Source organism: Microbispora sp. NPDC004025, from assembly GCF_053604425.1.
Genome location: NZ_JBSGHN010000004.1, coordinates 344,990 through 571,690 on the forward strand (window position 1 = coordinate 344,990; position 226,701 = coordinate 571,690).

213 protein-coding genes, 1 tRNA gene and 2 pseudogenes (1 of these 216 running past the window's edge) are annotated in these 226,701 nt (G+C 71.5%); 103 read left to right on the forward strand and 113 right to left on the reverse strand.

Going from position 1 to position 226,701, the window contains the following annotated elements:
- On the reverse strand, positions 1-119 hold the 5' end (the start) of the coding sequence (locus ACWEQG_RS13575) for a redox-sensing transcriptional repressor Rex (protein WP_346225068.1). Its footprint begins 580 nt before the window's first position; only the first 119 of its 699 coding nucleotides appear in the window; its start codon is at positions 117-119; its stop codon lies off the left edge, out of view.
- Between the two features lie 194 nt (positions 120-313).
- Here ACWEQG_RS13575 and ACWEQG_RS13580 point away from each other — a divergent pair, with 194 nt between their 5' ends.
- Positions 314-562: a glutaredoxin family protein gene (locus ACWEQG_RS13580; RefSeq protein WP_363469698.1), complete on the forward strand. Its 249-nt coding sequence runs from the start codon at positions 314-316 to the stop codon at positions 560-562.
- A 16-nt stretch (positions 563-578) separates the two neighbouring features.
- Here ACWEQG_RS13580 and ACWEQG_RS13585 read toward each other — a convergent pair whose 3' ends face one another.
- Complete coding sequence (locus ACWEQG_RS13585) at positions 579-2,225, reverse strand: hypothetical protein (protein WP_452284499.1); 1,647 nt, start codon at positions 2,223-2,225, stop codon at positions 579-581.
- Between the two features lie 180 nt (positions 2,226-2,405).
- Between ACWEQG_RS13585 and ACWEQG_RS13590 the strand changes: the two genes are divergently transcribed.
- From ACWEQG_RS13590 to ACWEQG_RS13600, 3 genes are all read left to right on the forward strand, one after another.
- The gene (locus tag ACWEQG_RS13590) at positions 2,406-3,059 is read left to right on the forward strand and encodes a sigma-70 family RNA polymerase sigma factor (protein WP_452284501.1); all 654 of its coding nucleotides are present in this window, start codon (positions 2,406-2,408) and stop codon (positions 3,057-3,059) included.
- 155 nt (positions 3,060-3,214) lie between these two features.
- A complete protein-coding gene (locus ACWEQG_RS13595) occupies positions 3,215-3,964 on the forward strand; it encodes a DUF5667 domain-containing protein (protein WP_452284503.1) in 750 nt (249 codons plus the stop codon).
- A gap of 66 nt (positions 3,965-4,030) precedes the next feature.
- Positions 4,031-4,900 carry an HAD family hydrolase gene (locus tag ACWEQG_RS13600; RefSeq protein WP_452284505.1) on the forward strand — a complete coding sequence of 290 codons (870 nt, stop codon included), beginning with the start codon at positions 4,031-4,033 and terminating at the stop codon, positions 4,898-4,900.
- 50 nt (positions 4,901-4,950) lie between these two features.
- On the opposite strand, the gene ACWEQG_RS13605 is transcribed toward ACWEQG_RS13600, so the two are convergent.
- From ACWEQG_RS13605 to ACWEQG_RS13665, 13 genes are all read right to left on the reverse strand, one after another.
- Positions 4,951-5,973: an alpha/beta fold hydrolase gene (locus ACWEQG_RS13605; RefSeq protein ID WP_452284507.1), complete on the reverse strand. Its 1,023-nt coding sequence runs from the start codon at positions 5,971-5,973 to the stop codon at positions 4,951-4,953.
- Positions 5,974-6,088: 115 nt separating this feature from the next.
- On the reverse strand, positions 6,089-7,003 hold the full coding sequence (locus tag ACWEQG_RS13610; protein WP_452284509.1) for a lysophospholipid acyltransferase family protein: 915 nt from the start codon (positions 7,001-7,003) through the stop codon (positions 6,089-6,091).
- Positions 7,003-8,049, reverse strand: coding sequence for an NAD-dependent epimerase/dehydratase family protein (locus ACWEQG_RS13615; RefSeq protein ID WP_363463788.1), 1,047 nt, complete (start codon positions 8,047-8,049; stop codon positions 7,003-7,005). The genes ACWEQG_RS13610 and ACWEQG_RS13615 overlap by 1 nt, the downstream gene beginning before the upstream one ends.
- Before the next feature lie 71 nt (positions 8,050-8,120).
- Entirely contained in the window at positions 8,121-8,219 is a 99-nt protein-coding gene (locus ACWEQG_RS13620; RefSeq protein ID WP_018654693.1) for a 30S ribosomal protein bS22, read from the reverse strand.
- A gap of 155 nt (positions 8,220-8,374) precedes the next feature.
- Positions 8,375-8,578 carry a helix-turn-helix domain-containing protein gene (locus ACWEQG_RS13625; protein ID WP_030456159.1) on the reverse strand — a complete coding sequence of 68 codons (204 nt, stop codon included), beginning with the start codon at positions 8,576-8,578 and terminating at the stop codon, positions 8,375-8,377.
- 322 nt (positions 8,579-8,900) lie between these two features.
- Positions 8,901-9,692, reverse strand: a complete 792-nt coding sequence (locus ACWEQG_RS13630; RefSeq protein WP_452284511.1) for a phosphatase — start codon at positions 9,690-9,692, stop codon at positions 8,901-8,903.
- Between the two features lie 46 nt (positions 9,693-9,738).
- The gene (locus ACWEQG_RS13635; protein WP_452284513.1) at positions 9,739-10,902 is read right to left on the reverse strand and encodes an acetoin utilization protein AcuC; all 1,164 of its coding nucleotides are present in this window, start codon (positions 10,900-10,902) and stop codon (positions 9,739-9,741) included.
- Positions 10,903-11,015: 113 nt separating this feature from the next.
- On the reverse strand, positions 11,016-12,200 hold the full coding sequence (locus ACWEQG_RS13640) for an ABC transporter permease (protein WP_452284515.1): 1,185 nt from the start codon (positions 12,198-12,200) through the stop codon (positions 11,016-11,018).
- Positions 12,197-12,928, reverse strand: a complete 732-nt coding sequence (locus ACWEQG_RS13645; protein ID WP_452284517.1) for an ABC transporter ATP-binding protein — start codon at positions 12,926-12,928, stop codon at positions 12,197-12,199. The genes ACWEQG_RS13640 and ACWEQG_RS13645 overlap by 4 nt, the downstream gene beginning before the upstream one ends.
- Positions 12,925-14,322: an efflux RND transporter periplasmic adaptor subunit gene (locus tag ACWEQG_RS13650; RefSeq protein WP_452284518.1), complete on the reverse strand. Its 1,398-nt coding sequence runs from the start codon at positions 14,320-14,322 to the stop codon at positions 12,925-12,927. Before ACWEQG_RS13650 ends, ACWEQG_RS13645 begins: the two co-directional genes overlap by 4 nt.
- A 97-nt stretch (positions 14,323-14,419) precedes the next feature.
- Positions 14,420-15,214 carry a pyrroline-5-carboxylate reductase gene (proC, locus tag ACWEQG_RS13655; protein WP_363463797.1) on the reverse strand — a complete coding sequence of 265 codons (795 nt, stop codon included), beginning with the start codon at positions 15,212-15,214 and terminating at the stop codon, positions 14,420-14,422.
- 96 nt (positions 15,215-15,310) lie between these two features.
- On the reverse strand, positions 15,311-16,045 hold the full coding sequence (locus ACWEQG_RS13660; protein ID WP_452284520.1) for an ABC transporter permease: 735 nt from the start codon (positions 16,043-16,045) through the stop codon (positions 15,311-15,313).
- On the reverse strand, positions 16,042-16,770 hold the full coding sequence (locus ACWEQG_RS13665; RefSeq protein WP_452284522.1) for an ABC transporter ATP-binding protein: 729 nt from the start codon (positions 16,768-16,770) through the stop codon (positions 16,042-16,044). The genes ACWEQG_RS13660 and ACWEQG_RS13665 overlap by 4 nt, the downstream gene beginning before the upstream one ends.
- Positions 16,771-16,926: 156 nt before the next feature.
- Here ACWEQG_RS13665 and ACWEQG_RS13670 point away from each other — a divergent pair, with 156 nt between their 5' ends.
- From ACWEQG_RS13670 to ACWEQG_RS13705, 8 genes are all read left to right on the forward strand, one after another.
- Positions 16,927-17,436, forward strand: coding sequence for a GNAT family N-acetyltransferase (locus ACWEQG_RS13670; protein ID WP_452284525.1), 510 nt, complete (start codon positions 16,927-16,929; stop codon positions 17,434-17,436).
- A 60-nt stretch (positions 17,437-17,496) separates the two neighbouring features.
- On the forward strand, positions 17,497-17,964 hold the full coding sequence (locus ACWEQG_RS13675; protein ID WP_452284527.1) for a hypothetical protein: 468 nt from the start codon (positions 17,497-17,499) through the stop codon (positions 17,962-17,964).
- Between the two features lie 191 nt (positions 17,965-18,155).
- Positions 18,156-20,021: a molecular chaperone DnaK gene (gene dnaK, locus ACWEQG_RS13680; RefSeq protein WP_363463804.1), complete on the forward strand. Its 1,866-nt coding sequence runs from the start codon at positions 18,156-18,158 to the stop codon at positions 20,019-20,021.
- Positions 20,018-20,659: a nucleotide exchange factor GrpE gene (grpE, locus tag ACWEQG_RS13685; RefSeq protein ID WP_452284529.1), complete on the forward strand. Its 642-nt coding sequence runs from the start codon at positions 20,018-20,020 to the stop codon at positions 20,657-20,659. The genes dnaK and grpE overlap by 4 nt, the downstream gene beginning before the upstream one ends.
- A 125-nt stretch (positions 20,660-20,784) precedes the next feature.
- A complete protein-coding gene (gene dnaJ, locus ACWEQG_RS13690; RefSeq protein ID WP_452284531.1) occupies positions 20,785-21,963 on the forward strand; it encodes a molecular chaperone DnaJ in 1,179 nt (392 codons plus the stop codon).
- A gap of 4 nt (positions 21,964-21,967) precedes the next feature.
- Positions 21,968-22,315 carry a heat shock protein transcriptional repressor HspR gene (locus tag ACWEQG_RS13695; protein ID WP_452284533.1) on the forward strand — a complete coding sequence of 116 codons (348 nt, stop codon included), beginning with the start codon at positions 21,968-21,970 and terminating at the stop codon, positions 22,313-22,315.
- A gap of 23 nt (positions 22,316-22,338) precedes the next feature.
- Complete coding sequence (gene clpB, locus ACWEQG_RS13700) at positions 22,339-24,930, forward strand: ATP-dependent chaperone ClpB (protein WP_452284535.1); 2,592 nt, start codon at positions 22,339-22,341, stop codon at positions 24,928-24,930.
- Positions 24,931-25,090: 160 nt separating this feature from the next.
- The gene (locus tag ACWEQG_RS13705; protein ID WP_452284537.1) at positions 25,091-26,275 is read left to right on the forward strand and encodes a hypothetical protein; all 1,185 of its coding nucleotides are present in this window, start codon (positions 25,091-25,093) and stop codon (positions 26,273-26,275) included.
- Positions 26,276-26,541: 266 nt separating this feature from the next.
- Here the strand turns inward: ACWEQG_RS13705 and ACWEQG_RS13710 are convergent, their stop codons facing one another.
- Positions 26,542-27,081, reverse strand: a complete 540-nt coding sequence (locus ACWEQG_RS13710; RefSeq protein WP_452284539.1) for a tetratricopeptide repeat protein — start codon at positions 27,079-27,081, stop codon at positions 26,542-26,544.
- A 163-nt stretch (positions 27,082-27,244) separates the two neighbouring features.
- Here ACWEQG_RS13710 and ACWEQG_RS13715 point away from each other — a divergent pair, with 163 nt between their 5' ends.
- Positions 27,245-27,640, forward strand: a complete 396-nt coding sequence (locus tag ACWEQG_RS13715) for a hypothetical protein (protein WP_452284541.1) — start codon at positions 27,245-27,247, stop codon at positions 27,638-27,640.
- 35 nt (positions 27,641-27,675) lie between these two features.
- Here ACWEQG_RS13715 and ACWEQG_RS13720 read toward each other — a convergent pair whose 3' ends face one another.
- Positions 27,676-28,488, reverse strand: a complete 813-nt coding sequence (locus tag ACWEQG_RS13720; RefSeq protein ID WP_452284543.1) for a TetR family transcriptional regulator — start codon at positions 28,486-28,488, stop codon at positions 27,676-27,678.
- Positions 28,489-28,578: 90 nt separating this feature from the next.
- On the reverse strand, positions 28,579-29,670 hold the full coding sequence (locus tag ACWEQG_RS13725) for a CapA family protein (RefSeq protein WP_452284545.1): 1,092 nt from the start codon (positions 29,668-29,670) through the stop codon (positions 28,579-28,581).
- Positions 29,671-29,788: 118 nt separating this feature from the next.
- On the opposite strand from ACWEQG_RS13725, the gene ACWEQG_RS13730 reads away from it, so the two are divergent.
- Together ACWEQG_RS13730 and ACWEQG_RS13735 are read left to right on the forward strand one after the other, a co-directional pair.
- Positions 29,789-30,232: a Fur family transcriptional regulator gene (locus ACWEQG_RS13730; RefSeq protein ID WP_452284547.1), complete on the forward strand. Its 444-nt coding sequence runs from the start codon at positions 29,789-29,791 to the stop codon at positions 30,230-30,232.
- Between the two features lie 92 nt (positions 30,233-30,324).
- The gene (locus ACWEQG_RS13735) at positions 30,325-31,773 is read left to right on the forward strand and encodes a catalase (RefSeq protein ID WP_452284549.1); all 1,449 of its coding nucleotides are present in this window, start codon (positions 30,325-30,327) and stop codon (positions 31,771-31,773) included.
- Positions 31,774-31,929: 156 nt separating this feature from the next.
- Here the strand turns inward: ACWEQG_RS13735 and ACWEQG_RS13740 are convergent, their stop codons facing one another.
- Both ACWEQG_RS13740 and ACWEQG_RS13745 read right to left on the reverse strand, forming a co-directional pair.
- Complete coding sequence (locus tag ACWEQG_RS13740) at positions 31,930-32,136, reverse strand: DUF397 domain-containing protein (protein ID WP_346225098.1); 207 nt, start codon at positions 32,134-32,136, stop codon at positions 31,930-31,932.
- Positions 32,137-32,197: 61 nt separating this feature from the next.
- Positions 32,198-33,055, reverse strand: coding sequence for a helix-turn-helix domain-containing protein (locus ACWEQG_RS13745; protein ID WP_452284551.1), 858 nt, complete (start codon positions 33,053-33,055; stop codon positions 32,198-32,200).
- A 539-nt stretch (positions 33,056-33,594) separates the two neighbouring features.
- Here ACWEQG_RS13745 and ACWEQG_RS13750 point away from each other — a divergent pair.
- The 3 genes from ACWEQG_RS13750 to ACWEQG_RS13760 all read left to right on the forward strand — a co-directional run bounded on the left by ACWEQG_RS13750 (position 33,595) and on the right by ACWEQG_RS13760 (position 35,524).
- Entirely contained in the window at positions 33,595-33,801 is a 207-nt protein-coding gene (locus ACWEQG_RS13750; RefSeq protein ID WP_363463832.1) for a hypothetical protein, read from the forward strand.
- Positions 33,802-33,937: 136 nt separating this feature from the next.
- Entirely contained in the window at positions 33,938-34,489 is a 552-nt protein-coding gene (locus ACWEQG_RS13755; protein WP_452285095.1) for an HD domain-containing protein, read from the forward strand.
- A gap of 123 nt (positions 34,490-34,612) precedes the next feature.
- Positions 34,613-35,524, forward strand: coding sequence for a Rieske 2Fe-2S domain-containing protein (locus tag ACWEQG_RS13760; protein ID WP_452284553.1), 912 nt, complete (start codon positions 34,613-34,615; stop codon positions 35,522-35,524).
- 36 nt (positions 35,525-35,560) lie between these two features.
- Here the strand turns inward: ACWEQG_RS13760 and ACWEQG_RS13765 are convergent, their stop codons facing one another.
- The 3 genes from ACWEQG_RS13765 to ACWEQG_RS13775 all read right to left on the reverse strand — a co-directional run bounded on the left by ACWEQG_RS13765 (position 35,561) and on the right by ACWEQG_RS13775 (position 37,462).
- Positions 35,561-35,806: a hypothetical protein gene (locus ACWEQG_RS13765; RefSeq protein ID WP_363463836.1), complete on the reverse strand. Its 246-nt coding sequence runs from the start codon at positions 35,804-35,806 to the stop codon at positions 35,561-35,563.
- A gap of 6 nt (positions 35,807-35,812) precedes the next feature.
- Complete coding sequence (locus ACWEQG_RS13770) at positions 35,813-36,562, reverse strand: sulfite exporter TauE/SafE family protein (protein WP_363463838.1); 750 nt, start codon at positions 36,560-36,562, stop codon at positions 35,813-35,815.
- A gap of 111 nt (positions 36,563-36,673) precedes the next feature.
- Positions 36,674-37,462: an ABC transporter ATP-binding protein gene (locus tag ACWEQG_RS13775; RefSeq protein WP_363463839.1), complete on the reverse strand. Its 789-nt coding sequence runs from the start codon at positions 37,460-37,462 to the stop codon at positions 36,674-36,676.
- 64 nt (positions 37,463-37,526) lie between these two features.
- On the opposite strand from ACWEQG_RS13775, the gene ACWEQG_RS13780 reads away from it, so the two are divergent.
- The gene (locus tag ACWEQG_RS13780; RefSeq protein ID WP_452284555.1) at positions 37,527-38,258 is read left to right on the forward strand and encodes a hypothetical protein; all 732 of its coding nucleotides are present in this window, start codon (positions 37,527-37,529) and stop codon (positions 38,256-38,258) included.
- An 18-nt stretch (positions 38,259-38,276) separates the two neighbouring features.
- Here ACWEQG_RS13780 and ACWEQG_RS13785 read toward each other — a convergent pair whose 3' ends face one another.
- From ACWEQG_RS13785 to ACWEQG_RS13800, 4 genes are all read right to left on the reverse strand, one after another.
- Positions 38,277-39,185 (reverse strand): LLM class flavin-dependent oxidoreductase, encoded by a 909-nt coding sequence (locus tag ACWEQG_RS13785; RefSeq protein WP_452284557.1) that lies wholly within the window; start codon positions 39,183-39,185, stop codon positions 38,277-38,279.
- Between the two features lie 77 nt (positions 39,186-39,262).
- Positions 39,263-39,727 carry a MarR family winged helix-turn-helix transcriptional regulator gene (locus tag ACWEQG_RS13790; RefSeq protein ID WP_452284559.1) on the reverse strand — a complete coding sequence of 155 codons (465 nt, stop codon included), beginning with the start codon at positions 39,725-39,727 and terminating at the stop codon, positions 39,263-39,265.
- Between the two features lie 44 nt (positions 39,728-39,771).
- Entirely contained in the window at positions 39,772-40,392 is a 621-nt protein-coding gene (locus tag ACWEQG_RS13795) for a response regulator transcription factor (protein WP_363463845.1), read from the reverse strand.
- A complete protein-coding gene (locus tag ACWEQG_RS13800) occupies positions 40,389-41,552 on the reverse strand; it encodes a GAF domain-containing sensor histidine kinase (RefSeq protein ID WP_452284561.1) in 1,164 nt (387 codons plus the stop codon). Before ACWEQG_RS13800 ends, ACWEQG_RS13795 begins: the two co-directional genes overlap by 4 nt.
- A 211-nt stretch (positions 41,553-41,763) precedes the next feature.
- Between ACWEQG_RS13800 and ACWEQG_RS13805 the strand changes: the two genes are divergently transcribed.
- Genes ACWEQG_RS13805 through ACWEQG_RS13815 form a run of 3 tightly spaced genes read left to right on the forward strand, consistent with a single transcriptional unit; the run spans position 41,764 to position 44,227 of the window.
- Complete coding sequence (locus ACWEQG_RS13805; protein WP_452284563.1) at positions 41,764-42,426, forward strand: SDR family NAD(P)-dependent oxidoreductase; 663 nt, start codon at positions 41,764-41,766, stop codon at positions 42,424-42,426.
- Positions 42,423-43,607 carry an S-adenosylmethionine:tRNA ribosyltransferase-isomerase gene (locus tag ACWEQG_RS13810; protein ID WP_452284564.1) on the forward strand — a complete coding sequence of 395 codons (1,185 nt, stop codon included), beginning with the start codon at positions 42,423-42,425 and terminating at the stop codon, positions 43,605-43,607. The genes ACWEQG_RS13805 and ACWEQG_RS13810 overlap by 4 nt, the downstream gene beginning before the upstream one ends.
- A complete protein-coding gene (locus tag ACWEQG_RS13815) occupies positions 43,607-44,227 on the forward strand; it encodes a hypothetical protein (protein ID WP_452284566.1) in 621 nt (206 codons plus the stop codon). Before ACWEQG_RS13810 ends, ACWEQG_RS13815 begins: the two co-directional genes overlap by 1 nt.
- A 216-nt stretch (positions 44,228-44,443) precedes the next feature.
- On the opposite strand, the gene ACWEQG_RS13820 is transcribed toward ACWEQG_RS13815, so the two are convergent.
- Both ACWEQG_RS13820 and ACWEQG_RS13825 read right to left on the reverse strand, forming a co-directional pair.
- Entirely contained in the window at positions 44,444-45,370 is a 927-nt protein-coding gene (locus tag ACWEQG_RS13820) for a lysophospholipid acyltransferase family protein (protein ID WP_452284568.1), read from the reverse strand.
- Complete coding sequence (locus ACWEQG_RS13825; RefSeq protein WP_452284570.1) at positions 45,367-46,101, reverse strand: GNAT family N-acetyltransferase; 735 nt, start codon at positions 46,099-46,101, stop codon at positions 45,367-45,369. The genes ACWEQG_RS13820 and ACWEQG_RS13825 overlap by 4 nt, the downstream gene beginning before the upstream one ends.
- A gap of 189 nt (positions 46,102-46,290) precedes the next feature.
- Between ACWEQG_RS13825 and serB the strand changes: the two genes are divergently transcribed.
- Positions 46,291-47,514 (forward strand): phosphoserine phosphatase SerB, encoded by a 1,224-nt coding sequence (gene serB / locus ACWEQG_RS13830; protein WP_452284572.1) that lies wholly within the window; start codon positions 46,291-46,293, stop codon positions 47,512-47,514.
- Positions 47,515-47,608: 94 nt separating this feature from the next.
- Here serB and ACWEQG_RS13835 read toward each other — a convergent pair whose 3' ends face one another.
- The 5 genes from ACWEQG_RS13835 to ACWEQG_RS13855 all read right to left on the reverse strand — a co-directional run bounded on the left by ACWEQG_RS13835 (position 47,609) and on the right by ACWEQG_RS13855 (position 53,987).
- A complete protein-coding gene (locus tag ACWEQG_RS13835; RefSeq protein WP_452284574.1) occupies positions 47,609-49,729 on the reverse strand; it encodes an FUSC family protein in 2,121 nt (706 codons plus the stop codon).
- Positions 49,730-49,780: 51 nt separating this feature from the next.
- A complete protein-coding gene (locus ACWEQG_RS13840; RefSeq protein ID WP_452284576.1) occupies positions 49,781-50,242 on the reverse strand; it encodes a SixA phosphatase family protein in 462 nt (153 codons plus the stop codon).
- Positions 50,243-50,410: 168 nt separating this feature from the next.
- A complete protein-coding gene (locus ACWEQG_RS13845; protein ID WP_452284578.1) occupies positions 50,411-52,750 on the reverse strand; it encodes a sodium-translocating pyrophosphatase in 2,340 nt (779 codons plus the stop codon).
- 438 nt (positions 52,751-53,188) lie between these two features.
- The gene (locus tag ACWEQG_RS13850; RefSeq protein ID WP_363461209.1) at positions 53,189-53,617 is read right to left on the reverse strand and encodes an ATP-binding protein; all 429 of its coding nucleotides are present in this window, start codon (positions 53,615-53,617) and stop codon (positions 53,189-53,191) included.
- A gap of 19 nt (positions 53,618-53,636) precedes the next feature.
- On the reverse strand, positions 53,637-53,987 hold the full coding sequence (locus tag ACWEQG_RS13855) for an STAS domain-containing protein (protein WP_030506779.1): 351 nt from the start codon (positions 53,985-53,987) through the stop codon (positions 53,637-53,639).
- A 145-nt stretch (positions 53,988-54,132) separates the two neighbouring features.
- Between ACWEQG_RS13855 and ACWEQG_RS13860 the strand changes: the two genes are divergently transcribed.
- A complete protein-coding gene (locus ACWEQG_RS13860) occupies positions 54,133-56,592 on the forward strand; it encodes a DEAD/DEAH box helicase (protein WP_452284580.1) in 2,460 nt (819 codons plus the stop codon).
- 106 nt (positions 56,593-56,698) lie between these two features.
- On the opposite strand, the gene ACWEQG_RS13865 is transcribed toward ACWEQG_RS13860, so the two are convergent.
- From ACWEQG_RS13865 to ACWEQG_RS13910, 10 genes are all read right to left on the reverse strand, one after another.
- Complete coding sequence (locus ACWEQG_RS13865; RefSeq protein ID WP_452284582.1) at positions 56,699-58,813, reverse strand: hypothetical protein; 2,115 nt, start codon at positions 58,811-58,813, stop codon at positions 56,699-56,701.
- 189 nt (positions 58,814-59,002) lie between these two features.
- Complete coding sequence (locus ACWEQG_RS13870) at positions 59,003-60,409, reverse strand: amidase (protein ID WP_452284584.1); 1,407 nt, start codon at positions 60,407-60,409, stop codon at positions 59,003-59,005.
- A gap of 108 nt (positions 60,410-60,517) precedes the next feature.
- The gene (locus tag ACWEQG_RS13875; RefSeq protein ID WP_452284586.1) at positions 60,518-60,940 is read right to left on the reverse strand and encodes an Rv3654c family TadE-like protein; all 423 of its coding nucleotides are present in this window, start codon (positions 60,938-60,940) and stop codon (positions 60,518-60,520) included.
- A gap of 101 nt (positions 60,941-61,041) precedes the next feature.
- The gene (locus ACWEQG_RS13880) at positions 61,042-61,539 is read right to left on the reverse strand and encodes a TadE family type IV pilus minor pilin (RefSeq protein WP_452284589.1); all 498 of its coding nucleotides are present in this window, start codon (positions 61,537-61,539) and stop codon (positions 61,042-61,044) included.
- Positions 61,536-62,243: a DUF4244 domain-containing protein gene (locus ACWEQG_RS13885; RefSeq protein ID WP_452284591.1), complete on the reverse strand. Its 708-nt coding sequence runs from the start codon at positions 62,241-62,243 to the stop codon at positions 61,536-61,538. Before ACWEQG_RS13885 ends, ACWEQG_RS13880 begins: the two co-directional genes overlap by 4 nt.
- Before the next feature lie 234 nt (positions 62,244-62,477).
- The gene (locus ACWEQG_RS13890) at positions 62,478-63,236 is read right to left on the reverse strand and encodes a type II secretion system F family protein (RefSeq protein WP_452284593.1); all 759 of its coding nucleotides are present in this window, start codon (positions 63,234-63,236) and stop codon (positions 62,478-62,480) included.
- A 25-nt stretch (positions 63,237-63,261) separates the two neighbouring features.
- Entirely contained in the window at positions 63,262-64,011 is a 750-nt protein-coding gene (locus ACWEQG_RS13895) for a type II secretion system F family protein (RefSeq protein ID WP_452285097.1), read from the reverse strand.
- Positions 64,008-65,186, reverse strand: a complete 1,179-nt coding sequence (locus ACWEQG_RS13900; protein ID WP_452284595.1) for a TadA family conjugal transfer-associated ATPase — start codon at positions 65,184-65,186, stop codon at positions 64,008-64,010. Before ACWEQG_RS13900 ends, ACWEQG_RS13895 begins: the two co-directional genes overlap by 4 nt.
- Positions 65,183-66,268 carry a septum site-determining protein Ssd gene (gene ssd / locus ACWEQG_RS13905; protein ID WP_452284597.1) on the reverse strand — a complete coding sequence of 362 codons (1,086 nt, stop codon included), beginning with the start codon at positions 66,266-66,268 and terminating at the stop codon, positions 65,183-65,185. Before ssd ends, ACWEQG_RS13900 begins: the two co-directional genes overlap by 4 nt.
- Positions 66,269-67,050: 782 nt before the next feature.
- A complete protein-coding gene (locus ACWEQG_RS13910) occupies positions 67,051-67,827 on the reverse strand; it encodes a Fic family protein (protein WP_363461228.1) in 777 nt (258 codons plus the stop codon).
- A gap of 260 nt (positions 67,828-68,087) precedes the next feature.
- On the opposite strand from ACWEQG_RS13910, the gene acs reads away from it, so the two are divergent.
- The 4 genes from acs (at position 68,088) to ACWEQG_RS13930 (ending at position 72,467) form a co-directional block, all read left to right on the forward strand.
- Positions 68,088-70,064 carry an acetate--CoA ligase gene (gene acs, locus ACWEQG_RS13915; protein WP_452284599.1) on the forward strand — a complete coding sequence of 659 codons (1,977 nt, stop codon included), beginning with the start codon at positions 68,088-68,090 and terminating at the stop codon, positions 70,062-70,064.
- A gap of 252 nt (positions 70,065-70,316) precedes the next feature.
- Complete coding sequence (locus ACWEQG_RS13920) at positions 70,317-70,814, forward strand: phage holin family protein (RefSeq protein WP_452284601.1); 498 nt, start codon at positions 70,317-70,319, stop codon at positions 70,812-70,814.
- Positions 70,804-71,724 carry an alpha/beta fold hydrolase gene (locus ACWEQG_RS13925; RefSeq protein ID WP_363461234.1) on the forward strand — a complete coding sequence of 307 codons (921 nt, stop codon included), beginning with the start codon at positions 70,804-70,806 and terminating at the stop codon, positions 71,722-71,724. Before ACWEQG_RS13920 ends, ACWEQG_RS13925 begins: the two co-directional genes overlap by 11 nt.
- Before the next feature lie 260 nt (positions 71,725-71,984).
- Positions 71,985-72,467: a DUF309 domain-containing protein gene (locus ACWEQG_RS13930; protein ID WP_363461236.1), complete on the forward strand. Its 483-nt coding sequence runs from the start codon at positions 71,985-71,987 to the stop codon at positions 72,465-72,467.
- Between the two features lie 10 nt (positions 72,468-72,477).
- Here the strand turns inward: ACWEQG_RS13930 and ACWEQG_RS13935 are convergent, their stop codons facing one another.
- The 3 genes from ACWEQG_RS13935 to nth form a co-directional block, all read right to left on the reverse strand.
- The gene (locus ACWEQG_RS13935) at positions 72,478-73,668 is read right to left on the reverse strand and encodes a MarP family serine protease (RefSeq protein WP_452284603.1); all 1,191 of its coding nucleotides are present in this window, start codon (positions 73,666-73,668) and stop codon (positions 72,478-72,480) included.
- Between the two features lie 88 nt (positions 73,669-73,756).
- The gene (locus ACWEQG_RS13940) at positions 73,757-74,404 is read right to left on the reverse strand and encodes an NUDIX hydrolase (protein ID WP_452284605.1); all 648 of its coding nucleotides are present in this window, start codon (positions 74,402-74,404) and stop codon (positions 73,757-73,759) included.
- A 92-nt stretch (positions 74,405-74,496) separates the two neighbouring features.
- Positions 74,497-75,234, reverse strand: a complete 738-nt coding sequence (nth, locus tag ACWEQG_RS13945) for an endonuclease III (protein WP_169949821.1) — start codon at positions 75,232-75,234, stop codon at positions 74,497-74,499.
- 351 nt (positions 75,235-75,585) lie between these two features.
- Here nth and ACWEQG_RS13950 point away from each other — a divergent pair, with 351 nt between their 5' ends.
- Positions 75,586-76,266, forward strand: coding sequence for a Crp/Fnr family transcriptional regulator (locus ACWEQG_RS13950; protein ID WP_169949820.1), 681 nt, complete (start codon positions 75,586-75,588; stop codon positions 76,264-76,266).
- Here ACWEQG_RS13950 and ACWEQG_RS13955 read toward each other — a convergent pair.
- The 4 genes from ACWEQG_RS13955 to ACWEQG_RS13970 all read right to left on the reverse strand — a co-directional run bounded on the left by ACWEQG_RS13955 (position 76,263) and on the right by ACWEQG_RS13970 (position 78,584).
- Positions 76,263-77,054, reverse strand: coding sequence for an MBL fold metallo-hydrolase (locus ACWEQG_RS13955; protein ID WP_452284607.1), 792 nt, complete (start codon positions 77,052-77,054; stop codon positions 76,263-76,265). The genes ACWEQG_RS13950 and ACWEQG_RS13955 overlap by 4 nt on opposite strands.
- Positions 77,051-77,875 (reverse strand): NUDIX hydrolase, encoded by an 825-nt coding sequence (locus ACWEQG_RS13960; protein ID WP_363461245.1) that lies wholly within the window; start codon positions 77,873-77,875, stop codon positions 77,051-77,053. The genes ACWEQG_RS13955 and ACWEQG_RS13960 overlap by 4 nt, the downstream gene beginning before the upstream one ends.
- A gap of 95 nt (positions 77,876-77,970) precedes the next feature.
- On the reverse strand, positions 77,971-78,432 hold the full coding sequence (locus tag ACWEQG_RS13965; RefSeq protein WP_363461247.1) for a RidA family protein: 462 nt from the start codon (positions 78,430-78,432) through the stop codon (positions 77,971-77,973).
- Positions 78,432-78,584: a DUF4177 domain-containing protein gene (locus ACWEQG_RS13970; RefSeq protein WP_076440089.1), complete on the reverse strand. Its 153-nt coding sequence runs from the start codon at positions 78,582-78,584 to the stop codon at positions 78,432-78,434. Before ACWEQG_RS13970 ends, ACWEQG_RS13965 begins: the two co-directional genes overlap by 1 nt.
- Before the next feature lie 187 nt (positions 78,585-78,771).
- On the opposite strand from ACWEQG_RS13970, the gene ACWEQG_RS13975 reads away from it, so the two are divergent.
- Both ACWEQG_RS13975 and ACWEQG_RS13980 read left to right on the forward strand, forming a co-directional pair.
- Positions 78,772-79,812 carry an ArsA family ATPase gene (locus ACWEQG_RS13975; protein WP_452284609.1) on the forward strand — a complete coding sequence of 347 codons (1,041 nt, stop codon included), beginning with the start codon at positions 78,772-78,774 and terminating at the stop codon, positions 79,810-79,812.
- Between the two features lie 52 nt (positions 79,813-79,864).
- A complete protein-coding gene (locus ACWEQG_RS13980) occupies positions 79,865-81,004 on the forward strand; it encodes an ArsA family ATPase (protein ID WP_452284611.1) in 1,140 nt (379 codons plus the stop codon).
- Positions 81,005-81,052: 48 nt separating this feature from the next.
- On the opposite strand, the gene ACWEQG_RS13985 is transcribed toward ACWEQG_RS13980, so the two are convergent.
- Positions 81,053-81,349 carry a WhiB family transcriptional regulator gene (locus ACWEQG_RS13985; protein WP_030506755.1) on the reverse strand — a complete coding sequence of 99 codons (297 nt, stop codon included), beginning with the start codon at positions 81,347-81,349 and terminating at the stop codon, positions 81,053-81,055.
- A gap of 259 nt (positions 81,350-81,608) precedes the next feature.
- Between ACWEQG_RS13985 and ACWEQG_RS13990 the strand changes: the two genes are divergently transcribed.
- On the forward strand, positions 81,609-83,852 hold the full coding sequence (locus ACWEQG_RS13990; RefSeq protein WP_452284613.1) for a transglycosylase domain-containing protein: 2,244 nt from the start codon (positions 81,609-81,611) through the stop codon (positions 83,850-83,852).
- A gap of 86 nt (positions 83,853-83,938) precedes the next feature.
- Here ACWEQG_RS13990 and ACWEQG_RS13995 read toward each other — a convergent pair whose 3' ends face one another.
- Positions 83,939-84,394 (reverse strand): GatB/YqeY domain-containing protein, encoded by a 456-nt coding sequence (locus ACWEQG_RS13995; RefSeq protein ID WP_193202142.1) that lies wholly within the window; start codon positions 84,392-84,394, stop codon positions 83,939-83,941.
- A gap of 80 nt (positions 84,395-84,474) precedes the next feature.
- On the opposite strand from ACWEQG_RS13995, the gene ACWEQG_RS14000 reads away from it, so the two are divergent.
- On the forward strand, positions 84,475-85,407 hold the full coding sequence (locus tag ACWEQG_RS14000) for a metallophosphoesterase (protein ID WP_452284615.1): 933 nt from the start codon (positions 84,475-84,477) through the stop codon (positions 85,405-85,407).
- A 35-nt stretch (positions 85,408-85,442) separates the two neighbouring features.
- Positions 85,443-85,519: transfer RNA gene (locus ACWEQG_RS14005), tRNA-Pro, on the forward strand.
- A 199-nt stretch (positions 85,520-85,718) separates the two neighbouring features.
- Here ACWEQG_RS14005 and ACWEQG_RS14010 read toward each other — a convergent pair.
- A pseudogene (locus ACWEQG_RS14010) lies at positions 85,719-86,320 on the reverse strand (IS1634 family transposase); the annotation flags it as partial.
- A gap of 205 nt (positions 86,321-86,525) precedes the next feature.
- On the opposite strand from ACWEQG_RS14010, the gene ACWEQG_RS14015 reads away from it, so the two are divergent.
- On the forward strand, positions 86,526-87,236 hold the full coding sequence (locus ACWEQG_RS14015; protein ID WP_452284617.1) for a hypothetical protein: 711 nt from the start codon (positions 86,526-86,528) through the stop codon (positions 87,234-87,236).
- A 563-nt stretch (positions 87,237-87,799) separates the two neighbouring features.
- Here ACWEQG_RS14015 and ACWEQG_RS14020 read toward each other — a convergent pair.
- Positions 87,800-89,275, reverse strand: a complete 1,476-nt coding sequence (locus ACWEQG_RS14020) for an RICIN domain-containing protein (protein WP_452284618.1) — start codon at positions 89,273-89,275, stop codon at positions 87,800-87,802.
- 469 nt (positions 89,276-89,744) lie between these two features.
- Between ACWEQG_RS14020 and ACWEQG_RS14025 the strand changes: the two genes are divergently transcribed.
- Together ACWEQG_RS14025 and ACWEQG_RS14030 are read left to right on the forward strand one after the other, a co-directional pair.
- Positions 89,745-90,092 (forward strand): hypothetical protein, encoded by a 348-nt coding sequence (locus ACWEQG_RS14025; protein WP_452284619.1) that lies wholly within the window; start codon positions 89,745-89,747, stop codon positions 90,090-90,092.
- Positions 90,093-90,178: 86 nt separating this feature from the next.
- Positions 90,179-91,543, forward strand: a complete 1,365-nt coding sequence (locus tag ACWEQG_RS14030; RefSeq protein ID WP_452284621.1) for a hypothetical protein — start codon at positions 90,179-90,181, stop codon at positions 91,541-91,543.
- 97 nt (positions 91,544-91,640) lie between these two features.
- Here the strand turns inward: ACWEQG_RS14030 and ACWEQG_RS14035 are convergent, their stop codons facing one another.
- The gene (locus ACWEQG_RS14035) at positions 91,641-92,792 is read right to left on the reverse strand and encodes an acyl-CoA dehydrogenase family protein (RefSeq protein ID WP_452284623.1); all 1,152 of its coding nucleotides are present in this window, start codon (positions 92,790-92,792) and stop codon (positions 91,641-91,643) included.
- 87 nt (positions 92,793-92,879) lie between these two features.
- Here ACWEQG_RS14035 and ACWEQG_RS14040 point away from each other — a divergent pair, with 87 nt between their 5' ends.
- From ACWEQG_RS14040 to ACWEQG_RS14050, 3 genes are all read left to right on the forward strand, one after another.
- Positions 92,880-93,566: a winged helix-turn-helix transcriptional regulator gene (locus tag ACWEQG_RS14040; protein WP_452284625.1), complete on the forward strand. Its 687-nt coding sequence runs from the start codon at positions 92,880-92,882 to the stop codon at positions 93,564-93,566.
- A 108-nt stretch (positions 93,567-93,674) separates the two neighbouring features.
- Positions 93,675-95,348 carry a hypothetical protein gene (locus ACWEQG_RS14045; RefSeq protein WP_452284627.1) on the forward strand — a complete coding sequence of 558 codons (1,674 nt, stop codon included), beginning with the start codon at positions 93,675-93,677 and terminating at the stop codon, positions 95,346-95,348.
- A gap of 410 nt (positions 95,349-95,758) precedes the next feature.
- Positions 95,759-95,887 (forward strand): hypothetical protein, encoded by a 129-nt coding sequence (locus ACWEQG_RS14050; RefSeq protein WP_452284629.1) that lies wholly within the window; start codon positions 95,759-95,761, stop codon positions 95,885-95,887.
- A 49-nt stretch (positions 95,888-95,936) separates the two neighbouring features.
- On the opposite strand, the gene ACWEQG_RS14055 is transcribed toward ACWEQG_RS14050, so the two are convergent.
- Positions 95,937-96,533: a class I SAM-dependent methyltransferase gene (locus ACWEQG_RS14055; protein ID WP_452284631.1), complete on the reverse strand. Its 597-nt coding sequence runs from the start codon at positions 96,531-96,533 to the stop codon at positions 95,937-95,939.
- A 206-nt stretch (positions 96,534-96,739) separates the two neighbouring features.
- On the opposite strand from ACWEQG_RS14055, the gene ACWEQG_RS14060 reads away from it, so the two are divergent.
- The 3 genes from ACWEQG_RS14060 to ACWEQG_RS14070 all read left to right on the forward strand — a co-directional run bounded on the left by ACWEQG_RS14060 (position 96,740) and on the right by ACWEQG_RS14070 (position 99,396).
- Positions 96,740-97,402: a DedA family protein gene (locus ACWEQG_RS14060; RefSeq protein ID WP_452284633.1), complete on the forward strand. Its 663-nt coding sequence runs from the start codon at positions 96,740-96,742 to the stop codon at positions 97,400-97,402.
- Positions 97,403-97,687: 285 nt separating this feature from the next.
- Positions 97,688-98,695, forward strand: a complete 1,008-nt coding sequence (locus ACWEQG_RS14065; protein WP_452284635.1) for a sporulation protein — start codon at positions 97,688-97,690, stop codon at positions 98,693-98,695.
- A gap of 362 nt (positions 98,696-99,057) precedes the next feature.
- A complete protein-coding gene (locus ACWEQG_RS14070; protein WP_452284637.1) occupies positions 99,058-99,396 on the forward strand; it encodes a hypothetical protein in 339 nt (112 codons plus the stop codon).
- 581 nt (positions 99,397-99,977) lie between these two features.
- On the opposite strand, the gene ACWEQG_RS14075 is transcribed toward ACWEQG_RS14070, so the two are convergent.
- The 3 genes from ACWEQG_RS14075 to ACWEQG_RS14085 all read right to left on the reverse strand — a co-directional run bounded on the left by ACWEQG_RS14075 (position 99,978) and on the right by ACWEQG_RS14085 (position 101,294).
- Positions 99,978-100,109 (reverse strand): hypothetical protein, encoded by a 132-nt coding sequence (locus ACWEQG_RS14075; protein ID WP_452284639.1) that lies wholly within the window; start codon positions 100,107-100,109, stop codon positions 99,978-99,980.
- A gap of 204 nt (positions 100,110-100,313) precedes the next feature.
- The gene (locus ACWEQG_RS14080) at positions 100,314-100,706 is read right to left on the reverse strand and encodes a hypothetical protein (protein ID WP_452284641.1); all 393 of its coding nucleotides are present in this window, start codon (positions 100,704-100,706) and stop codon (positions 100,314-100,316) included.
- 111 nt (positions 100,707-100,817) lie between these two features.
- The gene (locus ACWEQG_RS14085) at positions 100,818-101,294 is read right to left on the reverse strand and encodes a hypothetical protein (RefSeq protein WP_452284643.1); all 477 of its coding nucleotides are present in this window, start codon (positions 101,292-101,294) and stop codon (positions 100,818-100,820) included.
- Positions 101,295-101,952: 658 nt separating this feature from the next.
- Between ACWEQG_RS14085 and ACWEQG_RS14090 the strand changes: the two genes are divergently transcribed.
- From ACWEQG_RS14090 to ACWEQG_RS14100, 3 genes are all read left to right on the forward strand, one after another.
- Complete coding sequence (locus ACWEQG_RS14090; protein WP_452284645.1) at positions 101,953-102,954, forward strand: hypothetical protein; 1,002 nt, start codon at positions 101,953-101,955, stop codon at positions 102,952-102,954.
- 410 nt (positions 102,955-103,364) lie between these two features.
- Positions 103,365-103,841, forward strand: coding sequence for a hypothetical protein (locus ACWEQG_RS14095; RefSeq protein WP_452284647.1), 477 nt, complete (start codon positions 103,365-103,367; stop codon positions 103,839-103,841).
- Between the two features lie 122 nt (positions 103,842-103,963).
- The gene (locus ACWEQG_RS14100; RefSeq protein WP_452284649.1) at positions 103,964-104,836 is read left to right on the forward strand and encodes an arginase family protein; all 873 of its coding nucleotides are present in this window, start codon (positions 103,964-103,966) and stop codon (positions 104,834-104,836) included.
- Positions 104,837-104,852: 16 nt separating this feature from the next.
- Here ACWEQG_RS14100 and ACWEQG_RS14105 read toward each other — a convergent pair whose 3' ends face one another.
- The 6 genes from ACWEQG_RS14105 to ACWEQG_RS14130 form a co-directional block, all read right to left on the reverse strand.
- Positions 104,853-107,636 (reverse strand): DUF5682 family protein, encoded by a 2,784-nt coding sequence (locus tag ACWEQG_RS14105; protein WP_452284651.1) that lies wholly within the window; start codon positions 107,634-107,636, stop codon positions 104,853-104,855.
- Complete coding sequence (locus ACWEQG_RS14110; protein ID WP_452284653.1) at positions 107,633-108,748, reverse strand: ATP-binding protein; 1,116 nt, start codon at positions 108,746-108,748, stop codon at positions 107,633-107,635. The genes ACWEQG_RS14105 and ACWEQG_RS14110 overlap by 4 nt, the downstream gene beginning before the upstream one ends.
- Before the next feature lie 11 nt (positions 108,749-108,759).
- Positions 108,760-110,205: a VWA domain-containing protein gene (locus tag ACWEQG_RS14115; RefSeq protein WP_452285099.1), complete on the reverse strand. Its 1,446-nt coding sequence runs from the start codon at positions 110,203-110,205 to the stop codon at positions 108,760-108,762.
- 29 nt (positions 110,206-110,234) lie between these two features.
- Positions 110,235-111,647, reverse strand: a complete 1,413-nt coding sequence (locus tag ACWEQG_RS14120; protein ID WP_452284655.1) for a hypothetical protein — start codon at positions 111,645-111,647, stop codon at positions 110,235-110,237.
- Positions 111,647-112,150 (reverse strand): hypothetical protein, encoded by a 504-nt coding sequence (locus ACWEQG_RS14125; protein ID WP_452284657.1) that lies wholly within the window; start codon positions 112,148-112,150, stop codon positions 111,647-111,649. Before ACWEQG_RS14125 ends, ACWEQG_RS14120 begins: the two co-directional genes overlap by 1 nt.
- Before the next feature lie 86 nt (positions 112,151-112,236).
- Positions 112,237-112,695, reverse strand: a complete 459-nt coding sequence (locus ACWEQG_RS14130; protein ID WP_452284659.1) for a nuclear transport factor 2 family protein — start codon at positions 112,693-112,695, stop codon at positions 112,237-112,239.
- An 84-nt stretch (positions 112,696-112,779) separates the two neighbouring features.
- Between ACWEQG_RS14130 and ACWEQG_RS14135 the strand changes: the two genes are divergently transcribed.
- Complete coding sequence (locus tag ACWEQG_RS14135; RefSeq protein ID WP_452284661.1) at positions 112,780-113,385, forward strand: TetR/AcrR family transcriptional regulator; 606 nt, start codon at positions 112,780-112,782, stop codon at positions 113,383-113,385.
- A 26-nt stretch (positions 113,386-113,411) separates the two neighbouring features.
- Here ACWEQG_RS14135 and ACWEQG_RS14140 read toward each other — a convergent pair whose 3' ends face one another.
- Complete coding sequence (locus tag ACWEQG_RS14140; RefSeq protein WP_452284663.1) at positions 113,412-114,395, reverse strand: LuxR C-terminal-related transcriptional regulator; 984 nt, start codon at positions 114,393-114,395, stop codon at positions 113,412-113,414.
- 308 nt (positions 114,396-114,703) lie between these two features.
- Here ACWEQG_RS14140 and ACWEQG_RS14145 point away from each other — a divergent pair, with 308 nt between their 5' ends.
- The 17 genes from ACWEQG_RS14145 to ACWEQG_RS14225 all read left to right on the forward strand — a co-directional run bounded on the left by ACWEQG_RS14145 (position 114,704) and on the right by ACWEQG_RS14225 (position 128,844).
- The gene (locus ACWEQG_RS14145; protein ID WP_452284665.1) at positions 114,704-114,919 is read left to right on the forward strand and encodes a hypothetical protein; all 216 of its coding nucleotides are present in this window, start codon (positions 114,704-114,706) and stop codon (positions 114,917-114,919) included.
- A gap of 166 nt (positions 114,920-115,085) precedes the next feature.
- Positions 115,086-115,301: a hypothetical protein gene (locus ACWEQG_RS14150; protein ID WP_452284668.1), complete on the forward strand. Its 216-nt coding sequence runs from the start codon at positions 115,086-115,088 to the stop codon at positions 115,299-115,301.
- A gap of 83 nt (positions 115,302-115,384) precedes the next feature.
- A complete protein-coding gene (locus ACWEQG_RS14155; protein ID WP_452284670.1) occupies positions 115,385-116,338 on the forward strand; it encodes an NAD-dependent epimerase/dehydratase family protein in 954 nt (317 codons plus the stop codon).
- Between the two features lie 29 nt (positions 116,339-116,367).
- Positions 116,368-117,471: a class V lanthionine synthetase subunit LxmK gene (lxmK, locus tag ACWEQG_RS14160; protein ID WP_452284672.1), complete on the forward strand. Its 1,104-nt coding sequence runs from the start codon at positions 116,368-116,370 to the stop codon at positions 117,469-117,471.
- Entirely contained in the window at positions 117,468-118,430 is a 963-nt protein-coding gene (locus ACWEQG_RS14165) for a T3SS effector HopA1 family protein (protein WP_452284674.1), read from the forward strand. Before lxmK ends, ACWEQG_RS14165 begins: the two co-directional genes overlap by 4 nt.
- A gap of 23 nt (positions 118,431-118,453) precedes the next feature.
- Positions 118,454-118,774, forward strand: coding sequence for a transposase (locus ACWEQG_RS14170; RefSeq protein WP_452284676.1), 321 nt, complete (start codon positions 118,454-118,456; stop codon positions 118,772-118,774).
- On the forward strand, positions 118,771-118,914 hold the full coding sequence (locus ACWEQG_RS14175; RefSeq protein ID WP_452284678.1) for a hypothetical protein: 144 nt from the start codon (positions 118,771-118,773) through the stop codon (positions 118,912-118,914). Before ACWEQG_RS14170 ends, ACWEQG_RS14175 begins: the two co-directional genes overlap by 4 nt.
- A gap of 5 nt (positions 118,915-118,919) precedes the next feature.
- Positions 118,920-119,801, forward strand: a complete 882-nt coding sequence (locus ACWEQG_RS14180; RefSeq protein WP_452284680.1) for an ABC transporter ATP-binding protein — start codon at positions 118,920-118,922, stop codon at positions 119,799-119,801.
- Entirely contained in the window at positions 119,798-120,637 is an 840-nt protein-coding gene (locus ACWEQG_RS14185) for an ABC transporter permease (RefSeq protein WP_452284682.1), read from the forward strand. The genes ACWEQG_RS14180 and ACWEQG_RS14185 overlap by 4 nt, the downstream gene beginning before the upstream one ends.
- Positions 120,638-120,689: 52 nt before the next feature.
- Positions 120,690-121,658, forward strand: a complete 969-nt coding sequence (locus ACWEQG_RS14190; protein ID WP_452284684.1) for an LLM class flavin-dependent oxidoreductase — start codon at positions 120,690-120,692, stop codon at positions 121,656-121,658.
- Positions 121,651-122,310 carry a flavoprotein gene (locus ACWEQG_RS14195; protein WP_452284686.1) on the forward strand — a complete coding sequence of 220 codons (660 nt, stop codon included), beginning with the start codon at positions 121,651-121,653 and terminating at the stop codon, positions 122,308-122,310. The genes ACWEQG_RS14190 and ACWEQG_RS14195 overlap by 8 nt, the downstream gene beginning before the upstream one ends.
- Positions 122,307-123,257, forward strand: coding sequence for a hypothetical protein (locus tag ACWEQG_RS14200; protein WP_452284688.1), 951 nt, complete (start codon positions 122,307-122,309; stop codon positions 123,255-123,257). Before ACWEQG_RS14195 ends, ACWEQG_RS14200 begins: the two co-directional genes overlap by 4 nt.
- 141 nt (positions 123,258-123,398) lie before the next feature.
- Positions 123,399-123,581, forward strand: coding sequence for an LxmA leader domain family RiPP (locus ACWEQG_RS14205; protein ID WP_452284690.1), 183 nt, complete (start codon positions 123,399-123,401; stop codon positions 123,579-123,581).
- Positions 123,582-123,679: 98 nt separating this feature from the next.
- Positions 123,680-125,449, forward strand: coding sequence for an ABC transporter ATP-binding protein (locus tag ACWEQG_RS14210; RefSeq protein ID WP_452284692.1), 1,770 nt, complete (start codon positions 123,680-123,682; stop codon positions 125,447-125,449).
- A gap of 423 nt (positions 125,450-125,872) precedes the next feature.
- Positions 125,873-126,064: an LxmA leader domain family RiPP gene (locus tag ACWEQG_RS14215; RefSeq protein ID WP_452284693.1), complete on the forward strand. Its 192-nt coding sequence runs from the start codon at positions 125,873-125,875 to the stop codon at positions 126,062-126,064.
- A 125-nt stretch (positions 126,065-126,189) separates the two neighbouring features.
- Entirely contained in the window at positions 126,190-127,482 is a 1,293-nt protein-coding gene (locus ACWEQG_RS14220; protein ID WP_452284695.1) for a M16 family metallopeptidase, read from the forward strand.
- A gap of 18 nt (positions 127,483-127,500) precedes the next feature.
- Positions 127,501-128,844: a M16 family metallopeptidase gene (locus ACWEQG_RS14225; RefSeq protein ID WP_452284697.1), complete on the forward strand. Its 1,344-nt coding sequence runs from the start codon at positions 127,501-127,503 to the stop codon at positions 128,842-128,844.
- Between the two features lie 385 nt (positions 128,845-129,229).
- On the opposite strand, the gene ACWEQG_RS14230 is transcribed toward ACWEQG_RS14225, so the two are convergent.
- Both ACWEQG_RS14230 and ACWEQG_RS14235 read right to left on the reverse strand, forming a co-directional pair.
- Positions 129,230-129,475, reverse strand: coding sequence for a hypothetical protein (locus ACWEQG_RS14230; protein ID WP_452284699.1), 246 nt, complete (start codon positions 129,473-129,475; stop codon positions 129,230-129,232).
- A gap of 135 nt (positions 129,476-129,610) precedes the next feature.
- A complete protein-coding gene (locus ACWEQG_RS14235) occupies positions 129,611-129,778 on the reverse strand; it encodes an LxmA leader domain family RiPP (protein ID WP_452284701.1) in 168 nt (55 codons plus the stop codon).
- A gap of 334 nt (positions 129,779-130,112) precedes the next feature.
- Here ACWEQG_RS14235 and ACWEQG_RS14240 point away from each other — a divergent pair, with 334 nt between their 5' ends.
- Entirely contained in the window at positions 130,113-130,295 is a 183-nt protein-coding gene (locus ACWEQG_RS14240) for a helix-turn-helix transcriptional regulator (protein WP_452285102.1), read from the forward strand.
- Positions 130,296-130,450: 155 nt separating this feature from the next.
- Here ACWEQG_RS14240 and ACWEQG_RS14245 read toward each other — a convergent pair.
- The 10 genes and pseudogenes from ACWEQG_RS14245 to ACWEQG_RS14290 form a co-directional block, all read right to left on the reverse strand.
- Positions 130,451-131,464 (reverse strand): annotated as a pseudogene (locus tag ACWEQG_RS14245) (sensor histidine kinase); the annotation flags it as partial.
- A gap of 176 nt (positions 131,465-131,640) precedes the next feature.
- A complete protein-coding gene (locus tag ACWEQG_RS14250; RefSeq protein WP_452284703.1) occupies positions 131,641-132,330 on the reverse strand; it encodes a response regulator transcription factor in 690 nt (229 codons plus the stop codon).
- Between the two features lie 101 nt (positions 132,331-132,431).
- Positions 132,432-133,778: a cation:proton antiporter domain-containing protein gene (locus ACWEQG_RS14255; RefSeq protein ID WP_452284705.1), complete on the reverse strand. Its 1,347-nt coding sequence runs from the start codon at positions 133,776-133,778 to the stop codon at positions 132,432-132,434.
- Positions 133,779-133,823: 45 nt separating this feature from the next.
- Positions 133,824-135,203 carry a cytochrome P450 gene (locus tag ACWEQG_RS14260; protein WP_452284708.1) on the reverse strand — a complete coding sequence of 460 codons (1,380 nt, stop codon included), beginning with the start codon at positions 135,201-135,203 and terminating at the stop codon, positions 133,824-133,826.
- Positions 135,197-136,261 carry an alpha-hydroxy acid oxidase gene (locus ACWEQG_RS14265; protein ID WP_452284710.1) on the reverse strand — a complete coding sequence of 355 codons (1,065 nt, stop codon included), beginning with the start codon at positions 136,259-136,261 and terminating at the stop codon, positions 135,197-135,199. The genes ACWEQG_RS14260 and ACWEQG_RS14265 overlap by 7 nt, the downstream gene beginning before the upstream one ends.
- Positions 136,258-137,826, reverse strand: coding sequence for an NAD(P)-binding domain-containing protein (locus ACWEQG_RS14270; RefSeq protein WP_452284712.1), 1,569 nt, complete (start codon positions 137,824-137,826; stop codon positions 136,258-136,260). Before ACWEQG_RS14270 ends, ACWEQG_RS14265 begins: the two co-directional genes overlap by 4 nt.
- 65 nt (positions 137,827-137,891) lie before the next feature.
- Positions 137,892-139,490 carry a class I adenylate-forming enzyme family protein gene (locus ACWEQG_RS14275; RefSeq protein ID WP_452284714.1) on the reverse strand — a complete coding sequence of 533 codons (1,599 nt, stop codon included), beginning with the start codon at positions 139,488-139,490 and terminating at the stop codon, positions 137,892-137,894.
- A 146-nt stretch (positions 139,491-139,636) separates the two neighbouring features.
- Entirely contained in the window at positions 139,637-140,497 is an 861-nt protein-coding gene (locus ACWEQG_RS14280; protein ID WP_452284716.1) for a GNAT family N-acetyltransferase, read from the reverse strand.
- Positions 140,498-140,659: 162 nt separating this feature from the next.
- A complete protein-coding gene (locus ACWEQG_RS14285; protein WP_452284718.1) occupies positions 140,660-141,826 on the reverse strand; it encodes an MFS transporter in 1,167 nt (388 codons plus the stop codon).
- A 5-nt stretch (positions 141,827-141,831) separates the two neighbouring features.
- The gene (locus tag ACWEQG_RS14290) at positions 141,832-142,293 is read right to left on the reverse strand and encodes a PPOX class F420-dependent oxidoreductase (protein WP_346227913.1); all 462 of its coding nucleotides are present in this window, start codon (positions 142,291-142,293) and stop codon (positions 141,832-141,834) included.
- Positions 142,294-142,555: 262 nt separating this feature from the next.
- Here ACWEQG_RS14290 and ACWEQG_RS14295 point away from each other — a divergent pair, with 262 nt between their 5' ends.
- A complete protein-coding gene (locus ACWEQG_RS14295; protein ID WP_079314569.1) occupies positions 142,556-142,747 on the forward strand; it encodes a DUF5999 family protein in 192 nt (63 codons plus the stop codon).
- Positions 142,748-142,838: 91 nt separating this feature from the next.
- On the forward strand, positions 142,839-143,387 hold the full coding sequence (locus ACWEQG_RS14300; protein ID WP_452284720.1) for an ATP-binding protein: 549 nt from the start codon (positions 142,839-142,841) through the stop codon (positions 143,385-143,387).
- Here the strand turns inward: ACWEQG_RS14300 and ACWEQG_RS14305 are convergent.
- The 3 genes from ACWEQG_RS14305 to ACWEQG_RS14315 all read right to left on the reverse strand — a co-directional run bounded on the left by ACWEQG_RS14305 (position 143,350) and on the right by ACWEQG_RS14315 (position 146,645).
- A complete protein-coding gene (locus tag ACWEQG_RS14305; RefSeq protein WP_452284722.1) occupies positions 143,350-145,752 on the reverse strand; it encodes an ATP-binding protein in 2,403 nt (800 codons plus the stop codon). The genes ACWEQG_RS14300 and ACWEQG_RS14305 overlap by 38 nt on opposite strands.
- A 107-nt stretch (positions 145,753-145,859) precedes the next feature.
- The gene (locus tag ACWEQG_RS14310) at positions 145,860-146,084 is read right to left on the reverse strand and encodes a hypothetical protein (RefSeq protein ID WP_363461319.1); all 225 of its coding nucleotides are present in this window, start codon (positions 146,082-146,084) and stop codon (positions 145,860-145,862) included.
- Between the two features lie 87 nt (positions 146,085-146,171).
- Positions 146,172-146,645 (reverse strand): NUDIX domain-containing protein, encoded by a 474-nt coding sequence (locus tag ACWEQG_RS14315; protein ID WP_452284724.1) that lies wholly within the window; start codon positions 146,643-146,645, stop codon positions 146,172-146,174.
- A gap of 160 nt (positions 146,646-146,805) precedes the next feature.
- Between ACWEQG_RS14315 and ACWEQG_RS14320 the strand changes: the two genes are divergently transcribed.
- The 4 genes from ACWEQG_RS14320 to ACWEQG_RS14335 all read left to right on the forward strand — a co-directional run bounded on the left by ACWEQG_RS14320 (position 146,806) and on the right by ACWEQG_RS14335 (position 154,219).
- Positions 146,806-149,049 carry an MMPL family transporter gene (locus tag ACWEQG_RS14320; protein ID WP_452284726.1) on the forward strand — a complete coding sequence of 748 codons (2,244 nt, stop codon included), beginning with the start codon at positions 146,806-146,808 and terminating at the stop codon, positions 149,047-149,049.
- 151 nt (positions 149,050-149,200) lie between these two features.
- On the forward strand, positions 149,201-149,674 hold the full coding sequence (locus ACWEQG_RS14325) for a toll/interleukin-1 receptor domain-containing protein (RefSeq protein WP_452284728.1): 474 nt from the start codon (positions 149,201-149,203) through the stop codon (positions 149,672-149,674).
- Positions 149,671-152,892 (forward strand): FxSxx-COOH system tetratricopeptide repeat protein, encoded by a 3,222-nt coding sequence (gene fxsT, locus ACWEQG_RS14330; protein ID WP_452284730.1) that lies wholly within the window; start codon positions 149,671-149,673, stop codon positions 152,890-152,892. The genes ACWEQG_RS14325 and fxsT overlap by 4 nt, the downstream gene beginning before the upstream one ends.
- 88 nt (positions 152,893-152,980) lie before the next feature.
- On the forward strand, positions 152,981-154,219 hold the full coding sequence (locus ACWEQG_RS14335; RefSeq protein WP_452284732.1) for an MFS transporter: 1,239 nt from the start codon (positions 152,981-152,983) through the stop codon (positions 154,217-154,219).
- Positions 154,220-154,312: 93 nt separating this feature from the next.
- Here ACWEQG_RS14335 and ACWEQG_RS14340 read toward each other — a convergent pair whose 3' ends face one another.
- Both ACWEQG_RS14340 and ACWEQG_RS14345 read right to left on the reverse strand, forming a co-directional pair.
- A complete protein-coding gene (locus tag ACWEQG_RS14340; protein WP_452284734.1) occupies positions 154,313-155,041 on the reverse strand; it encodes an MBL fold metallo-hydrolase in 729 nt (242 codons plus the stop codon).
- Positions 155,042-155,068: 27 nt separating this feature from the next.
- Positions 155,069-155,215 carry a hypothetical protein gene (locus tag ACWEQG_RS14345; RefSeq protein ID WP_452284736.1) on the reverse strand — a complete coding sequence of 49 codons (147 nt, stop codon included), beginning with the start codon at positions 155,213-155,215 and terminating at the stop codon, positions 155,069-155,071.
- A 117-nt stretch (positions 155,216-155,332) separates the two neighbouring features.
- Between ACWEQG_RS14345 and ACWEQG_RS14350 the strand changes: the two genes are divergently transcribed.
- The 3 genes from ACWEQG_RS14350 to ACWEQG_RS14360 all read left to right on the forward strand — a co-directional run bounded on the left by ACWEQG_RS14350 (position 155,333) and on the right by ACWEQG_RS14360 (position 158,390).
- The gene (locus ACWEQG_RS14350; protein ID WP_452285104.1) at positions 155,333-156,148 is read left to right on the forward strand and encodes a putative RNA methyltransferase; all 816 of its coding nucleotides are present in this window, start codon (positions 155,333-155,335) and stop codon (positions 156,146-156,148) included.
- A gap of 117 nt (positions 156,149-156,265) precedes the next feature.
- Positions 156,266-156,430 (forward strand): hypothetical protein, encoded by a 165-nt coding sequence (locus tag ACWEQG_RS14355; RefSeq protein WP_452284739.1) that lies wholly within the window; start codon positions 156,266-156,268, stop codon positions 156,428-156,430.
- 109 nt (positions 156,431-156,539) lie between these two features.
- On the forward strand, positions 156,540-158,390 hold the full coding sequence (locus ACWEQG_RS14360) for a prolyl oligopeptidase family serine peptidase (RefSeq protein WP_452284741.1): 1,851 nt from the start codon (positions 156,540-156,542) through the stop codon (positions 158,388-158,390).
- Between the two features lie 3 nt (positions 158,391-158,393).
- On the opposite strand, the gene ACWEQG_RS14365 is transcribed toward ACWEQG_RS14360, so the two are convergent.
- Entirely contained in the window at positions 158,394-159,818 is a 1,425-nt protein-coding gene (locus ACWEQG_RS14365) for a PP2C family protein-serine/threonine phosphatase (protein ID WP_452284743.1), read from the reverse strand.
- A gap of 268 nt (positions 159,819-160,086) precedes the next feature.
- Here ACWEQG_RS14365 and ACWEQG_RS14370 point away from each other — a divergent pair, with 268 nt between their 5' ends.
- Together ACWEQG_RS14370 and ACWEQG_RS14375 are read left to right on the forward strand one after the other, a co-directional pair.
- On the forward strand, positions 160,087-164,298 hold the full coding sequence (locus tag ACWEQG_RS14370) for a HAMP domain-containing protein (protein ID WP_452284745.1): 4,212 nt from the start codon (positions 160,087-160,089) through the stop codon (positions 164,296-164,298).
- A 3-nt stretch (positions 164,299-164,301) separates the two neighbouring features.
- Positions 164,302-164,928 (forward strand): response regulator, encoded by a 627-nt coding sequence (locus ACWEQG_RS14375; protein ID WP_452284747.1) that lies wholly within the window; start codon positions 164,302-164,304, stop codon positions 164,926-164,928.
- Positions 164,929-164,967: 39 nt separating this feature from the next.
- On the opposite strand, the gene ACWEQG_RS14380 is transcribed toward ACWEQG_RS14375, so the two are convergent.
- Both ACWEQG_RS14380 and ACWEQG_RS14385 read right to left on the reverse strand, forming a co-directional pair.
- Positions 164,968-166,557 carry an NYN domain-containing protein gene (locus tag ACWEQG_RS14380; protein WP_452284749.1) on the reverse strand — a complete coding sequence of 530 codons (1,590 nt, stop codon included), beginning with the start codon at positions 166,555-166,557 and terminating at the stop codon, positions 164,968-164,970.
- 269 nt (positions 166,558-166,826) lie between these two features.
- A complete protein-coding gene (locus ACWEQG_RS14385) occupies positions 166,827-170,225 on the reverse strand; it encodes a sigma factor (RefSeq protein WP_452284751.1) in 3,399 nt (1,132 codons plus the stop codon).
- A 188-nt stretch (positions 170,226-170,413) separates the two neighbouring features.
- On the opposite strand from ACWEQG_RS14385, the gene ACWEQG_RS14390 reads away from it, so the two are divergent.
- Positions 170,414-170,956 (forward strand): orotate phosphoribosyltransferase, encoded by a 543-nt coding sequence (locus tag ACWEQG_RS14390; RefSeq protein WP_169985627.1) that lies wholly within the window; start codon positions 170,414-170,416, stop codon positions 170,954-170,956.
- Here ACWEQG_RS14390 and ACWEQG_RS14395 read toward each other — a convergent pair.
- A complete protein-coding gene (locus ACWEQG_RS14395; protein ID WP_452284753.1) occupies positions 170,928-171,377 on the reverse strand; it encodes a hypothetical protein in 450 nt (149 codons plus the stop codon). The genes ACWEQG_RS14390 and ACWEQG_RS14395 overlap by 29 nt on opposite strands.
- Before the next feature lie 99 nt (positions 171,378-171,476).
- Positions 171,477-172,157 carry a DedA family protein gene (locus tag ACWEQG_RS14400; protein WP_363461970.1) on the reverse strand — a complete coding sequence of 227 codons (681 nt, stop codon included), beginning with the start codon at positions 172,155-172,157 and terminating at the stop codon, positions 171,477-171,479.
- A gap of 177 nt (positions 172,158-172,334) precedes the next feature.
- On the opposite strand from ACWEQG_RS14400, the gene fbaA reads away from it, so the two are divergent.
- The 4 genes from fbaA (at position 172,335) to ACWEQG_RS14420 (ending at position 176,413) form a co-directional block, all read left to right on the forward strand.
- A complete protein-coding gene (fbaA, locus tag ACWEQG_RS14405) occupies positions 172,335-173,357 on the forward strand; it encodes a class II fructose-bisphosphate aldolase (protein WP_363461972.1) in 1,023 nt (340 codons plus the stop codon).
- A 156-nt stretch (positions 173,358-173,513) separates the two neighbouring features.
- Entirely contained in the window at positions 173,514-173,936 is a 423-nt protein-coding gene (locus ACWEQG_RS14410; protein ID WP_363461974.1) for a DUF3151 domain-containing protein, read from the forward strand.
- Positions 173,937-174,129: 193 nt separating this feature from the next.
- Positions 174,130-175,413, forward strand: coding sequence for an adenylosuccinate synthase (locus ACWEQG_RS14415; RefSeq protein ID WP_363461976.1), 1,284 nt, complete (start codon positions 174,130-174,132; stop codon positions 175,411-175,413).
- 73 nt (positions 175,414-175,486) lie between these two features.
- Positions 175,487-176,413, forward strand: coding sequence for a glycerophosphodiester phosphodiesterase family protein (locus ACWEQG_RS14420; protein WP_452284755.1), 927 nt, complete (start codon positions 175,487-175,489; stop codon positions 176,411-176,413).
- 190 nt (positions 176,414-176,603) lie between these two features.
- Here ACWEQG_RS14420 and ACWEQG_RS14425 read toward each other — a convergent pair whose 3' ends face one another.
- The 3 genes from ACWEQG_RS14425 to sigJ form a co-directional block, all read right to left on the reverse strand.
- Complete coding sequence (locus ACWEQG_RS14425; RefSeq protein ID WP_452284757.1) at positions 176,604-176,798, reverse strand: ferredoxin; 195 nt, start codon at positions 176,796-176,798, stop codon at positions 176,604-176,606.
- A gap of 20 nt (positions 176,799-176,818) precedes the next feature.
- Complete coding sequence (locus tag ACWEQG_RS14430; protein WP_452284759.1) at positions 176,819-178,015, reverse strand: cytochrome P450; 1,197 nt, start codon at positions 178,013-178,015, stop codon at positions 176,819-176,821.
- Between the two features lie 145 nt (positions 178,016-178,160).
- Complete coding sequence (sigJ, locus tag ACWEQG_RS14435; protein ID WP_452284761.1) at positions 178,161-179,126, reverse strand: RNA polymerase sigma factor SigJ; 966 nt, start codon at positions 179,124-179,126, stop codon at positions 178,161-178,163.
- A 111-nt stretch (positions 179,127-179,237) separates the two neighbouring features.
- On the opposite strand from sigJ, the gene wrbA reads away from it, so the two are divergent.
- Positions 179,238-179,846 carry an NAD(P)H:quinone oxidoreductase gene (wrbA, locus tag ACWEQG_RS14440; RefSeq protein WP_452285106.1) on the forward strand — a complete coding sequence of 203 codons (609 nt, stop codon included), beginning with the start codon at positions 179,238-179,240 and terminating at the stop codon, positions 179,844-179,846.
- Positions 179,847-179,996: 150 nt separating this feature from the next.
- Here the strand turns inward: wrbA and ACWEQG_RS14445 are convergent, their stop codons facing one another.
- The gene (locus ACWEQG_RS14445; protein WP_452284763.1) at positions 179,997-181,115 is read right to left on the reverse strand and encodes a magnesium and cobalt transport protein CorA; all 1,119 of its coding nucleotides are present in this window, start codon (positions 181,113-181,115) and stop codon (positions 179,997-179,999) included.
- Positions 181,116-181,534: 419 nt separating this feature from the next.
- Between ACWEQG_RS14445 and purD the strand changes: the two genes are divergently transcribed.
- From purD to ACWEQG_RS14475, 6 genes are all read left to right on the forward strand, one after another.
- Complete coding sequence (gene purD, locus ACWEQG_RS14450) at positions 181,535-182,776, forward strand: phosphoribosylamine--glycine ligase (RefSeq protein ID WP_452284765.1); 1,242 nt, start codon at positions 181,535-181,537, stop codon at positions 182,774-182,776.
- Positions 182,777-182,979: 203 nt separating this feature from the next.
- Positions 182,980-183,828, forward strand: coding sequence for a phosphoribosylaminoimidazolesuccinocarboxamide synthase (locus ACWEQG_RS14455; protein WP_452284767.1), 849 nt, complete (start codon positions 182,980-182,982; stop codon positions 183,826-183,828).
- Positions 183,829-184,005: 177 nt separating this feature from the next.
- Complete coding sequence (gene murA / locus ACWEQG_RS14460; RefSeq protein ID WP_452284770.1) at positions 184,006-185,283, forward strand: UDP-N-acetylglucosamine 1-carboxyvinyltransferase; 1,278 nt, start codon at positions 184,006-184,008, stop codon at positions 185,281-185,283.
- A 262-nt stretch (positions 185,284-185,545) separates the two neighbouring features.
- Complete coding sequence (locus tag ACWEQG_RS14465) at positions 185,546-186,790, forward strand: transcriptional regulator (RefSeq protein ID WP_452285108.1); 1,245 nt, start codon at positions 185,546-185,548, stop codon at positions 186,788-186,790.
- 36 nt (positions 186,791-186,826) lie between these two features.
- The gene (locus ACWEQG_RS14470) at positions 186,827-187,792 is read left to right on the forward strand and encodes an EamA family transporter (protein ID WP_452284772.1); all 966 of its coding nucleotides are present in this window, start codon (positions 186,827-186,829) and stop codon (positions 187,790-187,792) included.
- A 143-nt stretch (positions 187,793-187,935) separates the two neighbouring features.
- Complete coding sequence (locus tag ACWEQG_RS14475; protein ID WP_452284774.1) at positions 187,936-188,391, forward strand: Clp protease N-terminal domain-containing protein; 456 nt, start codon at positions 187,936-187,938, stop codon at positions 188,389-188,391.
- 59 nt (positions 188,392-188,450) lie between these two features.
- On the opposite strand, the gene hisC is transcribed toward ACWEQG_RS14475, so the two are convergent.
- Both hisC and ACWEQG_RS14485 read right to left on the reverse strand, forming a co-directional pair.
- Positions 188,451-189,509 carry a histidinol-phosphate transaminase gene (hisC, locus tag ACWEQG_RS14480; protein ID WP_363462002.1) on the reverse strand — a complete coding sequence of 353 codons (1,059 nt, stop codon included), beginning with the start codon at positions 189,507-189,509 and terminating at the stop codon, positions 188,451-188,453.
- A 70-nt stretch (positions 189,510-189,579) separates the two neighbouring features.
- The gene (locus ACWEQG_RS14485; RefSeq protein ID WP_363462004.1) at positions 189,580-190,056 is read right to left on the reverse strand and encodes a hypothetical protein; all 477 of its coding nucleotides are present in this window, start codon (positions 190,054-190,056) and stop codon (positions 189,580-189,582) included.
- 168 nt (positions 190,057-190,224) lie between these two features.
- On the opposite strand from ACWEQG_RS14485, the gene ACWEQG_RS14490 reads away from it, so the two are divergent.
- Positions 190,225-191,004 (forward strand): polysaccharide deacetylase family protein, encoded by a 780-nt coding sequence (locus ACWEQG_RS14490; RefSeq protein ID WP_452284776.1) that lies wholly within the window; start codon positions 190,225-190,227, stop codon positions 191,002-191,004.
- Here the strand turns inward: ACWEQG_RS14490 and ACWEQG_RS14495 are convergent.
- The 7 genes from ACWEQG_RS14495 to ACWEQG_RS14525 all read right to left on the reverse strand — a co-directional run bounded on the left by ACWEQG_RS14495 (position 190,983) and on the right by ACWEQG_RS14525 (position 200,096).
- Positions 190,983-192,185, reverse strand: coding sequence for an acyltransferase family protein (locus ACWEQG_RS14495; protein ID WP_452284778.1), 1,203 nt, complete (start codon positions 192,183-192,185; stop codon positions 190,983-190,985). The genes ACWEQG_RS14490 and ACWEQG_RS14495 overlap by 22 nt on opposite strands.
- A gap of 135 nt (positions 192,186-192,320) precedes the next feature.
- The gene (locus tag ACWEQG_RS14500; protein WP_363462008.1) at positions 192,321-192,977 is read right to left on the reverse strand and encodes an NUDIX hydrolase; all 657 of its coding nucleotides are present in this window, start codon (positions 192,975-192,977) and stop codon (positions 192,321-192,323) included.
- 141 nt (positions 192,978-193,118) lie between these two features.
- The gene (locus ACWEQG_RS14505; RefSeq protein WP_452284780.1) at positions 193,119-193,700 is read right to left on the reverse strand and encodes a hypothetical protein; all 582 of its coding nucleotides are present in this window, start codon (positions 193,698-193,700) and stop codon (positions 193,119-193,121) included.
- Positions 193,701-194,024: 324 nt separating this feature from the next.
- Positions 194,025-195,851, reverse strand: coding sequence for a DUF4434 domain-containing protein (locus ACWEQG_RS14510; RefSeq protein WP_452284782.1), 1,827 nt, complete (start codon positions 195,849-195,851; stop codon positions 194,025-194,027).
- A 113-nt stretch (positions 195,852-195,964) separates the two neighbouring features.
- Positions 195,965-197,053 carry a glycosyltransferase gene (locus ACWEQG_RS14515; protein WP_363462014.1) on the reverse strand — a complete coding sequence of 363 codons (1,089 nt, stop codon included), beginning with the start codon at positions 197,051-197,053 and terminating at the stop codon, positions 195,965-195,967.
- A gap of 14 nt (positions 197,054-197,067) precedes the next feature.
- Positions 197,068-198,330: a nucleotide sugar dehydrogenase gene (locus ACWEQG_RS14520; RefSeq protein ID WP_452284784.1), complete on the reverse strand. Its 1,263-nt coding sequence runs from the start codon at positions 198,328-198,330 to the stop codon at positions 197,068-197,070.
- Positions 198,331-198,428: 98 nt separating this feature from the next.
- On the reverse strand, positions 198,429-200,096 hold the full coding sequence (locus ACWEQG_RS14525; RefSeq protein ID WP_452284786.1) for a glycosyltransferase family 4 protein: 1,668 nt from the start codon (positions 200,094-200,096) through the stop codon (positions 198,429-198,431).
- A 62-nt stretch (positions 200,097-200,158) separates the two neighbouring features.
- Here ACWEQG_RS14525 and wecB point away from each other — a divergent pair, with 62 nt between their 5' ends.
- From wecB to ACWEQG_RS14555, 6 genes are all read left to right on the forward strand, one after another.
- Positions 200,159-201,286: a non-hydrolyzing UDP-N-acetylglucosamine 2-epimerase gene (gene wecB / locus ACWEQG_RS14530; protein ID WP_363462020.1), complete on the forward strand. Its 1,128-nt coding sequence runs from the start codon at positions 200,159-200,161 to the stop codon at positions 201,284-201,286.
- A gap of 162 nt (positions 201,287-201,448) precedes the next feature.
- Positions 201,449-203,518, forward strand: coding sequence for a glycosyltransferase family protein (locus tag ACWEQG_RS14535; RefSeq protein ID WP_452284788.1), 2,070 nt, complete (start codon positions 201,449-201,451; stop codon positions 203,516-203,518).
- Between the two features lie 205 nt (positions 203,519-203,723).
- On the forward strand, positions 203,724-204,653 hold the full coding sequence (locus ACWEQG_RS14540) for a CPBP family intramembrane glutamic endopeptidase (protein WP_452284790.1): 930 nt from the start codon (positions 203,724-203,726) through the stop codon (positions 204,651-204,653).
- Between the two features lie 54 nt (positions 204,654-204,707).
- Positions 204,708-206,003, forward strand: a complete 1,296-nt coding sequence (locus ACWEQG_RS14545) for a sensor histidine kinase (protein ID WP_452284792.1) — start codon at positions 204,708-204,710, stop codon at positions 206,001-206,003.
- A complete protein-coding gene (locus ACWEQG_RS14550; RefSeq protein ID WP_452284794.1) occupies positions 205,991-206,650 on the forward strand; it encodes a response regulator transcription factor in 660 nt (219 codons plus the stop codon). Before ACWEQG_RS14545 ends, ACWEQG_RS14550 begins: the two co-directional genes overlap by 13 nt.
- Before the next feature lie 195 nt (positions 206,651-206,845).
- Positions 206,846-208,366 (forward strand): MDR family MFS transporter, encoded by a 1,521-nt coding sequence (locus ACWEQG_RS14555; RefSeq protein WP_363462030.1) that lies wholly within the window; start codon positions 206,846-206,848, stop codon positions 208,364-208,366.
- A 31-nt stretch (positions 208,367-208,397) separates the two neighbouring features.
- On the opposite strand, the gene ACWEQG_RS14560 is transcribed toward ACWEQG_RS14555, so the two are convergent.
- On the reverse strand, positions 208,398-209,429 hold the full coding sequence (locus ACWEQG_RS14560; RefSeq protein WP_452284796.1) for an aldo/keto reductase: 1,032 nt from the start codon (positions 209,427-209,429) through the stop codon (positions 208,398-208,400).
- 210 nt (positions 209,430-209,639) lie between these two features.
- Between ACWEQG_RS14560 and ACWEQG_RS14565 the strand changes: the two genes are divergently transcribed.
- On the forward strand, positions 209,640-210,485 hold the full coding sequence (locus ACWEQG_RS14565; RefSeq protein WP_452284798.1) for a helix-turn-helix transcriptional regulator: 846 nt from the start codon (positions 209,640-209,642) through the stop codon (positions 210,483-210,485).
- 125 nt (positions 210,486-210,610) lie between these two features.
- Here ACWEQG_RS14565 and ACWEQG_RS14570 read toward each other — a convergent pair whose 3' ends face one another.
- The 4 genes from ACWEQG_RS14570 to ACWEQG_RS14585 all read right to left on the reverse strand — a co-directional run bounded on the left by ACWEQG_RS14570 (position 210,611) and on the right by ACWEQG_RS14585 (position 214,494).
- The gene (locus tag ACWEQG_RS14570; RefSeq protein WP_452284800.1) at positions 210,611-212,119 is read right to left on the reverse strand and encodes an SPFH domain-containing protein; all 1,509 of its coding nucleotides are present in this window, start codon (positions 212,117-212,119) and stop codon (positions 210,611-210,613) included.
- Between the two features lie 44 nt (positions 212,120-212,163).
- Positions 212,164-212,364, reverse strand: a complete 201-nt coding sequence (locus ACWEQG_RS14575) for a hypothetical protein (RefSeq protein WP_346227853.1) — start codon at positions 212,362-212,364, stop codon at positions 212,164-212,166.
- Positions 212,365-212,536: 172 nt separating this feature from the next.
- A complete protein-coding gene (locus ACWEQG_RS14580; protein ID WP_452284802.1) occupies positions 212,537-213,604 on the reverse strand; it encodes an acyltransferase family protein in 1,068 nt (355 codons plus the stop codon).
- 77 nt (positions 213,605-213,681) lie between these two features.
- Positions 213,682-214,494, reverse strand: coding sequence for an SDR family NAD(P)-dependent oxidoreductase (locus ACWEQG_RS14585; protein ID WP_452284804.1), 813 nt, complete (start codon positions 214,492-214,494; stop codon positions 213,682-213,684).
- A gap of 267 nt (positions 214,495-214,761) precedes the next feature.
- Here ACWEQG_RS14585 and ACWEQG_RS14590 point away from each other — a divergent pair, with 267 nt between their 5' ends.
- Genes ACWEQG_RS14590 through ACWEQG_RS14605 form a run of 4 tightly spaced genes read left to right on the forward strand, consistent with a single transcriptional unit; the run spans position 214,762 to position 218,716 of the window.
- Complete coding sequence (locus ACWEQG_RS14590; RefSeq protein WP_452284806.1) at positions 214,762-217,377, forward strand: nitrate- and nitrite sensing domain-containing protein; 2,616 nt, start codon at positions 214,762-214,764, stop codon at positions 217,375-217,377.
- Positions 217,374-217,781 carry a roadblock/LC7 domain-containing protein gene (locus ACWEQG_RS14595; protein ID WP_169949728.1) on the forward strand — a complete coding sequence of 136 codons (408 nt, stop codon included), beginning with the start codon at positions 217,374-217,376 and terminating at the stop codon, positions 217,779-217,781. Before ACWEQG_RS14590 ends, ACWEQG_RS14595 begins: the two co-directional genes overlap by 4 nt.
- Positions 217,782-217,794: 13 nt before the next feature.
- Complete coding sequence (locus ACWEQG_RS14600; protein WP_169985556.1) at positions 217,795-218,160, forward strand: DUF742 domain-containing protein; 366 nt, start codon at positions 217,795-217,797, stop codon at positions 218,158-218,160.
- Complete coding sequence (locus ACWEQG_RS14605) at positions 218,141-218,716, forward strand: GTP-binding protein (protein WP_363462044.1); 576 nt, start codon at positions 218,141-218,143, stop codon at positions 218,714-218,716. Before ACWEQG_RS14600 ends, ACWEQG_RS14605 begins: the two co-directional genes overlap by 20 nt.
- 65 nt (positions 218,717-218,781) lie before the next feature.
- Here ACWEQG_RS14605 and ACWEQG_RS14610 read toward each other — a convergent pair whose 3' ends face one another.
- A complete protein-coding gene (locus tag ACWEQG_RS14610) occupies positions 218,782-218,994 on the reverse strand; it encodes a DUF4287 domain-containing protein (protein WP_452284808.1) in 213 nt (70 codons plus the stop codon).
- 140 nt (positions 218,995-219,134) lie between these two features.
- On the opposite strand from ACWEQG_RS14610, the gene ACWEQG_RS14615 reads away from it, so the two are divergent.
- Positions 219,135-220,160 (forward strand): PLP-dependent cysteine synthase family protein, encoded by a 1,026-nt coding sequence (locus tag ACWEQG_RS14615; protein ID WP_452284810.1) that lies wholly within the window; start codon positions 219,135-219,137, stop codon positions 220,158-220,160.
- A gap of 161 nt (positions 220,161-220,321) precedes the next feature.
- Here ACWEQG_RS14615 and ACWEQG_RS14620 read toward each other — a convergent pair whose 3' ends face one another.
- The 3 genes from ACWEQG_RS14620 to xylA all read right to left on the reverse strand — a co-directional run bounded on the left by ACWEQG_RS14620 (position 220,322) and on the right by xylA (position 223,638).
- Positions 220,322-220,969 (reverse strand): DUF998 domain-containing protein, encoded by a 648-nt coding sequence (locus ACWEQG_RS14620; protein WP_452284812.1) that lies wholly within the window; start codon positions 220,967-220,969, stop codon positions 220,322-220,324.
- A 124-nt stretch (positions 220,970-221,093) separates the two neighbouring features.
- Complete coding sequence (xylB, locus tag ACWEQG_RS14625; protein WP_452284814.1) at positions 221,094-222,464, reverse strand: xylulokinase; 1,371 nt, start codon at positions 222,462-222,464, stop codon at positions 221,094-221,096.
- 28 nt (positions 222,465-222,492) lie between these two features.
- The gene (xylA, locus tag ACWEQG_RS14630) at positions 222,493-223,638 is read right to left on the reverse strand and encodes a xylose isomerase (RefSeq protein WP_452284816.1); all 1,146 of its coding nucleotides are present in this window, start codon (positions 223,636-223,638) and stop codon (positions 222,493-222,495) included.
- Between the two features lie 202 nt (positions 223,639-223,840).
- On the opposite strand from xylA, the gene ACWEQG_RS14635 reads away from it, so the two are divergent.
- Positions 223,841-225,424, forward strand: a complete 1,584-nt coding sequence (locus ACWEQG_RS14635; RefSeq protein WP_452284818.1) for an ROK family transcriptional regulator — start codon at positions 223,841-223,843, stop codon at positions 225,422-225,424.
- On the opposite strand, the gene ACWEQG_RS14640 is transcribed toward ACWEQG_RS14635, so the two are convergent.
- Together ACWEQG_RS14640 and ACWEQG_RS14645 are read right to left on the reverse strand one after the other, a co-directional pair.
- Positions 225,421-225,618 (reverse strand): hypothetical protein, encoded by a 198-nt coding sequence (locus ACWEQG_RS14640; RefSeq protein WP_452284820.1) that lies wholly within the window; start codon positions 225,616-225,618, stop codon positions 225,421-225,423. The genes ACWEQG_RS14635 and ACWEQG_RS14640 overlap by 4 nt on opposite strands.
- 7 nt (positions 225,619-225,625) lie before the next feature.
- Positions 225,626-225,838: a hypothetical protein gene (locus ACWEQG_RS14645; RefSeq protein ID WP_363462054.1), complete on the reverse strand. Its 213-nt coding sequence runs from the start codon at positions 225,836-225,838 to the stop codon at positions 225,626-225,628.
- A gap of 196 nt (positions 225,839-226,034) precedes the next feature.
- Between ACWEQG_RS14645 and ACWEQG_RS14650 the strand changes: the two genes are divergently transcribed.
- Positions 226,035-226,538: a VOC family protein gene (locus ACWEQG_RS14650; protein WP_452284822.1), complete on the forward strand. Its 504-nt coding sequence runs from the start codon at positions 226,035-226,037 to the stop codon at positions 226,536-226,538.
- Positions 226,539-226,701 lie beyond the last annotated feature (163 nt).

The window sequence follows — 226,701 nt, forward strand, 5'->3', positions numbered from 1 at the left end:
CTCACCGTCGCCGTGCCGCGCTCGGCCATCCCGTTGAGCGCGCGCAGGTAGAGCGGCAACCTCGCCACCGTGGCGTCGGGAATGCCGCGGTCGCGGGCCTGCGGGATACGGCGGATCACTTGCCGGGGCTCCAGGGGGACGGTCGGCCGGTTACGCCCCCGGCCGCACAGCGGATGCGACGGATGAATACCAGGTTAGTGCCTTTGTGAAGCGATGCACAAAGTGATCGTGCGCTGCTTCCCACGCATCCAAGGGTCGCAGGAGGGGACGCCGGTCTCCATTCCGGGCCACGAGGATCGCAATAATCGAGAGCATGGCTCCTCGAGATCACCGGATCACGCTGCTCGGCAAGCCCGGCTGCCATCTGTGCGACGACGCCCGCGCGGTGATCGAGCGCGTGGCGGCGGAGCTGGGCGTTCCCTGGGAGGAACGCGACATCACCGCCTCTCCCGAGGACCAGGCGGAGTACTGGGAGATGATCCCCGTCGTGCTGATCGACGGCGTGCAGCACGACTACTGGCGGGTGAACGAGAACCGGCTCCGCGAGGCCCTCAGCCGCTGACCCCACCCGGGAGGGGTCAGAGAATCTGGCGGGTGGGGAGGGGGACCACCTTGGCGGCGTTGACGCTGAGCTCGATGACGTTGGCCGCCAGCACGTACCTCACCCGCTCGGTCGCGAACCGCTCCATGTGCGGCTGGCGCTGGTGCTCGCCGTAGCCGACCTCGTCCCGGTAGAGCTCGTAGACGATGCGCTGGAGCGGCGCCGACTTGACGCCGTGGCAGACGAACAGCAGCGTGTCGGGTTCGTTGCGCTGGACGGCCTCCACCGTCTCCTCGGCCAGCTTGTCGAACGCCTCGCCCGAGCCGTCGAGCAGCGTGAAGACGGTCAGCAGGCCGTAGATGCCGGGAGCCGGCTTCACCGAGCCCCCCTGTCCGGCCGGCCGGCCCACCGGCCGGTCCCCCTGCCCGCCGCCCGGGCGGTTCATGGGCGGCCGGGACCTGCCGCCGAACCCCACGCCGAAGCTCGCCGCGAGGTCGGCCGGGTCGGGGACCTCCGCCCCGGGATAGAGGGCCCCCGTGGCGGGCATCGCCCGGTCGGGCTCGGACGGAGCCGCCGCGGGCATGCCGTACTCGGGCCGAGGGGGCTGGCCGTACTGGTCGGCGGCGAGGAGCTGACCGGTCGCGGGCCCGCCGAAGTCGTCGGCGGACGGGCGGCCGTCGGAGGGACGCATGCGGGCGGCGTAGTCGACCTCGCCCTGCTCCCCCGCCCGGTATTCGGCCACCAGGTCCCCGAGCCCGGATCGGCGCGGCCCTCCCGGCCCCCCGGCCGCTCCCGGAACACCTGGCCCTCCCGGAACACCCGGCGCTCCAGGGACCCCGGGCGGAGCCGCGCCGGGCCTCGCGGGGCGGCCTCCCGGAGCCCCGCGCGGCGGCGCGGGCGGCCCGGAGGGCGCGGAGGGCACACGGGTCTCGGCGCGCAGGGCGCTGTCGGCCCGGCCGCCGCGCCGCCCCTGCCACTCCTCCTCGGGGGCCTCGTCGTCCTCGTCCTCGTCGTCGTACGGCGCGAGCGGGCGAGCCACGGCGTACCAGACGCCGCCGGCGGAGGCGGCCAGCACCACGACGACGACCAGCCCCGGGAGCCCGAATTCGAGCACGCCCGAGATCGCCATTCCCGCCGGGGCGAGCACGACGGTCGCGTTCATGTTGTCGACGTCGTAGTCGTCGCCGTCACGCCAGGCCATCAGCGCCATGGCGAGGCAGAGCAGGAGCAGGAAGACCACCAGGCCGTGGACGCCCCGCAACAGCCACTCCGGCCAGAGGTCCCAGTGGGCCGGCCCGTCGGGCAGCGACTTGCCGAACCCGGCGGTGACGACGGGGTCGAGCACCATGATGACCGTGCCCACGACGGTGAGCGCGGCGCCGAGGAGCCAGCCGGCGAAGCGGGCGCCGCGCTTCTCCGAGAGGAGCTGGACGACGCCGATCGTCAGCCACAGCGGCGCCAGCAGCGACCCGGTGATCTGGTACGCCCGGAACGTCACGGGTCCGAAACCGGTGAGGTGGCCGACGGCGATGGCGCCGAGCGACAACGCCAGCGCGCCCGTGGCGATGCTCCACGCGATCAGCCAACCGGCCGGCTCGTCACGGAGACGCCCGACGAGGACGCCGGTGGTGATGCCGGCGAGCAGTGCGCCGGCGAACGCGAGGAGTGCGACGAGGACTTCCATGGTGGACCCATGCTGCCGGACATCGGCTCGTCACCGGTAGCCGGTCGCCCTGTACGGGAATGTCACCACCCGCGTCTCCGCACCCGAACACGATTCCTCCACCCGAACGGATTGTGTTATCTCCCGTTGATTTCTAGAGTGTTCGAGCACGCCGACTCCCCTTCCCCCATGGGATAACGGATGCCGAATACGTGGCCGTTGGCCGGGCTGTCCCCTCCGGCCGCCGCAGGAGCAGCGCAATCCGCGCGCTCCACCGGTCTCGCCGACCGCGAGCACGAGTACGAGTACGACGAGATGCGAAGCCTCGTGCTGCGCGCCAAGACCGGCGACAGCGAGGCGTTCGGCATGCTCTACGACCACTACTTAGAGCTGGTCTACCGGTACGTCTACTTCCGGGTCGGCAGCCACGCGCTGGCCGAGGACCTGACGAGCGAGACGTTCCTGCGGGCGCTGCGGGGCATCGCCGAGTTCACCTGGCAGGGCCGCGACTTCGGCGCCTGGCTGGTCACGATCGCCCGCAACCTCATCACCGACCACTTCAAGTCGGGCCGCAACCGTCTCGAGGTGACCACCGCCGAGATACTCGACACGCCCCTGGACGGCCCGCACATCCCCGAGAACGCGGTCGTCGCGAACATGGTCAACGAGCGGGTCATGCAGGCGATCAAGCAACTCGGCGCGGAGCAGCAGGAATGCGTGATCCTGCGCTTCCTGCACGGGATGTCGCTCGCCGAGACGGCGAAGATCATGGGCAAGAAGTCCGGGGCGATCAAGGCGCTGCAGTTCCGGGCGATCAGGGCGCTCGCCCGGGCGCTCCCCGACGATCTCGGCTGAGCCCCCCGTAACCATTACCCATACCCCATCGTTGGGCATGTGGCAGGTCGGATCTTCAGGCGGATCCGCGGGCCGTCCGGAGGGCGACGAGCGCCTCCCAGCGGCTCGGCGCGCGGATCTCCGCCGGCGTCAAGCGGGGGATGGCGGGAGCGGTGATGGGCTGGTGGCGACCCTCGCGCCGGGCGAGCGGCGGGTCGAAGGCCCGCGCACGCGGCGTCGCCGGCCGCCGGGACCCGTTCCGCCGTGAGCGGCCGCCCCGCACCCGCGGGGCCGTCGCGCGCCTGACAGGCCTGCGCCCCCGGCCGGGCGACGGCCCGAGACCGGAGTTCCGCGAGAGGCTGCGTGCCGAGCTGATGCGCGCCCACGCCGCCGAGCGCACCGCGGGCAGGCACGCGGCGCCGCCGGCCGCCGGGCCCCCGCGGCCGCGCCCCCGCCGGTCCCCGCTCGTACGGCTGCGCCCCCTGCTGGTGTTCTGCGTGCTGCTGGCGGGGATGTTCGGCACCGGTGTGCGGACCTACCATTCGGTGCCCGGCGAGGTGCTGTACCCGCTGAAGCGGCTGGCGGAGTCGACGGTGCTCGACCTCGCGTACAGCGAGGAGGAGCTGGCGAAGCGGGAGATGGTGGCGGCACGGCAGCGGGCGGCCGAGACCGCCTCGCTGGTGGGCACGTCCGCCCCCGGCAGCCGCCGGCTGATCGCGCAGACGCTCGACGACATGGAGTCGACCACCAGGTCCGCGCTCAGCCGGGTGGCCCGGCGGGGACAGACCTCGGGCGACGCCCGCAAGTTCGCCCGTGAGCAGCACAATCTGGTGGAGCCGCTGCTGCCGAAGCTCGACCAGGAAAATCGCGACAAAGCGAACCAGTATCTGAGTTATATCGACTCGTTCACGGGTTCCGGACGTTGACACGTCATGTCCCGCTCACACCCTGGTCCCGTTCCCGGCACCGTGCGGCGGTTAAGCTGATGAGCCATGAGGCGGCTATTGCGACGGCGGGAAGCGGCGGAAATCGCCGGTGAGGTGGCGGCCGCCGCGGCGGTGTCCGCCCCCGAGATCGTCCCCGACCTCACGGCTGCGGCGTTCTTCGACGTGGACAACACCATGATGCGCGGCGCCTCCATCTACCACTTCGCCCGCGGACTGGCGTCGCGCGGCCTGTTCACCAGCCGTGACCTGATGAAGTTCGCGCTCGGGCAGGCGTTGTTTCGCGTACGGGGCAACGAGAACCCCGAGCACATCGCGAAGGCCAAGGAGATGGCCCTCGCCTTCGTCGCCGGGCTGAAGGTGGACGAGGTCGTCCGGCTGGGCGAGGAGATCTACGACGACGTGATGGCCGACCGCGTGTGGCAGGGCACGCGCGCGCTGGCCCAGGCGCACCTCGACGCCGGGCAGCGCGTGTGGCTGGTCACCGCCACTCCGGTCGAGCTGGCCCGGGTCATCGCGCAGCGGCTCGGGCTCACCGGCGCGCTCGGCACGGTCGCCGAGACCGCCGACGGCGCCTACACCGGCAGGCTCGTCGGCGATCTGCTGCACGGCCCGGCCAAGGCCGAGGCCGTCCGGGCGCTGGCGCGCCGCGAGGGCCTCGACCTCGAGCGCTGCTCCGCCTACAGCGACTCGGCCAACGACCTGCCCATGCTCTCCCTGGTCGGGCAGCCGCACGCGATCAACCCGGACAGCGAACTGCGCGAGCACGCCAGGGAGAACGGCTGGGACATCCGCGACTTCCGCACGGGCCGGAAGGCGACGATGATCGGCCTGCCGATCGCCGCGACGGCGGGGGCCATCGCGGGCGGCGTCGCCGCCGGCATCGCGCTGCGCCGTCACTACCGCTCCGCCCTCTGACCCTCTGAATCAAGGCCCGCGCGGGGGTCGCCCACGGCCGTGAGCGGTGGTCAGGCCACCGGCCGGTCCGCCACGGCCCGCATGATCAGGCTGGTCAGCTCCCGGTTCACCGACGCGGGGCGTTCGTAGCCGATCATGTGCCCGGTGCCGGGCATGCGGACGAACCGGGCGGCCGGCAGCGCCTCGGCGATCCTGCGGCTGTGGGCCAGCGGGGTGAGCCGGTCCCGCTCTCCCACCATGACGAGCGTCTTCACGGTCTCCAGCGCCTTCAGCGCGGCGTGCTTGTCGTGCACCCGGAAGTCCCGGAAGAACCCGACCATGACCTCCGTGGGCGTCGCCGTGGCCATCGCGTTCACCACCCGGACGTGCCGGCGGCTCGCGCCCCTGCCGAAGGCGACGTACCGGGTCACCGGCAGGTTCGTCCAGCCCTTCAACCGGGGACGCGCGTCGATGACCGCGGCGCGGGCCATCATGTTCTCGAACACCGATGTCGCGACCCGGGGAGCCAGCCGCCCGAACGGCCCGGGGAGACCGAAGGTGCTGGTGTCGAGCCCGCCGGACGAGGTGCTGAGCAGCGCGGCGCCCGCCACCCGCGACTCGGTCATGCCGGGGTGCCGGTCCGCGAACGCCATGATCGTCATGCCGCCCATCGAGTGGCCGACGAGGACGACGGGCAGCCCTTCCGGCACGGCGGCCTCGACGACGGCGGCCAGGTCGTCGCCCAGCCGGTCGATCGTGTAGGACTCCAGCGCCCCGGCCGAGGAGTCGCCGTGCCCGCGCTGGTCGTAGAAGACGAGCGTGCCCAGACCCGCCAGGGCCTCGCGCTGGAGCTGCCAGCAGTGCCGGTTCATCAGCCAGCCGTGCGCGAAGACGACGGCGCACCGGGGGTCGGGATGGTCGTCGATCTCGACGGCCAGGCGTACCCCGTCGTCGGTCGTGACCGTCGTACGGCGCGCGGACGCGCCGTACGGACCCTGTGCGGCCTTCGCGCGTCCGGTCTGGACGCGTCGCGCGGTGCCGATCGCCAAGCCGAGGGCGAGCCCGGCGAGGGCGGCCTTCCGCCCCTTGTTCATGGTGCTCCTCCGGGGATGAGGGTGAGCACACCATACCGACCAGTAGGTCGCTGTGCTGGACCCGGTCCCGGCGCGCTGTCAGACGCCCTTGCGCAGTCCCGTACGCGGCCCGTTGTCACATCGCGATCGGCGGAAACGCCGGTCCCCGGCGCAGCCGCAGGGCGTCGAGCTGGCCCTGCAAGATCTCCCGGACATGGTCGGTCAGGTCGAAGACCAGCATGGGGTCGTCGGCCTCCTCCGGGGCGTACTCGTCGGTCCGGATGGGCTCGCCGAACTCGATCAGCCACTTCGACGGCAGCGGGAGCAGGCCGAGCGGCCCGAACCACGGGAACAGCGGCGTGATCGGCAGGTACGGCAGGCCGAGCAGCCGGGCGAGCGACGGGACGTCGCCGATCTTGGGGTAGATCTCCTCCGCCCCCACGATGGCGCACGGCACGATCGGCACGCCTGCTCTGATCGCCGACGCGACGAACCCGCCGCGGCCGAACCGCTGGAGCCGGTAGCGCTCGGAGAACGGCTTGCCGATGCCCTTGAAGCCCTCGGGGAAGACGCCGACGACCTCACCCTTGCGCAGCAGCCGGTCGGCGTCCTCGGGGCACGCGAGCGTGTGCCCGGACTTGCGGGCCAGGTGCCCGAGCACGGGCAGCTGGTAGACCAGGTGGGCGCCGAGCAGACGCAGCGGCCTGCCCAGCTCGTCGTGCATCGCGACCTGCAGCATCAGCGCATCCACGGGCAGCGTGCCGGAATGGTTGGCCACGATCAGCGCGCCGCTGTCGGCCGGCACGTTGCCCAGGCCGAGGGCCTCGGTCCTGAACCAGTGCCGGTAGAGCGGGCGCAACGCCTCCAGCAGCACCTTCTCGTTGAGGTCGGGGTCGTAGCCGAACTCGTCGACCTCGTACTCGCCGGTGAGCCTGCGCCGCAGGAAGGCGAACAGCTCGGCGAGCCGCTCGTCGGCCGTGCTCCCAGCCGTGCCCCCAGCCGTGCCTTCCGCCGCACCCTCGACCGTGTGCCGGTCCCGGAAGTCGTCCATCAGCGTCCCGTCAGGAGATCGGCCAGCCAGTCGACGGCGGCGCGCGGCAGCTCGCCCGGGCCGCCGCGGGAGCGGAGGAAGTCGTCGAACGCCGCCGCCGTGCTGTACTTCGGCCGCCAGCCGAGCTCGGCGCCGAGCCTGGTGGTGTCCACCGCGCGGCCGTGGCTCATGAGCGACAGCTGCTCGGGTGAGAAGTCCACCAGCCGCGCGCCACGGGCGACCCCGCTGACGAGGCGGAAGGCGGGAGACGGCATCGGTACCACCGGCCGGCCCGTCCGCCGCGCGCACTGCGACAGCAGCAGGACGCCGTCGCCCGCGACGTTGAACACGCCCGGGTGGTCGGCCCGCGCCGTACGGCACAGCACCTCGACCGCGTCGTCCTCGTGGACGAACTGCAGCCGGGGGTCGAACCCGAGCACGGTGGGCAGCACGGGCTGGGAGAAGTACCGCGTCAACGGCGAGTCGACGCCCGGCCCCATGAGGTTGGCGAACCGCAGCGTGGTCGTCGTCACGTCGGGCCGGCGCCGGGCGAAGCCCCGCACGTACGTCTCCACCTCTGTGGCGTCCCTGGCGTAGCCGTGATGGGACACCTCGACCGGCAGGGTGTCCTCGGTGAACACGGCCGGAGCGTGCGGAGAGGAGCCGTACACGGCCGTGGTGGACCGCACGACCACCCGGCGCACCGTGGCGGAGCGCTGACACGCCGCGAGCAGCTGCATCGTCCCGATGACGTTGTGCTCCTTCATGGCCGGCCGGCCACCGACGGTGTCACCGGCCCGGCCGCCGCCGGGGCCGCTGACCAGGCTGAGGTGCACGACGGTGTCGACATCGGCGTCCCTGATGACCTTGACAAGGTCGGGACTGCGCAACGCGACCCGGACGAACTCGGTGCGGCCGAGCACCGCGCCGTCCTCCCCGGCGGAGGATGGCGGCGGCGCCGTGTCCACGCCGATGACCCGGTCGATCTCCGGGTCGGCCGCGAGCGCGATCGCCACACGAGCGCCGATGTGACCGGAGACGCCGGTGACCAGCACAGTACGAGTCATCGATGCCTCGCCGGGGGTGTGCGTGTTCACGGTCGCCCGGTCCCTGAGGACCGGTGCGCGCTCCGTCTCGGCTACTTCTTGTTACGCCGCTGGATACGGGTCTTCTTCAGCAGCTTGCGGTGCTTCTTCTTGGCCATGCGCTTGCGGCGCTTCTTGATCACAGAGCCCACGGGACCCCCAGGTGAAGGTGTGTCTGTCCAACCGGCGCGCGAGCGCACACCGGCACAACAGACTACCGGCGATCCGTGGTAGATCGCTCCCCCGGGGGACCCCGCATCGGCCGGGAGTCGGCCACGCCACTGTCAAGCGCGGCCGCCCGGGCGGTTCATCCTGCTTCGATGAACGCGTCCCGCAAGTAGTCGTGGACCGCCTGCTCGGGCACCCTGAAGGACCGGCCGACACGGATGGCCGGTAACTCACCGGAGTGCACAAGCCGGTACACGGTCATCTTGGACACCCGCATGACGGTCGCCACCTCGGCCACCGTCAAGAACTTCACCTCGCTGAGAGGTCTTTCGCCTGCACCCATCGGACGCCTCTTCCGCACGTGTTTCCGGGTTATCCCCACTGGTGCCATTGCTCACGCACGTGTACTGCCGTCAGCGTAAGTCCGGACTCCGACTAGGCAAACCCCTCATTCCATCAGTCGTCAGAGCCATGCGCCGTCAAAACCGGGAAAGTCGCTGGCAGCAGCCGGACCGTGCCCCTCGCCTCAACCTTGGAACGGACCAACTTCTCTCCCATTAGAGTCGCCCAGGCACAGAAAAAAGTTGGCAACCGGTCGGCACAGAGGCGCAAAAGCGGGCGCGAAATGCCCGGTTTGGGAGGTCCGGAAGGGGAGTCGAGGGGAGTCAGAGGCTGCGGGCGACCCGGGCGAGCAGGTACGCCGTCAACGGAGCGTAGAAGCGGGGCAGCACGTTGTCATCCAGGGGAACGGTGACCGCGATCTTGCCCTCGGCCTCGCCCACGAACAGCGCCGGGTCGTTGCTGTCGGCGAAGCCCACGGTCTCGACCCCGGCCTCACCCGCGGCCCCGGCCCAGCCGTGGTCGGCGATCACAAGATCGGGCCGCTCCTCGGCCAGCATCGCCTCCATCGGCGCCGCCTCGTGGGTGTGGACGAACGTGCCCCGGTCCTCCAGCATCGCCACGCCGTCCAGGTAGCGGATCCGCCTGCGGCGGCCCAGGCCGCCGATGTGCGTCCACCCCTCCGCCGGGAAGAGCAGGGACGCCCCGTTGTCCGCGAGGAACCGCGCCAGCGCGAGGTGGATGGTGAGCAGGCCGGTCGGGTGGCCGGTGGCGAGCACGATCCGGGGCGAGGCGCGCCGCAGCACCTTCGCGATCCGCTCGCCCATCTCCTCGATCGCGTCGATGGTCCGCTCGGGGTCGATGGTGTCGGGGCCCTCGCGGTGCCCGGGATCGGCGACGACCCCCGCCTTCTCGGCCATCAGCGCGAGCACCTCGTGGTAGGACCACTCGCCCGCGAAGCTGAGCCCGAAGAGGTAGTGCGGGTCGCGCAGCGCGAGCGACCGGTAGTGATCGAGGTTGTTCTCGCGGCTGGTCGCCACGTCACCGGCGATGGCGGTCCTGACGAGGTGTTCGCGCAGTTCGGCTCTGGTGGGCGTTCGGGGCGGCGGAAGGGTCACGACAGGTACAGCGCTCCTCGTCTCGGTGTGATTCCGGCCCCCACGGCTACGGCATGGGGTCCAGCCCGTGGAAGGGGAACACCGCCTTCCTGGTCGCGATGACGGCCCGGTCGACGGCGTCGGCTGGATCGTACCCTTCCGAAATGTCACGCCATTGTGGGTGCCGTCCGTCCGTCATCCGCAGCGGTGGGATCTCCCCGGTGCGCTCCCGCACGAAGGTCCGCCAGGTCTCCGGGGTCTCGGCCGACGGTTCTACGGGGCGTCCCACCGCCTCGGCGATCAGGTGGGTCCACGCCCGCGGCACGACCTGGACCAGCTCGTATCCCCCGCCGCCCACCGCGATCCACCGGCCCTCGGCGGTCTCGTGGGCCAGCCGGTGCAGCGCGGCGTACGCCGTGCGCTGCCCGTCGAGGCTGAGCATCAGGTGGGCCAGCGGGTCGAGGGCGTGGCTGTCGCAGCCCTGCTGGGTGACCAGGATCTGCGGCTGGAAATGCCGCAGCAGCGGCGGGACCACCGCGTGGAAGGCGCGCAGCCACCCGGTGTCGCCGCACCCGGCCGGCAGCGCGACGTTGACCGCCGTGCCCTCCGCGCCGGTCTCGTGGGGGAAACCGGTGCCGGGGAACAGCGTGCGCGGGCTCTCGTGCAGGCTGATCGTGAGCACCCTCGGGTCGTCGTAGAACGCCGCCTGCACGCCGTCGCCGTGGTGGACGTCCACGTCCACGTACGCGATCCTGGTCGCGCCCTGCGACAGCAGCCACGCGATGGCGACGGCCGGGTCGTTGTAGACGCAGAAGCCGCTGGCGGCGCCGGGCATGGCGTGGTGCAGCCCGCCGGCCACGTTGACCGCGTGCTCGGCCTCACCCGTCCACACCGCCCTGGCGGCGGCCAGCGTCGCCCCCGTGACCAGGGCGGAGGCCTCGTGGACGCCCACGAAGGCGGGATTGTCCTCGGTGCCGAGCCCGTAGCGCAGGTCCGGGCGGCCGTCCTTGGAGACGTTCTTGACCGCCTCGATGTAGTCCCGGTGGTGCACCAGCGCGATCTCGTCCTCGGTCGCGGGGACGCAGCCGGTCATCTCGGCGGCGTCGAGCACGCCCAGGTCGCGAGCGAGTGCCATGGTGAGCTCGACGCGTACGGGCGCGAGCGGGTGGCCGGGCCCGAAATCGTAGGAAACCAGAGCGTCGTCCCAAACCACCCGCACCGCCTGACTCATGACGCGACGCTACCGCACGGCTGGTCGCGGACGTCGATACGGGCGGCGCGGGTCGTGACGCCGTCGGTCCGCGTCGGTAGGCATCGGTCGGCATCAGGAGGCTTCAGCCGGCCTCAGTCCGCGCGGAGGGCGACGACGGGGTCGAGCCTGGCCGCGCGCCGCGCGGGGGCCACGCCGAAGAAGACGCCAACGGCCGCGGAGACCCCGAAGGCGAGCGCGATCGACCACCAGGTGATCGACGCGGGGACCGGCGAGACCGTCCGGATCAGCAGCGCCCCGCCGACGCCGGTCAGGATGCCGATCACGCCGCCGATCGTGGTCAGCAGCACGGCCTCGATCAGGAACTGGCCGAGGATGTCGCGGCCGCGGGCACCGAGCGCCTTGCGCAGGCCGATCTCCTTGGTCCGCTCCCTGACGCTGACCAGCATGATGTTGGACACGCCGACGCCGCCGACCAGCAGCGAGATCCCCGCGATGGCCGCCAGCACGCCGGTCAGCATGCCGAGGACCGTGCCGACCGTGCCGAGAAGCTGGGTCTGCGTGACGGCGGAGAACTTCTCTCCCGGATAGCGGGCGTCCAGGGCGGCCACCACCCGCTGCCGCAGCGGTTCGATCTCGTCGGGGCTCGAGGCGCCGACGGCGATGCCGTTGATCCTCGGCAGCCCGATCAGCCGCTGGGCGGTGGTGACCGGCAGGTGCACCTCCTGGTCCCGCGCCACCCCGAACGTGGACCCGACGGTCTCGTAGACGCCGATCACCCGGAACCGCACCCCGGCGATCGTGACCTGGCGGCCGATCGGGTCGACGTCGCCGAACAGCTTGGCCGCGACCTCCGCGCCGAGGATCGCCACCCGCCGCCGCGTGTCCACGTCGGTCTCGGTGAGGTAGCGGCCCCGGCGCAGCGGACGGTCGAACACGTGGGGCATATTCTCGTCCGTCCCGGTGAGCGTGGCGAACACCTCCACGCGCCCCACCCGGACCGGCTCACCGGAGTTCACCGCCACCGTCACCTTCGACGGGTCGCCGACCACGCGCCGCACATACGCGACGTCCGCCAGGTCGAGGCGGCTCTGGGTGGGGGCCGCGCCCAGCCCCACCTGGCCGGGGACCACGAGGATGATGTTGCTGCCGAGCCCCGCGATCTCGCTTTCGACGGCGTTCTTGGCGCCGGTGCCGACGGCGACGAGGATCACGACCGAGAGCACGCCGATGATGACGCCGAGCATGGTCAGCATGCTGCGCAGCCGGTTGACCCGCAGCGCCTCCACCGCCATCCGCAGCGCCTCGGCGGTTCTCACGCGTCCGCCTCCGCTGTGTCCGTCTCGGCTGTGTCCGTCTCCACCCTGCCGTCCCGTACGCGGATCTGACGGCGGGCCCGGGCGGCGACCTCGGCGTCGTGGGTGACGAGGACGACGGCCACGCCGCCCTCGTTGAGCCGTTCGAGCAGGCCCATCACCTCCTCGCCGTTGCGGGTGTCGAGGTTGCCGGTGGGCTCGTCGGCGAGCACCACCCGCGGATCGCCCACCAGCGCGCGGGCGACCGCCACCCGCTGCTGCTCGCCGCCGGACATCTGGGACGGCCGGTGCGTGAGCCGGTGGCCGAGCCCGACCGCCTCCAGCGCCGCCCGGGCCCGATCCCTGCGCTCGGCCCTGGGCACGCCCCGGTAGACCAGCGGCAGCGCCACGTTGTCGAGAGCGGACGTGCGGGCCAGCAGGTGGAAGGACTGGAACACGAAGCCGATCGTGCGGTTGCGCAGGCCGGCCAGCCCGGCGTCGTCGAGCGTCGCCACGTCGACTCCGTCCACCCGCAGCGTGCCCGAGGTCGGCCGGTCGAGGCAGCCGAGCAGGTGCATGAGCGTCGACTTGCCCGACCCCGACGGTCCCACGATCGCCGCGAACTCCCCCTGCCCGATGCGCAGGTCCACCCCGCGCAGCGCGTCGACCAGCACCCCTCCGTCCAGGCGGTAGGAGCGGGTGAGGCCGATCGCCTCGAACGCCGGCGCTCCCGCGCCCCCGTCACGGCTCACGACAGCGACTGGCCGGGGCGTACGGCGTCGGCGCCCCTGACCACCACGTGCTCGCCCGGAGACACTCCGCTCAGAATCTCCACGACCGCGTCGCCCTGCGCGCCCAGCCGTACGACCCGCCGCTCCGCCCTGCCGCCGCGCACCGCCCACACGATCGTCTCCCGGCCGCTCGTCACGATCGCCGACGCGGGCACGGCCGTGGCGTTCTCCGACCGGCGTACGGCCAGCCGCACGACGGCGCTCATCCCCGGCTTGGGCGCCGGGGCCGCGCCGCCGTCGTCGTAGGAGCCCCGGCCCAATCGCAGTCGTACGGGATAGCTGACGCCGCCGGTCGCGCCCTCCTTGGGCGTGACCCCGACGCCCGTCACGGTGGCGGTGTAGGTCCCGCCGGTCACCGCGTCGAACTCGGCCTCGGCCCGCGTGCCCTCGCGGACCAGCAGCACGTCGGTCTCGTCGACGTCGGCGGACAGCGTGAGCACGGACACGTCGGTCACCGTGGCGATCGGGTCTCCCGCGGCCACCGGGACACCGGTGGCGATCGTCCCGCCGGAACGGCCCGCGGGAGCGGCCGCCGCTGCTCCCGCCTGGCCCGCCAGCCCGGCCGGCAGCTGCGAGACCAGCGCGCCGAGGCCGGCCGCGCCGCCCGCGGACGACGCGCCGCCGAGCGTGACCACCCCGCCGAAAGGCGCCCTGACGACCAGGGCGTCCACGGTCTGCTCGGCCGCGCGCACGGCCGCCCTGGTCTGGGACCTCGACGCCGCCCGCAGCGACGCCATCGACGCGCTCAGCCCGCTCAACCCCGCGCTGACCTGGCCGCTCACCTGCGACAGGCTCTGGTCGATCGAGCGGGTGAGCCCGTCGAGCACCTCACCCAGCGCCCGGCGCTGGGCCCGCTGGCGCCGCTCGGCGGCGTCGATGGCGGCCAGCAGCCGGGCCCGGGCCTTACGGTCGCCGATCGACCTGGCGGCCTTCCTCGCCCGGGCGAAGGACCGGGCGACGTGGGCGTCGAGCGAGGCGGGCAGTCGCAGGCGCGGCAGCCGTACGCTCGCCGGAACGCCGCCCGCGCCGCCGAAGGAGATTGGACGGGCGGCCTGCCGGTCGGCCTTCCGCGCGGCGGAGAGCTGCTGTCTGGCCTGGGGAGAGCCGATCCTGGCGAGGATCTGGCCCTTCTTCACCGTGTCGCCGTCCTGGACGTACAGGCGGGCGACCGTGCCCGGGGCGGGAGCGGTCAGAGTGGCCGTCGCACGCGCGCCCACCGTCGCCGGGGCCTCGACGACCTCGCTGACGGTGGTCCTGGTGACCGTCGCCACCTGGGTTTTCGAAGGTTCGGGCGACGAGCACCCGGCGGCGAGCAGGACGGCGAGAAGCGGGATGATCCCGCGACGGGACACCACCGGCCAATCGTAAAGCGATGGTCAACATCCGTCCCGGGAGACGCCGGTCCGGCGCGAAGACGCGGTGTGTCACCGGGCGGCGCGAAGACGCGGTGTGTCAGCCGCCGGCGAGACGGCGGCTGCGCTCGCAGGCGGCCTCGATCGCGTCGAGGAACGCGGCCCGCACCTTGTGGCGCTCCAGCTCGGCGATGGCGGCGATCGTGGTGCCTCCGGGCGAGGTCACGCCCTCGCGCAGGATCACCGGGTGCTCTCCGGAGTCGCGCAGCATGATCGCGGCGCCGACGATCGACTGGGTGACCATGTCGAGAGCGGCGGCGCGCGGCATGCCCAGCAGGATGCCGGCGTCGACCATGGCCTCGACCAGGTAGAAGAAGTAGGCCGGGCCGCTGCCGGACAGCGCGGTGGCGGCGTCCTGCTGCTTCTCGGGGATGCGCAGCACCTTGCCCACCGGGCTGAGCAGCGCCTCGGTGCGCTTGAGGTGCTCCTCGGAGGCGTGGGCCCCGGCCGAGATGACGCTCATGGCCTCGTCCACCAGGACGGGCGTGTTGGACATGACCCGCACGACCGCGACGCCGTCGCCGAGCCTCGCCTCCACGAACGCCGTCGTGATGCCGGCGGCCACCGAGATCACCAGCCGGTCGGCGGCCACGTGCGGGGCGATCTCGGTCAGCAGCGCGTCCATGTCCTGCGGCTTGACCGCGAGGATGATCGTCTCGGCCAGCTTGGCGGCCTCGGCGTTGCCCGCGACCCGCACGCCGTACCGCTCGCGCAGCGCCTCGGCCCGCTCGGGCCTGCGGGCCGTCGCCACGATCTCCTCGGGCCGCAGTCCGGCGCGTACCAGCCCGGAAAGCAGGGCCTCGCCCATCTTTCCGGTCCCGAGAATCGCGATCATTGCTGCACCTCTTCTGGGCTCCGCCGGGATCTCCACGCAGCTTACCGACCCCGCGGACGGAGCCGAACCCGCCGTCCGCCGGCACCCGGCCGGCGCTCAGGGGGTCCGGCGGCGCAGCGTGGCGGCGCCGAGCAGGAGGGCGAGCACGGCCGACCCCGCCACCACCAGGACGTCACGCCAGAACTCGCCGCCCGGATCGGTGTCCGCGACCGCGTGCGTCATCGCCTCGATCGCGTACGACATGGGCAGCACGCCGGAGATCCATTCGAGCACGGTCGCCATCTGCCCGCGCGGCACGAGGATCCCCCCGAGCAGGATCTGGGGGAGCATGACGATCGGCATGAACTGCACGGCCTGGAACTCCGTACGGGCGAACGCGCTGCACAGCAGGCCGAGCGCGGTGCCGAGCAGGGCGTTGAGCAGCGCCACGAGCACCAGCGGCCACAGCGGGCCCGGCAGGTCCAGGCCCAGCCAGGTGAGGGAGACGGCCAGCGCCAGCGCCACCTGGGCGCACGCCGCCAGCCCGAACGCGAGGCCGTACCCGAGGAGAAGGTCGAGCCGGCCGAGCGGCATCGCCATGAGCCGCTCCAGCGTGCCCGACGTGCGCTCGCGCAGGGTGGCGATCGAGGTGATGAGGAACATCACCAGGAAGGGGAAGACGCACAGCAGGATCGGCGCCCAGTGGCCGAAGGCCCGCTCGTCGTCCATCACGTAGTAGAGCAGGATCATCACCAGCGTCGGCACGAGCACCATCAGCGCGACCGTGCGCCGGTCGTGGCGGAGCTGGGTGATGATCCGCCGGGCCGTGGCGAGGGTGATCGCGACGTTCATGCCGCCGCCCTCTCCTCGATCAGGCGCAGGAACGCCTCCTCCAGGTCCGTCGTACGCGTGTGCGCGCGCAGGCCGCCGGGAGTGTCGTCGGCCAGGATCTCCCCCTGGCGCAGCACGATCAGCCGCTCGCACCGCGCCGCCTCGTCCATGACATGGCTGGAGACCAGGATCGTGGTGCCGCCCTCGGCCAGGCGGTTGAACAGCGTCCACAGCTCCTGCCGCAGCACGGGGTCGAGCCCGACCGTCGGCTCGTCGAGCACGAGCAGTTCCGGACGGCCGAGGAGCGCGACGGCGAGCCCGGCCCGGCCCAGCTGGCCGCCCGAGAGCGTGGACCCGAGCTGGTGGGCGGCGCCGGCGAGCCCGACCTCCGTCAGCACCCGCCCGGGGTCGTCCTTCGGGGCGCCGAGCACGGCCGCGAAGTAGCGCAGGTTCTCCAGCACGGTCAGGTCCCGGTAGACGGCCGGGCTCTGGGTGGAGTAGCCGATCCTGCGCCGCAGGCCCGCGCTTCCGGCCGGCGCGCCGAGCACGCGCACCTCACCGCCGCCGACGATCTGGACGCCCACGATCGCCCGCATGAGCGTCGTCTTGCCGCAGCCGCTCGGTCCGAGCAGGCCGGTGACCTGTCCCCGGGGCACGTCGAAGGTGAGGCCGTGCAGAACCTCCACCCCACCCCTGGACACCCGCAGATCGCGTACGGCGACCGCGGGATCCGATAAATTCATCATGCGATGAAATTAGTCCCCGGCGAGACGGCGCGTCAATGCACCACGCGCACCGCCTCGCGTGCGGGTGCGCGGACGGCTTCGGCGGGCGCACGAGCGCCCGTGCCGTGGCAAAAGCGGATTGTCCGCAGGAACGCCCGATGAGTAACTTCGCGGCTTATGACCCCGACTCTGCATACCGAGCGTCTGCTGCTGGAGCCTTACGCTCCCGAAGACGAGGAAGACTTCGTCACCCTGTTCCAGGACCTCAGGGTGTCGCAGTGGATGGGCGACGGTCCCGTCACCGAGGCGGAGTGCCGCGCGCTGTTCGGACGGATCTTCACGAAGGTCTACGCCCAGGACTCGTTCGACGTCTGGGCCGTCCGCCGGAACGGCCGCTTCGCCGGGCACGCCGAGATCAAGCCGACGGACGTGGCGGACGGCTACGAGATCATCTACGCGCTGGCCCCCGGTATGCGGGGATCGGGCCTGGGGAGAGAACTGGCCGGGGCGGTCGTCGCCTACGGCTTCGACGTCCTGAGGCTCACGGAGGTGTACGCCACCGTGGCGGCGCCGAACAGCGCCTCGCTGGCCGTGCTGGCCAGGATCGGCTTCGAGCACGTCCGGGACATAACCGAGGACGACGGCAGCGTCACCCGCGTGCTGACGCGCCGCCGGGACGCCTCGTGAAGGCGCCCTGGGGGCGTTGCGGCAGGTGAACCGGAGGCTCTTTACAGCCGTGTAAGGGGCATGAGAAAGCTCTGGCTCGTGGCCCTCCTGTTCCTGGCGGTCGCCTGCGGGGGGACCTCCTCCACCTCGGCCTCACCCGAACAGCCGGACGGCTCCCCCACGGGCGCCGAGGCCGGCCACGGCTCGCCCGCGCCGGTCTCGCCGTCCGGCGCTCCGAGCGGCGCCCCCTCTCCCGTGACCCCGGCCGGGCCCACCCTGAACCCGCGCAAGGTGCCATGGGAGAGCGCCACTCCCGCCGACGACGGCTGGTCCCTCGACGTGGTGTGGTGGTCGGGCGTGGAGCCCTGCACCGTGCTCGACCGCGTCGAGGTGACCGAGACGGCGCGCGAGGTCACCGTCACGCTGTACGAGGGACAGGACCGGCGCTCGCCCGACGCCATGTGCATCGCGATCGCGATCCTCAAGAGCACCAAGGTGCAGCTCAAGGCCCCCCTCGACGGCCGAAAGGTCGTGGACGGCGCCAAATAGGCCGCACGGGCGGCGGGGGGACGCCACCCGCCGCGAAGCAGCGAGGACGGCGCCTCGCGACTGGCGATGACGGGAAGAAATCCGCGCGTCCCAGGGTTGAGCCCCATAGACTCAAGCTGTTTGACAGAGCCCCCACCGGGGCCCCAGTATTTGAGTCTGACCGACTCAACTTTGACTACAAGGACGTACTCATGGCACGTGCGGTAGGTATCGACCTGGGGACGACCAACTCCGTCGTCTCGATTCTCGAGGGCGGCGAGCCCACGGTCATCGCGAACGCTCAGGGCTCGCGGACCACGCCGTCCGTGGTCGCGTTCGCGAAGAACGGGGAGGTTCTCGTCGGCGAGGTCGCCAAGCGGCAGGCGGTGACGAACGTCGACAGGACCATCCGCTCGGTCAAGCGCCACATGGGCACGAACTGGTCGATCGAGATCGACGGCAAGAAGTTCACGCCCCAGCAGATCAGCGCGTTCGTCCTGCAGAAGCTCAAGCAGGACGCGGAGGCGTACCTGGGCGAGAAGATCACCGATGCGGTGATCACCGTCCCGGCGTACTTCAACGACGCCCAGCGGCAGGCCACCAAGGAGGCCGGCCAGATCGCGGGCCTCAACGTGCTGCGCATCATCAACGAGCCCACCTCCGCGGCCCTGGCCTACGGCCTGGACAAGGAGAAGGACCAGACCATCCTGGTCTTCGACCTCGGCGGCGGCACCTTCGACGTGTCCCTGCTCGACGTCGGCCAGGAGGACGGGCACGGGTTCGTCGAGGTCAAGGCCACCAGCGGTGACAACCACCTGGGCGGCGACGACTGGGACCAGCGGGTCGTCGACGAGCTGGTGACCCGTTTCAAGAACGCGCACGGCGTCGACCTGTCCAAGGACAAGATGGCCCTGCAGCGCCTGCGCGAGGCGGCCGAGAAGGCCAAGATCGAGCTGTCGGCCCAGACCGAGACCACGATCAACCTGCCCTACATCACCGCCTCCTCCGAGGGCCCGCTGCACCTGGAGGAGAAGCTGACCCGGGCGGAGTTCCAGCGGATCACCGCCGACCTGCTCGAGCGCTGCAAGGGCCCCTTCAACCAGGTCATCAAGGACGCGGGGATCAAGGTCGCCGACATCGCCCACGTGGTCATGGTCGGTGGCTCCACCCGCATGCCGGCCGTGTCCGAGCTGGTCAAGGAGCTGACCGGCGGCAAGGAGCCCAACAAGGGCGTGAACCCGGACGAGGTCGTCGCCATCGGCGCCGCACTCCAGGCCGGCGTCCTCAAGGGCGAGGTCAAGGACGTCCTGCTGCTCGACGTCACCCCGCTGAGCCTCGGCATCGAGACCAAGGGCGGGATCTTCACCAAGATCATCGAGCGCAACACGACGATCCCGACCAAGCGCTCGGAGGTCTTCACCACGGCCGAGGACAACCAGCCGTCGGTGCAGATCCAGGTCTACCAGGGCGAGCGTGAGATCGCGGCGTACAACAAGAAGCTGGCCACCTTCGAGCTGACCGGCATCGCCCCGGCCCCGCGCGGCATCCCGCAGATCGAGGTCACCTTCGACATCGACGCCAACGGCATCGTGAACGTCTCCGCGAAGGACCTCGGCACGGGCAAGGAGCAGTCGATGACCATCACCGGCGGCTCGGCTCTGGGCAAGGACGACATCGAGCGCATGATGCGCGAGGCGGAGTCCTACGCCGAGGACGACAAGAAGCGCCGCGAGGAGGCCGAGGTCCGCAACAACGCGGACGCCCTGGCCTACCAGACGGAGAAGTTCCTCCGCGAGAACGACGAGAAGGTCCCGGCCGACGTCAAGACCGAGGTCAACGACTCGCTCGCCGAGCTGAAGAAGGCGCTGGAGGGCACCGACATCCCCGTCATCCGCACCGCCGCCGAGAAGCTCGCGACCGTCAGCCAGAAGATGGGCTCGGCCATCTACGCCCAGTCGCAGGGCGGCGCCGAGGGCGCCGCGGCCGACGCGGGCGCGGAGGGCGCGCAGGCGAAGGCCGACGAGGACGTGGTCGAGGCCGAGATCGTCGACGACGAGCGGGAGGGCGGCCGCAAGTGAGCCCGCGTGAGAACGGCGCCGAGGAGGAGCCGGTGATCCGCGACAACCGCAAGATCGACCCGGAGACCGGCAAGGCCCGCGACTCCTCCGGGGACGCCACCGAGGCGGCCCCCGGGGACGACGGGACGGAGACGGCGACGGCGCCCGCCGGGGGGTCCGCGACGGACCTGCTCGCCGAGCGCACCGCCGACCTCCAGCGGCTCCAGGCGGAGTTCAGCAACTACCGCAAGCGGGTCGATCGCGACCGGATCGCCGTCAGGGAGCAGGCCGTCGCGAGTGTGCTCACCGAACTGCTGCCGGTGCTCGACGACATCGGTCGCGCCCGCGACCACGGCGAGTTGACCGGGGGCTTCGCGAAGGTGAGCGAATCGCTGGAGGCGGCCGTCGGCAAGCTGGGCCTGACCGCGTACGGCGCGAAGGGCGACCCCTTCGACCCGACCGTGCACGAGGCCCTGCTGCACAGCTATTCGGCGGAGGTGAGCGAGCCGACGTGCGTCGAGATCCTCCAGCCCGGCTACCGGGTCAACGACCGGATCCTGCGGGCCGCCCGCGTGGCCGTCGCCGAGCCGAGCGAGGAGGCGGCGCCGGAGGAGACGGCGGCCGGCTCCGGTGAGTCCGGCGGGCCGGACGAGAACTGAAACCGCGGAGTCTCTCCCGATCGGCGAAGATCGGGAGAGACCCGCGAGGGCACCCGCGACGACAGCCGCGGGACCGCCCGCGGGAACACAGATTGACTCCCCCTTTCGTGCGAAGGAAGCGATAGATGAGCACCAAGGACTACTTGGAAAAGGACTACTACGCCGTCCTTGGTGTGCCCAAGACCGCGAGCGCCGAGGAGATCAAGAAGGCGTACCGCAAGCTCGCCCGGCAGTACCACCCCGACGCCAACCCGGGGAACAAGGAGACCGAGGAGAAGTTCAAGGAGGTCTCCGAGGCGTACGACGTGCTGTCCGACGTCAAGCGGCGCAAGGAGTACGACGAGGCGCGCACCCTGTTCGGGTCGGGTGTGGGCGGCTTCGCGGGGGCGGGCGGCCCGCGCGGGGCCGGCGGCGGCTTCAACTTCGACCTCGGCGACCTGTTCGGCGGCTCAGGGTCGGGCGAGCGGATCGGGGACCTGTTCGGGGGACTGTTCAACCGGGGCGGCGCGGGCACGGGCACGCGCACGACCAGTGCCCGGCCCCGGCGCGGCCAGGACGTCGAATCGGAGGTGACGCTCGCCTTCGGCGAGGCGGTCGACGGCACGACCGTGTCACTCCGGCTGACCAGTTCGGCCGCCTGCACCGCCTGCGGCGGCACGGGGGCGAAGGCAGGCACCACGCCACGGGTCTGCCCGACCTGCGAGGGAACCGGGGCGGCCAGCCGCAACCTCGGCAACTTCGCCTTCTCCGAGCCGTGCCGCGACTGCCGCGGCCGGGGCCTGGTGGTCGACGACCCCTGCCCCGTCTGCGACGGCAGCGGGCGCGGCAAGAGCACCCGTACGATCCAGGCCCGCATCCCGGCCGGAGTCGGCGACGGCCAGCGCATCAGGATCAAGGGCAAGGGCGCGCCCGGTGAGAACGGCGGCCCGGCCGGCGACCTCTACGTGCTGGTCCACGTCAAGCCGCACCCCGTGTTCGGGCGCAGCGGGGAGAACCTGACCGTCACGGTCCCCGTCACCTTCCCCGAGGCCGCGCTCGGCGCCGAGATCAAGGTGCCGATTCTCCGGGGGATGCCGGTGACTCTGCGCATTCCCGAGGGGACGCCCAACGGGCGGACGTTCCGGGTGCGCGGCAGGGGGGCCTCCCGCAAGGACGGCACGAAGGGCGACCTGCTGGTCACCGTGCAGGTCGCGGTGCCGCAGAACCTCGACGACAAGGCCCGCGCGGCCCTCGAGGAGTTCAGGAACGCCACGGAGGGCCCGGACCTTCGCGAAGAGCTCATCAAGCAGGCCAGAAGCGAGTGAGCCGATGGATGCCAGCTTTTTCGACATCTCCGACGACACACCTGTTTATGTGATCTCCGTAGCCGCCCAGCTGTCCGGGCTGCACCCGCAGACGCTCCGCCAGTACGACCGGCTCGGGCTCGTCAGCCCCGGTCGTACGGCCGGGCGGGGGCGGCTGTACTCGACGAGGGACATCGTGCTCCTGCGCGAGGTCCAGCGGCTCTCCCAGGAGCACGGCATCAACCTCGCCGGCATCAAGCGCATCCTCGAACTCGAAACCGAGAACATGCGCCTGCGCGAGGAGGTCACCCGGCTCAGGGGTGAGCTCACGATGTTGCGGGCACTGGTCCGCTACGAACTGCCACCTGCCTGACCGGCGAATCGAGGCATTCACATATGGACTACAAGTTCACCCAGAAAAGCCAGGAGGCCCTGTCCGCGGCCGTCCGGCGCGCGGCGGCGGACGGCAACCCCGAGGTCGCGCCCGCGCACCTGCTGACGACCCTGCTGGCGCAGAACGGCGGCATCGCCGGGTCGCTGCTGCAGGCCGTCGGGGCGGACCCCCGGCAGCTGCGCGCCCAGGCGGAGGAGTTGCTCGACCGGCTGCCCAAGGCGCAGGGCTCCACCGTGAGCGCGCCGTCCAGCTCGCGTCAGCTGCACAGCGTCATCAACACCGCCGCCCAGCGGGCCAAGCAGCTCGAGGACGAGTACGTCTCGACCGAGCACCTGCTGGTCGGGCTCGCCACCGACGGCGGGCCGGTCGCCGACCTGCTGAAGGCAACGGGCGCCACCCCCGACGCGTTGCTCGAGGCGTTCGAGAAGGTCCGCGGGCACGCCAGGGTGACCAGCGAGACCCCCGAGGACACCTACCAGGCGCTGGAGAAGTACGGCGTCGACCTCACCGAGCGGGCGCGGTCCGGCAAGCTCGACCCGGTGATCGGCCGCGACAGCGAGATCCGCCGGGTCATCCAGGTGCTGTCGCGCCGCACCAAGAACAACCCCGTGCTGATCGGCGAGCCCGGCGTCGGCAAGACCGCCGTGGTCGAGGGCCTCGCCCAGCGGATCGTCGCCGGCGACGTGCCCGAGAGCCTGCGCAACAAGCGCCTGGTCGCGCTCGACCTCGGCGCGATGGTCGCGGGCGCGAAGTATCGCGGCGAGTTCGAGGAACGCCTCAAGGCCGTGCTCAACGAGATCAAGAACAGCAACGGCCAGATCGTGACGTTCATCGACGAGCTGCACACGATGGTGGGCGCGGGCGCCGCCGAGGGCGCGATGGACGCCGGCAACATGCTCAAGCCCATGCTGGCCCGCGGCGAGCTGCGCATGATCGGCGCCACCACGCTCGACGAGTACCGCGAGCGCATCGAGAAGGACCCGGCCCTGGAGCGGCGGTTCCAGCAGGTCTACGTGGGCGAGCCGACGGTCGAGGACACGATCGCGATCCTGCGCGGGCTCAAGGGCCGCTACGAGGCGCACCACCAGGTGCAGATCTCCGACAGCGCCCTGGTCGCCGCCGCCACGCTCTCCGACCGCTACATCACGGCGCGGTTCCTGCCCGACAAGGCCATCGACCTGGTGGACGAGTCGATGTCGCGGCTGCGCATGGAGATCGACTCGCGGCCGGTGGAGATCGACCAGCTCCAGCGGAGCGTGGACCGCCTCAAGATGGAGGAGCTCGCGCTCGCCAAGGAGACCGACGAGGCCAGCCGCCAGCGCCTGGAGAAGCTCCGCGAGGAGCTGGCCAACCGGCAGGAGGACCTCAACGCCCTGGTCAGCCGGTGGGAGCGGGAGAAGGCCGGCCTCAACAAGGTCGGCGAGCTGAAGAAGCGGCTCGACGAGGCGCGCGGCGCGGCCGAGCGGGCCCAGCGCGACGGCGACTTCGAGGCCGCGTCCCGGCTCATGTACGGCGACGTCCCGCGCCTGGAGAAGGAGCTCGCGGAGGCGACCAAGGCCGCCGAGTCGGCGGAGGCCGAGGCCGAGCCCATGGTGAAGGAGGAGGTCGGCCCCGACGACATCGCCGAGGTCATCTCCTCGTGGACCGGCATCCCCGCGGGACGGCTGCTCGAGGGCGAGACCGCCAAGCTGCTGCGGATGGAGGACGAGCTGGGCAGGCGCCTGATCGGCCAGAGCGAGGCGGTCAAGGCCGTCTCCGACGCCGTACGGCGGGCCCGGGCCGGCATCTCCGACCCCGACCGGCCGACCGGCTCGTTCCTGTTCCTCGGCCCGACCGGCGTCGGCAAGACCGAGCTGGCCAAGGCGCTCGCCGAGTTCCTGTTCGACGACGAGCGGGCCATGACCCGCATCGACATGAGCGAGTACGGCGAGAAGCACAGCGTGGCCCGCCTGGTCGGCGCGCCGCCCGGATACGTCGGTTACGAGGAGGGCGGCCAGCTCACCGAGGCCGTGCGGCGCAGGCCTTACACCGTGGTGCTGCTCGACGAGATCGAGAAGGCCCACCCGGAGGTCTTCGACATCCTGCTCCAGGTGCTCGACGACGGCCGGCTCACCGACGGGCAGGGCCGGACGGTCGACTTCCGCAACACGATCCTGATCCTCACCTCGAACATCGGCTCACAGTTCCTCGTGGATCCCACGATGGAGAACCAGGCCAAGCGCGACGCCGTGATGAACGCGGTGCGGGCCTCGTTCAAGCCCGAATTCCTCAACCGGCTCGACGACATCATCGTGTTCGACGCGCTGGGCACCGAGGAGCTGTCGCAGATCGTGGACCTGCAGGTCACCCGGCTCGCCCGGCGCCTGTCCGACCGGCGGCTCACGCTGACCGTCACCCCCGCGGCCCGCGACTGGCTCGCGCTGACCGGCTACGACCCGTTGTACGGTGCGCGCCCGCTGCGCCGCCTGATCCAGTCGGCCATCGGCGACAAGCTCGCCAAGGAGCTGCTGTCGGGCGCCATCCGGGACGGCGACGAGGTAATCGTCGATATCGACGAGGCAGGTGACACGCTGACGATCCGGCCCGTTCGGTAAGGTCTTCCCCACCATTGGGGCAAGCGCGCCCCGCCCTTCTCCCTCGCTGCTACGTTCGGCGTTCGTCGGACTACCGTACGCGATCAGGGGGACGTGGATGTCCAGGACATCACGAAGTATTCGAGGGCGGTGCGTCGCGCTTGCGGCGGTCACGGCCGGGGTGAGCTGGCTGACCGGGGGCGCGGCGATGGCGAAGGGCGGCGCGCTGGCCGACGCCTGCCGGACCCAGAGCGGCGACGTCACAGGCCGCGATGTCACGGGCCGTGACGTCACGGGCGGGCTGACCACCCTCGCTCCGGCGGCGGGCGTGCTGAGCATCGCCGACGCGGCCGGAGCGGCCGCCGGTCAGGGGCGCAACTCCCTGCCTACCGGCCCCGCCACGACCACGCGGCCCGTCCCGGCGGCGCTGCCGGCCGTGCCCGGCCCCCGCACCCTGCCGGCCGTGCCGGGTCCCCGTACGCTGCCGGGTGCGATGACCGGTGCGGCTCCCTCGGCGGCCAAGGCCGCGCCCGCCGTCCCCGCGGCGGACGCCAAGACCCTGTTCCCGGCCAGGAGCACCGTGCCCCTCCTCGCCGTCGCACCGGCCAAGCCGAGCGACGCGAACGCCTGCGCAGCGGCGCTGCGGACCGCGCCGGTCGCCCACGAGCGGGAGCACCCCGCCACGCAGGGGCATCCGAAGAAGGGCCACCGGCATCCGAAGCCGGAGGGCGAACCGGCGGGCGCCCCGTCCCGCGGCGACGCGGCCCGCGGCACGCTGTCGCAGAACCCGGGGGCGCAGAACCCGGGGGCGCAGAACACCTCGCCGCGCAGGCCGGAGGCACGCAAGCCGGGTGCGCAGAAGCCGGAGGCGCAGAACCAGGGCACGCAGGGCACCCTGACGCCCGAGGGCGTCTCCAACAGCAACAGTTCGCAGAGCGCCGCCTCGGGCCAGGAGCAGAGCACGCGGACCTTCCCGGCGCGGGACCGCCGCCACCGTAAGGTGCACCATCCCCACAAGCCGGGGCTCGTGCCGCCGGCGCAGGCCGCGAACCAGGCGGGCCAGGCGGGCCAGACCGGCCGCCCGGCGTCCGGCACGCGCAACGCCTCCCTGCCGGAGGGCGAGCGCAAGAAGGGGGCCAAGGACGGGCGTCAACGGCCCGACGGCGCGCGTGGGACCGCCCCGGTGGTGCGGACCGACGCCGCGGACGGCCGGCACGTGCCGCGGATGCAGCCGCGCGAGTACCCCAAGGCGGCCACGCGCGGGCAGAACGGCGACATCACCGCACCGGCCGCCCTCACCAAGGCCACGGGCACACGCGCGGTGACCGAACTGGCCGACGCCACCGGCAAGAAGCTCCTGCCCTGATTCGCCGTACGTCCCGGGCGGGCGGGCGAAGACGGCGGCCGGCGGCCCGGGTTCGACGGCCGGGCCGTACGAGGACGAGTTCGCCGGGACGGGAGACGAGCACCTGCCGGAAGGGCGCACACCGGCCGCGGTGAGCCGCGTCGCCCCGCCCCGCAGGGCTCCCACCCGGCGCCGACCCGCCGGAACACCGAAGACAACGAGACCCGAGACAGCGAGACTCCAAGGGGCCGTGGTTCACGGCCCCTTTCGCATGGGCGCCGGGAGGCTCAGCGGGAGACGTCGAGGAGGGCGTCCAGGTCGTCCTCGGGCAGGCCGAGGTCGACCCGGATGCGGTAGCGGGTGCGCAGCAGGGAGTCGCGGATGCCCGATCCCGCACCCCCGCAGGCCCGGATCCCGTCGGTGGCCCACTCGTGCGCCGCGCCGAGGTCGCCGTACGCCACGAGCGTCTCGGCCACGGTCAGCGCGGTGGCCGGGCTGCAGTCACCCGCCCGGATCGCGGCGATCACAGCCCTGGCCTCCTCGGGCCGGTCGAGCTCGAACAGCGTGTCGGCGATCCCGGCACGCGGGTCCACCGGCACCTCCCCGCCGTCCTCCATCGCGCTCTGGTAGCGGTCGAGTGCGGCCGCCGGCTGACCGGCCTGGCGCCACTCCTCCGCGGCGAGCACGAGGATCGCCGCCCTCGACATCTCTCCGGACTCGTACCCCTGGGCCAGCGCGTCGAGGCGGCGGGCGAGGGCACCGTGGTCATCGAGCAGCAGGGCCTGTTCGAGCAGTCGGTCCACCTGCTCATTTGTCACATGTGCCACAGTGCCGAGGCTACCGATCCCGGCCTGTTTTCGCAGGACAACATCAGGCATTGCCGAAGCAACGATTAGTACACGTTTGACTACTATGCGCTTTTCTCGGCAGATAGTCGGGCATATCGCACCCTGCCTGTGCCAATCGAAGCTCGGCGAGGAGCGCTACAGCATGTCCAAGCGGGTGATACTGACTCTCGCCTCCACAACGGTGCTCGCCGCAGTGGTCCCCGGTTTCGCCGGCTTCGTCACGGCGCAGTACGAGGCGCTCGACCACGCCCGCGCCGAACTGGCCCGGCTGCAGGCCAAGCTGCAGATCATGGAACTCAGAATGGAGCCCGCGGCGGCGCTGGGGTGCCGTACCGGCGAGGCGGAGAAGGGACAGCCGAGCCGGACGGACGAGGACGACCCGCGGGAGCTGACGATACCGCCGCGCACCCACACCAGGTCGTGGCAGAACACCGCCTACGTGCAGGGCAGCTCGCCGGGACTGTGGCCCTCGATCGACGTCCCCCGCGGCGTGCCCGGCCCCCAGGCGCCGGCCGAGCCGAGCCCGTCCCGCGAGTGAGTCTCCGAGCCGGACGGCCCGCCCGCGCTCGAGTGTCACCCGCGCCGCGAGACGGCGGAGGCGAGCTGGCGGGACAGGTATCCGCGGACCAGTTGCTTGGCTTCGGCCACGATCTCCGGGTCGCCGTTCGGGTCGTGCCGGAAGGCGAGCTTCAGCACCGCGTCCCCCGCCTCCACGGCGACGGGAATGGCACGGTCCAATTCTTCGCTGTCCGCCAGTCCGAATTCGGCGAGGAGAAGCGCCCGGAGCCGCCCGGCGATCACGGTGTTGTTGTCGGCCACGGAGTCGAGGAGGCCGAGATCGAAGACCTCGCCGAAGTGCAGCGAGCGGAATCCGGGCACGCTGCGGTGCATCTCGACGTACTCGTCGATGACGGCGTCGACGGCGTCCCACCAGCCGGCGTAGTCCTCGACCATGAAACGTCGCCCGACCCGGGCCACGAACGACTCGACGTTGCGCCGGGTCAGGGCCTGGCTGAGCGCCCGCTTGTCGGGGAAGAACTGGTAGACCGAACCGATCGCCACCCCGGCCCGCTCGGCCACTCTGGTGGTCGTCAGCGCGTCGTACCCGCCCTCGTCGAGCAACTCGGCGCAGGCGTCGAGCATCCGCTCCACCCTGCGGGCACTACGACGCTGCGAAGGACGCCGCCGCAGCGGCTCATCGGGATGCGACGAGCGCGGCGACATCCCCTCACCATCCTCACCGCTCCGTTGCCCGACGACGTCACAGTGCTCGACGTCACAGTCGGCGAGACGGCGCTCGACGACACGGCGCTCGACACGGCGCTCGACACAGGGCTCGACGGCGACGGCGGAACCGCCTGCTTCCCTCACGTACCGGCTGGACACTCACCCATCTTGCCTGTTTCACGCGCGACGGTCAGCGCTAATCGGCCAGTCGTCTGATTTGCGGCAAGAATCCGGTGGTTTCTTTCGCCGTCAGGAGTCGGCGGGCGCCGCCGACAGGCCGGTGCAGCCGCGCAGCGCGCGGTAGGAGCCGAGCGCCTGCTGCTTGGCGCCGCCCGTCGCCGGAATCGGCACGCCGCCGTTGATCCGGGCGGGGGTCCACTGGTCCTTGAGCACCTTCCTGCCGTTGATCGTCAGGGTGAGCACACCGGTCGCCCCGGTGTCCGGGCCCCAGTTGTAGAAGGCGAAGTTGCCGAGGCCGTAGTGCACGTACGCCTGGCCGGAGTAGCCGCCGCCCAGCAGGATGTGCGCGTGGCTGCCCACGATCACGTCGGCCCCCGCGGCCACGAGCTTGTCCGCCAGGCTCCGCTGCACCGGCGTCGGGCACTTGACCAGCTCCGTGCCCCAGTGGAGGAACACGATGACGGTGTCGGAGTTCTTGCGGGCCTGCCGTACGGCCCGGACGAGACGCGGCTCGTTCTTGGCGGAGGCGAGCCCGCCCTTGTCGCCGGCGGCGGTCCAGGACTGGATGAACTGCGAGTCGAGCACCTGAGTGGCGCCGATGATCGACACCCGGTTGCCGTTGACCGTCCTGCGGTAGGGCCGGTATGCCTCGGTCTCGTTCGCGCCGATGCCGATGACGGGAAACTTCGAGGACTTGATCGCCTTGAGCGTGTCGGCCAGGCCGCTCTCCATGTAGTCCATGCCGTGGTTGTTGGCCATCGTGACGACGTCCACCCCGGCGGCCTTGAGCGCGGTGAACGCCGTGGCCGGGGCGCGGAAGGTGAACTGCTTGCCCGGCGCGGGCGTGCCGGCGGTGGTGATGGCCGTCTCGAGGTTGAGCGCCGTGAGGTTCGATTTGCGCAGGACGGCGGCGATCGGGCCGAGCGCGGTACGCGGGTCGGCGTTGAGCCGGTTGCGCAGGACCCCCTCGAAGTGCACGTCCCCCGCGAAGGAGATGGTGAAGGGCCGCCGCTGCGGCGGCTTGGGAGACGGCGTGGAGGTCTTCGTCTCCGGTTGCGACGCTTCGGGGACGGGCTCGCTCTCGGCCGGGCTGCATCCCGCGACGAGGAGGGGAGCCGCGAGGAGTGCGAACAGGGACAGGGCGAGGGGCTGACGTCTCACGGCACCTGAGCATGCCATCTCCCGCCGACATCCGGGGAGTCCATGGGAGATCGTGGGGCAAGTAACTGGGATACTTCCTTTGCTTGAATCATTCAACTTTGCTGCTAGCGTGGGTGCTGTGGACGACGCCGGGCGCCTTCGCCAGGCCGGACTGCGAGTGACCGCGGCCCGGCTGGCGATCATGCAGACCGTGAGCGATGGCGACCACCTCGACGTGGACGCCATCCATCGCGGCGTGTGCGCACGCGTCGGGCAGGTGTCCCTGCAGGCCGTCTACGACTCGCTGAACGCGTTGCAGCGCGGCGGGCTGCTCCGCCGCATCGAGCCCGCGGGCAGCCCGACGCGGTACGAGGCGCGGGTGGGCGACAACCACCACCACCTCGTCTGCCGCCACTGCGGACAGGTCAGGGACGTCGACTGCGCGGTGGGGCACGCGCCGTGCCTGGAGCCGGCGTCGGACGCCGGTTACCTGGTGGACGAGGCGGACGTCATCTACTGGGGTCTGTGCCCGCCCTGCCGGACCGGAGCCGACGACGCCCGGCCCGGCTCCGCTCACGTCTGACCTCGCGTCCCCGCCCTCCGTCGCCGAAGTGCCCGTGCTCGAAGTGACCGCTCTAGACAGACCCCGATGGATCGACCCCGGAGGACAGCCCCATGACCGACAGGCCCATCACCACCGATGACGCCGGGATCCCGGCCCCCAGTGACGAGTTCTCGCTGTCCGTCGGCCCCAACGGCCCTCTGCTGCTGCAGGACCACTACCTGATCCAGAAGATGGCCCACTTCAACCGGGAGCGGGTCCCCGAGCGCGTGGTGCACGCCAAGGGCGGCGGCGCGTACGGCGTGCTGCAGATCACCGAGGACGTCAGCCAGTACACCAAGGCCACGCTGTTCCAGAAGGGCAAGGAGACCGAGCTGCTCCTGCGCTTCTCCACGGTGGCCGGCGAGCTGGGCAGCGCCGACACGGCGCGCGACCCCCGCGGCTTCGCGCTCAAGTTCTACACGGAGGACGGCAACTACGACATCGTCGGCAACAACACGCCGATCTTCTTCATCCGCGACCCCTCGAAGTTCTCGGACTTCATCCACACCCAGAAGCGCCGCGCCGACAACCACCTGCACGACCACAACATGCAGTGGGACTTCTGGACGCTGTCGCCCGAGTCGGCCCACCAGGTGTCGTTCCTCATGACCGACCGGGGCACGCCGCGCACCTGGCGGCACATGCACGGCTTCGGCTCGCACACCTTCCTCTGGTACAACGCCGCGGGCGAGAAGTTCTGGGTCAAGTACCACTTCAAGACCGAGCAGGGCATCGAGAACTTCACCGACGCCGAGGCCAAGGCGCTGACGGCGGAAGACCCGGACTTCCACATCCGCGACCTCCATACGGCGATCAAGAACGGCGACCACCCGGCGTGGAAGGTCAACGTCCAGATCATGCCGTTCGAGGACGCGGCGGACTACCGGTTCAACCCGTTCGACCTCACCAAGGTCTGGCCGCACTCCGACTACCCGGAGATCACGATCGGCCGGTTCGTGCTGAACCGCAACCCGGAGAACTACTTCGCGGAGATCGAGCAGGCCGCTTTCGAACCCGCCAACCTGGTGCCGGGCATCGCCGCGTCCCCGGACAAGATGCTCCAGGGCCGGCTGTTCTCCTACCCGGACACCCACCGCTACCGCATCGGCGCCAACTACCTGCAGCTCCCGGTGAACCGTCCCAAGTCGCCCGTCCACAGCTACAACAAGGACGGCGCGATGGCGTTCGCCAACCCGGGCGACCCGCTGTACGCGCCGAACTCCTTCGGCGGCCCGGCCGCCGACCCCTCGCTCCACCAGGGCGAGAGCTACCAGATCGCCGGTGAGATCATCCGGAGCGCCTACGTCAGGCACCGCGAGGACGACGACTTCGTCCAGCCGCGCGCGCTGTGGGAGAACGTGCTCTCGGACGTCGACCGCGACCACATGGTGGGCAACATCGTCGGCCACGCCTCGGCTCCCGAGGTCACCGCCGACATGAGGAAGCGCGTGGTCGAATACTGGACCAACGTCCACAAGGACCTCGGCCAGCGCGTCGCCCAAGGGCTCGGCGTCGCCTGACCCCCTTCCCCTCGCGTACGGCTCGCGCCGTTCCGGGCGCGGGCCGTACGCGCGTGTCCGCCCCTCCCGACGAGGTCGAACACCTTCGCGGTACGCGTGAGCAGCGCCGGAAGAAGGCAGAGCCTGGCCGCCGGGACGGCCGGCCAGGCCCGGAGACTAAAGGTCGAACTCGCCGTCCTTGACGCCACCGATGAACGCGTCCCATTCGGCGGGGGTGAAGACGAGAGCGGGACCATCCTGGTTCTTGCTGTCACGCACCCCCACATGGCCGTCGGCCAGTACCGCTACTTCCACACAAGCGCAGTTGTTGGCGCTCCGGCTGCTCTTCCACCACGCGGCGCCGGACAGGTCAATCGAGTTCATGGACAATGTTTTCTCCCCCCGGAAATCATTCGCGCGGGTCTCCGGGGCGGTCTAAAGCTGGCTATCGCCAGTGACGGACAGTTTTCTCCAAGAACCGGCGGGATTCGTCCACGTCGAGGGCCTTCGTCTCCAGGTAGTCGAATGCCACCTCGTACCGGTAGACGATGGCCTCGTCCTCGACCAGACGCCCGCCCAGAAGGGCTTCCAAATACACCACGTCGTGGAACTCCGGCAGCTTGAGGTGGCAGAACGCCCCGGTGTTGATCGGGTGGTCCGCGTCGAGCGGAAGGATCCGCAACTCGACGTTCGGCAGTTCCGACACCTCGACCAGCCGCCTGAGCTGTTCCCGCATCACCTCGTGGTCACCGAACCGGCGCAGCAGGACCGACTCCTCCAGGACGACCGAGATGGCCAGCGGGCTCTCCGCCCTGAGAACAGCCTGCTGGCGCGCCATCCGGACCTCGATCCGGCTGCGGACGTTGCCCGGCGCCTCAAGGGTGCTCCGCTGTCCGCTCTCCATCATGGCTCGGACGTAGGCCTCTGTCTGGAACAGGCCCGGCACCACCTGGGGTTCCCAGTCGCGTGCCGTCGTGGCTTCGGCCTCCAGGCCAAGGAACGTCGTGTATTCCTTTGGCAGGGAGTCGCGGTAATCCTCCCACCAGCCCTTCCGGGTCGCGTCCCGGTGCAGGGCGAGAAGCTCTTGGCGTTGGCCGGAATCTACCATGTAGATCACGAGTAGCGCTTCAACGTCAGCCGTTCTTGGCGAGGTCCGCGCCGTCTCTATTCTGCTGATCTTCGCTGCCGACCAGCCGAGCCGGGCGGCGACCTGGTCGCCCGTCAGATCGGCGCGCTCCCGCAACCGGCGCAGTTCCTGCCCCAGGCGCCGTCGGCGGACGGTGGGACTGCCGTGCTCGGGCATCCCTGCCGACCTCCTTCGTCCGGTAAGTCCGGTAAGTCCGGTGTTCCGGTGTTCCGGTGGACGCACGGATGGTGGGCGCGCCCCGGCGGATCGGGCGCACGGATGAGGGGCGCCCTGTCCGAAGATTACAACGCCCGCTCGTGCAACTTGCACCGCGATTTGCGGCGCATCCGCACAAGATTCTTGCGGAATTCTTTTCGCCAAGTATTGCAGGGGAATGCGTCCTGAGTCACGATCGATACGGGAAGGGTCTTCCGGATTGTGGGGGCGCCGGCGGTCGCCGGCGAAATACTCCGAGGCCCGATTCCCCATCCGGGGCACGCGCCCGGCGAGGGGCGCCGGCCGCTTCGGATGCGCGTGACAACGGGAGGCATCCGGGCCAGTGGGATCTCGACATCCGGCCGGCGTCGCCGGCGCTCGCGTCCGCTGAACAGCGATCACCCGATGGGCCGTTCCCGCGCCGGGACCGCGCCCTCCGTACGACGAATTCGGAGAACGACGAGATCTCCATTTGGCACCCGTCCGGAAGGAGGGCTCCCATGAATCCCCCCGGTGCCGCCTGGTTATCGCTGGTCAGAAGCCGGATGACGATGGCCGACCTGGCGCTGTGCGCCGACCAGGACAGGTGGGCACGCGAACTGAGATGGACCGTGAGCCGCACCGGCTTCGGCGCCCGGCACTACCGCGACCCCCGCTTCGACCTCGTCCGCGAACTGGAGGAGGTCGGCCGCCTCTTCACCGTCTGACGTGCCGCCGGCGCCCGGGCGCGTCCGCGCGGCACGCGCCCGTGAATCAGGCGGAAGGTGATCGTGACCGGTTAGGCTTGCGCGGGTGACGACCGCGCTCATCCACGAACGGCTGCAGTCTCAGCTCGCCTTCCACATGGAGATCGACAAGCTGAAGCGCGTCATCCGCCGGAACTCGCTGATCGACGGCTCGCGCCGGGAGAACGACGCGGAGCACTCCTGGCATCTGGCCATGATGGCGATGACCCTGGCGGAGCACGCGCCTCCGGGCACCGACATGACCAAGGTGGTCGCGATGCTGCTCGTCCACGACATCGTGGAGATCGACGCCGGTGACACCTTCATCTACGACCCCGCCGCCGTCGAGGGACAGGCCGCCCTCGAACGCGCGGCGGCCGACCGCATCTTCGGGCTGCTCCCGGAGGACCAGGGGACGCGGCTGCGGACGCTGTGGGACGAGTTCGAGGAACGGCGCACACCGGAGGCGAAGTTCGCCAGGGCGCTCGACCGGCTCGCTCCGATCATCGCGAACCACCACAACGAGGGTGGCACCTGGTCGCTGTTCAAGGTGACGGCCGCCCAGGTGATGGAGAAGGTGCGGCTCATCGAGGAGGGGTCCCCCACGCTCGGCGAGTACGCCGCGGGGCTGGTCGCCACCTCGGTCGCCCGCAATCATCTGGCGCCCTGACCGGCCGACGACACCGAGGGCCGTCGCACGCTCGTCCACCCAAAACTCGCACATACCGTCTCATGCCTGTCCATGTTCACACCTGTGACGCGGGGGTACGTGATCCCGTGTTAGGGGGCGAACATGGAAGAGACGACCAGGCCGCGACGTGCGGGCAAGACGGCACGGAGGGTCCCTTCGGCGGAGCTCCTCGACGGGCTCGAGCGGGCCACCGCGCTCGACCGGCCGATCGCCGTCATTTCGAAGAAGGTCCGCCGCAGGCTCGGCCCCGGCAAGCTCCGGGACGTCCTGCACGGCGTGCCCATGGGACACCCGCTGCATCCGGCGCTCGCCGTGACGACCTTCGGCTGCCTGCTGTCGGCCAGCGTGGTGGACATGACCAAGACCGGCCCACGCGCGGCGCGGACGCTGATCCTCGCCGGGCTGGCCAGCGCCGTTCCCACGGTGGCGGCGGGGCTCACCGACTGGTCCACGCTCCACCGGGAGCAGCAGCGCGTGGGTTTCGTGCACGCGATGACCAACGCCACGGCGGCGCTCTGTTACGCCGGCTCCCTCCTCTTACGGTTCACGGGACGCGAACGGGCCGGACGCACCCTGGGGTACGCGGGCCTCGCGGCGGCCTCGGCGGGCGCGCACCTGGGCAGCCACATGTCCTACCGCCAGGCGGCCGGGGCCAACCACGCGGAGTCGGTCAGCCACCTCGTGCCGCTCGGCTGGCACGACCTGTGCTCGCTCAAGGACCTGCCCAACGGACGGCCGGTCCGGCGGCGGCTCGGCTACATCGACCTGTTCGTGCTGCGTCTCGGCGACGACGTGAGCGTGCTCGCGGACAACTGCTCCCACCTCGCCGGTCCCCTCCACCAGGGCCGGGTCGCCATGGAGGAGGGCGAGGCCTGCATCGTCTGCCCGTGGCACGGCAGCGCCTTCCGCATCTCCGACGGCCGCGTCATGCACGGTCCCGCGACGTCGCGCCAGCCCGCCTTCCAGACCCGGCTGCGGCAGGACGGCGTCATCCAGGTCCGCCCCGCGGAGTGACCCCGCACCCGTCGGCCGCACCGTGCCCGGACCGGCTCAGCCGGTGTCCGGGCCGCGGTCGTCGGCGGGATGTTCCACCAGCGCCAGGACGCGGTTGGACATGAACCTCGCGGTGCGGACGGGAGTGCCCGCCCGCGTGACCTCGCTGACCTCGACCACTCCGCGGCCCGTCGTGATCTCGATCCGGCGGCCCGCCCTGGTCGCGACCACCTCGTAGGTGCGCGGGGTTCCCCCCGCATCGATGACGATCTCCACCCGGTCGCCCTTCATAAGGGCAGACATACCCTTTCAGGACACCAGCTTCACAATCGCCACGACACCGACGACGACAATGAATCCCCGTAGCAAGGGCGCGGGCAACCGGCGGCCCACCCGGGCGCCGAGGAACCCGCCGACGGCCGAGCCGAGCGCGACCATCAGCACGGCGGCCCAGTCCACCGGGGCGATGAACGCGAACAGCACCGCCGCGGTGCCGTTCACCAGCAGCGACAGCAGGTTCTTGGCCGCGTTCACCCGTTGCAGGTCCTCGTCGAGGAAGCTGCCGAGCAGGCCGATCAGCACGATCCCCTGGGCGGCGCCGAAATAGCCGCCGTACATGCCGGCGCCGAGGACGCCCAGCCACAGCCACGGCCCGCCGTGGGGGTGCGGCCTGCGCCGTACGGCGAGCCACTCGTTGATCCTCGGCTGGAACACCACGAGGAGGCAGGCGACCGCGATGAGCACCGGGACGATGACCTTGAACGCCTCCGCGGGCAGCCACAGCAGGAGCAGGCCGCCGGCGAACGAACCGATCACCGACGCGACGCCGAGCCGCAGCAGCCGCTCGCGCTGACCCGTGAGCTCGGCGCGGTAGCCGAGCACCCCGGTCACGCCGCCGGGGACGAGCCCGACGTTGTTGGACACGTTCGCGACGATCGGCGGGAAGCCCACGGCCAGCATCGTGGGGAACGTGATGAGCGACCCCGATCCCACGACGGCGTTGATCCCCCCGGCCCCGACACCGGCCGCGAAGACCGCGGCCGCCTCCCACGGCGTCACTCGCACTACTCCCTGTTTTCCTGCCTCGCCTCGCTCGGCTGCTCGGGGCGCTTTGAGGCCCCTCGCTGTCCGGCCATCCGCCAAGGGTAGGCGGCGGGTTCCGCGAGGAGGTCAGAGGGGACGGGCGTACCAGCGGCCCTCCTGTCCGCGGTCGAGGTGCAGCCGCACGCCGAATGTCGCGGACAGGTTGTCCGGTGTCATCACCGAGTCGATGGGCCCCTGGGCGACCACCGAGCCGTGCCGCAGCAGCAGCACGTGGGTGAACCCGGGCGGGATCTCCTCGACGTGGTGGGTGACCAGCACCATCGTGGGCGACTTCGGGTCCGTGGCCAGCGCGCCGAGGCGGCGTACCAGGTCCTCTCGGCCCGCCACGTCGAGCCCGGCGGCGGGCTCGTCGAGCAGGAGCAACTCGGGGTCCGGCATGAGCGCCCGGGCGATCTGCACCCGCTTGCGCTCGCCCTCCGACAGCGTCGCGAAGCGCCGCCGGATCAGGTGGGCGCAGCCGAGTTGGTCGATCAGCTCGACCGCCCGGGTGACGTCGTGGGAGTCGTACTCCTCCGTCCACCGGCCCAGGATCGCGTACGACGCGGTGAGCACGAGGTCGATGACCTTCTCGTCCGGCGGGATGCGCTCCGACAGTGCCGCGCTGGCCAGGCCGATCCGGGGCCGCAGGTCGAACACGTCCGCCTGGCCGAGCCGCTCTCCGAGGATCTCGACCGAGCCCTCGGACGGGAACAGCAGCGATGCGGCCACCTGGAGCAACGTCGTCTTCCCCGCACCGTTGGGCCCGATCACCACCCAGCGCTCGTCCTCCCGGACGCTCCAGTCGATGCCGCGCAGCAGGGCGGCACCGTCCCTGCGGACGGCCACGTCCTGAAGCTGAAGCACCTGACCGCCCATGTGGCCCCCTCCCGTGGTTCGCTGAGATAAAACTATGGCAGTCCGACCACATATCGTGGATCGGGTGCGCACCGATTCACCGATCTCCGCCACGCTCGTCGCCTGGGGCAACGCCTGGCTGGGGGGACACGTGAGCCTGGAGGACGCCCTCGACCGCGTCGAGCGCGAGGCCGGACCGCAGGTGGTGGCGGCGGACGGCGTCGAGACTCCGTTGCTGGCCTTCCTCGTGGACCGGCGGATCGAGGGGCTCCACGCGTTCCGGCTGGCCCTGCCCGTGCCCGGCGACCCGCTCGGGCTCACCGGCCCGCCCGTCTTCAACGGCGCCGCCATCGACGCGGGCCAGGCCGCCGTGGCCGTCCTGCCCGGCCGGTGCCTCGGTCTCGTGCCGTCCGACGACCGGCGCGGCTCGTCGTACTCCGGGGTCCGCTGGACGGTGGCCGAGGCGTCGTCCGTCCCGCCCGACGTGCCGTCGCTGGCCGAGGCGGAGCAGGCGCTGCGGACCACCATGATGGCCGCCACCGAGGCGCTGCTGGGCGTGGACGGGCCCGCGCAGGGCTTCCCCGCGCCGGATGCCCTCGACCGCGCCGGCGAGGCTCTCGCGCCCGGCTACCCGGGCAGGGCTCATCGGGTCGGCGCCCTCGCCTCCCGGCTGTCGCTCGCGCTCCGCCTCGCCGACGAGCGAGGGCTCACCTCGGGGCAGGTCGGCGCCCGCGGCCAGGCCCTGCGCGACCTCGACCGGGCCGTACGCCGGGCCAGGGTGGCCGCGCACAACGCCGTCGTCGAGTCCCAGGTCTGACCCCCGCCCGGACCGTCCTCACCGCTTCGCGATCGCCTCGCGGACGGCCGGCACGACCTCCTGGGCCCAGCGGGCCAGGAGGGTGAGGTCGGGGGCGCCATGGTCCGCGGAGAAGAGCGTGAAGCCCGACGCGCCGTGCTCCAGCACGGCTCCGGTCAGTTCCTCGACCCACTGGCCGGCGGAGCCGCCGATCCAGCGGCCGTCGGAGTCGCGGGTGGCGGGCAGCGGCCGCTCGGTGATGCGCCCGGGGAAGTTGAAGACCGTGCGGATCTCGCCGGGATCGCGGCCGGCGGACGCCGCCGCCTCGTCGATGACCGGCCGCGACGTGCGGTAGCGCTCGCTGAGCCAGTCGGCCGCGTGGCCGGGGATCCAGCCGTCGGCCACTCGGCCGGTGGCGGCCAGGGATTTGCGGCCGACCGATCCGGTCCACACGGGCGGCGCGGGCACGGGGGCCGGCTCGATCCGGTGCACCCGGTAGTGCTTGCCCTCGTAGGTGACCGGAGGGCCGCCGCCCGACAACAGTTTGACCAGCACGATCGCCTCCTCGAAGGCGTCCACGGCGTCGCCCGGCGTCAACCGTGGCACGCCCATGTCGGCGATGCGGTCCCACAACCCGCCCGCGCCCATGCCGAGCACGACCCGGCCGCCCGACAGCGCCGACAACGAGGTCACCATCCTGGCCAGCATGGGAGCGGGCCGGGTCGGCAGATTGGTGACGTTGGCGAAACCGGCGATGCGCCGGGTGCCGCCGAGGACGAAGCCGAGCGCGGCGTAGGCGTCCAGACGCCCGCCGAGGTAGGGGTGGTCGGACAACGTGAAGATGTCGAGCCCGTCCCGGTCGGCCTGCCGGGCCATGCGCAACAGCTGGGGGATGTCGTCGATGATGGTGTGCGCGCCGAAACCGAAGACGACGTCATGTGCGGACAATGCTCTGCCTTTCGACGCGAGGAAACAATTCAGTTCGTACCACGAACCATAGTAGTTCGTAGTGCGAACTGCAATCCCTAGCGCGCGGGGTCCGGTTCCATGAACACGGTGGGGACCTCGTTGTCCGTCACGACGCGGCCGAGCAGAGCGGCGAGCGTGTCGCGCTCCGCCGGGGTGAACCGCTCGGTGAGCCGCTCGACACGGCGGCAGGTCTCGGCGTAGAACTCGTCCGCCAGTTCGGCGCCCTTCCTGGTGAGCGACACCCGCACCGCGCGCGAGTCCCGGGGGTCCGATCCGCGCTCGACCAGCCCGTTGCGCTCGCTGCGGTCCACCAGGCCGGTCAGGCTCGACTTGGCCAGGCCGAGCATCGCGCCCAGCTCGCTCATGCCGTAGGGCTGCGCCATCAGGACGCACAACAACTGGCCCTGCTGCTGGGTCAGGCCGTACTCGCGGGCGGAATCCGTGTATACGGCATTCACCAAGAACGTGGACCGCACGAGTGCGGCCACCGTCCCGATCCGGCCGCCGTCATCCTTGCTCATTCGCCCAGAGTAATCAATTCGCGGGACGAACTACTATTTCCGGCTCAGGCGAGGCCGTGACGTACGGCGTAGAGCGCGGCCTGGGTGCGGTCCTGCACGCCGAGCTTCATGAGCACGTTGGAGACGTGGGTCTTCACGGTCTTCTCCGCCACGACGAGCTCGCGGGCGATCTCGCGGTTCGAGCGGCCCGCGGCGAGCAGCCGCAGCACCTCGCGCTCCCGGTCGGTCAGCGCGACCGCCACCCCGCTCTGCTCGCGGCCCGGGCCGGCCAGCATCGCCTCGGCGGCCTCCGGCGCGAGCAGGACCTGCCCGCCGTGCACGGCGCGGATCGCCTGGACGAGGGCGCCGGGATCCACGTCCTTGTAGAGGAAGCCCGCCGCGCCCGCCCGCATGGCGGGGGCCACGTCACCGCGGTCGCTCACCGACGTGAGGACGATCACGCGCACGTCCCGGCCGGACAGCTCCGTGAGCGCGCCGAGGCCGTCGAGCACCGGCATCTTCAGGTCGAGCAGCAGGACGTCGGGGGCGAGCTCGCCGGTCATCGTCACGGCCTCCGCGCCGTCGGCCGCCTCCCCCACGACGCTGATGTCCTCCTGGATCTCCAGGAACGTGCGCAGGCCCTGCCGTACGACGGGGTGGTCGTCGGCGATGAGCACGCGGATCACGCGGGCACCTCCAGTCGTACGGTCGTGCCGCGGCCGGGCGCGGAGGAGACCGACAGCCTGCCGCCGACGGCCTGCGCCCGGTCACTCATCGACGGCAGGCCGAGGCCGTGCACTCCCGCACCGTCGAGCCCGGTGCTGTCGAACCCCGCGCCGTCGTCGCTCACCTCGAGCACGAGCCCGGTCTCCTCGTGCGCGAGCCGTACGTCGATGCGGCCGGCCCGGGCGTGGCGTACGGCGTTGTGCAGCGCCTCCTGGGCGACCCGGAGCACGGCGACCTCGATCTCGGGCGCCAGATCGCGGGCACTGTCGAGGTCGCGGTCGCCGGGCGGCTCGCCCTCGGCCGTGAAGGCGACCCTCGCGGGGTGCAGCCGGTCGAGGAGGACTACCTGCTTGCGCAGGCTCTCCACCAGGCCGTGCCGGTCCAGCTCGGGCGGGCGCAGCTCCACGATCACCGCGCGCAGCTCGGTCAGCGCCTCCCCCGCCATCCGCTCGACCCGGTCGATCGCCTCGGCCGCCCGCTCCGGGTCCGTACGGGCGAGCGCGGCGGCGGCCCGCGCGGTCAGCCGCAGCGAGAACAGCTTCTGACTGACGGCGTCGTGCAGTTCGCGGGCCATGCGGGTGCGTTCCTCGATCACCGTGAGCTCACGCCCCCGCTCGTAGAGCCGGGCGTTGGTGATCGCGATGGCGGCGTGCGCCGCGAACAACGTCAGCAGTTCCTCGTCGGCATCGTCGAACCCGCCGGGCGTCCGCTTGTTGGACAGGAAGATGATTCCGAGGACCGTGCCGCCGTCCGTGATCGGCACGCCCAGGAAGTCCTTGAGGATCGGATGGGCCTTCGGCCACCACTCGAACCTGGGGTCCTTGCGGATGTCGGCGAGCCGGACCGGCGCCCCCTCACGCAGCATCGCGCCCAGCATGCCGTGCTGGCGCGGGGTCGGGCCGATGGCCTTCCACTGCTCGTCGGAGATGCCCTCGGCCACGAACTCGGCGAACGCGCCGTCGTCGTCGGGCACGCCGAGCGCGGCGTACTTCGCGTCGAGCAGCCGCGCCGCCGACCGCACGATCACCTGGAGGACCTCGCGGACCGACAGGTGCCGGGTGACGGCGAGCACGGCCGAGCTGACCGCGTGCAGCACCGCGTCGCGGTCCCGTTCGGACACGGCGGCGGACCCGGCAGCGGGGTCTGCGGCGGGGTCTGCGGCGGGGTCTGCGGCAGGGTCTGCGGCAGGGTCTGCGGGCTGGGGCACGGACACAGACTAGGCCTCGAATCGGGCGTCCCGCGTCGGCCGCGGGTCCTAGTCCCATCTGCCGAGTGACGGCCGGACCTCCGTCCGATGCGCGCCTGACGTGCTGATTTCTAGCGTGGAGCGCATGAAGCACGCACTCATCACCGGAGCCTCGCGAGGGCTGGGACTCGCCCTCGCCAAGGCGCTCGCCGCCGACGGCTGGTCGCTCCTGCTCACCGCCCGGGGCGAGGAGGACCTGATGTCCGCGGCCTTCGATCTCGGCGCCCGGGCCATTCCGGGTGACGTCGCCGACCCGGCGCACGTGGCCAGGCTCGCCGAGGCCGTGCCCGAGCTCGACCTTCTGGTCAACAACGCGAGCGGGCTCGGCCCCGCCCCGATGCCCAGGCTCGCCGACTATCCGCTGGACGCGCTGCGCGCGCTGTTCGAGACCAACGTCATCGCGCCGCTCGCGCTGGCGCAGGCGACGCTGCCCGCGCTGCGCAAGCGGCGGGGCGCGATCCTGAACATCTCGTCCGACGCCGCCGTCGAGGCGTACGAGGGCTGGGGCGGCTACGGCGCGACCAAGGCCGCCCTCGACCAGGTCTCCCACGTCCTCGCCGCCGAGGAGCCCGACGTCGCGGTCTGGTGGGTGGACCCCGGCGAGATGCGCACCCGCATGCTGGCCGACGCCGTCGGCCCGGAGGAGGCCGGGGCCGCGCCGCCGCCCGAGAGCGTGGTTCCGGGGCTGCTGCGCCTCGTGCACAGCCGACCCGCGCCCGGCCGCTTCACCCGGGGGGAGCTGGAATGACCACCCCCGGCCCCCGGGGCGCGGCCGGCCCCGGTCCCTATGCCGCCGCCCGGAGCCGGGCCGAATCTCCCGCGACCGGCGGCCCCGACCCCGGTCCGGCGAGCGAGCCCGGCCCGGCGCCCGCCGGCACCGGAGCACTCCCCCCGGGAATCCGGCCGTACGGGCCGGGGGGATCGTTCGAGTTCGCGCTGACGGCGCCGCTGGAGGCGCACGAGCCGCCGGAGGCCCGCGGGCTGCGCCGCGACGAGGTCAGGCTGCTGGTGTCCCGCCGCGACACCGGCGAGGTCACCCACCACGTCTTCGCCGACCTGCCGTCGCTGCTGTCGCCCGGCGACCTGCTGGTGGTCAACAACTCCGCCACCCTGCCCGCGGCGGTGCGGCTGGACCGGCTCGCCGTCCACTTCTCCGGCCGGCTCGCGTCCGGCGAGTGGCTGGTCGAACTGCGCCGCCGTACGGCGACGGCGACCGAGCCCTACTCCGGCGCCGCGCCCGGAGAGTGGCTGCCGTTGCCGGGAGGCGCCACGCTGCGCCTGCTGGCGCAGGAGACGCCGCGCCTGTGGCGCGCCCGGCTGGACCGCGACGTGCTCTCCTACCTCGCCGCGCACGGCGTGCCCATCCGGTACGGCTACGTGGGGCGTGACTGGCCGCTCGCCGACTACCAGACGGTCTTCGGGGTCGAGCCGGGCAGCGCGGAGATGCCCAGCGCGGGCCGGCCGTTCACCCCGGAACTCGTCACCGCGCTGGTCAGCCGGGGGATCGGGGTCGCACCGATCACGCTGCACACCGGGGTCGCGTCTCCAGAGAAGGACGAACCGCCCTATCCCGAGTGGTTCTCGGTCTCGTCGCGGACGGCACGGCAGGTGAACATCACCCGCGAGCACGGGGGCCGGGTGATCGCCGTCGGCACGACCGTCGTACGGGCTCTGGAGACCGCCGCCCTCGACACGGCCGTCCCGGGAACGGTGCGGGCGGCGACCGGCTGGACCTCTCACGTCGTCACCCCGGAGGGAGGCGTGCGAGCGGTCGACAGCCTGGTCACGGGCCTGCACGAGCCCCGCTCCAGCCACCTGATGATGCTGTCGGCGATCACCGGGACCGGCGTCCTGGCCCGTGCGTACGAGGCGGCGATCGACGAGGGCTACCTCTGGCACGAGTTCGGCGACAGCCATCTCATCTTGTGATGCGTGATCAAACCGTGATCTCGATCGTCAAGGCTTTCCGCATGCGTACCCCCATCGGCAAGCCGACCGCGCTGCTCGCCGTGCCACTGGCCGCGGGCGCGCTGGTCGCCTCCGGCGTGCCCGCCTCCGCCGCGTCCACCGCGACCACGGCGGTCACCGCGCCGGCAGCGTCCACCGCGTCGACCTCGGCCAAGGCGGCGTCGGCGCCCGTCCGCATCCAGGTCAGCTATCCCTACGGCGTCCGTCGCGGACGCGTGGTGTCCTTCAAGGTCACGCTCGTCAACAAGCTCAAGACGAAGACCGACGAGATCTTCCTCGCGGTCAAGTTTCCCAAGAACGTCACCAAGACCCGGATCTACGTCCCGCGCGGCACCAACTATCACGAGCACTGCACCCGGGAGCGGACCCGCGCGCTGTGCGTGCTGCCCGGTCTGAAGAAGGGCAGGAGCTACACGTTCTGGGCGAAGGCTCAGGTGAGCGGGTCGGCCAGCGGCAAGCTCTACGGCTACTTCGGCGGCGCGGTCACCGACACGTCGCTGAACACCGACCCGAGGGAGCTGCTCAGCGAGTTCGGCGACAGCATCGGCTGGGTGAAGACGAAGAGCTCGATCACCCGCTGAGCCCCCGCGCGACGCGGAAAGTCCCCCTGTCCATGGCGCCCGCCCGGCCTCGCCGGGCGGGCGCGAACCATTTCCGGGCCCTTCGTCTGGCAAGCGCGAACCGTGTCCGCGCCTCGGCTGGCGCGAACCGTGTCCGCACCTCTCCGGGCGGGCACGCACCATGTCCAGGGCCTCCCCCGGGCGGGCGCCGGTGCCCCCCGGGCCGCCGGCGCCCTCTCAGGCCGCCAGGGCCTGCCCCTCGGGTTCGGTGAGCCCGGTCCTGACCTGAGCCTCGGTGATGCGCGCCAGCGCCGCACGCGCCTCCCCCCGCCGGGCCCGCCCGCCGTACGCGGCCGGCCGGTCGAGCCGTACGGCGGGAAAGAGCGTCACCTCCGCGACGAGGCCCCGGGTCGCGACGATCCGCAGGACGGACGCGAGCAGCGTGTCGTCCCCGACGTACGACGGCCGCGTGGACAGGGCGGCGCGGACGCCCGTCTCCTCTGTGAACCGCAGCGCCACCGGCCGTACGGGCACCCCCGCGTCGAGCGCCGCTTGGAACACCGCGGGCCGGAAACTGCCCATCTCCCGCCCGCACCACGTGGTGCCCTCCGGGAACGCGGCCACGCTCTCACCGCTCCGCAGCGCGGCGGTCATGTCCGCGACGACCCCCGGCAGGGCGGACAGCCTGTCCCTGTCGATGAACAGTGCGCCGCCCCCGGCGGCGAGCGTGCGGACGATCGGCCACCTGCCCACCTCCGCCTTGGCCAGCGGGCGGCAGGCGACGGTCGCGGTGATGACCAGGGGATCGAGCCAGGAGACGTGGTTGCCGACGAGCAGGGCGGGCCCGTCCTCCCCGGGCACGGCCCGCGCCCGCGCCGACCCTCCGATGAAGGAGAACCCCCGGCGCTTCACGAGCCGCACGCCGAGGGCCCGCAGCAACAGCCGCGACCACAGCATGGTGACCGCCCCACGCCGTGCCGTACGCCCCAGTGTGAGCGCGATGGGCAGGCCGGCGACCAGCACGGCGACCGCGCCCGTCAGGCGGGCGGCCCGGCGCAGGGGGCCGGCCGTACGCGCCTGCGCGCGCAGGCAGGCGCCGGGCGCGCAGGGAGAGACCGGCAGCCAGGCGGAGGAGGCCGCCGGCCGGTGCGTGACGGCGCTCACCGCGACTGTCCCAGGAAGCGCCGCAGGTAGCGGGGGTCGGCGTCGGCCACCGAGAGCAGCACGAAGAAGTCGGCGGTGCCGAAATCCGGGTCGTGCGCGGGGGCGCCGCAGATCCACGCGCCGAGACGCAGGTAGCCGCGCAGCAGCGGCGGCAGCACGAACCGGTCGGAACGCCGCACCCCCGCGTCGCGCCAGGGCGTGTGCGGCCTCACGCGGTGCTCCTCGGGCCCCAGCGGCACCCGGTCGACGATCCCGGCCGCGACCGTGCCGCCGTCGTCCAGGGGCACCGAGCAGCAGCCCGCCAGCCATGCGTGCCCGCGGCTGGTCATGTACTGGGCGATCCCGGCCCACATCAGGGCGACGACCGCCCCGCCGCGGTGATCCGGGTGCACGCACGTGCGCCCGGCCTCGACCAGGTCGCCGCGCAGGCCCTCCAGCGCGCCGAGGTCGAACTCGGAGTCGGAGTAGAGCCGGTCGCTGCGGCGGGGCGGCAGCAGACGGTAGGTGCCGACCACCATGTCCCCCTCGCGGACGAGGAGGTGGTCGCAGTACGTGTCGAGCGGCTCGGCGTCGAGCCCGCTCACGGGGGAGTCGAGCCGGGCCCCCATCTCCCCGGCGAACACCTCGTACCGCAGGCGCTGGGCGGCGCGCAGATCGGCGGCGCTCTCGGCGAGCCCGACGGTGTAGCGGCCGGAGCCAAGGGAGTGCTGGGACTGCAGAGAGATCGTCATGCGCGTCGCGTCCTTCCTCGGGGGGTGCCGGCCACGGTGAGGCGTCCCGTCTCTCCCGGCCCGCTCCGCGGCCCACCACCATCACGACATGCGGAAATGACAGCGGTCCCTCAGGGCGGGGGCATGAAGGCGTCCGCATCGTGAACCTCGTGCGCGCTCATGACAAGCGGCGCAGTAACCTCAAACAACGTGAACCAGCGCACGCTCCTGATCACGCTGACCGGTCCGGATCGCCCGGGCGTCACCTCGCGGCTGTTCGCCGTGCTGGCCGGGTTCCCGGTCGTCGTGGCCGACGTGGAGCAGGTCGTCATCCGTGGCCGTCTCACTCTGGGCGTGCTCGTCGCCTACGCCGGAGGGCCGCCCACCGGCACCGGAAGCACCATCGGCGGCCTGTGGACGGCCGTCGAACAGGTCGCCGCCGACCTCGACATGGACCTGGAAATCGCCACCGGCACGACTTCCAAGGAAAAACGGCGGCGCGGACGGCTGCACGTGACCGTCCTGGGCTCGCCGCTGCTGCCCGCCGCCATGGCCGGGATCGCCGGCCGCATCGCGGCGAGCGGCGCCAACATCGACAGGATCGAACGGCTGTCGAGCTATCCGGTCACGTGCATCGAGCTCGCCGTGTCCGGCGCCGACCCCCAGGCGATGCGGGCGGAACTCGCCGCCGAGGCGGCGGCCCAGCAGGTGGACGTGGCCGTGCAGCGCACCGGCCTGCACCGCCGCGCCAAGCGCCTCATCGTCATGGACGTCGACTCGACCCTGATCCAGAACGAGGTCATCGAGCTGCTGGCGCGGCACGCCGGCTGCCTCGACGAGGTCGCCCGGGTCACCGACGAGGCCATGCGGGGCGAGCTCGACTTCGCCGAGTCGCTGGTCAGGCGGGTCGCGCTGCTCGAAGGGCTGTCGGAGGAGGTTTTCGAGAAGGTCGTCAAGGAGGTCGTCCTCACCCCCGGCGCGCGCACGCTGGTGCGCACCCTCAAGCGGCTGGACTACCGCTTCGCGATCGTCAGCGGCGGCTTCACCCAGATCACCGACTCCCTCGTGGCCGACCTCGGCATCGACTACTCGGCCGCCAACACGCTGGAGGTCGTGGACGGCCGGCTCACCGGCCGGGTGGTCGGTGAGATCGTGGACCGGCCGGGCAAGGCCCGCGCGCTGGAGCGCTTCGCCGCCGAGGCGGGCATCCCGCTGAGCCAGACCGTCGCGATCGGCGACGGAGCGAACGACCTCGACATGTTCGCCGCCGCCGGGCTCGGCATCGCCTTCAACGCCAAGCCGATCGTGCGGCAGGCCGCCGACACCGCGGTCAACGTGCCGTACCTCGACTCGATCCTCTACCTGCTCGGCATCTCCCGCGAGGAGGTGGAGGCGGCCGACGCCGAGGACGGCATGCCGCCCGCCCTGACCTGAGTGCGCCCGGCGGGTCTGCCGCCGTCGTCCGGACCACGCGTCCCCGGTGGCGCGTCCCGCTCGTCACGGCGCGGCGCCCGTCACGACGACCGGGTCAGGACGGCGGGGTCGCGAACGCCCCGGCCGAGGCCGCGCACAGCCGTACGGCGTCGGCGTCCAGCGAGCGCAGCGCCTGGTCGACGGCGGCGGTACGCAGCAGCGCCCGCCCCGGACCCGGCTCGCCCGTGGCCGTCTGCGGGCCAGGGCCCGGCCCGGTAGCGCTCGTCTCCAGTTCCGTGAGCCGGCGCTCGGCCTGGGCGCCGACCCGCGCGGCGTCGTCCGCGAGCCCCCGGCCCACGTCCGCGGCCGATTTCTCGTACGGCTCCCGCCCCCGCACGGCCTCCGCGGCGGCCCGCAGGTGTCCGGCCACGGCGTCCAGGACGTCGGGGACGGGCCCGGCGCCGGTCGGCTCGTCACGCAACACCGAGATGAGCGTCAGGAGGTCGTCGCGGACCCGCTGGGCGGCCTCCAGGGCCTCGTCGACGGCGTCGGGGGCCGCGCCGCCGGGCTCCTTCGCGATGTAGTCGAGCGCCACGGCGACCATCTCGGCGTCCACGGCGGCCTTCCTGATCCGCTCGTCGGCCCGCTCGGCGCCGGCCCTCCCCCGGGCCAGTTGCGCGAGCGTACGGGCGACCGCCGCGTGCGAGTCGAGCATCCGGCCGACCCGCTCGGCCAGCCGGTCCGTCTCCCCCCGCGGCCACAGCAGCCGCGTGCACGCGATGGCGATGACGCCGCCGACGACGGTCAGCACGACCCGCGACTCGGCGATCTTCTCGGTCTGCGGCACCTGGAAGTCGAGCAGCAGCAGCACGCACATCGTCATGAACGTGGCCCAGTAGGCGTGGTGCGTCGGGGCCAGGCCGAACGCCAGCGCGGCCGACACCCCGATCAGCGCGACCAGCGGCCAGTGGCCGGGCGCGACGTGCAGGATCGCGGCCGAGACCAGCCCGCCGGCCGTGCTGCCGCCCACCCGCCACCACACCCTGGCCCGCGTCTCCCCGTACGTCGGCTGGATGGTGACCAGCACCGCGATCACCAGCCAGTGCGGGAACGCGGGCTTGAACAGCACGATGACGATCGAGGCGAAGGCGGTGCCGAGCACGACCCGCAGGGCGTGCCGCACGCGCGGGTCGTCGAAGGCGAGCGGCGGGGGAACCGCCAGGGTGGCCAGATCGAGGCCGGGCGCGCACAGGCGGCGGGCCGCCTCGGCCGAGCCGTCGAGCGCCGCCTGGATCCGTCCGGCGCTGTGCGCGATCTGCCGCAGGAGGACGAGCACGACCATCTCGCGCTCGCCGTCCGCGCCCCGCTCGCGCAGCCGGTCCACCCGGTCGCCGAAGTCCACGACCGGCACCTGCTCGGGCGGGCACTCGGCCAGGTAGGCCCGAAGAGACGCGGACAGCGAGGCCACGAGGTCGCCCAGCCCCGCCTCGCCGGCCGCGCCCGGCGCCCGTCGCGCCAGCGTGTCGCACAGCCCGCGCAGCGCGATGATCTCGTGGAACACCCGGCGCAGCGCGAACGCGACGTCCTCGGCCGCCCGCGACCGCTCCCACCGCAGACGGCGGGCGCGCGCCGTACGGATCTCGCTGATCGCGTCGGACGCCGTCCTGCGGCGCTCGTCCCACTCGTCCTGACCCACCGAGGGGTCGGCCACCGCCTCGGCCAGCCCGGCCAGGGTGTCGGCCGTCTCGCCCAGCATCGTCGCGATCGGGCGGGTGCGCCGCCACCGCCAGGGCAGGGTGAGCAGGACGGCGGCCAGCACCCCGCCGAGCAGTTGCAGGCCCGTGTGCGGCGCGGGATCGAGCGGCAGCGGATTGGCCGCGGTCAGCAGCAGCGTGAGCGCCGGGGTGACGCCGATCGGGCGCACCAGGCCGCCCAGCCCGGCCAGGGCCGAGGCGACGGCGACCATGAACCAGTCGCTGCCCGCCAGCAGGACCCCCAGCGACGTCCCCACGCCGACCGACAGCACGACCCCGAGCAGGTACGGCGTACGCACGCCCGCGGGGTTCGCGATGGCCCGGCCCGCGACCAGCCAGGCGCCCAGACCCACGACCGCGCCGCCCGCCGGGTGACCGCTGAGCAGGCCGATGAGCAGCGGAATCCCCAGGCAGGCGGCCCCGGTCAGGCCGAACCCGAGCGCGAGGCGCGGATCCTCCAGCCTCGGCGCCCTGGCGAGCACGACGTTCCTGAGCGGCAGGCGGTTCTTCCTACCCGGATTCCCCGGGCGCTATCAGGGGTGGCTCGTCCGGACCAGGCGTCCGGTGCCGGGAGCGGCGTCCTCCCACGGCACGTCCAGCTCGATCACCGCGTACGCGCCGGGAGGGAAGCCGTCGAGCCTGACGTCCGTCAGGGCGGCGACGAGCTCGTGCACACCGGGGTTGTGGCCGACGAGCACGACCGACGCGATCTCGCCGTCCGTACGGCGCAGCACGCCGAGCAGGTCGTCCGGGTACGCCTCGTAGATGTCGCGCTCGATCTCGACGTGGGCGTCGAGGCCCAGCAGCTCGGCGGTCCTGCGGGTGCGCACCGAGGGCGAGCACAGGACGAGCCCGGGCGCGAGCGATTTGATCTCCTCCCCGGCCGCCCGGGCGTCCCGCTCGCCGCCGGAGGTCAGCGGACGTTCGCTGTCCGGCAGCCCGGGCGCGTGGCCGGCCTTGGCATGCCTGACCACGACGAGCGTCCGGACGCTCATGGCATGGCCCAGATGGCGAGGCCCACGATCACGGCGATCATCGCCGTCATGGTCAGCAGGATCAGCGCCAGTGTCCTGCCCCCGTTCGGCTTGTCCATAAGTGCTCAGTGTATGGAGAAGGTCCCCCGCTCCAGGAGCAGGGGACCTTCGGGCCGCGTGGGTGCCGCGTCAGTGGGCGACGGGCTCCGTGGCGCGGGAGGCCTGGTCGGCCTCGCCGGTCGGGGCGATGCCCGAGGCGCGGCGCTTGGAGACGACCACGGCGCCGACGACGACCGCCACGGCGACGACCGTCGCGGTGACGCGGACCGCGACGTTGTCGGCGTACGCGACGACGGCCGGGGCGATCAGCAGCGCGACCAGGTTCATCACCTTGATCAGCGGGTTGATGGCCGGACCGGCGGTGTCCTTGAACGGGTCGCCGACGGTGTCGCCGATCACGGTGGCGGCGTGCGCCTCCGACCCCTTGCCGCCATGGTGGCCGTCCTCGACGAGCTTCTTGGCGTTGTCCCAGGCGCCGCCGGAGTTGGCGAGGAACACCGCCATCAGCGTGCCCGCCGCGATGGCGCCGGCCAGGTAGGCGCCGAGCGGCGCGTACCCGAGCGCGAAGCCGACCGCGATCGGGGTCAGCACGGCGAGCAGGCCGGGGGTCGCGAGCTCGCGCAGCGAGTCGCGGGTGCAGATGTCGACCACGCGGCCGTAGTCCGGCGTCTCGGTGCCGTCCATGATCCCCGGCTTGGTGCGGAACTGCTCGCGCACCTCGTACACGACCCGGCCCGCGGCGCGGCCGACGGCGCTGATCGCGAGGCCGGAGAAGAGGAACACCACGGCCGCGCCGACGATGAGGCCGACCAGCGCGTTCGGGGCGTCCACCGACAGGCTGAAGTTCGCGAACGACCCGAGTGCGTCCTTCACGCCTTGTGAGGCCTTGGCGAGCTCGCTCTCGACCGCGGTGCGGAACGAGCCGAACAGCGCGGTCGCCGCGAGCACGGCGGTCGCGATCGCGATGCCCTTGGTGATGGCCTTGGTGGTGTTGCCGACCGCGTCCAGGGAGGTGAGCACGCGGGCGCCCTCGCCCTCGACGTCGCCCGACATCTCCGCGATGCCCTGGGCGTTGTCGGAGACCGGGCCGAAGGTGTCCATCGACACGATCACGCCGACCGTGGTCAGCAGGCCGGTGCCGGCGAGTGCCACGGCGAACAGCGCCACGGTCACGTTGCCGAAGCCGAGCAGGAAGGCGCCGTAGACCGCGCCGCCGATCAGCAGCGCCGAATAGACCGCGGACTCCAGGCCGACCGAGATGCCGGACAGGATGACGGTGGCGGGGCCGGTGAGCGAGCTCTCGCCGATCTCCCGGACCGGGCGCCGGTTGGTCTCGGTGAAGTAGCCGGTGAGGATCTGGATGGCGCTGGCCAGGACCAGGCCGACGAGCACCGCGCCGATGGCGATCAGGCGCGGGTCGGCGGTGAGCGCGGCGACGTCCGCGGACGCGCCGGACAGCTGGGCGAAGCTCGACGGGAGGTACGCGAACGCCGCGACGGCCACCAGCACGGCGGAGATGGCGGCGGAGATGAAGAAGCCGCGGTTGATGGCGGCCATGCCGGACCGGTCCCGCCCGCGCGGCGCGGTGGCGAAGATGCCGATGACCGCGGTGATGACACCGATCATCGGGACGATCAGCGGGAAGACCAGGCCCTCGGTGCCGAAGGCGGCCTTGCCCAGGATCAGGCTCGCGACCAGGGTGACGGCGTACGACTCGAACAGGTCGGCCGCCATGCCGGCGCAGTCGCCGACGTTGTCGCCCACGTTGTCGGCGATGGTGGCGGCGTTGCGCGGGTCGTCCTCGGGGATGCCCTGCTCGACCTTGCCCACCAGGTCGGCGCCGACGTCGGCGGCCTTGGTGAAGATGCCGCCGCCGACACGCATGAACATCGCGAGCAGCGCGGCGCCGAAGCCGAACCCCTCGAGGACGTTCGGCGCGTCGCCCTTGTAGACGAGCACGACGATCGCGGCGCCCAGCAGGCCGAGGCCGACCGTGAACATGCCGGCGACGCCGCCCGTGCGGAACGCGATGCGCATCGCGGTCTTCTCGCCCGACTCACGGGCGGCGGACGCGACGCGGACGTTTCCGCGTACGGCGAGCCACATGCCGATGAAACCCGTCAGCGCGGAGAACACCGCGCCGACGACGAAAAAGACCGACCTGCCGATTCTCTCGCCGGTCGAGCCGGCCGGAAGAAGCAGCAGCAGGAACGGAATGATGACGACGAATATCGCGAGCGTCCGGAACTGCCGCGCGAGATAGGCGGCGGCGCCCTGTTGCACGGCCCTCGCGATGTTCTGCATTCGCTCGGTGCCCTGCCCCGCGGCGAGCACCTCCCGCACCAGTCCGCCCGCGACGGCCAGAGCGAGCAGCGCCACGACGGCGACGACTATGACAAGGGTGAGATGGGAACCGTTCAGAGCTACCGCTGCGCCTTCGTCAGCGGCAGCGGCGTAATAGGCAGACATCCGTCCTCCTCGGCCAGACGGGTTTCGGTCCTCCTGCCCGGGCGGCGCTGAACGAACCCACTGGCCGTGCGGCGCACTTCCGGGCGGTTGGCAAGTGCCGCTTCCGGTTGCATCCGCAATACCTTGGCCGGTGCCGGGAGTCTACGCAGCGATGCCGCGGATATGAAGGCCCTCACGCCCCGCAATCGAGGCGGCGCCCGGTAATGGACGAACATTTGCACCGCTATCAAGGTGCTTTGACCAGCGGAGTCAGGAGCACGGCGGCAGAGGTCGGCCGGGTTACGGTACGCCCCGATAGCAGGCTTCGGACGTCCGATATCTGGGAGGGCATAGCAAAAGATCGAGTGCCACGCCGGGGGGCGACACTCGATCTGTTCGGATCTTCGAGGTCTCCGAAAGCCCGCGAGGGCCTCGGAGATCCGCCGGAGGTCTCGGCGGTCAGAGGGCGGCGACGCCGTTGGGCGACGCGGGCCAGCTCATGCGGATACGCATGCCCTTCGGCCCGGGAAGCACCTCGACGTCGTCGGCCAGCCCCGCGATGACCGCGATGCCCAGATTGTCGATCTCGGGCATGAGGCTGCCGCTCGCCTCCAGCACCTGGGGCGTCACATCCTCGCTCGGGGCGGCGTCGGTGACGGTCACCTCGAAACGCCCCGCGTCATCGCGTAACTCGATGCGTACCGGCTCCCCCGGGCAGTGGAGGCGGTGCGCCTCCACAGCCCGCGAGCACGCCTCTCCGACGGCGAGCCGCACCTCGTCCAAGATCGCCTCCGCCACTCCCGTACGCCGGGCGATGGCCGTGGCGACCAGCCGGGCCGTACGCACGTGGGCGGGCAGAGCGCTGAACGTCAGCTCGACGGTGGCCATGTTGCTGAATCCTCGGCCGTCACTTGTCCCGGCCGTGGGCTTCCTTGGCCTCCTCGACAGAGGCGTAGATCCCGAAGACCTTCGTCAAGCCGGTGATGCGGAAGATCTTCAGAATGCGCTCCTGCGTGCAGACGAGCTCCAGGGAGCCGTCGTGCGCCCGCACCCGCTTGAGGCCGCCGACCAGCACGCCAAGGCCCGTCGAGTCGAGGAAGTCCACCTTCTCCATGTTGACGAGCAGGTGGAAGTTGCCCTTGTTGACCAGGTCGATCAGCAGCTCACGCAGTCTGGGCGCGGTGTAGACGTCGATCTCACCCTCGACATCGACGATGGTGAGATTGTCCTCGGAATGGTGGTCCAACTTCAGATCCACAGATCCTCCAGCGCCTTACTTGCGTAGGTCTCGATACAGGTCATGCATCCTGGTAGTCCAGGGGCACGACCCGATGCGCGGCATTCAACCACGCTACGACTCCGTGTCTATACGAAATCACGACTCCGGGCGACTCTCCCCGCAGATGCCAAACTGGAAACCAGTGACTCCGACTTCTTCGTCCTCTGCCCGAACAGGCGACCTTCTCACCCGTCTGCTCGCGGTTCCCGCACGCCGTGGGCGCGTGACGCATGTGGAGCATGTTCCAGCACGTCAGGCGAGTGCCGCGAGATGGCCGGAATGGGCCCCTGAGCTGCTGGTCTCGCGACTGCGCCTGCAGGGGGTCACCGGCCTGTGGGAACACCAGCTTGAGGCCGCCGAGCTGGTTAAACGTGGCCAAAACGTGATCATTGCCACAGGGACCGCGTCCGGAAAATCGCTGGCCTACCTGGTCCCGGCCGTCGCGGAGATCTTCGCCGGCGGGACGGTGCTGTACCTCACCCCGACCAAGGCGCTCGCCGCCGACCAGCTGAGAGCGCTGCGGAAGCTGCGGCTGACGCAGGTGCGCGCGGCGACGTACGACGGGGACACACCGTACGAGGAACGCCGGTGGATCCGCCAGAACGCCAACTACGTGCTGACCAACCCGGACATGCTGCACAGGTCGATTCTGCCTCGCCACTCGTCGTGGTCGTCCTTCTGGCGGCGGCTGCGGCTGGTGGTCGTCGACGAGTGCCACGGCTACCGCGGGGTCTTCGGCTCCCACGTCGCCCAGATCCTCCGCCGGCTGCGCCGGATCTGCGCCAGGTACGGCTCCTCCCCCGTGTTCCTGCTGGCGTCGGCCACCGCCAGCGACCCCGCAGCCGCGGGAATGCGCCTGACCGGCCTTGAGATGGCCGAGGTGACCGCGGACGCCTCTCCCAGGGGTTCGACCACCTTCGCGCTCTGGGAGCCGCCTCTGACCGATTTACGCGGGGAGAGCGGGGCCCCGGTCCGCCGCACCGCCACCGCCGAGGCGGCCGATCTCCTGGCGGACCTCGTGATCGAGGATGTGCGCACTCTCGCGTTCGTCCGCTCCCGCCGCGCCGCCGAGACCGTGGCCCTCACCGCCCGCCGCACGCTGGAGGAGGTCGAGGCCCTCCTCGACGCGGGACCCGCGCCGTACGGCGAGGACGCCGGGGATCCGCCGGACGAGACGGGCGGCCCGAACGGCGGCAGGCCCCATGAAGCGGCTGCCGGAGGGATCGGCGGAGAGACCGGTCGTGGGAGAAGCCGGCTGGCGGATCGGGTGGCGGCCTACCGGGCCGGCTACCTGGCCGACGACCGGCGGGTGCTCGAAAAGGCCCTTCGGTCGGGCGAGCTGACCTGCCTGGCCACCACCAACGCGCTCGAACTCGGCGTCGACGTCTCGGGGCTGGACGCGGTCCTCATCGCCGGGTGGCCCGGCACCCGCGCCTCACTGTGGCAGCAGGCGGGCCGGGCCGGGCGCGCGGGCCAGGACGCGCTGGCCGTGCTGATCGCCCGCGACGACCCGCTGGACACCTACATCGTCCATCACCCGGAGGCCGTGTTCGGACGGCCGGTGGAGGCGATCGTCCTCGATCCCGACAATCCGTACGTGCTGGCGCCCCACCTGTGCGCGGCCGCCGCGGAGATCCCGCTGACCGAGGACGACCTGGAGATCTTCGGCCCGGCGGCGCGGGACGCTCTCGACGACCTCGTGAGCCGCGGACTGCTGCGCAGGCGGCCCACCGGGTGGTTCTGGACCAGCCGCGATCACGCGGCCGACCTGGCGGACATCCGCGGATCGGGTGGCGCGCCGGTCCAGGTCGTCGAGGCGGCGACCGGTTGCCTGCTGGGCACGGTCGACGAGCCGTCGGCGCACACCATGGTCCATCCGGGCGCCGTCTACCTGCATCAGAGCGAGACCTTCGTGGTCGACACGCTCGATCTGGACGCGGGGGTCGCCCTGGTCACGGCCGCCGAACCGGACTACGCGACCTTCGCGCGGGACGTCACCGACATCCGGGTGATGGAGTCGCTGCGTTCGCGGCCCTTCGGGCCCGGCACCCTCCACTTCGGCTCGGTGGAGGTCACCCGCCAGGTCGTCTCGTACCTCAAACGGCGCACCCAGACCGGCGAGGTCGTCGGCGAGGAGCCGCTCGACCTGCCGCCGCGCACGCTGTGCACACGCGCGGTGTGGTGGACCCTGCCCACACCCGCCCTCGCCTGCCTGGCGCAGCCAGGGGCCGCGGTGGATCTCGGCGGGGCCGCCCACGCGGCCGAACACGCCTCGATCGGCCTGCTGCCGCTGTTCGCGACCTGCGACCGCTGGGACATCGGGGGGGTGTCCACCGAGCTGCACCCCGACACGGGCCTGCTCACGGTCTTCGTCTACGACGGCCACGACGGCGGCGCGGGCTTCGCCGAGCGCGGGTACAGCCGGGCGTCGGACTGGCTGACGGCGACCCGGGAGGCGATCGCCTCGTGTGAGTGCGAGCGCGGCTGCCCGTCCTGCATCCAGTCGCCCAAGTGTGGCAACGGCAACGAGCCCCTCGACAAGGCCGGGGCGATCCGCCTCCTGGACATCCTCCTGGACGCCTGAGCCGGGGGCGCGTCAGGTCGCCGGGGAGGTGCGTCAGGTCGGGCCTCGGCGGCTGCTCCCGCCTCCGACGTGGCCGGGAGGGGGCAGGAGCAGGGATCGGCGACCGTCAGAGATCGCGATGGCGGCCTGAAAAGAGGCTGTCGTCGTCCTCCGTCCAGACGTCCGGCTCGGGCTGGCGGAGGGGCCGTTCCGGCATCTGACCACTGAACGCCGCGCCCGCGGGCACCGCCGGCGTCGGGACCACCGGCATCTGGCCGGGCCGTCCGGCCGAGGGCAGCGGCACGCGGGCGGGGGCCGCCTGACCGGCACCGCCCGGCGAGGCGGTCAACGGGGGTAGCGGTGCCAGCCTGTCCAGCGCGGATCGCACAGGCGGTTCGCCTTCGGCGTGGACGGCCGATGCCGGGAGGTCCCCGGGCAGCGGTGCGAGGAAGGCCACACCCGCCGCGGCGGAGTCCGCGGAAGCGCCGCTCGGCGAAGTGACGGCGGAAGCGGGATCACCAACCTGTTGGGCGCCGGAAGCGGCGCCGTCAGCCTGGTGAGTGCCCGACGCGGAATCATCGGCCTGATGGGCGCCGGAAGCGAGATCACCGGCCTGGTGGATTCCGGAAGCGGGGTCGTCGGGAGCCGGCTCGCCGGGGCTGAACGTGCCGATGCCGGTGGGGGGAAGATCGGCCGCGGCGGTGGAGTGGGCGCCGTCGGCCGGGGCGCCGGAGGTCCGGTCCTCGGCGGTGGAGGTGGCCGAAGTCGCCTCGGCCGCGGCTGGTTCGCCGCCGATGACCTCGGTGACATCCGGCAGCGGCTCCTGCTGGTCCGGCCGGGGAACAGGGTGGGCCGGCTCCTGATCGGACTGCGTGGCCTCCTGCCCCGAGGCCGTGCTCATGCTCATGCCCGGAATCGGGCTCGTGCTCGCGATCGTGGAGGCGACGTGGCCCGTTCCGGCCCCGGTGCCGATCTCCGTCTCCGGGGGGTTCTCGCGGGCCTTGGGCCTGGCCAGGATGACGGAGGGACGTCGTACGGGGGTGGTCCCTCGGACCTTCGCCGCGGCAGTACCGCCGAGCACGGCCGCGCCACCGGCCACCGTGACGGCCTCAGGCGAGGCGCCCGTCTCCCCGGTCGTCTGATGGGCCCCCGAACCTCCGGGCTGTCCGTTGCCCGCGGTGTCCCCGGTCAAGCCCTTGCGCCGCAGCCAGGCACCCAGATTCGCGCCCGTGAGCAGAAGGACGACGGCTAGCGCGACGTACACGCCGAAATTGAGCCCGCCGAGCGGCAGGAAGGATGACTGGGCCGTCATCTTCGGGTCGTCGGTCTTCTCCGGGACGACCACCGGCTCGGTCTGGTCGCTGCCGCCGTTCGCCTCCGGCAGCGTGAGCTCGGTGTCCTTCGGCAGTTCCGTGTCCTTGGGCAGCGTGGTGTCCGTGGGCAGTGCCGGTTCAGGCTTCGGCTCGGCGGTGGGCCGGTGCGCCTTCGGGGTCTTGTCGACGGGCGGCCTGGCCGCCGACTGGTCCGGCTTCTTCGAGGGCGTCGGAGAGGGGCTCGGGGAGGCCTTCGGGGCGGGAACGGCCACGTCAGGGGCCGAGGAGCGCTGAGATCCGACCGTGCCGCCGGCGCCGTCCGATCGGAACGCCCGGACGGAGACGTCCACCTTCCGCCCGCCCAGACCGGCCGGAAGCGCGAGGCTCGCCTGACAGGTCGAACCCGAGCAGGCGGAGTCGGCGGAGACGGAGCCGGACTTGCCGGCCTTGACCGAGGTGATCTCGTAGGACTGGAGATCCGGTTCGGCGCCCTTCGCCCAGCTGACCTGGATCGTCGAGGCGTCTTTGAGCTGCGCCTCGACCCCGGACGGCGCCTCCGGCGGACGGCTGAGCACGAAGGTCGAGGTGGCGTAGGTCTTGTGCGTGACCTCACCGAACAGGCTGACCGTGAACGTGCCGTTGGGGGCATCGCCGGGGTCGAAGGAACCGCTGATCGTCTGGTTCGCACCCCCGGAGGCGATCTTCTGCCGGGACACGGAAGGGCCCTCGACGTACAGGGACATGCTGACCTGATACCAGTCCGTCTTGGCGGACACGGTCACCGGGGACGACTGAAGGACCTCCCCGTTCCCGGGCGACAGGATCTCGGCGTCGGCCGCGTACGCCGGTGCGGCACCGGCCACCAGCGCGGATGCCAGAGCCGTCGAAACGATCACCGCCGCTGTGCCCAGCCTGCGAACTCTGGTCACGACGCATCCCTTCGTGGAGAACCGTCCGCCCTCGGCCGCCTCCGCCGATGCATACGGCGACTGAGAGTACGCGGCACTTTATGCCAGCCGTCCGCTCTTGGACCTTATGTCTAAGAAGTCGTGATTCTATTGCGACACAAGTGGTGTGACACTACGGAAGCTCCAGAGAGCCTCTCTGCTGGTCGCGCCTCATCGTGGCTCGACGGGTGTCAGCGGCGGGACGGCGGCTTCAACGACGGCCGCCGCCGTCAGGCAGAGATCCTCGCGGAATCGAGGACCGATGATCTGCACCGCCTGCGGCAGCCCACCCGCTCCACCGGTGGGCACGGCCACCGCGGGCAGCCCCAGCAGGTTCGCGGCCACGCTCATCCGCATGGACGCCGGCCAGCCCGTGAGCCAGGCCGGATCGAGGTCGGCTCCCACGGTGAACGCCGGTCTCGTACAGATCGGCGCGAGGATCAGAGGCGTCCGGCGCATCCATCCGGCCCAGAGTTGCGCGATCGTGGCTCTCTCCATCATCGGGTCGAACGCCGGCTCACCCATGGCGGCCGTCCAGATGGGCTCGTAGGCGGCCCAGAAGCGGACGAACGCGTCGGACGCCAACTCGTGCACCGGCGGCTGTTCGTCGTGCACGCGTCCGAACCTCGACATGATCTGGGTGTAGATCTCCCCTGCTCTTTCGAGTGCCGGCGCCTCGGCCTCCTCGACCGAATATCCGGCGTCGGACAGGATCCCGGCCGCCGTGCGGACGGCCTGAGTGACATCGGGATGCGAAGGAACTCCCCCCGGATGGGCGACGACCGACACGCGAATCGGGTCGGTCATTCGCGGCCCTTCCAGACAGACCGGGGCGTACCACGGGTCCCCTCCCGGCCGTCCGCACATGTGCCGGAACGCCAGTCGCAGATCGCGTACGTGCCGGGCGACGGGCCCGTGCACCCCCAACAACTGGAACGCGAACGGAGTCTGCTGCCGGACGTTCCCAGCGGCCACCTGCGCCACCCGGCCCAGTGAGGGCTTCAGCGCCGCGACCCCGCAGCACTGCGCCGGCCAGCGCAGCGAGCCGGCGCCGTCGTTGCCCATGCCCAGCGGGGACATCCCCACGGCCACGGCGGCCGCGTCGCCACCGCTCGAACCACCCGCCGTGTGCATGCCCGACCAAGGGTTGCGTGTCGCGCCGCGCAGAGCGTTGTCGGTGTGCCATCGCATGCCGAACTCCGGCATGTTCGTGCGGCCCAGCGGAATCGCCCCTGCCTCGCGCAACTCGGCGATGTGCGGCGCGTCCCCTGCCGCGACCGCATCACGCAACGGGACGATCCCGAGCGTCGTCGCCGATCCCGCCACGTCGATGTTCTCCTTGACGGTCATCGGCACTCCGCACAGCGGACCGGGCGGAACGCCCCGCCGCAGCGCCGCATCGGCCGCGTCCGCCGCTGCCAGCGCCTCCTCCGTCAGCGTCACCGTCACCGCGTTGACCCGTGGATTCACTGCCTCGATCCGTCGCAGATGAGCCTCGACCACCTCACGGCACGACACCTCCGCGCCCCTCACGAGCCCGGCGAGGTCGCTCGCCGCCATCTCCCAGAGCTCCGTCACGGTGCCCTCCTTCCGCCCCACGGCTGCCGTTGGAACCTAAAGCGCATCGCCGGGAAAGAGCAGTCTTGTTCTTCTTGGCTCGCTGATCCGGCCGTCAGCAAGCGGTGCTCATGCCACCGCACCGACCGGACCGGCCTTGGCGGAGGCGGCGGCCGTCGCGGGACCGAGGAGGGGGACCGCGAATCGCACCGTCACCGTGACCTCGGCGACGCCGTCCGACAGCGCGCACGACCGCAACGACGCACCGTTGACCGTCGTGATCGCCTCCGCTCGATCACACGCCTCGTCCGGCGTCGCCAGTGCCACGCGGGCGGCCCCGAGCGCGCCGAGATCGGCTGCGCTCTGCGCCCGGTGCCGCGCTACACGAGCCACGCCCACCTGGACGACGACCATCGCCACCGCCCAGACGGCGGTCATGAGCGCGATCGTCCAGATGGTCGCCGAGCCGCGCTCCCGCAGGCAGCGCGTCCTGTTCTCGAAGTGCCGTAATCTCCTCATCCGCACGCCCTCATGTCCGAGACGGTCCGTCATCCACGTGTCCTCGCTGTCCGGAGTCATCCGCCATCCGCGCTCCTCCGGCCGTCCGCACCTGCACGCTCCCTCCGGCCCGAGGACCGGCCGACGCTCGTCCCTCAATCGAGTTCGGCCGGTCCCGGAGGGGCGCGGTCTCCCGTGTGACTCGGAGACCGGGCCGGCTCCGCAGCCGATGAGAGCGGCGCGAGGACGCCGGGCTCGGTGGCGGAGACGGCGGCAGCACGGAGGCGAACCGGCGGGAGCGGTGACCTGAACGGCGGCCTGACGGTGGCGACGACCTCCACCCGGGTGGTGTCGGCTCCCGTGCGGATGGACACCGTGGCGCCCTCGGGGGCGAGCCGCAGGACCACCGTCCGCACCTCCTCGGCGGCCTCGCCCCGGGCCGCCGCGCGTGCGCCGGCCCGGGCGGCGTCGACGCATCGCAGTTGGGCGCCCGTGATCGTCACCGCCCACAGAGCGGCGGTCAGCACGAGAACGAGGGCCGGAAGGGCGACGGCGGTCTCCGCGGTGACCGAACCTCGATCCCACCGGTGCCACACGTCGATCACACGGCGTCTCGGCACCCGGGCGCATCGGCGCACCACCGGTGGCCTCATGCGGCCAGTTTCAGGGCCTTCTGGATGAGCGCGGCGAGCATGGACCTCACCTCGGCGCTCGTGACCACCTTCCAGAGCAGTGCGGCGAACCCGCAGGCGGCGATCGTGCCCACGGCGTACTCCGCGGTCGACATGCCCGCCTCGGCCCTCGTCCCCGCCTGCACCGTCCACTGGATGCTCAGCTCCCGGACACGGCACGAGACCCGGGCGGCGGAACGCCGCAGCGCGGCGGACAACCGCCCCAGGTCGTGGCGGACCGCCGGCACGGCGGACGCCCCCCGCACGGCGCCACGGACCACCCGGGCGGCGGACAACCGCCCCAGAGCGCGGCGGACCTCCTGCACCCCACCGCCGGCCTTCGCCCACCCGCAGGAAAGGGCCAACACGGACGCGCGTCCGGAGCGGCTGGACAGCGCCCTTCGCACGGCACGCCCGAGCGCCGCCCTTCGCACGGCACGCCCGAGCGCCGCCCTTCGCACGGCACGCCCGAGCGCCGCCCTTCGCACGGCACGCCCGAACGCCGCCCTTCGCACGGCACGCCCGAACGCCGCCCATCGCGCCGGGCGCGCCCTGTGACGGCCCCCGGCGCCTCCGGCTCGCCGCTGGAGGACGGTGCCCGTCTGGGTGCCCGTCTGGGTGCCCGTTCGGGTGCCCGCCTGGGTGCCCGTCTGCTTCCTCCGGCCGGTCGCGGCGTGCTTGCTCATCGGTCCTCCTGACCCGCTCGGGGCGGCCCGTCCGCCCGCGCTGGGGCCAGGTTGCGGGATCGCGGACGACAGGAATCGAGCCGAGCGCGGTTCTGTGGACGAGAGCCCCGCCGACGTGGTTGTCCACAGCCGCCACGTCCCCACCTGTGGACCAACGACCTGCGATATGGGAGCTTGCAGGTCATTCACCCAACTTGCTGTCCACAGGTGTGGATGACGTTGTCCACAGGGTGTTCACGGCAGGAGGATCTGGCCCGCCAGTCCCGCGACCATGGGAATGATCCCGAGGAAGACGAAGGCCGGCAGGAAGCAGAGCCCAAGCGGCGCGACGGCGTGCACGCCCACCCTTCGCGCCGCGGCCGACGCGGTCGCCCGAGCCGTACGCCGGGCGTCGTCGGCGAGCCGCGTGAGGACGTCGGCCACCGGTGCACCGCTCTGCGCGGCCCGGACCATCGTCCTGGCCAGGGCGGCGAGCGCGGGCTCGTCGGCCAGGGCGGCCCAGGCCTCCTCCGGAGGAGCACCGAGGCGCATCTGAGCGCCGGCCCACGAGAGGCGTTCGCCGACGGGGCCCGCGATGGCGACCGCGGTCGTCTCGACGGCCCCGCTCATCGGTTGCCCGGCTCGCAGACAGGCGACGATGAGGTCGACGGCGAACGGAAGGTCGGCCCCGATGCGTTCCCGGCGTCGCCTGACTTCGGCGGGCTCCCGCCTGCGCACGGCGACGAAAACGCCGACGGCCGTCGCCGTCCCCGCAAGCGCTCCCACCGGCCCTCCCACGAGGAGGAGGACCGCGAGTCCCACGGGTGCGGCGATGGCCACTCCTCGACGCGACGCGCTCGCGTCCGCCGGCGCGTGGCCCGGCGGTCCCTGCACCGGCGCTTGCGGGGACGGCACCGACGACGAGATGGCGTTCAGGCGCGCGGCGGGCGAACGGGCGACCGGCCAGGTCAGCACCGCCAGCGTGGTCAGGACCCCGGCCAGCACGGCGATCATGTCTCGCGCCCCCTTTCCGGCATGCTCATCGGGGAGCGGATCCCGGCGGCTCTTCCGCCCGGGCGACGAGCCTGTGTGTCCACCAGACGCCGGCGGCGTCGAGCGCGAGCCCGACGACCAGGCAGGCGAACCCCGCCGGGCCGCCGAGCAGGAACGCCAGCGGATTCATGCCGAGTCCGGCGGCCATCAGCAGGCCGAGCACGGGCAGGCCCGCGAGCATCCGGGCGGTCGCCCGAGGTCCGGAAAGCTGTGCGGCCACCTCCTCCCGGTGGGCCTGCGCCTCCCGCAGGGACACGCTCACCCGCTCCACCAGCGCGGTCAGGCCGCCGCCCACGGCCACGCTCACCCGCCAGCACGCGGCCAGCCTGACCAGGCCCTCACCACCGCGGGCAGGCGCGGCGTCCGACAGGGCCGCGGCGACGTCGCCGCCGTCCCGGGCGGCGGCGACCACCGGGGCGAGCGCGGCGGGGTCCGGCAGGCTGACCGAGGAGACCGCCCGCGCGATGGCGTCGCCGGGAGGCCTGCCCGCCGACAGCTCGGCGGCCAGGCTCTGGCACAGCTCGATGGACGCCGCACGCCAGGCCGCCGCCGTCGCGCCGGGTCGTGGACGGCGGGTGAGCGCCGCCAAGAACCGGCGCAGGTCCCTTGCCGGCCTCGTTCCGGTGAGCGATGCGAGCCGCGTCGTCCCGGAATTCGGCCCGGCCCACACCCAGGTGGCGAGGGCGGCGACGAGCACCGCGACCAGCCCCATGACAGGCCCGCCCGGCGGCGTCATGAGGGCCACGACCCCACGCACCGTCGACGCAGCACGTCGAAGGACGGGCCTCGGCTCGCCCGGCCGTGCGGGTCGAGGGTCACCGCCGGAAGCGCCGTCACCAGGCCGGACGTGCCGCGTTCGAGCACGCAGATCTCCGCCACGCGACGACGTCCACCGCCCGCGTCCCGCACGAGGTGGATGACGAGGTCGAGCGCGGCGGCGATCTGGCTGTGCACCGCCTCCCTCGACAGGCCCGCGGCGCAGGCCAGGGCCTCCAGCCGCGCGGGCACGTCGGCGGCGTTGTTGGCGTGCAGCGTCCCGCAGCCCCCCTCGTGGCCCGTGTTGAGCGCCGCCAGGAGATCGACGACCTCCGCTCCCCGCACTTCGCCCACCACCAGGCGATCGGGCCGCATCCGCAGGGCCTGCCGTACGAGATCGCGCAGCCCGACCCCGCCCGCGCCCTCCAGGTTCGGCGGCCGGGCCTCCAGCCGTACGACGTGAGGGTGCGGGGGTTGCAGCTCGGCGGAGTCCTCGACCAGCAGCAGGCGCTCCGCCGGGCCCGCGAGGGAGAGCATGGCACTCAACATGGTCGTCTTGCCGGTGCCGGTTCCTCCGGTGACCAGGAACGCCAGCCGTGCCGCCATGATCGCGCGGAGCACGGCGGCTCCGTCCCCCGCGGCGAGTTCCTCCACCGTGAACGCCCGGCGCGAGGGCAGCCGCAGGGACAGGCAGGTCCCCTCCGCCGCGATGGGCGGGAGCACCGCGTGCAGGCGCACGCCGCCGGCGAGCCGGGCGTCCACATAAGGGCAGGCGTCGTCGAGGCGACGTCCGGCCGACGCGGCCAGGCGCTGGGCGAGCCTGCGGACCTCGTCGTCTGCCGGGAAGGTCACGCTCGTCCTGCGCAGGCCGTCCCCGTCGTCCACCCACACCTCGCGTGGCCCGTTGACCAGGACGTCAGTGACGCCCGGCTCGGCCAGCAGGCTCTCGAGGGGCCCCGCGCCGATGAGATGGGCGCGCAGCGTGCGTGCGACGGCCAGGACCTCGGCGTCGCCGAGCACGGCGCGCTCCGCGCGCAGGGCCGCCGCCACCTGGGCCGCGGTGGGTACGGCGCCGGTCTGCGACAGCCGTACCCGGACCGCCTCGACCAGGTCGGCGCCCACGCCGGGAACGGTCACCGGGCCTTCGCGGGTCATGGGCCGTCCGCCCCGATGGAGGGCCGGCCCGTCCTGCCGGCCGGGAAGCCGTCCAGCAGGGCATCGATCAGCTCCCCGCAGAAGCGGCCCAGCGGGGAGCGGCGCAGCGGCGGCGGATCGCCCCGATCCAGCGTCTCCACGAGCCCGCGCACCTCCGGGAGCACGCCCGCGCAAGGGACCGACAGAGAGGCCGCGACGACCTCCGGGTCGAGCGTGCCCGCGCGCATCACCAGGCGCAGGTCCCCGGTCCCCGGCCGCAGCAGCGTCACCGTCTGGGCCGCCGCGAGCGCCCCCCGCAGGTCCGCGGGAACGACGACGATCGTCGCGGCGGCCCTGGCGAGGGCCTCCGCCTCGCCTTCGCCGACGTGCCTCGGCAGGTCGACCACGACCAGGTCGCAGCCGCGCCGCGCGGCGTCGAGCACGACGCGCATCGCCTCCCGGGGTATCCGCACCGGCTCGCCGCGGTGTGCCGACAACACCGTCAGTTCGCCGAAGGTGGGCAGCGCCTCCTGCAGGGCGGCGAAGCTCACCCTGCCCTCCCTTCCGACGACGTCGGGCCAGCGGGCACCCAGGGCCTCCTCCTGGCCGAGCAGTACGTCGATGCCTCCGCCAAGCGGATCGGCGTCGACGAGAAGCGTTCGCAGCCCGGCGCGGGACGCCGTCAGCGCCAGGGACGCCGCGAGGACGCTGGCACCGGCGCCTCCTTTCCCCGCGGCGACGCACACGACCGTGCCCGCCCTGGTGGCGGGTTCGGCCGCGTCGCCGAACTCCTCCACGAGGAGGCGCTCGGCCTCGGGCAACTCCAGCACGGTGTGCGCCCCGACGGCGACGCACCTGCGCCACATGTCGGGGTCGTCGGCCGTCCGCGTCACGACGACCACGTTCTGCCGGGCCGGCGGACCCGTCGCGGCGAGCTCATCGGCCAGGTCGCCGCCGACCACGACCAGCGGCGCCCGTGTCCAGTACGGCCTGGCGTGGGCGGCCGCGTGGGCCACGTCGAGTTCGACGCCCGCGGCGGCGGCGATGCGGAGCAGATCGTCGAGGAGTTCCTGGTCGTCGGTTATGGCCAGTGGGCGTGGCATCGGTGCCTCCCTGTCGTCCGGGACGACTCGGCGTTCGGGAGGACCACAATGCGGGCGACCGCCACCGGCCCGGGGCGGCGAACCACGTTCTGTGGACGAAACCCCGCCTGTGGACACGACCGAGCGGTTCGCTCTGATCGGCAGAGCCCGCCATAAAGATCAAGAAAAGGGGCGACCCCCGCCGGGGGGGATAGCGGGGGTCGCCGTAGCGGTCCGGCTCTGGGGGGGTAGAGCCGGTCCCGTATTACAAGAAAGCTTTAAACAAGAGACCAGGGCATGGCAAGGGTCCGACACCCCCAGGGACGCTCGCCGTTCCGAATCAGAGACACACCGTATGCTGCCTGATCACGAGAGGGACGTCGAGGACCCCGTCGAATCTGAGTAAAACTTTTTCCAAAAGTCAGTGTGACATGTCGACAGGTGCGGTCGCAACGGGTGAGGACGACAGCCACAAGGAGTCACGCACCGCATCCTTCATGCCGACATACGGCATAAATGGGGACAGAAGTACAGGAATGACGTACGTGACTCGTTAAAGCTCTTGGAACCGGGGGTTTTCATCCCGGGGGAACGGACGTAAAAAGGGATTACGGACCTGCGGGTCCGCGTACGGCATCGGGTACCCACGCGCGACCAGCCGCGGGAGGCGTGTCGAGACGGGCTTGACCCGCTCCGACAAATTCAGGTGCACGCTTGGTAGCCCGGTGACACGTACTGGCGACGGCGTCCCATACCAGGGACGCCGTCTGCTTTGTCCGCAGTCGGCGGCCGGGGCGGGCGCGTCAGCGCGACATGGCCTCGCAGATCGCCGTCGTCTCGCGCACGCCGTGGACGACCGCCGAGGCACAGTGCCGCACCCACGTTCCGACGCCCTCGCCCGTCCCCTTCAGGTACGCCCTGAGGCTTTCGGCGTACGCGTCACCGAGGTCGGCGTGGCCCACCTCGACGACGGCCAGCGACTTGGGGTCCAGACCGAGGTCGACCAGCGTGAGCCGCTCGGCGGCCCGGGCGACCAGGCCGTCGGCCACGCCGAAGGGACGCAGCACCGCCAGCTCCGCGTGCACGATCGCGGCGAGCACGAGGGCGGGCGCCGTGGCGGAATCCGTGACAAGCCCGGCGAGGGCCGACATACGCGCCGCGGTCTCCTCCGGTCCGGGCGCCGGGCCGAGCCCGAGCGGATCGGCGGTCGTGGGCTCGGTGCGCGGCCTGCCGGGCTCGGCGGTCAGACCTGCCGCCGCGAGCGCGTGCAGCCGGGCGAGCACCTGGCGTGGCGCCGACCGCCACGTCGGGGCCAGCCGGCCGAGTTCGGCCGAGGCGCGCAGCGCGCCCTGCACGACGGGGTCGGTCACCTCGCCCATGCGCAGCGGCTCGAGCGGCACGTCCACGCCCTCGATCGCGGCGGAGGCACGCGCGCCGCGCAGGGCCGACTCGGCCGACACCTCGGGACTGCGCCGGCGCAGCACCCGGTGACGGTAGAGCCGGTCGACGGCCTCGCGGGCCTCCTGCACGGCCTCGGGCACGCCGGGCAGCCCGGCGATCACGGCCAGGGGATCGCTCACAGCCCCCGACCATACCCGCCGGTAGAACGTCGTTCGCCGAGGAGGTGCGGCCGTTCACCGCACAACGGCGACACCGGTCTCGGCGGGCTCCTCGCCTGCGGCTAAATTTGCAGGCCAAAGGCCGGTAACCGGACAAAACGCCCCCAGCCCGATTACTTGTACTTGACGCCGCTCGCCTGGTGAAGTGGGACACGACATACCCCTGCTTGGCCGAGGCGGCCGAACGAGAGACAACCTTTTAGACGCTGAAGGAGCACGGAGTGGCCACCGAGACCCCCGGTCAGGAAACCCAGGAGACGCTGTCGAACCTGCTGAGCGAGACGCGCCGGTTCGAGCCCCCGGCGGACCTGGCGTCGGCCGCGAACGTCACGGCGGACGCCTACGAGGAGGCCGCCCGGGACCGGCTCGCCTTCTGGGAGCGCGCCGCGGAGCGGCTGACGTGGGCGGAGCGCTGGGACACCACGCTGGAGTGGGAGCCGCCCTTCGCCAAGTGGTTCATCGGCGGCAAGCTCAACGTCGCCTACAACTGCGTCGACCGCCACGTGGAGGCCGGCCGCGGTGACAAGGTCGCCTACTACTGGGAGGGCGAGCCGGAGGGCGACAGCCGTACGATCACCTACGCCGACCTGCAGAAGGAGGTCGCGAAGGCGGCCAACGCGCTGCAGGAGCTGGGGGTGCGCAAGGGCGACCGGGTCGCGGTCTACATGCCGATGATCCCCGAGTTGCCGATCACCCTGCTGGCCTGCGCCCGGATCGGGGCGATCCACTCGGTGGTCTTCGGCGGATTCTCCGCCTCCGCCCTGAAGAGCCGCATCCACGACGCGGACGCCAAGGTCGTCGTCACGGCCGACGGCGGCTTCCGTCGCGGCGCGCCGAGCGCGCTCAAGCCGACGGTCGACGAGGCGGTCGCCGAGTCCCCCGGCGTCGAGCATGTCCTCGTGGTGCGCAGGACCGGCCAGGACGTGGCGTGGAGCGAGCGGGACGTCTGGTGGCACGACCTCGTGGAGCGCCAGCCGGCCGAGCACGAGCCGGTGCCGCACGACGCCGAGGACCCGCTGTACATCCTCTACACCAGCGGCACGACCGGGAAGCCCAAGGGCATCCTGCACACCACCGGCGGCTACCTCACCCAGGTCGCCTGGACCCACGACGCGGTCTTCGATCTCAAGCCCGAGACCGACATCTACTGGTGCACGGCCGACATCGGCTGGGTGACCGGGCACTCCTACATCGTGTACGGCCCGCTCGCCAACGGCGCGACCAGCGTGATCTACGAGGGCACCCCGGACACCCCGCACCGCGGCCGCTTCTGGGAGATCGTGCAGAAGTACAAGGTCACGATTCTCTACACCGCCCCCACCGCGATCCGTACGTTCATGAAGTGGGGCGACGACATCCCGGCGAAGTACGACATGTCGTCGCTGCGGGTGCTCGGGTCGGTCGGCGAGCCCATCAACCCCGAGGCGTACGTCTGGTACCGCGAGCACATCGGCGCCGACCGCTGCCCCGTCGTGGACACGTGGTGGCAGACGGAGACGGGCGGCATCATGATCAGCCCGCTCCCCGGCGTCACGGCCGCCAAGCCCGGCGCCGCCATGCAGCCGCTGCCCGGCATCGCGGCCGACGTGGTCGACGACCAGGGCAACTCGGTGCCGAACGGCGGCGGCGGGTTCCTCGTGGTCCGCGAGCCCTGGCCGGCCATGCTCCGCACGATCTGGGGCGACGACAAGCGCTACGTCGACACCTACTGGTCGCGGTTCGAGGGGATGTACTTCCCCGGCGACGGCGCCAAGCGCGACGAGGACGGCGACCTGTGGCTGCTCGGCCGGGTGGACGACGTCATGCTCGTCTCCGGGCACAACATCTCCACGACCGAGGTCGAGAGCGCGCTGGTCAGCCACCCGAAGGTGGCCGAGGCGGCCGTCGTGGGCGCCACCGACCCGCTGACCGGCCAGGCCATCGTGGCCTTCGTGATCCTGCGCGGCAGCGCGGAGGAGAGCGACGACATCGCCACCGAGCTGCGCGCCCACGTGGCCAAGACGCTCGGCCCGATCGCCAAGCCGCGGCAGATCCTGGTCGTGCCCGAGCTGCCGAAGACCCGTTCCGGCAAGATCATGCGCCGGCTGCTGCGCGACGTGGCGGAGAACCGCTCCCTCGGCGACGTCACCACGCTGACCGACAGCTCGGTCATGAACCTGATCGCGGAGAAGCTGCCCAGCGCCAAGAGCGACGACTGATCGCGAGCCGCCCGATCTCCTGAGGAAGGCGTGGACGTACGGCGTCCGCGCCTTCCTCGTCTCCGCCCCGCCGCCGGTTCGGCCCGACGGGGAGCGGGCAGATCGCCTGGGGCGTCATATTCCGGCCGTCTGTGGGCAGGTCCCCGCCTGTGCGGCCTCCGGACTGCGGTCATCCACAGGCGAGGGGCTTCGCGTGCACGCGCGCGGACGGGCACGAGATGATGTTTGATAGTCGCAGATAGGAGATCGCTCATGCCCGAGGACGAATCGCTCGGTGCGCTGGTCGCCCAGGCGAGCCATCACATCTCGACCCTCGTACGGTCGGAGATCGAGCTGGCGAAGGCCGAGCTCAAGTTCGACGCGAAGCGGGTCGGCATGGCCGCCGGGCTGTTCGGCGCCGCGGCCTTCATCGGGCACCTGTGCCTGATCCTGGCCTCCTTCGCGATCGCGTACGCCCTCGTGGCCGTGGGGCTGGCCACATGGCTCGCGTTCACGATCGTCACCGTGTTCTACCTCCTGATGGCCGGGCTGCTGATCTTCATCGGCTACCGGCGGCTCAAGGGGCTGACCGGCATGAAGCGCACCAGGCGAAGCCTGCGCGGCCTCGGGGGTCCGGAGGAGGCCGAGGAGCTGCCGGAGAAGGTTCCGGCGGCCACGCCGCGCTCCGCGGCCCCGGCACCGCCGCCGTACACCGGCCCGACCGCCGGCCAGGTGGGCGCCCACCGGGAGTCCGTGAGCGATGCCGGTTGACGAGACGCTGATCGAGGTCGACGGCCCCTGGACGCACCGGACGGTGCACGCGGGCGGCGTGCGGTTCCACGTGGCCGAGGCCGGAGACGGGCCGTTGGTCCTGCTGCTGCACGGGTTCCCCCAGTTCTGGTGGACCTGGCGGCACCAGCTTCCGGCGCTGGCCGCGGCCGGCTACCGGGCCGTCGCCGTCGACCTGCGCGGATACGGCACCAGCGACAAGCCGCCGCGTGGATACGACCTGCCCACGCTGGCCGTGGACGCGGCGGGTCTGGTGCGCGCGCTCGGCGAGACGAGCGCCGTCGTGGTGGGCCACGACTGGGGCGGTCTGCTGGGCTGGACGATGGGCGTCCTCGACCCGAAGGTGGTGCGGCGGCTGGTCGCGGTGTCGGCGCCGCATCCGCTGCGCCTGCGCGCCGCGCTGTTCACCGACCCGCTGGGGCAGCTCAAGGCCGGCCGCTACGCCCTGGGGTTCCAGCTGCCCTTCCTGCCGGAGCGGAAGCTGACCCGCAAGGGCGGTGCGGCGGTGGGCCGCATGGTCGAGCGGTGGGCCGGGCCGCAGTGGCCGGGCGACGGCGTGACACACGTGTACCGGGAGGCGATGCGGATCCCGGCGGTCGCCCACTGCGCGCTGGAGTACTACCGCTGGTTCGCCCGATCCCAGATGCGCCCGGACGGCTTCCGCTACGCCCGGCAGATGCGCGCCGAGATCGAGGCGCCGACGCTGCAACTGCACGGCGCGCTCGACCCGTGCGTCCTGCCGCGGACCGCTCAGGGCTCCAGCAGGTTCGTTGCCGCGCCGTACCGATGGCGGCTGATCGAGGGCGCCGGGCATTTCCCGCACGAGGAGCGCCCCGAGCAGTTCAACGCCGAGCTCGTCTCCTGGCTCTCCGACCCCGAACCCGACCGCTGAGACGCCATCCGGTGCCTCGCCCCCGGCAGCCGTCCTCCCCCTGCCACGAACGACTGCCACGAACGGCTGCCACGTCGGTTGTCACGACCGGCTGCCGCGTCGGTTGTCGCGACCGGCTGCCGGATCGACATCCGTGATCTTGAAGGAGATAGTAGAAATGTGCCCTGAAGTGGCCCAACTTCCTGGTTGATCTACGATGCTCCAGGAGATCGCCGGTGCTTCGGCCGCCCTGAACCGCCCACGCGCCCTGCGGAGAGATCATGCGTGACCGTGACGAAGCGGGCCGCCCCCGCAATGCACGTCCTCGCGACGAGTACGGCAGGCCGCTCCCCAAAGGCACCGAGGGAGTGCCCCGGGTGCCGGACGACTACGCCCCCGCCGCCGAGGAGGCGCTGGAGGAGGCCAGGAAGCTGCTCGCGGCGGGCCGGCCGTTCCACGCCCACGAGGTGCTGGAGGCCCGCTGGAAGACCGGCCCGGCCGAGGAACGCGAGCTGTGGCAGGGGCTCGCGCAGATATGCGTCGGCCTCACGCACATCCAGCGCGGCAACCTCGCCGGCGCCGCCGCCCTGCTGACGCGTGGATCCGCCCGGCTCGGCGCGTACGGCTCGACCCGGCCCTACGGACTCGACCTGCGGGCCCTGGCGGTGGAGGCCGACGCGATCACGGCCGTCATCGACGAGGGGAACGCCGACGCCGGCTCCGCCGTCTCCGCCGTCCTCACCCGCCTGACCCCCGGCGAGTAGCCCGCGCGCGTCAGTCGCAGTCCTGCGTGTCCACGCGGACGACGGCGCCGCTGCCGTCGGTGGCGTCGTTCATGACCTCCTCCGCCGTGAGCGCGAAGCCCGTCTCCGGCTGGTCCGTCGCGGCGGCGAAGATGACCCCGAGCACCCGGCCCTCCGGGCTCAGCAGCGGCCCGCCCGAGTTGCCCGGCTGGACCTTGCCGCGGATCGCGTAGACCTCACGCTCCACCTTGCGCTGGTTGTAGATGTCGTACGACTCGGCGCGCTGCTTGACCCTGATGCGCGCGGCGAGCGGCGTGAAGGGATGTCCCTTCGGGTAGCCGGCGATGATCGCGCTGTCGCCCTTCTCGGCGGTCATGTCGAAGCGCAGCGCGCCGATCGGGAGGTCCGGGACGAACAGCACCGCGATGTCGCGCTCGGGGTTGTAGAGGACGACCCTGGCGTCGTACTGGTTGCCGTCGTAATCGGTCACGTGCAGCCCTTCCGTGACCCCGGCGACGACGTGGGCGTTGGTCATGATCCGCTGCCGCGCGTAGACGAACCCGGTCCCCTCGATGCGCTTGCGGCAGCTCGGTGCGGTGCCCTGCACCTTGACGATCGCCCTGCGAGCCCGCACGAGGGCGGGACTGCCGTTGATCAGGCTCTGGTCCGGCGGCGGCACGTTCTGGCCGCCGATGGAGGTGATGACCTGCGGCCACTCCGAGGTGCTGACGAAGTCCCTGAACTGCTTCTGCAGCGCTCCAACGCCGTCAGGGATGGCGTCGTCGACGCTCTGCCAGATCACCGAGCCGTTGATCTGGTCCTTGACCAGCGGCTGGCCGATGCTCATCGAGACCATCAGGGAGCCGATCAGCCAGGCGATGGCCAGAACCGACAGGCCGCTGGCGACCGAGCCGCCGAAGGCGTCGACCGCCTTGGCGGGCTCCCACGTGACGTGGCTACGGGCCATGGCGCCGATGGTGGAGGACGCGAACTGCCCGACGGTGGCCGTCAGGAAGACGATGACGATGGCTAACAGGGCCCGCTCGATGTCGCCGCTGACGATCGCTCCCGCCAGGGGTGGCGCGATGAACAACCCCAGGATGGCGCCGCCGACGAATCCGATGAAGCTGAAGGCCCCGATGATGAAGCCCTGCCGGTAACCCGACACCGCGAAGGCCACCACCAGGCCGATCAGGATGAGATCCAGAAGATCGCCGCGCACAGTTCCCACGGTATAGGCACGCCAGTCGTCGTGTGCGGGCGTCTGCCGGGTCTCGTCGCCATACGCGGCGTACGAGCACCCCGCCGGCTCAGCCCCGCGCGGCCAGGTTCACGACCTCGGGGGGAAGATCCTCGATCCGCGAGCGGTCCCAGGGGCGCTCGAAGCCCGCCGCCGTCAGCACGCCGTCCAGCACCCCGGCGGTGAAGCCCCACACGAGCAGGCCGCGTACGCGGAACGCCACGGAGGGGACGATCCCACGCGGGTGGCGCAGCCGCAGCCGGTTGGCCGGGTCCACCAGCTCCGCGACCGGGACCCGCTCGACGGCCTCGACCTCGTCGGGAGAGGCGGCGTGCACGGCGCAGGGCGTGTGCCACCAGGCGAGCACGGGTGTCACCCGGTTGTCGCTGCGCCACACGTAGAGCTCCGGCATGGTCCCGACGACCTCGACGCCCGCGGGGTCGAGCCCGGTCTCCTCCTGCGCCTCCCGAAGCGCGGCGCCGATCGGGCCGTCGTCCCCGGGGTCGACGCCGCCGCCGGGGAACGCGGGCTGGCCGGCGTGCACGCGGCCCTTCGAACTGCGCTGGATGAGCAGGATGTCGGGGCCTTCCGGCCCCTCGCCGAACAGCAACAGCACCGCGGCCGAGCGGCCGGAGCCGTTCGCGGGCGGCCGCAACGCGGTGGGGACAGGACTGTGCGCGGCCTTAGCGGCCAGCTCCGTCAGCCAGGCGGGAGCCACGACCACCTCCACATCGTCACACCGGGTACAAGCAGGCCCAGGCGTGCCGTACAACCACGGAAGAACGCCGGAGCTTCCCGATCATTACGGATTCACGAGAACGGGCCCGGACGCACCAGCTTGCGCGCCTCGTCCGGGTCGGTGGGGCCGGTGCCGTACGACGGGCAGAGCGCGGCGAGGGGGCACACGCCGCAGGCGGGCTTGCGCGCGTGGCAGATGCGGCGGCCGTGCCAGATCAGCCGATGCGACAGCATCGTCCACTCGGACTTGGGGATCAGTTCGCCGACCTCGTGCTCGATCTTCACCGGATCGGTCTCGGCCGTCCAGCCGAAGCGCCTGGTCAGCCGCTGGAAGTGCGTGTCGACGGTGATGCCGGGGACGTCGAAGGCGTTGCCGAGCACGACGTTCGCGGTCTTACGGCCCACGCCGGGGAGCTTGACCAGGTCGGCCAGCTTGCCCGGAACCTCCCCCTTGTGGTGTTCACAAAGGGCCTGCGCCATCCCGATGATGCTGTTGGCCTTCGCACGGAAGAACCCGGTCGACTTGATGATCTCCTCGAGTTCGGCGCGATCGGCTCCGGCGTAGTCGGCCGCGGTCCGGTACTTGGCGAAGAGCACCGGAGTGACCATGTTGACTCTCTTGTCCGTGCATTGCGCCGAGAGGATCGTGGCGACCAGCAGCTCCAGAGGGTTGCCGAAGTCGAGTTCGCAATGGGCGTCGGGGTAGGTCTCGGCCAGAATCCGGTTGGTTCGCCGCGCCCGCCGCACGAGCCCCAGGCGGGTCTCGGCCTGGCGCTGACGCCGTCGGGGAGCGGCCGTGTTCGTCGCCATGCCGCAAGCGTAGGGCCTGGGACGACCGCCCAGCTCCCGGTCCACCACGACGGGAGACTTGTCATACATGCCACATATGCGGCCTGTATTTGCCAATTTGTCCCTACGCTGCGCAATACACTGAGCCCGTAGGGGGACGGCCGGCCGCCCGAGCCGGTCGGCGCGCAATGGGCGTAAGGATAGGTTTCCGCCAAGATTGTGTTGTTTCGCCAGGCACCACGCACACGACTGCGAGCCGGGATCGACGCCCATGCCACGTAACGGGACACCCCGTAATGCGTCGCGGAAGGCGTGGGTCACAATGGCTAGCACGGAGCCGGCGACCGAGCGCGCCCGCAGCAAGGAGGCACCGTGAGCACCGAGGAAGTACTGAGCAAGGCGCCGCTGTTCTCCGCGCTCGACCGCGAGAGCGCCGCGGCTCTGCGTGCGAGCATCACCGAGGTGGAGCTGCCCAAGGGCCGCACCCTCTTCAGTGAGAACGAGACGGGCGACCGGCTCTACGTGGTGCTCGAGGGCAAGATCAAGCTGGCGCGCACCGCCCCCGACGGCCGGGAGAACCTGCTGAGCGTGCTCGGCCCGGGCGAGATGTTCGGCGAGCTGTCCCTGTTCGACCCGCGCCCGCGCACGGCCTCGGCGATCGCGCTGACCGACGTGCGCCTGGCGGGGCTGGGCCACGACGACCTGCGGCCGTGGCTGACCGGCCGGCCCGAGGTCGCCCTCCACCTGCTGCGTGCCCTGGCCCAGCGGCTGCGCCGTACGAACGACGTGCTCGCGGACCTCGTCTTCACCGACGTCCCGGGGCGTGTCGCCAAGCAGCTCCTCGACCTGGCCGACCGTTTCGGGCAGAAGACCGACGACGGCATCCGGGTGCACCACGACCTCACCCAGGAGGAGCTCGCCCAGCTCGTGGGCGCCTCGCGGGAGACGGTCAACAAGGCCCTGGCCGACTTCGCCCAGCGCGGCTGGCTGCGCATCGAGGCCAAGGCCGTGGTGATCATGGACAGGGAGCGGCTCTACAACCGCTCGCGCTAAAGGGTCTTCAGGTAGTCGAGCTGGGCCGCGACCGACATCTCGGCCGCCGGCCACAGCGACCGGTCCACCTCGGCGTAGACCATCTCGACGATCTCGCGGGCGTCCCTGGCGCCCCTGCGGATTGCCTCGCGGATCTGCTCCAGCCGCTCACGCCGGTGGGCGATGTACGCGTCGAGCACCGCGGACGGGTCGGGCAGCACGGGCCCGTGGCCGGGCAGCAGCGCGGCGGCCTCCAGCATCTCGGCGCCATGCCGCAGCCTGTCGAGGCTGCGCAGGTAGTCACCGAGGTTCCCGTCGGGGGCGATCACGGTCGTACCCCGGCCGAGAATGGTGTCGCCGGTGAGCATCGCCCGGTCGCCTGGCAGCCAGAAGCACAGCGAGTCGAACGAGTGCCCGGGCGTGCCGACGACCCGCACCTCCACGTCGCCCGCCGTGACCACGTCGCCGTCGACCAGGCCCTCGTCGCCCAGGCGGTGCCGGGGGTCGAGCGCCCGCACCGGCGCGCCGAGCATCCGCGCCAGTGTCCCCGCCCCCTCGCTGTGGTCGGGATGGCCGTGCGTCAGCAGGACGGCGGTCACCCCGCGGCCGTCCACCCGCTCGGCGACCCGCCGCAGGTGGGCCTCGTCGTCCGGGCCGGGATCGACGACCAGCACGGCCCGCTCCCCGCCGACGATCCACGTGTTGGTGCCGTCGAGGGTCATCGGCGACGGATTGGGCGCCAGCACGTTCACGGTGCTCGCCGTGCCCGCACCGTCCGGTCCCTCCACCGGGATGCGCAGACCGCTCACTCGCCCGTCTCTCCTGTCTCGGGGAACATCAGCACCATCCGCCCGTCCACCTCGGCGGGCTCCGGCAGGACGGTCGTGATCGACCGGGGGCAGGCGAGCACGTCGCCGGCCGACTCGAACGCCGCCATCTCGGCCAGCGTCCGGAAGGTGGGCGGCAGCAGGTGCGCCGTTCCCGCCCTCGCGGCGGCGAGCGCGTCCCGCGGCCGCATCCAGGCGACCCCCGACGCCTCCCCGCCCACGTCACGCGTACGCTGCCCGGGCGGCAGGGCCGCCACGAAGAAGCGGGTGTCGAAGCGCCGGGGCTCCACGACCGGCGTGATCCAGTGCGCCCATGCCTTGAGCAGGTCGGACCTGAGCACGAGACCGCGCCGGTCGAGGAACTCGGCGAACGACAGCGTGCGCGCGATCAGCGCGAGGCGGTCGGCCTCCCAGTCGGGTCCGGTCGTGTCCGTCACCACCGCCTCCGGGCCCGGCCCGGCCAGAAGCACGCCCGACTCCTCGAACGTCTCGCGCACGGCCGCGCAGACGAGGCCCCGGGCCGTGCTCTCGCCGGCCCGGAACACCTCGCCCCACTCGGCGGGCGAGGGGCCCGCCCAGGCCACGGCGTGGTCGGCGTCCCGTGGGTCGACCGACCCGCCGGGGAACACGTACGCGCCGGCGGCGAAGGCCATCGTGGCCGTACGCCTGAGGAGGTACACCTCCAGGGGATCGTCACGCAGCAACACCACCGTGGCCGCGTCCCGCGCGGGGACGGGGGCCAGGCGTCCGGCGAGGATCTCCCGTGCCCGCTCGCCGACCTCGCCGGGCAGCGGAAACCCCATGAGGTCCTCCAGAACAATCATCGGTTCGGCCGGCCCCCATGCTCCCCCACGCCTTCGCGAGACCGCAATCCCCGGTTCCGGTGAGCCGGACCCCGTCAGCGGACCTCCGCGATGACCTCCACCTCGACCGGGGCGTCGAGCGGAAGCACCGCCACGCCGACCGCGCTCCTCGCGTGCCTGCCCGCCTCGCCGAACACCTCGCCGAGCAGTTCGCTGGCGCCGTTGACGACCTGCGGCTGCCCGGTGAAGCCGGGAGCGCTCGCGACGAACCCGACCACCTTCACGATCCGCACGACCTGCGACAGGTCGCCCACCAGGGACTTGATGGCCGCCAGGGCGTTGACGGCGCAGATGCGCGCCTGCTCCTTGGCCTCCTCGGCCGACACCTCCGCGCCGACCTTGCCGGTGACGCCCAGCTCACCCTTCACGAGCGGGAGCTGGCCGGAGGTGTAGACGTGGTCACCCGTCCGTACGGCGGGCACGTACGCGGCCAGCGGCGGCACGACCTCGGGCAGCGTGAGCCCGAGCTCGGCGAGCCGCTCCTCCGGGGTCGCCATCACTTGGGCCGCTTCATGTAGGCGACCAACTGCTCCGGGTTGGGCCCCGGGATGACCGAGACGAGCTCCCACCCGTCTTCGCCCCAATTGTCCAGAATCTGCTTCGTCGCGTGCGTGAGCAGCGGCACGGTGACGTATTCCCACTTGGTCATGGCCAAAGGCTATCGAGGCGGGGCGCGCCCGGGGTGCTCAGGAACGCGGTTCGGGCGAGAGCCCGTTGGCCGACCCTTACCCGATCGGTCGCGACGGGGGACGACCCCCGCGTATCGGCAGGTAACCCTTGGGTAGCCTTCCTCACGTGGGCGAGTGGAGCAGGCACGCCGACGCGGAGGAGGCACGGTGAGTCAGCCGACCGGCGGTCGCGCCGGAAGCAACGGGGAGGCCCGTGACACCGACTGGGACGGCGTGCGCCTGCACGTGGTGAGCGGCAAGGGCGGCACCGGGAAGACCACGGTGGCCGCCGCGCTCGCGCTCGCCCTGGCGGCGGGCGGGCGCAAGGTGCTGCTCGTCGAGGTCGAGGGACGACAGGGCATCGCCCAGGCGTTCGACCTGCCGCCGCTGCCGTACGAGGAGCGCAAGATCGCCGTGGCGCCCGGCGGCGGCGACGTGTACGCGCTGGCCGTCGACCCCGAAGAGGCGATGCTCGAATACCTCGAGATGTTCTACGGCATCAAGCGCGTGGGCAAGGCGCTGACCCGCATGGGCGTGGTCGACTTCGCCACGACCATCGCCCCCGGCCTGCGGGACGTCCTGGTCACCGGCAAGACCAGCGAGGCCGTACGGCGCCGCGACAAGCTGGGCCGGAGGGTGTACGACGCGGTCGTCATGGACGCGCCCCCGACCGGCCGGGTCGCGCGCTTCCTGAACGTGACGCAGGAGGTCGCCGGGCTGGCCCGGGTCGGGCCCATCAAGAACCACGCCGACCTCGTACGGGGCGTCCTCGCCTCCCCGGAGACGGCGGTCCACTTCGTGACGCTCCTGGAGGAGATGCCCGTACAGGAGACTCTGGACGGCATCGAGGAGCTGCGCTCGACCGGGCTTCCGGTCGGCGGCGTGTTCGTCAACATGGTGCGCCCCGCCGGGCTGCCCGAGGGTGTGCTGAAGGCGGCCGGCCAGGGCAGGTTCGACTCCGCCGAGCTCGCGCTCGGCCTGAAGGCTGCCGGGCTGACGGACGCCACGGCCGACGCCTCCGCGGTCGCCGAGGCGCTCGCCCGGGAGGTGACCGAGCACGCCCTGCGGACCGAGCTGGAGAAGCGGGAGCGCGTCGCGCTGGAGGAGACCGGCGTGCCGCGGTACGACCTGCCGCTGCTGCCCGACGGCGCCGACCTGGCCGGGCTCTACGAACTGGCCGACGCCCTGCGCGCCCAGTCTGTGGCGTGAACAGTGCGCCGCGTGACCTGCTGATCGAGTGCACCGAGTGAGAGGCTGAGCTGTGACCAGGACGGCGCCCGCGCTGGACATCGACGCGATCTTGGATGATCCGGACACCCGGATCATCGTGTGCTGCGGCTCGGGCGGTGTCGGCAAGACCACGACGGCCGCGGCCCTCGGGCTGCGCGCCGCCGAGCGGGGCCGCTCGGTGGTCGTCCTGACCGTGGACCCCGCCAGGCGGCTCGCCCAGGCGATGGGCCTGACCGAGCTCGACAACACCCCCAGGCGGGTCCACGGCGTCGACGGCGCCGGAGAGGCCGGCGGCGAGCTGCACGCGATGATGCTCGACATGAAGCGGACCTTCGACGAGATCATCGAGGCCCACGCCGACCCCGAGCGCGCCCGGCAGATCCTGACGAACCCCTTCTACCAGTCGTTGTCGTCCAGCTTCTCCGGCACGCAGGAGTACATGGCCATGGAGAAGCTGGGCCAGCTGCGCCGCTCGGACGAGTGGGACCTGATCGTGGTGGACACCCCGCCGTCGCGGTCGGCGCTCGACTTCCTCGACGCCCCCGAACGCCTCGGCCGGTTCCTCGACGGCAGGCTGATCCGCATCCTCTCCGCCCCGGCCAAGGCCGGCGGACGTAGTGCGTTCAAGCTGCTCAACGCCGGATTCGGGATGGTCGCGGGCATCCTGACCAAGGTCATCGGGGCCCAGGTGCTGCGGGACATCCAGATGTTCGTCACCGCGCTCGACGCGGTGTTCGGCGGCTTCCGGCAGCGCGCCGAGCAGACGTACCGGCTGCTCCAGGCACCCGGCACCGCGTTCGTCGTCGTCGCGGCGCCGGAGCGTGACGCGATGCGCGAGGCGTCCTACTTCGTGGAACGGCTGGCCGACGAGCGCATGCCGCTGGCCGGGCTCGTCGTCAACCGTGTCCACCGTCCGCTGGCGCCGTCGCTGTCGGCGGCGCGCAGCTCCGCCGCCGCCGAGGAGCTCGACGGCAGGGGCGAGCACGAGCTGACCGCCGCCGTGCTGCGGCTGCACGCCGGAAGGATGCAGCTCGCCGCCCGGGAGCGGCGCCAGCAGGAACACTTCACCTCGGCCCATCCGACGGTGCCCATCGCACAGGTGCCCGCGATGCCCGAGGACGTGCACGATCTGGCGGGACTGCGCCAGATCGGGCAACTTCTCGCGTCCTGAAGACGTGTCGTCCGGCGTCCCGCTCCACAGCGGGACGCCGCGCCGGACTCAGCCGGCGATCAGCTCGTTCGTCCGCTCGTACTCTTCCTTGGCGGACTCCAGCAGGTCTCGCCAGGACTCCACGTCCGGCCTGCGCCTCAGCAGCGCGCGCCGTTCCCTCTCCGTCATCCCGCCCCACACCCCGAACTCGATGCGGTTGTCCAGCGCATCGGCGAGGCATTCGGTACGGACGGGGCATCCACGGCAGATGAGCTTGGCCCGGTTCTGGGCGGCGCCTTGCACGAAGAGTGCGTCAGGATCCGCACCTCGGCAGGCGGCACGGGAGGTCCAATCCGTGATCCACATGTTCGACCCCACTCCCCTTAGGTGGTCAGTCGTCGTTTCGGCCGACGGGCGCGGGCGTCGGGCCTCCTGGTTTGCAGTAGCCGCAGAGGAGAAAGTACGCAAGGAAACGATCGAACCGACATACCCCGGGGGGACCAAATTCGTGCATGGTCATGTCAGGCCATGTGGCCGGGAATGACTAGTCCCCCCCTCGCGGGGGTAATGCGGTTCCGTGAGGTCGATGCCGGGAGAGCCGCCAAACGGACGTACCCTAGGTTCCGTGCAAGCTCACGGCAAAACTCTGGCATCCCGGACAGGTGCGGCCCTGCGTCTTGTCGGCGCCGCGGGCGTCGCGGGGGTGCTGGCGGCGGCGATTGCACTACCCGCGGTCGGCGGGGCCGGCGTCACGGTCAAATCGAGCATCGAGACCCTGAGCCTCAAGCCGGCGGACCTCGACGAACCGCCGCTGCCCGAGAAGACGGTCCTGCTCGACGCGGACGGCAAGCAGATCGCCCAGTTCTACTTCGAGAACCGGGAATCGGTCTCGATGGACCGCATCGCGCCGATCATGCGCAAGGCGATCGTGGCGATCGAGGACTTCCGCTTCTACGAGCACGGCCCGCTCGACGTCGAGGGCACCACCCGTGCGCTGGTGAAAAACCTCACGACCGGCGGGGTGACCCAGGGCGGCTCGTCCATCACCCAGCAGTACGTGAAGCAGGTTCTGTTCAACAAGGCGGAGACCGACGAGGAGAAGGCCGCCGCCGTCGCGCCGACCGTCGGGCGCAAGCTCAACGAGATCCGCTACGCGATGTCGATGGAGCAGAAGTACAGCAAGGACGAGATCCTCAACCGGTATCTCAACATCGCCTACTTCGGCGCCAGCGCGTACGGCATCGAGGCGGCGTCCAAGCGGTTCTTCGGCAAGCACGCCTCGGAGCTGAACCTGGCCGAGTCCGCGACGCTGGCGGGAGCCGTCCAGGACCCGAACGCCACCGACCCCAACCGGGGCAAGACGTTCCGGGACCGGCTGCTGGCCCGGCGCAACGTCGTGCTCGACCGCATGGCCGAACTGAAGATCATCACCGAGGCCGAGCGCGACGCGGCCAAGAAGAAGAAACTGGGGTGGAAGGACAAGGAGATCCCCGGCGGCTGCGAGGAGAGCGACTACCCGTACTTCTGCCTGTACGTGCGCAACGAGATCCTCAACGACACGCAGTTCGGCAAGACCAAGAAGGCCCGTCAGGACTTCCTGGCCCGCGGCGGCCTGACGATCCGCACCACGCTGAACCGGAAGATGCAGAAGGCCGCCGAGACGGCGATCAAGAAGTACGTCCACCCGTCCGACAAGCCGGTCGCCTCCGAGGCTCTGGTCGAACCGGGCACGGGTGCCATCCGGGCGATGGCCGCCAGCCGGAAGTTCGGCACCAGCAAGAAGAAGAACGAGATGTCGATCAACGTCGTGGCCGACGCGCTGCACGGCGGCGGCGCGGGCTTCCAGGCGGGATCGACCTTCAAGGTGTTCACGCTGATCACCGCCTTGAAGGAAGGCTGGAAGATCAACGACGGCATCAGCACCGGCGCGACCTTCCAGGCCAGCGGTCCCTCGGCCTTCAAGGACTGCGACGGCAACCTGGTCGGTGACCCCCGGGGCGTCCAGCACAACTCCGAGGGCGGCAGCGGCGGGTTCCTGACCCTGCAGACCGGCACCTTGAAGTCGGTGAACACCTTCTTCATGGCCTTGGAGCAGAGGGTGGGGCTCTGCGACGTCGTGAAGACCGCCAAGGACTTCGGCATCAAGCGGGCCGACGGCGCGAAACTGCGCGAGTTCCAAACGTTCACGCTCGGCTTCAACGAGATGGATCCGGTGACCGTGGCCAGCGCGTACGCGGCCATCGCGGCGCGCGGGAAGTACTGCAAGCCCATGGCGATCACGGAGATCACCGACCGCTACAACAAGGTGACCTCGTTCAAGCCGTCCTGCAAGCAGGCGGTCGAGAACGAGATCGCGGACGCCGCCACCTACATCATGTCGGGCGTGTTCACCAAGGGCACCATGTCGGGCGTCGGCGGCATCGGCCGGGACGCCGCCGGCAAGACCGGTACCGGCGACCAGTCCCGCACCGTCTGGTTCGCCGGGTTCACTCCCGACCTCGCGGGCGCGGTCAGCCTCGGCGACCCGCGCGGCCCGATGCGGTACCCGCTCCCCGGACAGGTGATGGCAGGCCGCACGTACGGCACGGTCTTCGGCGCCACCGTGCCCGGTCCGATCTGGAAGGCCACCTTCCTGGCGGCGCTCAAGGGCGTCGATGCCACGTCGTTCGTGAAGCCGGACATGTCGAGGTTCGGCGGCTGCGCCCACCAGTGCGCGCCCCCGCCGAAGCCGAAGTCCGACCGGGGCGGCGGTCCCGGTGGTGACGGTCCCGGTGGCGGGCGCGGTGGCGATGGCCCCGGCGGCGGGCGCGGCGGCGGCAACGGCCGCGGGTTCGGCGGTGGCGACTCGCCGTTCGATCCGTTCAACTGATCTCGTCCGATGGGCCGCTCCCTCGCCGGGGAGCGGCCCTTCGGCGTCTCAGCGCCCTGGCCGGTACCGTCTCGATGCCCGGACCGTTACGCGGACAGACGGGCGCGTACGGCCTGGGCGACGCGGCCGCCCTCGGCGCGGCCGGCGACCTTCGGGTTCAGGATCTTCATGACCTGCCCCATGGCCTTGGGGCCCTGCGCGCCGCTCTCGGCGATCGCCTCGTCGACGAGCGCGTTCAGCTCGTCGTCGCTCAGCTGGGCGGGAAGGTACTCCTCGAGGACCGCCTGCTCGTCCAGCTCCGCCTGGGCCTGCTCGGCCCGTCCGGCGCCCGCGAACGCCTCGGAGGCCTCGCGGCGCTTCTTGGCCTCGCGGGTCAGCACCTTGATCACCTCGTCGTCGGAGAGCTCGCGTGCCTCCTTGCCCGCGACCTCCTCGACGTTGACGGCGGCCAGAGCCATCCGGATCGTCCGGACCCGTACCTCGTCACGGGCCTTCATCGAGGCCGCGAGGTCGGCCTTCAGCTTGTCCTTCAACGCACTCATGCGTCCATCTTGCCGTGCCCGGGCTCCGGTCTTCGCCAGGTTATGCGGGAGGCGGGCCGTACGTCGGGCATCATTGCTGTGTGAGGAAAGCAGCCGCGGTTCCCCTGTCCGTTCTCGGCCTCGGCGTCGCCGGTGTCGGCTACGCCGCCGTACTCGAGCGGAACTGGTTCCGGCTGCGCCGCTTCGACGTCCCCGTCCTGGCGCCGGGCCAGCGGCCGGTCCGTATCCTGCAGATCTCCGACCTGCATCTCACGCCCCGCCGCCACCGGCTGATCAAGTGGGTGCGGTCGCTGGCCGCGCTCAGCCCCGACCTCGTCGTGAACACCGGCGACACGCTGGCGCACCCCGACGCCGTCGAGTCGTACATGTACGCCGTGGAGCCGCTGCTCGACCGCCCGGGCCTGTTCGTCTACGGCTCCAACGACCTCTACGCTCCCCGGCCGAAGAACCCCGCCCGCTACCTGTGGCGCACCTCCAAGGGCGACTCGCGGCAGCACGTGCCGAACCTGCCGTGGGAGGAGCTGGGCGCCGCGATGCGCGAGGCCGGCTGGCTGGACATGAACAACACGACGGCCCGCCTCAAGGTGGCCGACCTCGACGTCCACGTGGGCGGCATCCACGACTCCCACATCGACCGGGACCGGTACGACGAGATCGCCGGCCAGGCGCCCGCCGACGCCGACCTGCGCCTCGGCGTCATGCACTCGCCCGAGCCGCGCAACATGTCGCGCTTCGCCGAGGACGGGTACCAGTTGCTGCTGGCCGGGCACACCCACGGCGGGCAGCTGTGCATCCCCTTCTACGGGGCTCTGGTGACCAACTGCGGCATCGACCGCGCCCGGGTCAAGGGGCTGAGCAGGCACGAGAGTGCCTGGCTGCATGTCTCCGCCGGCCTCGGCACCTCGCCCTACGCGCCCGCGCGCTTCGCCTGCCCGCCCGAGGCGACCCTGCTGACGCTCGTTCCTCGCCGCGCCGTCGTCCCGGATGGCACAAGCAGCCGCAAAGTCCGCTAGACTTGCCGAGGCGCAGGACGAAAAGTCCAAGCGACCGGGGTGTAGCGCAGCTTGGCAGCGCGCTTCGTTCGGGACGAAGAGGCCGTGGGTTCAAATCCCGCCACCCCGACCAGGTAGTTGCAGGTCAAGGGCCTGATCGCTGAGAACAGCGATCGGGCCCTTGATCGTTTGACCGTCATTTGACCGTCGGTCTGAACGCCGCCAGGGGGCACTGACGGGTTCAAACGAGTTCACCTGGGCACCTTGATCGTCGAATCGGTGCCGGTCGGCCATCTCTGGTGGTTCAAAGCAATGAGCGGCTACTGCGTATGCCGCGGCTCGGGCAACGCGGTGGTTTGACGGAAGGTGCCGGTGGGACCGGCGAAGGTGCCCAGGTGGAGGCGGTCGAGCTCGCGGCGGCAGGTGGTCTAGGTGGTGCCGGTGCGGGTCTCGATGATGCGGATGAGCAGCAGGGCGAGCCAGCAGAGCAGGACGTGAGCGCGGATGCGTTCTCGAGCCGGTGGTAGACCGGCCGCAGGTCGAGGATCTGTTTCATGTCGCGCCAGCCGCGTTCGACGTCCAGGAGTTGCTTGTAGCCCAGCACGATATCGGCGGCGCTCAGGTGGGGATCGCCGCAGCGCAGCAGGTACTTGCCGTCGAGGTTGGCCTCGGCCTTGATCGTGGCGTGGTCGATGCGGAGCTTGCCGGCCGGGGTGGTGCGCAGATGCCGGTTCAGGCCGGGCTTGACGGCAGTCTTCCCGCGTAGCTCTCCCCGCTTGAAGTCACTGAGCTGGTCGGATCCGTCGATGAGCTGGGTGATGAGCTGGGTGCGGATGTGCGCGCCCCGCTCGGCCGCCTCCGGGTTGTGGCAGATGACGGACCGTTCGGTGTCGGAGATCCGCACTTCCTTGATCCGCATGTTGCCGGAGATTTCGCCGGCTCCAGCGGAAACGGCCGGTGGTCTCGTGGCTCATCGTCGTCTCCTCCGTAACTCGCGAGCCGGGGACGTCCGGAACCGCTGGGACACGACGACGCGTTGATCGGCTGAACGACATCCGCCGAAGATTCGAGGGCAATTGCTGTCTGGAATTCTCCGATCGCTGTGCGCCGTCCTCGTCGCCGTTCTCGTCACGGGATGCGTGTCGGCCGATCCGGGCTCCTCGCATGTCGGGTCCCTCGGCGACCTTGGGAAAGACACCGACCTGGAGGATCCCGCCGATTACGAGGACGAGGGCGACGCGTATAAGTCCGTCATGGTCTGCGTTTCCAAGCGAATCCGAATCCGCGTCGCCGACCGGCCATGTGACGACATCCAGCCCGGCTTCGCCTGGTTCTACGTGCCGCGGGAGTCGAAAGTGCCGGCCATCGGAAGGAAGGCGACGCGAGGCTCATTCACCGAGCCCTTCGGCGACACTCCGCGTGCCCGCGCCCGAGGAGGCAGAGGCGACGACGCGATCGTCTTCGACGACGAGAGCCGGGTCGAGGTCTGCGTGAAGCAGAGGACACGCATCAGGATGGCCGACGCCATCTGCGAGGACGAGAACGACGGCTTCGCCTGGTACTACATCCCCTTCCGCGGACACGTGCCGGCTGTGGGCCGCAAGGCGGAAGGCGGATCGTTCTTCACTTCCCCATGGGCGGACAGCTTCCGGGCACGCAGGAAGGGCGGCGACGCGGCCAAGGCGGCCATCGAGCCGGACAGGCCGACGGTCGGCACGACCAGGCCGCCTCGCTGCACGCGGACGTTGAACGGAAGATGCGCTGATGCGACCAGCAGCTGCCACTACTCGGTCAACGGAGGATGCCGGGACAACGGCGGACAACCTGGCGCAGGTCGGGTAAGGCCGTGATCGCCCCCTGACAGGAGGTAGGCGCGGGCCGCGGTGACGCGCGGGTTGTCGGAGTTCGCGCACGCCACCCTCACCTCGCACCCGGCTGCCGGCACGCCGATTCCCGCCCACGTGGAGATGGACCAGCCACTCATTTGCTCGTCAACCGGGCGAACCCGCCGCTGTCGCCGTGATGATGAGTCTGGCCTTCGACACCAGCCGACTGTCGACCGCCCGCAGGTCCTGACTCTGCGTGTTTCCTATCTCCGGAGACATGCGCCACCGGGGTTTCCTATGTCTCGAGACACCCGTTTCCTATGTCCTGAACCAGAACACCGCCACCCCGACCATGTAGTACCAGCCGAGAGGCCGGTTCCGAAGATCGGAACCGGCCTTCTGCGTTGCTTCGGCCGGGATGTCGGTTCCCATACAGGGGGATGCGGTGCCGCTGGGGGTGCCCGGGTGAGCGCACCCCGGGCCGGCCACACGACGCCGCGATCCGCATCCCCGGCACCGAGCGCACAGCACGAGCTCGGCACCGGGGAGGGACCGTACGCGGATCCGCGGTTACGTCGAGACGCCCGTCAGACCGCCGTGCGCGACCACTGCTGGTTGGCGCCGGTGTTGCACGAATACTGCTTGAGGATCACGCCATCCGCGGTCGATGCGGACGGTACGTCCACGCATTTGCCGCTGTGTCGTGCCCGCAGCTGGAAGTAGCTACCGTTGGCGACCATCTGGAACTGCTGATTGGCGCCGGTGCCACAGGTGTACTGGATGAGCTCGGCACCGTCGGCGGTTGACGCGCCCACCACGTCAAGGCACTTCCCGCTGTGGCGGCTGACGATGCGCCAGTAGCCGCTGCCGGCGTCCTGGAACTGCCACTGCTGCCATGGGTTGCCGCCGTAGGTGTACTGGTCGACGCGCGCGCTGTTGTTGGTGCTCGCCTGCTGGACGTCCATGGCCTTGCCGCTGTGGCGCACGTTGAGCCTGTAGAACGTCTCCGGCTGCGGCGTCGGCGTCGGCGAAGGGGTGGAGTCGCCGACGGTGTCGCCCCAGCCGTAGCGGACCCGGTTGGCGCCGTAGCCGTTGCGGGTGGACAGGTTGAGGGTGGTGCCGCTGCCGCCGAGAGCGAACATCGAGTAGTGGTCGTAGCCGAGGCCTGCGGTTATCTTGCCGCCGACGGCGGGCCAGTAGGTGCCGCCCATCTGGTTGTCCCGCATGACCTGCGTCACGGCGCGGAGGTAGCGCACGAAGTTGTCAGTGCTGTTCGGGTCGCCGTAGTTCAGGCCGGTGGCCATCGGCGCGCCGAACTCGGTCACGACCGCGCGGGAGGCGCAGTTGCCCAGAAGCGACTGCATGTGGCTTCGGAAACCGTCGTAGGTCATCGCGCTGTAGAAGAAGGCGTAATAGTGGAAGGACAGCAGCGTCGAATTGAAGCGGCTGTCGTTGCAGATGTCCCGGAGGTCCTGGCTGAAGCCGGTGCCGCCGATGAGCACCCGGCCGGGCGCCGCCGAGTTGTGAGTGCTGAGCCAGTTCGCCGCCACGTTGCGCCACTCCGCCGACGAGTAGCCGTGTGGCTCGTTCATCGGCTCGAAGTAGACGTTGCCGTTCGAGCCGTACGTGTTGATCACGCTGGACCACATCGCGTTCCACGCGGTGAGGTTCGTGATCCTGCCGCCGGAGGCGGCGCCGTCCTCCCAGTAGGCCAGGATGACCTTGAATCCACGTTCCGCGGCGGCGTCGATGGCGCCGCGGTAGGCGTTCCACCAGGTCGTGTTGGCCACAGTGTGGGTGTTGATGGGCAGCCGGACGGTGTTGACCCCCATGAGGTATTCCATGCTGTCGTAGAGCGTGTTGGCCTTGGCCCGTACGGTCGCGTTGCTGTCGGACTGGCTCAGGCCCTGCGGGACGAGCGTGCCGGTGCTGAAGTTGTCACCCAGCACAGCCCAGTTCATGCCTCGGAACTGGTTGGTGGCGGCATGGGCCGACGGCGCGGGGACGAGGGCTGCCACTACGGTGAGCGCGGTCACCATGAGGGCGATCAGCAATCGGCGCAACGACCGGATGCTCCGCGATGGTCCTGATGAGTAACCATCAGACGCCATGCTCAGTGCCATGAAATGTCCCATCACTAGATCTAAACTGCTGGGTCAACTTTCACTTGTGCACATTGTTAGCGATAACAAAAAAGGCCGATCACCCACGGAGGCCTCACGCTAGAGAGGGGGCGGGAGTGCGTCAACAGAAAGGGAGACGACGTGCTCGAACCGCTGGTCCGTGACTGACACCGATGTAAATTTCAACCAGACTTCCCGGTCGCGCCGACGCCCCGACGGTGCCAGCGCAACTTCACCGCGCCTCGGCCACACGTTCCGCTCTCCGGCCGCGCCGCGACGTACGCAGATGCGGAAGAGCGCGCCGAGCCCACGGGGGGGAAGGACCGGGATCGAAAAGTGATTACAAGGTTGAAGAACCAGCAATGGCCGTCGGCTACCGCAGGGACACCGGCAGGAATACGGTCACCGCATGGACGAGACCCACCCTCTGGTCCGCGAGCTCTTCCCAGAACTCATCGCGGACCTGATCGCACGCCTTGAGGAGGCCGGAGAAACCGAGCTTGCGATCGTCGCGTGGGATCTGCGTCTCCACCAGTGGTGCGAGTGCGGGGATGATTTCTGCCAGAGCTTCTACACAGCCCCACCTCCTGATGGGGCCTACGGTTCCGGGCACCGTTGCGTACCGCTGATCCCCGAAAAGGGTGACCTGATCCTGGACGTTGTACGTGATCGGATCCTGTATGTCGAGGTGTTGTACTACCCCAGCCTCCGGGGCGCGACGAGCCGGAGCACCGGCGCGGATGGGGCCCAGTACTGAGTGACGACGGCCGCGGGCGGCCCCAGGACACCGGTGGATCGCTAGGGTGAGGCCCCACCCCCTGCTCGATCTTCAGGATGTATCGCGTGCGCCGTTATCAGTCGGTCCTTCCCGCCGTGCTCGTGACCAGTGGATATGCGGCGGCGCTCGCGGTCGCCGCGGTGCTCGCGCTGACCGGTGGCGACATCGGCCTCCTATGGCGGTTGTCGCTGTTCTTCGAAGCGGACGAGGACGCCACAGCCACGTGGCCGAATGTGCTCATCCTCGTCCTGGCGGGCGGGCTGTGGGCCTGGGCGCTGTGGCAGAGCCTGCGGGGCCTGCGGGGCCTGAGGGGCCTGCCGTCCGGGAAGCCTCTCGTGGCCGACCGCGAGACGCGCCCGCTGCGAAGAGCTCTGTACGCGACAGTGGCATTCTGGGCGTTATACGCGATCATGCCGATCTGGCCGTGGTGGGCGGTGGTGCTCGAGGCACTCCTGATGTCGGCGGTTGTGGTGCTGTTCCACCCGGTGCTGCGCCACGAAATTCGCCACGCCGATCTCGCCTTGGGCGCCGGCCTGCTGGCCCAGGTGAGCCTGGCGGCGACCGAGGTGTTCGACGTACTCGACTGGCGCGAGGCGGAACGGGCGGCGGCGTTCGGCGGGTTCGCCGGCGTGGGAGATCTGGTGTGGTCCGCGCTGGTGCTCAGGGCGCAGTGGCGCAGCGGCCGCTGGGGGCGGACCACAGAGTGGTACGGCATCGCCTCTCTGCTGGTGCCGGTCGCACTTCTCGTCGCGGGCATCCCGCTGCGCGGGAACGGCGACCTCTACGACGTCTACGACGAGGCCACCACGGCCGCCGACGCCCTGTTCGTCATCTGGCTGGCCCGAACCGCCCACGAACTCGGCTCCGCACCCAGCAGGCCCGCGCCGTACGTCCTGCCGGCCGATCGCAGGACCGCGTTCACGGTCGCGGCCCGCCTCACCGCGTGCCTGGTCCTGCTACTCCCGCCGCTGGCCAACCGCCATCCGGCCTGGATCAGCCCGCACGTGTCGATCGAGAGGCTGCCCCGCGTCCTGGATGGCGCCGTGGGTGACGCGGTTACGACGGGCTGGCACGCTTTCGAGCTGTTCGTCGGCATCGGCGGCCTGGCCGTACTGGTCCTCGTCGCCCTGCACCGGCAGGCCGCGTTCTGGGTGGTCATGAGCGGCCTGCTCTGCACCGCGCTCAGCGGGCTCGCCGCCGTGACCCTGATCGAGCGGCACGGCCTCGGCCTCCCCCGCGGCTGGTTTCTCACCCGGCCGGACGCCTCCGATCTGTACGGGATGATCACGACCTTTTCGAGGCCGGCCATCTCGCCCTTGTGGTTCACCACCGCCTGCCTGGTCTCGGCCGCCCTGCTCTGGTGGTCGCGCGAGCCCGTACACCGCGCCGACGGGGCCCCAGACGCCGGCGCCTATCGGCCAGCCATATGAACACGATCGCCGCGGCACGCCGAGCGCCGGCGGCGGGTACGGCGCGTGCGACGACCTACTGCCGGTGAGCGGCGGGTCTCGATGAACAGGACACCGATCACGACGTACGCCGCGCGCCGGCCATTGCGGCGGAGCCGGCCAGAGCCAGGGTCGCCTCGGGCGTGAGGGGGTGGAACGGGCCACCTCGAACGTCCCGGTACGCCCGTTCCAGGGGAGAGGTTCGGAAAAAGGCGGAGCCTCCCACGACGTCGAGAGCGAGGTCGACGACGGCTTTCGCCTCACTCACGGCGTGCCGTTTGGCCACCATCAGCGTGATCAGGGTCGGCTCGTCCGCCGGCGGATCGTCCCCGACCTCTTCGACGGCGGCGAGCAGCGCCCACCAGGCCACCCGCAGGCGCGCGGCCATCTCCCCCAGCTGACGCACCGCCGCCGGCGCCGGGTCCGCGGCACGCGCGCCGAGGACGCGGAGCGCCTCGTCGTACGCTCCCCGCGCGATGCCCAGATACACCGCGCTGACGACGGGCGCGAAGTGGATGGCGGCGACCAGCAGCGGGCCCGCGAGCTTTCCGTACGGCCGGCGACCGAGGATCTTGTCCGCCGGGACGAACACGTCATCGAACACCAGGTCATGACTGGCGGTGCCGCGCATGCCGAGGGTGTCCCAGGTCTCGACCAGCGACACGCCGGGGCTGGACAGCGGCACCCCCGCGTGCAGCACCTCGGCGCCGGGTCCGGGCTCCCCGAGCACTGCCGAGGTGGAGATGACGGTGGCGACCGGCGCCTGCGAGCAGAACGTCTTCCGTCCGGTGAACCGGTATCCGCCGTCGACCTCGACGGCCGTCGTCGTCGGGCACACCCAGTCCGATCCACCGCTGGTGGCCAGGATCAGCCCGTCGGCGGCGATTCGGCGCAACGCGCCTTCGGCGTCCGGCGCACCTCGGCGGTGCCGCCAGCACTGAACGAGGGTCATGTAGAGGTGCATGGCGGCGGCCAGCGCGGCCGATCCGGCATGGCGGGCGAGCTCGCCCTCGGCCAGCACCACCTGACGCAGCGGGGCACCCAGGCCGCCGAATTCCGTGGGTACGGCCAGCCGCAGGTAACCGCGATCCTGCATCGCCCGGTAGCCCTCGGCGACGAAGGTGGCGTTCAGGTCGTGTTCCGCCTCGCTCGGTGCGCATTTCAGGCCGACATCGGCGGCCAGCGCGACGACGTCGGCATCATGCCGAATCGGGTTGATCGTGGAAGTCATGAATCGACAGTAGGAACACCGGGCGTCCTCCCCTAGTACGAAATCTGTACCACCTGGTGATTTCGTCTCGGGGTTACGCTGATCGGCGTGGGATCCTCGTACGGACAATTCTGTCCTGTCGCGAAGGCGATGGAGCTGCTCGACGAGCGCTGGACGCTCCTCATCATCCGGGAGCTGGTCACCGGAAGCCGCTACTTCAACGAGCTGCGCCGCGGGGTGCCGAGGATGTCCCCCTCTCTGCTGTCCAGGCGGCTCAACCGGCTGGAGCGGGCCGGTGTTCTGGAGCGCCGTCCCGACGGCAACCGGGTGCGTTACCTGCTCACCCCGGCCGGGCAGGAACTGCGGCCGGTAGTCGAAGCACTGGGCGCCTGGGGCATCCGCTGGATCGCCGAGCTCGGCGACGAGGACCTCGATCCGCAGCTGCTGCTGTGGGACATGCACCGCAACGTCGACCACGACGTCGTCCCCGACCAGCGGACGGTGGTGCGGTTCAGCTTTACCGACGTGCCGGTCCACACCCGCGACTGGTGGCTGGTCATCACCCCCGGCGACGTCGACGTCTGCGACGACGACCCCGGCTATCCGCCGACGGTGATGGTGACCGTGGGCCTGCGGCGGATGACCGAGATCTGGCGTGGCGATCTCGCCTGGTCCGACGCCCTCCGCTCCGGCGCCGTCGAGGTGCACGGCCCGGAGGCGCTACGCCGCGCCCTGCCACGGTGGTTCAGGCTCTCGACATTCGCCCAGGTCCCCCGCCCGCACCGCGTGAGCTGACGAGCACGGCAGAACGCGCGAGCGATGGCGTCCTGCTGAGTCGACGGGCCGAATCCTCCGGCTGACCACATCCGGCTACCCCACTCGGGCAGCAAGACTTTTCCACCGGTGAAGCAGCTATGGCGGAATAAGCTCACCTGGTACGAATGGTGGCTGAATCGGGGACGGAAGGAACGTCGACCGCCGAGGGCTGCACCTGTGCCGTGCGCCGGGGAGAAGCTGCGATTCTTGAAACCGACACTCACCATCTTCCCGTCGCCCGCGTCGGGTGGAGAAGAACGCGCGCGAAAAATGGCGCAGGTCGCCGAGCGGTGCGGCTACCTCGTTCACATCAACGAGGAGACCGATATCACCGCCGGTGCACGCGCCTCCCTCTGCGATACGGCCGTCATTCACGACCTGCCGCCGCACGAGGGGCCGTTCTCCCCGCTTGATATCGGGGGGTACGGCAAACTCACCGGCTCGAACATGTTCCAGCACGTCCTGATCGTCAGCACCGGCTATCTGCCGCTGAACGTGGCACCCGTCCGTAGAGGCGGTAGCCCCGCCTACCCGTTTCCCCATCGGCGACTGCCCGACGGAACAGCGGTCGACCCGATCCCGGATACCGGCACCGGCCCGAACATGTGGATCCCGGAGGGCGACCGAACGATCCTGGAATGGGTCGAGCGGCAGCTTCACGACATCGTGGAGGGCGATGCGCCCAGCGAGCGGCTGACCGCCGAGGACTGGAACGCCCACCTGCGGGCCGATCCCGACGTCATCGCACGTGTCCACGCCATGATCAGGCAGTCGGTCGAGTGGGCGCATCGAGATTTCTACGACGCGTCGACCGGCAGGGTCTTCTTCAGCTACCGGGGCGCCCACTACGAGGCCGTACGAAAGCTTGGCACTCGTCTGGAAGCGGGTCGCCTTCCCGGTCAGCCGGCCAGGCCGGCGCACGTCGTCCGGCCCTCGTTGCTGTCTCTGGATCGGGAGTTGCTGTCCGCCGGGCGCCGGTGGATGGTGCTTAGCCTGCTCGACGACATGCTCCGGACCTGCGCGGACGTCTGGGTGTACGAAACGGACGACTACCTGAAGTCATGGTGGACCCTCGGTGAGCTCGTCATGGCGGCGGCCATCGCCGCTGACCACGGCCACCCAGCGGTCCAGGTGTTCGATCCGGACACGCGCGAGCTCCGGGACAGCGCCGTCTACACAGTGCCTCTCGACGAGGGACACCGCCGCGATCTCGCGCGCTATCTCGTCAACACCAGGCCGGACGGCATGGGACCGGAGTTGCGGACACAGTGGCGTATGGAGCGCACACTGTTCCGGCTCGGGCTGGGTGGCGCCTACCTGCGGTTGATGCGCAAGGCGATGAACTCAGAAAGCACCCGAGGGCTCCGCCGGTATGTCGACGGGATCCCTACGCCGGAGGGCGAGGACCTCCACGGGCTGCTGGCCGCACACGTCCGTGACCGGAAGGCGTATTGGCAACGCATCAACCACCCGTCGCACCGCCCCGAGTTCTGGACCGACCTTCTGCTCGCGCCTTCGGGGCCCTCCGCCAGGAGTCTGCCGCCCACCGTGGAGGCGTTCGTCGGCATGCTCGATGAGATGGTCCGCGTTCCCGGCAAGGAGGCGGCCACCGCGGTCGCGCGGGGACGGCCCGCCAGGGCCAAGGACGGTTCCCGCGTGGACATCGTCGAGTTCGCCCCGCGTCACCTCTGGCACCCGGCGCGGATGGGCGGACTCCTGGGCGGCCGGATCGAAAGGCTCCCGACGTACTACGCGCTCTGACTTCGTCATCGGAGAGGCCGAAGCTCACTCCCCCTTGAACGCGGGCCGCACCAAGGACGGCAGGATCGAGGTGGTCGCCATTCGCGGCGAGGGCCGGCCATATTGCATCCGGCAGACCGCGAAAACGGCGGCTGGAGCGACTGGGCACCGCTGGAAGCCGGCCGAGCCCGACAAGGATGGACCGCGCGGGGTTCCGCGGCGGCGGACCAGCCTCGGTTCCAGTGCCGGGGTTAGGCCGGATCCGTCATCGGAGCCGGCCTTTCTGGCCGCCCTATCGTGCGATCACCTTTCTTGGTGGTGCGTATCGAGTTCGCAGCGAACGCGGGGCCAGGCTGGAATGCCTGCCGGCCGCTTGCTTGACTCAATACATGGTTGTTCGGCGTCGGCCCCGGCCCGCATGGCGGACTTTGGTGACGCTGCTCGCGGCGACGCTGATAACCAGCATCGCCCTCAGCGTGGGTGTGGTGTGGCTGCTGACGCTGATACGCGATTGGCTTCTGGGGCAGGTCGCGATCGTGCTCTTCGACCCGCACTGGTAGACGATTTTTGTTTGCTCGCCTAAGCATCGCCATGGCCTCTTTCTGCCTTTCATCTGCGAGCCAACGCCAGATAGCGCTCCTCGGTGTCGTGGTAGTCGACCAGGGTCCATCCGGCGGCGTCCAGCAGGGGACGTAGGTTGTGCCGGGCCCGTACGTCGTCGGGGGTCAGGGTGCGTCCGCGCCGCGCCGCGAGCACCGCCCGGCCCACGGGGTGGAACAGCGCCAGCCTTCCGCCTGGCCGGGTCACCCGGGCCAGCTCGGACAGCACGGCGACCGGCCGGAGGACATGGGAGATCAGCCCGGACGCCAGCACGCCGTCGGCCACGCCGTCGCGGAGCGGAAGCCGCCCGACGTCGGCGACCAGCAGCCGGCCGTAGTCGCCCCGCCCCCGTTCGCGGGCCGACCGGACCATCTCCGGGGTGACGTCGACGCCCACCACGCGCCCTGCCGCCCCGACCGCGTCCCGTAGCAGGGGGAAAGCGCGGGCGGTTCCACAGCCGGCGTCGATGGCCAGCCCTCCGGGCGGCAGGGCCATCTCGGCGATCGCGACGGCGAACGCCGGGCCGTCGTCGGGATACTTCTCCTCCCAGGTGGCCGCCTTCGCGGCGAAGAACTCTCTGGTCTCCTGGAGAGATCTGTGGTTCATGCTCTTCGTCTCCTCTGCGGAAGAGGTGGGGGAACGATTCGACCATGAGCCTCGGGCCCCGCGCCCTCCGGCAGGCGCCACGTGCGCGGTGCGAAGTCTCCCTCGCGGGCCCGACGCTTACCGAGGTTTTCCCGCCGCGAGCTACTGGCGTTCCCGGTGTGACGTGCATTGTGGGGAGGAGTCGTCGCGGCGGCGGGGGGCAACCGATGACGCAGGCGCTGCACCAGTTCATGGCGATGACGAGCCCGTGGGCCTACTTGGTGGTCGGGCTGATGGCCTGCGCGGAGACGGCCGCGCTCGTCGGGCTCGTGGTGCCGGGCGAGCTCGCGTTGCTGATGGCCGGGTTTCTCGCCTTCACGGGGCACGTGAGCCTGCCGCTCATGATGGCCGCGGCCGGCGTGGGCGCGATCGCGGGGGATTCCATCAGTTACCGGATCGGCCGGCGGCTGGGGCCTCGCGTGCGCGACAGCCGGCTCGGCCGCCGGGTGAGCGCGGAGCGCTGGGACCGCACCGAGGACTACCTGCGGCGGCGCGGCGGCTGGGCCGTCCTCTTCGGTCGCTGGATCGGTCTGCTGCGCGCCCTGATCCCTTTGCTGGCCGGCATGGGACGCCTGCCGTACGCCAGATTCCTCGCCTTCGAGGTGCCCGGCGGCCTGGTCTGGGGGGCGGGCACCGTGGGGCTCGGATACGCCGCTGGAGGCTCGTACGGGCTGGTGGAGCAGGTCTCCCAACGAGCCGGCCTCCTTGCGGTGGCCGGGCTGGCCGTCCTGGCCGTCGCCGGCCTGGGCGTCCACCGGATGACCCGGCCGCGCCCGCCGGTCGCGCGCCGGCCGGGACGCGTGAGGACCGCACCCTCCGGCCGCCGTTGAAGGGGACGGCCGCCCTCGTGCAGGGGTGTGAGACGCACTGATGGCCCGCCCTCGTCCGGGTGTCCGGCGCCCCTGGCGACCCGCCCTCATGTATGTGACGCGATCCTGGCGGCCCGCCCTCGTGTGTGTGACGCCATCCTGGCGGCCGTCGCGGGACAGCGCCGCCACACGAGCCCTTGACCAACGGAAGCGCGATCTTTACCAGCCGGCGGAACCCGGCCCGGGTCTTGATCGTTCAGGTGGGCGGCTGACACACCCTCATCAACCGTTCACAGGGAGAAACACGTGGTCTTCAAGCGGATGCTGGGCGCTCTCGGGGTCGGCGCCCCCTCGGTGGACACCGTACTGACCACCCCGCGGGTCCGGCCGGGCGGCGTGCTCACGGGCGAGGTGAGACTGTCCGGCGGCGACTTCGACGCCGAGATCGAGGAGATCACTCTCGGCCTCGTCGCCGGAGTGGAGCTCGAGCACGGCGACGGCGAGAGCGCGGGGCTCGGCGAGTTCTCCCGTGCCCGGGTGTCCGGTCCGTTCACCTTGCGCAAGGGTGAGGACCGGAGCATCGCCTTCCAGATCCCGATGCCGTGGGAGGCCCCGATCAGCGAGATCGACGGGCAGCACCTGACCGGCATGGCGCTCGGCGTACGCACCGAGGTGGCCATCGCCAAGGCCGTCGACAAGGGCGACCTCGACCCGGTCGCCGTCGAGCCGCTCCCCTCCCAGCTGCGCGTCCTGGAGGCGTTCCTCCAGCTCGGCTTCGCCTTCAAGTCGGCCGACCTGGAGGCGGGCCACCTGCACGGCGTGCGCCAGGAGCTGCCGTTCTACCAGGAGATCGAGTTCTACCCGCCGCCGCGGCAGGCCGGCGTCGTGGGGGAGGTCGAGCTCACTTTCGTGGCCGACCCCGCTGGTCTGGAGGTCATCCTGGAGGCCGACAAGCGCGCGGGCCACCGGTCCGTCGACGCCATCGGCCGCTTCCGCGTCAGTCACGAGGACGCGGTACGCATGGACTGGGCCGGGGAGATCGACCGCTGGCTCACCGGGCTGGCCCAGTACGGCGCACCGTACGGCGGCCATGGCGGCTACGACGGCCACGGCGGTTACGGCGGCCACGGCGGTTACGAGCACGGACACGAAGCTCATTTCCACGGAGGCCACCACGAGCACCGCAGCGGTCCCGGCTGGGGTGCGGTGGCCGCGGCCGGCGCCGCCGGAGTGGTCGGCGGTCTGGTGGCGGGCGAGATCGTCGAAGAGATCTTCGAGGGCGACGAGGACGAGGGCGGGGACGGCGACTGGTAGGTCCCTCCGCGCCGCCGCCCCTCCACGCCACCGCACCCCCACGTCCCGCCGCCCGCGACGCCGCCGGGTGTGACGCCGCCGGGTGCGACTCAGGGTGAGAGGCAGGCCCTCGTTCTGAAGCGGGTGCCGGCCGTGGTCTCCGGACAGGAGGCCACGGCCAGCACCCGGACCGGCCCGTCCGGGAGGGCCGGGAGGGCCGGAAGGGCCGGAAGGGCCGGAAGGGCCGGGAGGGCCGGGGAGCGTGGCGGCGCCGCTCGCGACATTGCCGTCGCTTGATGTGTCGCCGTCCAGGAACGTGATCAGCGGCGTTGTACCGTGTCAGCGGTCACATTCAGTGACTTCGAAGCAACAGGAGGTTACGCATGATTCAGCGACTGCTCCTGGCCGGCGCGGCCTGCGCCGCCGGACTCGTCGTCATGGCGCCGATCGCGGCCTCGGCCGAGACGGCCACCCCGCGGCAGGCGGCCACGGCCGCACAGGCCGGCCTTCCGGCTCACGCCGCCGACTGGGGACGCGACTGGGGACGCGGCTGGGGACACGGGTGGGGTCACCCATCGGGCCACCGTTGGGGCAACGGCTACTGGGGCCGCCCACTCGGCTACTGGAGCCGCCCGCTGGGCTACTGGAGCACCCCGGTGGTCGTCGTGGACAGCGCCTACGACGACTGCGGGGCCGACTACTACGCCACCCCCTGCGACTGATCCATCGCGATAGGGGCACGGCGAGAGAACGCCCCGGAGGATCGCGAGCACGACCCTCGATCGAGCATGCGCTCGGCGGGGGATTTTAAAACCCCAGGTTGTCAGCAGATTCTGCTGACAACCTGGGGCCAAAGCCGACCAGGATCCTCAGATCTCGGATACCGTTCGTAGTCATTGCGTCTCTCTTCGCGCACGACACGACGTCCTCGGATCCCGGAGCGCGTGATGAACGGCCAGGACAGACCTCGCCCACACCGTCCCACCAGGCGGGCCCCTTACGGCCTCGCGCGCGCCGCCGGGCCCAAGCCGCCGCCGTACGCGCCCTCACCCGGACGGCACCGGGGCACCGGCGGTGGCGAACCTCCCGGCCGGCGAGGACCGGAATCCGAGCCACCCCCGTCTCCGGCACCCGGGCGGCATCGCTTTCTGCCCCGCGCCAGGCTGATCCGCTCCGTGATCGTGACCGGGGTCGCGGTCCTGGCCGCCGCGAGCGTCTGGGCGAGCACTGACGCCACCGGTCCGGTGCCGGGCGCGCCTCCGCCCGGCGGCATCGTCGCCACGACCATCCCCGACGGCGCGATTCAGCCCGGGACCGCTCCGTCGAGGCCCACGCCGCCGCCGATCGAGCACGACACCCGCTCGAGGCGTGGCGGGAAGGCCCGGTCGACGCGGGCCCGGCGGCACCATGGCCCCGCCCATTCGTCCAGGCGCACGCGGCCTCCCACCGCGCGTCCCCGCCCGCACGAACCCGGCTTCTAGCCGTCCTCTTCGGCTTCTCCGTCCGCATCGGCGGGCCGCCCCGCGGGACCGCGCCGGCTCCTCGGCGCCGCCTCCGGCCGTTGCTCATCGGCCGAGGACGGCGGACGCTCCTCTCCCGTCCGCTACGCAGCCTGGTACGGCATCGGCGTGCCGGGGGCTCACGTCGTACGCCGGACGAACGCGCGGGTGACCGCGGTGCCGGCGTCGCTCAGGCAGGCGGCGAGTTCCTCGGTGATGAGCGTCTTCTCGACGCCGACTGTGATCTCGTCTGTCGCGAACTCGGCCACGGCGAGCTCATGGCCGAGATCTCCGCTTCTTCTGACGCGGACGCGGAGCGCCGGCATCGGGCGCGTGTCCTCGACCGGCTGGAGCATCTTCAGCGTCGCCGTGCCGATGTCGTCCATGGGGATCGTCAACTCGGGGGCGAACTGCCTCTCGTCGACGTAGGCGATGATCCGGTTTTCCTGAAGTGCGTGGAGGATTACTGCCGGGCAGCTATGCAGCAACTGGGCGCGACGGAATTCCACTGATGGTTGCGACGGCGATGACACGAATCATCCACCATATCCTTTCTGGCAATCACGTCCCCGATCGTTTCGCTGCTCGTTGCCAGGAAAGTTTGACGCATCAGCCCCACCGAAGGCGACCGTACATCCGGAACATCACGTTTCCTCCCTTTCCGGATCGGCCGGCGCGCTATTGATCGCCTGCATGAGTTGATCGGCAAGGCGCGCGGACTGTTCGGTCGAATACCCCTTGGGCACGCGAAAGATCAGGCGTTCTCCGACACCGGTCCGGACGTCGGCGATGTCCCACCCGATCCACTGGCTGATCGCCAATGCCTTGACGCTGTCCGGATCCATCTCGAGGCCGGTCGCGAGAGCCTCCAGGCGCCAGAGATCGGGCATCCGCGACACCCGGCCGCTCAGCACGTCGGTAATCCACTGAGCGGTGAGGCACTGACCTGTGCTTTCGCTCACCGACCTCAATGCGAGCGTACGGATGCTCATCCCCTTGTCCGCCACATAGTCACGGATGCAGTCGCTCAGGGGGGTGGGGGGCTGGTCGGGTGTCACGCGCTGCGACGGCATTCGGTTGTCAGCTCCTCGAATCTTTCTGACCGCGATCGCCACCATCATGCCCGCTAGATCCTGACGACAGGGAGCAAACCCCGACGAAGCAAGGGATCAGTTGTGTCAACAAGATGCGTCATATAAAGCCATCACGCACAAGATTTATTCGCTGGAACCCTCCGTTTCACGTGCGGCCGTGCGCTCGGTCGGATTAGAGTGCGACCTGCAGTCGAGACGTCAGCAGAATCTGATGATGCAGTTTCCATCGGAGAGGTTCGCTATGGCGGGAAAGCCGCAGATGCACCTTCGGAGCGTGGCACTCTTGCGCGCTTTGATGGTCGGCCACAGTCACAGCGTGGCCGATTTCGCTCGCCGGGCAGCACTTACCAGACAGTGCATCGACGGTCTGCTCAAACGAGGCACATGCCGCCGCACCACGGCGGACGCCATCGCGGCGGCAGCGGGGGTGCGCACTCTCGACCTGTTCCGGCCTTCAATGTCGTCAAAATTTGCTGACACCGATGAGAGTTCGTGATCCCGTTACGGGTCTCCGATCCGGGGTCACCTCCTGAACCTCCGCGGAGGCTTTCACGGGGAGCCCGGCTCGAATCGCCTCGACTGCGGTCCTGCGCATCCCGCTTCGCCGTCGCCACACCGCCGGCTGCCGGGATGCGCGTTCGATCCGACAGCAGCACCACCTCAGGAAAGGAATCGTCTCTTGACGATGAAGAAAGCCCTCCTCACGGGGGCACTCGCCACCGCCGCAATCGTCACCCCCGCGGTGCTGGCCGCCGAAGCCGCGAGCGCGGCGAGCACGGCGAGCACGGCCTCGCAGGCGACGAGCAGCATCTCCCGCTCGATCGACACCCTCAGGCGAGGACCGGATCCGCGCGCGGACATCCGCGTCCACCACTTCGTCCTGAAGGGCAAGACGTACATCCTCCCCAGCTGCCAGTACGTCGTCAACGGCGGCGTCTACGTCTCGCCGTCCTGCGGAACGGGCCTGACCCGGCCGGTGTACGTCCTGGGCGGCCGCACCTACGCCCTGCCGGGTGAGTGGTGCGACCAGGCCGTCAGCGGCCTGCCCGGCCGCTGGTACGGCCTCCCCGGCTACCAGCTCGGGGACGGCGTCCACGAGTACGTCGTGGCCGGTCGCACCTACATGCTCCCGAGCTGCCAGTACGTCATCAACGGCGGCGTCTACATCTCGCCGTCCTGCGGAACGGGCTTCACCCGGCCCGTCTACTTCGTCAGCGGCCGCTGGCTGCCCCTGCCCGGTAGCTGGGGGTGCGACACGTCCCTCGGCCTGCCCGGCCGCTGGTACGGCCTCCCCGGCCGTGTCTTCGGGAACCCGGGCCACAACTGGGGCGGCAGCTCCTGGGGCGGCCGCTGGGGACGCGGCAACTGGGGAAGCTGGGACGGTTGGGGCCGCTGGGGCCGCGGCGGTGACCACGGCGGTGACCACGGTGGCTGGGGCCACGGCAACACCGGCGGCTGGGGCCACGGCGGTCCGGGGGGCTCCGGCGGCCCTGGTCACGGCGGTCCCGGCGGTCCCGGCCAGGGCGGTCCCGGCGGTCCCGGTCACGGTGGTCCCGGGGGCCCGGGCCAGGGCGGCCCGGGGGGCGGTAGCTGGGGCGGCCACGGCGGTCCCGGCGGCTCCGGCCACGGCGGTCCGGGTCAGGGCGGTCAGGGCGGTCCGGGCCAGGGCGGCTGGGGTCACCGCTGACCGCTCGCCTGATGTCAGCCGGCGCGGTGAGCGGACTTCCCACAGCGCCGGTGACGACAGCACCGAAATGCTCTCGGCGGATGCGCGCCATCCCCGGGAAGGGCGAGGGGCGTGGGGGTAGCTAGTGGACGTCCCTCGTCCGGTTCGCGGCGGAGTTGCCTTCCGGGAGACCGGATGATCGTGGACATCCACGCCCCGCTACCTGGGGCAGGGGCGCGGATGGAAACGCGCCGCGAGAGAGCGGCTGCGACCGGCATCGTCGCAGCCGCTCTCCTTTGTCCTGTCTCATCCGTGGACCGTACCCGCGTCCCGGTCACGTCCCCCCGCGAGGCGACGGCGCGACGACCGGCGGTCGAACCTCCGCCCGGGGGGCGAATCCCGGTACGGCCCCCCCACGAAGGGAAACCCCGATGACTCTGGACTGGTGCATCGAGGTGGCGCTGCTGAGTCTGCTCACGTTCTCGTCCTGGCCCCCGCCCCGAGCCGGCCTGGTCCGGCGGCGGCCGCGCCTGCTCGGCGACGTCGTCGAAGCCGAGTTGGACCAGCACACGCGCCTGTATGTGCTGACGCAGGTCCGCGCCGGAGGCTCCACCACCACGCCGCTCGTCGCCACCTGGGACCAGATCACCGCGTACGCGGCACACTGCTCCAACGAGATCGACACTCTCTACGTATGCGTGCTGCACGGCCTGCAGAAGTGGTACTGGCAGTGCGGCCTGAAGACCGACGCCCCGGCCGACACGACCGGCGGCAGACGGACTGCGGGGCGGCGGCACGCCAGGCCGTACGAGTGCCGGCAGCGGATCGACGCGGTGCTGGAGGCACTGCAGGATCGGCGTACGCCGTCGCCCTGCCGGTTCCGCCGGCGCCCCCGAACCACCGGGTGAGGAACACCACCCGAGCACGTACCGGCCCGGAACGGGCCCGTACGGCGCGCACGGCACCACCGGCCCGAGCACGACGCGCACGGGCCCTGCCTGGGCAGGCATCGGCATGAAATGATCAATGGATGCTTCCGACCGTGGTGCTTCAGGTGCCCCAATGGCAGGGGTCGAGCGTCGAGGACGCACGGCTCCTGTCCCTCGGCGCCGGCCGGCTCGCCTCTCTGCTGACATCCGGCGAGCCGCCCGCCGAACCGCCCGCCAAGCCGTCCGTCAGGGCCCTGCGGGTGCCCGTTCCGGACACCGCGGGCACCGAGCGGGACGGAGTCCGGGCCCTGGACGTCCTCACCATCGTCGCCGCCCGGACCCGCGCCGCGCTCGGCGAGTGCGGCACGGCCACGGTCGTCACGGTCGGCGGCGACTGCGGAGTGGAGATGGAGCCCGTCTCGGCCGCCCTCAAGCGACACGGCGACGGGCTCACCGTCGTCTGGTTCGACGCCCACGGCGATCTCAACACGCCCGGATCCTCACCCTCGCATGCCTTCCACGGCATGGTCCTGCGCACCTTGCTGGGCGAAGGGCACCCCGATCTGGTCCCGCCGCGGGCTCTGCACCCCCGGCAGGTGGTCCTCGCCGGAGTCCGCGCACTGGATCCGGCGGAGCTGGCCTACGCCACCGGCGCGGGCCTCACCCGGCTCACCGTGCCCGAGCTGACGGCCGACCCCGGTGTCCTGGTCCCGGCCGTCGCCGCCGCCGGGGGCACCGCCGTCTACATCCACATCGACCTCGACGTTCTCGATCCGCAGGAGTTCGGGTCGCTCAGCTACCCGGAGGCCGGCGGTCTGTCCGTCGCGGCGCTGCGCGACGCCGTACGCGCGCTGACGGCCCGCTTTCCCCTGGCCGGCCTGGGGATCACCGAGTACGCCCCCCGCCGTGAGGAGGACGAGGCCGTCCTGGCCTCGCTTGTCCCCGCCCTGCTCGCCGACGCCGCCACCGGGTGAGGTCGCGGGTGCGGGCTCACGCGCCGAGCAGCGCGGCGACCGCGCCGGTCGTCGCCGGATGCCGGTCGAGCAGGGCCGCCACCTCGTCGTCTCCGTGCCCGGTGCTCCCCCACTCCGCCGTACAGCCGAGCAGCGCTGCGACGGCGTCGCACGCCCCCGGGTGCCGGGCCAGCAACGTGGACACCGGCCCGCTCGGCGCGGCCGCCGCCCGGGCCGCTCGCGCCGGTGCGGCCGGCCGTTCCCACGGCGGGGTCCAGGCGTCCAGCTCGGCCAGCGCGCCGGGGAAGGTCCGCCCGGCCTCACGGACGAGTACGGGGACCAGCTCGGGCGCGTGCTGCCGCAACGTGCAGATCAACGTCGGCAGCCACGGCAGCAGAACGGGATCGGGCAGCCGCGCGAAGGCCTTCGACAGCGCCTCGACCACGAACGGCGCGAGGCCGGGCACGGGTTCGAGCGCCTGGACGAATCCGCTCACATACAGCGGATACGCCGGCACGACGAGCGGGTTGGCCAGCAGCTCGTCACAGCGACTGCGCAGCTCGTCCCTGGTCAGCAGGCCCAGCTGCGTCTGGGCGGCCCACGACAACGCGACCTTGGCCGGGTCCCGTGGATGCGACTGCCGTACGGCCAGTTCGAGCTGGGCCCGGTCGCAGCCCAGCGACAGCGCGAGGCTCTCCAGCGTGAACAGGAAGCCGAGCATCGCCCCGACCTGGCGTACGCCGGTGTCGTCGTCGGCGAAAGCGGTGGGCAGCAGCGTGCAGTAGTGGGAGTATCCGGCCGTGACGAAGTCCTCGCACCAGGTGGGCAACTCCGGTTGGCTCGCACGGTAGTAGGTCAGCAGCCGCCTGATGCGGCGCAGCACCTCGGGAGCGTCGTCGACGGTGCGCTCGGCGGCCAGCAGCTCGACGGCGCGGGCGCCGAGCTCGCCGGGCAGGCGCCGGCCGCCCACATAGAGGATGGCGTCCTCGACGGCCGCGAGCGCCACCCCGGCCGTGGCCTGGGGATCCCATGCCATGCGGCGCAGCCGCTGCTCCAGCACCTGCTCGACCGTGACACCCTCGTAGCCCAGCTCGACGATCTCCCGCTGGTGCCGTCCGAGCGCCACGTCCCAGCTCTCCTGGATCGGCCGCTCACCGAGGCGGCGCGCCCCCATGATCGGCCGGAGCGCGCCGTCGGGCAGCAGGTAGCGCAGCGTCCACAGCAGGTCCGAGCACGGCTCCAGCTCCGGGTCCGCCCTGAGGTCGAGCAGCACCCGCTGCTGCGTGCGCCTGGTCAGGTCCAGCCCGAGGGGCTCCAGCCGGTCGTACACGTCGCGGGCAAGCGGAGGCAGCGCGTCGTAGCCGACCATCCCGATCTTGTCGCCGCCCAGGAGGATCTCGCACAGGCGCCGGACGTCCCGGCGGCCCGGCACGACGTCCTTCTCGATGCAGGTGACGGCCGCGTCGGCGAAGTCGTACGGCGTGGGCCTGGCCCGGCCGCGTAACCCGGCCAGCAGGATCGACGTCTCGAACACGGCGATGGCGTCGGCCGTGCTGGCCAGATAGCCGTTGCGGCGGGCCAGCCGCACGATGTCGACGCACCATCCGCGCAGTTCGTCCTCATCCAGGCCGTCCAACGCGGGCGGGGTGGCGAGGAACCCCGACAGCCGGTCGGCCGCCGGCTCGGCCGCGGCAGGCGGTGCGGCCTTGCCACCCCGCTTGCCGCCCCGTTTGCCGCCGCCCTGCTGCCCCTCCAGCCGGTACGGGGTGACGCCCCCGCGCCTGAGCGCCTTGGTCCACGTGGCGGCGGCGATGGACACCGAGCCCTGGGCCAGGCCGAACTGCGCCTCGATGGCGGAGTGGCTGGAGGGAATCAGGCCGTACAGCCAGCGGGTGCCCGTGCGCGGGGCGATGGTGTACGGCGGCGCCTCGGACCGCAGGCCGAACTCCTCGACCGTGCTGACCGCGTGGAAGGCCCCGCACACGTACAGGCAGTCGGCGGGGTCCGCGCCCGACTCGGCGAGGTGCTCGCGGATGCGCGTCCACATGTAACGCTCGCGTTCCTCGTCGACGGTCAGGCGGTCGTGCCCCTCCGGGCGGAGCCGCCGGAACAGGCTGCCGATCAGCGCCATCGCCTGGCGGTAGGTGTCGTGGTCCGCTCCGGTCAGCGGCTGTTCGACGTACTGGTCCCACCACTCCGACCAGTGCCGCACCTTGCCGTGGTGCAGCAGGTGCTTCTCCAGCTCGGCGAAGCGTGGGCGCAGGTCGCCGATCTCGACACCCACGGCGTCCCCGTGGAGGGCCGTCTCCTCGCCCTGTGTGTCCTGCTCCCGCGGAGCCGGACCGTCCGTCTCCCGCGGCAGCCACTGGAAGACGTGGTCCACCGAGCGGTCGACCAGCACGATCTCGACGCCGGGAGTGTCGAGCGCGTACGCGATCGCCTGGTATTCCGCCGACGCCTCCGTGACCGGCGCGATCACGCTGAGCGGTCCGGAGCCGTCCGGGAACCCGTCCAGCTGGGTGGCGAACGCCTGGAGCGCCACCGGCAGCCGGCAGTTGCGCAGCTCGTCGAGGAGCGGGCGCATGTCCTCGCACAGCTCCAGGTAGACGACCTTGGGCCGCTTGTCGCGCAGCCGCCGGGTCATGGCCAGGGCGGAGGCCGGGGAGTGGTGGCAGACCGGGAAGATCTCCAGCTCCTCGCGCAGCATGCGGTCGACGTCGTCGATTATGCCGGCCAGGATGCCGGCCAGGACGTCCTCTCCGCCAGAGAAGGCCTCGGCCGCGTCGAGAAGCTGCCCGCGCAGGGCGTCGAAGGTGCTCATGACAGCGTCGAGATCGCCTGACGGCCGCCGTCGAGGAACCGCGTCCACTCGCCTCCGTCGTTCCTGCTGCGTGGTTCGACCACCCCGTGCCAGTACTTGTTGAGGATGGCCAGGTCTTCGGGGGCGCGCCTGGCCAGGGAGCCCACCAGGGCGCCGGCCAGCGTCTCGGCACGCAGCGTGCGGTCGCCGAAGAAGTGGCTGTGCAGGATGGCGTCCTCCAGCACGCCGATCTGCTCGGCGGTGGACAGGGCCGACTCCAGTTTCTCGTCCTCGCTCGTGGCCGAGGCCGCCGCGGTACGCAGGTCGGCGAAGCTCTGCAGCAGGAGGTCCAGCAGCGCCGGCGGCACGTCCAGCTCGATGCGGTGCCGGCGCAGCAGTTCTACGGTGCGGAAACGGACGATCTCCGCCTCGCTGGCCTTGCTCGTCACCACCGGGATGCGGACGAAGTTGAACCGCCGTTTCAGCGCCGAGGACAGGTCGTTGACGCCCCGGTCCCGGCTGTTGGCGGTGGCGATGATCGAAAATCCGGGCTTGGCGAACACCGTGTTGTCGGTGTCGAGCTCGGGAATGGAGACGTACTTCTCCGACAGGATCGAGATCAGGGCGTCCTGCACGTCGCTGGTGGCGCGGGTCAGCTCCTCGAACCGGCCGATCATGCCCTGTTCCATCGCCGTCATGATCGGTGAGGGGATCATCGACTCGCGGGACTGGCCCTTGGCGATCACCATGGAGACGTTCCACGAATACTTGATGTGGTCCTCGGTGGTGCCCGCCGTTCCCTGCACGACCAGGGTGGAGTCACGGCAGATGGCGGCGGACAGCAGTTCGGCCAGCCAGCTCTTGCCGGTGCCCGGGTCGCCGATCAGCAGCAGGCCGCGGTCGGAGGCGAGCGTCACGATGCTGCGCTCGACGAAGCTCCGGTCGCCGAACCACTTCTGCGGAATCTCGCGGTCGAGGCCGTCGGACCGCTCGCTGCCGAGCACGAACAACCGGACCATCCGGGGGCTTAGCCGCCAGGAGAACGGCTTGGGGCCGTCGTCGATCGACTCCAGCCAGTCGAGCTCCTCGGCGTACTTCACCTCGGCGGGCGCGCGGAGCATCTCGTTGGTCATGTGGGGGTCTCCTAGGCGAGGAAGTTCTTGAGTTCGAACACGAGCTTGCGGATGTGGCCCGAGATCACCGGTGTGCCCAGGTCCTTGAGCTTCTGCCGGAACCACGGGTTGACGCTCTGCTGGCCACCGCTGTTCACCGAGCCCACCGGGATGAGCCGTACGCCGGACCGGTGCAGCGCCTCCATCCCGGCGTAGACGGCGTCGCAGTTCCACTCGTAGAAGTCCGAGATCCAGACGACGGCCGTGTTGCGGGGGTCGGCGACCTTCGGCTGGGCGACGGCCAGGGCCGCCGTGCCGTCCGTGCCGCCGCCGAGCTGCGTGCGCAGCAGCACCTCGAAGGGATCGTGCACCCACGGAGTCAGGTCGAGCGCGCGGGTGTCGTACGCGACCAGATGCACGTCGACCTTGGGCAGCCCGGCGAAGATGGATGCCAGGATGGTGCAGTTGACCATCGCGTCGACCATGGAACCCGACTGGTCGACCACCACGATCATCCTGGCCGGCGTCGTGCGCCTCGCGGTGCGCCGGTAGTACAGCCGATCGACGTAGAGCCGCTGGTCCTCGGGGCTGTAGTTGACGAGGTTCTTCCAGATCGTCCGGTCGAGGTCCAGGTTGCGGAAAACCCGCTTGGGCGGCACCGAGCGGTCGATCACGCCCGCGCCGGCCTTCTCGACCTGGGTGCGCAGCACCTCGGCGACCTCGTCGACGAACCTGCGGATCAGCGCCTTGGCGTTGGCGAGCGCCACCCCCGAGAGGTTGGCCTTGTCGCGCAGCAGCTGCTCGACCAGCGACATGCTGGGCGTGAGCTGCCGCGCCAGGGCCGGGTCGGCCAGCACCTCGCGCAGGCGCATGCGGCTGACGAGCCCGGCTTCGATGTCGGCCAGCGCCTTGGCCAGGTCGTCGTCGCCGATCCGGACGCCGGCGCCCGGCCCGAAGCCGGCCGTGGGTCCCGCCCCCGCACCCGTCCCGGGCTCGCCGCCGGGTCCTCCCGCTTCCGCGCCCGTCCCCGCCGCCGAGCCCGTTCCCGTACCCGGCCCGGACGCCGGCCCCGCGCACAGGGCCCGCTTGAGCCAGGCGGCGTCCTGCTGCCAGGTCGCGAGCTGGGTGGCGCTGACGTCACCCGCGCCGGTGGCGAAGGCGTTGAGCAGCAGCTTCGAGACGAGCGCCGCCCGGCGCACCTCGCCGCCCGGCACGTGCTCGTCCGGTGTGAGCAGGGTCTCGAACTCGGCGGCCAGTCCGGGGAAGCGCTGCACCAGCGAGTCGACCGACACGGCCGGATCGAGCAGCCCGGCGGGCAGGCCCAGGTCACCGACGACCGCGAAGCTCGCGGTCTCCAGCGCCTGCTGCTCCTCGTGGTCGAACAGCCGGGCCAGCAGCCGCCAGTAGAGCAGCTGGCGCCGGTTCCTGTCGGCATTCGCCGGTCCGTCGTCACCGGCCGTGAAGTCGTCGTCGCCCATCGGGTGGGCGCTCGTGGAGATGTCGTCGCTCATCGTCGCAGCAACCGCCCGGCTCGCTCACGCAGCACGGCCACCGCGTCCGCGGCCCTGGCCTCGGCCTTGGCCGCCTTGGGGTCGGTGGGGCCGAGCGCCCAGTCACCGGTGGAGACCACCACGGTCTCGCGCTTGACCTTCGCCTGCACGGCCAGCGGTTGCAGCGTCCAGCGGCCGCCGTCCCACCGGACCAGCCCCACGCACGCCGACGAGGCCGCCACCAGCTTGGGCGTGAGCGGGCCGCAGTCGGGCAGCCGCTCGGTGTCCACGGCGACGACGGCGCCGCCGAGGTCGAAGGAGCCGTCCCCGGTGACCTTGTAGCCCTCCACCAGCACGGGCTCGGCGATGCGTACCGGCGCCCGGTCGAGGGGCGGCACCGCCGGGGCGAGCGCACCGGGCAGGCACAGCCGGGCGGTGGCCAGCGGGTCGGCGGGCTTGCTCACGAAGGCGCGGTCGTCGTCCCAGACGAGGTCGCCGCTGTCGAGCAGGGGCATGTCCGCGATCTCGATGCCGCGGCGGTCCGCCAGCGCGGCCAGCAGCACCTTGTGACGCTGCGGCAGCTTCCACAGCGCGGGCCCGACGATGGTGTCGACCTTGGCCACCGTGACGGAGGTGCGCACCAGCAGGGACCGGCCGCCGTCGGCGGGTTCCAGGACGGCGTGCACCTGGAACTGGACGGCGGTGCCGTGTTCGTGGACGTCGACGCCGAGCACCAGCAGCCGTCCCGACACCGTGGCGGCGGGGCCGGGCTCGCCGGTCAGGACGCCGTCCTGCGACAGCAGCACGGCCCGGGTCCACAGGTCGGCCCAGCGCCGCACGGGCAGGTGCTCCGCAGCGCCGATCGGGCAGGACGCGCGCAGTTCCGCGGCGAAACCGTCCAGCAGCACCGCCAGCCTGCGCAGCGCCGGTGCGCCGAGCAGTGCCTCGATGACCTGGTCCGCCGCGGAGACGAGGTCGTGGTCGACGCCGCGCCAGCCGGTGATGGCCAGCTCCCGCAGCCAGGAGCGGACCCCCTCGAGCGCGTTGCCGGCGGGCCGAGTGCCGGAACCGCCGGGCGTGGTCGGCCATTCCGCGCGCTCCCGGCCCAGAGCCGTGTCCAGGCTCGCGAGCAGGGCGTCGTGCACGGCGCCGGACAACGCGACCCGGCCGCCGGCCAGGACCGTCAGGTGCTCCTGGGTGATCGAGCCGGACACGACCGCGTCGGCGGCCTCGGCGAGCCGGGCACCGAGGGGAGTGGCCGCGAACGCCGCGGCGAGCGCGGCCACCGCGCCGGCCCGCTCGTCGGCGAGCCGGGCGAGGCCGTGCACCAGGGCGTCGTCGAAACCGTCCAGCAGTGCGAGCGCCTCTCCGGCTCCCTCGCCGGCGTCATCGGAGTCGCCGAGCAGGGCGGCGAGCTGTACGGCGAGCATCAGCGCACCGTCCCCGTGGCCGGGAACCAGTGCAGCTCCGGGATCGGCAGAGTGGTGTCGGGCACCTCCAGATAGGCCAGGTGACGCAGGAACCGGCTGAACACGACCGCGGCGGGGGCGGGTTCGTGGGTGCCGTGCAGGCAGTCGGCCAGGTCCGCGCCCTCGGGAACCTCCGCCCGCAGATAACGGGACACGCGGTCTGCGCCGTACTGCAGGACGGCCTCGGCGACCAGGGCGCGCAGGTGCTTGCACGGCGCGCCGTACAGTCCGCCGCAGGGGCGGTTGTTGTTGGTGCTGCAGTTGTAGTTGTGAGTGCCGGCGGCGACGGAGGAGACGTAGACCCGGCCGATGTCCGAGCCGCTCGACACCACGCCTTGCAGCCGGCCGTCCGCCAGTTCGACGAAGGGGACCTTCGCCAGCTTGCGCGGCTGGACCGGCGGCACCACCCGCAGCCTGCTGTTTCGCGCCCACACGGTCGCGCCGTCGGGGGAACGGTCTGTCATGATCCGGAACGTATCCGAGCCGTACGACAAAACGGCTCCGCGCCGGGTCCTCGGCGGCATGGCCCGGTGAGACGCCCGAGCCGCGGTCAGGCGAGCGGAAGACCGGCGCCGCGTTCGGACTCGGGGCGCGGCCCGCGGATGCGCCGCTCGCCCTCCTCGATCGGCACGTCGTTGATGCTCGCCTCCCTGCGGCTCATCAGGCCCTCGGCGGTGAACTCCCACAGCTCGTTGCCGTAGCTGCGCCACCACCGGCCGTCGGCGTCGTGCCACTCGTACTGGAACCGTACGGCGATGCGGTCGCCGCCGAACGTCCACAGGTCCTTGCGCAGGGCGTAGTCCTGCTCGCGCTCCCACTTGCGGCGCAGGAAGGCGACGATCTCCTCGCGTCCGGTCAGGAACTCCGACCGGTTGCGCCACACCGAGTCCTCTGTGTACGCGAGCGCGACGCGTTCCGGGTCCCTGGTGTTCCAGGCGTCCTCGGCGGCCTGGACCTTCTGCCTGGCGGTCTCCTCGGTGAACGGCGGAAGCGGCGGACGTGTGCTCATAGCGCTTTCCTTTCCCAGCGAGAGAACGGACGTTCTCCCTACGTATCGTAGAGAACGAGCGTTTTCCTCGGCGAGGAGGGGCGGGTGGACGGGATCCGGCAGGTGCGGATGGACGGAGAAGAGGCGCGCCGGCGCATCCTGGACGCCGCCGAGCGGTTGTTCTACGCACGAGGCATCCAGGCCGTGGGCATGGACCAGATCCGCGACGCGGCGGGGGTCTCGCTCAAGCGGCTCTACCAGTGCTACGCCTCCAAGGACGCGCTGGTGGAGGCGTACCTGGAGCATCGGGACCGGCGGTGGAACGCCGCTCTGGCCGACCATCTCGGCCGTGCTGGGGACCCCCGCGAGCGCGTGCTCGCCGTCTTCGGCTTCCTCGCCGAGTGGTTCGGTACGGCCGACTTCCGCGGCTGCTCGTTCATCAACGCCTTCGGCGAGCTCGGCCCGGCGTCACCGCCCGTCGCGGCGGCGGCGCGGGCGCACAAGAACACGCTGCGGGGAAGGCTCCGCACGCTCGCGGCCGAGGCGGGGGCCGCCGACCCGGACCTGCTCGCCGACCAGCTCCTGCTGCTGGTTGAGGGGGCCATCGTCGCCGCCGCCATGGGCACGGCCGCCGACCCCGCGGAGCGGGGCCGCGCCGCGGCGCTGGCTCTGCTGTCGGCGGCCTGCCGTCCGGGCCCGTCCGGCCGCTGACGCCCGTTCCGGCGTCGGCGCCGGGCTCACAGCCATCCGCGCTTGGCCGCCTGCAGTCCCGCCTCGAAACGACTGCGCGCGCCGAGGCGCTCCATGATCCCGGCCATCATGCGGCGGACCGTACGCTGGGAGAGCCCGAGCTGGCGGGCCGCCCCCTCGTCCGTGAGGCCCTCGGCCAGCAGTTTCAGCAGCTGGCGCTCCTGCGCGGACAGCCCGCGGTCGTCCCGGGCCGGCGCGGACCCCACGGGTGTCGCCGTGCTCCAGATCTGCTCGAACAGCGCCAGGACCGCGGTGACGATTCCGGTGTCGACGATCTGGATCACCCCCTTGCGGGAGTCCGCCGCGTCCAGCGGCAGCAGGGCGATCTTCCTGTCGTACACCAGCATGCGCACGGGGAGCGTGGGCGTGGTGCGGACGCTGGCGCCGCTCTGCGCCAGCCACTGGGCGTAGGTCAGGGTGACCGCGTCGTTGCGGATGCTCTCCAGGCAGAGCGTCCGCATGGCGACTCCCCGGGCGAGGACCTGCATGTCCAGAGGTTTGGCGGCCTCCAGTGCCCGGGGGTCGTGTGCGCCCCGGGACATGAAGCTGGCCACCTCGTCGCGCGCGCTCGTGGCCAGCTCCTCGATGCGCGCCTGGACTTCGTCCATGCCGAGCAGGCTGTCGGTGCTGGAACGCGCCCCGTAGGGACGGTGGTCGGCGTACTCGCTCACGAGGCTGGCGATGGCGGCCTGCGCCTCCGCGATCTGCTGCTGCTGCCGTACGAGTTCGGACTGGCGGCGTTGCAGCAGAGCCCGCAGACCGGCCTCGGGGCTCACCGGACGGAAGTCCCCCGGCGATTCCCACGAGGGCCGCAGAAGCGCGAGTTCGGCCAGCTGGTCGAATGTCACGCGTATCTCGTCCACGCTCACGGAAAGCTCGTCGGCGATGTCCTGGATACCCAGGTCACGCTTGGTGAGCAGCAACAGGTAGACCTTCTCCGTCAGCTCGTCGAGCCCCAGAGATTCCAGCACCCCCGTACCTCCGCTCAAGAGGTCAGTGCGTTCGGTGATGATTGTGATCACTTTCGCACTTCGCGGCAACTCTGCCCCTTGACATGTCCATGCGGAACAGGATTCGGAACTGTTCCGAACAGGCCGCGGCCGGCCTTCCGGCGTCCCCGTGACCGCGTTCAGACCTGAATAGGCCACGGCCGCTTGGTGCCAGCCCGAACCCCTTCCGAGCCCGAAATCACACTGGCAATCTCGACTCGTCGGCACCCCGGCCCCGGGGTCCGGCCGACCGGCAGAAAACAGGAATTCGAGGGTTGAGGGAGCCAATCATGAAGGCTGTCGTTCGCTTCGCAGGCACGTTCTCCGTCTCGCTTCTCGCCGTCGCGGCGCTGGCCACGGCCGCCGTGGCCGAGGGCGGGGACACCCGGAGCAACTCCTGGGACGGCGACTACAGTGCCTGCGTCGAGTTTCCCGGGGCCGGCACCGGACCGACGTGCCCGGGATCCGGGGTCGACCCCCTGATCGGCCTTTCGGCCGGCCGGTGAGGGCCGGTCCGGGCATGACGTCGCCCGCGAAGGCGCGAATGCCATGTACATAATCGCCGCCCGGCTTTCTCCGGGATCCACGGCACCACATCACGCATCACCGGATCTGTTACAACGGGCGCTCGTCGCGAACGCCGAATCGACACTCCGGGAATCCGGACCCGCCTTGGCACACGTGTACTGCCGGGGCGACGACAACGGCATCTCCCTCATCCTCTACATGCAGGCGAAGGATCTCTACCAGGCCGAGGCCGACGCCCGGGAACTGATCGGCACGACGATGGCGAGCATCGACGGCATGGCCGGCTGGACCATCACACACTGCGGCGCCGACCTCATTTCACCGGTCATGGACTCGATCCTCGGCGACGCCTCCGACTGACCCAACGCCGATCAAGCACTGAACGGCGATTCGCGTCACCATTCCTGACTGATTTTCCTGACACCAAGCAGATGGGAAAGTCGATGTTTCCTGATTTCCACCGCCCGGTCGCGTTGGCGGGCGCGGGCGGATACCTGGGCGAGGCGGTCCTCGGGCAGCTCGCCGCCCGATTTCCCGGCACCACCGTGCGCGTGCTGGACACCCGTCCGCCGGCCCCGGTCGCCGGTCTCGACCTGGAGCATGTCCAGGGTTCACCCGCCGATCCCCAGGCGCTCGACCTGCTCATGCGAGACGCCGGCGCCGCCGTGCACCTGGGGGTGCGCACACGGCGTGTCCACCCCCGCAGAAGCCCGGACGGGGAGGGCGTCGCGATGACGGCGTTCGTGGCCGCCGCGGCCGCGCGGGCCGTCCCGCACCTGCTCTACTGCTCCTCCGGTGAGGTGTACGGCGAGGGCGCGCGCCGCGCGCTGACCGAGGACGACCCGGTCGTCGCGCACTCCCCGCTGGCCCGCCTCCAGATCACGGGCGAGAACCTCGTCCGCGAGTTCGCGGAGACGGGCGGCCGCTCGGCCACGGTTCTGCGCCCCTTCGGCACCTACGGACCGGGGCAGCCGGCCGGTTCCATGATCGGACGGCTCCTGCACGACGCCAGGCTCGGCCTGCCCCTGGCCGTGCCGGGCGACGGCACACAGCTTCGCGCGTTCACCTACGTGGACGACGTGGCGCGGGGCATCGTGGCCGCGCTGTACCGCGACGACCGCGGGCGGGAGCCGTACACCGTCTACAACCTGGCCTCGCCGGAGATCTTCAGCCTGCGCGACCTGGCCCGGCAGGTCCTCTCGGTGACCGGCGGCCGGGGCGGCATCGTCCTGCGGCCGCGTCAGCTCCGGCCCGGCCAGGTCGTCACCCAGGTCCCGTGCATCGAGAAGGCGGCGGAGGAGCTGGGCTTCTACGCCACCACCCTGCTGACCCAGGGCCTGTCGCTGTGCTCCCTGCACGCCGATCTCGCCGCCGAACGCCACTCGGCTGTGGCGTGACGGCTCCCCCGAGAACGAAAGGTGATCGCATGACCGGCACATCCACCCTCCACCGCTTCGATCCGCTGGCGCTCGACGCCGTACCGGAAGTGGGCGCGCTCCTGGAGCGGCTCGGCCTCGGCGCCTTCGACGGCTCCGACCTGACGGCCCACATGGGCAGGAACGACAACTGGGCGGGCACCACGCACGGCGGCGCGCGGGTCTTCGTGAAGCGGATCGGCGACGGCTCGGGCGAGAGCCTGCGCCAGTTCCGCCGCATCGTCGCCTTCGACCTCCTGGCCACCCGGCCCGAGCTCGCGGACGTACGGGGCCCGCGCCTCCTGGGCTACGACATCGCCACCCGGCTGGTCGTGTTCGAGCTGCTGACCGGGGTCTCCAGCGGTGCGGAACTGGCCGCCGAGGGCGAATTCGGCGAGGAACTGTGCCACCAGGCGGGCCGCATCCTGGGCGCTCTGCACGCCTGCCGCCCGGAGCTGTCGCCGGTGACGATGGACGAGTCGCCGCCGCCGCTGCCCGTGCTGTCCACCCTGGACGTCGTCCCGCTGCCGATGTTCCAGGCGCTCAGCGCGGCGGAGGTGGAGCTGTGGGGCATCCTGCAGTCCGACACCGCCCTGTCCGGCGCCCTGCGGGACCTGCGCCGGGCCGAGGCCGCGGCGCCCCGGAGGCTGTGCCACTGCGATCTCCGGCTCGACCAGTTCCTCATCGGCGACGGTTCGCTGCACCTGACCGACTGGGAGGAGTTCCGCCTGGCCGACCCGGCCAGGGACGTCGGCGGCTTCGCCGGAGAGTGGCTCTACCGGGCCATCCTCGGCATCCCCGGCGCCGCCGAGGAGGGCGGCGAGCTCACCCACGCCGAGGTCCTGGCCCGCGGCGTACGCGAACTCGACCGGCTGCGGCCCAACATCCACGCGTTCTGGCGGGCCTACCGGGAGGCGTGCCCGGACATCGACGACGGCCTCACCGCCCGGGCCGTCCGCTTCGCCGGATGGCACCTGCTCGACCGGGGCCTGGCCCGGGCCGCGCAGAACGCCCGCCTCGGCGCCGTCGACCGGGCCGCCGCCGGGATCGGCAGGAACGCGCTCCTGGAGCCGGAAAGGTTCGTCACCACCATCGGGTTGGGAGAGACCCTGTGAGCACAGTCGCCCTCCGCGTACCCCTGCCGCTGCTGCGCGCCCTCGGCGACGTCCACGTCGCCCCGGGCGAGCCGCGCGCCACCGTCGGCGATCGCGAACTGGAGGCCGACTCCGACGAGTCCCTGCGGCACCAGCTGTGCGCCGCGCTCTACGACGGCGTGCACGCCGGACGGCCGGCCCGCGACGGTCATCCGCCCCGCACGCTGCGGGAGCCGGACTTCGAGGGGCGGCTGGCCGCCGCGACCCCGCATCGCACGACCACGGTCCTCGGCCGCCTGGTGAGCCCGCCCGAGGGGGACGCGTTCGTCGCGCTCGTCGACGGGCTCAGGGTGCGGATGCCCGCCGAGCAGCACACCGCCCCGTCCCCGGACGGACGGCTGCCGCTGCGCGTGCCCGCGATGCGTCCGGCGCTGTCGCCGGGGTTCTTCCTGGTGGACGGCTCGGCGGGCGGGATCGCCGAGGGGCCCGTCCTGCGGGTGTACGTCCACATCACCGAGCCCTCGGCCGCCCCGGACGTGTGGCGGGCGACGCTCGAACGGCTGGAATCGTCCGGCCTGCCCTACCGCGCCAAGATCAGTTCAAGTGCCCGGCTGTTCCCCCGGCGGGACGCCCTGGTCGTCTACCTCGGCCCGCGTGCGTGGCACCTGGCCGGCGACGTGCGGGCGGCGGTGGACGGGCTCTCCGGCGTCGGCGAGGAGACCTCGGCCTTCGCGCACCGCCTGGCGCCCGGGGTGGGGCTCGCCTGGGATCCGCGGGACCGCCGCCCGGGCATGAGCCGGCTGAGTTTCGGCGAGCACCGGGCGGCGGCCGTCGCCGACGCGCTGCTCGCCCACGCCCGCGGTGACGCCGGGGGCTCCCTGGAGATCGCGCTCGCCGAGGCGTTCACCGGGGCCGGCATCGACCCGGCGCGGCCCGCCCGCGACCTCGTCTCGCCCCGTCTTCCCCAGTTCGATCTGTGACCCCGGTCGAAGAGGAGGTCGCCATGCCCCGTCCCCCCGCCCTGCCGGCCGACGACAAGCTCGCCGTCGTGCTGGCGGTCCTGTCCGGGAAGCACACCGTCGCCGAGGCCGCCCGGCGGGCCGGGGTGTCCGAGCAGTCCATTCTCAACTGGCGCAAGCAGTTCATCGAGGGCGGCCGCAGCGGCCTGGAAGGGGCGCTGGCCAACCGCGCCTCCGAACGCGAGGCGGATCTCGCGGCCGAGGTCAAGCGTCTCAAGACGGTCCTCGGCGAGGTCTACCTGGAGCTCAACACCTGGCGGAAGGTCGGCCACGTCCGCCGGGTCCCTACCCGGACCTCGAGGTGATCCGGCTCGACCTGCGGGTCTCCATCTCGAGGTTCTGCGCCATCCTCGGCATCCCCCGCCGCACCTACACCCGCTGGCGGCGGCCGACCGGCGTCCCCGACAACACCGACGTCCCCGATAACACAGGGCAGGCACCGTGACGATCATGCTTCCGACCCCCACCGAGGCCGCCGAGAACAGCGCGACGGCCATCGCGGTCAGCGACCTCCGCATGCGGTACGGCGACCGCGACGTGCTGCGCGGAGTCGATCTCACCGTACGGCGCGGCGAGGTCTTCGCCCTGCTGGGTCCGAACGGAGCCGGCAAGAGCACCACCATCGAGATCCTGGAAGGCTTCCGGCGCCGCTCCGGAGGCGAGGTGAGCGTCCTCGGGGTGGACCCCGACAGGGCGGGCCCCGCCTGGCGCGCAGAGCTGGGCATCATCCTGCAGTCCTGGCGCGACCACCCCCGATGGCGGGTGCGCGAGCTGCTCGAACACTTCGCGACCTACTACGACCACCCGCGCGACGTGGACGAGCTGCTGGAGCGGCTGGGCCTCGAGGAGCAGGCCGCCCAGGAATGCCAGAAGCTGTCCGGCGGCCAGCGCCGCCGCGTGGACGTGGCCTTGGGCATCATCGGCAATCCCCGGCTGCTCTTCCTCGACGAGCCCACCACGGGATTCGACCCCGTCGCCCGCCGCGAGTTCCACGACCTCGTCGAGCAGCTCCGCGACGAGGGCATGACCATGGTGCTCACCACCCACGACCTGCACGAGGCCGAGCGCCTGGCCGACCGCATCGCCGTGCTGATCGCCGGCCGGGTGGCCGCCTGCGGCACCGCCGCCGAGCTGGCGGTGAGCGCCAGGGCGCAGGCGGAGGTCGTCTGGACCGACGACGGCCAGACCCGCAGGCGGATCACCCCCGACCCGTCCCGGCTCGTGTGGGACCTGCAACGGCGGCTCGGCGGGCCGATCCCCGGACTGGAGGTCCACCGCCCCACGCTCGAGGACATCTACATCCGCATGATCCGTGAAGGAGAGACCCGGTGACCGTCAGCCGTGCCTTCGCCTGCGGCCTCGGCCGCGGCCGACTGGAGATCACGCATCTGCTGCGCACCCCGCGCGAGGTGATCTCCCAGATCAGCACACCATTCGCCTTCGTCGTCCTGGCGATGGTCAACGACAGCGCGATCCCCGGCAGCGCCCTGCCGATGGCCGACGTCTTCATCGCGGGCGGCGTGGCCGCGGTGGTGGTGCAGACCTGCCTGATCGCGCTGCCGCAGATGCTGGCCACCGAACGGGAGGAGGGCACCCTGCTGCGGCAGCGCACCGCGCCCGAGGGCATGACCGCCTACCTGGCCGGCAAGACGTGCCTGCTGCTCGCGCAGGCGCTGTTCGGCATCGCGCTCGTGCTGGCCGGCGGCGCCGTGTTCGCCGGCTCCGGGCTTCCGGCCGGCCTCGGGGACTGGCTGACCCTGCTGTGGGTGCTGCCGCTCGGGCTGCTGGCGTTGGCGCCGATCGGGGCGGCGCTGGGGGCCGTGCTGCCCAACGCCCGGGAGGCCCTGGCGTGGTCCATGATGCCGGTCCTCGGCGTGATGGGCATCTCCGGGATCTTCTTCTCCATCACCTCGCTGCCCGAGGCGGTGCAGACGATCTCCCAGCTGTTCCCGCCCAAGTGGATCGCCCAGGGCGTGCGGTCCGCCCTGCTCCCCGACTCCGCGCTGGCCGCCGAGACCGGGCACAGCTGGCAGCACCTGCAGACCCTGGGCGTCACCGCCGCCTGGGCCGTGGCGGGCTTCGCCCTCGCTCCCCGCGTGCTGCGGCGGATGACGCGCCGCGAGTCCGGCAGCCGCCTGGCCGAGCGCCGCGCGGCCGCACCCGCCTGATCCCGCCCGCAAGGAGGTTTCCCCGATGTCCGTTGAGGCGTCTGTCCGTCCGTTGAAACCGACCTCCGTCGTCTACCCCCTGCAGCCGCACACCGTGACGGCGATGGTCCCGTACGGCCGGCTCGTACGCGACCGGGGCGGCCGTCTGTGGACCGGCCAGTCCCTGCGCATCGACACCCACCAATTGCTGGTGTCGCTGGTGGAACGCGTGCCCGGACTCGCGGTCGGCACCGGCGTCACGCTGACGCCGCTAAGCCACCCCTTCGAGGCCGCGATCCACGCCCGGTCGGTGGCCGCGGTCTCCGGCGCGCCCTTCGTGGCCGGTTTCGGACCCGGCGCCCCGGAGTTCCAGGCCGCCGTGATGCGAGAGCCGTACCGGAGCCCCCTGACCGCCATGCACGAGTACGTCACCATCGTGCGCCGTCTGCTCGACGGCGAGCTGGTCGACCACGACGGGGAGTACCACACGCTGCACGGCGGCGCCCTGTATCCGATCGACACCGCGCCGATCGAGGTCGGCCTGGGGGTGCTGCGCCCGCGGATGGCCGAGCTCGCCGGCCGGGTCGCCGACGTCGCCATCACCTGGATGACGCCGTCGTCCTACATCCGCGAGCAGCTCGTCCCGGCGATCGAGGCCGGTGCCAAAGACCAAGGACGCACTCCGCCCCGGATCGCCACTGTCGTCCACGTCGCGGTGGACCGGCCCGGCCGCGACCTGCCGGCGACCGTCCGCGCCGGTGCCGGAGCGCACCTGGGCGGCCGGCACTACACCGACATGCTGCGCCGCGCGGGCCTGGACGCGGACGTGACCGATCCGGGCAGGGGCGCCGCGGCGCTGCTGGACAGCAGCACGTTCGTGACGGGCAGCCCGGAGCAGATCGTCGAGGGGCTGCAGCGCTACCGCGACTGCGGCGTCGACGAGGTCGTGCTCAACCCCGCCGGGGTGCTGGTGACCGAGGGTCCGCAGGCCGCGCTCCGCGACCTGCGGGAGATCCTGGACGCGGAGGCCGGCCGTGGCTGAGCCGGACGATGCCCTCACTCCGCGCCCGCCCGCCTTCGGGGCGCGCAAGCTGCTCTACATCGGCACCGGATCCCTCGGCGTGGCCTTCATGCCGTACTGGCTCAACTGGGTGCAGGCGGCCTACCCGGCGACGCGGGTCCGCCCGGTCATCACCCGGGCGGCCGAGCGGTTCGTCGCCCGGGGTGCGATAGCCGCCCTGTCGGGCCGGGAGGTGGAGCTCGACGTGTGGCCCGACCACGCCGAGCCGGGCGCGCCGCACGTCGAGCTCGCCCAGTGGGCGGACGCGGTCGTCGTCCACCCCGCGAGCATGCACTTCGTCTCCAGGCTGGCCCTGGGCATCGCCGACACCCCCGTGCTCCTCGCGTTGCAGTGCACGAAGGCGCCGATCGCGGTCGCGCCGGCCCTGCCGCCCGGGGCCGTCACGTCGGTCCCCTACCGCCGTCACAGCGAGGCGCTCGGCGAGCGCCGCAACATCGTGGTGGTGCCGCCGATGGCGGGGTACAGCGTCACGACCGGCGGCCCGGACGCGGCCGTCGCCGTACCCCTGCCGGTGGTCGTCGCGGCGCTCGAACGGCTCCGCACGACGCTCGCCCCCGTACGCGAGCAGGCGTACGACGCGCCGCGCCGCGAGCCGGTGAGGGGGGCCACGTGACCGCGCAGCTGGTCAGCCGCTTCGGGACGGGGTTCCTGCGTACCGAGATCTACCGGCACGGCGACGCGCGCCTGTGGGTCCGCCGCCCCGGCCCGCAGCGGGACCGGCCCTTCCGCCACGTGTCCCCGCGGGTGAGTACGGCCGTCGCGGCGCTGCCCACCGGTCCGGTCGTCTGGCGGCTGCCGGAGGAGAGCGGGGAGATCCGCCGCTACCGGGCGCCGGGGGAGTCCTCGGTGGCCAAGCTCGCCCTCGGGACGAGCGGCGACCCCGAGTGGGAACGTGTCCGGCGGGTGCTGTGCAACACCGGCAGGGCCCTGCGCGCCGTCCACATCGGGGTGCCCGGGGAGTTGGCGGCCGAGCCGCCGCCCGGACCGTCCCGCCTCGCCCGGTGGCTCAGGTCGGGACGGGGTCCCGGAGGCGCGGGCAGATTCCACGAGACGGCCCGCCGGCGGCTCGGCTCCCAGCGCTGGGAACGCGCGCTGAGCTGGTGTGAACCGCATCCGGGCGCCACGCGGTTCCTGCACGGCGCGCCGAGCCTCGGCTGCATCGTCGTCGGCCCGGTCACCGGGAACGCGGCCCTGCTCGCCGGGGAGGAGCTGGCGCGCGGACCGGCCGAGTCCGACGTCGGCTGGTTGCTGGGGGAGCTCGTGGAACTGCGTCTGATCGGCGAGACCGTGCCCGGGCTATCGAGGCTGTCCGAGCAGGCCGGCGCGGCGGCGGCCGCGCTCCTGCGCGGATACGACGCTCCGCTCGACGCCGGGCTCCTCGGCCGCGTCGCCGCCATGCGCGTGTTCACCCACGCGCACGACTTCGCCGCCTACGTCGGCTGGTCGGACGAACTCACGACCTACGCCGACTACCTCGTCCGGCTCGTCGACGAGCAGGGCGGACCGGCCGTTCCGGCCGGCCACCGCCAACTTTTGAACGGCGGAGCCGGAGACAATTAATTTTATTTCCTCCACAGAAGTGCCGATCACCGGCCGAAGCCCACAACAAATGGCTCTCACGACCCCTTCCGGCCATGCTGCAATATTCCTGTCCGGCAGAAAAGAGCCAAGAGCCGGAACCCCACTTCTGAAGGAGAGAAAATGAGCGACACCGAGCTGCTGATCAACGGTTACACCGCCTACACCGACGCCGGGGAGTTCGGCGTGAGCGTGTCGGCCGAGGCGCCCGGCACGACGCCGGCCACCAGCGTCACCGTCTCCTCGGTCGAGTGCGTGATGTTCTCCATCGGCTTCGTCGGCACCACCTTCGGCGCAGGCTGCTGATCGCTCCCCTTCCGGTCCCGGGCGCCCGCGCCCGGGACCGGGGGATCACCTCCGACTCCCGCCCCCCGCCGCATCCACTGAAGGGAACCCGGGACACCGTGACGACACGCCAACATCCCCCGTCTCACGTACGGCGCCTGCGCCTCGGCGCCGACCTCGTCCGCGGCAACGGCCTGACCGTCGCCCTGGCCGTACTCCTCGCACTCGCCTCGACCGCGGCCACGCTCTCGGTCCCGCTCCTGGTCAAGGGGCTCGTCGAGGCCCTGACCGGGCACGCTCCGATCGGTGGCCTGCTGGCGGTGACCTCGGCCGTCTCCATCGGCGGCGCGTTCGCCGGCGCCGCTTCGGCGTACGCCCTGACCCGCCTCGGCGAACGGCTGGTGCTCGGGCTGCGCGCCGAGGCGATGGAGCACACGCTGCGGCTGCCCATGCGCACGGTCGGCGAGCAGGGGCCGGGCGACCTCGTCGCCCGCATCACCTCCGACGCCGTGCTGCTGCGCTCCGTCGTCGACGTCGGCGTGGTGCAGCTTCCGGTCGCGGCCATCACGGTCCTGTTCAGCCTGGTCGTGATGGCGCTGATCGACTGGGTCATGGTGCTCATCACGATCGCGTCCTTCGCGGTCGCGGCGGTCGCCATCGGGGTCGTGATGGTCCACAGCCGCCGCGGCTTCGTGCAGGTCCAGGAGGCGACCGGGCAGCTGGCCCAGCGCTTCACCACCGCTCTCACCTCACTGCCGACGATCAAGGCGTACTGCGCAGAGGCGGCCACCGCCGCGTCGCTCGCCGAGGACGCGGGGGCGTTGACGCGCAAGACCCTGTCCGCGGCCCGTCTGCAGTCCCTGGTGATGCCGGTGCTGGGGCTGGGGCAGGAGATCGCCCTGGTCAGCATCGTCATCGCGGGCGGCGCCCGGATGGGCGCAGGCGCTCTGTCCATGTCCGGTTTCGTGGCGTTCCTGCTGTACCTGCTCCAGCTGATCGGGCCGGTCACCACGGTCGTGACCGGGATGAGCCGGCTGCAGGTCGGCCTGGCCGCCCGGTCCCGCTTCGAGGACCTGCTGAACATCCCGCGGGAGCGCGACGACGAAGTGGTCGCGCCGCCCTTCCCTCCGGCCGACGCCGCGGCCGTCGAGTTCACCGACGTCGGCTTCGCGTACGACGGCCATCCGGTCCTGAACGGGGTCACCTTCTCCGCGCCGTCCCGCGGCGTGACCGCGCTGGTCGGTCACTCCGGAGCGGGCAAGTCGACCGTGCTCGGGCTGGTCGAGCGGTTCAACCACGCCGACAGGGGGGCCATCCGCGTCCTCGGCAGCCCCATCGAGGACTGGCCGCTGCGCCGGCTGCGCGGCAACCTGGCCTATGTGGACCAGAGCTTCACCCTCGTCGAAGGCAGCGTCCGCGACAACCTGCTGCTCGGCGCGGCCTTCCCCGCCGACGACGAGACGGTCATGGCGACCCTGGAATCGGTCGACCTACGGCAGGTCGTGCTCGACCTGCCCGACGGGCTGGACACGGTCATCGGCCGCGGCGTCGACCTGTCCGGCGGGCAACGCCAGCGGCTCGCCCTGGCCCGCGCCCTGCTGAGCGACGCGGCGGTCATCCTGCTGGACGAACCCACCTCGCAGCTCGACGGCATCAACGAGCTGCGGCTCCGCGACGTCGTCGACCGCCTCGCCCGCGAGCGCGCGGTGGTCGTCGTCGCCCATCGCCTGTCCACGATCCAGCAGGCCGACCAGGTCGTCGTCATGGACGGCGGCACAGTGGTGGACGCGGGGGCGCACTCCGACCTCATGTCCCGATGTGATCACTACCGTCAGCTCGTGCACAGCCAGCGGTGGCACGATCTCCAGCCGGTGGGCGCGGCGGTGTAGGACCACGGCCGCGACCCGTCCCCTTAATGTGGAGGAAATTCATGCAACCTCTCGTCAGCGGGCTGGCGCTCATGATGATCATCGCGGTCCTCGCGGACCTGGAACGCCGCCGGCGACACCGCCGCGGCCCTCGTCGCTGACCGCTCCTCCCCCGGCCGGCCACCCGCCGCACATGCGGAAGTGAAGCCGCCGGATGCGCACAGCTGAAGCAGGGCGCGACCCCTCAGGGGGCCGCGCCCGATTTCGGTTTCTTTCCCAATCATGCTCTCCCCGCCGCGGGGAGAGTTATTTTTTTGTGCCGGACGGCGGGGCAGGTGAAAGCACCCGGAAACGAAAGCAACAATAATTTTTCTCCGGCCGGTCCTGCTACAAATGAATCAGCGCGAAAACGCGCCGAGGGATTCGAATACACAGGAGGAAAAAATGAACAACCTCGCCGACGAGCTCATCTCCGGCTACACCGCCTACACCAGCGCCGAGGAGGTCGGGGTCTCCACGGCCGCCGACGCCCCCGCCACCACGCCGAGCATCCTGTCCTTCATCGGCGCCTCGTCGCTGGCCTGCGGCGCGAGCATCGGGTCGATCGTCAGCGGCACCGTCAAGATCGGCTGCTGAGGACGCTCCTCACGGGTGCCCGCCTCACGGCGGGCACCCCGGTCCCCCCGGCGCCCGCCCGGGCCCGGACATCCCGGACCATCCCCTACCCCTCCGTCCGCCCGACCTCCATGGGAGAAGCGCGAGTGTCCGCAACCCCGCTCCACCGCCTGACTCTCTCCAACGGCCTGCGCGTGATCCTTCAGCCCATCCCCGATCTGCCGACCGTGGGTGTGAGCGTGCACTACGACGTCGGGTTCCGCTCGGAACCGGCCGACCGCACCGGATTCGCGCACCTTTTCGAGCACCTGATGTTCCAGGGCAGCCGAAACGTCCGCAAGCTCGAGCACTTCCGCCGGATCCAGGCGGCCGGCGGTTCGGCGAACGGCTCGACCCACCAGGACTACACCGACTACTACCAGGTGGTGCCGTCCTCGGCACTGGAGCTGGTCCTGTATCTCGAGGCCGACCGGATGCTCGGCCCCGACATCACCGCCGAGAACCTCCTCACCCAGGTCGACGTGGTCAAGGAGGAGATCCGGCTCAACGTCACCAACCGGCCGTACGGCGGCTATCCCTGGACGGTGCTGCCGGGCGTGCTGTTCAGCTCGTACGCCAACGCGCACAACGGCTACGGCGACTTCGAGGACCTCGAATCGGCGACGCTCGCCGAGTGCGAGGCGTTCTTCGGCACCTACTACGGCCCCGGCAACGCCGTGCTGACGATCGCCGGCGGGTTCGAGCCGCAGGCGGCGGCCGAGATGGTGGAGCGCTGGTTCGGCGACGTTCCGGCCCGGCCGGCGCCGCCGCGGCCCACGCTGGCCGAACCCCCTCTCGCGCGGGAACGCTGGGGCGAACACCACGACGCGCACGCGCCGCTGCCCGCGCTGGCGGTCGGCCACCGGCTCCCGGATCCCGCCGCGGCCCGGCGCGACTACCTGGCGCACATGGTGCTGAGCTCGATCCTGACCGGCAGCGACGACGGCAGGCTCACCCGCCGGATGGTCCACCGGGACCAGCTCGTCGTAGACGTGCGCACCGGCTGCGGACTCTTCGGCGCGTTCGAAGCCCGCGATCCCGACGTGTTCCTGATGGTCGCCACGCACTCCCCCGCGACCCGGCCGGAACAGATCCTGGGCGTGCTGGACGAGGAGCTGGACGACCTGGCCCGCCGGGGCCCGCGGGAGGCCGAAATGGCCCAGGCCACGGCCCGTACGTCCGCCGGCACCTACCGGACGTACGACGGGCTGACCGCCAGGACCCGCGCCCTGGGCGCGTTCGAGGTGCTGCACGGCGCCGCGGAACTCGTGGACGAGTTGCCCGCGCTGCTGGCGGCCGTGGACGCCGAGCAGGTCGGGCGCGCGGCCGGGGCGCTGCGCCGTGACGCCCGTGCCGTCCTGCCCCTGGTCCCCGCCGGGTCCCGTGCGAACGCCGCCTGATCCCGAAGGAGAACTCTCATGGTCACCGCCACCGCCACGCGGCCCGCACCGGCCCGCCTCCTGCCTGCTCTCGGCCCGGAGCGGCCGTTCCGGATGCCGGAGACGGTCGACACGGTCCTGCCCAACGGGCTGCGCGTCCTCGCCGTACGCTCGCCGTCGGTGCCCCTGGTGGAGGTGCGTGTACGCCTTCCCCTCCCCGCGCCCGAACCCGGCCTGAGCGCCGCGGCCCAGATCCTGTGCTCGCTTCTGCTCCGCCGTACGGCGGACCGCACCCCGGAGGCGATCGACGACGCCATGGGCAGGGCGGGGGCGGGCCTGCACTGCGCCACCGACGAGCGCTGGCTGGGCATCTACGGGTCGGCCACCGCCACCGGGCTGCCCGTGGTGCTGGACGTGCTCATGGAGGCGTTGGTCAGCCCCTCCCACGATGACGCCGACCTCGCTCTCGCCCGGCGGAGACTCGTCGAGAAGATCAGGGTGTCCCGAGCCCAGCCGCGCGTCTTCGCCCGCGAGGCGCTGCGCGCCCACCGCCACGGCGACCTGCCCGCGCTGCGGCTGACCCCGGACGAGCGTACGGTGTCCGGGATCACGGCGGAGCAGGTGCTGGCACTGCATCGGCAGGTGCTCCGGCCCCGGGGCGCGCTGCTGGTGCTGGTCGGCGACATCGATCCGCACGCCGTGGTGCACCGCCTGGAGGCGATCACGCGTGGCTGGGGTTCGTCCGGGGCCGCGGTCCGGTCGTCCTACCGGCCGCCGCTGACCGGAACCGGCATCGCGCTGGTCGACCGGCCCGGCGCCGTCCAGTCGCAGGTCGTGCTGGCCGCGCCGGCGCCGCCGCGAACCGACCCCCGTTTCGCCGCGCTGAACGTGGCCACGATGGTGGTGGGCGGCTACTTCTCCTCCCGCCTCGTCACGAGGGTGCGGGAGGAGGAGGGTCTCGCCTACCGCGTGGACACGGGTCTCGACGAGGTGTTCGACGACTCGTCCGTGGTCATCGACGTCGACACCGCAACGGACGCCACCGCGAAGGCGGTACGGCTGATCCGCGCCGAACTCGACGACCTGACCGGTGGCGGAGCGTCGGAGGAGGAGATCGAGTCGGCCCGGCGGTACCTGCTCGGCATGACGGCCGTCGGCCTGGGGTCGCAGTCCGCGCTGGCCACCGCGCTGTCCAACGCCGTGGGCTTCGGCCACGAGCCGCACTGGCTGGTCACGCAGCCGGAGGAACTGCGCCGGCTGCACCAGGCCGAGGTGCGCGCCGCCATCGAGGAGTTCTACGCCCCCTCGCGCTTCACCGGTGTCATCACGGGCGACGCAGCCCGTCTCTCGGACATCCTCACACCCGCCGACCTGGCCTGGTAGCACGGGGCTACCAGGCCGAGGCGGTCCACCAAGGAAACGGCCCCTCATCCCGGAACGACAGCGGCTCCTGCACCGGAGCCGAACCGGGAGGAGGGGCCGTTTCGCTGTCCGGCCGAGCTCCCGGTCGGCCGACCGGCAGCACAGCGCGGACACACACCACGGACACACAGCGCGGGACAGACAGCGCGGGACAGACAGCGCGGGACAGGCAGCGCGGGACAGGCAGCGCGGGACAGGCAGCGCGGACACACAGCGGGGCATACAGCGCGACTCGGGACGACGACCCGTCGGACGACCGGGTCACGCACACGAAAACGGCGCCGGCGCGCTCAGGTCGAGCACGCCGGCGCCGTTTCCCGTGATCGGCAATGGAAACCGCTTGCGACTATCGGTTTCCGGCCTTGCGCATCATGGCCTCCACCGCGTCCTTCGCGGTGACGAGGGAGGCACCCGTGGCCTTCCGGTAGATCCTGACGGCCTCGATTCTCTTGCCGCGCTGCAGGGCGGCGTGAAACTCGGGCGGCAGCACCGACTCACCGCCGCCGGCGATTGCCGGGTCGACACCGAGATACAGCTGGAGGAATGCGACCTGGTTTTCGAGCTGGGCTACTCTCTGCTCAATGGAATCCATAATACGATGATATCCACGTCATTCATGAAAGGCAATGAGAAAATTATTCGATAAACAGAAAACGCGCGTGCGGTCCGAGGCCGAAAGGCTCGGACCGCACGCGCGAGGGCCGGCGAAGTGTGGCGCCGACCGCCGTCAGCAGCCGTAGTACCAGGTGGCGACCGTGAGACTCACCGCGGAGGCGCAAACGGCCGTCGAAAGCGTCGTGGTGGTCGCGGGGGCTTCGCCCTCGACCGAGGCGCCGATCTCCTCCGCGTCGGTGTAGGCGGTGTAGCCGGCGATCAGCTGCTCGGTGGTGTCCATGGCTCCTCCGGGAAGACTATTGCGCGGGTTCGTTTCGAGCGAGCCGGCCGTATCGGCTCGCAATTAAGAGTTAACCACATGCGAGCGGGGCAAGAAATTCCATTGTTTGCCGCCGGGACGGACGCGGGACGACGAACGAAAAGACTTCCGCAGGCCACCGGGCCGGTCCCGCGCACATCCGGGTGAAAATAAAAAACAAATGCACCGGTGAATCGTGACGGAATGCCGCGCCGGATGTTAGATCTGACATGTGACGGATATCGTTCGGTCGGCGCTGCGTACGCTGCGCAGGACCCGGGGGCTGTCCCGGCGGGAACTCGCCGACGCCTTGGGAGTGCACCGGCAGACGATCGGCTACATCGAACGCGGGGAGCGTCTGCCGAGCCTGGCCCTGGCCATGCGGATGGCGGAGATCTTCGGCGTTCCCGTCGAGGAGCTGTTCTCCCTCCCGGCCGAACCGGTTTCCGCCGGGGTGCGGCCGGGCCGACCGGCCCCCGGGGGCGTACGGAAGGCGTGAGCCGCGACCGTCGTGCCCTCCCCGGAGGAATACAGGGAGGCGTCGCCGGGGCCGGAGGCGGTCGCCTCAGGCGTTCTGCTCGTCACCCTCCCCGCCTGCTGGGGCAGGAAGATCCGGGAGAGGCGTGGAGCGGGATCCGGGGCCGCCCGGGGGAGAGAGATCGTGAAGGTGGCTCCGGCTCCCGGCCGGCCGTCCACGTCGATCGTGCCGCCGTGCGCGTCCATCACCTCGCTCACGAGAGCCAGGCCGATGCCGAGACCTCCGGCGTGGGGCGCGCCCACATGTCTGGCCAGCACGCGCTCGCCGTCACGCGGATCCAGCCCCACGCCGTCGTCCCGCACACTGAGCTGAACGATCTGCGGAGTCGAACGCACGGTCACCCAGATGTGGCCGCCCGCGGAGGTGTGGCGGAGCGCGTTGTCGAGGAGCGCGGAGATCACCCGGCGCAGCGCGGACGGCGCTCCGCACACGAGATGATCGCCCAGGTCCCGCCGCAGGTCGATCGTCACCCCGCGCTGCCCGGCGCGGACCGCCTCGGCCTCGGCCGACTCCTCCGCCAGGGCGGCCAGGTCCGCGGGCCCGAACGGCCGGCGGCGCTGCCTGAGCTGGGTCGACAGCAACAGATCCTCGATCACCTCGCCCAGCTGCCCGATGCCGGTCACCAGACGGTCGACGTCGCCCACGACGAGCAGAGGATCGGGCTCCCGCCGCAGGCGCCGGGCGGCGAGCTGCGCGCGGACGTGCAGCCGGGTCAGCGGGCTGCGCAGTTCGTGGCTGACGTCGGCGGTGAACCGGCGCTGCCGATCCAGGGCCTCGCCCAGCGGAGCGATCGCACGGTCGGCGAGGACCTGGCCGATCAGCAACGCCGCGAGCAGGGCCGCCACCTCGGCGGCGCAGAGCGTGCGCAGCAGCCGCTGCCGCTCGGTGACGGGGTAGTACAGGTCCATCACCGCCTGCAGGGGCACGTCGCCGCGCCGCTGCGTACGCACCAGGTATGTACCTCCGCCGATCTCCACGACGTCGACCCGGGTGCGGCCGTCGGCGGCGACCCGGTCCAGTGTGTCGCGCACCGGCAGGCCCTCAGGCGCCCCCGGGGAGCTCCGCACGGTGCCCGCCCGCAGTTCGAACAGCCATACGCAGGGCGGCGGGTGGTCCATCGGCGCCGACATCGCGGCCACGGCCAGGTCGCGCCGGGCGGTCGCGTCCTGCTGGTCGGCCACGAGGTTGTACACCAGCGCGCCCAGGAGGGCGACCGCCAGTGAGAACACGGCCGCCACCTGCGCGGTGATCCGGCGGCGGGTCCGGGTCAGCAGGCGCCGCTCCGGGTCGAAGGACGGTGTCGTCTTCACAGCTCGCCCAGGCGGTATCCCACGCCCCGCACGGTACGGACGACGCCGGGCCCCAGCTTTGTGCGCAGGTAGTAGACGTAGGTGTCCACGATCGACTCGGTCCTCGCGCCGTCGAAGACCCGCTGCCGCAGCGAGCTGCGCGTGTGCACCTGCCGGGGGCGGGCCGCCAGCGCGTGCAGCAGCCGGCACTCCTGGCCTGACAGCGTCACCTGCTCGCCGGACGGCAGCCGTACGGTGCAGGACGCGGAGTCGAGCCAGCCGGCGCCGAGCGGCAGCAGCGCCGCCTGGTCCAGGTTCCTGCGGTGCAGGGCCCGCACCCTGGCCAGCAGCTCGTCGATCTCGAACGGCTTGACCAGGTAGTCCTCCGCGCCCGCGTCGAGTCCGGTCACCCGGTCGGCGAGGGCGCCGAAGGCGGTGAGCATCAGCACCGGCACGGTGACCGCCTGCCGGCGCAGCCGCCGCAGCAGGTCGAGCCCGTCGACCACGGGCAGTCCGCGATCGATGATCATGACGTCGTAGCCGCGGCTCAGCGCCAGGTGCAGGCCCCGCTGGCCCTCCAGCGCCAGATCGACCGTGTAGCCCTCGTCGGTGAAGACCTCGACCAGCATGTCTCCCAGCTCGCGGTCGTCCTCCACGAGCAGCAGGCGCCGGGTGCGCGGTTCGGATGTCCCCGGTATCCGTGCCACCGCACAACCGTGGCACCGATACCAGGAAATATCCAGACTCCGGAATTTTACTCCGGAAAACTCGCCCTGTTGTGTTGCGAATGTCCGACCTCGAAGTGAAATTAGCTGAAACCGGTTTCCCCCGCCGCCGCACCCACCGGGGCCGGGCTCCCCGCGCTCTTCGCGTCCACCGGCTCGTGGCGCTCCGGCAGCGCCAGTCTGTACAACGGCAGGGCCCCCGCGGTGGTGAGCACGGCCACGAGGACGAGCATCGCGAAGAGCTCCTGCGTGATCATGCCCTGCGCCAGGCCGATGTTGATGAAGATGAGGATCATCAGTCCGCGGGCGTTCATCATCGCGCCCATGGCCCAGGATTCGCGCCAGCCGAATCCCAGCGCCCGGGTCGCCAGCGAGCAGCCGAAGTATTTCCCGCAGAAGGCCAGGGCCAGGATCAGCGCGAACAGCAATAGCGAGGTGCCCCCGGCGATGCCGCCGAGATGGGTGTTCAGCCCCGAGAACGCGAAGAAGACGGGCAGCAGGAGGGTCGATACGAGATCCATCATCCGGCCGTGCAGAGCGGCGCGGAACGCCGGCTCGCGTGGCATGGACAGCCCGGCGACGAAACCGCCGAACACCGAGTAGACGCCGATCGCGTCGGTGATCCACCCGGCCGTGAGCGGCACCAGCACGATCACGTACACGGCGCCGGCGCCGAGGCGCCCGGTGCGCGCGACGCGGCGGCCCAGCGGGCGCAGCAGCGGAGCGACCACCCCGAGCATCACCGCGGCGAACACCCCCGCCAGGGCGATGGTGCGCAACGTGTCGCCGGGACCGCCGCCCAGGTGTGCCGCCGACAGCGCCGCGAGCAGGCACCAGGCCACGGCGTCGTCGATGGACGCGGCCAGCAGGGCGATCCGGCCGATTCGGGAGTTCTGCAGCCCGCGTTCGTACAGGATCCTGGCGAGCATGGGGAACGCGGTCAGCGACAGCGCTCCCCCGAGGAACAGGGCGAACTCGATTCGACTGACGTCCGGGCGGGAGAGGTGGTCCCACAGGACGAGACCGGCGGCGCCGCCGAGGACCAGCGGAGAGCCGATCCCCGACGCCGCCAGCACGCCCGCCTTGCGCACCTCGCCCGGCGCCCGGGCGTCGTGGTCCATCCCGGCCCCGACCAGGAACATGTACAAGGTCAGGCCGAGGGTGCTGAGCACGTACAGGACCGGCCTGACCTCGGCGGGGAACAGGGCCGCCTGCGCGTCGGGGAACAACGCGCCGAGGAGCGTCGGCCCGAGCAGGACGCCGGCGACCATCTCGCCGACGACGCGCGGCTGCATCACGAGGAGCGCGAGCCGGCCGCACAGCGCCGCGGTCAGCAGGATGACGGCCAGGGCCGGCAGCACCCTGAGCGCCAGCTCCAGGTTGGGGTCGGCGGTGTGCGCCTGTAGTGAAAGGAGGGCGGGAACGGGCATGGCGTGTGCCTCCGCTCGTGGTCGGGCCTGGGATCGGCCGGTGGTCTACGTGCCCTCGGGGCGGGCGTCGCCGGTGAAATGCCGTTCGCACAGCCGCAGCCGGCGCGCGTCCCACACCATGTACGTGCCGAGGACGAGCTGCACGAGGCTGCGCCAGACGTTCTCCCAGTCGTCCCGCAGGCGCATGGACAGCAGCGTCAGTCGCCGGCCCGGCCCGCGCCGCGTGGCCCGCGGGGTGAGGAGGCACGGCCCCCGGTTGGGCAGCGACCGGGTGTGCGCGGCGGTGGAGTCGAGCTCGTACGCCCGCAGGACCTCCCGCACCGCGACCCGCATGGCGAGCGGGGCGAGCCGCCACGCCGGGCAGGGACGGTTCGCCGGCATGCCGAACGGGATGTGGTTGAGCTCCCTGGCCGGGGCGTGCCCGGGAGCGAAGCGTCCGGGATCGAAGCGCCCGGGATCGGGGAAGCCCGCGCGGTGGAACGCGGGGTAGTCGAAGCACAGCACCGAGCCGGCCGGGATGGCGTTCCCCTCGCCCAGGGGGATGTCGCCCTTGGTGACGCGGTGGGCGATGCCGAAGAGCGGGTAGAGCCGCAGCGTCTCCGCGATCACCTGGTCGAGGTAGCGGTCGTCGCCGCTCCGCGCCCCGTCCTGTACGTCCGGATGCCGGGCCAGGGCCATCAGCACGTGGGCCGTGGCCTCCGACATCTGCACGACGGCGGTGGTGAAGAAGGCCCCATGGAGGTACAGCGCCTGCTCCCGGGTCGTCAGGCCGGCCGGGAGCTCGTGCTTCACCCGCGGCAGCGACTCGACGAGATATGCGGTCAGCCGGTCGCGCCGGTCCATGTGCCGCAGGCCGCAGCACTTGAGCGCGGTCACGACGTCGTCCGCGTTGCCGACGATGAGCTCACGGGCGTGCGGCGGGCAGGGCTCGCCGAAGACGAGCTCGTAGGAGAACTCGGCCCAGGCCGGCATCATCAGGTCGCGCAGCCGGACCATCCCGCGCCTGCCCTCCAGCGCCCGGCCGGCGCACCGGCGGGTGAGCTCCTCCACCTGTGTCCGCGGCAGGGACAGGATGCGGCGGGTGGCCAGGGCGACGGCGTCGTACCGCTCCCCCGCCTCCAGGTGCTCCTGGTGCATCTCGGGCCCTGGTGACAGCCAGTACCAGAACAGGTCGGACAGGACGGCGCCTTCGCTCCGGCCGGAGGCCGCCGGGTGGGAGTAGACCTCCCTGAACCGGTCCACGCCGACCATGTCGCCGGGGACCGGGATGCTCTCCTCACCGTTGATCCTCGTGAACACCCACCCGCGCAGCGCGACGACGCGCCCGGGGAGCCACCGGGGCAGGCTGATCACGACGATGGCCGCGGCCACCCACACCGTCGGCCACACCGTCCCCCGCACCGTCGCCCACATCGCCGTCAGCATCGCCGCACCAGCCCCGGCTCCAGTTCGTGCAGCGAGGCGAGGCCGCACAGGGTGAGCGCGTGCTCGACCTCTTCCCGCAGCAGCGCGAGCACCCGGGCGACGCCGCACTCGCCGCCCGCCGCCAGGCCCCAGATGACCGGACGGCCGACCGCGACGGCGGACGCGCCCAGCGCCAGCGCCTTGACCACGTCGGTGCCGCGCCGGATCCCTCCGTCGACCAGCACCGGTACGGCCCCGCCGACGGCGGCCACGATCTCCGGCAGCAGGTCGACGGTGGCCGGGACGGTGTCGAGCTGCCGTCCGCCGTGGTTGGAGACGTACAGCGCCGACACCCCGTGGTCCAGGGCGAGACGCGCGTCGGCGGGATGCGTGACGCCCTTGAGCACGATCGGCAGCCGTGTCATCCGCCGCAGAGCGTCGACGTGCTCCCAGGAGATCGCGGGCGACATGACGATCGGCCGCACCGGCCCGGCGTCGCCGTCGCGCAGGTTCTCGCAGCGCATGCCCTCGGGCAGGTCCTCGAAGCCGTTGCGCACGTCCCGGTCACGGCGTCCCCGGGCGGGGGAGTCGGCGGTGACGACCAGCGCCGCGCAGCCGGCCTTCTCGGCACGCCGGACGATCGCCTCGGTGAAGGCCATATCGGGCTGCACGTAGAGCTGAAACCACAGGGTGGCGCCCGGCGCCGCGGCCGCGACATCCTCGACGGCGACCGTGGCGGCCATGCTCACGATCATGATGGTCTCCGCGGCGGCCGCCGCGCGGGCCGTGGCCTTCTCCCCCTCGGGATGGGCGAGCCGGTGGAACGCGGTCGGCGCCACCAGCACCGGCGTCGCCGCGCTGCTGCCCAGCAAGGTGACCCCGATCCGCGGGCTCCCCGCGCCGCGCAGGACCCGCGGCAGCAGCGTGAGCCGGGCGAACGCCGCCTCGTTGGCCTTCACCGTGACCTCGTCGCCGGCTCCGGCGGCGAAGTAGTCGTAGTGGGCGGGGTCCAGCCGGTCGCGGGCCGCCGCCTCGAAGTCCCGCACGGTCGGCAGCACGGTCGGCAGCACGGCCGTCACGCCGAGACCGGGAGGCTCTGGCGCTTGAAGAAGTCCCGGAGCGGGCGCAGGTGCACCTCTTCCGAGGTCCAGTCGTTCTCCAGGTTCTCCGTGACGTGGTGGACGGCCTCCACCACACCGCCCCTGTAGCGGCGTACGACCGGGTGGAGGTAGTGGCCCTCGTGCGCGCGCTCCGCGTCGCTCTGCCTGATCCGCCCCACCGAGAGGTCGAAAGGGTCGATCTGGTCGTGGTGCGGGCCGTACTCCAGGGTGATCGCGAAGTGGCCCGCGTCGCCGATCGGCGGGCCCTGCAGGCCTACCGGCAGCTCCTCCAGATAGCGCATGCCGCCGAGCCCGTCCGGGACGATCACGTCGGCCAGCACTCCGAACTGCTGCCACAGCGCCGAGCTGCGGTTGACCCGTTCGAGCACGGCCGCCGCGAGCGCGTCCGGATCTGCGGGGAGGTCGCGGCCCGGCCAGGGGACGCCATGATGCCTGTTCTCCAGCATGCGGTGCAGGGCGCGGACGCCGTACCGGAAACCGTGGATGAACCCGTTGGTGCCGCGCTTGAAGTCGAGCGACTGGGTGATCGTCCCGGCGCAGTGGAGATCGGGCACGTTGACCGACTCGTAGGACGGGGTCAGCGCGGGGAACCTGTCCCCGATCGTCAGCTCGGGACGGCATTCGGGCGAGAACACGGAGGCGTCGAACCGGAATCCGGTGCAGACGATCACCCGGTCGTACGGGATGTCCTTGGTGACCTCGTCGGCCCGGACGAAGGCCACCGTCACCAGGTAGGAGCCGTCGGCCCGGCGCTCGATGCGCCTGACGTCGCCGTCCAGCACGGCGTTCTGCAACTTGAGCTGGTAGGTGTCGAGGAAGTTGTTGTTGGCCGCGCGCAGGTGCCCGACGAAGTGGGTCCGCCAGGCCAGGCGCACCGGGTGCGGTCCGGCCACATGGACGACCGCCGCCGTCTCGATGAGGTTGTCGGCTGTCTCGAAGGCCGAGTTGGCCTTGCCGATGACGAGCACCCGCATGTCGGTGTAGTCCGCGGGGTCGGTCGAGTGGGTGCCGTACTGCTCGGCGGTCTCGATGCCGGGGATGGGCGGGACGTTGGGCCGGGAGACCCCCGTCGCGACGATCACCCGCCGTGCCCGGTACGTCCGGCCGTACTCGTCGGTCACCAGGAACGGGCCCTCGGCGTCCGGGCGCGCGACCTCGGCGACCCGCGCGTCGTACGTGACGTGCAGGCCCTGCGTGGCGACGTAGTCCTCCAGGTAGCGGACGAAGTCCTCGGCGGCGGGGAAGTAACGGTCGCTGTAGCGGGTGAACAGGAGACGGGGGTCGTCCGACAGCAGCGAGTTCCAGTCCATCCGGAGGTTGAGCTCCGGGTCGTCCCATCCGGTGTGCTTCTTGTTGATGGAGATGAGCTTCCGATGGCGGGGAAAGGTCCGGAAAAACGCGCCGGGCTCGGGCGCCGCCTCGAGAATCCGGTAGCCGCGCCCCGCCCGGTGCAGGAAGTGACCCATCTGCAGGCCCGCCGGCCCCGCGCCGATCACCAGGTAGTCCAGGATGTTGTCCGGCACTGACGCCTCCCTCACTGGGGTGGTTGAAGTTTCACCAGTGTTGGCGGGCGATTCTCAGAGCTGGATCAGAGCGCCGAGGACAGATGCCGTTCCACCAGCGCACGCTTGTCCGGTTTCCCGCTCGGCGCGACCGGTACGGAGGTGACCGTCGTGATCGTCCGGGGGACGCTGTCCGCGCCCAGCTCGGCGCGCACCAGCTCCGCCAGGGCGGCGTGGTCCGGGGTGCGGCCCGGAGCGGGGACGACAAAGGCGTGGACGGCCTCTCCGGTCCGCTCGTCCGGCGCGCCGGTCACGTACGCCTCGGCCACGTCAGGGTGACCGGCAAGCGCCCGCTCTATGGGGCCGGCGTAGACGACGATCGCGTTCACCATGATCACGTCCCTGGTCCGACCGGCCAGGTACAGCAGGCCGGCCTCGTCGAGGTGCCCGAGATCGCGGGTGCGCAGCCAGCCGTCCCGCAGCACGTCGCGGGTCTCCTCCGGCTGGTTCCAGTAGCCCGCCATCAGGTAAGGGCTGCGCACGTGGATCTCTCCGGTGTCTCCGGTCGCGACCTGGCGGCCTTCCTCGTCGCGCACGCTGATCTCGACACCGGGGTGCGGGCGGCCGACCGAGGTGGGCGCGTCGCGGCCCTCCTCTGGCGTGAGCATGGAGATGGCGCCGGCCTCGGTCGCGCCGTACACGACGTGGACGACGGGGCCCAGCCGGTCCAGCGCCTCCAGCAGCCGATGCGGGCTGAGAGGCGACCCGGAGACCGTCAGTGCGCGCAGGCTGCCGAGGTCGACCGGCTCCTCCCGGAGCAGGTCGAGCATCTGGCACAGCCGGGGCACGGTCACGATCGCGCCGGTGATCCGGTGCCGCTCGATCGCGTACGGGAACAGCGGCCGGCCGTCCTCCTCGGGAATCACCGCGGTGCCGCCCCCGAGCAGGCACGGCGCCAGGAACTCCAGCACCACCAGGCTGGACAGGGTGCCGAAGAGCATGTAGCGGTGGAAGGACTCGCCGAATCCGGGCGCTGCCGACGACCAGCCGCGAAGTGCCGACCAGTGCGCCGCCAGGGCCCGGTACGTGAGCACGCAGCCCTTCGGCCTGCCCGTGCTGCCGCTGGTGAAGGTCAGCAGGGCCACGTCGTCCGGGCGTGCCGTCACGGCGGGAAGGCGGTCGTCGCCGCTGTAGGCCAGGAGGTCGGCCGCACCGGCCGCGCCGGGAGCGGGCCCCAGCGACAGCAGCGTGGCCGGCCCGGCAGCGTGGAGCAGGTCCGGTGTCGCCGTCGACCGGTCGAGGACCACCGCGTCGACCCCCACGCCGAGGACGTCGGCGAGCTGGCCGGGCGTGTACCCGGGCTTCACGCTCACCACGCGGCAGCCCAGCACGTGCGCGGCCATCTGGGCGGCGAACCCTTCCGGTGACAGCCCGGTGCGGACGGCGACTCCCTTGCCGCGGCCGAGCCCCGCATCGCGCATCGCGCCGGCCATCCGCCCGATGAGCTCCAGCAGCTCGCCCCTGGAGACGATCCTGGCGCCCACCTCGAAGGCGGGAGTGCCGGGCGAGCCTCGCAGCGCCTCCAGCAGCAGGTGCGGGAACGCACCGGCGGCATGCTCAGGCCCGCTGTGGCCGGCAGGCCCGCCGCTGTCGTGGTGAGTGGCGCGGGTGACGGGATCGCGCATGTCCGGCTCCTTCGTCTCGCGAGGCACCCGCCCGCGGCGACGACACGACCCGCCGGGGGCGCGGGCGGCCGGTGGCCCACCGGCTGTCGCGACGGTAGGCGGCACAGATCAGAGCCGGATCAGAAACGACCCCGTGAGCCAGGAGTTCAGCCCATCGCGAGCATCATCGGAGCGAACATGCGGGCCCGGTCGCCGGGGAGCGGCCTGCCGCCGTGGACCATGAAGGACGTCGAGAACGCCTGTGCCACGCCCTGCTCGCCGAGCCAGGCCAGCAGGCTCGGCCGGGTGCGCTCGACCTCGATCCGCACCAGGCCTTCGGCGTTGCGGGCGAGGTCCGTGACGAGCGCGCGGGCGTCCGCCTCGCCGCCGGCCACCACCGGCCCGATGAACAGCGTGTTCATGCTGCGCCACGACACGGCGTAGCCGGTCGGCCCCGTCTCGTCCTCGACGACCCTGATCTCCTCGGCGAAGGCGAACAGCCGCGCCAGCAGCGCGGCCCGGTCTGCGCCGAAGACCTCCGCGTCGAGCGCGAGCAGGGCGTCGAGATCGGCGTCGAGGTCGGCCGGCCGCGACAGAACGGGGTCGCCGCCGGGGCGCAGGCGCCCCACGCGCGCCTCGGTCACGCCCAGCGTCTCGAATCCGAGCTTCTCGTACAGCGGCCGGCCGAGCTCGGTGGCCCAGAGGAAGACGGCCGCGTCACCGGCCGTGCCGAGCACATGCGTCATCAGCCGGCGGCCCAGCCCGCGCCCGCCGTACCGGGTGGCGACGAGCATCATGCCGATGCCCGCCGCGGCCGTGCCGTACCGGGTCAGCGTGACCGTGCCCGCCAGCTCTCCCGACGGCGCGTCGATCGCGTAGACCTCGGCGTTCTCCAGGAGGAACAGCCACTTGCGCTCCTCCCGGGCCCAGGCCCTGTCCTGGCTCAGGGCGAGGCACCCATCCAGGTCCTCGGGCCCGAGCCTGCGGACGGGAAGCTCGGCGGCCGGTGTGGTGAGCGGGTCGGGCATGCGCGCGCGTCCTTGTCCGCACCGGTTCACGGCCCCGGCGCTCGTGGCGGCCTCCGAGGCTAACCGCATCCCCGCCCTGTGGATACCGGTTTTTCCCTGGCCACGGCGCCGGGAAAACCGGTGTCCCGCAAGCTGCGGATCTTGTCAGGATCGTGCCATGACTCAGGCCGCTTCTCGCCCCCGCCTGCCCGCGTACCCGGCACTGGCGGCAAGCACGACGGCGAGCAGCAGGTAACCCCAGCTCAGGGACAGCACGGTCGCGACCGCGCCGACGAGGAGCGGGCCGCCAGCGTCGCCGATCTCCCGGCCCACCTCGGCGCTCCCCATGGTCTGGCCCATGCGTTCGGGCGGCGTGGCGCCGGCCAGCACGGTGAACCCGAGCGGAGTGACCAGCCCGATCCCCACGCCCGCCGTCGCCGCCGCGAGGAGCAGCGGAGCCACGCCCGGGACGGCCGCGAGCGCGAAGGCCGCCGCGCAGAGCAGCAGCCCGGCGGCCAGGCCGCGGACCGCGGTGACTCTCCCCGCGTCGAGCGCCCGGCCCGCGAGGGGCTGGGCGACGGCGGCGCACGCGGCCAGCAGGGAGACGGCCGCGCCGGTCACGACGGGCCCGAGCCCGTCCGCCCGGCCGGAGACCGGCAGGAAGCCGACCCCTGCCGACAGCGCCGCCGTCCCCGCCGCAAGGGCTGTCACCGGCCGCAGGAATCCGGGATCGGCGAGCCGCCTGGCGAGGTCGCCCACAGTCTGCCGGGCACGCGGCAGCGGGGGCACCCGGGGCACCGCGAGGGCCGCCCAGCAGGCCACCACGGCGGCCAGCACGGCCATGACCGCGAACAGCGACCCCAGGCCGCCGGCCACGACGACCGCCCCGCCGAGGAGCGGTCCGAGGGTGTAGCCGATGCTCTTGTAGAAGCCGTACGAGCCGAAGGCCCGGCCCCGCGCGCTCTCCGGCGTCAGGCGCGCGACCAGCGCGGACGCCGAGGGTGAGAACGCCGAGGCCGCGGCGCCCTGCCCCAGCCTCGCCGCCAGGAGCCACCACGTGTCCGCGGCGCCCTCCGGCCCGGCCGCCAGCGCGTACGCGCCCGACGCGAGGACGAACGCGACGAGGCCACCCACGAGCACCGGGCACGGCCCGATCCGGTCGGCCAGCGTGCCGAACGCCGGTTTGAGCACGATCTCGGCACCGTCGTAAAGGGCGAGCAACACGCCCAGCCGGAGCAGGGACGCTCCCGCGCCGTCATCCGTCACCGCGAGGTTCGCCGCGATGCCGTGCGCGCCGAAGGCCGTGGTGAACCCGGCGGCGTACAACGGCCACAGACGCGCGCCGCTCAAGTGCCTCAAGCCAGGCGCGGCGGGAACCCGCCGGTGGCGACCGGTCCCCAGGACGTCGGGGTGATCCGCACCAGCGACTTGCCCTGGCGGACCATGGCCGCGCGATACTCCTCCCAGTCGGGGTGCTCACCGGAGATCGACCGGTAGTACTCGACCAGCGGCTCCAGGGCCTCCGGCAGGTCGAGCACCTCGGCGGTGCCGTCCACCTGCACCCACGGCCCGTCGAAGTCGTCGGACAGCACGACCACGCTCACCCGCGGGTCGCGGCGGGCGTTGCGGGTTTTGGCGCGTTCGGGGTAGGTCGACACGACGATGCGGCCCTCGGCGTCGACTCCACACGACACGGGGGACGCCTGAGGGCCGCCGTCGCGTCTCGCCGTGATCAGGATCGCCCGGTGGCGATCACGGACGAAGTCGAGCAACTGCTCACGGGACACCTTCTCGGCGGTCGCGATCCTCGGACTCATGCCGTAACTCTATTGACCATCCGGGACTCGCCCATGAGGGGTGCGGCTCCTGTCCCGCCGGGCGTACGCGGGCGGGCCTGGCCTGGGACGTGATCTCCCTGCACGAGTGGGGGTTTACCCGCCCTCTACCTGTCCTCCACCCACTACCTACGTATCCCTCGAACAGGTATCGATACGGGTGTTTTCCCCCTCCCCACCCCAAGGAGCGAGAAGGCAGTCTGAAAACGTCTCAAAGAGTGCATGAGAGTCAGGGGGACCGATCATGTGCCAGCACCACCCGCAGTGCCCGCCGGCGGACGCGCCCGACCGTGACGCGGCCTGTCTGATCGCCTTTCACCCGGAGCAGGGATGGGGCCTGCTCTGCAACGGCGTGGTGCTCTTCGACGACAGCGGCGAGCTCATGCCGGACGGTCGCAGCATCCCGGCCCGCGCCTCACTGGGGTGTGCCGCATGAGCGCTCGAACCAGGCAGCACAGCGTCTGGCGAGGTGCCGAATCGAGCGCCTCCCGCATCTTCGAACTCCGAGCCGAAGGCGAGGAGAAGTCATGACCATGCTCTACTCCCCCGTCCGGGACGAATCACGGTCACTCGCGCACGAGAGCGACGTGCCCGCCGCCCGGCAGCGCCGGCACTCCTCGGTCCGGCACCGCTTGGAGACGCTGCGGCAGCGGGTCGGCGACCTCACGATCCGGCTCGTGGACGAGCCCGACGTCGACGAGGCCTCCTGGCGGCTGCCTGCCCAGCCCGCCTCCGTCGGGCGGGCCCGGCGGCTGACCCGCGAGCGTCTGCGCACGTGGAATATGGAAAAGCTGTCCGACACGGTGGAGTTGCTGGTGAGCGAGCTGGTCACCAACGTGCTCTGCCACACCTGCTGCGGCGACCTCGTCGTACGGCTGTCGGCCGTCGAGGGGCTGCTGCGCTGCGAGGTGGAGGACTGCGACGGCGCGCTCCCCGAGGTGGCCCGGCCCTGCGCCGGTGACGAGAACGGCCGCGGCCTGCTGCTGCTCGACTCGCTGGCCTGCTGCTGGGGCGCGCAGCGCACCCGCCGCGGCAAGATCATGTGGTTCGAGTTGCCGGCGTACGCCCTTCGCTGACCGGCCCGTCCGCGCCGTCCGCCCTGTCCGCGGCCGGGCCGTCGGGCCGTTCGCTCAACCGCTCCTTGATCCAGGCGGCCACCTGGGCACGGGACTTGAACCCGAGCTTGTCGAGGATGTGCTCGATGTGGCCCTCCGCGGTGCGCTGGGAGATGACCAGCCGGCCGGCGATGTCCTTGTTGCTCAGTCCCTCGGCGACGAGGTGCGCGATCTCCGTCTCCCGGCGCGTGAGCGGTGTGATCCGGCCCTCGAACGGCGCGGGCTCGCGGGCGGCGGGTGTGCGTTCCCGCAGCGCGTAGGCCAGGGCCTCGTCCCGCGTCAGGGCCGCGCCCCGGGCCGTCTCGGCCTGGAAGTCGCGCTCGCCCAGCGCCTCGCGCGCGGCCGCGACGCAGTCGTCGTGACAGCCGCTCATGTAGCGGAACTCCCCCAGCCGCGCGCCGGCGGCCCGCCAGGAGGTCTGCACGACGCCGAGCAGCCGGGCCGCCCGCTCGTACCTGTGCTCGTCCGCGGCGAACCAGGCGTGGACCTCCAGGTTCATCCCCATGCCGAGCTGGTCGCCCACGGCCGTGATGTAGCGCAGGCTCTCGTTGTTCATCTCGCAGGCCGCGCGCATGTCGCCCCTGCGCCAGGCGTCGATCGCCAGCGCCAGCAGCGCGTACGCCCGGTGCCAGCCCTCGCCGTACAGGTCGCACAGGGCGATGCACTCCTCGGCGAGGTCGCGGGCGGCCGGGCGGCCCAGGAAGGCGTTGGCCAGGGCGAGCCGGTTGATGGACAGCGCGAGGCCGATGGGGTTGCCGACGGTGCGGTGGGCGGCCGCGGCCTCCTCGTAGCGCCGCATGCCGGTCTCCAGGTCGCCCCCGCAGACCGCCGCCATGCCCGACAGGAACGCGATGTAGCCGCGCGTCACCCGCAGCCCGAGCCGCTCGGCGATCGCCGTGGCCTCTTCCAGCCGTGCGAGCGCGGTGGCGTGGTCGTCCCGGAGCAGGGCGATCCAGGCGCCCGCCCACAGCGCGTGGGCGCGCACCTCGCCGGGTTCGGTCGCGGCGGCCAGGCTCCGGTCGAACCAGCCGGCCCCCTCCGACAGGTGGTAGCCGCTCCAGTGGTAGAGCAGCTCCGCGGTCATCGCCAGGCCCGTCTCCGCCTCCCCGGGCTCGCGCAGCGACCAGTCCAGCGCCTTGCGGAGGTTGGCGTGGTCCCGCCGCAGGCGCTCCGCCCACGCCTGCTGGGCGGCGCCGAACAGCTCGGCCCAGGCCCGTGACGTGATCTTCCGGTAGTAGTCGCGGTGCCGCCGGTGCAGCGTCGCCTCGTCCCCGGACGCGGCCAGCAGCTCACGGCCGAACCGCTGGACGGTGTCGAGCAGGCGGTAGCGGACCACCCCCTCGGACTCCCGCCGCAGCAGCACCGACTTGTCGACCAGCCCCGCGACCAGTTCGAGCACGTCCTCACGCGCGATGCCGTCGCCCGCGCACACGTGCTCGGCGGCCTCCAGGTCCAGGCCCCCGGCGAAGACCGAGACACGCTGCCACATCAGCCGTTCCTGCTCGGTGCACAGCTCGTAGCTCCACTCGAACAGCGCGCGCAGCGTACGCTGCCGGGGCAGTGCGGCCCGCGACCCCCCGGTCAGCAGACGGAACCGGTCGTCCAGCCGTTCCAGCACCTGCCGCACCGACAGGGCGCGCAGCCGTACGACGGCCATCTCGATCGCCAGGGGCAGGCCGTCCAGCCGGCGGCAGATCTCGGCCACCACCTCCTCGTTCTCCTCGGTCACCTCGAACTCGGGCACCACCGCCGCGGCCCTCTCGGCGAACAGACGGACCGCGTCCGACTCGGCGAGCGGCACGGCGGAGTCGCCGTCGGGCGCGGGCGTCGACAGCGGCGCCAGCTCGACGATCCGCTCGCCGTCGATGCCGAGCGCCTGCCTGCTCGTGGCGAGGACACGAAGGCCGGGAAGCGCGCGGACCAGCGTGTCCACGAGCATCGCGCACTGTGCGAGAACGTGCTCGCAGGTGTCCAGCACGATCAGGGTCTGCCGGTCCCGCAGGCGTTCGACCAGCGCGTCCAGCGGCGGGCGGGCCGAGTAGTCGGTGACCGACAGCGCCTCGCCCACGGCCTGCACGAGCAGGGCGGGATCTTCGAGCGCGGCCAGCTCGACCAGCCGTACGCCACCGGGGAAGCTCCTGCGGACCTCCTCGGCCGCCCGCAGCGCGAGGCGGGTCTTGCCCACCCCGCCCGCCCCGACCACGGTGACCACGTGCGAGGTCCCCAGCAGGCGTTTGAGCTCGGCCAGCTCGTGCCGGCGCCCGACGAAGCTGGTCACCTCGGCGGGCAGCCCGGCCGGTTCCCCTCCGGCACCCCTCGTTCGCATAGCGGTCATGAGCCCACGCCGCCCCCGTCGTCCGGTGCGCCACGACGCTGTGGCACATACCACCGTACAAACCACGCCCCGGACCTGCCGGAGCGCCCCAGTGGAGCTCAGCCCTTCATGCGCCGCAGGATCTGCTCCCGCCTGACCTGCAGGTCGTCGATGAGCGCCTCCTGCTGCTCGACGTTGGTCAGCAGCGTGGATCTCTCCGCCATGTCCGTCGGCGCGTCCCAGCTCTGCCCGATCTCCTCGCGCATCTGCGCGGCCTGCTTGCGCAGACGCTCGATCTGGGCGTCCACCTCCTCGAGTTCCTTGCCGAGCTCAGCGTCGTCCATGCCTCACCGTCCCGTTCGGTCACTCGCGTTCGTGATGGCGCGTTCGTGATGGCGCGTTCGTCCACCACATTCCACGAGGACGGGAAACTATTCGGCGACGGCGGCAGGGAGGTAGACGGTTTCGCCGGTCTCGCGGGCCCGCTGGGCGGCCGTCAGCCGGGCCACCAGATAGGCCGGCATGAGGGAAGCGGCCTGGTCCGCGGTGAAGAACCCGTAGTCGTCCAGCTCCTCCTGCTGCAGGACCACGCCCGTACCGTCCTGGAACGTCCCGCAGTCGAACAGGAAGTGCACCAGCGGGATCGGCCGGTCGTCCAGCGGCGGCACCCACTGGACCACGAGCAGGCGGCCCACCGGCCGGGTGAGGCCCAGCTCCTCGGCCAGCTCCCGGCCGCAGGCCGCCTCGGGTGACTCGCCCTCGTCGACGTGGCCGCCCGGCCAGCCCCAGTGGTCGCGGTAGCCCGGCTTGACGAGCAGGACCCGGTCCGAGGAGTCGGTGATGAAACCGGCCGCCGCGGCGGCCACCTTGAACAGCCCCGCGTAGAAGGCGTCCGCGGGGATCATCGCAGCTCCGAAATCATGCCCTGAGCCTAGTCGGGGATGTCCCCTAGATCGCGAGGATGAGGGCCGTACGCCCCGGGCAGTACGCGCGATCTGGTCTCCGGGTCCGATGTGCCGCCCTTGATCGTTTCCTACCGTCGAAGCGGACGTAAAAGGGGAGGTCATGGGACGCCGCAGGAACATCGCCGCCACCATCGGCGGCTGGAGCGCACGCCATCGGTGGTGGGCGCTGCTCATCTGGGTCGCCTTCGTCGCCGTCGCGACGGTCGGGGGCAACGCCGTGGGCACCACCGAGATGCGCGGCTACGAGTCCGCGAACGGCGACTCGCGCCAGGCCGGGCAGATCCTCGACGGCGCCCGGTTCCCGGACGTGGCCGGCGAGGTGGTGCTGGTCCAGTCGCGTACGGGGACGCTGACGGTGACGGATCCGGCCTTCCGCCGGGCCGTCGAGGACGTCAAGAAGGCCGTCGAGGCCACCGGCCAGGTCGAGCACGTGCGCACGCCGTACGACAAGGAGCCCTCGCCGGTGACGCAGGACCGGCGGACGACGCTGGTCCAGTTCGACATGAAGGGCGACGGCGGCACGGCGGAGGAACGAATCCAGCCCGTGCTCGACGCGGTGGCCAGGGTGCAGGGGGCGCACCCTGACCTGCGCGTGGAGGAAGCCGGTGCCGCCAGCTCCGAGAAACTGATCGGCGAGGCGGTCGACGCGGACTTCGTCCGTGCCGAGCAGCTCTCGCTGCCCATCACGATCGGCATCCTGCTCGCGGCGTTCGGCGCGCTCCTGGCGGCGGTCGTCCCGGTCGCGCTGGCGATGACGGCGATCTTCGCGGCCACCGGACTGCTGGCCTTCACCAGCCAACTTCTGCACGTCGACTCGGCCACCACCAACGTCATGCTGCTGATCGGCCTGGCCGTCGGCGTCGACTACTCGCTCTTCTACATCATGCGCGAGAGGGAGGAGCGGGCGAAGGGCCGCGACAAGAAGCGGTCCATCGAGATCGCCGCGGCCACCTCGGGACGCGCCGTGCTGATCTCCGGCATCACCGTCATCGTGGCCATGGCGGGCATGTTCCTCACCGGCAACGGCATCTTCATGGGCTTCGCCGAGGGCACGATCCTCGTGGTGCTCACGGCCGTCGTGGGTTCGCTGACCGTGCTGCCCGCGCTGCTCTCACTGATCGGCGACAAGATCGACGCACGGCTGATCCACGGCACGGCGCGCGTCCTCAGCGGCGGCCGGCTCACCTGGCGGCGGATCCTCGGGGTGCGCGGCGGTGAGAGTCGCGTGTGGGGCGCGATCCTGCGGCCGGTGTTGCGGCACCCGCTCATCTCCGTCGTCCTCGCGGGCGGGCTGCTCGCCGCCCTGGCCATCCCGGCCTTCGGCCTGAAGACCGGCACCCAGACCATCGACGACCTCCAGGGCGACTACCAGATCGCCGAGACGTTCAAGCGGATCGACAAGGCGTTCCCCGGCGGCAACGAGCCGGCGGTGGTCGTGGTCAAGGCGGCCGACGTGACGACGCCGGCGTTCACCGCGAAGATCGAGGACTTCAAGCGGCAGGCGCTGGCCACGGGCGAGGCCAACGAGCCCTTCGCCGTCGCCGTCAACCCGGACAAGACGGTCGCGAGAATCAGCATCGGCATCAAGGGCACCGGCGCGGACGAGGTCTCCGAGCACGCGATCCGCACCCTGCGGGAGAAGGTGCTGCCGGCCACGCTGCCCGGCGCCCACGTCACCGGCAACACGGCCGGCTCGATGGACTTCAACGAGCAGCTCACCCGCCGCATCCCGCTGGTGTTCGGGTTCGTGCTGCTGCTCGCGTTCGTGCTGCTGCTGGTCTCGTTCCGCTCGGTGGTCGTGGCGGTCAAGGCCATCGTGCTCAACCTGCTGTCCGTCGCCGCGGCGTACGGCGTGCTCGTGCTCGTCTTCCAGAAGGGGTACGGCGAGAGTCTGCTGGGCTTCCAGTCGACGGGCACGATCACCAACTGGCTGCCGTTGTTCCTGTTCGTGATCCTCTTCGGACTGTCGATGGACTACCACGTCTTCATCCTCAGCCGGATCAGGGAGGCGTACGACAAGGGCATGAGCACCGAGGACGCCGTGTCGTTCGGGATCAGGAGCACGGCGGCCGTGGTGACCAGCGCCGCGCTCATCATGGTGGCGGTGTTCGCGACGTTCGCCACGCTGTCGCTGCTGACGTTCATGCAACTGGGCGTCGGCCTGGCGGCCGCCGTGCTCATCGACGCGACGATCGTGCGCGCGGTGCTGCTGCCCGCGACGATGAAGCTGCTCGGCGACTGGAACTGGTACCTGCCGCGCTGGCTCGAGTGGCTGCCCCGGTTGTCGCACGGCGACGACGAGCCCGAGGAGGCTCCCGAGGAGCGGGTTCCCGCCCTCGTCTGACACTCCGGCCCGCAAGCGCCGGAACGGTGATCCTGCCGTTCCGGCGCATCGCCGTTCATCGGGCTCTTTCGTGTGGACCGTTCTCGCGCGAAATTCCCGGTAAGTTACCGGCGACGGGGGCGCTTGGTATCAGGGCAGCGACGGAGGCGTCATGACGAAGAACGACCCGACCGAAAACAAGGAAAAGGACTTCTTCGTCACCTATAACGGCAAGGACGAAACCTGGGCGACCTGGATCGCGCGGACCCTTGAGGACGCCGGCTACACCACGACCATCCAGGCCTGGGACTTCCGGCCCGGGGACAACTTCATGGCGGGAATGGACAAGGCGTTGTCCGGCTGCCGCCACGTTCTGGGCGTGCTTTCTCCCCATTACCTGAGCTCCATGTTCACCCAGGCCGAATGGACCGCGGCCTATCGTCAGACGCTGCTCGGCAAAGAACGTGGATTCATACCAGTGCGGGTGGCCGAATGCGATGTCGCCCCGTTGCTCGGACCGCTGGTCTACATCGATCTCGTGGAAGTCGAGGAGGCCGAGGCGCGGGACCGGCTCCTGGCCGGGGTTTCCCCCTCGATCGCCCGGACCCCGCGCGTTCCCGGATTCCCCGGCGGCGCACGCCGGTGAGTCTCGACGACTACACCGCGGACTTCTTCGTCTGTCACGCGGACGCCGATGTCCAGTGGGCGGAGTGGATCGGGGCGGAGCTGGAAGGCGCCGGCTACGGCGTGGTCCTCAAGTCGTGGGACTTCCGGCCCGGGCACAACCTGCTCGCGAAGCTCGACGAGGCCCTGGCCAAGAGCCGCCACACGCTCTGCCTGCTGTCGGAAGCCGACGAGGCCGTCCAGGCGGCCGCACGGGCCGCCGCCCAGCTTCAGGAGGTGGAGGGCAAGGACCGGGCTCTCATCCCCGTCCTCCTGGCCGAATGCGAGAGACCGCCGCTACTGGCCGCGTACGTGCCGATCGACCTGCGCGACGTGAGCCGCGAGGACGGCGGGGACGAGGCCCGGCGGCGCCTGCTGGCCGGAGTGGCCGAACGCGCCGAACGCGTGGCGAGCGGAGGCTTTCCCAAGGCAGCCGGGAAGCGTGTCCGGTTCCCCGCCGCCGACCCGGAGGCGTGGCAACTGCGCGGGCAGCGTCCGAACCCGGATTTCGTCGGGCGTGACGACGAGCTCACGGACCTCTACCGCGCCTTCCGCGCGAACCGCCCGGCCTCCGCCATCCAGGCGATCACCGGGCTCGGCGGCCTGGGCAAGACCCAGCTCGCCATCCAGTACGCCTTTCGGTACGGCAACGGCTACGACGTGGTGTGGTGGGTGCGGGCCGAGGACCCGACGACCCTGCGCGGGGACTACGCGGAGCTCGCCAAGAAACTGGGCCTGCCGTTCGACCAGGACGACCAGGCGATCCCGGCGCTCCGTCAGACGCTCCACCGCCGCCGCGACTGGTTGCTGATCTTCGACAACGCCGAGGACCCGGAGCAGATTTTCCCGCTCCTCCCGGACCGGATCACCGGCCACGTGCTGATCACTTCCCAGCTGCGCAATTGGCGGCATGCGGAGACGCGGCACCTGGAGGTCCTGCCGACCGCGGCCGCTGTGGAATACCTACAGCGGAAGGGCAAGGTCACCAACACGGACACGGCGCGAGAACTGGCGGAGGCCCTGGGCGGCCTGCCTCTCGCGCTGGCCCAGGCGGCCGGCGTCATCGCCGAGGGCATGTCGGCGGCCGACTACCTCGCCCAATTGCAGCGGCAGTCGCCGGAACTGTTCACGCGGGGCCGGGCCGGGGACAACGAGACGACGATCGCCTCGACCTGGCGGGTGTCCTTCGAACGGCTGGCGTCCCAGTCCGTCGCCGCGGTCGCCCTGCTGCGCCTCGCCGCGTTCCTCGGGGCCGAGGCCATCCCGCTGTCCCGGCTCGCCCCGGTGCCGGACATGCCCGCCGACCTCGCCGAGGCCCTCACCGACCCCTTACGCCGCCACGATGTGACGCGGGCCATGGGTCAATACTCGCTGGCCGACACCGAAGACGGTCTGCTGTCCATTCACCGCATCGTGCAAGCGGTCACCCGGGCCGACCTCGGCGAGGAGGCACCGCGCTGGGCGGGGCTGGCGCTCGCCACCGTTGCCACGGCGTTCCCCGACGACGTCCGTGATCCGAACATCTGGCCCGACTGCGAGACGATGCTCGCCCACGCCATCGCCGCCGCCCAGCACACCATGCGACTCGACGTCGCACCGGCGGAAACGGCCGACCTGCTGGAACGGGTAGCCCAATATCTGTTGCAGCGCGGGCGGCTGGATCATTCGGAGTCGGTGATCTCAGACGCCCTGGCCGCGGCCGGACAACTGCCGGACGACGCACCCGAGTATCTCTGCTGCCTCAATACGCACGGCCTGCTCCTGCTGGCGCAGGGCCGGTTCGCCGCGGCACTGGATGCGCAGGAGAAGGTCTACGAGATCCGGACCCGCACACTCGGACCTGACCACATCGACACTCTCCGCAGTGGTCGGGACCTGGTCGAGGCGCTCTATCGCCAAGGCCACCTGATGCAGGCCAAGCGACTACAGGACCGCCTTGTCCACGAGTTCACCGCGACTCTGGGTGCGGAGGACCTCGAAACCATCACCGCCCTTGCCTACCAGGCGACCCTACTGTCCGACACCGGCCAGTACGAAGAGGCTCGCAACCTGGAGGAGCAGGTGCTGGCCGCCCGACGCCGACTTCTCGGCGATCACCACCCCGACACCCTCGTCACCAAGGCCAATCTCGCCAGGACCTTGCATTCTCTGGGCAAGTGGGCAAAAGCTCGCGACCTCTATGAGCGCGTCGTCGAGGCCCGACGACAACTCCTCGGCGAACACCACCCCCACACACTCGATGCGATGGCCAACCTCGCCGTCACTCTGCACGCACAAGGTGAGCTCGACCAGGCCCACACCCTTAACGAACAGGTCCTCGACGCCCGACGACGACTCCTCGGCGAACACCACCCCAACACACTCGACGCCATGTCCGGCCTCGGCGCCACCCTCTACGCACAAGGCGAACACGACCAGGCACGCGCACTCGAAGAACAGGTCCTCGACGCCCGACGACAACTCCTCGGCAATCACCACCCTGGCACCCTCGACGCCATGGCCAACCTCGCCACCACCCTCCGCGTCCAAGGTGAACTCGACCAAGCACGCGCCCTTAACGAACAGGTCCTCGACGCCCGACGACAACTCCTCGGCGAACACCACCCCCACACACTCGACGCCATGTCCGGCCTCGCCGCCACCCTCTACGCACAAGGCGAACACGACCAGGCCCACGCCCTCAACGCACAGGTCCTCGACGCCCGACGACAACTCCTCGGCGAACACCACCCCGACACGCTAAGGGCGATGGCCGACCTCGCCGCCACCCTCTACGCACAAGGCGAACTCGACCAGGCCCACACCCTCAACGCACAGGTCCTCGACGCCCACCGCCAACTCCTCGGCGAACACCACCCCAACACACTTCGCGCGATGGCCAATCTCGCGGCCACCCTTCGGGAACAAGGCGAGAAGGCGCGAGCGCACTCCCTCCTGGTGACGGCTCTAGCTACCAGCGAACGGACCTTCGGTAAGAAGAACAGCCTCACCACGTGGCTCGCCTGGAGGCTGGTGTCCCTGCACGGCGCGCCGCACGAGGCGACCAGAAGGAAGGCCCTCGTCATCGAGAACCTGTCCTGGCTCGACAGGGAGCCGTCGAACCGGCTCACCGGGGAGCAGAAGAGCATCAGGGACCGCGTGAAGGCGTTCTTCAGCGGCGGCAAGGCGGGCGGACGCCGCTCGTCCAAGCGGAAGAAGTAGCCGCACGCTCACCTCCCCCACCCTGCCGATCCTCAGGGCAAGGGGGCACGCAGGGGGCAAGAAGTACATAACGGTAAAATGCGTGTACGTGGTGCAGACGGGCGAGAACAGTCGTAAACCTCTGATCTACTGGACCGCCGGTGTGCTCGCGTACATGGTCGCGGTCTTCCACCGGCAGTCGCTCGGCGTGACGGGGATCGACGCGGCGACGAGGTTCGGGGTCGGGTCGGCGGCGCTGTCGACGCTCGCGATGCTGCAACTGCTCGTCTACGCGGCCATGCAGATCCCCGTCGGCGTCCTGGTGGACCGCCTGGGGTCCAAGCGCATGCTGCTCGTCGGCGCGGCGGTCATGGCCCTCGGCCAGCTCCTGTTCGCCGTCTCCACCGGCCTGGCGTCGGCCGCCGCCGGAAGGGTGCTGGTCGGCTGCGGCGACGCGATGACGTTCATCAGCGTGATCCGGGTCGTCAGCGTCTGGTTCCCGCCCCGCCGCAATCCGCTGCTCGTGCAGCTCACCGGCATCATCGGTCAGTTCGGCGCGGTCGTGTCGGCCGTGCCGCTGATCAGCTCACTGCACGCGTACGGCTGGACGCCGACCTTCCTGTGGGCGGCGGGCCTGGGAGTGGTGGCGCTGGCCGTCGTCGCCGCCGGGCTCCGCGACCGCAGGCCCGAGCGCGCACCGGCGGCGTCCGGAGTGCGGGCGGCGTGGGCCGAGCCCGGCACCCGCCTCGGGATGTGGACCCACGCCGCCACCCAGTGCTCGTCCGCCGCCTTCACGATGCTGTGGGGCTACCCCTTCCTCGTGCAGGGGCAGGGCCTGTCCCCGCGTACGGCCGGGGTGCTGCTGACCGCGCTGACGCTGCTGGCGATGGCCTGCGGGCCGCTGCTCGGTTATCTGGCCGGGCGTTTCCCGCTGCGCCGCTCGTGGATGGTGCTCACGGTCATCGGCGTCACGGCCGGCGCGTGGTCGCTCGTCCTGCTGTGGCCCGGCGGTCATGCCCCGCTGTGGACGCTCGGGCTGCTCATGCTGGCCCTCGCGACGAACGGGCCGGGCTCGGTCATCGGCTTCGACTACGCCCGCACGTTCAACCCGGCCGAGCGCATCGGCGTCGCCACCGGCATCGTCAACGGCGGCGGCTTCGCCACCTCGATGTCACTGATCGCGCTCGTCGGGGTCGTCATGGACCTGCAGAACGACTTCCGCTGGGCGTTCGCCGTGCAGTATCCGATCTGGCTGCTCGGGGCCGTACAGGTCGTCCGGTACAGGACCCGCGCCCGCCGCCGCGCCGCCGTCAACCCCACCCCCGTCCCGGCCCCGGTCCCCGCCTGACCGGAGCCCGTCTTCGTCAGAGGGCGTTCGACTCCCAGCTGTCGCGGCTGCTCTCCACGTCCACCGCTTCGGCGAAGCCGGGGATCGTACCGATTACTTCAGGTACACGAAGGGGTCGCGGAAGTGGGAGGGGGCGAGGACGGCGGCCCGGGCGAGGATGTCCTCGCGCGTCCGTACGGCGAGGTCGGTGTCCTCGTCGTACACGTAGGGGATCGCGGGATCGGCGAGCTGGACGGGGTGGAGCACGGCGTCGCCGCTCATGACCACATCCCCTGCCTCGACACACTGGTGGCCCGGCGTGTGGCCCGGCGCGTGCAGCACCCGGACCCCCGGCACGGGTTCGGCGTCGCCGTCCACGACCTCCAGCCTGTCCCGCAGGGGATCGACGATCAGTTCGCGGACCGGGGCGGAGGCCCACTCGACCTCCGACCTCTGCAGCACGTAGCGGGCGTTGACGAAGGCGGGAACGCCCTCCACGACCGCGCCGCCCGCGTGGTCGCTGTGCAGATGGGTCAGCACGACCACGTCAACGTCCGCCGGCGCGGCCCCGGCGGCGGCCAGTTCCGCGCCGATCCGTCCGGGCAGCGGCGCCCAGGTCGCGAGCGAGTGCGCGCCGCCGATCCCGGTGTCCACCAGGACCGTACGGCCCGCCGCGCGCAGCAGGTAGCAGTGGAAGTGCAGCACCCACTCCTCGCCGGGGGCGAACGTGGCACCGGGAAACATCTCGGGCAGCGGCTTGCGGACCGGTTCCTTCATCGGGCCGACGGCATCGCAGAGCGGGACGATCTCGACACCGGACACGATTCTCGGCTCATGCGGCATCGCACCACCATAGAGGCCAGTGGTCGGTCAGCGGGCGGCGGCCGCGACCGGGGTGTAGTCGACGTCGAGGTCGGCGGCGTAGACGGCGCGCTCGCAGTGGGCGCAGCGGTAGAGGATCGGGCCCTCGTCGAGCTCGGTACGGCAGCGCGGGCAGCGGCGGCGGGTGCGGGTCATCTCGGTCTCCCCCTTCGAAAGGCTCCTTGCGTGTCCATGGGAACTCCGGCGGCTTGCCGTACTCCTGCAGACGACTTGTCACCGGTTCGCACTCCGCTTGGGGTGGATGATGGACGGGTGCTCGCCGACGTCATCGACCATCTCGTCTGCCCGGCCTGCGGGACGGCGATCCATCTGGCCGACGGGTCGGTCAGATGCGCGCGCGGCCACTCCTTCGACGTGGCGCGGCAGGGATACGTGAACATGCTCACCCGCCCGGCCGGCACGGCCGACACGCCCGCCATGGTGGCCGCGCGGGCGCGTTTCCTGGAGGCGGGCCACTACGCCCCGCTGGCCGGCCGCCTCGCCCGGCTGTGCGAGGACGCCGCCGTGGTCGCCGACGCCGGCGCGGGCACCGGCTACTACCTGGCCGCGGCGCTCGGCGACGCCGCGGTGGGCATCGCGCTCGACGTGTCCAAGCACGCGCTGAAGCGGGCCGCCCGCGCGCATCCGCGCATCGGCGCCGTGGTGGCGGACGTGTGGCGGCCGATCCCCGTCGCCGATCACCGCGTGGACGTGCTGCTCAACGTCTTCGCACCGCGCAACACGGAGGAGTTCGCCCGGGTGCTGCGGCCGGGCGGTTCCCTCGTCGTCGTCACGCCCGGCCCCGGCCACCTGAGCCCGCTGGTCGAACGGCTCGGCCTGCTGAACGTGGACGAGGACAAGGACCGCCGCCTGGAGGACGCCCTGGGCGGCCGGTTCGCCCGGACCGGGGAGGAGACCGAGGAGATCACGCTCTCGCTGCGCCACGACGAGGTCGAGGCGGTGGTCGGCATGGGCCCGAGCGCCTGGCACACGCGCCCGGAGGAACTGGCCGCGAAGATCGGCGCGCTGCCCGACCCGGTGCCGGTGAACGCGTCCTTCCACATCACCCGCTGGGCCGTGTCCCCGTGACCGCTGTGTCCCCGTGACCGCTGTGTCCCCGTGACCCCGCCCGTCCCCGTGACCCCGCCCGTCCCCGTGACCCGCCTGTCTCCATGAACCCGTAGGCTTCGTGACCGCTGTGTCCCCGTGACCGCGTGCGTCCACGTGACCGGGGGCTCGGCCGGTTCGGTCTCCCCCCGGTCCACGCGGATGACGCTGATCAGGCCGTTCGGCTCGATGTACGCGCGGCCGACCACCGCCAAGCTGAACGTGGCCAGCCGCGCCCAGCTCGCCGGCTTGGACCTGTCCTGACGCGGCGCTTGCGACAACTTGTGTCCCGACATCACCTATTTGTCGGTCATTTGCGTCTCTCGCGGGACATACTGAACCCGACCCCGTAGGAGCGCAGGGGAGGGCCGGTATGAAGGCCGAGGAACGCTGGCAGGCCAGGTTCCGGGCACCGCGGGTGACCCTGCCCACATGGGCGCGTCAGGCGCCGCACCGCGCCGTCTACCGCGGCAACGCCTCCGGCGCGTGGGAGATCTACGCCTGGGACCGGTCGAGCGGGCAGATCCGCCAGGTCACCGACCGCGCCCACGGCACCCGGTACGGCGCGATCGACCCGGCCGGCCGGTGGATCTGGTGGTTCGGCGACACCCACTGCGTCCCCCACTGCGACACCGACTGCGACACCCACTGCGATCCCCACGGCCACACGGACGGCGACACGGGCCGCGACGGGTACGGCGTGTGGTCGCGCCAGCCGTTCCACGGCGGCCCGGACGAGCCCCTGGCCATGCCGCCCGGCCACCCGTGCGGGCTCGCGCTCGCCTCGGACGGCGCCGCGGCCGTCGGCCTTTCCACCCGGGACGGCTTCGAGATCCTGCTGGCCAGGCCAGGGAGCGAGCCGGTCACGTTGTACCGCCACGACGAGTACGCCGCGGTCGCGGACATGTCCCTCGACGGTTCGCTCATCGCCGTCAACCACAGCGAGCACGGCGACGCCCTGCATCCGGCCGTACGGGTCATCAGGGCGGACGGCTCGACGGTCGCCGAGCTGAACGACGGACCGGGCAGAGGCGTGACCGGCTGCAGGTTCGCCCCCGTCCCGGGCGACCGGCGCCTGCTCGTCCTGCACGAGCGCCGGGGCCGCCGCGAACCGCTGGTGTGGGACCCGGTGACCGGCGAGCAGCGGGAGATCTGGCTGCGGGTGCGCGGCGAGATCTCCGCGGACTGGTACGACGACGGACGCGCCCTGCTCGTCATCAACAACCAGCGGGGACGCACCGAACTGCTGCGCTACGACCTCGCCGGCGGCGGCCTCACCCCGATCCAGAGCCCGCACGGGGTGATCGAGGCGGCGGCGCCGCGCCCCGACGGCACCGTCGAGTACGCCTGGTCGAGCGCCGCCCACCCGCCGGTCGTCAGGTCGAGCAACGGCCACGTGGTCTTCAGCCCCGGGCGCACACCGCCGCCGTCCGTGCCTCTGGAGGACATCGACGTGGACGGCCCGGGCGGGCGCATCCACGCCCTCGTCTCCCGGCCCGAGCGGGTGGCCGCGCCGTACCCGACGGTGTTCCTCCTGCGCAGCGCGCTGCCGGGGTTCGGCGGCGGCACCGGCGGCCAGGACGACGACTCGTTCCGGCCGCAGGTCGCGGCGTGGGTCGACAGCGGTTTCGCCGTGATCCGGGTGAACCACCGGGGGTCGGCCGGGTACGGCTCCGCCTGGCGCGACGCGCTGCGCGGCGACGTCGGCCACATCGAGCTGGCCGACGTGGCGGCGGTGCGCGACTGGGCGGTGGAGCGCCGCATCGCCGACCCGGACCGCCTCGTGCTCGCCGGCACGGCGTGGGGCGGCTATTTGACCCTGCTGGCGCTCGGCACCCAGCCGAAGTCGTGGACGGCGGGGATCGCCGCCGCCCCCATCGCCGACCACGCGGCGGCGTACGAGGACGAGGCCGAATGCATGCGCGCGGTGCACCGGGCGCTGCTGGGCGGTTCCCCTGCCGAGGTGCCCGAGCGGTACGCCGCGTCCTCCCCGATCACGTACGCCGACATGGTGGAGGCGCCGCTGCTGATCCTGACGGGGGCGAACGACCGGCGCTGCCCGGCCCGGCAGGTCGAGCGCTACGTCCGGGCCCTGGCCGCCCACGGCCGGGAGGCGTCCGTGTACCGGTACGACGCCGATCCGGGCGCGCCGGCCGTCGAGGAGCGGGTGCACAGGATGGCCGCGTCCATCGACTTCGCCGTCCGCGCCCTGGGCCGTACCTAGGACCTAGGGCGCGCGCAGGACGAGGATGGCCAGGTCGTCGGCGCTCGGCACCGGCGCGAAGTCCTGTACGGCGCGGCGGATGCGCTCGGCCACGGCGCGGGCGGACAGGTCCACGCACTCGGCCAGGAGCTTGGCCAGGCCGCCGTCGTCGTCGAGCAGCCGGTTGCCCGACCGCCGCTCGGTGACCCCGTCGGTCACGCCCAGCAGCACGTCGCCCGGGGTGAGGCGCAGGCTGTCCTCCTGGAACTTCGCCTCGGGGAACACCCCGAGCAGCGACTGCGGCGAGGCGACGACCTCGACCTCACCATTCGGCCGCAGCCGCAGGGCCTCCGGATGCCCGGCGGAGACGAGACGGATGTCGAGACCCTCCGGCGAGACCGTGATCTGGCCGTGCAGCAGCGTCAGGAAGCGGGCGCGCTCCCCCTCCTCCAGGATGGCCTGGTTGAGCCGGCCCACCACAGCGGCCACGCCGTACCCCTCGCGGGCGAGCAGCCGGAGCGTGTGCCGGGCCAGCCCGGTGACCGCGGCGGCCTCGGGCCCGGTGCCGCAGACGTCGCCGATCGCGAAGCGCCAGACCCCGTCCGCGATCGGGAACAGGTCGTAGAAGTCGCCGCCGACCTCGTTGTTCTCCCCCGCAGGCTCGTAGATCACGTGGAAGTCGAGCCCCGGGGTGGTGGGCTCGTCGGGCGGCAGGAGGCTGCGCTGGAGCGCCCGGTTGGCCGCCGCCTGCTGGGCGTACAGACGCGCGTTGTCGAGCGCCAGCGCCGCGCGGCGGCCGAGGTCCTCGGCGATCTGCATGGCCTCGTCGGGGAAGCGGTCGCGCCGGCCCAGGCACATCACGCCGAGCCGCCGCCCCCGCGCGGTCAGCGGGTACGCCAGCGCCTGCCATTCGCTCATCGGCAGCACGGCGGGGTCGTCGTCCGCGGGCAGCGAGATCTCCTCCAGTTCGTCGCGCATGGCGTCGATCTGGGTCTCGTCCGCGTGCCAGAGATAGGCGGGCCGCAGTTCTCCCGACCCGTCCTGCGCGGTGTAGACGGCGCACCAGCTCGCCAGGCGCGGCACCACGATCTGCGCGACGATCGCCGGGACCATCTCCGGGTTGAGCGTGCCCGCGAGCAGATCGCTCGCGTCCGCGAGGAAGCCCAGCCAGCCCGGGCCGTGGGCGGCCTCGAGCAGCCACTCGTCGCTCTGCACCGGCTCCCCGCCCGGCAGCTCCAGACGGGCCCAGCGGGTGCGCAGCGACGAGGTGAACGTGACACCCCAGCTGACGGCGTCGGCCGGCGGGCCGAAATCCTGGCCGTCCGTCTTCTCCCTGACCTCCACCTGGATGGACTCGCCGTGGTGGAGCCACACGACCTCGAAGGGCGCGCCCGCCGCTTCCACGACGAGTTCCCCCACCAGCCGCTCGGCCTCGGGGTACACCGACATGGCGGCCCACGCTGTCATCACTTCGCGTGTGAACCGCTTCGCTTCGGGTACGGCCGTCTCGCCTGGCGTGAAGGACGCCGCCAGAACGGCCCGAGGGCTAGTTGTCACCACCATTGTGCTTACCACACTTCCGGCTGACCTCGGGTCAAGCAAGGGGGCCCCGCATCCCGCCGAACGTGACAGACTGGCATGGAGTCCGCGGCTGGACAGGCCGTATGAGGCCGTATGCCTTGGTCGCGTCAGCCCCGATCGGGGTAAAGGAGGCTAAATGTCGCCCGCCAACGCCGAGCTGGCCGGGACCGAACGGGTCTACCGCGAATCCGACCTCGTCCCCTTCCTGGAGACGCTCATCACATGGCGGGACGGCGACTTCCGCCGGCGCGTGTCCCACGCCCCGCCCGGAATCCTCAGCGAGATCCGGCTGCTGCTCAACGAGGTGGCGGACCGGCGCGAGCACCTGGCCAACGAGCTGGCCCGGGTCCGCCGAGAGATCGTCAAGGAGGGCCGTTTCACCGAGCGGCTCAGCCCCGGGCCGGGTGTCGGCGCGTGGGCGGAGAGCGTGGGCTCGGTCAACGATCTCATCGACGCCATCGTGACCCCGGTCAGCGGCGCCGCCGACGTCATCGACGCCGTCGCGAAGGGCGACCTGTCCCGCCGGATCGACGTGGACCGCGCGGCCCGGGGCGAGGTACGGCGGCTGGGCAAGGCCATCAACGGCATGGTCGACCAGCTCTCGCTGTTCACCTCGGAGGTGACGCGGGTCACCCGCGACCTCGGCACCGAGGGCAAGCTGGGCGGCCGGGCCAACCTGCGCGGCATGTCGGGCAGCTGGCGCGACCTCACCGAGGCCGTCAACACGATGTCCGACCGCGTCTCCGCGCAGGTCCGCGACATCGCCGAGGTGACGACCGGGGTCGCCCGCGGCGACCTGAGCCGCAAGGTCACCGTCGACGCCGTCGGCGAGATGCTGGAGCTGAAGCACACCGTCAACACGATGGTCGACCAGCTCTCGGCGTTCGCCGAGGAGGTCACCCGGGTCGCCCGCGAGGTCGGCACCGAGGGCAAGCTGGGCGGCCAGGCGCAGGTGCGCGGCGTGTCGGGCGTCTGGAAGGACCTCACCGACAACGTCAACTTCATGGCCAACAACCTGACCTCGCAGGTGCGGCAGATCGCCGTCGTCTCCACCGCCGTGGCCAAGGGCGACCTGTCCAGGAAGATCACGGTGGACGCCCAGGGCGAGATCCTGGAGCTCAAGGAGACCCTCAACACGATGGTCGACCAGCTCTCGGCGTTCGCCGACGAGGTCACCCGGGTCGCCCGCGAGGTCGGCACCGAGGGCAAGCTGGGCGGCCGTGCCGAGGTCAAGGGCGTGTCGGGCGTCTGGAAGGACCTCACCGACAACGTCAACTCGATGGCGAACAACCTGACCTACCAGGTGCGCAACATCGCCCAGGTGACCACCGCCGTCGCCAACGGCGACTTCACCCGCAAGATCGACGTCGACGCCCAGGGCGAGATGCTCGAGCTCAAGAGCACCATGAACACCATGGTCGACCAGCTGTCGTCCTTCGCCTCCGAGGTGACCCGCGTCGCCCGCGAGGTCGGCACCGAGGGACGGCTGGGCGGCCAGGCACAGGTGCGCGGCGTGTCGGGCATCTGGAAGGACCTCACCGACAACGTCAACTTCATGGCCAACAACCTGACGTCGCAGATTCGTCAGATCGCCGTCGTCTCGACCGCCGTGGCGCAGGGCAACCTGTCCAAGAAGATCACCGTGGACGCCCAGGGCGAGATCCTGGAGCTCAAGGACACGATGAACACGATGGTGGACCAGTTGTCCGCCTTCGCCGACGAGGTGACCCGCGTCGCCCGCGAGGTCGGCACCGAGGGACGCCTGGGCGGCCAGGCGCGTGTCCCCGGCGTGTCGGGCGTCTGGAAGGACCTCACCGACAACGTCAACTCGATGGCGAGCAACTTCACCTACCAGGTGCGCAACATCGCCCAGGTGACCACCGCCGTCGCCAACGGCGACCTGACCCGCAAGATCGACGTCGACGCCCAGGGCGAGATCCTCGAACTCAAGAGCACCATGAACACCATGGTCGACCAGCTGTCGTCCTTCGCCTCGGAGGTGACCCGCGTCGCCCGCGAGGTCGGCTCGGAGGGCCAGCTCGGCGGCCAGGCCCGAGTCGAAGGCGTCGAGGGCACCTGGAAGCGGCTCACCGAGAGCGTGAACGAACTGGCCGGCAACCTGACCACCCAGGTGCGCGCGATCGCCGAGGTGACCAGCGCGGTCGCCAGGGGCGACCTCACCCGGTCGATCACCGTGGAGGCGCCGGGCGAGCTGGCCCAGCTCAAGGACAACATCAACACGATGGTCGCCACCCTGCGCGAGACGACCAAGACCAACCAGGAGCAGGACTGGCTCAAGTCCAACCTGGCCAGGATCTCCCGCCTGATGCAGGGCCACCGCGACCTGATGGAGGTCGCCCGGCTGATCATGAGCGAGCTCACCCCGCTCGTCTCGGCCAGTCACGGCGCCTGCTACCTGTACGACGACGGCCGGCTCAACCTCATCGCCGGGTACGGCATCCAGCCGGGCTCGACTCCCAAGCCGAGCTTCGACCTGGGCGAGGGCATCGTCGGCCAGGCCGCGCTGGAGGCCAAGCAGATCATCCTGGAGAACGTCCCGGTCGACTCGATCACGGTCGAGACCGGGCTCAGCCGGTCGAACCCGGCCCAGATCGTCGTGCTGCCGATCCTCTTCGAGAACAAGGTGCTCGGCGTCCTCGAGATGGCCTCGTTCCGGCAGTTCAGCGAGGTCCACCTGGCGTTCCTCACCCAGCTCGTCGAGACCATCGGCGTCACGATCAACACGATCATGGCCAACTCCCGGACCGAGGACCTGCTCACCGAGTCGCAGCGGCTCGCGATCGAGCTGCAGGAGCGCTCCGACGAGCTCCAGCGCCAGCAGGAGGAGCTGCGCCGGTCCAACGCCGAGCTGGAGGACAAGGCGGCGCTGCTGGCCAAGCAGAACCGCGCCATCGAGATCCAGAACTTCCAGATCGAGCAGGCCCGGCGGACGCTGGAGGAACGGGCCGAGCAGCTCGCGGTCTCCTCGCGCTACAAGTCCGAGTTCCTCGCGAACATGTCCCACGAGCTGCGCACCCCGCTCAACAGCCTGCTCGTGCTCGCCAAGCTGCTGACGGAGAACGCCGAGGGCAACCTCACGCCGCAGCAGGTCGAGTTCGCCCGCACGATCCACGACGCCGGCTCGGCCCTGCTGCAGCTGATCAACGACATCCTCGACCTGTCCAAGGTCGAGGCGGGCCGGATGGACATCCACCCGCAGGCGATGTCGCTGTCCGCGCTGGTCGACTACATGGAGGCGACCTTCGCCCCGCTCGCGCAGGACAAGGGCCTGTCGTTCGCGGTCCAGGTCGATCCCTCCGTGCCGTACGAGGTGCGCAGCGACGAGCAGCGGCTGCAGCAGGTGCTGCGCAACCTGTTGTCCAACGCGGTGAAGTTCACCCACGAGGGCGAGGTCAGGCTGGAGGTGACCCGCGCGCCCGCCGACGTCCCCTACGTAGACGAGAAGCTGCAGGGCTCGCCGGAGGACATGCTGGCCTTCCGGGTCGTGGACACCGGCATCGGCATCGCGCCGGACAAGCTCGAGGTCATCTTCGAGCAGTTCCGCCAGGCCGACGGCACGACCAGCCGCAAGTACGGCGGCACCGGCCTCGGCCTGTCGATCTGCCGGGAGATCGCCCGCCTGCTCGGCGGCGAGATCCATGTCCAGAGCGTCCCCGGGGAGGGCAGCACGTTCACGCTGTACCTGCCCCCGAACTACTCGGGGCCGCTCGCCGCTCCCGACGGGGGCGCGATCGCCACGCCCACCGAACCGGAGGGCCGCGAGGACGAGGTGCCCGACCTGCACATCAGGGACATCCTGCCGGAGATCCCGCTCCCGACCGACCTGCCGGTCCCGCAGTACACGCCGCTGGTGGACAGCCACGACTGGCAGGGGGACGACCCGCTGACCGGGGCCAAGATCCTCATCGTGGACGACGACATCCGCAACGTCTTCGCGCTGACCAGCGTGCTGGAGCGGCACGGCTCGACCGTCGTGTACGCCGAGAACGGCCGCGAGGGCATCGAGCAGCTCGAACGCAACGAGGACGTGGCGCTCGTGCTGATGGACATCATGATGCCCGAGATGGACGGCTGGGCCACGACCTCGGCGATCCGCACGATGCCGCAGTTCGCCGACCTGCCGATCATCGCGCTGACGGCGAAGGTCATGCGGGGCGACCGCGAGAAGAGCATCGCGTCCGGCGCGTCCGACTACGTGCCCAAGCCCGTCGACGTCGACCGGCTGCTCGAGCGGCTGCGCGGATGGCTCATGCGCGGCCGCAGCGGGGGCACAGAACGCACGAGGGGCGTGCCGGCCCCCGAGTCCCGAGACGCCCAGGAGACGTGATCGATGGCTGACCGCGCCAGGGTCCTGCTGGTCGACGACCGTGAGGAGAACCTGATCGCCCTGGAGGCGATTCTCAGCTCGCTGGACGTCGTGCCAATACGGGCCCGGTCCGGGGAGGAGGCGCTGAAAGCCCTCCTGTCGACCGACTTCGCCCTCATCCTGCTCGACGTACGCATGCCGGGCATGGACGGCTTCGAGACCGCCGCGCACATCAAGCGGAGAGAGCGCACCAGGAACATCCCGATCATCTTCCTGACCGTGGTCGACAGCGCGCCCGACTACGCCTTCCGCGGGTACGCCGCCGGGGCGGTGGACTACCTCACCAAGCCGTTCGACCCCTGGGTGCTGCGCGCCAAGGTCGCCGTGTTCGTGGAGCTCTACACGATGAACCGGCGGCTCTCGGAGCAGGCGGCACTGCTGCGTGAGCGCCTGTCGAACGAGTTGCCGGACGGCGGCGACCACACCTCCGTGCTGGCCGAGCTGGCCGGCCGCGTCACCGCCGTCGAGGACGAGCTGCGGCGGGTGCGCGAGCTGGCGGACAAGTCCGCCGACGCGCCCCTCAACGGCGCGGTCGCCGAACTCGGCGAACGCGTCGCCCACCTGCGGGCCGGCTTCGACGCCCTCGGCTGAGTCGGGCCACGGGCCGCCGCGCTGAGGACGGCCGCCGGGTCAGCGGCGGGCGCGTTCGAGGGCGTCCCAGAAGCCGCGGCGCAGGGCGTGCCTGACCTCGTCGTGCAGCAGGAAGTCGATCGGCAGCGAGGACCCCTGCAGGAGGCGGGCCTCGAGATCGGACGGCATCCGGGGCTTGCGGGCGAGCACGGCCTCCAGCCACAGCGCGGGGGCGTCACGGGCGACCGACTCGCCGAAGTCGTGCCCCTCCTTGTGCGCCGCCTTGACCGCCTCGGCGAGCGTCGTGGTGCCTCCGGTCTGCACGGGCACCGGAGCGGGCTGCGGGCCCGTGTACGGCCCCAGCTGTGAGGGCGAGTAGCCGGCGTGGCCGGAGCCGTACTGCTGGCTCTGCACCGGGTTGTTCGGCGGCGGGCTGCTCGACGGCGGCTGGGCCTGCGAGGGCGGCGACGGCGGGGGGGACGCCGGGGGAGCCGGCAGCGGTGTGCTCACGGGCGGCTGGGCCTGGCGCGGCGGGGCGGGCGGCTGCTGGGACTCCGGCGAGTACCCGTTGTAGGCCGGTGGGGACGGCTGCGCCGGAAGAGCCGGGCGCGCGTGGGCGGCGGAGGACCGCCCGCCGCTGTGTGCGCCCGTCCCGTGTGCGCCCGCGTTCTGGGAGCCGATGCCCTGCGCTGCGGCGCCCTGAGATCCGGCGCCCTGGGAGCCGATGTCCTGGGATCCGGCGCCCTGGAAGCCTGCGCCGTGGGCGCCGCTTCCGTGGCCGCCCACGCCGTGCGATCCGGCGCTGTGGCTTCCCGTGCCCGGTGTGCCCGTGTGCATTCCCGTGGGGTGCGGTTGGGTGGCGTTCGAGCCCGTTCCTGAAGCGCTCAGGTCCTGTGGCGGGATGCCGTGCGCTCCCGTCACCGCCCCGCCGTGGAGGCCGGCGGCGTGGCTGCCCTGCGACGGTGTCCCGTTGTGCTGCGTCCCGTTGTGCTGGGTCCCGTTCTGCTGGGAACCGTTGAGATGCGTCCCGTTGGACAGCGAGCCGTTTCCGCCATGCGGGACGAGGCCGTTGCCGTGGGACTGCCCGTTGCCGGCGCCGGGGCCCGGGTCCGCCCCGGTGAGCATCGTGACGAACGGCCGCAGATGGCCGCTGCCGATCTCGATGAGGTCGTCGCACTCCTGCCGCAGGGTGCGTGCCGCCGACCACGCGCCGTCGGTGGCGATCTGCATGACGGTCACGCGGATGCCGAGGTCCTGCGCGTCGCTGACCACCTGGGTGAGGTCCTCGTCGCCGCTGATCACGACCGCGTCACAGACCGCGTTGTTGCGCGCCAGCGTCATGAGGTCACGGTGGACCTGGGCGTCCACGCCTTCCCTGCGGCCCGGCCGGATGCGGCCGAGACGGAGCTTGAGCCCGGGGATGTCCGCCAGCACGTCGTGCTCCGGCGTACGGCGGCCCTCGACCGTCGCCTCGTACCAGTAGCAGCGCAGAAGCGGCAGGCCCGTCCGCTCTCTTGACAGGGTCGTCAGGAACTGCAGCAGGCTCGGATAGTCCCAGGAGACGGCCTCGCGATGGCGGGTCCCATGGACGGCCATCGCGCCGTCTGCCAGCAAGTAGCCGGCGTCAACGAACAGCGCGCAGCGATCCACGCGACACCGCCCTTCCTACGTGGCCCTCTCAGGGTAGTCAAGCGTGTGTTCCCGCGAGGCTGATTCCCGGCGATTCAGCCCTCGCCCGCCCGGTGGAGGATCGGGACGCCGACACCCCTGGGGTCGGAAGCGTTCACGCCGACCGTACCAGTTTGTCCAGGTATCGCCTCCCACCAATTTGTTATCGCACGGCTGCCCGCGGACGGATATGAGCCGCTTGTCCGTGGACACGCCGGACGGCGACGGCCGGGCGTCCCAGTCAGGGGATGTCAAGACCACGTCCGGGCGCTCACGACCGCGACGCCGAAGAAGACGGGGTCCCGTCTGGTGGCGAGTCGCAGCGCGGGACGGGGTCCCAGGAGGGCGTGGAGCGTGTCGACCGCGACGCCTCCGGCGTCCGCGCGGCCCAGGACGCCCGAACGGCGCCGCTCCTCGCGATCCCCCATGGTGACGACGCCCGCCCTGACCCCCTCGCCGTTCCAGACCATCAGGTCGATCCGCGCGGGCGCGCCGTCCGGGGCGAGGCCGTCGAGAGGGAGCCGCAGGGCCCTCTCCTCGTTCCCGATCACCGCCGCGGCGTCCAGCACCACCGCCCGCGTGTACGGCTGCCGCCCGTCCGTGGTCATCACCACCAGGCCCCAGGCGGAGTGCCGGACCGTACCCGCACGCGCCGGGGCGCCGGCGACCCACCAGCGGCCCCCGCCGACCGCACGGACAAGAGGGGTCACGTCGGCGAACGCCTGATAACCGGAGCCGCCCGGCAGGTCCCGCCGGGCTACCTCGGCGGCGTGCAGGGTCGCGTATCCGGGCCTTCCCGGCGCGCGCACCCGGATGTCCTGCGCGGGCACCGCCCCCCGGCCGCCGCCCGCCCAGTAGAGGCCCGCCCACAGCACCTCGCCACCGGCCGGCAGGTGAAGGTCGGCGCAACTGGACGTGCCCGTCGAGGGGTCCCTGTCGAGGTCGAACGGCACGCTGACGCCCGGGTTCCGGCCACGCCCGCCCGAGGCCGCTCCGCAGGGGCCGGACGACGCCGCGGAGCCCACGAGCACGTTACCGACGACTCGCGCGGCGATGCGGCCGTCCGCGGCGAAGCGCGCCGCCGCGCCCGAGGCACGCACTCCCACGGTCGACGCGGCGGTGCTCTCCAGCCGCCCCGCCCGCACCCGCACCGTGAACACCCGTCCCGTGGGCGCGTCCGCGGCCACCGCCACCTTCAGGAAGATCGCCGTGACCTCGCCGGCGGCGAGCGGTCCCCGGGCGCACCGCACCAGACGTCCCGACTCCTCACACGACCAGCCGTCGCCCGCGCCGCTCCGCGTCCGCGCGCGGTCCGCGCCCCCACCCGCCGCGCGCCCCTGACCCGCGCTGTCACGCGCCGCGTCGTTCTGCATCGCGTCGTTCTGCATCGCGTCGTTCTGGCGCGCGCCGTCCTGCCCGGGGGCGCCCGGCTTCGCCTCGTGGCCCCGCCCGCCACGCCCGTCCTGGCCCAGGTAGCGGACACCGGTCGGCAGGGTCACCGTCGCGGTGACGTCACCGGTGGCGGCGTCGCCCGCGTTGAGCAGCCGTACGGCGACGAGCCCGGGCTGGCCGCGCAGCAGTGCGCCGAGCGGATCGACGGCGACGGCGAGCGCGCCCTTCGCCTTCCCCGGGCTCCCCGCCTCCTTCGCCTTCCCCCCGCTCTCTGCCTCCTTCGCTTTCCTCCCGCTCTCTGTCTCCTTGGCCTTCCCCGGGCTGCCTGCGGCCTTATGGGCGCCGGTGTCGCTCCGGCCCGCGCCCGTCGATCGGGCATGCCCACCGGCCTCACGGCCGCGCTCCCCACTCTGCGAGCCGCCCGGCCGGGCGAGCGGGGTGCGTCCCGTGGCGGCTTGGCGGGCCTGTGCCTCGCGCCGGTCAGGAGTCGCGCCCGGCTCCAGCCGCGCTCCCGCCCGCGCGCCGTCCCGCGCCGCGCCGCCCCGCGCCTCGGCGCGGGTGCCGCCCTGGGCACGGGCCTGCTCGGGACGTTCCTGATAGGGGTGCCGGGAGATCTGCCTTCGCACCCGCTGACGTTCGGGAACCGGGCCCCGCGCAACGTCCGCGTGGTCGGAACCCCGCTCGCGGCGCGGGAGGGCCGTGACCGCGTCAGGCTCCCCCATCGGGCGGCCGTTCGCCGGACGCCGGTCCGCCTGTCCCCCGCCGCCCGCGCCGGCAGTCGTGTGCCCACCGCCCTCGCGGCCGGGGTGGTCCGTACCCGCGCGTTCGCGACCGGCCGGCGTACCCGTGGTCTCTTCGCGCGGTGACCGCCGATCGGTATCCGGAGCGGCTCTGCCGGCGCTCTCGGGCATGCCGAGCGCGATGCCCGCGCCCGGCTGGCCGTCAGCGCTCCCGGACGTCCACGCGTGCGGCCTCGGCCGGTCGTACGGGAACGGAATCCGCGCCGGTCCCGTGTCACCGGCGGCGGGCCGCGAAGAAGCGGCGCCCTCCGCGGGCCGCGGACGGTCCGAGGCACGTTCCCTGTAGCCGCCCGCGGACAGCATCTCCGTCGGCTGCGCGACGAGCAGAAAGGCGGCGGTCGCGAGGCCGGCCACGGCGATGCCTCCCAGCACCGCCCGATGCGGCGTCGGCACGCTCCGCACCAGTGCGGACAGCCGCGCCAGCGCCGCCCGCACCCGGGCGTACGCCGCCCTCGGCAGCGCGCCCGCCTTCCCGCACACGCGCCGGGCCGTCGTCCGTGCCCCGCCGTATGCCGCCCTCGGCAGCGCGCCGGCCTTCGTGTACGCGCGCCGAGTCGTCGTCCGGGCCTGGTCGTACGCCCCTCGGAGCAGCTCGTGCGCCCGCCCCGCAGGCCGGTCCCGCGCGGCCCGCAGGACACCCCTCATGCGGCGGCCCGCGCGGCTCTTCACCACCCCGATGTGGTCGCGGGCCGTCTCCAGCCGAGCCCGCGCCCCGCCGTACGCCCGCGAGCGCGTGGCGGTGGCGAGGTCGGCGAGGTAGTCGTCCACGGCCGGCCCGGCGACCAGCTGCCCGACTACGGCCCGCAGCTCCTGCGTGAGGTCGACCAGCTGGAGGAAGACCGACCGGCAGTCGATGCACTCGGCCACGTGCGCGTCGACCGCGGCGGCCTCCCCCTTGGGCAGCCCGCTCTCGAGATAGCGAAGGATCATCGACACGATCGGGCGGCACTCGGCCCGGGGACCGTCCTCCAGATGCAGCCGCACGTACGCCTCCCGCAGGCCCCGGCGGGCTCTCCGGGTGAGGTCGGCCGCGGCCCTGCCCGACAGGCCGATCAGCGGGCCCGCGTCGGCGGGCCTGCCGCCCTCGATCTCCACCTGCCACAGCAGCGCGCGCCAGCGCTCCGGCAACGAGCGGTACGCCCGGGCGAGCGGCGACCGCTCCAGCCCGGCGAGTTCCGGATCCACATAGAGGGAGTCGCCGTCGGCCAGGTCGGCCACTCCGGTGGCGGCGTAGCGGCGCAGCGACGCGAGGAGATAGGGCCGGAACGCGGAGGCGGGGCCGTCGCCCCGCCGCACCACCTCCAGGACCTTCGCGAAGGTCTCGGCGAGGAGGTCCTCCACCGCGTCCTCGCCCTGCGCGATCCGCCGCGCCAGCGACCGCGCGGCGGCCGAGTGCCGACGGTAGAGCCTTCCGAAGGCCGCCGTGTCGCCTCCCCGCACGGCCTCGAGCAGTTCCATGTCGGTATGCCGGACTTCTCTACGCATTGCGACCTCGCGATTACGATGAGTTGCACGGCGATACATTCCGCAGTCCATGTCCTGGCTAAACCGCTGAGACCTCTTTACTCTGGGTAGTCGTCGCACGCCGCGTCCGGCCGCCGGACCCGTACGGCCCGCACGGCGCGACCGGCCGTACGCTGAGCCTCATGAGTGACCGCGAGAGACTGCTGGACGAGATCAAGAACAAGGGCATCGTGCACGGCCGGGTCGTGCTGTCCTCCGGCAAGGAGGCCGACTGGTACGTCGACCTGCGCCGCATCACCCTCGACGGGGTGGCGGCGCCGCTCGTGGGCCGCGTGATGCTGGATCTGACCGAGGACCTGGGCTACGAGGCGGTCGGCGGTCTCACGCTGGGCGCCGACCCCGTGGCGACGGCGATGCTGCACGCCGCGGCGGCCCGCGGACGCACGCTCGACGCCTTCGTTGTGCGCAAGGCGGGCAAGGCGCACGGCCTGCAGCGCAGGATCGAGGGCCCCGACGTCGCCGGCCGCCGGGTGCTGGCGGTGGAGGACACGACCACGACGGGCGGGTCCGTGCTCACCGCGGTGGAGGCGCTGCGCGAGGCCGGCGCCCAGGTCGTGGGCATCGCGACGATCGTGCACCGGGGCGGCGACGAGGCGCTGGCCGCCACCGGTGTGCCGTATCGCTCCGCCTACTCCCTCACTGATTTGGGGATCGCTTCACACTGAACGCCTGCCGCTCGCCGGGCGGCCCGGGGGACCTGACGGTTCCGTTCTCGAAGACCTGGACCGTGCTCGCGTCGTCGAGGACGACGTCGAGCTCAGGCTGGAAGTAGGACGCCTGCTCGCCCCGGGCCAGGTCCCGGTCGATGAGCACGTCGCCCCCGGGCACCCGGACGAACACGGGGCACCGGTCGGCCTGGCACACCACGCGCACAGTGGGCACGCGGGGCGCGGAGGGCTCCGCGGAAGGCTCGGTGGAGGGCTGCGCCGACGGGGTGGCGGACGCGCCGGCCGCGGGCTCCTCCGCTCCGAGCGTGGACAGCAGCGCCCTCGCGCCGATCACGACGACGGCGAGCAGCAGCACGACCGCCAGGCCGACCAGCGCCAGCCTGGCTATACCGAGGGGATCAGACCTGTGGCGTCCCACAATCGGGAGGGTAGCGGTTGTGAGGCATATCTCAGTACTCGTCGGTCACTTCTTGTGCGTTAGCACTTCCCGCAGGTCACCCGCCTGCGACGGGCGATGTTACCGGCCGGCGTGGTGGCGGCCCTTGGGAACGGCGGCCGCCGCCCGGCGGTTCTTCATCACCTCGCGCACGATCGGGATGATCGACAACAGGACGATGACGAAGACGCCGGGAAGGATGAACTTGTCGATGCCCTCGACCTTGCTGCCCAGGAAATAGCCGAGCAGCAGCAGCGCCTCGACCCAGACGACGCCGCCGATGACATTCCAGACGAAGAACCGTCGCGCGTCCATCTCCAGGACGCCGGCCACCGGGTTCATGAAGGTGCGGACGATCGGCATGAACCGCGCGGCGACCACGGCCTTGGCGGGGCCGAACTTCTCGAAGTAGTACTCCGCCTTCTCGACGTGCTCCCTCTTGAAGAGCCGGGAGTCGGGCTTGTCGAACATCCTCCTGCCGACCTTCGCCCCCAGGAAGTGGCCCAGTTGCGCCCCCGCGATCGCCGCCAGCGGTGCGCCGACCAGCAGGGCGGGCAGTGACAGGGGCGCGATCCCGAATCCCTGTGCGGCGGCCGCGGTGCTGAAAATTCCAGCGGTCACCAGCAGCGAGTCACCGGGCAGGAAGAACCCGACGAGCAGCCCCGTCTCTGCGAATACGATGGCGATGACGCCGATCGTCGCGAAGGCGCCGAGCATGCTCAGCCACCACTTCGGGTCAATAAGGTCCAAGAGCACGTCCACGGGGCGAGCCTACCTGTCCCCGATGAGATGAGACTGAGAAGCGGCAGAGCTGTGGAAAACCGTGAATCGCGGAATGACCGCGGCTTTCCGGCGCGCTGAACCGCCCCGGCTTTCCCGATCGGCTCGGCCTTCGGGATACTTGCCACGCCGCATACCGTCAGAAGGAGATGACTTCGCATGCCTATCGCGACTCCAGAGGTCTACGCCGAGATGCTCGACCGCGCCAAAGAGGGCGGTTTCGCGTACCCGGCGATCAACGTGACCTCGTCGCAGACCCTGCACGCCGCGCTGCGCGGCTTCGCGGAGGCGGAAAGCGACGGGATCATCCAGGTGTCGACCGGTGGCGCGGAGTTCCTCTCCGGCACCACCGTGAAGGACATGGTCACCGGGTCGGTGGCGTTCGCCGAGTTCGCCCGCGTGGTCGCCGAGAAGTACCCGGTGACGGTGGCGCTGCACACCGACCACTGCCCGAAGGACAAGCTCGGCTCGTTCGTCCGCCCGCTGCTGGAGATCTCCGCCGAGCGCGTCGCGCGCGGCCAGGACCCGCTGTTCCAGTCGCACATGTGGGACGGCTCCGCCGTGCCGCTGGACGAGAACCTCCAGATCGCCTCCGAGCTGCTCGACAAGACCGCCGCCGCCAAGGTCGTCCTCGAGATCGAGATCGGCGTCGTCGGCGGTGAGGAGGACGGCATCGTCGGCGAGATCAACGAGAAGCTGTACACGACGCCGGAGGACGCGCTGGCCGTCGCCGAGAGCCTCGGCCTGGGTGAGCGCGGCCGCTACATCGTGGCCGCCACGTTCGGCAACGTCCACGGCGTGTACAAGCCGGGCCACGTCAAGCTGCGCCCGAGCGTGCTCAAGGAGATCCAGGACGCCGTCGGCGCCAAGTACGGCAAGGAGAAGCCGTTCTCGCTGGTCTTCCACGGCGGCTCCGGCTCCACCCTGGAGGAGATCCGCGAGTCGATCTCGTACGGCGTGGTGAAGATGAACATCGACACCGACACGCAGTACGCCTTCACCCGCCCGATCGTGGACCACATCTTCCGCAACTACGACGGCGTGCTGAAGATCGACGGCGAGGTCGGCAACAAGAAGGCCTACGACCCGCGCGCGTACGGCAAGTCGGCCGAGGCCGGCATGGCCGCGCGCATCGTCGAGGCGTGCCAGCAGCTCAAGTCCGCGGGCACCAAGCTCAAGTGACGCCCTCCCCCGGCCGCGAAGGCCGGGGACCGTGCCACCCGTGCCGGGCGTGGGACCAGGGAAAAGGCGGGAACGGAAGATCCATTCTTGTATCGATCTCCGTTCCCGCCGGGCGGCCCATACCCCTGTGGGTGTTCGGCAGGTAGAACTGTCCACATGGAAACGCACGAGAACCTCCTTGCCGGCCCGCCGCCCACCCTGCTGCCGGACAACCCCGAGGCGCGGCAGATGCTCGAGTCGGGCGCCAAGGCGGCCGACGTGGCCGCGCGCTTCCCCGCCTACTCCGCGGCCTGGGGCGCCCTGGCGGACGACTACTTCGCGGCGGGCCACGCCGTCACCTCCTACGCCTTCGCGCGTACCGGCTACCACCGGGGGCTCGACCAGCTCCGCCGGGCCGGTTGGAAGGGCCACGGGCCGATCCCCTGGGAGCACGAGCCGAACCAGGGGTTCCTGCGTTGCCTGAACGCCCTCGCCCGGGCCGCGAACGCCATCGGCGAGAAGGACGAGGCCGAGCGCTGCGCCCAGTTCCTGCGTGACAGCAGCACGGCCGCCGCGGAGGCCCTGTCGGCCAACCACTGACGGCAAACCACTGACGGCCGACCACTGATGGCCGATCACTGACGGACTTACGCACACGGAGCCCCGGCCGCGGTCCCCGTCTCGCGAGTTAAGACCGCGTTCACCCGCGGCATGCCCCTCGGGTAGTCTCTGTGTGCAAGAGGCCCCTGCGCGCTTGCGTCAGGGGCTTTCGTCTTGGTGCGGGAGTTAGACCATGCCGGCTGTCGTTCTCGTTGGCGCCCAGTGGGGCGATGAGGGCAAGGGGAAGGCCACCGACCTGCTAGGTGGTGACGTCGACTACGTCGTGCGTTACCAGGGTGGCAACAACGCGGGCCACACCGTCGTCATCGGCGACCAGAAGTACGCGTTGCACCTGCTCCCGACGGGTGTGCTGTCGCCCGACGTGGTGCCGGTCATCGGCAACGGGGTGGTCGTCGACCCCGGCGTGCTGCTGAGCGAGATCGACGGGCTGGCCGAGCGGGGCATCTCCTGCGAGCGGCTGCTGATCTCCGCCAGCGCGCACCTGATCATGCCCCAGCACAAGGCCATCGACAAGGTCAGCGAGCGCTTCCTCGGCAAGGCCAAGATCGGCACGACCGGCCGCGGCATCGGCCCGGCGTACGGCGACAAGATCTACCGCATGGGCATCCGGGTGCAGGACCTGCTCGACCCCGGCATCCTCGGCAAGAAGATCGAGGCCGCGGTCGGCGAGAAGAACCAGATCCTCACCAAGATCTACAACCGCCGTGGGCTCGACCCGGCGAAGGTGCTGGAGGAGTACCTCGGCTACGCCGAGCGGCTGCGCCCGCACATCGCCGACACCTCGCTCGTGCTCTCGCGGGCGCTCGACCAGGACAAGGTCGTGCTGCTGGAGGGCGGGCAGGGCACGCTGCTCGACATCGACCACGGCACCTACCCCTTCGTCACCTCCAGCTCCCCCACCTCGGGCGGCGCGTGCGCCGGCTCGGGCATCCCGCCGACCCGCCTGACCAGGATCATCGGCATCCTCAAGGCGTACACGACCCGTGTGGGCTCCGGGCCGTTCCCGACCGAGCTGCTGGACGAGCAGGGCGACTGGCTGCGTCAGACCGGCGGCGAGTACGGCGTGACCACCGGCCGCAACCGCCGCTGCGGCTGGTTCGACGCGGTCATCGCGCGGTACGCCACCCGGATCAACGGCGTGACCGACTTCTTCCTGACCAAGCTCGACGTGCTGTCCGGGCTGGAGCGGATCCCGGTCTGCGTGGCGTACGACGTCGACGGCGTCCGGCACGACGAGATCCCCATGACGCAGACCGACTTCCACCACGCCAAGCCGATTTACGAGGAGTTCCCCGGCTGGCAGGAGGACATCACCAGCGCCAAGACGTTCGACGACCTGCCGCCGAACGCGCAGGCGTACGTCAGGGCGCTGGAGGAGATGAGCGGCGCCCCGATCTCGGCCATCGGCGTCGGCCCCGGCCGGACCCAGACCATCCAGATCCGTCCCCTCATCTGATGATTCGTGGCGTACGCGCCCGGAACCGGAGGGTTCCGGGCCGCGGACGGCCAAGGCGGTAAGGTACGCCGCTGTGCATGGATACGTTGAGCTGCACGGGCATCGCGGAGCCCGGGGCCTGAGGCCCGAGAACACCCTGCCCGGCCTGGCCTTCGCGCTGGAGCTGGGGGTCGACGCGCTGGAGTTCGACGTCGCCATGTCCGCGGACGGGCAGCTCGTGCTCACCCACGACCTGCACGTGTCCCCGGTGACCAGCGCCGACACGGGGATGGCCGCGCCGGGGGACGAGATGTTCCCCTACGTCGGCAAGCCGATCATCGCGCTCACGCTTCCCCAGCTGCGGACCCTCGACGTCGGCGTACGGCTGCCGGAGCGGCCGGACGACCGCTTCGCGCTCACGCAGGTGCCGCTGCCGGACACCCGGATGCCGACGCTCGGAGCGGTGCTCGGCCTGATCGGCGCGCTCGGCGCGGACCACGTGCGCCTCCACGTCGAGCTGAAGTCCGACCCCACCCGTCCGGACCTGTGCGCCGACCCGCGCCGGTTCGTCGAGGAGGTCGTGCACGAACTCGACCGGCACGACCGGCTGTCGAGGGCGTCCCTGCTCAGCTTCGACTGGCGCGTGCTGGAGATCGCCAGGCCGATGGTCGAGCGGCGCTACGCCCTGGTCGAGCGCGACACGATGACTCCCGCCTGGATGAACGGCATCCGCCTCGGCGAGGCCGGCGGCGACCTCGCGGCGGCGGCCGCGGCGGTGGGGGCGACGACGCTGTCCCCCGACCGCGTGCTCGTCGACGAGGCGCTGATGACCGGGGCGGCCCGGCAGGGCCTGCCGGTCGTGGTGTGGACGGTCAACGAGCCCGACGAGGCCGACCGCCTGATCGACATGGGCGTGGCCGGCATCGTCACCGACTACCCCGACCGCATGCGCCGTCTGTGGAAGGCCCGCGGCCTGCCGCTGCCGGAGCCCGTGACCCCGCTGCGGACAGTCGGAGCCTGAGACAGAGCGTCTCCAGGGACAGGGGAAGAGCCCCGCCCCGGCGCCGTTCGACGGCCGGGACGGGGCTCCAGGGTCACCCACAAGAATGGCTTGCACAGCCGATTACCAGCCAACAGCATCGGATCGTGCCCGTCAAGTCGCTGAGCGTCACCCGGCCCAGCGTGTCGCGCGCGTTCACTCCTCCACGCGTTCATTCCTCCATGTAGAGCGCCCCCGACGGGCAGAGCTGGACGGCCCTGTTCACGGCGGGCAGGAGGGCGGCCTGGGGCTCGGCGTCGAGCACCACGACCGTCCCGTCCTCCTCGCTCTGGTCGAACACCTCGGGCAGCGTGAGCGCGCACATCCCCGCACCGACACACCGGCCGGTGTCCGCCTTGATCTTCATCGTTCCCCCAGCGACTTTCCTCACCAGAGCACCGGCAGGCGGTGCACACCGTAGATCGCCATTTTGGCGCGCAGCGGCACCTCCCGCGCCGGCACGGCCAGGCGCAGGTTGGGGAAGCGGCGCAGCAGGGCGGGATAGGCGATACGCATCTCGATCCGGGCGAGCTGCTGGCCCAGGCACTGGTGGATGCCGTGCCCGAAGCTCAGGTGCCCGTGCGCCGGCCGGGTCACGTCGAGGCTGTCACCGCCGTCGAACCGCTCGGGGTCCCGATTCGCCGCTCCCAGGGACAGCGTCACCGACTCGCCCGCCCTGATCAGCGCACCGCCGACCTCCACGTCCTCCAGGGCCGTACGGGTCGGGCCGATGTGCACGATGCTGAGGTAGCGCAGCAGTTCCTCCACCGCGTTGTCTACGGCGGCCGGATCGTCCCGCACGACGGCGAGCTGTCCGGGGTTGGTCAGCAGCGCGAACGTGCCGAGGCCGAGCATGTTCGCGGTCGTCTCGTGCCCCGCGATGAGCAGCAGCAGCGCCACGCCGCCGAGCTCCTCGGTCGTCAGCTCCCCGCCCGCGACCAGACCGCTCAGCATGTCGTCGTCCGGCTCCTTCGCCTTCAGCTCGACGAGGCCGTGCAAGTAGGAGAGCAGGTCCTGCACCGCCGCCCGGACGTCCTCCATCGACGAGTCCAGGTTCACCAGCACCGCCGAGTCGCGCTGGAACTTCTCCCGGTCCTCGTACGGCACGCCGAGCATCTCGCAGATCACCAGCGAGGGGATGGGCAGCGCGAAGGACTCGACGAGGTCGGCGGGGGCGCCCTCGCGCTCCATGGCGTCGAGCCGGCTCTCGGTGATCTCGTGGATCCTCGGTTCGAGCTGCTTCATCCGCCGTACGGTGAACTGGCCGGTCAGGAGGCGGCGGTAGCGGGTGTGCTCGGGGGCGTCCATGCGCAGGAAGAACCCCGGGGTCAGCGGCTCCTTGTTGAACTCGCCGCGCTGGGGGATCGGCGAGTGCAGCAGTTCGGGGCGGGTGCTGAAGCGGCTGTCGGCCAGGATCGCGCGCGCCTCGGCGTAGCCGGTCACCAGCCAGCCCTCGTGCCCGTCCGCGTACGTCATCCGCTGGACCGGCGCCTCGTCGCGGCGGCGCGTCAGTTCGTCCGGTGGGTCGAAGGCGCGTTCGCGCGCCAGGGGGAAAGTCGCCAACCGGGGTGTCGCCTCTGTCATGACACGCTCCTGCGAGAGTGGAAACGGTCGATGTGTCGAGCGGCCCGCTCCCCCCACCTAACAACATCATCTGACATACCGCAATGACCGATTGCTCATGATTGCGGTCATGAAGCGTACGCGTCCGCACCTAATGTCGTGGTTGTCAGCCCGTCGTCCACGGCCTGAGCTTGTCGGGGTTGAGCACCGCCCAGATGTGCGTGATCCGGTCGCCCGCGACGTCGAACGCCATGACCGACACGGTGACGCCGTCCTGCCGGGCCACCAGACCCGGCTGGCCGTTGACCGTACGCTCCAGGATCGTCACGCCGGGCACCGCACCGGCCCGCTCCGCGAAGAACCGCGCGATCCGCTCGGCGCCTTCGACCGGTCGCGGCTCGGCGCTGACGAGTCCGCCGCCGTCGCCGGTCGCCGTGGCGCCGGGCGCGAGAAGGCCGATGAGGGCGTCGATGTCCCCGGCCTCCCACGCCTGCTTGAAGTCCCGCACGACGCCGGCGCGCCGGGCCGCCGGGGTCGCGGGGGCCCGCGCGTCGCGGATGCGGCGGCGGGCCGAGGAGGCCAGCTGGCGGCAGGCCGCCGGGGTACGCCCGACGACCTCGGCCACTTCGGCGAAGGAGTAGCGGAAGACGTCGTGCAGGACGAACGCGACCCGCTCGGCCGGGGTCATCGACTCGAGCACGACGAGGAACGCCATGCTGACCGACTCGTCCAGGGTGACCCGGTCGGCCGGGTCGGCCGTGGCACCGCCCGGCCGCCCGTCGATCCACTCCGCGGGCTCGGGCAGCGGCTCGGGAATCCACTCCCCCACGTAGCGCTCCCGCCGGGCCCGCGCCGAGCCGAGCAGGTCGAGGCAGATGCGACCGGCGACCGTCGTCAGCCAGCCGCCGGGGGACTCGACGGCCTCCTGCCGCTGCCGCGACATGGCGTACCAGCGGGCGTAGGTCTCCTGCACGACGTCCTCGGCGTCGGCCAGGGAGCCGAGGAGCCGGTAGGCGAGGTTGAGCAGCCGGCGCCGCTCACTCATGATCACCCGCAGGCTCGGGTCGAGCCCTCCCGGCTCGGGCTGAATCGTCATGGTGTCGCCGGCCCCCTCGGTCGCGTCCGTCCTCACTCGGTTCGACGAGACATCCCGCCCGGATGTGAGGTCGCGGCGTCGCCTCACATCCCGAGGGGGTGCGTCGTCGTACCGCTGAGACCCACCCCGAGGAGAGGGCTACCGATGATGGAACCCGTGAACGTCGCGATCGTCTACTACAGTGCCACGGGCACGGTGCACGCCTTGGCGCGAGCCGCCGCCGAGGGCGCGGAGAAGGCCGGCGCACGCGTGCGGCTGCGCAAGGTCGCGGAGACGGCCCCACCGGAGGCCGTCGACTCCCGACCGGAGTGGGCCGCGCACCTCCGGGACACCGCCGGCGTCGCCGAGGCCGTCCACGACGACCTGGAGTGGGCCGACGCGGTGCTGTTCGGCACCCCCAGCCGCTTCGGCAACCCGGCCGGCCAGCTCAGGGCGTTCATCGACACCACCGGTCCGCTGTGGTACCAGGGCAAGCTCGCGGACAAGGTGTACTCGGCCTTCACCGCCTCCAACACGGCCCACGGCGGGCAGGAATCCACCCTTTTGGCGCTGGGGAACACCTTCTATCACTGGGGCGGCATCATCGTGCCCCCCGGCTACACCGACCCCGCCCAGTTCAGGTCAGGCAACCCGTACGGCACCTCGCACGTGGCCGGCGACGGCGCACCCGGCGAGGTGTCCTTGGAGGCGGCCCGTCACCAGGCCCGCCGCGTCGCCGGCACCGCGGCCCTGCTGAAGGCCGGCCGCGCCGCCTGATCCGGCACGCGCCGCCGTCCGACGGCACATGCCGCCGCCTGATTCGGCGTACGCGCGTCCTGCGGGGAGGAGGAGACGCCCACCGGGACGCGCGTGTGCGGCGGCCGAGGCTGACGGCACGCCCTCCGGGCGTGTCCCGGGGGAAGGCGGTCAGAGCCAGCCGTTGCGGCGGAAGGCGCGGTGCAGGAGCGTGCAGGCGACGACCATCACGCCGAGCACGACGGGGTAGCCGTACACGGACTTGATCTCGGGCATGTGGTCGAAGTTCATCCCGTAGATCCCGGCGATCATCGTGGGGACCGAGATGATCGCCACCCACGAGGAGATCTTGCGCATGTCCTCGTTCGCGAGGGCGTTGGAGCGCGCGAGCGCGGCCTGGAGGATCGAGTCGGACAGTTCGTTGGAGGCCTGGACCTGCTCGCACACGCGGGACAGGTGGTCGCCGACGTCGCGGAAGTACTCACGCATCTCGGAGGGGATGCTGCGCCGCTGGGGAAGGGCGTTGAAGGGGGTCAGGAGCGGTCCGACCGCCCGCTTGAGCTCCAGCATCTCGCGCTTGAGCTGGTAGATCCTGTTGATGTCGCGGGAGCTGACCTCGGCGAAGACGGCCGCCTCGACCTCTTCGAGCTCGGCCTGCATGAGGTCGGCCACGTGCAGGTACTTGTCCACGACGTGGTCGGCGATGGCGTGCAGGACGCCCGTCGGGCCACGGCTGATCAGCTTCTGCTTCGACTCGAGCTTCTCGCGGATCTCGCCCAGCGGACAGTAGCGGCCGTGCCGTACGGTCACCACGAAGTCGGGCCCGACGAACGCCATGATCTCGCCGGTGCCGATGATCTCACTGCTCGCCGCCGACACCTCGTGGTCGAGGAACTCGACGGTCTTGAGCACCACGAACAGCGAGTCGCCGTACCGCTCCACCTTGGGCCGCTGGTGGGCCTTGATGGCGTCCTCGACGGCGAGCGGGTGCAGGCCGAACACCTCCGCCAGCCACTCGACCTCGGGCGCGGCGGGCTCGTGCAGACCGACCCAGACGTACGCGTCGGGCATCTCGCTGGTCTCGTTGTGCTCGCGGACCAGCCGCACGGCCTCCGGTATGCCACCGGCGGGGACCTTCTTGCCCGCGACGTAGGCGCCGAACTCGACGAGCGAGTTACTGGGCGGCACGCAGCGGACGACGGGGTCGGCGTTCACCGACGCGGCGCCGATGTGCGTGGGCAGCACACGGGTGTGCTTGTTGATGCGGGGAAAGAGCAGAGAGGAGCGCATGGCGGTCCCTTCCCGCCCGAGCCGGCACGCTCTACGCGCGACGTGATGTCACCCCTTCATGCAGGCGTGAGCTGCCCCTCGGGCTTCAGTTTCGGAGTGGTCGGGAATGCGCACGACGTACGTGCGCGAGCACGTACTGACGGGATCACCAGAATTCATCCCAGACCACCTCCAATCGCCACGAGACAGCGCGAAGCCTGTCTAACCTACCACATTGCCGCTCGGCGGCTTTTCCAGAGTACCCGCGTCAAGTGCCGTCGATCATGCACTTCTTGCCAAAAACAGCCCGAACAAACTAGCCATCGGTGTGTATCCCCACCCAAACAGGGCAGCACCGCATGCCCCTAAAGGGCGGTCCGGAACTGGTCCGCGCCGACGCCTGAGAACGGGAGGCGGCCGAACACTGCGACAATGGACGGGTGCGCGTACTTGTCATCGGTTCCGGGGGTCGTGAGCACGCTCTGTGCCGGGCCCTGCGGCTCGACCCCGCCGTCGAAGAGGTCCACTGCGCTCCCGGCAACGCCGGCATCGCCGACGTGGCCACCCTGCACCAGGTCACGGCGACCGACGGCGCGGCGGTGACCGCGCTCGCGGAGCGGCTGGGCGCCGACCTCGTCGTGATCGGTCCCGAGGCGCCGCTGGTCGCCGGCGTCGCCGACGCAGTCAGGGAAGCCGGGATCGCCTGCTTCGGGCCGTCGGCGCGGGCGGCGGAGATCGAGGGATCCAAGGCGTTCGCGAAGGACGTGATGACCGCCGCCGGGGTGCCGACCGCGCGCGCGTACACCTGCACCACGGAGGACGAGGCCGCGGCGGCGCTCGACGAGTTCGGCGCGCCGTACGTCGTGAAGGACGACGGCCTGGCCGCGGGCAAGGGCGTGGTCGTGACCGACAGCCGCGAGGAGGCCCTGGAGCACGCCAGGGCGTGCGGGCGGGTCGTCATCGAGGAGTACCTCGACGGTCCCGAGGTGTCGCTGTTCGCGCTGTGCGACGGGACGGACGCGGTGGCGCTGCAGCCGGCTCAGGACTTCAAGCGGGCCTATGACGCCGACAAGGGCCCCAACACCGGCGGCATGGGCGCCTACACCCCGCTGCCCTGGACGCCCGGGGACCTGTCCGAGCGGGTCATGGAAGAGATCGTGCGCCCGACCGTGGCCGAGATGTCCCGGCGCGGCATGCCGTACGCGGGGGTGCTGTACGCCGGGCTGGCGCTGACCTCGGCCGGCCCTCGGGTGATCGAGTTCAACGCGCGGTTCGGCGACCCGGAGACCCAGGTCGTGCTCGACCGGCTGGAGACCCCGCTCGGCGAGCTGCTGCTGGCGTGCGCGACCGGCACGCTCGCCGGGCACCCGCCGCTGCGGTGGCGCGACGGCGCGGCCGTGACCGTGGTGCTCGCCGCGGAGAACTACCCCGCCGACCCGGTGAAGGGCGACCCGATCGCGGGGCTGCCGGTGACGGTCGAGGGCGCGTACGCGCTGCACGCGGGCACGTCCCTCGATGCGGAGAACCGGCTGGTGTCCAACGGCGGACGGGTCCTCAACGTGGTCGGCACGGGCGCGGACCTCGCCCAGGCCAGGGCGCGGGCGTACGAGGCCCTGGAGCAGATCACGCTGCGCGGCTCCCACCACCGCTCCGACATCGCCCTGGCCGCCGCGTCCTCCTGACCGCTGACGATCGGTGATGTCCGCGTAACGGTTGGTGCTGCGGTATCCCGACGGGCGAAGCCGCCGGCTTTCACCCGCCTACGACTTCGTCTCGGTCACCTCCTCCGAGACGTTCAGGAGGGATGTCCTCACCTTGCCGGTGAGCGAGCGGAACGACACGTCCCCCTGCTCAAGTCGCGGTGAAGAGCTGGGAAGATGGGACTGTGAAGCACCTGCACTCCGGCAAGGTACGCGACCTCTACGAGACCCCCGACGGGCTGCTGCTGATGGTCGCGTCCGACCGCATCTCGGCCTTCGACTACGTGCTCGAACCCGGCATCCCCGACAAGGGGGAGATCCTCACCCGGTTGTCACTGTGGTGGTTCGAGCAGCTCAAGGACGTCGTCCCGCACCACGTGGTCTCGACCGACGTCCCGGCGGAGTTCGCCGGCCGCGGAGTGCTGTGCCGCAGGCTGCGGATGGTGCCGGTCGAGTGCGTGGCACGCGGCTACCTCACCGGCTCGGGCCTGGTGGACTACCGCAGGGAGGGCGCCGTCTCCGGCGTGCGGCTCCCGGAAGGGCTCACCGACGGTTCGCGGCTGCCGGAGCCGATCTTCACGCCGTCGTCGAAGGCTCCCATGGGCGAGCACGACGAGCCCATGACGTACGAGGAGGTCGTGGCGGAGGTCGGCGGGGACGTGGCCGAGCGGCTGCGCCGGATCACCCTCGACGTCTACAGCCGCGGGGCCGAGATCGCATTGGAACGCGGCATCATCCTGGCCGACACGAAGATCGAGCTGGGTTTCGACGCCGACGGCGTGCTGACGCTGGGAGACGAGGTCCTGACGCCGGACTCCTCCCGCTTCTGGCCCCTCGACCAGTGGGAGCCGGGCCGTTCCCAGCCGTCGTTCGACAAGCAGTTCGTCAGAGACTGGCTGCTGTCCCCCGAGTCGGGCTGGGACAGGTCGTCCGGCGAGGCGCCCCCGCCGCTGCCCGACGAGATCGTCGAGCGCACCCGCGACCGCTACGTCGAGGCGTACGAACGGCTCACCGGAGAGCGCTTCCGCGGCTGAATCACACAGGTCACACAAGTAGTCTCAAGTGACCCGTTCCCCCCCGCGTTCCGGGGGTAGTTCCACCCCCGAAACTCCCGGCACAGCGGCTACTCTAGGCCGATCGTCCTCGCCGACGACTCGGCCGCCGGCTGACGGGAGTCCCCCGCCTTTCCCCCATACATAGGAGTCGAACCCATGGTCCGTTACCGCGTGCGCGGTGGCAATGTACTGCGTGGAACCGCCTTCATCCAGGGCGCGAAGAACGCCGTACTGCCCATGATCGGGGCGGCGCTGCTCGCGTCCGAGGGCCGCACGGTGCTCCGGAACGTGCCCGTCATCGAGGACGTGCGCCGGGCCGTCGAACTCGCCGAGGCCGTGGGCGCGAAGGTCGAGTTCCACGAGAGCGAGCGGACGCTCGTCATCGACGCCTCCCGCCTGACCAGCCCGGTCCTGCCCGCGGAGATCGCCCGCCGGTTCCGGGGGTCGGTGCTGTTCGTCCCCGCTCTGCTCCACCGCCTCGGCGAGGCGATCATCGAGGGCGTCGGCGGGTGCAACCTCGGCAGCCGCAACCTCGACTTCCACTACCTGGGCTACAAGCGCCTGGGCGCGATGGTGGACGAGGGCGAGGCCGTCATCCACATCAAGGCCGGCGGCCTGGTCGGGGCTCCGCTCTACCTCGACACCCCGTCGCACACCGGCACCGAGAACCTGATCATGGCCGCCGCGCTGGCGCGGGGCACCACCGTCATCGAGAACGCGGCCCTCGAACCCGAGGTGCTCGACGTCATCGCGATGCTGACCCGGATGGGCGCGCGCATCCGCGGCGGCGGCACGGGCTTCATCACGGTCGAGGGCGTGGACGAGCTGAGCGCGGTCGAGCACACGGTCATGCCGGACCGGCTCGACGCGGGCGTGTTCGCGATGGCCGCGGCGATCACCGGCGGTGAGGTGAGCCTGGTCGGCGCATCGCTGGAGCACCTCGGCGTGGTCCGGTGGAAGCTGGAGCAGATGGGCGTCGAGTTCGAGCAGCACGGCGCCGTGCTGCAGGTGCGCCGCGACCGGCCGCTGCGCCCGATCAACGTCATCACCGACACCTACCCCGGCTTCGCGACCGACCTGCAGTCGCCGCTGATGACCGTGGCCTGCCTCGCGGAGGGCTCCAGCTACATCCACGAGCGCATCTTCGACGGCCGCTTCGCGCTGGCGGGTGAGCTGAACAAGATGGGCGCGAACGTCGAGGTCGAGGGCAGCCGGGCGGTCGTGCACGGCCCGACGCCGCTGCGCGGCACCGACGTGACGGCCCACGACCTGCGGTCGGGAATCGCCCTCGTGCTCGCCGGTCTCGCCGCCGAGGGCGAGACGACCATCGGGTCCGGATATCTCATCGACCGTGGGCACGCCGCGCTCGCCCAGCGTATGCAGGCGCTCGGCGCAGATGTGGTGCGTGAAATTTCCACTTCGGACGAGGACTGAGTCCGGAAACCTTTACTAATGCCCTGACCAGGAGAGACCGTCCGAATTACGGAAGCGCCGGGACTACCCAGAATGGTATTCCGGTAAATCTGGGCGTGACATTACGGCCTTAACCAGCGATCGTTCCAAAGAGAAGCCACAACAACGAGGGCGACGTGGGATGGGACGAACATTGGTGGAGCGCACGGAAGACACTCCGCGCGGGTCACGTTTGGGCACGGTGACACCCGACCTCACCATCGGCGTGGTGGGGTCGCACGATCTGGTCGAGCGGGTGATGCTCATGGGGCACTCGGCTGCCCCGGTGCCCTGCCGGCTGGTGGCCGCCGCGTACCGGGACGAGCAGGAGGCGGCGGACAAGGTGACCCGGCTGGGTCCGGGTGTAGACGCGTGCCTGTTCGCGAGCCCGGTGCCCTTCGAGCTCGCGCGACGGGCCGGGGTGCTGACGATGCCCGCCACGCACGTGCAGCTCGGCGGGGCCGCGCTCGTGGCGGCGATCGCGCGGGCGGCGCTGGACGAGCGAATCGATCCGCGCCGGGTGAGCGTCGACGTGCTCGGCCGGCCGGAGATCGACGAGGCGTACGCGGACCTCAACCTCTCCTCGGGGGAGGTGCACAGCCGGGACGAGCCGGGTCCGGTCGGCACGATCACGGCCTTCCACGAGCGGCTGCTCCGCCAGGGGGCCACGACGGGCGCACTCACCTGCGTCCAGGGCGTGGCCGACCGGCTGACCAGCGCCGGGGTGCCGGTGGTGCCGATACGGCCGACCTCCGCGGCCGTACGCACGGCGCTGCACACGGCGGCGCTGCTCGGCGCGCGCCACCGGCTGGAGGAGTCGCAGCTCACGGTCGTGCTGGTCGAGGTGCCGACGCTGCGCGAACCGGTTCGGCGGGCCGCGCCGCGCTACTGGCGTGACGAGCTGCGGCTGTCGCTGCACCGCCTGCTCGTGCAGGAGGCCAACCGGATCAACGCGAGCGTGTGGCCGATCGACGACCACAGCTACCTGGTGGTGGCCACCAAGGGCTCGATCGCGACGGCCACGGACGGGTTCCGGATCCTGCCGTTCGCCGCCAGGATCCGCGAGGAGCTGGGCCTGGCCGTCGAGGTGGGTGTGGGGATGGGCCGCACCACGCACGAGGCAGAGACGCACGCGAGGGGCGCGCTCGCCCGCACCCAGGGCGGCAAGCAGCCGCAGGGCTTCGCGGTCGACAGGGAGGGCCGCGCACTGGTGCCGCCGCCCCGGATGCCGCCCCAGCCCGGCGGGCCGATCAAGCCCAAGGGGGTCGAGGTGCTGGCGCGCCTGGCCGCCAAGCTGGAGGGCGGGGACACGGTCGTGGACGCGGAGGGCGCCGGGCGCATGCTCGGGGTGACCCCGCGTACGGCCAGGCGGTTGCTGCGCACGCTGGTTGACGAGGGACTCGCGTGGCCGCTTCCGCCGAACCGCACTCCCCAGCCGGGCCGGCCGCGCCAGCTCTACCGGCTCATCGTGGAGAAGCTGAACCGGTAATCGGCGTCCGGAAGCGACGCTCTATTGTCATGACCCATGGAACGGAACGGTCATGACGTACGGGTGTGGTTGGCCTTGGCGGCCGTGTACGTGGTGTGGGGCTCGACGTACCTCGGCATAGCCATCGCCATCCGTACCCTTCCGCCGATGACGAGCGGTGGACTCCGTTTCGTCGCGGCGGCGCTGGTCCTCGGCGGGGTCCTGCTCGTCAGGGCCGTGCCGTTCAAGATGAGATGGCAGGAGTTCGGCGGCGCCGCGCTCGTCGGGCTCCTGCTCCTCGCCGGGGGCAACGGCATGGTCGCCGTGGCCGAGCAGCACATCTCCAGCGGCCTGGCCGCGCTGCTCGTCGCCTCGACCCCGCTGTGGCTGATCGTGCTCAGGACGGCCTTCCGCGACCGGCCGCACGTGCTGACGCTGGCCGGGGTGCTGGTCGGCTTCGCCGGCGTCGCCTTCCTCTCGCTGCACGGCGGCAGCGCGTCGGGCAGCGGGGCAGGCGTCGCCGTCGTGCTGCTGGGCTCGGTGTCGTGGTCGCTGGGGTCGTTCCTGTCCCCGCGGATCCCGATGCCGGCCAACCCCTTCGTGGCCAGCACGATCGAGATGGCGGTGGGCGGCGCCGCGCTGCTGGTCATGGGCGCCGCGCAGGGCGAGCGGCTGCATCTCGGCGCGGTGAGCTGGGAGTCCTGGGCGGCCCTGGCCTACCTGGTGCTGGTGGGCTCCCTGGTCGGCTTCACCTCCTACATCTGGCTGCTCGGCCACGCCCCGATCTCGCTCGTGTCCACCTACGCGTACGTGAACCCGGTGGTGGCGGTGATCCTCGGCGCGGCGATCCTGTCGGAACCGGTCACCGCGGCCATGCTCGTCGCGGGAGGCCTGATCGTCGTGGGGGTCGCGCTGGTGGTCTCCACCGAGCGGCGCAACCGGCCGGATGGAAGGCCCGCGGAGCAGGAGACCCCCGCGGGTGCCGGGAGCCGTCCGGCCGCCCGGCCGGCCTCCGAACCCTGAACGGCGTCACAGCGCTCGCCGGCCGCGTGCCTGCGAGATCCACCGAGATCCACTAGCGTCACAGGACAACTCGGTCACCACAGCGGACGACGTCCGCCCGGACCCGGACGGGTTCGCCGAACTGTCCTGCGAGGAGCGGCGGTATGTACGAGAAGTTCACCAACCGAGCGCGACGCGTCGTCGTCCTGGCCCAGGAGGAGGCCAGGATGTTCGGTCACCCGTCCATCGGCACCGAGCACGTGCTCCTCGGCGTGCTCCGTGAGGACGAGGGCATCGGCGCCCAGGTGCTCAAGAGCCTGGGCCTGACCCTCGAGGATGTGCGCCTGCGGGTCAAGGAGATCGTGCGGCAGGGCCAGGCCGGTCCGAAGCCGGGCGAGCCCATGCCGTTCACCCCCTCGGCCGGCGAAGTCCTCGCGTCGGCCAACCAGGAGTCCCTACGGCGCGGCCACGACCGCATCGGCACCGAGCACATCCTGCTCGGGCTCATCCGCGACGGCGAGAGCGCGGCGTCGCGGATCCTGGTCACGCTCGGAGCCGGCCTCGACCAGGTGGAGCGGAGCACGAACGCGCTCGTCCAGCGGTACTACCCCGCTCCCTAGGACCCCTTTTTCACCGGGTCTCGGCGCCGATGCGAGACAGCTTCGTCGGGGTGCCCGTGTCAGCGCCTGAACTCCGCGGCGGCGGCGAGGAAGACGTCGTTGGCCTCGGGGTCGCCGATGGAGATCCGGGCCCCCTCGCCCTCGAACGGGCGCACCGCGACGCCCACGGCCGCGCATGCGCCGGCGAACTCCATCGTGCGCTCGCCGAGGCGCAGCCAGACGAAGTTGGCCTCGGTGGGCGGGACGGTCCAGCCCTGCGACAGCAGCGTCTCCCGGACGCGGGCGCGCTCCTTGACCACGTTGTCGACCCGCTCCTGCAGCTCGTCCTCCGCCTGCAAGGAGGCGATGGCGGCGGCCTGGGCGAGGTGGTTGACCGCGAAGGGCAGCAGCGTCTTCCGGACGGCGGCGGCCACCGGCTCGTGCCCGATCAGGTAGCCGACCCGCAGCCCCGCGAGGCCGTACGCCTTGGAGAACGTGCGCAGGACGGCGACGTTGGGACGGTCGCGGTAGAGCGTGAGGCCGTCGGGCACGTCCACGTCCCTGACGTACTCCCGGTAGGCCTCGTCGAGGACGACGGTGACGTTCTCCGGCACGCGGTCGAGGAAGCGCACCAGCTCCTCGGTCCGGTTCACCGTCCCGGTCGGGTTGTTGGGGTTGCACACGAAGACCAGGCGCGTCTCCGGCGTGATGGCCTCGGCCATCGCGTCGAGGTCGTGCGTCTCGTCGCGCAGCGGCACCTCGACGGCGTTGGCGCCCGAGAGGCCGACCAGCAGCGGGTATGCCTCGAAGGAGCGCCAGGCGTAGACCACGTCGGCGCCGGGCTCACCGACCGCTTCGAGGATCTGCTGGGCGACCGCCACGGATCCGGCGCCGAGCGCGACGTGGTCGTAGGGCACCCCGAACCGCTCGGCGACCGTCTCGGTGAGCCGGACCGCACCGGGGTCGGGATAACGGTGGATCTCCGTGGCCGCCCGCGCGATCGCCTCCACCACCGACGGCAGGGGCCCGAAGGGGCTCTCGTTGGAGGACAGCTTGTAGGACCGGCCGTCCGGGGAGACCACGGCCTTGCCGGGCTTGTAGGCCGGCATGGTGTCGAGGATCGAGCGGAATCGAGGCATGCCCTAACGATAGGAGATGCACCTGTTCGCGCGGCACCCCGCACGCCCCCTGTGGACCGCGCACGCGTCCCTACTTGTAATAGGCGTAGAGCGTCTTCCAGGTGCCGGCGTACTGGCAGTTGAGGGACGGCTTGGCGGCCTTGGCCTCGGAGCAGACCTTGAGCTCGACCTCGCCGACGTTCTTGACGGTGAAGGCGAACTGCTTCTTCGCGCCGTAGGAGCAGGTGCGGTAGTTGCGGTACGCCAGGTGCGGCTTGTTGGCGGCGTCGAAGTAGCTGACGCGGAACAGGGCCCAGCCGCAGGTGGACGCCTTGCGGTTCAGGCTGGTGACGCTGCCGGCGACCTTGACGTACGGCGCGGGCAGGCTCCGGTCGGCCTTGGCCGCGGCGGTCAGCGAGCCGCTCGTCTTGGCCTTCGACCCGGCCGCGTAGTAGGGACCCCAGGGCTTGGCCGCGGTCGCCTGGGCGGCCGTGGCGGTGGCGAGCGGGGCGAGGGCCAGAATGCCGGCCGCGAGCGTGATGCCTGCCAGGGAACGGGTGAGGGTCATGGCTGGGGTTCCTTTCTGCGTCGTTGCACGCAGTCTGCCCCGCGACGCTTTCAGGTTCCTTGACGCCCGCTGTACACCGCCTCGCCATCGGGGGATTTCGAAGCTCGTTTTCCAGCAAGTCGCCGCTTTGATGACCATCTCGCCGGGTTTTCACTAAGATCCCGCGACATGTGGCGGAAAGTAAGAATCGTGATGGCCGGTGTCTGCGCAGCCGGAGTGAGCGTCGTCCCCACCCCGGCCGGATCCGCGACCGCCGCCACCACGAAGACGGCGGCCGTGACCCGGGCCGAGGCGAAGCAGGCCGGGACGGAGACGAAGAAGAAGACCGAGCCCTACTGCGCCCGGTACAAGTGCATCGCCCTCACCTTCGACGACGGTCCGTGGCCCTACACCCCCGGGCTCCTCGACACGCTGAAGAAGCACAAGGCGAAGGCCACCTTCTTCCTGCTCGGCAGGAAGGTGGCCTACCGGCCCGAGCTCACCAAGCGGATCTACGAGGAGGGCCACGACATCGGCAACCACACCTGGACCCACCCCTCGCTCACCAAGCTGTCCGACGGCGAGGTGTTCGACGAGGTCTCGACCACCTCGGAGATCATCTACCAGACGATCGGCAAGAGGCCCGAGTACATGCGTCCGCCGAACGGCGCGACCGACTCCCGGGTCTCCGGTCTCATGGTCGACCTGGGGTTGCCGCAGATCCTGTGGACGGGGTCCACGCTCGACTGGCAGTCCCGCGACACCAAGGTGATCGCCGAGCGCACGCTGAAGCTCGCCAAGCGCGACGGTGTCATCCTGCTGCACGACATCGTCCCCGAGACGGTCAAGGCCATGCCGGGCGTGCTCGCCGCGCTGGAGAAGGAGCACTACAAGTTCGTCACGCTGACGACCCTGCTGCAGGGCCGCAAGCTGCGTCCCGGCGAGATCTACCCGCCGCGCGGCAAGTAGCCGGCTCCGGGCGCCGTCTCCGCGTACGGCGGCGGGGGCATCGGTGCGGGCATCGGGGGCAGGGGAGAGGCCGCCGCCGTCCCGGCCGGGGGGACGCGGGCGGCGTCGGCCGTGAGCGAGCGGTCCAGGGCCGCCCGCATCCGCGGTTGCAGGGGCCGCTCGACCAGCCGGTGCACGCCGTACGCGACCACGAGCGCGGCGGCGACGGCCAGCGGGAGCGTGAGGCGGTTGCCCAGCACCGGGTGGAGCCACTGGATCAGCAGGAATCCGACGTGGTGGTGGAAGAGGTAGAGCGGGTAGGTCAGCGCGCCGAGGAAGGTGAGCCACCGCCAGTCGAGCCGGTCGAACACGCCGACCGCCACGAGGATCATCACCAGGAAGATCAGCGAGATCACGCCCACCACGAGCGCCGAGCCCAGCGCCTGTCCGTATCTCCGGACCGCCGTCGGTTCCCCGTCGAGCGCCGTGTAGAGCCCGAGCGCCCAGCCCACGGCCACGAACAGCCAGGGGAACAGCGACCCGCCGAAGCGGTGGATGAGGTAAAGCGCCATCCCCGCGATGAAGTACGGCGCGCTGAACGGGACGAGGAACTGCTGCAGCAGGTCGGCGTCCGCCCGGTCGGCGATCGCCAGCAGGATCACCCATGCCCCCATGAACGCCAGGCACCGGCGGTAGGTGATCCCCACGGCCGCGAGGCACGCGATGAGGGCGTAGAAGACCAGCTCCTGCCACAGCGTCCAGTAGACGATCTCCAGGTCGCGTACGCGGAAGCCGTGCTGGAGCATGGTCATGTTGGCCAGCAGTTCGGTGAGGCTCGGCCGGTGGTCGGTGATCAGCCCTCCGACCGCGAGACCGCCCAGGACGAGCACGCTCGCCCAGTACGCCGGGTACAGCCGGGCGATCCGCGATGCCGCGAAGTGACCGGGGGTGCGGCCCCAGGCGCTCATCAGGATCACGAATCCGCTGATCAGGAAGAACAGGCGCACGCCGTACACGCCGAACATGGTCACCGTGCTCAGCGCGGGGAAGGCGTTGGGCGTGCCCCAGGCGCGCGTCTCGCCGAAGTGGAAGAGGACGACGCCGAGGGCCGCGCAGAACCGCAGAAGGTCGAGAACGCGCAGCCGGGACGGTCCGGGGAGGTTGGCCGGCGCATCGGTGATGCGGGGGGCCGCAGCCAGCATAGGCCGGAATATATCCTGAAAGATCGCTGTGAGGCGCACCTTCTGCGCCGACGTCCGGATTTGAGCGCCTTCCCGCGTCCGCAAACGTCCGGTGTCAGGGGTCTTGTGCCAGGAGTTTGTGCCAGGGGTCTTGCGTCAGGTGCGGAGCATGGGCGGGTGCAACAGCACGGCGGGACCACGACGGTAGAGCATCGCGGGACGGCCGCCGTCCCGGGTGGTGGTGCGCCCGGTGGGCACCAGGAAGCCCTCCGTCTTGGTGACCTTCCGGTGGAAGTTGCGCGGGTCGAGCGGCCGCCCCCAGACGATCTCGTAGACGCGGCGCAGCTCCGCGACGGTGAACTCGGGCGGGCAGAATGCGGCGCCGAGCGAGGTGTACTCGAGCTTGCCCCTGGCCCGCTCGACGCCGTCGAGCATGATCCTGCGGTGGTCGAAGGCCATCGCGGTCAGCTCCGCCACCGGCTGCCAGCTCATGTGGGCCTCGGTGGAGGCGGGCAGGTCGGGCGCGAGGCCCAGGTAGGCCACGCTGACGACCCGCTGGCGGGGGTCGCGGTCCGGGTAGCCGTAGGTCTGGAGTTGCTCCAGGTGGACCGGCGCGCCGGGAAGGCCGGCCCGTTCGGCCAGCACCCGGGCCGCCGCGGCGGGCAGGTCCTCCTCCAGCTTGATGAAGCCGCCGGAAAGCGCCCACCGGCCCTCGTACGGTGGCCTGTCGCGCCGCCAGACGAGGGCGCTGAGCTGCTGGGACCTGACGGTGAGCACGACGAGATCCACGCTGACAGGGATACGCGGGATCATGCCCAGCACGCTACAGGACGCGGGCCGCAACTCGGGCCGTCCGCCCGGGGACGCGGGCAGGACGCGGGCAGGACGCGGGGCGTCGCCCGGACGTCGCCCGGCCCGGCGCGGGCGGTGCCGGGCGACGTGCCGCCGGGAACGTCAGAGCGCCTGCGTGGGCTTGACGTAGGTCACCCGGAGGTTCAGGTAGGTCGCCACGCCGGCGTCGTGGGCGCGGACGGCCAGCAGGTTGCAGCAGTCCAGATCGGTCACGGGCACGACGACGTCGATCGCTCCGGCGACGCACTTGCCGCTCGTGACGTTCTTCAGCAGGTGACCGTTGAAGTAGACCTGCGCGTCGTTGTCCACCGTGCCCTGGATGCGCACCTGCTGCGCGTCCCGCGGCAGGTGGATCCAGTGCCGCACCAGGAGGTCCGTGTTGACCGCCCACGGCGTCTTGACGCCGGCCGGGTTGTTCCACGAGCAGGTGCCGTTGGTGGTGCCGAAGGCCGCCTGTCCCGTCGGCCAGGCGCTGTCGTCGAATCCCCGTCCGGCGAAGCCCGGCACCTGGGTCGTGGCGGGCACCTGGCGGTACGTCCAGCCGGTGCTGTCGTAGCCGAGCGCGGTGACGACGGTCGCACGCTCGCTCGCGGCCTGGGCGGTGGCCGCGGGGGCCGCCAGGGCCATCGCGGCCACCAGCGCACCCGCCGTGAGACCGGCAGGCAGGTGACGGAGTCGGTTCATGGGCGGTCTCCTTGTCGATCGTCCAATGCCCTGATGCGACGGGCACCTCGAAGCCGGTGTGGACCGGCCTGTGGTCGTTCCGCCCGCGCGGCAAGATCCGCCGGGCGGCGCAGGCAAGGAGATCAGCGACCGGGGACGGCCGCACGGGCGCCCCGCCGCGCCATTGTCCGTTCCTTGCGCGGACATTGCCGGGCCCGGGAACGGACGGGGAACGGGCGGGGAACGCTCCCGGTCCGTAGCCGCGGACGGGCGGGGGCCGCGAGCGGGGAAGGCGCATCCACCGGCACGTCACGTCCGGCCCGCGACCCTGCGAGAGACGATCGGTCAGCCGGTGTTGTGGTAGTAGACCGGCTCGGCGGACTTCCTGCCGTCGGCGGAGGTGACCTCCACACGAATCCACACGTCTTCGGGGACCGTGGCCCAGTCGACCGGGATCCAGATCTGCTCCGTGCCCGCCGGCAGTCCCGGGATCGGCGTGGCGTCGTGCCAGCCGACCGTGGCCGAGTCGACGACCCTGGGGGTGTCCAGGTCCGGCCAGCTCAGCGTGACCTTGGCCGAGCCGAGGTGATAGCCCCGGATCTCCAGGCCGTCCTGGATCTGCCGCGCGTGCCGCTGCGCCTCGATGGGGATCGGGCGGTTCCAGTCGGCCGCGATCTCCTCCGACAGCGACGGCGAGCCGCAGGTGAAGAAGTCGCTCCACATGTACGAGATGATCTTCGACACGTACGGCGCGGCGAGCGTCACCTGGGTGTCGAGCCTGGGCTTGTCCGTGCGCCCGCGGGTGCCCTGACGGCCGCAGGTCTCGGTCGAGGTGGACGGCTCGAACGCCTCCACGTTGGCCCACAGCTCGACCTGGGCGCCCTCCTGGACCAGCTCCTGCCGGGCCAGCGACATCGCCCGGTAGTAGTCCCGGGTGCTGCCGTAGTAGGCCGTGGCGTACGAGCTCTCGCCGACGACCGGCTTGAGCGCGTCGTCCACCGGCTTGTTCTTCCAGTTCGGCCAGAACAGGCCGACCTTGCCCGTGCCCCGGCCGTCCTGCGGAGCGATGATCTCCACCCCGGTGCGCGCGAGGGCCTTGAAGCCCTGCGCCACCTGGCTCGGCGTGGAGGTGTACTTCACCCGTCTGCGGCTGTCGATGTACGGGCTCACCAGGATCGGCTTGTCCGGCAGTTCCTGCTCGACGATCAGGTGCTGCTCGGCGTACACCTGGAGCGTCTGGACCTTGCTCGGGTCGGGCCAGTCCCGCAGTTGCAGCTCGAACGGCTGGTAGACGCCGCCCAGCGACTCGCGGCCGTTGAAGCGGTCGCCGTAGTCCTGCAGGATCCGCCGGGTCAGCGTGGTGAGCGTGCCGATGTGCCTGGGGTCGGCCCGCGTGGACTCCTCGGGGTCGCGCGGCGCGAGCGGCAGAGCGGGGAAGACCTTGATGCCGAACCGGTCGCCGAGGCCGAGCAGCTCGGTGAGGCTGTCCTTGGCGCCCGCGGAGACGAGGATGACGTGATAGCCGCGTCCCTGGGAGGTGAAGTCGCAGGTGGGGTCGTCCGAGCCGTCCTCGGGCGCGACGAGCCGGAAGAAGACGGCGTCCCCCACGACGATCTCGTGCTCCATCTGCGGGCAGCGCAGGATGCCGGGGCCGAACCGCTCGTCGGTGCGGTAGACGTACGTCCCGGTGATCTCGTTGCCGGGATTGGCGGCCTTGAGGTCGTTTTCCGCCGCCCGCACGCAGGAGAGCCCGTTCTCGGCGCAGCGGGCGTACCTGGCGTCGGGCTTGGGGTCCTTCCCCTCGGGGGTCGACGCCTCGATGACCTGGCCCGCGTCGTCGGTCTTGCGCGGCGACAGGCCGAAACCGAGGCGTACGACCGTGTCCCCGCCGAGCCGGTGGATGGCCTCCAGCTGACGCCGCCAGGTGCAGGGATCGGAGGTGGGGATCAGCCAGTAGCCGCTCACGGCGTACGGCGTGGTCGCGGCGGTCTCGAACGTCCCGCAGGGGTCGGTGAACTCGCTGTGCGTCGGCGACCCGAGCGCCGGGGTCGCGGGGGTGGTCTGCCCGGCGCTGGCGGTGCCGGACCCGGTGTTCCCGTCGCGTAAGACGATCACCACTGATGCGACACCGGCGAGAATCGCCACGCCGAGGATCAGAGTGAGCCAGCGCACTTTCAGGACACTACCGCCCGTCGTTCAAATGATCTTGCTGGTGCCCAGCCTACCCGGATGTCGCGCTGCCCGGTCGCCGTCGAAGGCCGTCCGGGGCGGTGTTCACCGGGCGTTCAGCTCTTGACGCCGGCCCAGGCCTCTAATTGCGCGACGAACCGGCGTGCGGAGTTGGGCCAGTGGTGGTGCGCCCGCGCGGCGGCGTAGCCCCGGCCGCCGGTCCCGTGCCGTTCGAAGGGGTTGTCCCTGAGCTGCAGCACCGCCCGCGCCACCGCCTGGGGGTCCCGCCAGGGGACGACCAGGCCGCACTGGTAACGCTCGACGAGCTCCACGGCCCGCGGCGAGGGGGTGGTGATGACCGGGATGCCGTGCGCCATGTACTCCACGATCTTCGTGGGCATCGAGTGGCGATAGTTGGGCTCGTCGTGCAGCAGCGAGAGCCCCGCGAGCGCGCCGTCGAGCCGCTTGAGCGCCTCGTCGTTCGGCATGAAGTCGCGCCATTCCAGCAGGCCCTGGGCGACGGCCTCGTTCAGCAGGGGCCTGCTCTGCGGGTCGGCGTAGCCGATGAGCTCCACGGCCACGCGGTGCGGCTGGAGCAGGCGGGCCACCTCGACGGCCTCCTGGACGCCCCGGGCCTCCGACAGCCAGCCGAGGTAGACCACGCGGTCGTCCCCGGGCGGGCTGACCCTGTCGGGCACCCACGTCTCGTTCGGCACCACGAGGTGCTGCTGTCTGAACCGGCCCGCGTACGCCGTCTCGGCCAGCAGCAGGTGCAGCCGGCGCTCGGCGGTGGTTTCGAGCAGCCGGGCGAGGAACCGCGTCGGCGGGCGCAGGAACGCCGGCAGCCACGGCTTGAGCGACAGCGTCGCGGGGGTGTCCTCGTGGACGTCCCAGACGACCGGCGGGCGCCCGCGCACCCCGGCGACCGCGAACAGCAGCTCGGGGTCGTGGATGAGGGCCAGGTCGACCTTGCCGCGCATGCTCTTGAACAGCTTGCGGGCCGCCCGCACCGCCGCCAGGCGGCGTCGCTCGGCGGCCCTGGGCAGGTCCACGCCCGTCACGAACGACCGCGGCACGACCCCGCGGGCGGTGTACGGCGCGGCATACGTGACCTCATGACCGGCGTCGACGAGCGCGCGGATCTGCCGGTGCAGGATCCGGGCGTCCTCGGGGTGATGCACCACCGTCATGACGAGCACGTGCACGCGCGGGACCCTTCCTACAACCGCTCGACGCGTTCACTCGTGGCGAGCACGCCGCGAGTGTCCAGCACGAGAGAGGCTCGCTCCTCGACCACGTCAAGGTCGAAGGCCGAATGCTGCTGCAGCAGGACCACCACGTCGGCGGCGGCCACGGCCTCGGCCAGGTCCTCCTCGCGGGGGACCGGCGTGCCCTCGACCGACCACTCCTTGACGTACGGGTCGCAGAACGACAGTTCGGCGCCCAGCTCCAGGAGCGCCTCGGCCACCGGTATCGCGGGCGTCTCCCGCTCGTCGGCGATGTCGGGTTTGTACGTCACGCCGAGGAGCAGCACGCGCGAGCCGTTCACCGCCTTGCGGGCCCGGTTGAGCAGCCGCTGCACGCGGGCCACCACGTACGACGGCATCCGCTCGTTGATCTCCTGGGCCAGTTCCACGAACCGGAACGGATAGCCGAGCTTGCGCACCGTGTACGACAGGTACGACGGGTCGACGGGGATGCAGTGCCCACCGACGCCGGGGCCGGGCAGGAACTTCTGGAAGCCGAACGGCTTGGTCGAGGCCGCCTCGATGGCCTCCCACAGGTTCACGCCGAGCTCGTCGCAGAAGATCGCCATCTCGTTGACGAGGGCGATGTTCACGTGCCGGTAGGTGTTCTCCAGCAGCTTGGCCATCTCCGCCTCGCGGGTGCCGCTGACCGGCACGACCCGCTCGACGAACTGGGCGTAGAAGGCCGCGGCCCGCTCCTTGCAGGCGGGGGTGTAGCCGCCGACGACCTTGGGAGTGTTGCGCAGGCCGAACTTCGGGTTGCCCGGGTCGATCCGCTCCGGCGAGAACGCCAGGTGGAAGTCCTCGCCCGCCACCAGCCCGGACTGCTCCAGGATGGGCCGCGCCAGCTCGTCGGTGGTGCCGGGCCACGTGGTGGACTCCAACACGACGAGCGTGCCCGCCTGAAGGTGCTCTGCGACGGTTCTGGTGGCGCCCTCGACGGCCGACAGGTCCGGACGGTGGTCCTCGTCCAGCGGCGTCGGGACGCAGATGACGATCGTCCGCGACCGCGACAGCACGGACGCGTCCAGCGTGGCCGTGAAGCCGCCGGAGAGCATCGCGTCGAGGTCGGCGTCGGTCAGGTCGTCGATGTAGGAGCGGCCGGCGTTGAGAGCGTCGACCTTGCGGGGGTCGACGTCCAGACCGGCCACCCGCAGGCCCGCCGCCGTGGCCTCCTTGGCCAGCGGCATGCCCACGTACCCCAGCCCGATGATCGTCAGATCGAAGGCTGTCACGATGTGGCCTGAGGGCGGAAACAACACTTCATGGTGGCAAAGGTTATCTCAACTCGGCACCAAGCATGCCTGATGCAACACATCGGACTTCCTGCTGTTCATCGAGCTTCGGTCAACGACTGGTAGATCCCTTGGTAGGTGCGGGCCAGGCTGCTCCAGGTCCGGTGCGCCGCGACCTCGGCCTTGCCCGCCTCACCCATGGCCCGGCGGCGCTCCGGATCGTCGCGCAGGGCCGCCAGCGCCTTCGCCAGCTCGGCCGGGTCTCCGGGCGGCACCAGCAGACCGGCCCCCTCGCCGCCGACGAGCTCCGAGAGCGCGGGCAGGTCGCTCAGCACGACCGGCTTGCCGAGCGCCATCGCCTCGACCGGCTTCAGCGGCGTGACGAGGCGGCAGACCCGCAGGTCCTCACGCGGGCAGACGAAGATGTCGATGGCCGCCTGGGCCTGCAGGGCCTCGTCCGGGCCCACCCGGCCGGGCAGGATCGCGTCCGTGAGGCCGAGCCGTTCGACCTGTTCGAGCAGCGCGGGCCGTTCGGCCCCGTCGCCGACGAGCAGGACCTTCACCGGCGTCCCCGAGTCGCGCAGCAGCGCGGCGGCGCTCAGCAGCGTGGCGAAGCCCTCGTAGGCGACGATGCTCGACACCGAGCCCACGACGATCTCGTCCCGGCCGATCCCGAAGGAGTCGCGGAAGGCCCCCCCGTCGTAGTCGGCCGTCAGCAGGGAGTCGTCCACGGCGTTGGGCGCGAGGAAGATGCGCTCCCTGGGCACGCCGCGCTCCACGATCTCGGCGGCCATCGTCTCGGCGAGCGTGACGACCGCGTCGGCCTCGCGCATGATCTGCGCCTCGCGGTCACGCTGCATCCTGTGCCGCTCGCTGCCGACTCGCGCCGGGTCGCGGGAGACCCAGGTCTCCTCCAGGAAGCCGCGCACCTCGTACACGAAGGGCGTGTTCGTCCGCTCGCGCACGGCGAGCGCGACCGAGCCGTTGCGGTGGTCGGTCGCCGCGTGCAGAACCTGCGGACGGAGGGTCCTGACCAGCTCCGACACGTCCGCGGCGCCGCGGATCATCCGCCCCTGGCTCTCGAACGGCACCTCGTCCTTGGGCAGCAGCCGGTAGTAGGGGATCCCGTCGATCTCCTCGTACGGCTCGGCGTCGGTGTGCCCCTGGAGCATGGGCCAGCCCCAGCTCGTCACGACGTGGGGGTCGAGCCCGGCCGCCTTCTGCGCGGTGACGATGCGGTGGGTGCGCACGGTGTACCCCGCCTGCGTGTACGGCAGGGCGTTGGTGACCATGTGCAGCACCCGGCCGGGCATCCGCTCACCCATGATGATCTTCGCCTTGGGCGGGATCGGGTTCGGCCCGAGCGCGGCCTTCTCACCCTCGTAGTAGGCCATCCTCCGGCGGACGAACGGCCATCGGGCGTGCGGCTGGAGCGCCTGGACCGCGTCGGTGAGCCGCCCGGCGTCGAAATGGGCCTTCGCGTCCCGCAGCGGGCCCTTGGCCGCGCGCTGCAGGATCTTGCGGGTCCTGACCTTCACGAACCGGGCCGCGGGCCAGGCGACGCGGCCGACGACCGGGCGCACCCCGGCGGGCATGGCGTCGGCGGCGGCCTGCGCGACCCGCATGGGGTCGGACTTGACCTTGCTCACGAAGATCCGGGAGACGAGGACCGGATTCCTCGCGAACCCCCGGAGGAAGCCGCCGAGGCCGGCCTTCGCGGACGCGGCGGACACGGCCTTCAGTGGCTTGTTGGCCTCGGATTCCACGGCGCGACCGTACCATAGGCAACGTTTGTCCCAGGCTGGAGAAAAGGCGAAAGGCGAGGTAGATGAGAGACAACCCCCTCGTCCTGCACGTACTGGGCGCACGGCCCAACTTCGTCAAGGCGGCCCCGGTCGTCAAGGGGTTGGCCGAGCTCGGCATCCGGCAGGGCATCATCCACACGGGCCAGCACTACGACGCGCTGATGTCGGACGTGTTCTTCGCCGACCTCGGGCTGCCCGAGCCGGTCGCGAACCTCGGTGTCGGCAGCGGCACCCACGCCCGGCAGACGGCCGCCCTGCTCACGGGGCTGGAGGACGTCGTGCTCGAGCACCGCCCGGCGCTCGTGGTGGTCTACGGCGACGTGAACTCCACGCTGGCGGCGATCCTGGTCTGCGCCAAGCTGCACGTGCCGACCGCGCACGTGGAGGCGGGCCTGCGCTCCTTCGACCGCCAGATGCCGGAGGAGGTCAACCGGGTCGTCACCGACGCGCTGTCGGACCTGCTGTTCGCCACCTCTCCGGAGGCGCTGTCGCACCTCGCCAACGAGGGCGTGGACCCGGCCAAGGTGCACCTCGTCGGCAACCCGATGATCGACAGCCTGTTCGCGGCGCTGCCGAAGCTCGACCCCGCGCCCGTCCAGGAGCGCCTGGGGATCGAGGGCAGGTACGCGGTCGCCACGCTGCACCGCCCGGCGAACGTCGACGACCCGCAGGCGGCCCGCGAGCTGGTGGACGCGGTGCTCGGCGTGGCCGAGCAGGTGCCCGTCGTCGTCCCGCTCCACCCGCGCGGCCGGCAGCGGCTCGCGGAGGCCGGGCTCGTGGACAGGCCGCATCTGAAGATCGTGGACCCGCTCGGGTACGTGGACTTCCTGTCGCTGGTCAGGGGCGCCGCCCTCGTGGTGACCGACTCGGGCGGCGTGCAGGAGGAGACGACCATGCTGGGCGTCCCCTGTCTGACCGTACGGCCCAACACCGAGCGGCCGATCACCGTGACCCACGGCACCAACCGGCTCGTCACGCCCGCCTCGCTGCCCGCCGCGGCGTCCAAGGCGCTGGCGGACGGCGCGGCCACGCCGAGCGGCGAGCTGCCGCCGCTGTGGGACGGCGCGGCCGGGCCGCGGATCGCCCGCGTCATCGAGGCCTGGCTCCGCGGCGACAGCCTCTCCCCCGCCGCCAAGGGCCGGGTGCGCTAGCGACCAAGCGTGACGAGGGAGGCGTTCGATCGCGCGCCCCCGGCACGACCCGGCGGGTGTGAGCGCCCCGATGGTGAGCGGGAAGCACAGCTGAATCTCCCTATATAGGGATAAAGGCCGCGTTGACCCCCGTACGATGACCCTTCCGTAAAGGGGAGAGGTATGGCTGAGACCGAAGAGACTCCTGAAGAGCCCCGCTTCCAGCGGCTGGGGCCGGTGAACTGGCTGCCCGAGGAGCGCAAGCACGTCGAGCAGTACGAGGCGCGGATCCGCGATCTGGAGAACCGGCTCGCCTACCAGGAGGCCCGCGCCGACTACGCCCTCTGGCGGCTCCAGGCCACCCAGGTCCAGAAGCCCTACCGGGTCGCGCAGGTGCTGACGAACGCGGCGAAGCCCAAGAAGATCGTCCGGCTGCCGCGCGACCTCAGCAAGGCCATGAAGGACGGCAGGAAGCCGCCGAAGGCGCCGCCGTCCGCCATCGAGGTCGCCGCCGAGGCGGAGGCCCGCGGCCCCGAGGTCAAGATCCCCGGCCTCAAGTGGCCCGACGGCCCGGTCGTACGGCCGGACATGCGCGTCGCGGTGATCCTCGACGACTTCTCCCGCATGGCGTTCAAGTACGAGTGGGACCAGATCGAGTTCGGCCTGCAGGATTGGCGTGAGATCTTCGCCGAGAAGCGGCCGGAGATGCTGTTCTGCGAGTCGGCCTGGCACGGCAACCAGGGCCGCTGGCGCTACCAGATGACCGGGACCAACGCGCCCAAGCAGGAACTGCGCGACCTGATCGACTGGTGCCGCGAGGAGGGCATCCCCACGGTCTTCTGGAACAAGGAGGACCCGCCCAACTTCGACTTCTTCATCGAGACGGCCAAGCTGTTCGACTACGTGTACACGTGCGACGGCGACATGATCCCGAGATATCGCGAGGTTCTGGGTCATGACCGTGTCGGCGCGCTGCAGTTCGCCGCCCAGCCCCGGATCCACAACCCGATCCAGACCAAGCAGGGCCGGCCGTACGACATCGTCTTCGCGGGGATGTACTTCCGCGACAAGCACCCCGAGCGGCGCGAGCAGATGGAGACGATCCTCGCGCCCGTACGCCCGCTCGGCCTGCACATCTTCGCCAGGAACGCCTCCGTGGCCGACAAGTACGCCTGGCCGGAGGAGTACCGCCCGCACATCGTCGGCGAGCTGCCGTACGAGCAGATGCTGGCCGCGTACAAGATGTACAAGGTCTTCCTGAACGTGAACTCGGTGATCGACTCGCCGACCATGTGCGCGCGCCGGGTCTTCGAGCTGTCGGCCTGCTCGACCACGGTGCTGTCGGGGTGGTCGCGGGCCATCGAGGAGACCTTCGGGCCGCTCATCCCGGTCGCGCACTCCCAGGAGGAGGCGTACAACCGGGCGATCTACCTGATCAACAGCCCCGAGCTGCGGGCGCGCCAGGGCCACCTGGCGATGCGCGAGGTGTTCGACAAGCACCTGTTCTCCCACCGGGTCGACCAGATCCTCGGCGACCTCGGCCTGCCGGTCGTCTCCCGGTCGCGGTCGATCTCCGTGGTGCTGCCGACCAACCGCGCGGGCCAGCTCGAACACGCGATCAGCCAGGTGGCGCGGCAGCGGCACCGCAACCTGGAGCTGGTGCTGGTCATGCACGGCCTGTCCGAGGACCCGGCGGTCGTGCGCGACAAGGCCCTCGCGGCGGGCATCCCGGCCGTGAAGGTGCTGACCGCCGACCCGTCCTGGACGCTCGGCGAGGTGCTCAACCACGGCATCGCCCACGCCGAGGGCGAGCTGATCTCGAAGATGGACGACGACAACATCTACGGCGAGCACTACCTGTCCGACCTGGTCCGCTCCTTCGACTACGCCGACGCCGAGATGGTCGGCAAGGGCGCGCACTACACGTACTTCCCCGAGCAGGACGTCACGATCTTCCGGCTGCCCGGGCTGGAGCACCGCTACGCCCACCTCATCCAGGGGGCGACGATCCTGGCCAAGGCCGACCTGCTGCGGGCGTTCCCGTTCGAGCCGGTCAACGCGGGCGAGGACACCCGGCTCGTACGGCGCTGCAAGGAGGAGGGCGTCCGGATCTACTCGGCCGACCGGTACAACTTCATCTACATGCGCGGCTCGGACGCCACCGCCCACACCTGGCAGGCGGCGGACTACAAGCTGACCCGCAACGCGCAGTTCTGCTTCGCCGGCAATCCCGAGGCGCACGTCCTCATCTGACCCTGGTGCTCCTCCTGGAGGCGGTCGTCCGGGGCCCGTCGCGGCCCTGGACGACCGCCTCCGGCTTTTCCCCACTCTGACCTGGTCGTTCTCCGCTTGGTACCCCTGGCTGTACCTCCATTGGGCAGCCCGCGGGAGCGACCGGGAGGGTCCGCGGCTGGTGTGCTGATCACTGTCAGTCGAGCACTCCACAGGAGACAGTGAAATGGCAGTCGACAGCCGGCCGCTGGCCGGGCACCACACGAGCGAGACCGGGATCCGGGGCTTCATCCGCCGCCGCCCGCTGGTCAGCTTCTTCGTCCTGGCCAACCTCATGAGCTGGGCGGCCTGGTTACCCTACGTCCTGTCGAACAACGGCCTGGGGGTCTGGGACTTCGACTTCCCCTCGCTGCTCGGCACGACCCAGTTCTCCGGCGTCCTCCCCGGCGCCTACCTCGGCCCCATCTTCGCCGCGTACATCGTGACCAGGGTCGCGGACGGCAAGGAGGGCGTCCGCCGGTGGGTCCGGCGGATGACCAAGTGGCGGGTCGGCTGGGTCTGGTACCTCGTGGCCGCCCTCGGCGTCCCCGCCGCCATCGTCGTCACCGGTTTCGCGCTCTCCGGCGAGGACTTCCACATGCCGCCCGTCGCCGCGCTGGTCGCCTACGTGCCCAGCCTGGCGCTCCAGATGGTGACCACGGGTCTGGCCGAAGAGCCCGGCTGGCGAGACTTCGCCCTGCCCCGCATGCAGCGGAAGTTCGGCCCCCTGGGCGCCACCGCCATCCTCGGCCCGCTGTGGGGCGTCTGGCACCTGCCGCTGTTCCTGAGCCAGTGGGGCGGGTGGCCGGACGTCACCTGGATGAGGATCGGCGAGTTCGTCGCCTTCGCCACCATCTTCAGCGTGGTCGTCACCTGGGTGTTCAACCGGACCGGCCAGAGCCTGCCGCTGGTCATGCTGCTGCACGTCAGCGTCAACAACTTCATGTCGATCATCTACTCGGGCATGTTCCCGACGATCGACACCCCCGAGCACGCGAGCCACGTCACCCTGCTCGCGGCCACCACGGCGGCGGTGCTGGTGCTCATCGGGACCCGCGGCCGCCTCGGCTACCGCCCGGCCGAGGAACCGGCGCCGGAGCTCGTCCCGCAGCGGTGAACGACCGCCGCGAAACCGATGATCTAAGCTCGTGGGCCCGAGGGGGTGTGCATCGTGGCGGCGCGCCAGCGGAAGCCGGCCGGCACCCGGCGAGACGGTCGGCAAGACGGCCGGCGATACGGCCGGAAGGGTGTCGCCGCACGCGCCCGTGGCCTCTTCGACGCCTTCGAACACCTCGTCGGCGGTCTCGGCACCGCGCTGCTGGCGCTCGCCGGTCTGCTGTGGCTCGTCCTGGTCGCGCTCACCTGCGTGATCGGTCTGGGCCTGCTCCTGGCGCCCACCGTGCCGCGTGTCGTGCGGTCCGTCTCCGAGCGGGAGCGCAACCGGTTGTCCCGCTGGGGGCCGGAGATCCCCAATCTGGGACCCGCGCCGGCCGGCGTACGCGCCGCCCTGGCCGATCCGGCCGTACGGCGGGAGCTGTGCTGGCTCCTCGTGCACGCCACGCTCGGCCTGTTCCTCGGCCTGGCGGCGTTGACGCTGGTGGTGGACGCCGTGCAGGACATCACGTACCCGCTGTGGTGGCGGGCGCTGCCCGTGGAGGACCCCGCTCCGACCCTGGTGTTCTGGGACGTGCACGACGACGCCGACGCCTGGGCGGTCGCGCTCCTCGGCGTGGGGCTGGCCGTCTGCTTCCTGGTCCTCGGAAGCGGGATGGCCCGGTTGCAGGCGTGGCCTGGACGCCGGCTCCTGGCGCCCACCGCGGACATGGACCTGTCCCTGCGCATCGCACAGCTGTCGGCCACCCGCGCGGCGGCGCTGGACGCCCACGCCGCGGAGCTGCGGCGGATCGAACGCTCCCTGCACGACGGGGCGCAGAACCGGCTGGTCGCCGTCACCGTGCTGCTCGGCGCGGCCCGCCGCGCGCTTGCCCAGAACCGGCCGGGTGCCGAGGACATGCTCGAACGCGCCCAGGAGACCGCCGAGCAGGCGCTGGCCGAGCTCCGTACGGTCGTCCGCAGCATCCTGCCGCCCGTGCTGGCCGACCGGGGGCTCGCCGACGCGCTCTCCGGGCTCGCGGCGAACTGCGCGGTGTCCTGCCGGGTGGACGTCGACGCGCCCGGTAGGTGCGCCGCCTCCATCGAGGCCACCGCCTACTTCGTGAGCGCCGAGGCGCTCACCAACATCTCCAGGCACAGCCGGGCCCGGCACGCCACGGTGACCGTACGGCGTGCGGGCGGCCGGTTGTCCCTGCGCATCGAGGACGACGGCGTCGGCGGCGCGGACGAACGGCACGGCTCCGGGCTCACCGGCATGCGCAGCCGGATCGAGGCGCACGACGGGCGTCTCACCCTGACCAGCCCACCCGGTGGGCCGACCACCCTCGACGTGGAGTTGCCGTGCGGATCGTGATAGCCGAGGACGACCCGCTGCTGCGTGAAGGGGTCGCGCTGCTGCTGCGCGCGGAGTCCCTGGACGTGGTGGCCACCACCGACTCGCCGGACACCTTCCTGGCGGCCGTCGACGCCCACCGGCCGGACGTGGCCATCGTCGACGTCCGGATGCCGCCGACCCACACCACCGAGGGCATCGCCGCGGCCGTGGAGGCCAGGCGCCGTCAGCCCGGGCTGGCGGTGCTCGTGCTGTCCGCCTACGTCGAGCAGGCGTTCGCCACCGAACTGCTCGCCGCCGGAACCGACCGGCTCGGATATCTGCTCAAGGAGAGAGTCGGCCGCGTCGGCGAGTTCCTGGACGCCCTGCACCGGGTGGCCGCCGGAGGCACGGCCATCGACCCCGAGGTCGTCGCGCAACTGCTCACGCGCACCCGCTCCGACAGCGGGCTGGAACGGCTGACCGCCCGGGAACGCGACGTGCTCGCCCTGATGGCCGAGGGACTGGGCAACACCGCCATCTCCGAGCGGCTGGTCGTCAGCGAAGGCGCCGTCCACAAGCACATCCGCAGCATCTTCGCCAAACTCGACCTCGCGCCCACCGACCGGGCGGACCGGAGGGTCACGGCCGTCCTGCGCTACCTGGAGGAGACCCAGCGCCGCGGCTGACGCCGTGGGGCCGACACCGTGGGGCCGACACCGTGGGGCCGACACCGTGGGGCCGACACCGTGGGGCCGACACCGTGGGGCCGACGCTCGGCAAGGAATGCCGGACGGTTTGCGATAGTTGCCCTGTTCCGGGACCTTTCCGCTCATGTGGGGAGGTCCCGCGTACGTGCACGAACGTCCAGGGGAGCCTTCCACGTGACCACGACGACGACATCGAAGGGCATCGGCCTGCGGTCAGAACGCGGTCCCGTGCTCGGCGCCATCATGCTCTGCACCGCTCTGGTGGCGCTGGACAGCACGATCATCGCGACCGCGGTTCCCTCGGTCGTCACCGACCTCGGCGGGTTCTCCCAGTTCCCGTGGCTTTTCTCGATCTATCTGCTCACGCAGGCCGTGACCGTCCCCATCTACGGCAAGCTCGCCGACGTGTTCGGACGCAAGCCGGTGATGTTCTTCGGCATCGGGGCGTTCCTGCTCGGGTCGGTGCTGTGCGGGATCGCCTGGAGCATGCCCGCGCTGATCGCCTTCCGGGCGATCCAGGGCATCGGGGCCGGGGCGGTGCAGCCGATCAGCATGACGATGGCCGGCGACCTTTACACGGTCGAGGAACGGGCCCGCGTGCAGGGCTACCTCGCCAGCGTGTGGGGCATGTCGGCCGTCGTCGGCCCGACGCTCGGCGGAGTCTTCTCCGAGTACGTCTCCTGGCGCTGGATCTTCTTCATCAACCTGCCGCTCGGCGCGGTGGCCGCCTGGATGCTCGCCCGCCGGTTCAAGGAGCAGGTGAAGCGGGGCTCCCACCGGATCGACTACACGGGCGCCGCGCTGCTCACCGGCGCTTCCTCGCTGCTCATCCTCGGCCTGCTGGAGGGCGGCGTCGCCTGGGGCTGGAACTCCGCGCCCAGTCTGCTGATCTTCGCGGCGGGCCTGCTCATGATCGTCGCCTTCGTGCTCGTGGAGCGCCGCGCGGCCGAGCCGGTGCTGCCGCTGTGGGTCTTCCGCCGCCGCACGCTGACCGGCGGCAACCTGACCTCTCTCGGCGTCGGCGCCCTCACCATCGGGCTCACCTCGTACGTCCCGACGTACGCGCAGGGCGTGCTGGGCACGGGCGCGCTGGTGGCGGGCTTCGCGCTGGCCGCGCTCACCGTCGGCTGGCCTCTCGCGGCGACGTTGTCCGGCCGTTTCTACATGCGCATCGGGTTCCGCGACACCGCCCTGATCGGCATCGTCGTCGTGGTGGCCGGCACCGTGCTGTGCGCACTGCTCGGGCAGAACGCGATGATCTGGCAGGTCGCGGCCGCCTGTTTCGTCGTCGGCGTCGGCCTCGGCCTGTCCGCCAGCCCCACCATGGTCGCCGTGCAGTCGGTCGTCGGCTGGGAGCGCCGCGGCGTGGTGACCGCGACCAACATGTTCTTCCGCTCGATCGGCAGCACGGTCGGGGCCGCGGTGCTCGGCGCCGTCTCCAACGCGACGCTGTCGGACCGCTTCGCCCACCCGCCCGCCGGCGTCACGGGACAGCTGCCGGACAGCCTCGACGCCACCAGCCTGGTGCTGAAGGCGCAGGGCGCGCAGGCCCATTCGGCCGCCGCGTCCTTCGTCCGGGGCGCGCTGTACGACGCCGTCCACCACATCTTCCTCGCGCTCGTCGTCGTGGCCGTGCTCAGCGTCGCCGCGCTGCTGCTCATGCCCCGCCGTACGACCGAGTTGTCGTTCGATTGACCGGGCGCTCCCACCCGCTCGTGGCCGGGTGTCAGGCGGCGGCGCGTTCGCCGAGGGGGCGGCGGCGCAGGCTCGCCCGCTGGAGAGCCGGCGGCACGTAGGCCTGGTCGAGTGTGCCGACGTCGGTGCCGGGCGGGACGATCTCGTCGATCCGGTCGAGGACGTCGTCGGTGAGCGCGACGTCGACGCCGGCGAGCAGGTCGTCGAGGTGACTCATCGTGCGCGGCCCCATGATGGCGCTGGTCACGCCGGGATGGGCGATGGCGAACGCCATGGCGAGGTGGGTCAGCGGCAGACCCGCCTCCCGCGCGAGCGAGATGAAGTTCTCGACGGCGTCGAGACGGTGCTCGTCGTTGACGTGCTTGAGGAAGCCGGCGCGGCGGAGCTCGTTCCGCTGCCCCTTGCGGACCTGTCCGGTGAGCAGTCCCTGCCCGAGCGGGGCCCACACGAGCGTGCCCATTCCGTAGCGCTGCGCGACCGGCAGCACCTCGCGTTCGACGCCGCGGTTGAGCAGCGAGTAGGGCGGCTGCTCAGTGCGGAACCGCTCCAGGCCGCGCCGCTCGGCGACCCACTGGGCCTCGACGATGTCGGACGCCGGCATGGCGGACGTCCCGATCGCGCGTACTTTCCCGCTGTGGATCAGGTCCGAGAGCGCGGAGAGTGTTTCCTCGACGTCCGTGGCGGGGTCCGGCCGGTGGATCTGGTAGAGGTCGATGTGGTCGGTCCGCAGGCGGCGCAGCGAGTTGTCGACCGCGGTCATGATCCAGCGCCGCGAGGCGCCCTGCCGATTGGGATCGTCACCCATCGGGCGGCTCACCTTGGTCGCGAGGACGACGTCGTCCCGCCGCCCCTCGATGGCCCTGCCGACGACCTCTTCCGAGTCGCCGTAGGCGTCGGCGGTGTCGATGAGGTTGATCCCCGCGTCCAGTGCCTTGTGGATGATGCGCGCCGAGTCGCCGGGGTCGGGGTTGCCGACGGACGTGGCGAACATCAACGCGCCGAGCGCGTACGGGCTGACCTTGATACCGGTGCGGCCGAGCGTGCGGTACTGCATGTGAACCATGCCTCCTTCGTCGAGGGATCCGGGTCGTTCGTGGCGCCGGCGAACCCGCGTAACGGGCTTTCCCGCAGGTGCGCGCCCCGTGGGGGAGCCGCGCGGTCCGCCGGGCCGGCTCCCAGCGTGCGACGGCGCGGGCGCCGGCGGGAGAGACGCCCTCATCCGGGGACGGGCGGTCCCTGGCTGCCTCCCGGCGTCCCGAGGCATGGTGGGGATGTGGACAGAACCGAACTGGCCGACTTCCTGCGTCGCCGCCGTGCCCGGCTCACCCCTGCCGACGTGGGGCTGTCGCAGGGCGCGCGGCGGCGCACCCCGGGACTGCGCCGCGAGGAGGTCGCGCAGCTGGCGGGCATGTCCACCGACCACTACACGCGGCTGGAGCAGGCCAGGGGCTCACGCCCGTCCCGCCAGATGCTCGCCGCCGTCGCCCGCGCGCTGCGGCTGACCGGCGACGAACGGGACCACCTCTTCCATCTGGCCGGCGAGGAGCCGCCGCGGGACCGGCGACCGGGCACGGAGCATGTGCGCCCCGGCCTGCTGCTCGTCCTCGACCGGCTGACCGACACTCCCGCCCAGGTGGTGAGCGACCGCGGCGACGTACTCGCGCAGAATGCGATGGCCAGGGCACTGCACGGTGACGTGTCCGCCCGGCCCGAGGCGGAGCACAACGTCGCCTGGCGCTACTTCACGGACCCGGCCGCGCGGGAACTCTTCCCGGCCGAGGACCGTGACCGCGCCGCCCGCGTGGCGGTGGCGGATCTGCGCGCCACACTCGCCCGCCGCCCGGACGACACGCGGCTGGCAGGGCTCGTACGCCGGCTCCGCGCCCACAGCGAGGAGTTCGCGGCACTGTGGGACACCCACGACGTCGCCGTACGCCGCTCCGACGTCAAGCGCTTCCTGCATCCGGTCGTCGGCCTGCTGGAGCTGGACTGCGAGGTGCTGCTGAGCCCGGAGCACGACCAGCGGCTGGTCGTCTACACCGCCCGCCCGGGCAGCCGGTCCCACGAGCGGCTGGAGTTGCTGCGCGTGGTGGGCCTCCAGGACCTCACCCGCGGCTGAACGGCCATATCAGGCCTGTCGGCACCCGCAACGGCGACACCGCTCCGGCTCTCACGACGAATGATCCCTCCACACACACGTTCGTCCCCGTCCCGGCGGGACGGGGACGAACGCGGGCCGTGGGATCAGGATGCGGTGTCGATGGCGTTCCTCGTGGCCGGGGGCTCGGCGCCGTTCACACTCGCGCCGTCCTTCTCGGCCGGGGAGCCGCCGGCCAGCAGGGAACGGGCCAGGCCGAGGCCGGTGCCGCCGAGCGTGAGCGCCTTGGCCAGCATCTCCTCGATGCCCTGGGCGCCGTTGAGGACCACCATGTGGTCGACGTTGCCGAACGCCTTAGAGCCGGCCTCCACGATCTGCGGCCAGTTCTCGGCGAGCTGCTGGGCGATGACGGCCTCCTGGTTCTCGCGCAGCGCCTCGGACCGGGCCCTGATCGCGTCGGCCTCGGCCAGACCCTTGGCCTTGGCGGCCTCCGCCTCCGCGAGACCCTTCGCCCTGGCCGCCTCCGCCTCCGCGAGACCCCGCGCCTTGGCGGCCTCCGCCTCGCCCAGACCGGTCGCCTTGGTCGCCGCCGCGGCGGCCTCGCCGCGCACCCGCACCGACTCGGCGTCGGCCGCCGCCGCCTGCTTCACCTGGGACGCCTGAGCGGCGGCGCGCAGCTCGGTCTCCCTGGCCTCCGCCTCGGCCTGGGCGATGCGCGCGTCGCGCTCCGCCTGGGACAGCGTGACGGTCTCGTACGCCTTGGCGTCGGCGGGCTTGCGAACCTGCGACTGGAGCCGCTGCTCGGCGAGCTGGGCCTCCAGCTCCGCGGCCCTGGTCTCCTGGACGACGACCTCCTGGCGCGCGGTGGCCTCCGACAGCGGGCCGGCCTGCCGAGCCTTGGCCGCCGCCTGGTCCACCTCCGCCTGGTAGCCGGCCTGCTGGATCTGCGACTCGCGGATGGCCGAGGCCTTCTTGGCGGCCGCGACCTGCTCGGCCTCGGTGGCCTCCTGGTCGCGCTGCGCCTCGGCGATACGCGCGGCGGCGGCGATCTTCGCGGCGTGCGGCTTGCCGAGGTTCGTGATGTAGCCGGTCTCGTCCTCGATCTCCTGGATCTGCAGCGAGTCGACCACCAGGCCGAGCTTGCTCATCTCGTCGGCCGCGGAGCTGCGGGTCTCGCTGGTGAGCCGCTCGCGGTTGAGGATGAGGTCCTCGACGGTCAGGTTGCCGATGATCGAGCGCAGGTGACCGGTGAACAGCTCGTGGATCGCACCGTTCATCGAGTCCTGCTGGTCGAGGAAGCGCCGCGCCGCGTTCGCGATGCTGGTGAAGTCGTCACCCACCTTGTAGATGATGACGCCGCGCACCTGGACCGGGATGCCCTGCTGCGTCACGCAGTTGACCTGCAGGTTCGTGGCCCGGCTGTCGAGCCGCAGCCGGCGGGCGGTCTGGAAGCCGGGCAGCACCGCGGTGCCCTTGCCAGTCACGATCTTGAAGCCGAGGCTGTCGGCCAGTTCGTTCTTCGTGTGGGCGCCGAGGCCCGAGATGATGAGCGCCTCGTTGGGCTCGGCCACCCGCCAGATGGCTTTGAACAGGAGGATGAGGACGATGAAGGCGACAACGGCCACACCGCCCACGACCAGGATCTCCGGGGACATGGGAGCCTCCGTGTAGTGGGGGGAGATAAGAGCGAGGGAGCGAGTCAGACGACCGCACGAGCGACGTAGACGGTGCGCGGGGGCGAATACTCCACGACGACGACGATCGACCCCACCGGGATCTCCTCGTCCGGGAGGCTTGGATAGGCGTAGAACGCCTCGACACCCCCGCGGATGGGCACCATCACCTCGCCGACAAGGCCGGGCCCGATCTTGCCCGTGACCCTGCCCTGTCTGCCGACCACCCGCGTCACCCCGTCGTTTCCACCGCTCCTGGCTGCACCGCGAATGCGCACGTTACCCCGTATCACCGTGCCGTGACAGAGCCGTTTTCGGTGGCCCGCCCCGTCGGATGTGCGATTCGCCCAACTCTGCACCATCACTTCGGCCAACGGAGGGTCGTCGCGCAAAGTTCCACTACGTCGCGGCGGGCTCCCTCTTCACCGGCCGGCGCAGTCGGGTGAAGGCCCAGGAGACGTCGGGCTCCACCGCCCATCGGAACGCCCTGCGCACCGGGGACGTGCAGAGCAGGGCCGCGAGGACGGCTCCGAGGGCCGCCATGGCGGCCACGCCGAGCGGGTTGACGAGGGCGTCGTGGAAGCGCTCGGAGACCTTCACCGCGAACCCGTGCAGCAGATAGGCGTACATCGTGGCGGCGCCCAATCCGGTGAACCACGTGCGGCGGCGCGGGGTGACCGCGAGGAACGCAGTCACCAGCAGGGCGCCCACCGCCAGCATGCCGAGTCTGATCAGCGTGCCGGTCAGGTCGTCCACGCCGATCTGGTGGTTGGAGTGACGCCAGCGGATCCACTCCGTCGGCACGAGCGTGTGGACGGCGAACGCCCCGGCGAGCACCGTCGCGAGCACGGCCCCGCCCGCGATCCTCGCCCGCCCCCCGCGCAGGCGGTCGAGGTGCTCCGGCGTGAGCATGAGGCCGAGCACGTAGAACGGCAGCAGGCCGAACGTCCGGTTCATCGACAGCTCGTCGGGCAGGGCGCTGGTGCCCGACAGCAGGCACAGCCCGACCGCGACCGCCAGAGGGTGCCGCAACTGCTGCCAGACCGGCGTGGACAGCCGCCACAGGAACAGCGACATCAAGAACCAGGTCAGATAGTACGGGTCGAGCAGGCTGATTTCGAGCTTGCCGTACAGGAAGAAGCGCGGCAGCGAGTAGGCCACCTCGAAGATGACGTACGGCACCGCGAGGCCGCTGATGAGCTTGCGCGCCTTACCAGGAGAAAATGTGAAATTTCGGGACAAATAGCCACTGACGACGATGAAGAGCGGCATGTGGAAGAGGTAGACGAAGAAGTAGAGCGCGTGCGCCGCCGGAACGTCCCTCAACTCCTCGACGAGATGCCCGGAGACGACGAGCACGATGGCGAGGAACTTGGCGTTGTCCAGCAGCGGGTCGCGGCCGACGGCCGCACCTGAGGAGTGGGCGACGCCGGCACCGGAGGGGCGGGCGGGAGCGGTCACGGTCATGCGGCCGGACCCTAGTCACCCGTCCGTGAGCACCGGCGCAACCGCGGGCGAACAGTGCCCGAACTCTTCGCCGCCCGTCAGGCGGTCAGGCCGGTGGCGGCGCGGCTCGCGTCCCACAGGGCGGCGGCGAGGGCGGGGTCGGACATGTTCTTCGGCGCTTGTACGGGAGCGTTCTTCACGAAGTACCGGCCCGGATGGTCGACGCCGTCCGAGTGCGTGGCGAGGTGGACGATCCGCGCCGCCCCGGCCTCGACCGGCTCGCCCATCCCGGGCAGGTGCCACACCACCTTCATGAAGAACGTGCCCTCCGCGAAGCCGGTCTTCAGGACACCCGGGTGCAGGCACGTGGCGGCCAGGCCGCGCTCGGCGAGCGACACCGTGAACAGCGCGTTGGCCTGCTTGGAGTCGCCGTACTGCAGCCAGCCGTTCCAGCGCCGCCGTTCCCTGGACAGGTCGGCGGGGTCGAGGCGGCCCGTCTTCGCGGCCCGGGACGACGTGGTGACGACGCGGGCGGACGACGCCGTGAGCCGGTCGAGGAGCAGGTTCGTCAGCAGGAACGGCGCCAGGTGGTTGACCTGCATCATCCACTCGTTGCCGTCCACGGTGGTGCGGCGGTCGGGCGTCATGACGCCGGCGTTGTTGATCAGCACGTCGATGCGCTCGTACCGCTCCAGCAACTCGGCCGCCAGCCGGCGCACCTGATCGAGGGAGGAGAAATCCGCGGCGAGCGTGTCCGGGCGGCTGCCACCGGCCTCCTCCGCGCGGTCGGCGACGGCGCGGAGCTTGTCCGGAGTGCGTCCGACGAGCACGATTTGATGACCTCGCCGGGCGAGATCAAGGGCAGAAGCTGCACCGATTCCGGCACCGGCCCCAGTGATCACAGTAATCATCGATTCCTCCCACTGCGCCAGCACTGTATCGGTGCTAGCCTTCTGTGCGATCTTCCGGAGGTGCATTCCCCCATAAATGCGGCGCGAGCCTCCAGCACTGCAGGAGTGGCCATGGGTTCGAGAAACCGGTCGATTCGGTTCAAGATCTTCTTACTGCTGCTCCTGCCATTGCTCATGTTGAGTGCTATGTGGGGATTTGCCCTAAAGCTCACGGTTGGCGATGGCCTCGTCCTCCTCAACTCGAAGACGCTGTACGACACCATCGGGGTGACCTCCACCGACCTCGGCACCCAGATCCAGGCCGAGCGGGCGCTGACCGCCGGCGTGCTGAGCAGCGGGCAGACCGGATCCACCGCGCTCACCGCGCAGCAGGCCAAAACCACGGCCGCCGTGGACAGGTTCAGGAAGTCCGCCGACGACGGGGCGACCCGCGACGCCATGAGCGACGAGCTCGTGACGCCCCTGGACGCCCTGCTGTCCTCCCTCGACCGCCTGCCGTCGGTCAGGGAGTCCGTCACGCTCGGCAGGGCCGACAGGCTGACCGCGATCACGTCGTACAACGCGATCATGGACGACCTGTTCGCGCTCTACGAACGGCTCGTCTCCGTGCCCGACCTGGCCACGTTCCAGGTGGCCAGCGCGATGCAGGGAATGGGCAACGCGCACGAGATGATCACTCGTGAGGACGCCCTCGTACGCGGCGCGCTCGCCAGCGGCACGATGACGGCCCAGGAGCAGAACGCCTTCAGCGAATGGGTCGCCACCCGGCGGTTCCTCTACAACAAGAACCGGCCGGTCCTCAGCGGGGAGATGCGGGCGCCGTACGAGCAGGTGCTCACCTCGCCGCTCTTCGACCGGTTCACCGCGCTGGAGAACCAGATCGTCGACCAGGTGCGTTCCGGCGGGCCGCTGCCCGCGGACGCCGAGAGGTGGTCGGCGACCGTCGACCAGCTGATCGTCAGGCTCGACTCGGCCCGGGTCAAGGCCTCGGACGCGCTCAGCGGCTCCGCCACGTCGGTGGCCACCGCGATCATGCTCCGCATCCTGATCGCCGGTGGTCTCGGGCTCGTGGTCATCGTCGCCACGATCATCTTCTCCGTCCGGTTCGGCCGCCGTCTCGCCCGTGACCTCGCCGGCCTGCGCGACGCCGCGCTCGAACTCGCCGACGTACGGCTGCCGCAGGTCGTCGAGAAGCTGCGGCGGGGCGAGGACGTCGACGTCGAGGCCGAAGCGCCCCCGATCAAGGCGACGGGGGCCAACGAGGTCGAGGACGTCGCGCACGCGTTCAGCTCCGTCCAGCGCACGGCCGTGGAGGCCGCCGTCGGCCAGGCCGCCCTCCGTCGCGGCGTCAGCCAGGTCTTCCTCAACCTGGCCCGCCGCAAGCAGACCCTGCTGCACCGCCAGCTGACGCTGCTCGACACGATGCAGCGCCGCGCCGAGGACCCCGAGGGCCTGGAGGACCTGTTCCGGCTCGACCACCTGACCACCCGCATGCGCCGCCACGCGGAGAGCCTGATCATCCTGTCCGGCTCCGCCCCCGGACGGTCCTGGCGCAAACCGGTGCCGATCATCGACGTGGTCCGCGCGGCGATCTCCGAGGTCGAGGACTACACCCGCGTCTCGATGGCCCCGATGCCGGACGCCGCCATCGCCGGCGCGACCGTGGCCGACGTGGTGCACCTCATCGCCGAGCTGGTGGAGAACGCCACGATCTTCTCGCCCCCGCAGACGAAGGTGGCGGTGCGCGGGGAGATCGTCGCCAACGGGCTCGCGGTGGAGATCGAGGACCGTGGTCTCGGCCTGATGCCCCAGGAGTACGACGAGATCAACGCACGGCTGGCCGACCCGCCGGAGTTCGACCTGGCGGACAGCGACCGGCTCGGGCTCTTCGTCGTCGGCCAGCTCGCCGCCCGTCACGAGATCGGCGTGGTCCTGCGGGGCTCGCCGTACGGCGGGACCACCGCCATCGTGCTCATCCCCCGGGCCCTGATGGTGGATGAGAACTCGCCCGCGGCGCTGGCGGGCCCGGCCGGCCGCGGCGCCCACGCCAAGTTCGCGCTGGCCTCCGGCGGCGACGACACCGACGTCTCGCTCGGCGAGACGTTCGGCGCCGACCTGGGGCCGGGCCGCCCGTCCCACGACCCCCGGGAGATCCGTACGATCACCGGAGAGGTCGCCGGGGACGTTGCGGCGGGTCTCCGCAGGGAGACGGTGGACCATCGCGTGGAGACCGCGGATCTTCGCGGGGAGACAGTGGACCATCGCGCGGAGACGGAGTATCCGGAGGAGCGTCCGAACGCGTCCGAGCCGTCCCCGTTCTTCACCCCGGCCGCCCTGCGGACCGAGGCCGTGCCCTCCGCGGCGCGCGACGACCTCTCCTCCCGGCCCTTCGGCTCCGGCTCCGGCTTCGAGAATCCGCGCCCGGCCGCCGCGCCCGGCGTTCCGCCCTCGGTTCCGGGTTCCGTCCCGCCCTCCGCTTCGCCCGCGGTTCCGCCCTCCGTTTCGCCCGTCCCCGAGCCGGCGGCCGCCGGAGTGGCGGCGAACGGCCTGGCGCAGCGGACCAGTACGAAGCGGTCCGGAGGGTCCGTCTCCAACGGCACCCATGCCGGCCTGCCGCGCAGGGTTCGCCAGGCCAACATCGCCCCGCAGCTTCGCTCCGAGTATCAGCAGGCCCCATCCCAGCAGCCCCAGCAGGCGCAGTCCCCGCAGAGACCGCCGCTGTCCGCCCCGACCGTGGAGGAGCGGTCGCCCGAGGAGGCGAGGGCGATGTTCAGCGCCTTCCAGCGCGGTGCGCTGCGGGGCCGGGAGGACTCCGATCGGCCGGGTGTGGCCGCACCCGGCCACCACGAACACAACACGCACGGCGAAAAGGGTGAGGAATGACCGGCAAAGCGACGTCGACCGGCGAACTGAACTGGCTGCTCGACGATCTCATCAGCAGGGTCGCCGCCGTCCGCCAGGCGGTGATCCTCTCCACCGACGGGCTCGTCGTGGGAGCCTCCCAGGGGCTGAGCCGGGAGGACGCGGAGCACCTGTCCGCGGTCGCGGCCGGCTTCCAGAGCCTGGCGCGGGGCGCCGGACGGCACTTCGGCGGGGGCGAGGTCAGGCAGACCATCGTCGAGATGGAGGCCGCGTTCCTGTTCGTCACGGCCGCGGGACAGGGCACCTGCCTCGCCGTCCTGGCCGCCTCCGACGCCGACGTGGGGCACATCGCGTACGAGATGGCGATGCTGGTCAAGCGGGTGGGGCAGCACATTTCCACCAACCCGCGGCGAATCGCCCCATGAGATTGGCGGCCACATGACGGGACCCCAGTGGATGGACGAGGAGGCCGGGCCGTTGGTCCGGCCCTACGCGCTGACGGGGGGCCGGGCGCGGCACTCCGGGGCCAAGCTCGACCTGATCACCATGGTGACCACCTCGGGCTCACCGAGGGACGTCCCCGGCATGGGCCCCGAGCAGCGGCGGATCCTCGAGCTCGCGCGCCGTGGCGCGTCGGTGGCGGACATCGCGTCCGACATCGACCTGCCCCTGGGCGTGGTCCGGGTTCTGATCGGGGATCTGCACGACCTCGGGCTCGTCGACGTACGGGCTCCGGGCAAGGTGGCGCCGCTGCCAAGCGAGCGCATTCTCAAGGAAGTGATCAATGGCCTTCGCGCCCTCTGAGGAGCCGGTCGCCCTCAAGATATTGGTGGCCGGCGGCTTCGGCGTCGGCAAGACCACGCTGGTCGGCGCGATCAGCGAGATTCGCCCCCTGCGCACCGAGGAGGTGCTGTCCGACCGCGGCGTCGGTGTCGACGACACCGACGGCGTGGAAGCCAAGACGACCACGACCGTGGCCATGGACTTCGGCCGCATCACCATCAGGGAAGGACTCGTGGTCTACCTGTTCGGCACCCCCGGACAGGAGCGCTTCTGGTTCATGTGGGACGAGTTGTCCTACGGCGCGCTCGGGGCCGTCGTGCTGGCCGACACCCGCAGGCTGACCGACTGCTTCCCGTCGATCGACTACTTCGAGCAGCGCGGCACGCCGTTCATCGTCGCCGTCAACTGCTTCGACGGCGCCGATCGGCACGAGCCTGAGGACGTGCGGATCGCCCTCGACCTCGACCCCGACGTCCCCGTCCTGCTCTGCGACGTACGGCGCCGCGCCTCGGCCAAGGTCGTGCTCGTCACGCTCGTGGAGCACGCGCTCAAGATGCTGACGGCCGCCCAACGCTGACCGGCCCGGTGGGGCCGGGACCGCGTGCCGGCCCCGGTCCTGCATCGGTCCTGCCCCCGCGCCTTCTACTCGGCGCTGTCCTCGGCGAGGGTGTGCGCGACGAGGGCGTTGGCGTGCCCGTGCCCGAGCCCGTGCTCCTCCTTCAGCCAGGAGACGAGCTCCATGTGCTTGGTCAGCGGGGAACTGCGGATGAGGTCCTTCCACTCGGCGATCGGCCGGCCGTACTTCTTCTCGATCGAGGGGAAATAACTGGCGGGGCCCTTCACCGGTTCGGTCATGTCGTGTCCTGTCCGTCCAACTCCTGATCGCGATCGCCGTCGGCGCCGACGGCCGCGCCGCAAGTCTGCCCTACCGGCATGCGGGACGCGTCACCGGCATCGCGGACCGGCCAGGCCCGGCGGTGACCTAAAGTGCGACCATGATCTCCAAGTGGGCGGCCGAGGCCGTCGCGCTCCTCGACCGAGAGCGGACGGAGGCTGGCACGACGCCGCTGCGCGACTTCCCGCTGCCTCCGGAGTGGGGGGTGCGGCTGCGGCTGAAGGACGAGTCGGCGCAGCCCACCGGGGGTCTCAAGCACCGGCTGGCCCGCGCCCTGTTCGCCCAGGCGATCGCCTCCGGGCGGATCACCGAGGGGACGACCGTGGTCGACGCCACCGGCGGTCCCATGGCGGTCGCCGAGGCCTGGTTCGCCCGCCTGCTCGGCCTGCCGTACATCGCGGTGATGCCGAAGAAGTCGTCCGGGGCCGGTGTCGAGCGGCTGGGCGGCGCCTGCCGGTACGTCGATCCTCCGCTCGCCGTGTACGAGAAGGCCGCCCGCCTGGCCGACGAGATCGGCGGTCACCACCTCGATCACTACCGCTCGGCCGCCGCGGTCGACTGGCGTGACGCGAGCCTGGCCGACGAACTGTTCGGGCAGCTCGACGGCTGTCCCCGGTGGACCGTGGTCGGGGCGGGCACCGGCGCCACGTCGGCCGCGATCGGCCGGCACCTGCGGGGTCACGGCCTGCCGGGGAGGCTGGCCGTGGCCGATCCGGAGAACTCCGCCTACTTCCCCGGCTGGGCCACCGGCGCCCCGGACTACGCCACGGGCATGCCCAGCCGCATCGAGGGCGTCGGCCGGCCGCGGATGGAGCCCGCCTTCGACATCGACCTCGTCGACCTGGTCGTTCCCGTGCCTGACGCGGCGAGCGTGGCCGCCGCCCGCCGTGTCCGGCAGGTGACCGGGCTCGCGGTCGGCCCCGCCACGGGGACGAACCTGTGGGCGGCCCTCGAACTGATCACCCGGATGCGCGATCGGGGCGAGCGCGGCGAGGTGGTCAGCGTGATCGGCGACGCGGGCGAGCGTCATCTCGCGACCTGCCATGACGACGCCTGGGCGGCGGGCAAGGGCCTCGACTGGCAGCCGTACGCCGAGCGCCTGCGCGACCTGCTCGGCGAGCCCTGACCCGCTCCGCTCCCACAGCATCCCGCCCTGCTTCCACAGGGCCCCTGTTTCCACAGCACTCTGTTTCCACAGCACCTCTGCTTCCACAGCATTCTGTTTGTACAGCAGCGGGCCGCGCGGCGCCCCCGCGCCCGCGCGGCCCACTGTGCCGCTCTCCCTCGTCAGCGGTGGACGAGGAAACCGGCGCGCCGGCCGGCGGCACGCTCTCTCAGCCACGGTCCCCAGGCGAGCTGCGCGAGCCGTACGGCGAGCACTCCGAGGACGGCTACCTCGGCGGTCAGGAGCAGGCGCTCCACCAGGCCGATCATGACGCCGTGGCCCGGCAGCGCGACGTAGGTGATGACCGCCAGGCCGAGGCCGGAGGCGAGCGCCAGCCACTCCAGCGGCCGGGCGGCGGCCTTCCAGCGCTCGTCCTGTCCCAGGCGGCCCACCAGCTGGATCGCGGCGGCGGGCACGCTCACGAAGGCCACCGCCGACAGGACGCCGTGAACGTCCCCCTGCCAGGCCGTGCCCGACGGGACCACGGCGGCGCCGATGAGCGAGACGCTCCACAGGGCGATCAGACGGGCGGGCCAGCCGTGCACCGGCGCGTCGAGCGCGCGCATCCCGGCCAGCAGCGCGAGCGAGGCAAGCCCGAGGACGGCCATGGCCGTCTCGATGGCGCCACCCTCGTCGCGGGCGGCGTACTGGCTGATCGTCATGGAGACGGGGTTCAGGGAGGCGTCCCCGCCCACCTGCGCCGTCACCACGGTGACGACCGCGAGCAGGATGCCGCCGCCGGCGAGCAGGGGGTAGAGCCTCTTGACCATAAGTTGAGAATCCCGCGTACGGCCCGTTCCTGACATCCGGGACAACGCGTAGATCCCCCCGAGAAGGGGTCAGGGTCGTCTCAGGGTGGGGTCCCCGGGGTCTTCGGGGGCCCCACCCGGGACGTCACTCCTGCGCGGCCTCGTGGTACCGCTCACGCAGGCCGGAGGTGGGGTCGGCCTCGTACCGCTCGGTCGCGCCGGTGTCCCACACCGGCGGTTCCGGTTCCCCGGACAGCAGCCAGGCGGCCTGCTTGGCCGCGCCGTCCGCGACGTACTCGCCGGGGGTGGGCACGAGCACCGGACGCCCGAAGACGGTCGGCGCGATACGGCGCACGGCCTCGGAACGGGCCCCTCCGCCGATGAGCAGCACGCGCTGCGGCTCGAGGCCGAGGGCGTCCAGTGCGTCGGCGAGCCCGCAGAGCATGCCCTCCACCGCGGCCCGGGCCAGGTGCTCCGGGGTGGAGTTGCCCAGCCGCAGGCCGTGCAGCGAACCCGTGGCGTCGGGCCGGTTCGGGGTGCGCTCCCCTTCCAGGTACGGCACGAGCACCAGCCCGTCCGCGCCCGCTGGGGCCCGCAGAGCCAGATCGCTCAGCTCCTGGGGCGTGACCCGGAGCATCCGGGCCGCCGCGTCCAGCACCCGCGCCGCGTTCAGCGTGCAGACCAACGGGAGGTAGCGCCCGGTGGCGTCGGCGAACCCGGCGACCGCTCCGGAGGCGTCGGCGGACGGCCCCTCGGCGACGGCGAACGCCGTTCCGGAGGTGCCGATGGACACGACCACGTCACCGGGCCGCATGCCGACGCCGAGCGCCGCCGCCATGTTGTCGCCCGTGCCGGGCGCGAGCAGCGCGCCGCCCTGCTCGGCCGTTCCCGCCTGTTCGGCGGGACCGAGCACGCGGGGCAGTTCCGGCACCCTGCCCATGGCGAGCTCGAGCAGGTCCGTCCGGTATTCCCCGGTCGCGGGCGACCAGTAACCGGTGCCGGAGGCGTCGCCCCGGTCCGTCGTGATCGTGCCGGGCCGGCCGGCCAGCCGCCAGGTGAGCCAGTCGTGCGGCAGGCACACCGACCGCGTACGGCGCGCGTTGTCCGGCTCGTTCCCGGCGAGCCAGCGGAGCTTGGTCACCGTGAAGGACGCCACCGGAACGCTGCCGACGGCCTCGGCCCACGCCTTGGGGCCGCCCAGCTCGGCGACCAGGTCGGTCGCCGCCCCGGCCGAGCGGGTGTCGTTCCACAGCAGTGCGGGCCGGACCACCTCGCCGTCCTCGTCGAGGCAGACCATGCCGTGCTGCTGCGCGCCCACGCTGACGGCGGCGACGTCCGCCAGGCCGCCCGCCTGCTCGATCGCGCTCTGCAGCGCGGTCCACCAGTGGTCGGGATGGACCTCCGTGCCGTCGGGATGGGGGGCGCGGCCCTCGCGCACGAGGGCCCCGCTCTCCGCGTCCCGGATGACGACCTTGCAGCTCTGGGTCGACGAGTCGACCCCCGCGACCAGCGTCACAGTCGTCCCTCCGCTCTCACTGAACCGTTCAGCCGCGCACGCCGAGAAGGTGCTCGATCGCGAGCTGGTTGAGCCGGGTGAAGTGGAAGCCGCGCTCCGCCACCGCGTCCACGTCGATCGACTCGGCGAGGACGTCCTCGTACGTCTCACCGGCGGCGAGGGTCGGCTGGGCCAGCTCGTTGTACCTGCTGGCCTCCAGCGCCGCCTGCACCTCGGGGTCGGCGCGGTAGGCCTTCGACTTCTCCTTGAAGATGAGGTAGGTCCGCATGTTGGCCGCGGCCGACTCCCAGACGTCTTCCTTGTCCTCGGTGCGCAGCGGCTTGTAGTCGAAGTGGCGCGGGCCGTCGTAGCCGCCGTTCTCCAGCAGGTCGACGAGGAAGAACGCGTTCTTCACGTCGCCGTGGCCGAAGATGAGGTCCTGGTCGAACCTCGGGCCGTGCTGGCCGTTGAGGTCGATGTGGAACAGCTTGCCGTGCCACAGCGCCTGGGCGATGCCGTGCACGAAGTTCATGCCGGCCATCTGCTCGTGGCCAGTCTCGGGGTTGAGGCCCACCATCTCGGGGTGCTCGAGCGAGTTGATGAAGGCCAGGGCGTGCCCGATCGTCGGGAGCAGGATGTCACCGCGCGGCTCGTTCGGCTTGGGCTCGACGGCGAAGCGGATGTCGTAGCCCTTGTCGATCACGTACTGACAGAGGAGGTCGAAGCCCTCCTTGTAGCGGTCGAGCGCGACCCGCACGTCCTTGGCGGCCTCGGACTCGGCGCCCTCACGGCCGCCCCAGCACACGTACGTCTTCGCGCCCAGCTCGGCGGCGAGGTCGATGTTGCGCATGACCTTGCGCAGGGCGTAGCGACGGACCTCGCGGTCGTTGCTGGTGAACCCGCCGTCCTTGAAGATCGGGTGGGTGAACAGGTTGGTGGTGGCCATCGGCACCTTCATGCCGGTGTCGGCCAGCGCCTTCTTGAGGTTCTCGATCGCCTTGGCCCGGTCCGGCTCCACCGCGAGGAGGTCGTCGTCGTGGAAGGTCACACCGTACGCGCCGAGCTCGGCCAGGCGGTGGACGCTCTCGACCGGGTCCAGCGGGGCCCGGGACGCGTCGCCGAACTGGTCGCGCGCCTGCCAGCCGACGGTCCACAGCCCGAACGTGAATCGGTCCTCGGGAGTGGGGGTGTACATGAATCGCCTCCGAATTAGTCTATGTTGTGGACTAAATATCGGACGAGACAAGCCGTACGGTCAAGAGGGTGTGTCGGTGTTATCAACGCCACTCAGTGGAGGATGTGATGACGCGGGCCGCGGGGTGTGAGACGGGACACACGTGAAGGAGCGCGATGACGCCCGCGTTACCGGTGGTGCGCAACACGGGCGAGGAGGTGCGATGACGCAGGCCCTGCGGCATGACGCGATGCGCGCCCGGAACCTGGCGCTCGTCCTCGGCGCGGTCGGCGCCCGCGGGTCGGTGACGCGCGCCGCCCTGGCCGAGATCACCGGCCTGACCAAGACGACGGTGTCCAAGCTCGTCGCCGACCTGATCGAGGGCGGGCTCGTGGTGGAGACCGGGACCGTGCGCGACGGCGAGCGCGGCAGGCCCGGGGTCGAAATCCGGATCAGCGGGCGGCGCGTGGCCGCCCTCGGGCTCGAGGTCAACGTCGACTATCTCGCGGTGTGCGTGGTCGACCTCGCCCGGACGGTACGGCTGCGCCGTACACAGGCTGTGGACAACCGGACCGCGGCCCCTGTGGATGTGATCGCTCGACTTGGGGATTTGGCCGCCACGGTTGTGGACGAAGCTGTGGAGAAAGGCCTGCGGGTGGTCGGCGGCGTGCTGGCCGTACCGGGTCCTGTGGACATGACCAGCGGGGTCGTCCACAACGCGCCGAACCTCGGCTGGCGCGAGGTGCCGCTGGCCTCGCTCCTGCGGTTCCCCTTCCCCGTAGGTGTGGAGAACGAGGCCAACCTGGCCGCGCTCGGCGAGCTGTGGTTCGGGACCGGCCTGCCCGACTTCCTGCACGTCTCGGGGGAGATCGGCATCGGCGCCGGTCTCGTGGTCCGCGGCCGGCTCTTCCGGGGCGCGCACGGCCTGGCCGGCGAGCTCGGGCACATCGTCGTCTCCCCCGGCGGCCCGCCGTGCCGCTGCGGTGGCCGTGGCTGCCTCGAACAGTACGCCGGGCAGGACGCCCTCCTGACCGCCGTGCGCGGCGCCGCCACGTCGGCCGGGCCCGCCGTGGGCACGCGTCAGGCGGGGGCGTTAGGGCAGGTGCCGGCGGACGAGCCGCGCGAAGGCGCGGACGAAGCGATCGGTGCGGCGCGCGAGAGGAGGCAGGCGACCTCCGGCATGCCGGACGACGGCGGGGCAGGGGCCCCGGTGGACGGCACAGCCCGGGCGACGGCCCAGTCGCCAGCCGATGACGGAGCGGACGGCACCGCCTCCGAGGCGGACGACGGCGGAACAGGGGCCACAGCCGGCGGCGGGGCAGGGGCCACGGACGGCGGCTGGACGGACGGCGACGGGACGGGGGTCACCGACGCTCACGGGCGGACGGCACCGCCTCCGGGACGGACGATCCGGGCGGAGGGGGCGGTGGCGTCCGCGTCGCCCTCGCCGGAGACGCTCCTTCCCGCGCAGCAGGGCCTGTCGTGGGTGCTTTCCCGGCTCCGCGAGGGCGACGAGAACGCGCGCGCCGCGTGTGAACGGGCGGCGTGGGCGCTCGGCGTGGCCCTGTCGTCGGCGGTCAACCTGGTGGACCCCGACGCCATCGTCCTCGGCGGGATCTACGCACCGCTCTTCCCCTGGATCGGCCACACGGTCGCCGACACGCTGAAGGCCCACCTCGGGCAGATGCGCGGCGCCGTGCCGCCCGTGGTCGTCTCACGGCTCGGCGCCGAGGCCGCCGCCCTCGGCGCGGCCGGCCAGGTGATCGAGCAGGTCATGGCCGACCCCGCCGCCCTCCTGCAGGGCTAGTGAGCGCCGCCGTCCCGTCGAGTGGCCCGCAGCGTGGCCCGTTGAGCGGCCTGCAGCGTGGTCCGCTGAGTGGCCTGCAGCGTGGTCCGCTGAGCGGCCTCGTACTGCCCGCGCTCGAAGACGAAGGGCTCGAGCGCGCTCAGATCCCACTGGCCGTCCCTGCGGCCGTTGCGCAACCGGGGCTCACGGGGCATACCGGGATCACAGGCCCGAGGGATCGCGGCCGAGGCTGATCTCCTCGGCGATGCGCCGCAGTTCGTCGGCGGCCAGCCGGGGCGTGCCGGGCAGGCCGGAGGTCAGCGCCGCGATCACCTGGTGGTAAGGCGCACCGGCATGACGGACGGCGACCTCGTGCACCGCCCGGAACAGGACCAGGTTGTCCTCGCGCTCCCGCGTCGCCCTGTCGACGATCATGACGCCCCCCTTCGCCGGCCTCGACGCCGGCGCCGTTACCCGACCGCCCACTGCGGCGCCGTACGGAACGCCGGTGGGCGGCTCGCCACCCCCTGGCGGCTCTGCCGCTGGCCACCGTACGACCTGCCGCCGACAGTTTCCGGGGAGACCCGGCGATGTACAATTACTTGAGAGTTCAAGTTTTCGGGAGGGCGTCATGCCGGTTCAGCGACTCAACCACGCCGTGCTGTACGTGCGGGACGTCTCCCGCAGCGTGGCCTTCTACCAGGAAGCCCTCGGGTTCCGCGTCGTGCAGGCGTTCCCCGGGGCCGCGTTCCTGCAGGCCGAAGGATCCTCGAACGACCACGACCTCGGGCTGTTCCAGATCGGGACGCAGGCGGGACCGTCGTCCGCCGGGCGCGCGACGGTCGGCCTCTACCACCTCGCGTGGGAGGTGGACACGCTCGCCGAGCTGCAGCGGATCGCGACCAAGTTGTCGGAGCTGAACGCCCTGGTCGGCGCCTCCGACCACTCCACCACCAAGGCCCTCTACGCGAAGGACCCGGACGGGCTGGAGTTCGAGGTCTCCTGGCTGGTGCCCGCCGACCTGCTCACCGAGGAGACCCTGGCGGGGCGCACCCAGATCAGGCCGCTCGACCTGGCCAAGGAGCTGGAGCGGTACGGCGCGCAGACACGCGGCGGGGTCGGCGTCAGCGTCTGATCCGGCGATCGTGGGCGGCCGTCCCCTCGACGGCCGCTCAACGGTCGACCGCGCGCGACCCCGGCCGACCGGGCCGACCGGGCCGACTGGGCTGATCCAGCCCGACCGGCTGACCGGCCGGCTTCGAGCCGACCCATCCCGGCCGGCCCGCTGGGTCCGGCTG

What these genes read in the sequence shown, in the direction of transcription:
- ACWEQG_RS13605 (WP_452284507.1), bottom strand. Translation starts at nt 5,973, where the DNA reads ATGAACAAGGGGCGGAAGGCCGCCCTCGCCGGGCTCGCCCTCGGCTTG.
- ACWEQG_RS14105 (WP_452284651.1), bottom strand. Translation starts at nt 107,636, where the DNA reads ATGAGCACCTTCGACGCCCTGCGCGGGCAGCTTCTCGACGCGGCCGAG.
- ACWEQG_RS13805 (WP_452284563.1), top strand. Translation starts at nt 41,764, where the DNA reads ATGAAGCACGCACTCATCACCGGAGCCTCGCGAGGGCTGGGACTCGCC.
- ACWEQG_RS14585 (WP_452284804.1), bottom strand. Translation starts at nt 214,494, where the DNA reads ATGATTACTGTGATCACTGGGGCCGGTGCCGGAATCGGTGCAGCTTCT.
- ACWEQG_RS13875 (WP_452284586.1), bottom strand. Translation starts at nt 60,940, where the DNA reads ATGACGGACCGTCTCGGACATGAGGGCGTGCGGATGAGGAGATTACGG.
- ACWEQG_RS14425 (WP_452284757.1), bottom strand. Translation starts at nt 176,798, where the DNA reads ATGAAGATCAAGGCGGACACCGGCCGGTGTGTCGGTGCGGGGATGTGC.
- ACWEQG_RS14305 (WP_452284722.1), bottom strand. Translation starts at nt 145,752, where the DNA reads ATGCGAACGAGGGGTGCCGGAGGGGAACCGGCCGGGCTGCCCGCCGAG.
- ACWEQG_RS14060 (WP_452284633.1), top strand. Translation starts at nt 96,740, where the DNA reads ATGACGCAGGCGCTGCACCAGTTCATGGCGATGACGAGCCCGTGGGCC.
- ACWEQG_RS14325 (WP_452284728.1), top strand. Translation starts at nt 149,201, where the DNA reads ATGACGAAGAACGACCCGACCGAAAACAAGGAAAAGGACTTCTTCGTC.
- ACWEQG_RS13845 (WP_452284578.1), bottom strand. Translation starts at nt 52,750, where the DNA reads ATGTCTGCCTATTACGCCGCTGCCGCTGACGAAGGCGCAGCGGTAGCT.
- ACWEQG_RS13595 (WP_452284503.1), top strand. Translation starts at nt 3,215, where the DNA reads ATGGGCTGGTGGCGACCCTCGCGCCGGGCGAGCGGCGGGTCGAAGGCC.
- ACWEQG_RS14485 (WP_363462004.1), bottom strand. Translation starts at nt 190,056, where the DNA reads ATGACCCTCACCCGTTCCCTGGCAGGCATCACGCTCGCGGCCGGCATT.
- ACWEQG_RS13860 (WP_452284580.1), top strand. Translation starts at nt 54,133, where the DNA reads ATGCCAAACTGGAAACCAGTGACTCCGACTTCTTCGTCCTCTGCCCGA.
- ACWEQG_RS14275 (WP_452284714.1), bottom strand. Translation starts at nt 139,490, where the DNA reads ATGCGCGATCCCGTCACCCGCGCCACTCACCACGACAGCGGCGGGCCT.
- ACWEQG_RS14320 (WP_452284726.1), top strand. Translation starts at nt 146,806, where the DNA reads ATGGGACGCCGCAGGAACATCGCCGCCACCATCGGCGGCTGGAGCGCA.
- ACWEQG_RS14620 (WP_452284812.1), bottom strand. Translation starts at nt 220,969, where the DNA reads ATGGTCAAGAGGCTCTACCCCCTGCTCGCCGGCGGCGGCATCCTGCTC.
- ACWEQG_RS13660 (WP_452284520.1), bottom strand. Translation starts at nt 16,045, where the DNA reads ATGAACGTCGCGATCACCCTCGCCACGGCCCGGCGGATCATCACCCAG.
- ACWEQG_RS13810 (WP_452284564.1), top strand. Translation starts at nt 42,423, where the DNA reads ATGACCACCCCCGGCCCCCGGGGCGCGGCCGGCCCCGGTCCCTATGCC.
- ACWEQG_RS14070 (WP_452284637.1), top strand. Translation starts at nt 99,058, where the DNA reads ATGATTCAGCGACTGCTCCTGGCCGGCGCGGCCTGCGCCGCCGGACTC.
- ACWEQG_RS13900 (WP_452284595.1), bottom strand. Translation starts at nt 65,186, where the DNA reads ATGACCCGCGAAGGCCCGGTGACCGTTCCCGGCGTGGGCGCCGACCTG.
- ACWEQG_RS13790 (WP_452284559.1), bottom strand. Translation starts at nt 39,727, where the DNA reads ATGAGCAAGGATGACGGCGGCCGGATCGGGACGGTGGCCGCACTCGTG.
- wrbA (WP_452285106.1), top strand. Translation starts at nt 179,238, where the DNA reads ATGGAACCCGTGAACGTCGCGATCGTCTACTACAGTGCCACGGGCACG.
- ACWEQG_RS13585 (WP_452284499.1), bottom strand. Translation starts at nt 2,225, where the DNA reads ATGGAAGTCCTCGTCGCACTCCTCGCGTTCGCCGGCGCACTGCTCGCC.
- ACWEQG_RS13740 (WP_346225098.1), bottom strand. Translation starts at nt 32,136, where the DNA reads ATGAACTCGATTGACCTGTCCGGCGCCGCGTGGTGGAAGAGCAGCCGG.
- ACWEQG_RS14100 (WP_452284649.1), top strand. Translation starts at nt 103,964, where the DNA reads ATGCTTCCGACCGTGGTGCTTCAGGTGCCCCAATGGCAGGGGTCGAGC.
- ACWEQG_RS14390 (WP_169985627.1), top strand. Translation starts at nt 170,414, where the DNA reads ATGAGTGACCGCGAGAGACTGCTGGACGAGATCAAGAACAAGGGCATC.
- ACWEQG_RS14215 (WP_452284693.1), top strand. Translation starts at nt 125,873, where the DNA reads ATGAACAACCTCGCCGACGAGCTCATCTCCGGCTACACCGCCTACACC.
- ACWEQG_RS13580 (WP_363469698.1), top strand. Translation starts at nt 314, where the DNA reads ATGGCTCCTCGAGATCACCGGATCACGCTGCTCGGCAAGCCCGGCTGC.
- ACWEQG_RS14570 (WP_452284800.1), bottom strand. Translation starts at nt 212,119, where the DNA reads ATGTCCCCGGAGATCCTGGTCGTGGGCGGTGTGGCCGTTGTCGCCTTC.
- ACWEQG_RS13715 (WP_452284541.1), top strand. Translation starts at nt 27,245, where the DNA reads ATGTCCAAGCGGGTGATACTGACTCTCGCCTCCACAACGGTGCTCGCC.
- ACWEQG_RS14580 (WP_452284802.1), bottom strand. Translation starts at nt 213,604, where the DNA reads ATGACCGTGACCGCTCCCGCCCGCCCCTCCGGTGCCGGCGTCGCCCAC.
- ACWEQG_RS14230 (WP_452284699.1), bottom strand. Translation starts at nt 129,475, where the DNA reads ATGGATTCCATTGAGCAGAGAGTAGCCCAGCTCGAAAACCAGGTCGCA.
- ACWEQG_RS14205 (WP_452284690.1), top strand. Translation starts at nt 123,399, where the DNA reads ATGAGCGACACCGAGCTGCTGATCAACGGTTACACCGCCTACACCGAC.
- clpB (WP_452284535.1), top strand. Translation starts at nt 22,339, where the DNA reads ATGGACTACAAGTTCACCCAGAAAAGCCAGGAGGCCCTGTCCGCGGCC.
- ACWEQG_RS13840 (WP_452284576.1), bottom strand. Translation starts at nt 50,242, where the DNA reads ATGAGCGTCCGGACGCTCGTCGTGGTCAGGCATGCCAAGGCCGGCCAC.
- ACWEQG_RS14370 (WP_452284745.1), top strand. Translation starts at nt 160,087, where the DNA reads ATGTCGCCCGCCAACGCCGAGCTGGCCGGGACCGAACGGGTCTACCGC.
- ACWEQG_RS14120 (WP_452284655.1), bottom strand. Translation starts at nt 111,647, where the DNA reads ATGCTCGCCGTACAGCTCGCCGCCCTGCTCGGCGACTCCGATGACGCC.
- ACWEQG_RS13675 (WP_452284527.1), top strand. Translation starts at nt 17,497, where the DNA reads ATGAGAAAGCTCTGGCTCGTGGCCCTCCTGTTCCTGGCGGTCGCCTGC.
- ACWEQG_RS13925 (WP_363461234.1), top strand. Translation starts at nt 70,804, where the DNA reads ATGCCGGTTGACGAGACGCTGATCGAGGTCGACGGCCCCTGGACGCAC.
- ACWEQG_RS14595 (WP_169949728.1), top strand. Translation starts at nt 217,374, where the DNA reads ATGACCGGCAAAGCGACGTCGACCGGCGAACTGAACTGGCTGCTCGAC.
- ACWEQG_RS14340 (WP_452284734.1), bottom strand. Translation starts at nt 155,041, where the DNA reads ATGCCGCATGAGCCGAGAATCGTGTCCGGTGTCGAGATCGTCCCGCTC.
- ACWEQG_RS14035 (WP_452284623.1), bottom strand. Translation starts at nt 92,792, where the DNA reads ATGACTTCCACGATCAACCCGATTCGGCATGATGCCGACGTCGTCGCG.
- ACWEQG_RS14345 (WP_452284736.1), bottom strand. Translation starts at nt 155,215, where the DNA reads ATGACCCGCACCCGCCGCCGCTGCCCGCGCTGCCGTACCGAGCTCGAC.
- ACWEQG_RS13760 (WP_452284553.1), top strand. Translation starts at nt 34,613, where the DNA reads ATGGAAGAGACGACCAGGCCGCGACGTGCGGGCAAGACGGCACGGAGG.
- ACWEQG_RS14055 (WP_452284631.1), bottom strand. Translation starts at nt 96,533, where the DNA reads ATGAACCACAGATCTCTCCAGGAGACCAGAGAGTTCTTCGCCGCGAAG.
- ACWEQG_RS14090 (WP_452284645.1), top strand. Translation starts at nt 101,953, where the DNA reads ATGAAGAAAGCCCTCCTCACGGGGGCACTCGCCACCGCCGCAATCGTC.
- ACWEQG_RS13930 (WP_363461236.1), top strand. Translation starts at nt 71,985, where the DNA reads ATGCGTGACCGTGACGAAGCGGGCCGCCCCCGCAATGCACGTCCTCGC.
- ACWEQG_RS14430 (WP_452284759.1), bottom strand. Translation starts at nt 178,015, where the DNA reads ATGACAGAGGCGACACCCCGGTTGGCGACTTTCCCCCTGGCGCGCGAA.
- ACWEQG_RS14115 (WP_452285099.1), bottom strand. Translation starts at nt 110,205, where the DNA reads ATGGGCGACGACGACTTCACGGCCGGTGACGACGGACCGGCGAATGCC.
- ACWEQG_RS13635 (WP_452284513.1), bottom strand. Translation starts at nt 10,902, where the DNA reads ATGAGTCAGGCGGTGCGGGTGGTTTGGGACGACGCTCTGGTTTCCTAC.
- ACWEQG_RS14535 (WP_452284788.1), top strand. Translation starts at nt 201,449, where the DNA reads ATGGCTGAGACCGAAGAGACTCCTGAAGAGCCCCGCTTCCAGCGGCTG.
- ACWEQG_RS14500 (WP_363462008.1), bottom strand. Translation starts at nt 192,977, where the DNA reads ATGATCCCGCGTATCCCTGTCAGCGTGGATCTCGTCGTGCTCACCGTC.
- ACWEQG_RS14235 (WP_452284701.1), bottom strand. Translation starts at nt 129,778, where the DNA reads ATGGACACCACCGAGCAGCTGATCGCCGGCTACACCGCCTACACCGAC.
- dnaK (WP_363463804.1), top strand. Translation starts at nt 18,156, where the DNA reads ATGGCACGTGCGGTAGGTATCGACCTGGGGACGACCAACTCCGTCGTC.
- ACWEQG_RS14170 (WP_452284676.1), top strand. Translation starts at nt 118,454, where the DNA reads ATGCCCCGTCCCCCCGCCCTGCCGGCCGACGACAAGCTCGCCGTCGTG.
- ACWEQG_RS14490 (WP_452284776.1), top strand. Translation starts at nt 190,225, where the DNA reads ATGTGGCGGAAAGTAAGAATCGTGATGGCCGGTGTCTGCGCAGCCGGA.
- ACWEQG_RS14495 (WP_452284778.1), bottom strand. Translation starts at nt 192,185, where the DNA reads ATGCTGGCTGCGGCCCCCCGCATCACCGATGCGCCGGCCAACCTCCCC.
- ACWEQG_RS13880 (WP_452284589.1), bottom strand. Translation starts at nt 61,539, where the DNA reads ATGAGGCCACCGGTGGTGCGCCGATGCGCCCGGGTGCCGAGACGCCGT.
- ACWEQG_RS13825 (WP_452284570.1), bottom strand. Translation starts at nt 46,101, where the DNA reads ATGACGATCTCTCTGCAGTCCCAGCACTCCCTTGGCTCCGGCCGCTAC.
- ACWEQG_RS13750 (WP_363463832.1), top strand. Translation starts at nt 33,595, where the DNA reads ATGAATCCCCCCGGTGCCGCCTGGTTATCGCTGGTCAGAAGCCGGATG.
- ACWEQG_RS14610 (WP_452284808.1), bottom strand. Translation starts at nt 218,994, where the DNA reads ATGACCGAACCGGTGAAGGGCCCCGCCAGTTATTTCCCCTCGATCGAG.
- murA (WP_452284770.1), top strand. Translation starts at nt 184,006, where the DNA reads ATGGTCCGTTACCGCGTGCGCGGTGGCAATGTACTGCGTGGAACCGCC.
- ACWEQG_RS13665 (WP_452284522.1), bottom strand. Translation starts at nt 16,770, where the DNA reads ATGATGAATTTATCGGATCCCGCGGTCGCCGTACGCGATCTGCGGGTG.
- ACWEQG_RS14145 (WP_452284665.1), top strand. Translation starts at nt 114,704, where the DNA reads ATGAAGGCTGTCGTTCGCTTCGCAGGCACGTTCTCCGTCTCGCTTCTC.
- ACWEQG_RS14470 (WP_452284772.1), top strand. Translation starts at nt 186,827, where the DNA reads ATGGAACGGAACGGTCATGACGTACGGGTGTGGTTGGCCTTGGCGGCC.
- ACWEQG_RS13615 (WP_363463788.1), bottom strand. Translation starts at nt 8,049, where the DNA reads ATGACTCGTACTGTGCTGGTCACCGGCGTCTCCGGTCACATCGGCGCT.
- proC (WP_363463797.1), bottom strand. Translation starts at nt 15,214, where the DNA reads ATGATCGCGATTCTCGGGACCGGAAAGATGGGCGAGGCCCTGCTTTCC.
- ACWEQG_RS14615 (WP_452284810.1), top strand. Translation starts at nt 219,135, where the DNA reads ATGATCTCCAAGTGGGCGGCCGAGGCCGTCGCGCTCCTCGACCGAGAG.
- ACWEQG_RS13765 (WP_363463836.1), bottom strand. Translation starts at nt 35,806, where the DNA reads ATGTCTGCCCTTATGAAGGGCGACCGGGTGGAGATCGTCATCGATGCG.
- ACWEQG_RS13610 (WP_452284509.1), bottom strand. Translation starts at nt 7,003, where the DNA reads ATGGACGACTTCCGGGACCGGCACACGGTCGAGGGTGCGGCGGAAGGC.
- ACWEQG_RS13895 (WP_452285097.1), bottom strand. Translation starts at nt 64,011, where the DNA reads ATGACGCCGCCGGGCGGGCCTGTCATGGGGCTGGTCGCGGTGCTCGTC.
- ACWEQG_RS13755 (WP_452285095.1), top strand. Translation starts at nt 33,938, where the DNA reads ATGGAGATCGACAAGCTGAAGCGCGTCATCCGCCGGAACTCGCTGATC.
- ACWEQG_RS13995 (WP_193202142.1), bottom strand. Translation starts at nt 84,394, where the DNA reads ATGAGTGCGTTGAAGGACAAGCTGAAGGCCGACCTCGCGGCCTCGATG.
- ACWEQG_RS14315 (WP_452284724.1), bottom strand. Translation starts at nt 146,645, where the DNA reads ATGATCCCCGCGGACGCCTTCTACGCGGGGCTGTTCAAGGTGGCCGCC.
- ACWEQG_RS14415 (WP_363461976.1), top strand. Translation starts at nt 174,130, where the DNA reads ATGCCGGCTGTCGTTCTCGTTGGCGCCCAGTGGGGCGATGAGGGCAAG.
- ACWEQG_RS14505 (WP_452284780.1), bottom strand. Translation starts at nt 193,700, where the DNA reads ATGAACCGACTCCGTCACCTGCCTGCCGGTCTCACGGCGGGTGCGCTG.
- ACWEQG_RS14645 (WP_363462054.1), bottom strand. Translation starts at nt 225,838, where the DNA reads ATGATCGTCGACAGGGCGACGCGGGAGCGCGAGGACAACCTGGTCCTG.
- ACWEQG_RS13965 (WP_363461247.1), bottom strand. Translation starts at nt 78,432, where the DNA reads ATGGCGACCCCGGAGGAGCGGCTCGCCGAGCTCGGGCTCACGCTGCCC.
- ACWEQG_RS13920 (WP_452284601.1), top strand. Translation starts at nt 70,317, where the DNA reads ATGCCCGAGGACGAATCGCTCGGTGCGCTGGTCGCCCAGGCGAGCCAT.
- ACWEQG_RS14025 (WP_452284619.1), top strand. Translation starts at nt 89,745, where the DNA reads ATGGACGAGACCCACCCTCTGGTCCGCGAGCTCTTCCCAGAACTCATC.
- ACWEQG_RS14180 (WP_452284680.1), top strand. Translation starts at nt 118,920, where the DNA reads ATGCTTCCGACCCCCACCGAGGCCGCCGAGAACAGCGCGACGGCCATC.
- ACWEQG_RS13735 (WP_452284549.1), top strand. Translation starts at nt 30,325, where the DNA reads ATGACCGACAGGCCCATCACCACCGATGACGCCGGGATCCCGGCCCCC.
- wecB (WP_363462020.1), top strand. Translation starts at nt 200,159, where the DNA reads ATGAGAGACAACCCCCTCGTCCTGCACGTACTGGGCGCACGGCCCAAC.
- ACWEQG_RS13590 (WP_452284501.1), top strand. Translation starts at nt 2,406, where the DNA reads ATGCCGAATACGTGGCCGTTGGCCGGGCTGTCCCCTCCGGCCGCCGCA.
- ACWEQG_RS14085 (WP_452284643.1), bottom strand. Translation starts at nt 101,294, where the DNA reads ATGATGGTGGCGATCGCGGTCAGAAAGATTCGAGGAGCTGACAACCGA.
- ACWEQG_RS13850 (WP_363461209.1), bottom strand. Translation starts at nt 53,617, where the DNA reads ATGGCCACCGTCGAGCTGACGTTCAGCGCTCTGCCCGCCCACGTGCGT.
- nth (WP_169949821.1), bottom strand. Translation starts at nt 75,234, where the DNA reads ATGGCGACGAACACGGCCGCTCCCCGACGGCGTCAGCGCCAGGCCGAG.
- ACWEQG_RS14095 (WP_452284647.1), top strand. Translation starts at nt 103,365, where the DNA reads ATGACTCTGGACTGGTGCATCGAGGTGGCGCTGCTGAGTCTGCTCACG.
- ACWEQG_RS14560 (WP_452284796.1), bottom strand. Translation starts at nt 209,429, where the DNA reads ATGGTTCACATGCAGTACCGCACGCTCGGCCGCACCGGTATCAAGGTC.
- ACWEQG_RS13775 (WP_363463839.1), bottom strand. Translation starts at nt 37,462, where the DNA reads ATGGGCGGTCAGGTGCTTCAGCTTCAGGACGTGGCCGTCCGCAGGGAC.
- ACWEQG_RS14310 (WP_363461319.1), bottom strand. Translation starts at nt 146,084, where the DNA reads ATGGACGACGCTGAGCTCGGCAAGGAACTCGAGGAGGTGGACGCCCAG.
- ACWEQG_RS14110 (WP_452284653.1), bottom strand. Translation starts at nt 108,748, where the DNA reads ATGACCAACGAGATGCTCCGCGCGCCCGCCGAGGTGAAGTACGCCGAG.
- ACWEQG_RS14155 (WP_452284670.1), top strand. Translation starts at nt 115,385, where the DNA reads ATGTTTCCTGATTTCCACCGCCCGGTCGCGTTGGCGGGCGCGGGCGGA.
- ACWEQG_RS14365 (WP_452284743.1), bottom strand. Translation starts at nt 159,818, where the DNA reads ATGTCGGTGTACCCCGAGGCCGAGCGGCTGGTGGGGGAACTCGTCGTG.
- ACWEQG_RS13970 (WP_076440089.1), bottom strand. Translation starts at nt 78,584, where the DNA reads ATGACCAAGTGGGAATACGTCACCGTGCCGCTGCTCACGCACGCGACG.
- dnaJ (WP_452284531.1), top strand. Translation starts at nt 20,785, where the DNA reads ATGAGCACCAAGGACTACTTGGAAAAGGACTACTACGCCGTCCTTGGT.
- lxmK (WP_452284672.1), top strand. Translation starts at nt 116,368, where the DNA reads ATGACCGGCACATCCACCCTCCACCGCTTCGATCCGCTGGCGCTCGAC.
- ACWEQG_RS14605 (WP_363462044.1), top strand. Translation starts at nt 218,141, where the DNA reads ATGGCCTTCGCGCCCTCTGAGGAGCCGGTCGCCCTCAAGATATTGGTG.
- ACWEQG_RS14255 (WP_452284705.1), bottom strand. Translation starts at nt 133,778, where the DNA reads ATGCCCGTTCCCGCCCTCCTTTCACTACAGGCGCACACCGCCGACCCC.
- xylA (WP_452284816.1), bottom strand. Translation starts at nt 223,638, where the DNA reads ATGTACACCCCCACTCCCGAGGACCGATTCACGTTCGGGCTGTGGACC.
- ACWEQG_RS13625 (WP_030456159.1), bottom strand. Translation starts at nt 8,578, where the DNA reads ATGGGTGCAGGCGAAAGACCTCTCAGCGAGGTGAAGTTCTTGACGGTG.
- ACWEQG_RS14410 (WP_363461974.1), top strand. Translation starts at nt 173,514, where the DNA reads ATGGAAACGCACGAGAACCTCCTTGCCGGCCCGCCGCCCACCCTGCTG.
- ACWEQG_RS14125 (WP_452284657.1), bottom strand. Translation starts at nt 112,150, where the DNA reads ATGACAGACCGTTCCCCCGACGGCGCGACCGTGTGGGCGCGAAACAGC.
- ACWEQG_RS14600 (WP_169985556.1), top strand. Translation starts at nt 217,795, where the DNA reads ATGACGGGACCCCAGTGGATGGACGAGGAGGCCGGGCCGTTGGTCCGG.
- ACWEQG_RS14475 (WP_452284774.1), top strand. Translation starts at nt 187,936, where the DNA reads ATGTACGAGAAGTTCACCAACCGAGCGCGACGCGTCGTCGTCCTGGCC.
- ACWEQG_RS14650 (WP_452284822.1), top strand. Translation starts at nt 226,035, where the DNA reads ATGCCGGTTCAGCGACTCAACCACGCCGTGCTGTACGTGCGGGACGTC.
- ACWEQG_RS14290 (WP_346227913.1), bottom strand. Translation starts at nt 142,293, where the DNA reads ATGAGTCCGAGGATCGCGACCGCCGAGAAGGTGTCCCGTGAGCAGTTG.
- ACWEQG_RS13960 (WP_363461245.1), bottom strand. Translation starts at nt 77,875, where the DNA reads ATGGGGTTTCCGCTGCCCGGCGAGGTCGGCGAGCGGGCACGGGAGATC.
- ACWEQG_RS13985 (WP_030506755.1), bottom strand. Translation starts at nt 81,349, where the DNA reads ATGTGGATCACGGATTGGACCTCCCGTGCCGCCTGCCGAGGTGCGGAT.
- ACWEQG_RS13890 (WP_452284593.1), bottom strand. Translation starts at nt 63,236, where the DNA reads ATGATCGCCGTGCTGGCCGGGGTCCTGACCACGCTGGCGGTGCTGACC.
- ACWEQG_RS14375 (WP_452284747.1), top strand. Translation starts at nt 164,302, where the DNA reads ATGGCTGACCGCGCCAGGGTCCTGCTGGTCGACGACCGTGAGGAGAAC.
- ssd (WP_452284597.1), bottom strand. Translation starts at nt 66,268, where the DNA reads ATGCCACGCCCACTGGCCATAACCGACGACCAGGAACTCCTCGACGAT.
- fbaA (WP_363461972.1), top strand. Translation starts at nt 172,335, where the DNA reads ATGCCTATCGCGACTCCAGAGGTCTACGCCGAGATGCTCGACCGCGCC.
- ACWEQG_RS14130 (WP_452284659.1), bottom strand. Translation starts at nt 112,695, where the DNA reads ATGAGCACACGTCCGCCGCTTCCGCCGTTCACCGAGGAGACCGCCAGG.
- ACWEQG_RS13670 (WP_452284525.1), top strand. Translation starts at nt 16,927, where the DNA reads ATGACCCCGACTCTGCATACCGAGCGTCTGCTGCTGGAGCCTTACGCT.
- ACWEQG_RS13600 (WP_452284505.1), top strand. Translation starts at nt 4,031, where the DNA reads ATGAGGCGGCTATTGCGACGGCGGGAAGCGGCGGAAATCGCCGGTGAG.
- ACWEQG_RS14640 (WP_452284820.1), bottom strand. Translation starts at nt 225,618, where the DNA reads ATGCCCCGTGAGCCCCGGTTGCGCAACGGCCGCAGGGACGGCCAGTGG.
- ACWEQG_RS14385 (WP_452284751.1), bottom strand. Translation starts at nt 170,225, where the DNA reads ATGGAACTGCTCGAGGCCGTGCGGGGAGGCGACACGGCGGCCTTCGGA.
- ACWEQG_RS13885 (WP_452284591.1), bottom strand. Translation starts at nt 62,243, where the DNA reads ATGAGCAAGCACGCCGCGACCGGCCGGAGGAAGCAGACGGGCACCCAG.
- hisC (WP_363462002.1), bottom strand. Translation starts at nt 189,509, where the DNA reads ATGCCTCGATTCCGCTCGATCCTCGACACCATGCCGGCCTACAAGCCC.
- ACWEQG_RS14445 (WP_452284763.1), bottom strand. Translation starts at nt 181,115, where the DNA reads ATGCGCTCCTCTCTGCTCTTTCCCCGCATCAACAAGCACACCCGTGTG.
- ACWEQG_RS13695 (WP_452284533.1), top strand. Translation starts at nt 21,968, where the DNA reads ATGGATGCCAGCTTTTTCGACATCTCCGACGACACACCTGTTTATGTG.
- ACWEQG_RS14300 (WP_452284720.1), top strand. Translation starts at nt 142,839, where the DNA reads ATGACCATGCTCTACTCCCCCGTCCGGGACGAATCACGGTCACTCGCG.
- ACWEQG_RS14225 (WP_452284697.1), top strand. Translation starts at nt 127,501, where the DNA reads ATGGTCACCGCCACCGCCACGCGGCCCGCACCGGCCCGCCTCCTGCCT.
- ACWEQG_RS14280 (WP_452284716.1), bottom strand. Translation starts at nt 140,497, where the DNA reads ATGCCCGACCCGCTCACCACACCGGCCGCCGAGCTTCCCGTCCGCAGG.
- ACWEQG_RS13815 (WP_452284566.1), top strand. Translation starts at nt 43,607, where the DNA reads ATGCGTGATCAAACCGTGATCTCGATCGTCAAGGCTTTCCGCATGCGT.
- ACWEQG_RS14360 (WP_452284741.1), top strand. Translation starts at nt 156,540, where the DNA reads ATGAAGGCCGAGGAACGCTGGCAGGCCAGGTTCCGGGCACCGCGGGTG.
- ACWEQG_RS14295 (WP_079314569.1), top strand. Translation starts at nt 142,556, where the DNA reads ATGTGCCAGCACCACCCGCAGTGCCCGCCGGCGGACGCGCCCGACCGT.
- ACWEQG_RS13745 (WP_452284551.1), bottom strand. Translation starts at nt 33,055, where the DNA reads ATGCCCGAGCACGGCAGTCCCACCGTCCGCCGACGGCGCCTGGGGCAG.
- ACWEQG_RS14260 (WP_452284708.1), bottom strand. Translation starts at nt 135,203, where the DNA reads ATGCTGACGGCGATGTGGGCGACGGTGCGGGGGACGGTGTGGCCGACG.
- ACWEQG_RS14540 (WP_452284790.1), top strand. Translation starts at nt 203,724, where the DNA reads ATGGCAGTCGACAGCCGGCCGCTGGCCGGGCACCACACGAGCGAGACC.
- ACWEQG_RS14635 (WP_452284818.1), top strand. Translation starts at nt 223,841, where the DNA reads ATGACGCAGGCCCTGCGGCATGACGCGATGCGCGCCCGGAACCTGGCG.